This is a genomic window from Paenibacillus sp. ClWae2A, from assembly GCF_032452295.1.
Lineage (GTDB): Bacteria > Bacillota > Bacilli > Paenibacillales > Paenibacillaceae > Paenibacillus.
This window is the reverse complement of the sequence record NZ_JAULSQ010000007.1, coordinates 114629-321945: the sequence shown is the minus strand read 5'-3', so window position 1 is coordinate 321945 and position 207317 is coordinate 114629. Positions and strand designations below refer to the sequence as shown.

The 207317-nt window shown below is 46.2% G+C and carries 183 protein-coding genes, 5 tRNA genes and 1 other annotated feature (1 of these 189 cut by a window edge); of the genes, 139 read left to right on the top strand and 49 right to left on the bottom strand.

Annotated elements, in window-relative coordinates:
• The first annotated feature begins 593 nt into the window (after nt 1-593).
• The 3 genes from QVE09_RS21245 to QVE09_RS21235 all read left to right on the top strand — a co-directional run bounded on the left by QVE09_RS21245 (nt 594) and on the right by QVE09_RS21235 (nt 3160).
• Entirely contained in the window at nt 594-1574 is a 981-nt protein-coding gene (locus QVE09_RS21245) for a glycoside hydrolase family 43 protein (RefSeq protein WP_315938385.1), read from the top strand.
• A 193-nt stretch (nt 1575-1767) separates the two neighbouring features.
• The gene (locus QVE09_RS21240; protein WP_315938384.1) at nt 1768-2613 is read left to right on the top strand and encodes an EcsC family protein; all 846 of its coding nucleotides are present in this window, start codon (nt 1768-1770) and stop codon (nt 2611-2613) included.
• Nucleotides 2614-2671: 58 nt separating this feature from the next.
• Nucleotides 2672-3160 carry a prolyl-tRNA synthetase associated domain-containing protein gene (locus tag QVE09_RS21235; protein WP_315938383.1) on the top strand — a complete coding sequence of 163 codons (489 nt, stop codon included), beginning with the start codon at nt 2672-2674 and terminating at the stop codon, nt 3158-3160.
• A 421-nt stretch (nt 3161-3581) separates the two neighbouring features.
• On the opposite strand, the gene QVE09_RS21230 is transcribed toward QVE09_RS21235, so the two are convergent.
• Nucleotides 3582-4856, bottom strand: coding sequence for an MFS transporter (locus tag QVE09_RS21230; RefSeq protein WP_315938382.1), 1275 nt, complete (start codon nt 4854-4856; stop codon nt 3582-3584).
• A 253-nt stretch (nt 4857-5109) separates the two neighbouring features.
• Here QVE09_RS21230 and QVE09_RS21225 point away from each other — a divergent pair, with 253 nt between their 5' ends.
• Nucleotides 5110-5322: a hypothetical protein gene (locus tag QVE09_RS21225; protein WP_315938381.1), complete on the top strand. Its 213-nt coding sequence runs from the start codon at nt 5110-5112 to the stop codon at nt 5320-5322.
• Nucleotides 5323-5688: 366 nt separating this feature from the next.
• On the opposite strand, the gene queF is transcribed toward QVE09_RS21225, so the two are convergent.
• The 6 genes from queF to QVE09_RS21195 all read right to left on the bottom strand — a co-directional run bounded on the left by queF (nt 5689) and on the right by QVE09_RS21195 (nt 9815).
• Nucleotides 5689-6180: a preQ(1) synthase gene (gene queF / locus QVE09_RS21220; protein ID WP_315938380.1), complete on the bottom strand. Its 492-nt coding sequence runs from the start codon at nt 6178-6180 to the stop codon at nt 5689-5691.
• A 148-nt stretch (nt 6181-6328) separates the two neighbouring features.
• The gene (gene queE, locus QVE09_RS21215; protein ID WP_315938379.1) at nt 6329-7102 is read right to left on the bottom strand and encodes a 7-carboxy-7-deazaguanine synthase QueE; all 774 of its coding nucleotides are present in this window, start codon (nt 7100-7102) and stop codon (nt 6329-6331) included.
• Complete coding sequence (queD, locus tag QVE09_RS21210) at nt 7095-7586, bottom strand: 6-carboxytetrahydropterin synthase QueD (RefSeq protein WP_036611465.1); 492 nt, start codon at nt 7584-7586, stop codon at nt 7095-7097. The genes queE and queD overlap by 8 nt, the downstream gene beginning before the upstream one ends.
• Entirely contained in the window at nt 7583-8263 is a 681-nt protein-coding gene (gene queC / locus QVE09_RS21205) for a 7-cyano-7-deazaguanine synthase QueC (RefSeq protein ID WP_315938395.1), read from the bottom strand. Before queC ends, queD begins: the two co-directional genes overlap by 4 nt.
• 373 nt (nt 8264-8636) lie before the next feature.
• Complete coding sequence (locus QVE09_RS21200; RefSeq protein WP_036668803.1) at nt 8637-9341, bottom strand: AIM24 family protein; 705 nt, start codon at nt 9339-9341, stop codon at nt 8637-8639.
• Nucleotides 9342-9359: 18 nt separating this feature from the next.
• Complete coding sequence (locus QVE09_RS21195) at nt 9360-9815, bottom strand: hypothetical protein (protein WP_315938378.1); 456 nt, start codon at nt 9813-9815, stop codon at nt 9360-9362.
• A 331-nt stretch (nt 9816-10146) separates the two neighbouring features.
• On the opposite strand from QVE09_RS21195, the gene QVE09_RS21190 reads away from it, so the two are divergent.
• The 3 genes from QVE09_RS21190 to QVE09_RS21180 all read left to right on the top strand — a co-directional run bounded on the left by QVE09_RS21190 (nt 10147) and on the right by QVE09_RS21180 (nt 12356).
• The gene (locus tag QVE09_RS21190) at nt 10147-10314 is read left to right on the top strand and encodes a hypothetical protein (protein WP_315938377.1); all 168 of its coding nucleotides are present in this window, start codon (nt 10147-10149) and stop codon (nt 10312-10314) included.
• A gap of 207 nt (nt 10315-10521) precedes the next feature.
• Nucleotides 10522-11226, top strand: a complete 705-nt coding sequence (locus QVE09_RS21185) for a hypothetical protein (RefSeq protein ID WP_315938376.1) — start codon at nt 10522-10524, stop codon at nt 11224-11226.
• A 158-nt stretch (nt 11227-11384) separates the two neighbouring features.
• On the top strand, nt 11385-12356 hold the full coding sequence (locus QVE09_RS21180; RefSeq protein WP_315938375.1) for a helix-turn-helix transcriptional regulator: 972 nt from the start codon (nt 11385-11387) through the stop codon (nt 12354-12356).
• A gap of 57 nt (nt 12357-12413) precedes the next feature.
• Here the strand turns inward: QVE09_RS21180 and QVE09_RS21175 are convergent, their stop codons facing one another.
• Complete coding sequence (locus QVE09_RS21175) at nt 12414-13085, bottom strand: 3'-5' exonuclease (RefSeq protein ID WP_315938374.1); 672 nt, start codon at nt 13083-13085, stop codon at nt 12414-12416.
• Nucleotides 13086-13571: 486 nt separating this feature from the next.
• On the opposite strand from QVE09_RS21175, the gene QVE09_RS21170 reads away from it, so the two are divergent.
• The gene (locus QVE09_RS21170; RefSeq protein WP_315938373.1) at nt 13572-15356 is read left to right on the top strand and encodes a proline--tRNA ligase; all 1785 of its coding nucleotides are present in this window, start codon (nt 13572-13574) and stop codon (nt 15354-15356) included.
• A gap of 600 nt (nt 15357-15956) precedes the next feature.
• On the opposite strand, the gene QVE09_RS21165 is transcribed toward QVE09_RS21170, so the two are convergent.
• The 3 genes from QVE09_RS21165 to QVE09_RS21155 all read right to left on the bottom strand — a co-directional run bounded on the left by QVE09_RS21165 (nt 15957) and on the right by QVE09_RS21155 (nt 18831).
• Nucleotides 15957-17756, bottom strand: a complete 1800-nt coding sequence (locus QVE09_RS21165) for a 5'-nucleotidase C-terminal domain-containing protein (protein WP_315938372.1) — start codon at nt 17754-17756, stop codon at nt 15957-15959.
• 172 nt (nt 17757-17928) lie between these two features.
• Nucleotides 17929-18345: an ImmA/IrrE family metallo-endopeptidase gene (locus tag QVE09_RS21160; RefSeq protein ID WP_133386683.1), complete on the bottom strand. Its 417-nt coding sequence runs from the start codon at nt 18343-18345 to the stop codon at nt 17929-17931.
• Nucleotides 18346-18387: 42 nt separating this feature from the next.
• Complete coding sequence (locus QVE09_RS21155) at nt 18388-18831, bottom strand: helix-turn-helix domain-containing protein (protein WP_026081239.1); 444 nt, start codon at nt 18829-18831, stop codon at nt 18388-18390.
• A 701-nt stretch (nt 18832-19532) separates the two neighbouring features.
• Between QVE09_RS21155 and QVE09_RS21150 the strand changes: the two genes are divergently transcribed.
• The 7 genes from QVE09_RS21150 (at nt 19533) to QVE09_RS21120 (ending at nt 25557) form a co-directional block, all read left to right on the top strand.
• The gene (locus tag QVE09_RS21150; RefSeq protein WP_017690187.1) at nt 19533-20015 is read left to right on the top strand and encodes an ArpU family phage packaging/lysis transcriptional regulator; all 483 of its coding nucleotides are present in this window, start codon (nt 19533-19535) and stop codon (nt 20013-20015) included.
• A gap of 55 nt (nt 20016-20070) precedes the next feature.
• Complete coding sequence (locus QVE09_RS21145) at nt 20071-21783, top strand: GAF domain-containing sensor histidine kinase (protein ID WP_315938371.1); 1713 nt, start codon at nt 20071-20073, stop codon at nt 21781-21783.
• Nucleotides 21784-21801: 18 nt separating this feature from the next.
• Nucleotides 21802-22536 carry a response regulator gene (locus tag QVE09_RS21140; protein ID WP_315938370.1) on the top strand — a complete coding sequence of 245 codons (735 nt, stop codon included), beginning with the start codon at nt 21802-21804 and terminating at the stop codon, nt 22534-22536.
• A 189-nt stretch (nt 22537-22725) separates the two neighbouring features.
• Nucleotides 22726-23301 (top strand): NADPH-dependent FMN reductase, encoded by a 576-nt coding sequence (locus QVE09_RS21135; RefSeq protein ID WP_315938369.1) that lies wholly within the window; start codon nt 22726-22728, stop codon nt 23299-23301.
• Between the two features lie 46 nt (nt 23302-23347).
• Nucleotides 23348-23806 carry a VOC family protein gene (locus QVE09_RS21130; RefSeq protein WP_315938368.1) on the top strand — a complete coding sequence of 153 codons (459 nt, stop codon included), beginning with the start codon at nt 23348-23350 and terminating at the stop codon, nt 23804-23806.
• Nucleotides 23803-24438: a VOC family protein gene (locus QVE09_RS21125; protein WP_315938367.1), complete on the top strand. Its 636-nt coding sequence runs from the start codon at nt 23803-23805 to the stop codon at nt 24436-24438. The genes QVE09_RS21130 and QVE09_RS21125 overlap by 4 nt, the downstream gene beginning before the upstream one ends.
• 168 nt (nt 24439-24606) lie before the next feature.
• Entirely contained in the window at nt 24607-25557 is a 951-nt protein-coding gene (locus tag QVE09_RS21120; protein ID WP_315938366.1) for a hypothetical protein, read from the top strand.
• 95 nt (nt 25558-25652) lie between these two features.
• Here QVE09_RS21120 and QVE09_RS21115 read toward each other — a convergent pair whose 3' ends face one another.
• A complete protein-coding gene (locus tag QVE09_RS21115; RefSeq protein WP_315938365.1) occupies nt 25653-26135 on the bottom strand; it encodes a hypothetical protein in 483 nt (160 codons plus the stop codon).
• 576 nt (nt 26136-26711) lie between these two features.
• Between QVE09_RS21115 and QVE09_RS21110 the strand changes: the two genes are divergently transcribed.
• Nucleotides 26712-28562 carry a DUF4127 family protein gene (locus QVE09_RS21110; protein WP_315938364.1) on the top strand — a complete coding sequence of 617 codons (1851 nt, stop codon included), beginning with the start codon at nt 26712-26714 and terminating at the stop codon, nt 28560-28562.
• Nucleotides 28563-28566: 4 nt separating this feature from the next.
• Here the strand turns inward: QVE09_RS21110 and QVE09_RS21105 are convergent, their stop codons facing one another.
• Nucleotides 28567-28911 (bottom strand): YfjL-like protein, encoded by a 345-nt coding sequence (locus QVE09_RS21105; protein WP_315938363.1) that lies wholly within the window; start codon nt 28909-28911, stop codon nt 28567-28569.
• A 433-nt stretch (nt 28912-29344) separates the two neighbouring features.
• On the opposite strand from QVE09_RS21105, the gene QVE09_RS21100 reads away from it, so the two are divergent.
• The 39 genes from QVE09_RS21100 to QVE09_RS20910 all read left to right on the top strand — a co-directional run bounded on the left by QVE09_RS21100 (nt 29345) and on the right by QVE09_RS20910 (nt 71624).
• Complete coding sequence (locus tag QVE09_RS21100; RefSeq protein WP_315938362.1) at nt 29345-30268, top strand: hypothetical protein; 924 nt, start codon at nt 29345-29347, stop codon at nt 30266-30268.
• A 399-nt stretch (nt 30269-30667) separates the two neighbouring features.
• Entirely contained in the window at nt 30668-30868 is a 201-nt protein-coding gene (locus QVE09_RS21095; RefSeq protein ID WP_315938361.1) for a YqzN/YkzM domain-containing protein, read from the top strand.
• A complete protein-coding gene (locus tag QVE09_RS21090) occupies nt 30868-32331 on the top strand; it encodes a phage tail sheath subtilisin-like domain-containing protein (protein WP_315938360.1) in 1464 nt (487 codons plus the stop codon). Before QVE09_RS21095 ends, QVE09_RS21090 begins: the two co-directional genes overlap by 1 nt.
• 51 nt (nt 32332-32382) lie before the next feature.
• Nucleotides 32383-32790 (top strand): phage tail tube protein, encoded by a 408-nt coding sequence (locus QVE09_RS21085; protein ID WP_124117078.1) that lies wholly within the window; start codon nt 32383-32385, stop codon nt 32788-32790.
• Between the two features lie 294 nt (nt 32791-33084).
• Nucleotides 33085-33519 (top strand): phage tail assembly chaperone, encoded by a 435-nt coding sequence (locus tag QVE09_RS21080; RefSeq protein ID WP_315938359.1) that lies wholly within the window; start codon nt 33085-33087, stop codon nt 33517-33519.
• A 182-nt stretch (nt 33520-33701) separates the two neighbouring features.
• A complete protein-coding gene (locus QVE09_RS21075) occupies nt 33702-35372 on the top strand; it encodes a hypothetical protein (RefSeq protein ID WP_315938358.1) in 1671 nt (556 codons plus the stop codon).
• A gap of 56 nt (nt 35373-35428) precedes the next feature.
• Nucleotides 35429-36061, top strand: coding sequence for a LysM peptidoglycan-binding domain-containing protein (locus QVE09_RS21070; protein ID WP_315938394.1), 633 nt, complete (start codon nt 35429-35431; stop codon nt 36059-36061).
• The gene (locus tag QVE09_RS21065; RefSeq protein WP_315938357.1) at nt 36058-37047 is read left to right on the top strand and encodes an XkdQ/YqbQ family protein; all 990 of its coding nucleotides are present in this window, start codon (nt 36058-36060) and stop codon (nt 37045-37047) included. The genes QVE09_RS21070 and QVE09_RS21065 overlap by 4 nt, the downstream gene beginning before the upstream one ends.
• Complete coding sequence (locus QVE09_RS21060; protein WP_315938356.1) at nt 37040-37450, top strand: hypothetical protein; 411 nt, start codon at nt 37040-37042, stop codon at nt 37448-37450. Before QVE09_RS21065 ends, QVE09_RS21060 begins: the two co-directional genes overlap by 8 nt.
• Nucleotides 37443-37898 (top strand): DUF2634 domain-containing protein, encoded by a 456-nt coding sequence (locus tag QVE09_RS21055; RefSeq protein ID WP_315938355.1) that lies wholly within the window; start codon nt 37443-37445, stop codon nt 37896-37898. The genes QVE09_RS21060 and QVE09_RS21055 overlap by 8 nt, the downstream gene beginning before the upstream one ends.
• Before the next feature lie 4 nt (nt 37899-37902).
• Nucleotides 37903-39042, top strand: a complete 1140-nt coding sequence (locus tag QVE09_RS21050) for a baseplate J/gp47 family protein (RefSeq protein ID WP_315938354.1) — start codon at nt 37903-37905, stop codon at nt 39040-39042.
• 137 nt (nt 39043-39179) lie between these two features.
• Complete coding sequence (locus tag QVE09_RS21045; RefSeq protein ID WP_315938353.1) at nt 39180-39770, top strand: YmfQ family protein; 591 nt, start codon at nt 39180-39182, stop codon at nt 39768-39770.
• Complete coding sequence (locus QVE09_RS21040) at nt 39770-40744, top strand: hypothetical protein (RefSeq protein WP_315938352.1); 975 nt, start codon at nt 39770-39772, stop codon at nt 40742-40744. The genes QVE09_RS21045 and QVE09_RS21040 overlap by 1 nt, the downstream gene beginning before the upstream one ends.
• Nucleotides 40745-41377, top strand: coding sequence for a hypothetical protein (locus QVE09_RS21035; RefSeq protein WP_315938351.1), 633 nt, complete (start codon nt 40745-40747; stop codon nt 41375-41377).
• Nucleotides 41377-41754 carry a hypothetical protein gene (locus QVE09_RS21030; protein WP_315938350.1) on the top strand — a complete coding sequence of 126 codons (378 nt, stop codon included), beginning with the start codon at nt 41377-41379 and terminating at the stop codon, nt 41752-41754. Before QVE09_RS21035 ends, QVE09_RS21030 begins: the two co-directional genes overlap by 1 nt.
• A 413-nt stretch (nt 41755-42167) precedes the next feature.
• Nucleotides 42168-42305, top strand: coding sequence for a hypothetical protein (locus tag QVE09_RS21025; RefSeq protein ID WP_315938349.1), 138 nt, complete (start codon nt 42168-42170; stop codon nt 42303-42305).
• Nucleotides 42306-42546: 241 nt separating this feature from the next.
• Nucleotides 42547-42966, top strand: a complete 420-nt coding sequence (locus QVE09_RS21020; protein WP_315938348.1) for a phage tail terminator family protein — start codon at nt 42547-42549, stop codon at nt 42964-42966.
• A 123-nt stretch (nt 42967-43089) separates the two neighbouring features.
• Nucleotides 43090-43299 carry a YqzN/YkzM domain-containing protein gene (locus tag QVE09_RS21015; protein ID WP_315938347.1) on the top strand — a complete coding sequence of 70 codons (210 nt, stop codon included), beginning with the start codon at nt 43090-43092 and terminating at the stop codon, nt 43297-43299.
• A complete protein-coding gene (locus QVE09_RS21010) occupies nt 43299-44615 on the top strand; it encodes a phage tail sheath family protein (RefSeq protein WP_289391459.1) in 1317 nt (438 codons plus the stop codon). Before QVE09_RS21015 ends, QVE09_RS21010 begins: the two co-directional genes overlap by 1 nt.
• A 1-nt stretch (nt 44616) precedes the next feature.
• A complete protein-coding gene (locus tag QVE09_RS21005; RefSeq protein WP_289391460.1) occupies nt 44617-45075 on the top strand; it encodes a phage tail tube protein in 459 nt (152 codons plus the stop codon).
• Between the two features lie 170 nt (nt 45076-45245).
• Nucleotides 45246-45668: a phage tail assembly chaperone gene (locus QVE09_RS21000; protein ID WP_315938346.1), complete on the top strand. Its 423-nt coding sequence runs from the start codon at nt 45246-45248 to the stop codon at nt 45666-45668.
• A 201-nt stretch (nt 45669-45869) separates the two neighbouring features.
• On the top strand, nt 45870-47855 hold the full coding sequence (locus QVE09_RS20995; protein ID WP_315938345.1) for a phage tail family protein: 1986 nt from the start codon (nt 45870-45872) through the stop codon (nt 47853-47855).
• The gene (locus QVE09_RS20990; protein WP_315938344.1) at nt 47856-48551 is read left to right on the top strand and encodes a LysM peptidoglycan-binding domain-containing protein; all 696 of its coding nucleotides are present in this window, start codon (nt 47856-47858) and stop codon (nt 48549-48551) included.
• Nucleotides 48552-48564: 13 nt separating this feature from the next.
• Nucleotides 48565-49575, top strand: coding sequence for an XkdQ/YqbQ family protein (locus tag QVE09_RS20985; protein WP_264931746.1), 1011 nt, complete (start codon nt 48565-48567; stop codon nt 49573-49575).
• A 6-nt stretch (nt 49576-49581) separates the two neighbouring features.
• The gene (locus QVE09_RS20980; protein ID WP_051447218.1) at nt 49582-49839 is read left to right on the top strand and encodes a DUF2577 family protein; all 258 of its coding nucleotides are present in this window, start codon (nt 49582-49584) and stop codon (nt 49837-49839) included.
• Complete coding sequence (locus QVE09_RS20975) at nt 49836-50249, top strand: DUF2634 domain-containing protein (RefSeq protein WP_315938343.1); 414 nt, start codon at nt 49836-49838, stop codon at nt 50247-50249. The genes QVE09_RS20980 and QVE09_RS20975 overlap by 4 nt, the downstream gene beginning before the upstream one ends.
• A complete protein-coding gene (locus QVE09_RS20970) occupies nt 50242-51300 on the top strand; it encodes a baseplate J/gp47 family protein (protein WP_315938342.1) in 1059 nt (352 codons plus the stop codon). The genes QVE09_RS20975 and QVE09_RS20970 overlap by 8 nt, the downstream gene beginning before the upstream one ends.
• A complete protein-coding gene (locus tag QVE09_RS20965; RefSeq protein WP_315938341.1) occupies nt 51297-51842 on the top strand; it encodes a putative phage tail protein in 546 nt (181 codons plus the stop codon). The genes QVE09_RS20970 and QVE09_RS20965 overlap by 4 nt, the downstream gene beginning before the upstream one ends.
• Complete coding sequence (locus QVE09_RS20960) at nt 51843-55022, top strand: pyocin knob domain-containing protein (protein WP_315938340.1); 3180 nt, start codon at nt 51843-51845, stop codon at nt 55020-55022.
• Nucleotides 55023-55231: 209 nt separating this feature from the next.
• Nucleotides 55232-55732 (top strand): phage holin family protein, encoded by a 501-nt coding sequence (locus tag QVE09_RS20955; RefSeq protein ID WP_282319132.1) that lies wholly within the window; start codon nt 55232-55234, stop codon nt 55730-55732.
• Between the two features lie 516 nt (nt 55733-56248).
• On the top strand, nt 56249-57196 hold the full coding sequence (locus QVE09_RS20950) for a glycoside hydrolase family 25 protein (RefSeq protein WP_315938339.1): 948 nt from the start codon (nt 56249-56251) through the stop codon (nt 57194-57196).
• 912 nt (nt 57197-58108) lie between these two features.
• Nucleotides 58109-59761: an ABC transporter substrate-binding protein gene (locus QVE09_RS20945; protein ID WP_315938338.1), complete on the top strand. Its 1653-nt coding sequence runs from the start codon at nt 58109-58111 to the stop codon at nt 59759-59761.
• A gap of 207 nt (nt 59762-59968) precedes the next feature.
• A complete protein-coding gene (locus QVE09_RS20940) occupies nt 59969-60973 on the top strand; it encodes an ABC transporter permease (protein ID WP_315938337.1) in 1005 nt (334 codons plus the stop codon).
• A gap of 229 nt (nt 60974-61202) precedes the next feature.
• On the top strand, nt 61203-62102 hold the full coding sequence (gene nikC / locus QVE09_RS20935) for a nickel transporter permease (protein ID WP_315938336.1): 900 nt from the start codon (nt 61203-61205) through the stop codon (nt 62100-62102).
• Between the two features lie 1209 nt (nt 62103-63311).
• Nucleotides 63312-65192, top strand: coding sequence for a molecular chaperone HtpG (gene htpG / locus QVE09_RS20930; RefSeq protein WP_315938335.1), 1881 nt, complete (start codon nt 63312-63314; stop codon nt 65190-65192).
• Nucleotides 65193-65916: 724 nt separating this feature from the next.
• The gene (locus QVE09_RS20925; protein WP_315938334.1) at nt 65917-67332 is read left to right on the top strand and encodes a deoxyguanosinetriphosphate triphosphohydrolase family protein; all 1416 of its coding nucleotides are present in this window, start codon (nt 65917-65919) and stop codon (nt 67330-67332) included.
• A gap of 42 nt (nt 67333-67374) precedes the next feature.
• Entirely contained in the window at nt 67375-68379 is a 1005-nt protein-coding gene (locus QVE09_RS20920) for an MsnO8 family LLM class oxidoreductase (RefSeq protein ID WP_315938393.1), read from the top strand.
• Nucleotides 68380-68664: 285 nt separating this feature from the next.
• On the top strand, nt 68665-70377 hold the full coding sequence (locus QVE09_RS20915; RefSeq protein WP_315938333.1) for a methyl-accepting chemotaxis protein: 1713 nt from the start codon (nt 68665-68667) through the stop codon (nt 70375-70377).
• A gap of 269 nt (nt 70378-70646) precedes the next feature.
• The gene (locus tag QVE09_RS20910; protein WP_315938332.1) at nt 70647-71624 is read left to right on the top strand and encodes a TRM11 family SAM-dependent methyltransferase; all 978 of its coding nucleotides are present in this window, start codon (nt 70647-70649) and stop codon (nt 71622-71624) included.
• Between the two features lie 345 nt (nt 71625-71969).
• Here QVE09_RS20910 and QVE09_RS20905 read toward each other — a convergent pair whose 3' ends face one another.
• Nucleotides 71970-72926 carry a D-2-hydroxyacid dehydrogenase gene (locus tag QVE09_RS20905; protein ID WP_315938331.1) on the bottom strand — a complete coding sequence of 319 codons (957 nt, stop codon included), beginning with the start codon at nt 72924-72926 and terminating at the stop codon, nt 71970-71972.
• 205 nt (nt 72927-73131) lie between these two features.
• Here QVE09_RS20905 and thpR point away from each other — a divergent pair, with 205 nt between their 5' ends.
• On the top strand, nt 73132-73734 hold the full coding sequence (gene thpR / locus QVE09_RS20900) for an RNA 2',3'-cyclic phosphodiesterase (protein ID WP_315938330.1): 603 nt from the start codon (nt 73132-73134) through the stop codon (nt 73732-73734).
• A gap of 130 nt (nt 73735-73864) precedes the next feature.
• Nucleotides 73865-74722, top strand: coding sequence for a cell wall hydrolase (locus QVE09_RS20895; protein WP_315938329.1), 858 nt, complete (start codon nt 73865-73867; stop codon nt 74720-74722).
• 274 nt (nt 74723-74996) lie between these two features.
• Here QVE09_RS20895 and QVE09_RS20890 read toward each other — a convergent pair whose 3' ends face one another.
• The gene (locus QVE09_RS20890; RefSeq protein ID WP_315938328.1) at nt 74997-76211 is read right to left on the bottom strand and encodes an MGDG synthase family glycosyltransferase; all 1215 of its coding nucleotides are present in this window, start codon (nt 76209-76211) and stop codon (nt 74997-74999) included.
• A gap of 382 nt (nt 76212-76593) precedes the next feature.
• Between QVE09_RS20890 and QVE09_RS20885 the strand changes: the two genes are divergently transcribed.
• The 4 genes from QVE09_RS20885 (at nt 76594) to QVE09_RS20870 (ending at nt 85324) form a co-directional block, all read left to right on the top strand.
• A complete protein-coding gene (locus tag QVE09_RS20885) occupies nt 76594-77175 on the top strand; it encodes a TetR/AcrR family transcriptional regulator (RefSeq protein WP_315938327.1) in 582 nt (193 codons plus the stop codon).
• 206 nt (nt 77176-77381) lie between these two features.
• Nucleotides 77382-79664, top strand: a complete 2283-nt coding sequence (locus tag QVE09_RS20880; protein WP_315938326.1) for a YhgE/Pip domain-containing protein — start codon at nt 77382-77384, stop codon at nt 79662-79664.
• Between the two features lie 670 nt (nt 79665-80334).
• Nucleotides 80335-84933: a glutamate synthase large subunit gene (gene gltB / locus QVE09_RS20875; protein WP_315938325.1), complete on the top strand. Its 4599-nt coding sequence runs from the start codon at nt 80335-80337 to the stop codon at nt 84931-84933.
• 235 nt (nt 84934-85168) lie between these two features.
• Nucleotides 85169-85324, top strand: coding sequence for a hypothetical protein (locus tag QVE09_RS20870; protein ID WP_017690128.1), 156 nt, complete (start codon nt 85169-85171; stop codon nt 85322-85324).
• A gap of 98 nt (nt 85325-85422) precedes the next feature.
• Here the strand turns inward: QVE09_RS20870 and QVE09_RS20865 are convergent, their stop codons facing one another.
• Nucleotides 85423-85791 carry a helix-turn-helix domain-containing protein gene (locus tag QVE09_RS20865; RefSeq protein ID WP_047841965.1) on the bottom strand — a complete coding sequence of 123 codons (369 nt, stop codon included), beginning with the start codon at nt 85789-85791 and terminating at the stop codon, nt 85423-85425.
• 377 nt (nt 85792-86168) lie between these two features.
• Between QVE09_RS20865 and QVE09_RS20860 the strand changes: the two genes are divergently transcribed.
• From QVE09_RS20860 to QVE09_RS20730, 27 genes are all read left to right on the top strand, one after another.
• Nucleotides 86169-86573 (top strand): hypothetical protein, encoded by a 405-nt coding sequence (locus QVE09_RS20860; RefSeq protein ID WP_315938324.1) that lies wholly within the window; start codon nt 86169-86171, stop codon nt 86571-86573.
• A 155-nt stretch (nt 86574-86728) separates the two neighbouring features.
• Nucleotides 86729-87505: a tyrosine-protein phosphatase gene (locus QVE09_RS20855; RefSeq protein ID WP_315938323.1), complete on the top strand. Its 777-nt coding sequence runs from the start codon at nt 86729-86731 to the stop codon at nt 87503-87505.
• Nucleotides 87506-87553: 48 nt separating this feature from the next.
• Complete coding sequence (locus QVE09_RS20850) at nt 87554-88306, top strand: YveK family protein (RefSeq protein ID WP_315938322.1); 753 nt, start codon at nt 87554-87556, stop codon at nt 88304-88306.
• Nucleotides 88287-88970, top strand: coding sequence for a CpsD/CapB family tyrosine-protein kinase (locus QVE09_RS20845; protein WP_315938321.1), 684 nt, complete (start codon nt 88287-88289; stop codon nt 88968-88970). Before QVE09_RS20850 ends, QVE09_RS20845 begins: the two co-directional genes overlap by 20 nt.
• 263 nt (nt 88971-89233) lie before the next feature.
• On the top strand, nt 89234-90142 hold the full coding sequence (gene galU, locus QVE09_RS20840; protein ID WP_315938320.1) for a UTP--glucose-1-phosphate uridylyltransferase GalU: 909 nt from the start codon (nt 89234-89236) through the stop codon (nt 90140-90142).
• Nucleotides 90139-90807, top strand: a complete 669-nt coding sequence (locus QVE09_RS20835) for a sugar transferase (RefSeq protein ID WP_315938319.1) — start codon at nt 90139-90141, stop codon at nt 90805-90807. The genes galU and QVE09_RS20835 overlap by 4 nt, the downstream gene beginning before the upstream one ends.
• Before the next feature lie 33 nt (nt 90808-90840).
• On the top strand, nt 90841-91803 hold the full coding sequence (locus QVE09_RS20830; protein ID WP_397387072.1) for an NAD-dependent epimerase/dehydratase family protein: 963 nt from the start codon (nt 90841-90843) through the stop codon (nt 91801-91803).
• 24 nt (nt 91804-91827) lie between these two features.
• Entirely contained in the window at nt 91828-93021 is a 1194-nt protein-coding gene (locus QVE09_RS20825) for a glycosyltransferase family 4 protein (protein WP_315938317.1), read from the top strand.
• Between the two features lies 1 nt (nt 93022).
• Nucleotides 93023-94327 carry a hypothetical protein gene (locus tag QVE09_RS20820; protein WP_315938316.1) on the top strand — a complete coding sequence of 435 codons (1305 nt, stop codon included), beginning with the start codon at nt 93023-93025 and terminating at the stop codon, nt 94325-94327.
• 5 nt (nt 94328-94332) lie between these two features.
• A complete protein-coding gene (locus tag QVE09_RS20815; protein ID WP_315938315.1) occupies nt 94333-95487 on the top strand; it encodes a glycosyltransferase in 1155 nt (384 codons plus the stop codon).
• A complete protein-coding gene (locus QVE09_RS20810; protein WP_315938314.1) occupies nt 95480-96562 on the top strand; it encodes a glycosyltransferase family 4 protein in 1083 nt (360 codons plus the stop codon). The genes QVE09_RS20815 and QVE09_RS20810 overlap by 8 nt, the downstream gene beginning before the upstream one ends.
• Before the next feature lie 39 nt (nt 96563-96601).
• Complete coding sequence (locus QVE09_RS20805; protein ID WP_315938313.1) at nt 96602-97747, top strand: glycosyltransferase family 4 protein; 1146 nt, start codon at nt 96602-96604, stop codon at nt 97745-97747.
• A gap of 31 nt (nt 97748-97778) precedes the next feature.
• The gene (locus tag QVE09_RS20800; RefSeq protein ID WP_315938312.1) at nt 97779-98675 is read left to right on the top strand and encodes a glycosyltransferase; all 897 of its coding nucleotides are present in this window, start codon (nt 97779-97781) and stop codon (nt 98673-98675) included.
• On the top strand, nt 98675-100060 hold the full coding sequence (locus tag QVE09_RS20795; protein ID WP_315938311.1) for a lipopolysaccharide biosynthesis protein: 1386 nt from the start codon (nt 98675-98677) through the stop codon (nt 100058-100060). Before QVE09_RS20800 ends, QVE09_RS20795 begins: the two co-directional genes overlap by 1 nt.
• Entirely contained in the window at nt 100026-101024 is a 999-nt protein-coding gene (locus tag QVE09_RS20790) for a polysaccharide pyruvyl transferase family protein (RefSeq protein ID WP_315938310.1), read from the top strand. Before QVE09_RS20795 ends, QVE09_RS20790 begins: the two co-directional genes overlap by 35 nt.
• Before the next feature lie 47 nt (nt 101025-101071).
• On the top strand, nt 101072-102460 hold the full coding sequence (locus QVE09_RS20785; RefSeq protein WP_315938309.1) for a sugar phosphate nucleotidyltransferase: 1389 nt from the start codon (nt 101072-101074) through the stop codon (nt 102458-102460).
• Nucleotides 102457-103788: a UDP-glucose dehydrogenase family protein gene (locus tag QVE09_RS20780; protein WP_315938308.1), complete on the top strand. Its 1332-nt coding sequence runs from the start codon at nt 102457-102459 to the stop codon at nt 103786-103788. The genes QVE09_RS20785 and QVE09_RS20780 overlap by 4 nt, the downstream gene beginning before the upstream one ends.
• 39 nt (nt 103789-103827) lie before the next feature.
• A complete protein-coding gene (locus QVE09_RS20775) occupies nt 103828-104745 on the top strand; it encodes an LCP family glycopolymer transferase (protein ID WP_315938307.1) in 918 nt (305 codons plus the stop codon).
• 33 nt (nt 104746-104778) lie between these two features.
• Nucleotides 104779-105351 (top strand): VanZ family protein, encoded by a 573-nt coding sequence (locus tag QVE09_RS20770; protein WP_315938306.1) that lies wholly within the window; start codon nt 104779-104781, stop codon nt 105349-105351.
• 93 nt (nt 105352-105444) lie between these two features.
• Entirely contained in the window at nt 105445-105966 is a 522-nt protein-coding gene (locus QVE09_RS20765; protein ID WP_315938305.1) for a hypothetical protein, read from the top strand.
• A gap of 251 nt (nt 105967-106217) precedes the next feature.
• Complete coding sequence (locus tag QVE09_RS20760) at nt 106218-106469, top strand: hypothetical protein (RefSeq protein ID WP_143760279.1); 252 nt, start codon at nt 106218-106220, stop codon at nt 106467-106469.
• Nucleotides 106470-106501: 32 nt separating this feature from the next.
• Nucleotides 106502-107410 carry an ABC transporter ATP-binding protein gene (locus QVE09_RS20755; protein ID WP_315938304.1) on the top strand — a complete coding sequence of 303 codons (909 nt, stop codon included), beginning with the start codon at nt 106502-106504 and terminating at the stop codon, nt 107408-107410.
• Nucleotides 107403-108194 carry an ABC transporter permease gene (locus QVE09_RS20750; protein ID WP_315938303.1) on the top strand — a complete coding sequence of 264 codons (792 nt, stop codon included), beginning with the start codon at nt 107403-107405 and terminating at the stop codon, nt 108192-108194. Before QVE09_RS20755 ends, QVE09_RS20750 begins: the two co-directional genes overlap by 8 nt.
• A 174-nt stretch (nt 108195-108368) precedes the next feature.
• Complete coding sequence (locus tag QVE09_RS20745; RefSeq protein WP_315938302.1) at nt 108369-109442, top strand: AI-2E family transporter; 1074 nt, start codon at nt 108369-108371, stop codon at nt 109440-109442.
• Between the two features lie 215 nt (nt 109443-109657).
• Entirely contained in the window at nt 109658-110053 is a 396-nt protein-coding gene (locus tag QVE09_RS20740; protein WP_017690102.1) for a GntR family transcriptional regulator, read from the top strand.
• 23 nt (nt 110054-110076) lie between these two features.
• Nucleotides 110077-111177, top strand: a complete 1101-nt coding sequence (locus QVE09_RS20735; protein WP_315938301.1) for a DUF1648 domain-containing protein — start codon at nt 110077-110079, stop codon at nt 111175-111177.
• Nucleotides 111178-111231: 54 nt separating this feature from the next.
• Entirely contained in the window at nt 111232-112815 is a 1584-nt protein-coding gene (locus QVE09_RS20730) for an alpha/beta hydrolase family protein (RefSeq protein WP_315938300.1), read from the top strand.
• A gap of 94 nt (nt 112816-112909) precedes the next feature.
• On the opposite strand, the gene QVE09_RS20725 is transcribed toward QVE09_RS20730, so the two are convergent.
• The gene (locus QVE09_RS20725) at nt 112910-114268 is read right to left on the bottom strand and encodes a hemolysin family protein (RefSeq protein ID WP_315938299.1); all 1359 of its coding nucleotides are present in this window, start codon (nt 114266-114268) and stop codon (nt 112910-112912) included.
• A gap of 375 nt (nt 114269-114643) precedes the next feature.
• Here QVE09_RS20725 and cls point away from each other — a divergent pair, with 375 nt between their 5' ends.
• Nucleotides 114644-116083, top strand: coding sequence for a cardiolipin synthase (cls, locus tag QVE09_RS20720; RefSeq protein WP_315938298.1), 1440 nt, complete (start codon nt 114644-114646; stop codon nt 116081-116083).
• A gap of 347 nt (nt 116084-116430) precedes the next feature.
• Nucleotides 116431-117342: a YitT family protein gene (locus QVE09_RS20715; RefSeq protein ID WP_036668942.1), complete on the top strand. Its 912-nt coding sequence runs from the start codon at nt 116431-116433 to the stop codon at nt 117340-117342.
• Nucleotides 117343-117399: 57 nt separating this feature from the next.
• Here the strand turns inward: QVE09_RS20715 and ligD are convergent, their stop codons facing one another.
• The 5 genes from ligD to ku all read right to left on the bottom strand — a co-directional run bounded on the left by ligD (nt 117400) and on the right by ku (nt 122710).
• Nucleotides 117400-118290 carry a non-homologous end-joining DNA ligase gene (gene ligD / locus QVE09_RS20710; RefSeq protein WP_315938297.1) on the bottom strand — a complete coding sequence of 297 codons (891 nt, stop codon included), beginning with the start codon at nt 118288-118290 and terminating at the stop codon, nt 117400-117402.
• A gap of 39 nt (nt 118291-118329) precedes the next feature.
• Nucleotides 118330-119280: an ATP-dependent DNA ligase gene (locus QVE09_RS20705; RefSeq protein ID WP_315938296.1), complete on the bottom strand. Its 951-nt coding sequence runs from the start codon at nt 119278-119280 to the stop codon at nt 118330-118332.
• Nucleotides 119281-119333: 53 nt separating this feature from the next.
• The gene (locus tag QVE09_RS20700; RefSeq protein WP_315938295.1) at nt 119334-120431 is read right to left on the bottom strand and encodes a GerAB/ArcD/ProY family transporter; all 1098 of its coding nucleotides are present in this window, start codon (nt 120429-120431) and stop codon (nt 119334-119336) included.
• A gap of 177 nt (nt 120432-120608) precedes the next feature.
• A complete protein-coding gene (locus tag QVE09_RS20695; RefSeq protein WP_315938294.1) occupies nt 120609-121478 on the bottom strand; it encodes a VOC family protein in 870 nt (289 codons plus the stop codon).
• A 317-nt stretch (nt 121479-121795) separates the two neighbouring features.
• Complete coding sequence (gene ku / locus QVE09_RS20690) at nt 121796-122710, bottom strand: non-homologous end joining protein Ku (protein ID WP_017690092.1); 915 nt, start codon at nt 122708-122710, stop codon at nt 121796-121798.
• A 369-nt stretch (nt 122711-123079) separates the two neighbouring features.
• On the opposite strand from ku, the gene QVE09_RS20685 reads away from it, so the two are divergent.
• The 8 genes from QVE09_RS20685 (at nt 123080) to QVE09_RS20655 (ending at nt 129958) form a co-directional block, all read left to right on the top strand.
• Nucleotides 123080-123376, top strand: a complete 297-nt coding sequence (locus QVE09_RS20685) for a hypothetical protein (protein ID WP_315938293.1) — start codon at nt 123080-123082, stop codon at nt 123374-123376.
• A gap of 4 nt (nt 123377-123380) precedes the next feature.
• Nucleotides 123381-123557, top strand: a complete 177-nt coding sequence (locus tag QVE09_RS20680; protein ID WP_026081228.1) for an H-type small acid-soluble spore protein — start codon at nt 123381-123383, stop codon at nt 123555-123557.
• Nucleotides 123558-123825: 268 nt separating this feature from the next.
• A complete protein-coding gene (tsaE, locus tag QVE09_RS20675; protein WP_017690089.1) occupies nt 123826-124308 on the top strand; it encodes a tRNA (adenosine(37)-N6)-threonylcarbamoyltransferase complex ATPase subunit type 1 TsaE in 483 nt (160 codons plus the stop codon).
• Nucleotides 124309-124310: 2 nt separating this feature from the next.
• The gene (tsaB, locus tag QVE09_RS20670) at nt 124311-125159 is read left to right on the top strand and encodes a tRNA (adenosine(37)-N6)-threonylcarbamoyltransferase complex dimerization subunit type 1 TsaB (RefSeq protein ID WP_047844159.1); all 849 of its coding nucleotides are present in this window, start codon (nt 124311-124313) and stop codon (nt 125157-125159) included.
• Nucleotides 125160-125399: 240 nt separating this feature from the next.
• Complete coding sequence (rimI, locus tag QVE09_RS20665) at nt 125400-125921, top strand: ribosomal protein S18-alanine N-acetyltransferase (RefSeq protein WP_315938292.1); 522 nt, start codon at nt 125400-125402, stop codon at nt 125919-125921.
• Nucleotides 125918-126973, top strand: coding sequence for a tRNA (adenosine(37)-N6)-threonylcarbamoyltransferase complex transferase subunit TsaD (gene tsaD, locus QVE09_RS20660; protein WP_036611272.1), 1056 nt, complete (start codon nt 125918-125920; stop codon nt 126971-126973). The genes rimI and tsaD overlap by 4 nt, the downstream gene beginning before the upstream one ends.
• A 379-nt stretch (nt 126974-127352) precedes the next feature.
• Entirely contained in the window at nt 127353-127667 is a 315-nt protein-coding gene (locus tag QVE09_RS31635; protein ID WP_483874299.1) for a hypothetical protein, read from the top strand.
• A gap of 55 nt (nt 127668-127722) precedes the next feature.
• Nucleotides 127723-128061, top strand: a binding site (T-box leader).
• 337 nt (nt 128062-128398) lie between these two features.
• Nucleotides 128399-129958, top strand: coding sequence for a 2-isopropylmalate synthase (locus tag QVE09_RS20655; RefSeq protein ID WP_315938291.1), 1560 nt, complete (start codon nt 128399-128401; stop codon nt 129956-129958).
• Nucleotides 129959-130609: 651 nt separating this feature from the next.
• On the opposite strand, the gene QVE09_RS20650 is transcribed toward QVE09_RS20655, so the two are convergent.
• Entirely contained in the window at nt 130610-132568 is a 1959-nt protein-coding gene (locus QVE09_RS20650; RefSeq protein ID WP_315938290.1) for an ABC-F family ATP-binding cassette domain-containing protein, read from the bottom strand.
• A gap of 279 nt (nt 132569-132847) precedes the next feature.
• Here QVE09_RS20650 and QVE09_RS20645 point away from each other — a divergent pair, with 279 nt between their 5' ends.
• The 10 genes from QVE09_RS20645 to QVE09_RS20600 all read left to right on the top strand — a co-directional run bounded on the left by QVE09_RS20645 (nt 132848) and on the right by QVE09_RS20600 (nt 140527).
• Complete coding sequence (locus QVE09_RS20645) at nt 132848-133486, top strand: 5-formyltetrahydrofolate cyclo-ligase (RefSeq protein ID WP_315938289.1); 639 nt, start codon at nt 132848-132850, stop codon at nt 133484-133486.
• Nucleotides 133487-133501: 15 nt separating this feature from the next.
• Complete coding sequence (gene moaC, locus QVE09_RS20640; RefSeq protein WP_315938288.1) at nt 133502-134005, top strand: cyclic pyranopterin monophosphate synthase MoaC; 504 nt, start codon at nt 133502-133504, stop codon at nt 134003-134005.
• A 37-nt stretch (nt 134006-134042) separates the two neighbouring features.
• Nucleotides 134043-134528: a MogA/MoaB family molybdenum cofactor biosynthesis protein gene (locus QVE09_RS20635; protein ID WP_017690080.1), complete on the top strand. Its 486-nt coding sequence runs from the start codon at nt 134043-134045 to the stop codon at nt 134526-134528.
• A gap of 207 nt (nt 134529-134735) precedes the next feature.
• Nucleotides 134736-134984 carry a twin-arginine translocase TatA/TatE family subunit gene (gene tatA / locus QVE09_RS20630; protein ID WP_315938287.1) on the top strand — a complete coding sequence of 83 codons (249 nt, stop codon included), beginning with the start codon at nt 134736-134738 and terminating at the stop codon, nt 134982-134984.
• Nucleotides 134985-135062: 78 nt separating this feature from the next.
• Nucleotides 135063-135845: a twin-arginine translocase subunit TatC gene (gene tatC / locus QVE09_RS20625; RefSeq protein ID WP_047841988.1), complete on the top strand. Its 783-nt coding sequence runs from the start codon at nt 135063-135065 to the stop codon at nt 135843-135845.
• A gap of 400 nt (nt 135846-136245) precedes the next feature.
• The gene (groES, locus tag QVE09_RS20620; protein WP_017690077.1) at nt 136246-136527 is read left to right on the top strand and encodes a co-chaperone GroES; all 282 of its coding nucleotides are present in this window, start codon (nt 136246-136248) and stop codon (nt 136525-136527) included.
• A 73-nt stretch (nt 136528-136600) separates the two neighbouring features.
• Nucleotides 136601-138235: a chaperonin GroEL gene (groL, locus tag QVE09_RS20615; RefSeq protein ID WP_036611259.1), complete on the top strand. Its 1635-nt coding sequence runs from the start codon at nt 136601-136603 to the stop codon at nt 138233-138235.
• A 226-nt stretch (nt 138236-138461) separates the two neighbouring features.
• The gene (locus tag QVE09_RS20610) at nt 138462-138878 is read left to right on the top strand and encodes a hypothetical protein (protein WP_315938286.1); all 417 of its coding nucleotides are present in this window, start codon (nt 138462-138464) and stop codon (nt 138876-138878) included.
• Between the two features lie 124 nt (nt 138879-139002).
• Nucleotides 139003-139239 (top strand): hypothetical protein, encoded by a 237-nt coding sequence (locus QVE09_RS20605; RefSeq protein ID WP_315938285.1) that lies wholly within the window; start codon nt 139003-139005, stop codon nt 139237-139239.
• 229 nt (nt 139240-139468) lie between these two features.
• A complete protein-coding gene (locus QVE09_RS20600) occupies nt 139469-140527 on the top strand; it encodes a flavin-containing monooxygenase (protein WP_315938284.1) in 1059 nt (352 codons plus the stop codon).
• A 608-nt stretch (nt 140528-141135) separates the two neighbouring features.
• Here the strand turns inward: QVE09_RS20600 and QVE09_RS20595 are convergent.
• Both QVE09_RS20595 and lacZ read right to left on the bottom strand, forming a co-directional pair.
• A complete protein-coding gene (locus QVE09_RS20595) occupies nt 141136-141822 on the bottom strand; it encodes a hypothetical protein (protein ID WP_315938283.1) in 687 nt (228 codons plus the stop codon).
• Between the two features lie 152 nt (nt 141823-141974).
• Entirely contained in the window at nt 141975-145094 is a 3120-nt protein-coding gene (gene lacZ, locus QVE09_RS20590; RefSeq protein WP_315938282.1) for a beta-galactosidase, LacZ type, read from the bottom strand.
• 126 nt (nt 145095-145220) lie between these two features.
• On the opposite strand from lacZ, the gene QVE09_RS20585 reads away from it, so the two are divergent.
• From QVE09_RS20585 to QVE09_RS20565, 5 genes are all read left to right on the top strand, one after another.
• Nucleotides 145221-146054 (top strand): helix-turn-helix transcriptional regulator, encoded by an 834-nt coding sequence (locus QVE09_RS20585; protein ID WP_315938281.1) that lies wholly within the window; start codon nt 145221-145223, stop codon nt 146052-146054.
• A 240-nt stretch (nt 146055-146294) separates the two neighbouring features.
• The gene (locus tag QVE09_RS20580) at nt 146295-147230 is read left to right on the top strand and encodes a helix-turn-helix domain-containing protein (RefSeq protein ID WP_315938280.1); all 936 of its coding nucleotides are present in this window, start codon (nt 146295-146297) and stop codon (nt 147228-147230) included.
• A gap of 27 nt (nt 147231-147257) precedes the next feature.
• Nucleotides 147258-147746: a DinB family protein gene (locus QVE09_RS20575; RefSeq protein WP_315938279.1), complete on the top strand. Its 489-nt coding sequence runs from the start codon at nt 147258-147260 to the stop codon at nt 147744-147746.
• A 182-nt stretch (nt 147747-147928) separates the two neighbouring features.
• A complete protein-coding gene (locus tag QVE09_RS20570) occupies nt 147929-148198 on the top strand; it encodes a hypothetical protein (protein WP_211084351.1) in 270 nt (89 codons plus the stop codon).
• Between the two features lie 200 nt (nt 148199-148398).
• Complete coding sequence (locus QVE09_RS20565) at nt 148399-148920, top strand: GNAT family N-acetyltransferase (RefSeq protein ID WP_315938278.1); 522 nt, start codon at nt 148399-148401, stop codon at nt 148918-148920.
• A gap of 35 nt (nt 148921-148955) precedes the next feature.
• Here QVE09_RS20565 and QVE09_RS20560 read toward each other — a convergent pair whose 3' ends face one another.
• The gene (locus tag QVE09_RS20560) at nt 148956-150200 is read right to left on the bottom strand and encodes a hypothetical protein (protein WP_315938277.1); all 1245 of its coding nucleotides are present in this window, start codon (nt 150198-150200) and stop codon (nt 148956-148958) included.
• 15 nt (nt 150201-150215) lie between these two features.
• Nucleotides 150216-150566 (bottom strand): hypothetical protein, encoded by a 351-nt coding sequence (locus QVE09_RS20555; protein ID WP_315938276.1) that lies wholly within the window; start codon nt 150564-150566, stop codon nt 150216-150218.
• A 437-nt stretch (nt 150567-151003) separates the two neighbouring features.
• Here QVE09_RS20555 and rhaD point away from each other — a divergent pair, with 437 nt between their 5' ends.
• The 6 genes from rhaD to QVE09_RS20525 all read left to right on the top strand — a co-directional run bounded on the left by rhaD (nt 151004) and on the right by QVE09_RS20525 (nt 162303).
• Entirely contained in the window at nt 151004-151855 is an 852-nt protein-coding gene (gene rhaD, locus QVE09_RS20550; RefSeq protein WP_315938275.1) for a rhamnulose-1-phosphate aldolase, read from the top strand.
• A 327-nt stretch (nt 151856-152182) separates the two neighbouring features.
• A complete protein-coding gene (locus tag QVE09_RS20545; RefSeq protein ID WP_315938274.1) occupies nt 152183-154000 on the top strand; it encodes an APC family permease in 1818 nt (605 codons plus the stop codon).
• A gap of 344 nt (nt 154001-154344) precedes the next feature.
• Nucleotides 154345-155307 carry a carbohydrate ABC transporter permease gene (locus tag QVE09_RS20540; RefSeq protein WP_315938273.1) on the top strand — a complete coding sequence of 321 codons (963 nt, stop codon included), beginning with the start codon at nt 154345-154347 and terminating at the stop codon, nt 155305-155307.
• Nucleotides 155304-156125, top strand: coding sequence for a carbohydrate ABC transporter permease (locus QVE09_RS20535; protein WP_315938272.1), 822 nt, complete (start codon nt 155304-155306; stop codon nt 156123-156125). Before QVE09_RS20540 ends, QVE09_RS20535 begins: the two co-directional genes overlap by 4 nt.
• Nucleotides 156126-156506: 381 nt before the next feature.
• Nucleotides 156507-157865, top strand: a complete 1359-nt coding sequence (locus QVE09_RS20530) for an ABC transporter substrate-binding protein (RefSeq protein WP_133386752.1) — start codon at nt 156507-156509, stop codon at nt 157863-157865.
• Between the two features lie 436 nt (nt 157866-158301).
• Nucleotides 158302-162303 carry an S-layer homology domain-containing protein gene (locus QVE09_RS20525; protein WP_315938271.1) on the top strand — a complete coding sequence of 1334 codons (4002 nt, stop codon included), beginning with the start codon at nt 158302-158304 and terminating at the stop codon, nt 162301-162303.
• A 212-nt stretch (nt 162304-162515) separates the two neighbouring features.
• Here the strand turns inward: QVE09_RS20525 and QVE09_RS20520 are convergent, their stop codons facing one another.
• Both QVE09_RS20520 and QVE09_RS20515 read right to left on the bottom strand, forming a co-directional pair.
• The gene (locus QVE09_RS20520) at nt 162516-165104 is read right to left on the bottom strand and encodes a glycine betaine ABC transporter substrate-binding protein (RefSeq protein WP_315938270.1); all 2589 of its coding nucleotides are present in this window, start codon (nt 165102-165104) and stop codon (nt 162516-162518) included.
• Entirely contained in the window at nt 165070-166299 is a 1230-nt protein-coding gene (locus QVE09_RS20515) for a quaternary amine ABC transporter ATP-binding protein (protein ID WP_307414572.1), read from the bottom strand. The genes QVE09_RS20520 and QVE09_RS20515 overlap by 35 nt, the downstream gene beginning before the upstream one ends.
• A gap of 501 nt (nt 166300-166800) precedes the next feature.
• Here QVE09_RS20515 and QVE09_RS20510 point away from each other — a divergent pair.
• Complete coding sequence (locus QVE09_RS20510) at nt 166801-167376, top strand: GbsR/MarR family transcriptional regulator (RefSeq protein ID WP_315938269.1); 576 nt, start codon at nt 166801-166803, stop codon at nt 167374-167376.
• A gap of 128 nt (nt 167377-167504) precedes the next feature.
• Here the strand turns inward: QVE09_RS20510 and QVE09_RS20505 are convergent, their stop codons facing one another.
• Both QVE09_RS20505 and QVE09_RS20500 read right to left on the bottom strand, forming a co-directional pair.
• Nucleotides 167505-169136: a helix-turn-helix domain-containing protein gene (locus QVE09_RS20505; protein WP_315938268.1), complete on the bottom strand. Its 1632-nt coding sequence runs from the start codon at nt 169134-169136 to the stop codon at nt 167505-167507.
• A gap of 186 nt (nt 169137-169322) precedes the next feature.
• A complete protein-coding gene (locus QVE09_RS20500) occupies nt 169323-170609 on the bottom strand; it encodes a DUF5050 domain-containing protein (RefSeq protein WP_315938267.1) in 1287 nt (428 codons plus the stop codon).
• A gap of 275 nt (nt 170610-170884) precedes the next feature.
• Between QVE09_RS20500 and QVE09_RS20495 the strand changes: the two genes are divergently transcribed.
• On the top strand, nt 170885-171871 hold the full coding sequence (locus QVE09_RS20495) for a Gfo/Idh/MocA family protein (RefSeq protein ID WP_315938392.1): 987 nt from the start codon (nt 170885-170887) through the stop codon (nt 171869-171871).
• A 3-nt stretch (nt 171872-171874) separates the two neighbouring features.
• Here QVE09_RS20495 and QVE09_RS20490 read toward each other — a convergent pair whose 3' ends face one another.
• The 3 genes from QVE09_RS20490 to QVE09_RS20480 all read right to left on the bottom strand — a co-directional run bounded on the left by QVE09_RS20490 (nt 171875) and on the right by QVE09_RS20480 (nt 174537).
• Complete coding sequence (locus tag QVE09_RS20490) at nt 171875-172669, bottom strand: MurR/RpiR family transcriptional regulator (RefSeq protein WP_315938266.1); 795 nt, start codon at nt 172667-172669, stop codon at nt 171875-171877.
• Nucleotides 172670-172805: 136 nt separating this feature from the next.
• Entirely contained in the window at nt 172806-173639 is an 834-nt protein-coding gene (locus QVE09_RS20485) for an ABC transporter permease subunit (RefSeq protein ID WP_315938265.1), read from the bottom strand.
• On the bottom strand, nt 173632-174537 hold the full coding sequence (locus QVE09_RS20480; RefSeq protein WP_315938264.1) for an ABC transporter ATP-binding protein: 906 nt from the start codon (nt 174535-174537) through the stop codon (nt 173632-173634). The genes QVE09_RS20485 and QVE09_RS20480 overlap by 8 nt, the downstream gene beginning before the upstream one ends.
• Before the next feature lie 444 nt (nt 174538-174981).
• Here QVE09_RS20480 and QVE09_RS20475 point away from each other — a divergent pair, with 444 nt between their 5' ends.
• Both QVE09_RS20475 and QVE09_RS20470 read left to right on the top strand, forming a co-directional pair.
• Nucleotides 174982-176817, top strand: a complete 1836-nt coding sequence (locus tag QVE09_RS20475; RefSeq protein ID WP_315938263.1) for an HSP90 family protein — start codon at nt 174982-174984, stop codon at nt 176815-176817.
• On the top strand, nt 176817-177866 hold the full coding sequence (locus QVE09_RS20470; RefSeq protein ID WP_315938262.1) for a hypothetical protein: 1050 nt from the start codon (nt 176817-176819) through the stop codon (nt 177864-177866). The genes QVE09_RS20475 and QVE09_RS20470 overlap by 1 nt, the downstream gene beginning before the upstream one ends.
• A 152-nt stretch (nt 177867-178018) precedes the next feature.
• Here the strand turns inward: QVE09_RS20470 and QVE09_RS20465 are convergent, their stop codons facing one another.
• From QVE09_RS20465 to QVE09_RS20450, 4 genes are all read right to left on the bottom strand, one after another.
• Nucleotides 178019-180232: a serine hydrolase domain-containing protein gene (locus QVE09_RS20465; RefSeq protein WP_315938261.1), complete on the bottom strand. Its 2214-nt coding sequence runs from the start codon at nt 180230-180232 to the stop codon at nt 178019-178021.
• Nucleotides 180233-180282: 50 nt separating this feature from the next.
• Nucleotides 180283-181053 (bottom strand): DUF3169 family protein, encoded by a 771-nt coding sequence (locus QVE09_RS20460; protein WP_315938260.1) that lies wholly within the window; start codon nt 181051-181053, stop codon nt 180283-180285.
• 1 nt (nt 181054) lies between these two features.
• Nucleotides 181055-181264 carry a helix-turn-helix transcriptional regulator gene (locus QVE09_RS20455; RefSeq protein WP_017690042.1) on the bottom strand — a complete coding sequence of 70 codons (210 nt, stop codon included), beginning with the start codon at nt 181262-181264 and terminating at the stop codon, nt 181055-181057.
• Between the two features lie 162 nt (nt 181265-181426).
• A complete protein-coding gene (locus QVE09_RS20450; RefSeq protein ID WP_315938259.1) occupies nt 181427-182722 on the bottom strand; it encodes an MFS transporter in 1296 nt (431 codons plus the stop codon).
• A gap of 165 nt (nt 182723-182887) precedes the next feature.
• Here QVE09_RS20450 and QVE09_RS20445 point away from each other — a divergent pair, with 165 nt between their 5' ends.
• Complete coding sequence (locus tag QVE09_RS20445; RefSeq protein WP_315938258.1) at nt 182888-184774, top strand: ABC transporter substrate-binding protein; 1887 nt, start codon at nt 182888-182890, stop codon at nt 184772-184774.
• A 284-nt stretch (nt 184775-185058) separates the two neighbouring features.
• Here the strand turns inward: QVE09_RS20445 and QVE09_RS20440 are convergent, their stop codons facing one another.
• Nucleotides 185059-186549 carry a serine hydrolase gene (locus QVE09_RS20440; protein WP_315938257.1) on the bottom strand — a complete coding sequence of 497 codons (1491 nt, stop codon included), beginning with the start codon at nt 186547-186549 and terminating at the stop codon, nt 185059-185061.
• 248 nt (nt 186550-186797) lie between these two features.
• Between QVE09_RS20440 and QVE09_RS20435 the strand changes: the two genes are divergently transcribed.
• The 6 genes from QVE09_RS20435 (at nt 186798) to QVE09_RS20410 (ending at nt 195656) form a co-directional block, all read left to right on the top strand.
• Complete coding sequence (locus QVE09_RS20435; protein WP_315938256.1) at nt 186798-187994, top strand: outer membrane lipoprotein-sorting protein; 1197 nt, start codon at nt 186798-186800, stop codon at nt 187992-187994.
• 393 nt (nt 187995-188387) lie between these two features.
• Nucleotides 188388-189575: an alanine racemase gene (alr, locus tag QVE09_RS20430; RefSeq protein ID WP_315938255.1), complete on the top strand. Its 1188-nt coding sequence runs from the start codon at nt 188388-188390 to the stop codon at nt 189573-189575.
• A gap of 260 nt (nt 189576-189835) precedes the next feature.
• Nucleotides 189836-190117: a CopG family ribbon-helix-helix protein gene (locus QVE09_RS20425; RefSeq protein WP_017690037.1), complete on the top strand. Its 282-nt coding sequence runs from the start codon at nt 189836-189838 to the stop codon at nt 190115-190117.
• Nucleotides 190118-190120: 3 nt separating this feature from the next.
• Nucleotides 190121-190471, top strand: coding sequence for a type II toxin-antitoxin system PemK/MazF family toxin (locus QVE09_RS20420; protein ID WP_024630714.1), 351 nt, complete (start codon nt 190121-190123; stop codon nt 190469-190471).
• 234 nt (nt 190472-190705) lie between these two features.
• Nucleotides 190706-192895 (top strand): alpha-galactosidase, encoded by a 2190-nt coding sequence (locus QVE09_RS20415; protein WP_315938254.1) that lies wholly within the window; start codon nt 190706-190708, stop codon nt 192893-192895.
• 538 nt (nt 192896-193433) lie between these two features.
• Nucleotides 193434-195656 (top strand): Tex family protein, encoded by a 2223-nt coding sequence (locus QVE09_RS20410; RefSeq protein WP_315938253.1) that lies wholly within the window; start codon nt 193434-193436, stop codon nt 195654-195656.
• Between the two features lie 182 nt (nt 195657-195838).
• On the opposite strand, the gene cmpA is transcribed toward QVE09_RS20410, so the two are convergent.
• Together cmpA and QVE09_RS20400 are read right to left on the bottom strand one after the other, a co-directional pair.
• The gene (cmpA, locus tag QVE09_RS20405; RefSeq protein WP_017690033.1) at nt 195839-195982 is read right to left on the bottom strand and encodes a cortex morphogenetic protein CmpA; all 144 of its coding nucleotides are present in this window, start codon (nt 195980-195982) and stop codon (nt 195839-195841) included.
• 181 nt (nt 195983-196163) lie between these two features.
• A complete protein-coding gene (locus QVE09_RS20400; RefSeq protein WP_017690032.1) occupies nt 196164-196520 on the bottom strand; it encodes a hypothetical protein in 357 nt (118 codons plus the stop codon).
• A gap of 119 nt (nt 196521-196639) precedes the next feature.
• On the opposite strand from QVE09_RS20400, the gene QVE09_RS20395 reads away from it, so the two are divergent.
• The 3 genes from QVE09_RS20395 (at nt 196640) to QVE09_RS20385 (ending at nt 197365) form a co-directional block, all read left to right on the top strand.
• Nucleotides 196640-197101 carry a SprT family protein gene (locus QVE09_RS20395; RefSeq protein ID WP_215078287.1) on the top strand — a complete coding sequence of 154 codons (462 nt, stop codon included), beginning with the start codon at nt 196640-196642 and terminating at the stop codon, nt 197099-197101.
• Between the two features lie 93 nt (nt 197102-197194).
• Nucleotides 197195-197270 (top strand) — tRNA-Asn (locus QVE09_RS20390).
• A gap of 6 nt (nt 197271-197276) precedes the next feature.
• Nucleotides 197277-197365: transfer RNA gene (locus tag QVE09_RS20385), tRNA-Ser, on the top strand.
• A gap of 220 nt (nt 197366-197585) precedes the next feature.
• Here QVE09_RS20385 and QVE09_RS20380 read toward each other — a convergent pair.
• Nucleotides 197586-198284 (bottom strand): ArsR/SmtB family transcription factor, encoded by a 699-nt coding sequence (locus QVE09_RS20380; RefSeq protein ID WP_315938252.1) that lies wholly within the window; start codon nt 198282-198284, stop codon nt 197586-197588.
• Between the two features lie 106 nt (nt 198285-198390).
• Between QVE09_RS20380 and QVE09_RS20375 the strand changes: the two genes are divergently transcribed.
• Nucleotides 198391-199050, top strand: a complete 660-nt coding sequence (locus tag QVE09_RS20375; protein WP_315938251.1) for a flavin reductase family protein — start codon at nt 198391-198393, stop codon at nt 199048-199050.
• Nucleotides 199051-199146: 96 nt separating this feature from the next.
• Nucleotides 199147-199818 carry an MgtC/SapB family protein gene (locus QVE09_RS20370; RefSeq protein WP_017690026.1) on the top strand — a complete coding sequence of 224 codons (672 nt, stop codon included), beginning with the start codon at nt 199147-199149 and terminating at the stop codon, nt 199816-199818.
• Nucleotides 199819-199882: 64 nt separating this feature from the next.
• Here the strand turns inward: QVE09_RS20370 and QVE09_RS20365 are convergent, their stop codons facing one another.
• Together QVE09_RS20365 and QVE09_RS20360 are read right to left on the bottom strand one after the other, a co-directional pair.
• Entirely contained in the window at nt 199883-200779 is an 897-nt protein-coding gene (locus QVE09_RS20365; RefSeq protein WP_036610865.1) for a Cof-type HAD-IIB family hydrolase, read from the bottom strand.
• 4 nt (nt 200780-200783) lie between these two features.
• On the bottom strand, nt 200784-201560 hold the full coding sequence (locus tag QVE09_RS20360; RefSeq protein ID WP_047842021.1) for a DeoR/GlpR family DNA-binding transcription regulator: 777 nt from the start codon (nt 201558-201560) through the stop codon (nt 200784-200786).
• 307 nt (nt 201561-201867) lie between these two features.
• Between QVE09_RS20360 and QVE09_RS20355 the strand changes: the two genes are divergently transcribed.
• From QVE09_RS20355 to QVE09_RS20340, 4 genes are all read left to right on the top strand, one after another.
• Nucleotides 201868-201939, top strand: a tRNA-Glu gene (locus QVE09_RS20355).
• 106 nt (nt 201940-202045) lie between these two features.
• Nucleotides 202046-202121, top strand: a tRNA-Lys gene (locus tag QVE09_RS20350).
• An 18-nt stretch (nt 202122-202139) separates the two neighbouring features.
• Nucleotides 202140-202222 (top strand) — tRNA-Leu (locus QVE09_RS20345).
• Between the two features lie 169 nt (nt 202223-202391).
• Complete coding sequence (locus QVE09_RS20340; protein WP_036610863.1) at nt 202392-202817, top strand: helix-turn-helix domain-containing protein; 426 nt, start codon at nt 202392-202394, stop codon at nt 202815-202817.
• Between the two features lie 108 nt (nt 202818-202925).
• Here the strand turns inward: QVE09_RS20340 and QVE09_RS20335 are convergent, their stop codons facing one another.
• The 5 genes in view from QVE09_RS20335 to QVE09_RS20315 are tightly spaced (at most 33 nt apart) and all read right to left on the bottom strand, a layout consistent with a single transcriptional unit that may run on beyond the window.
• Nucleotides 202926-203897 (bottom strand): urease accessory protein UreD, encoded by a 972-nt coding sequence (locus QVE09_RS20335; RefSeq protein ID WP_315938250.1) that lies wholly within the window; start codon nt 203895-203897, stop codon nt 202926-202928.
• Nucleotides 203803-204522, bottom strand: a complete 720-nt coding sequence (gene ureG / locus QVE09_RS20330) for an urease accessory protein UreG (RefSeq protein ID WP_017690021.1) — start codon at nt 204520-204522, stop codon at nt 203803-203805. The genes QVE09_RS20335 and ureG overlap by 95 nt, the downstream gene beginning before the upstream one ends.
• A 33-nt stretch (nt 204523-204555) precedes the next feature.
• Nucleotides 204556-205251, bottom strand: a complete 696-nt coding sequence (locus QVE09_RS20325) for an urease accessory protein UreF (protein ID WP_315938249.1) — start codon at nt 205249-205251, stop codon at nt 204556-204558.
• Between the two features lie 33 nt (nt 205252-205284).
• Nucleotides 205285-207003 (bottom strand): urease subunit alpha, encoded by a 1719-nt coding sequence (gene ureC / locus QVE09_RS20320; protein ID WP_315938248.1) that lies wholly within the window; start codon nt 207001-207003, stop codon nt 205285-205287.
• A protein-coding gene (locus QVE09_RS20315; RefSeq protein ID WP_315938247.1) for an urease subunit beta crosses the window boundary here: on the bottom strand, nt 207000-207317 show its 3' portion. Its footprint extends 72 nt past the window's final position; only the last 318 of its 390 coding nucleotides appear in the window; its start codon lies off the right edge, out of view; it ends in the stop codon at nt 207000-207002. The genes ureC and QVE09_RS20315 overlap by 4 nt, the downstream gene beginning before the upstream one ends.

Sequence of the window (207317 nt, the reverse complement as noted above, 5' to 3'; positions counted from 1 at the left end):
GGTAAGAGCGAGCTGCTGCGCCAAGGTGCACAAGCAGTGAGGGGGAGGAAGGAGCCGCAGGAGCGAGTTTGGCATCCGATTTCAACCGCCAGAAGCGGTGAGAAAAAGAAATCGGAGGACAAGAGAGCACCAAGGCCCTGCCACTCCCGAACGTCCGCTGTGAATGCAAGCTGTGCTATTAAGGTGCGCTAACTCAGATAGACACTCAAGATTCATCTGTGCTTGGCCTATGTCTGAGGCTAATCATGCTCTAAATACGGGGAGAGTTGACCCTACGAAGCGGTCAACGCCATAAGACTGAGCCACACAATGGCTCGAAGTGAGGTTGTAACCCAGCGAGCGCGGTGAGAGCGAGTTACCGCTCCGAGGGTGCACAAGCAGTGAGGGGGAGGAAGGAGCCGCAGGAGCGAATTTGTCCTCCGATTTCAACCGCCAAGAGCGGTGGGAAGAGAAATCGGAGGACAAGAGAGCACCAAGGCCCTATCACTCCCGAACGTCCGCTGTGCACCACCCAATAAGGTTTTCGTTTTTTTCGCAATTGGGTTACATCCCCAAACTTCGAGCCAAACAACATTTGAAAGGGGAGCATTCCCATGACCGATTCTATTACATTTACTAATCCCATCCTGGAGCAGCGCGCTGATCCGTGGGTGTACCGTCATACAGACGGTTACTATTATTTCTCCGCTTCCGTACCAGCCTTTGACCGGATTGAGATCCGCCGAGCAGAGACTTTGGAAGAGTTAAGAGATGCTGAGCCGGTAACGGCTTGGACCAAGCGTGACACGGGGCCGATGAGTGCTAACATCTGGGCACCGGAGATTCATTTTATCGATGGAAAATGGTACATACATTACGCTGCGGCTCACACCAGTGAGACCAACGAAGGCCTGTTCGATCACCGGATGTATGTTCTGGAGAACGATTCCGCGAATCCACTCGAAGGAGAGTGGGTAGAAAAGGGACAGATTTACACACGCTGGGAATCATTCGCGCTGGATGCGACGACGTTTGAACATAAGGGAATCCGCTATCTGGTCTGGGCACAAAAAGATCCCGATATTGTGGGCAACTCGAACCTGTACATTGCCGAAATGGAAAATCCGTGGACGCTACGCGGCGAACAGGTCATGATCTCTACGCCTGAGTACGATTGGGAAATCATCGGCTTTAAGGTGAATGAAGGCCCAGCAGTATTGCAACGCAATGGACGGTTCTTCATCAGTTACTCGGCAAGTGCCACCGACTACAATTATTGTCTTGGTTTGCTCACTGCGGATGAAGATGCAGATTTGCTTGATCCAGCGAGCTGGGTGAAGTCGTCCAAGCCGGTGTTCCAGACTTGTGAAGTGAACGGCCAATACGGTCCGGGTCATAACAGCTTTACCGTGTCGCCGGATGGCAAGACCGATATTCTGATCTACCATGCACGTAATTACAAAGACATCGAGGGTGATCCCTTGTATGATCCGAACCGTCACGCCCGTGCTCAAGTGATTCATTGGCGTGAAGATGGCACACCTGATTTCGGTGTTCCGGCACCGGATGGCAGCGCAGCAGCGGAAGCAAAATAAGAGGTCGTGAAACCTTTCATACGAGAGCCCTTAGTTAGCGAGTAATGCTGATTGAGGGCTCTTCCGTATGTAAACGATAAGATAGAGTAGTCTGCGTATCGATGTCTTGGATATAAACAAAGCAACCACAACGAGGATCTCTGCGTATGAAAAAGATATAGATTACGAAGCACAACCTATTAGGAGGACACTTATGGATTCACGCGAGACATTGGACCTGGAGCTTGAACAGATTTTGAAATGGGAAAAACAACAGAAGGACTTGTTTATATGGGATAAAATCGGGCGTTTGCCCTTTGCGATGTTGGATAAAGTGATGCCTAAAGCACTGAAACAGAAGATCGGAGATTCCCTGAACGACGTGGGTCAGTATGTGCAGCATGGGGGCAAGTTCCTCGTACAGAAGAAAAAAGTAGCCAAGCTGCTGCAAGAGGAAGCCGAGAGGTCCGGTTATTCCATGTTGGATACGACCGATCGTCTGGAGCAGAATGCTGAAGCTGAAGGGACAGCGAAGATTCATAGTGTGGAGAATCTGCCACTTAAGGTGCTGGACCAGGTGGCCGATAACATTACTGACAGTCGAACGAAGTTTGCAGCGGCTCAGGGAGCAGCTACAGGTTTTGGTGGCATTGTAACCATTGCAGCAGATATTCCGATGGTGATGGGGCTCTCTCTGAAGGTTCTGCAGGAGATGGCACTATGTTACGGGTATGATCCAGATGAACCGTTGGAGCGTATCTTTATCGTAAAATGTCTGCAATTCTCTTCCGCCGATATTGTAGGCAAGAAAGCGATCATCGAAGAACTGGCCGCGTACGACGATCCGGACAAGCCCATTGAAGTGGTATCGCAGATGCAGGGATGGCGGGAAGTGTTTAACTCCTACAGTGAATCCTTTGGTTGGAAAAAGCTGTTCCAACTCGTGCCGATTGCCGGCATGGTGTTTGGTTCGGTGAGCAACAAAAATACAATTCGAGATGTAGCCGAAGCAGGCAAAATGTTGTATAAAAAACGGCTGATCCTTCAGCGTTTGAAGTAATATTACAGAAGAAGTAATAATAGAGAAGAATATTTATGTTGAAAGAGATGAATTTGTTATGTTAAACAAACAGGGTTTTTATGATCTCTTAGATCGCAATAATATCGTTTACGAAAGTATTGAACATCCCGCAGTATATACGATGGAGGAAATATTCTCTTATCAGATTCCACATACAGAACGTATCGTTAAAAATCTGTTTCTGCGTGATGACAAGAAGCGCAACTATTATCTGGTGACGATTGCTGGAACGAAGTCAGTTGATTTGAGAAGTTTAAGCGAAAAGATACCTAGCCGCAAACTAAGTTTTGCCAGTGAAAAGGATTTGTTGGAATTCCTCGGATTGGAAAAGGGCCATGTCAATCCTATGGGGGTTTTCAATAATATACAGAAAAACGTGACCGTAGTTTTTGACAAGGATTTAATCGGTCAGAAAATCGGAATTCATCCCATGGAAAATACGGCGACGGTATTCCTTGGATTTGAAGATGTGAAGGAACTAATTACAACTCAAGGTAGCAACGTTGTCATGTGTGAAGTTGAATAATACGTTTGAAGCTAAATACGAGAAAAACAATTATAAAAAAGGGTTCCTGCCGGTCTGTGCATACAGAGTCGGCGGGAACCCTTTTTGTTATGGCTAGACTTTTTATTCAGGAGGCAAATGTAGGTGACGAAGTGGAATCTAACGAACTCAGCAGACGCTATTCGGTGATATTTCACTAATCCCAATTTCTAAAGAATCTCAGACACGTTATTGCTACATTTCACACGCACATTCCAAGATTTTAGGCCTTTTTCTCGGGAATAGCGCTGCTGAGATTCTTTAGATTGGGAAACCAGCAGTATTCGTTCAAATATGAGCTGTCAGGTTCATTAGCGCAAGATAATGTCTTATAAGGGCGATGCTGCCACGTAAGAATTGCATCTAATATAGAATAAAAAGTGGACACCTGTTGATATATTTCTTATTCTTCACTACCGTTTTCTTTGGCCCAGATATTCAGTAATTTATCGGATGGAAGCAGGAACGTGAAGATTCCGAGCAGGGGCAGGAAGCTGCACATCTGCATTACCGGTGATACACCGAAGATATCAATCCAATTGCCCAGCACGAGTGCGCCCAGACCTCCCATACCAAATGCCAGACCTGTGATCAGACCGGAAACCGTTCCGATTTTGCCCGGAATCAGCATTTGTGCATATACCACCGTAACCGAGAAGCTGGATAACATGATAAAACCAATAATTGTTAACAGTACGCCTGTCCAGAACAGATTCGCATAGGGCAACAACAGAGCCAGAGGAGCAGCTCCGGCCATGGACAGGAAGATCAGGTTACGTTTGCCGAATCGATCCGCCAAGGGGCCTCCGAAGAACGTACCCAGTGCTCCGGCAGCCAGGAACAAGAAGATATAGATCTGCGCGTCCTCTGTGGACAATCCAAAAGTATCTTTCAGATTAAACGCATAGAAGCTACCGATGGAAGCGATATACCAGGAACGAACAAAGACGAGTAAGATCAACAGCGTAATGGCGGCAGTAATCTTTTTGCGCAAAGCAGGATTGGGTGCACGACGGGCAGCAGCCTGTCTACGCAGATATCCTCCCGATTGCAGCATGCGTCCATACCAACGGGCTATGTAGATCTGAACTGCAATTCCCATGGCAGCAATGCCTGTAAATCCAATGGCACCGAAAAGTCCAAACGGGATAAAGATCCAGCGTGTAAGCAATGGGGCAAGGGACTGCCCGGCGTTACCACCAACTTGGAAGATGGACTGTGCCAGTCCACGGCGTTGACCAGCAGCCATATGGGATACCCGTGAACCTTCCGGATGGAAAGCGGCGGAACCTAGACCGACAAAGATAACGGAAATCAGGACAGCCATATAACTGTCGGCGAAAGCCAACAGCAACATGCCGGTAAATGTAAAACCCATCCCAATGGGCAGGATAGATGGTGTCGGTTTTTTATCAGCAAACCAGCCTACGACAGGCTGCATAATGGAAGCGGTAAAGTTGATAGCAAATGAGATCCATCCGATCTGAGTATACGTGAGATGCATAGAGTCTTTCAGAATCGGAAAAATGGCGGGAATGACCGACTGGATCGAATCATTGAAGAGATGAACCAGACTTATTGCGATGAGTATCCGGTAAACGGTGCTTTGGGCATCCAATCCGGGTGGGGTTTTCGAACGCGCTGTGGCGTCCTTGGTTAATGAGGTTTGTGTAGACATGTACAATTCTCCTTTGGTCGCGGTCACGAGGGATCAGCGCCTGATGTTGTATTCTATGCGTGTAAGCATATTGTTACATAATAGGATAGATTGATTGGACCGACAAGGGGAACAAGGGAAAACGTTGATGAATTCAACTCTATTTCTGAGGTGTTTATTTCTAGCATTACATTTACAAAAGAAATGTATTACTTTAGCATCTACTGTAATAAGACCCATATTTAAGTGTAAGTAGGATAGAGGAGGGATGGATATGAAATCCTTATCACCTTATGAATCTGCCAAACGTGAGTTGGTGATGACTATTTTGTATATGGCAGTAATAACGTTTCAGGTTGTTTATGTAGCACCGAAATCTCTATCTGCTGCTATCGCTATATTTATCATTTTTCAGTCAATTGGTGTGCTTATGTTGAGACATTACATTAAAAAAGTCAAAGAACTAAAGGAAGATCAGTCTACTTGAACGCATTGCGATCCCATTGTATTGAGAGACTGAGTTTCTAAAGGTTTATACTAAAAAGCCGAACTCTGCTATATAAGTTGAACTAAAGATTATTTACACTGGCACTAGGATGACAGAACAACCTTCCAATCGCTGTTATCCCCAGATTTTTTCCATTCCCTTTCCTAAAGGGGAAAATCCGGGGATGGCGTATGCTTCCGATGCAGCTTTCTTTCAGAAAGCTTTTAGGCGAACGCTTCGCTTTTTCAGGTTTTTTCTGTCCTCTCCGTTATCGTGTAAATGATTAATTCAGCTTATATAACTTAAGAAGTTCGGCTTTTGGCATTCTATGATTCTATTTTATACAGAATGGATGAACCCGCCAGTTTAACGATTATCAATCGTCTCCGGGTACATATCATGATTCATCAGGCGGTGGTCAGCCATCTGCTCGTACTTCGTTCCCGGCTTACCGTAGTTCGTATACGGGTCAATGGAAATACCGCCGCGCGGAGTGAATTTGCCCCATACTTCGATGTAACGCGGGTCCATCAGCTTGATTAAGTCGTTCATGATGATATTCACACAGTCCTCGTGGAAATCACCATGGTTGCGGAAGCTGAACAGGTACAGCTTGAGTGATTTGCTTTCGACCATTTTGATATCAGGAATGTAGCTGATATAGATCGTTGCAAAGTCTGGCTGACCCGTAATCGGGCACAGGCTGGTGAACTCCGGGCAGTTGAATTTTACAAAATAATCGCGGTACGGATGTTTGTTATCAAAGCTCTCCAGAATGCCCGGATCATATTCAAATGTATATTTTACGTTCTGGTTGCCCAGCAACGTCACATCTTGCATCTCATCAGGTTGTCTCATCAGTTATTAAACGCTCCTTGTTTCCGCAAAAGCCCGAAGCCTCGCTGTATATATGAATAGGCGAATTTGCCTGTTTAATTCTCTTCATTGTATGAGGACATTTCGTTCTCAGCTTACATCATGCCGCCCATTCCCCCCATACTGCCCATTAAACACCGCGTTTGTTACCCCATACCAGCGTATGAAGCTGTGGAAGCACACGAACATCATTCAGTTCATCGGAGGCACTGACTTGGTCGATCAGCCACTCATAACGAGCAAGCAGTGAGGACGCCAGATCTGGCGTATCAGCGGAAGTCACATCCGGGTTCCCCGTTTGTAAAAATAAATCCGTGCCCGGATACCGTGCATGCACACGGTGGGCATAGTCCAGGTCTGTCTCATCAAAGATCACGATCTTCAGACTATGACTTCGTTCTACTGGGCCAGCGACCAACCGTCCGATCAGATCATCCAGCACGGTCCAGTCGGTGTCCATGCCGGAGCTGGGTGGCTTGGGCGAGATGGTGACTTCGTCAATGTCCGCCAGCCAAGGCTGCCAGCGGGAGCCCTGCGTCTCCACCGCAGTGCGGATGCCGTTCTCCCGCAGCAGGGCAACCAATCCGCCCAGCGAAGCGAGCAGGGCGGGATTACCGCCGGAGATGGTCACATGGGAGAAACGGGTGCCGCCAACGCGGCGCAATTCTTCCCATACATCCTCTGGCGTAATCATCCGAATCTGGTCCTTGCCACTGCCGTCCCAGGTAAAGGCGGAGTCGCACCAGGAGCAGCGATAATCGCAGCCCGCGGTGCGAACAAACATCGTTTTTTGTCCGATGACCATGCCTTCGCCTTGAACCGTCGGACCAAAAATCTCCATCACGGGAATACGAGCCTCTTTGCGAGATCCCGTCTCATTCACCTGTTGTGTCACACTACTCATCGATCATCCACTCCCGTCTCGCTTCCGCGTAACTGGTGGGTGTCTCGAAGAGTCGGACAAACTCCGTCCGCCCACCATCGGTCAGCCCGGCATAGGGCTCCGTCTGGAGCGCATGTTCCATCTGTTCGAACAGCCAAACGACCATATTTTCAGCTGTTGTATTCATTAAAGGAAGTGTCTCGTTGAGGTACTGATGATCCAGATAGCCCTCAATCTGAGTTTTCCATATATCTTTGATATGTCCAAAATCAACTGTCAGCCCGGTTTCACCCGGATAACCGCTGATCCCAAAAATCACTTTATACGTATGACCGTGCAGGTTTTTGCACTTGCCTTCATAACAATGCAGATGATGTGCCGCGTCAAAGGTGAATTCTTTGCTTACAAGCACACGTTTGCGGTGGTAGCGCAGCTGGGTGGGGAGAATATCTTCTCCGATGCGTTGCAGATGCTCTACAATACGGAATGTTCCAGGCTCTCTCATCGTATATCCACTCCCGCCGATTCAGCAGCAGTACGTTGCTGTACATAACGATCCAGTCCGGCTTTGCGCAGTTTGCAAGCGGGGCATTCTCCGCATCCATCGCCGATCACGCCGTTATAACAGGTCAAGGTACGCTCGCGTACATAATCAAAGGCACCGAGATCATCGGCCATCTTCCACGTTTGGGCTTTGTCCAGCCACATGAGCGGGGTATGAATGACAAATGGAAAGTCCATCGACAGATTAAGCGTTACATTCATCGATTTTACAAATGAATCCCGGCAATCCGGGTATCCGCTGAAATCCGTCTCGCATACACCTGTAACCAGGTGACGAGCTCCTTTTTGCTTTGCCATAATGGCCGCAAAACTGAGGAACAGCAGATTTCGTCCATCTACAAATGTACTTGGCAGTTCGCCTTCTTCATGTGTAATCTCCACATCCGTGCGAGTGAGCGCATTGGGTGCAAGCTGATTTAACAGGCTCATATCGAGTACCGTTTGCTGTACACCCAGATCACGAGCGATCTCGGCTGCACATTCAATCTCCAGCTTATGGCGTTGACCGTAATCAAACGTAACAACCTCGACTTCGGCAAACTGTTGTTTGGCCCAGAACAGACACGTGGTGCTATCCTGACCGCCGCTGAATACAACGACTGCTTTTTCTTCGTTCAACATAAAAAAACCTCTCTATCTTCTTGAGATCAAACCATGCACATAGGCATAGCGTGTCGGAAGAACAGAGAAGTTCATGAACTGGCATCCATCAAAAAACACACCTTCTCGATAACCGCTTCAAAAAAGCAGGTAAGAGTAAGTGTCCTTAGTTTTTTACGTACATGATTGCATGGTGACCGCAACGTGTACGCAAGACTTATACTGACCATCACATGGTCAAGTCTTATAGAGGGAGTTCGCGAACCTCTCCCATGCCACAGGCATGGACTTTCTTCTTCAATTGTCTGAACCATTATAACATGAAACGGTGTGGTGACCACCCCACTGGAGCATAGTGGCAGCTGATTGGTCGGCTTCATCCACTAACAGCTTATTTGATTAGTACATTGCCAAAGGGGATAACTTCTTTCAGAATTCGTTTGAACAGTCCCTCATCGTTGAGATCCTGTTCCAAGCGGTGATTCTCACGTCCAGCCTGAAAGAGTACAGATCCATGTCCTGTCATCTTCCAATGATAATTCATATGCTGACTGGCAAGGTTGTTACCATATACGGTGAGTTCCAGATGTGCATTTTCGGGATAGGCAATGATGCTACCGGCATCCACATAGAGTGGCGCTGTTGGGTGAAGTTCCTGCTGGCAGACCTGTCCTTGAGTGAGCAATCCGATTTTGCCTTTGCCGGAAAATTTCATTTTCACTGCATCACGGGTGATCAGCATGTTTTTAATTTTCTGAATTTTGGTATGCATGGTTACACCATCAGAGTAGAAGAATAGGTGGCGGAAGTCATAGAGCAGATCACTGTCCTCCGTGAGCTCCACTTCCTTCATCGTGAATCCGGGAGGCAGGGCAGCCACAAATTGGCATGGTCCGGTAATTTCGGATTTTATCAGCTTTTTTTTGCGATATATGCCCGTGATATTCATGAATTTATCATTGCGACTCCCACTTGGACCGCGGAAGGCCACAATTTGCTGCGGATGCAAAATATGAAGGCGATCATCTTTAATCAGTGAAAATGTGACGACTTGTCCAGCTCCGCCTGCTTCAGCATTGTTCAAGTGTATGTTCATGCAGTTGCTCCTGTCCTTTTATACTCGGCCCGAACGGCGACGCATTCCCCAGCGCATCACACGAATCAGAACAAAGTAACCCAATATGAGAGAAACGACAGTGATGATCATCGTCTGAATTCGTTTGGTAGCAGCTGCTTTGGCATTCTGGTCGTCCTGTAATTTACTTACCATTTCAGTGAGTTTCTGGTTCTGAGCCAGCAGTTGTTCGTTCTGGGTCTTAAATGCTTCGACATTGGCCTGGGCTTGTCCCAACTGAGCGGACGTTTGATTTAATTGCTCCATCGTTTGCTTATAACTTTCCTGCAGGGCGTTCACTTCTCCGGGCAGTTCGGAGACTCGCTCCCATCCGCTGTATATATCCGTAAAAATATTTGCACTGGCTGCACTTACTGTCGAAGCGATCGAAATGGTAAATAGAATGCATGTGGTAAATAACACCCGAATGAAATATCCCTGAACGGATTTTGGCATCGTTAACACCTCTTTCTTCGGTTAGATAGATCGATCGCCGAATTCGTCGTCTATTGTTGAAATACGGCTCTTACATTATACGTCAAAACCGGGACGATGGGTTCAAGATGATATCGTTTTATTACCCGAAATATTTAAAATGATTTAGGAACAGGGCTGTTTAGCTTAGAAATCTGTGGGGTAATAGAACGATAGGCAAGCACACCGGACCGTTTTAACAGATCTTTTACTTCAGTTCCGGGTGCATGCTATTCACAAATACGCAATTTAATGAACGATACCAATATATCCGATTGAATATAAGATCGTGAACATGAAGGAGTAGAAACATATGTACACAACAGATCAGAACACATCAACCAAAACAATCATGATCACTGTTAACGGAGAGCCAGTAGGACGTAAGCTGGTCATTGACAGTGTCACCTATGCTCCGGTAACCGAAGCAGATGGCACACAATATTTACACAAAATGGGAAACGATCATCCTGCTGTTTAATTTGGGACTTGTCATAGATAAGTGATTGAAAAGCTTGGCATAGCGCCAGGCTTTTTCGTCGTTTATTGTCGTATTGAGACGGATTAAGGGATATAAAACTAATATATTGGAAAAATTTAATGGGAACATGTGTTCCGTGACAATATAGTGTCCATTCACCCTGATAACTTAGAAGATAATACACATAAATCGGGGGAGAGACTACCAGTGAACTCAGTCTTTGAAGTATCTTATTCGTGGAATAAAGAGGCCATACCGACAGGGGGAGCCGACCCCGTATATATGATGGTAGAGTGGCGTAACGGTGCCCCTGCCAAAAGACTTAGGAAAATAGCACCCAAAATTGTATCAAGAGATTTGGAACTTTTGCTCAAACCGGAATATGGAGTACAGCTAAAAGGCATCTATGGATGTCGTTCCAAAGAAACGGATATTGGCTGGTTATTGAGGCTAGGGGATATGTACAAGGGAGAGAGCAAACAAATTTTGCTTGAATTCGTTATGGGACCCCGTGCATCCGGAAAAGCTGCCGTATGTTCAGCCTACTGGAGCACAAGGAAGTTGAAGCAAAGTCAACGCGTATTGTTACGAAGAGAGCAGTTGTACATTCAGTACACCAGTCATCTGGGCATGTTGCGACAGCCGGAAGATCCCAAGGTGGAGAAGACCATTAAGTTAAGTGAAACCGTACCGCTGATCAAGCAAGCCTTACGTGCTTATGAAAGAGGCCGGGTTCAAGAGGGAAGTAATATGTTGCGTCGTCATGCAGATGCGCTGTTAATTGAAGCGGCACGGAAGCAGGATCTGGATTATTACGCAGAAGCCGAGATCGTTGAAAAGCTGCGTTATCACTATGGGATCACGTTTACAACCGGATATCATGACCGTGAAAAAAAGATATTAGGCGAATAGGGTTGATTTCAGATGGTAACGGTATAGAGAGAACGAGTCTACATATGTTTTGAAGGTGAAGCTTAGGAGAAGGTCGAATGTATGTATCAATATCATATTAAACTATGGATGGAGTTGTATCAAATTTATTGAAACAACATCGTGGAGGGTCCGGCAAAATGACAGACCGACTAATCCGATTAATGCGCATTATCACGCTGGTGCAAGCCAAGCCGGGCATTCTGGCGCGTGAGCTTGCCCAGCGATGCGAGACGACGGAAAGGACGATATACCGCGACATGGAGGCCCTCAGTGCAATGCATATCCCGATCGCCAATATGGGACACGGACAAGGGTACATGTTTATCAGCCATTTTGCCATGTATCCGCTAAATTGGTCTGATGAAGAAGCCCAAGCTTTCATGCATCTTGCTGAAGTTATGGAGAATATTCGTCCTTTGTTGAAACCTGCTTTTGAGAGCGCTTATGAGAAAGTGGTTGCTTCGAGTCAGAAAAACAAAACAGAACGAGTGGAATGGTCGGAGCAAATTAGTGGATTATTCAAAGTGGGATTGCCCGTATGGCAAAATGAAAACAGCGATTCACAGAATCAATCCCTGATTGCCCTGCTTCAGGCTGGCATTTCACAGAACACCATTGAAGGGGAGTATCTGTCTCAAGGTAAAAAAGGGATCGTACGCATAGATCCTTACTGTCTTATCCCTCGTGAATACAGATTTGAGCTGTTAGGGTATTGTCACCTGTCGGAGAAACTTCGAGTATTTCAGGTGAGCCGGCTGCAAAGGATACGGATATTGCCACGCACGTTTCGCAAAGAGGATTATCTGATACAATCACACTTCCGCATTCCTTGGGCATACGAGGGAAGTACGGAGTGGACTGCGTTCAAAATTCGATTTGCACCCCATGCTGTAGAGCGTGTGATGCAGGAGCAATTCTATATACACCCCATCTTAACCATAGAACCGGAAGGTAGCCTGTTATTTGAAGCCATATTAAGTGATGTTGAGGAATTTCTCATATGGATATCTAAATATGGACCTGATGCGGAAATCCTCGAACCTGAGATCTGCCGCATCAAGATGAAAGAACGCCTGAATGATTGGCAACAAATGTACAATAAAAGTTGAGATTAGAATGTCATCTATCCTAAGGTAAAACACGGTTAATTACCGTGCTGTGGACGGTTACTCTTTTGTTTTGAAAAGGCTTGCCAGATTGCCAAAAGGGGATTCTTTCTCTTCATCTTCTGTGGAGCTGGAATAGACGACCTTGGATGTAATGCCCTCATCATCGGCTGCACAGTTGTTTTCCAGAGTGAATCGGTCAAATTGATGCATAAACACCTTGGCTGTATTGATGGCATCATCCAAGGCACGGTGCTGGGTACCATCGAATTCGATTCCGCAGATTTCAAGAGCCTGAGCGAGACCGAGTTGACGGAACTTGCCTTCTTTGCGAACGGTGCGGGACCATTGTTGCTGAAGATCGTTATGATTGGTGATCCAGGCCACATCAAGTTGATGGGTGCGACAATGAGAGATCAGTTTGCTGCGGTCATCGGGTCCCCAGGAACACATGTAATAGGGGTCACTTCCCATCCAGGCAATGAATTGGTTCAATGCTTCCGGAAAAAGTGGGGCTGCATCAATATCTTTCTGCGTGATGCCTGTAAACTGAATCGTGTCAGTGGACAGAACGGACTTGTTGGAAGGACGAACATACGTATGGAACGTATCCGTTACGGCCAACCCATCCGCACTTTCCGTAACTTTGACGGCACCGATATCAATTATTTCAGAAGAATAGCGAGTATTGCGGCTTACCGTGAATTCAAGATCATATATGATATATGGCATAGGACAAGCTCCTTTATCGATTAATACCTGTGGTAGATTTCTATTTCTCTATATTACAGGGAACGTGGGGCCATGTCAGCCATCGCTAGAGAATTCATTGTACTTTATGTTAACACGGTATGTTGACAATTACTTGTAAATGAACTAATGTGGTCAAAAATGATAACAGCGTTATAACGAGGACATGATTGTGCAAGCCAGCTTCAACAGAGAGGGGACAGTGTGGTGCAAGGTTCCTGTAGCTGCTTCATAAATTCCTACCTCGCGAGCTGCGGAAGAGAATGCCCATCCAGGGTTGCAACCTCCGCCGGCCAGGGCCCGTTATGCCCCGTAGGACTGCATGCTACAGATCGCATAGGTTCCGAACGGATTAATTTGCAGTTAAATAAGGGTGGTACCACGACACATTCGTCCCTTGACGGATGTGTCTTTTTGCTGTTTATGCGCCGTATTTTGATAAAAAAGGAAGATAGGGAGTGTGTCCACATGCGTCAAAGTGAAATGCTTGTTCCAACCTTACGTGAAGCGCCAGCGGAGGCAGATGCAGCGGGACATCGCTGGTTACTGCGTTCCGGTATGATTCGCCAACTGGCAGCAGGGATCTACAGTTACCTGCCTCTTGGACGCCGTATATTGTTGAACGTTGAACGGATCGTTCGAGAAGAGATGGATCGTGCCGGGTGTCAGGAAGTATTGCTGCCAATTATGCAGCCAGCCGAACTGTGGGAAGAGTCCGGAAGGTACACACAGTATGGTCCCGAATTGATGCGTCTGAAGGATCGTCATACACGGGAATTTGCTCTTGGACCAACACATGAGGAAGTCGTAACCGCGTTAGCGCGGGACGAGGTGAGTTCGTATCGCAAGCTGCCATTCACCCTGTACCAGATCGGAACCAAGTTCCGGGATGAACGCCGTCCTCGATTTGGATTGCTGCGTGGACGTGAGTTCATCATGAAGGATGCGTACTCTTTTGCTTCGGACTGGGAAGAGCTTGATCGGACTTATCAGGCTATGAACACGGCGTACAGTCGCATTCTGGAGCGTTGTGGTCTGGACTATATCCGTGTTGAGGCGGACGCGGGTACGATTGGCGGTCAAGGGGAAACACATGAGTTCATGGCTCTTGCTGATGTGGGTGAGGACACAATTGTAACCTGCAAACATTGTGGATATGCTGCAAATCTGGAGAAAGCTGATTATCAGACTTATGGAGATATTGAGAAAAAAGAAGGAAGCTTGGAAGTTCCAGCTGATTCTGCGAGTGCAGACTCCGCGCTTCAAACGGATGAACATTCAGGAGCGGAGAACTTAGTACGCATCTCCACACCTGACGTTCGTACGATCGCAGAGTTAACCACTTTTGTGGGCAAAGGTGCTGAACATATGATCAAAACGTTGCTTTATGTGGCGGATGGTCAGCTCGTCGCTGCGCTTGTACGTGGAGATCATGAATTGAATGACATCGCATTAAAGCAGGTGTTGGGTGCAGAGGAACTGATCCTTGCAGACGATGCAGCCATTGCGGCACATCCAAATCTGAAGGTAGGGTTCCTAGGTCCGATTGGACTAAATCTGCCGATGGTGGTGGACGCTGACGTGGCAGTAATGAAGAGTGCAATTACAGGAGCCAATGAGGTGGATGTGCATGTTTCCGGTGTACGCCCAGGGATTGATTTTGCATTGGAGCGAGTAGAACGAATCCGCTTCGCGGCGGAAGGTGATGCTTGTCCAACATGTGGATCACCACTTGTGTTTACCAAAGGTATTGAGGTTGGACACATTTTCAAATTGGGAACGAAATATAGTGATGCCATGGGCGCTTCATTCCTGGATCGTAATGGTCGCCAGTGTGCGCCAGTCATGGGGTGTTACGGCATTGGCGTATCCCGCCTGATGGCTGCTATAGCTGAACAGTATGCAGGAGATGAAGGCATAAGATGGCCTGCCGCTGTTGCGCCTTATGATGTGCACCTGATTACAGTAAGTTGGAAGGATGAGCAGCAGCGTCAACTCACCCTGGAACTCGAACAACAATTAATCGATGGCGGTTTCACCGTATTGGTTGATGATCGGGATGAACGCCCTGGTGTGAAATTCAAGGATGCGGAGCTGATCGGATTGCCTGTGCATATCGTTGTTGGCCGAGGAGCTGCAGAAGGGCAGGTCGAACTGGGATCACACGCACTTGCAGCATCAGGTGAATCGAAACGAATCGCTTTGACGGCACAGGAGGCTGTACGTTATGTGAAGGAACAGTTCACTTCCTAAATTCAGGGGATTCGCTGATTATATGAGTTTATATAATAGTACCGAATATAATGCGGTAGATGATTTTGATTGCTGGAATTCCAATGAGAGCATGGAAAAGAGGGCTAAAGGCATGCAATTTGGTAGGATTTTATGAGTGATATCATACGAAATAACTAAATTTGGATATATGTATTCAGTATACAGATGATTTTATGATTAAGGATTTGAAGATGATTATACACAGGCGGATTTATGTGCAAGTATGCAATTTTGAAAAGACAGAATGTCGAAATTAAATGTACAATAAGCGCATAAACACGGTAATTTCCTAGAGTTTTTATATAGTTCGGTGTCGAAGGCACATGATAAAGTTGGTCCGTATTGGGCAGGCTGGGATTTATTTTTGCCTCAGAAGATTGTCAGGATCAGCAGGATATGTCCGCAGGAAATGTTCAAGTATCTGATGTGGATTGATGTATAAGAACTGAGATACAAAAGGGTGTCCCTTTAACCAGTAATCTGGCTTGGAGGACACCCTTTTGGTTATGACAAGATAGATTCGTTATGTTGTTGCACCTTATAAGCGATCATGCCTGTATGCACTTTGCTTTGCTGAGCTTAAGAAGCTGCAGGCAATTTCAATTGTTGACCTGGATAAATCCAGTGTGGATTTTTGATATTGTTCAGCTTTTGCAATGCCTGCCAAGTTGTGCCGTATTGTTTGGAGATAGAGTACAGGGAATCTCCAGATTTCACAACATGCAGTTTGGCTGGAGCTGGTTTACTTGGCGTTGGTTTAGACGGTTTTTCCGGTTTTGGTGTTTCTGGTTTTGGCTTGGTTGGAGCCGGTGTTTCTGTTGCTGGAGTTTCCGGCTCTACTGCAGGTTTTACCGCTTCACTGATCCGACCATCTGTTTTGATGTCTACAGCGCCAAGCTTCTGCATGTAGTTGATCAATGCTTCATCCAGCGCGCCATACATACCCGTAGTTGGATATTTGGCAAACATGGTGTATTCGTCACCACCAACAGCTGTGAAATCATTGGTTGCCAGTGTATACGTTGCTTCCGGATCAAGGGCTTTATCGCCCACGGTTACGGAATGTACACGGCTACCTTCTGCAGCGGAAGTGTCAATTTTGAACTTGATTCCAGATACTTGCGGGAATCCACCGCTTGGTTCCGGGTAGGAACCTACACCGACTTCAAGGGCTGCCAGAATATCGGACCCTTTCACTTCAAGAGTTACTACTTGATTACCAAAAGGAAGCACTGTGATGATATCACCTTTGGTTACGATCCCTTTTTCAATGGAAGCACGGATACCACCACCGTTAGTCAATGCGATATCGGCTTTGCTGACATCACGAATGGCATCTGCGAGCAGGTCACCCAGGTTGGTTTCACCTGTACGTACCTGTTCACGTTTACCATCCAGCAGAATAGCTGTATTGGCTACTTCTTCTTTCAAAATCGGTTCTTGTTCTTTTTGAATGGAGTTCACGAGAGTGGCAACCTTCTCATTCGGTTTGATGTCTTTTGCTTCTGTTTCATCAATTAATGTTGCTTGTTTCTTCGTTACTTTACCACCGTCTACCCACAGATCGATGACACCTACGTAGTTAGTGTATTCTCCTGCGCTTGCAATCAATGTTCCGTTATCGGATACAAGGCCATCTTGCAGTACAGTGTGGCTGTGACCATCGATGAATACATCGATGCCAGGAACTTCTTTAACAACTTTAAAGCTAGTATCCGTGCTGGACGCATCTTGACCAAGGTGTCCCAATACAACAACAACATCTACTTTGCTGCGGATTTCGTTTACCAGAACTTTAGCTTCCGCAGATGGATCTGTAATATCAAGACCTTCTACGTTTTTTGGATTCGTTTTGTACAACGTTTCTGGTGTAGTCAAAGCGATGATACCAATCTTCACGCCATCCACCTCTTTAATGAGGTAAGGATCGAAGAGACGTGTTCCGTCTTTTTTCTTCACGTTGGCACTCAGCATGGGGAAGTTCATCATGTCCGCCAGTTCGATCAGGCGATCTGAACCATAGTTGAATTCGTGGTTACCCGGTACGATGGCCTGGTATCCCATTTCATTCATGACTTTCACGATGCTCTCACCATTCACGAGAGTGGCAAAAGTTGTACCATGTACAGCATCTCCAGCATCAAGCAGGAGTGTGTTCGGGTTTTCGCTACGATATTTGTCAGCGATTCCAGCTACTTTGGCAAAACCCATAGCAGGTGAAGATTCAACTGCACGGGCATGCGTATCATTCGTATGTAGAATGGTAATGTGTTTTCCTGTGCCCGGAGTAGTGTCCGTTGCAGCCGCGGCAATACCTACACTGCCAAACAGCAAACAGACCGTTAGCAGAAGTGAAACGTAATTCTTCCAGATTTTCATATGAATAAGAAACCTCCCCAAATAATAATCTACTTGAGCGTTTACACAGCTCACGTAGTATTTTATCAGACTATTATTAGGAAATCTCGCGAATTACGTAAAAATAAGTAACCTGAAAGTGACATGTAAATCTTCTGTTGGAAAATATAATCTTCCGAAAGAACATATGTTCTTAAAGTGTGTAAAAAAAATGCTGCGCTTCACGCGGCAGTCCGGTACGTAAACAAAATTTCTCCAAAGATTCTTCGGGTTCAGGCATCACTCCGGAGGTTAGCAATTGAATGGCAAAACGATTGGCCTGTCTTTCCAGCTTACCTGGAGCAAAATAGGAATGTTCCTCCAGAAAGAATCGATTAATCCCTTTATGAAGCCGGTCATGACCAAGCTCATGGGCGCACACGAACCGTTGCCATTCCGGCGGCAAATCATTGTGTATGACGATAAACCTGCGCCGGAGCTTGCGAAAGTACAGTCCCTTGGTGGACTTTCCCAAATTGGTGAAACGAATCTGTATTCCAACCGCGCGGGCAATGCTGAAAGGGCAGTTGGTCCGGTGTTTTCGAATCAGCTTTGTTACGATGTCATCCATATGATCTCACCTGCTGCTTCATTAAATTCAGTTCGTCATGCCTCATGGGCGATTGTCCGATTCGTCTGTCTTTTTGCGTTTGTTCATCTGTTTGGCCTCCCAGAACAGACCTGTCAGTACATCCTTGATTCGTTTCTTGTCCTCTTCATCGAGTGGAATGCCGTCAAACATCAGATCATCATCGTCCTCCAGCATCTTTTTGAAATCACGACGGTCTTTGTATGTAGCCCATTCCGGTACATCCTGAAGTTCAGTGGCACTTCCTGGTTCAATATAACCGGCCTGCTTCATCATCTCTGTATAGGGCACCGAGAGTGCATCTGAAATCTTGCGGATGGTCGCTGGTTTCGGCACACCCCGGACCCCATTTTCAATACGTGAAATCTGTGAGTTGCTTATTCCGGCTGCCTCAGCGAGCTGATTGATGCTGTATCCCTGTTGCTCGCGCAGTTGTTTCATATAAGGACCAAAAGCGTGCTCCACAATTATGCCAACTCCTTCGATTCGTACAAGTGCTTGAATTATAAATTAAGAGAGCTCGTGCTGCACAGATCACTCCGATGACAGAACAACCTTCCGATCGCTGTTATCCCCGAATTTCCTGAATGTATATCTTCATAGGTGGAATTTCGGTGATAAAGGCGAACGCTTCGCTTCTTCAGGTTCTTTCTGTCCTCTCCGTTAACGTGCATATCTAATCTACATCTTAACTTATAAAAATCAAATGACTTGTACGGAAGTTCATTAATTAAACAGTACTATAACGTATATATACCATTAGGTAAAGAGATATGAAACAATTATGCCAAAAGGCATAGGAAATGAGAGCGAAGGTTTTATTTTATCGTCAAAACGAACCAAAATGAAGGTTTACTCCGATCTCCAGAAAGTGGTATCCTCAAATAGAAATACGAACAATATGCGAACAAAATGTAACAATGACACAGGTTGGATTTTAGAAATGACTCTTTGAAGAAGGTAATTCCCCGGATTTTACCGATTTGGAGTGATTCCAAAAGGCAACACCGGGAAATTGAAGACATGTCGTTATTTATTTAGGAAACTGGACAACTCTATGAATAAGAGCGTTTTTCCATCGTGCAAAGAATGATGGAAAAACAAAATGACGTGAACGATAGAGTGAGAGATATGAATGGAGTAAAAAATATTAGAGGAGGAAGATAAATATGGAATTGATGCTGCCCGAATTGGACCGACGCAAAACGCAAACGGCTGTGGAAGCTGCGCTGGAGAAATACCGAATCTATAAAACCATTGCATTTGAAGAACGAGAGGTTATGGTGACGGCAAGTTATGCCGAGCGTTTCCACGGTGCAACCAATGTGACGGGGGATTCCACGGCGAGAACGGCGATCTACAATGTGGACGTGCAGCGCGCGCGTCAGGCATATTGCGATACGATTGATTTTGTTGTGTCCCGGTTGAGTGAAAAGGAACGTGTACTCGTCTGTGAAAGATATCTGAAAGACGATGATGTATTTGACTATAAAGTGTATAACCATGTGTTTGATCCGCCTGTCAGTAAGGATACGTATACGAAGATTCGTACACGTGCTTTCTATAAAATGGCGCTGGCTCTGTCAGATCGAGGTCTGATTAATATGGAGCCTTTGTCTGTGTCCCGCAAAGAGCGACAGAAGCTGGGCTGAGTGAGCGATTGGAGAAGTTGATCCTTTAATATCCAGGGTGGATTGGTTACAATAGTTGAACAAACCACAGTTGGCATTAGCCAAAGGAGAGAAGTCTGCCATGTCGGAAGAAGTCGGAATGCAGGAAATGGTCACGTTGAAGACAATCGCGGAAACGCTCAATACGTCCAATGATCTGAACTTAATGCTGGATACCGTGGTCGGCAAATTACTGGAGTTGACGGGATTAACGGCAGGCTGGATGTTTCTGATTAATGAACGTGGAGACTATACCTGTGTTTCGGATTACAATCTGCCCCCGGCATTAATTCGTAAAGATAAGGAGCCCATGCGAACGGGTACCTGCTGGTGTGTGAACCGCTTCAAGGATGGTCAACTCAATCATGCGGTCAACATCATTAACTGTAAACGGCTGGAGAATGCCGTTGAATTCCAATGGGGAGATACCCATGATATTATCCACCATGCGACCGTTCCGTTAAGGTCAGGTGAGAAGATGCTCGGCCTGCTCAACGTGGCTGCGCCAGCCAAGGAACATTTCAGCGACAGTGAACTGGCGCTGTTACAGGGCGTGGCGTACCAGATTGGTAGTGCGATAGAGCGGATGAGATTGTATCGCGCAGAGCAGCGACGAGCTGATCTGTATGCCAAGCTGGGGGAGTTCAGCACGGCCTTGGGTCTTGCGGTGAACGAATGCAGCAATTCTGATGCTTTTTGTTTAAAAGTTGTACAGCTGCTTGGGCAGCATTATGATTGGCCTTTTGCTACAATCATTCAGCAAAAAAGCGGAATGTTCGTTTTGCAGGCAGCCTATGCAGATGATAAGGTTCAAACGTTATCAAGTACTCCGTTATCTTCAGAAGTGACGAGCCACATGAACCATGTAATCAATAGTCATCGTGCTACATCTCTTTCTGCAATAGAGATCGCTGAGATATTCACCCTGTGCAAGCCTGACCAGACTATGAATTCCATTGCCCCGGGAATTGCTGCTCCCCTTCCGTATCATACGCCAGGGGAAACGGGAATTCTGGTGATCGGAATAGTAACAGCAGATCCTGCGCAGGCAGACCGTGAAGTGCTGGAGGCATTGGCCGAACATATTGCTGCCTCATGGGAGAGTCTGAAGCTGGCGGAGAATCGCCGCGAACTTGCACGACTCGAAGAGAGAAACCGGTTGGCTCGCGATCTGCATGATTCGGTTAATCAGATTTTATTTTCACTATCGTTAACTGCTAAAGGTGCGGAAAGTATGTTATCCGGCTCCGAACAGTTGCACCCGGCAGCGGAAGCGATGAAGGATATTCGGGCTTTGTCTCAGGAAGCTCTCAAGGAAATGCGCGCATTGATTATGCAGCTCCGTCCCGCGGGACTGGAAGCTGGGCTGCTCCATGCGCTACAGGAATACGGCACCAGTCAGGGCCTTCAAGTGGTGATGAATCGGACGGGAATGCGGTCTCTACCGCGTAGTATAGAAGAAGCATTGTGGCGAATCGGGCAGGAAGCGCTGAATAATATACGGAAACATGCTGATGTTACTTCTGCTGAGGTCACCCTCAAGTTAAGTGATCATGAAGTGGTGTTCACCGTCACAGATCAGGGAAAAGGTGGTGCGAAAAGCCCAAAAGCCTCGTCTGGAAGCTCCCTTGGTCTGTCCATTATGAAGGAACGGGCTCAATCGCTCGGGGGCAGCTTAGAAATAGTGAGTTCTTCCCGCAAGGGAACAACAGTAACGGCAGTCATTCCACTTCCGTTCGAATCTGTATAAAGTCAGGGGGAAGAAGAGATGCCGATTACGATTTTGCTCGCAGATGATCATGCGATGGTGAGACGAGGGTTGCACGTTTTTTTGACCACACAGCAAGACATGGAGGTTGTTGGTGAAGCAGCGAACGGGCAGGAAGCACTGGCGCAGGCGGAAGCGTTAAAACCTGACGTGGTATTAATGGATCTGCATATGCCGGTCATGGACGGAATCGAAACAGCCAGACGGCTGCGCACGTTATTGCCAGCAACGCGAATCATTGTTCTCACATCGTTTTCCGATCAGGATCATGTCGTTCCTGCTGTGCGTGCAGGGGTGAAGGGGTATCTACTCAAGGATATTGAACCGGAGGATCTGGCTGTGGCCATTCGCAATGTGCATGCAGGTCAGGTAGAATTGCATCCCGCAGCAGCAGGTCAATTGATGCATGTGATGGCTTCATCCAATTGGTCTATAAATGAACAGCAACCACAGCATATAACGGCAGATCAGTCAGCAGACAGTCAACTTCAAGAGCTGAAGCAGACGAAGAAATCCACTGAAGCGTCCCTAGGCGGTCTGGATATGCTCACTCGCCGTGAACAAGAGGTTTTGGGGCTGATTGCTCAAGGACTGAGCAACAAGGAAATTGCGGTTCAATTGGTCATCACCGAAAAAACGGTCAAAACCCATGTCAGTCATCTGCTGGATAAACTCGGGCTGGCGGATCGGACGCAAGCGGCTCTTCATGCCGTAAGAAACGGCTGGGTCATCTGACCAATTCCGACATATGTTCATACTTAAGTCGTATAAACTCAACCTAAAGGTTGAGTTTTTTGGCATTTCAAGTTAAGTCTATCTGCTGACGATTTGGATGTGGAACAAAGGTAAGATAAGAGTAGAAATAACAGATCGGTTGAAACATGAGAGTTTGGAATATTAAAAAACCAAGGAGAGTGACATGGAATGAATATTGCTATTTTGGCAGGCAGCAATCGGAACAATGCAACCAGTACACGTCTGGGAGAGTATGCTGTGGAGATTATTCGAGGTCAGGGACATCAGGCCAGCCTATTTGATCTGTATCAGACACCACTTCCATTCTACGCGCCAGATGAAAAACAAGCGGATCATGAACATTTGGCAGACCTGCATACACGTATGCTCGCGGCTGATGCCATCATCTTGTCTACACCAGAGTATCACGGCAGTATTAGCGGTGTGCTAAAAAATGCACTGGATCACCTGAGTCAGGTTCATTTCAGCGGCAAGCCCGTCCTGTCCATCAGCTCCTCTGGTGGAGCGGTGGGGGTAAGTTCGCTTTTACAACTGCAAGCGATTGTTCGCAATCTGCATGGCATTAATGCCCAGGAGTGGATTTCCATTGGTGGTGCGCAGCGCAGACGATTCGAAGCAACTTTTGACGGATATGAAGAGTACGAAGGTAGTCAGGATATAGAGGAACGGGTGCAGCGGGTTATTGGATCGTTTTTAAATCTGGCCCAGACGTTAACGAATGCGCGGAATTCAACCATGAGTTGAGAACAAACGAAGATGAAAATCGGAAAAGGAAAAGAGGTTGAGCATTATGATTACAGGCATATTTGAAACACATCTAAACGTGACGGATCTGGAGAGATCCCATCATTTCTATGAAACGGTCCTGGGTTTACCTCATGCCTACGGGCAGAAAGAACGTGGGAACTCCTTCTACTGGATTGGTGGAAAAGGCAATGCCATGCTGGGATTGTGGCAAAAGGAACCTTCCGAGGTGAAGCGTCAGCACTTTGCTTTTCATGTATCTCTCGAGGATATGAAACATGCCGTGGCTCACTTGGAGAACAAAGGGATCAAGACACAGAACTTCCTGAATGATGATATCGGTGAACTGTACGTCTTCGGCTGGATGCCTGCGGTATCTGTATATTTTAACGATCCGGATGGTCATTTGCTTGAATTCATCGCCATGCTCCCGGATGAAGCGAAGCCTGAACTTGGCATGGTGCCATGGGGTCAGTGGGAGGAGATGCAGGAGAAGACCGTATGATGATTGAAGAATTACAGTTATATACAACACGGCTGGAGGACCTCAAGCATTTTTATCGTGATACGTTGGGAATGGAGGTGTCCAATGTGACGGATCAGGCCTTCAACCTGCAGGTTGGAGGGACAAAGATGATTTTCAAACCGTGTGAAACAGATCGTGAGCCCTTTTATCATGTGGCCTGGTCGATTCCGACGAATCGGTTCAAGGAAGCGAAGCAGTGGGCTGCATCACGTGTTGTTTTAAGCAGAGAAGGAGATCGGGATGAGACGTACTCTGCTAACTGGAACTCTCATTCTCTCTATTTCGAAGATCCAGCAGGCAATATTATCGAGCTGATTGCTCATCATCGTATTCAGAATGAGAGTGACCATAACTTCTCTGCTAACGACATAATACAGGTGTGTGAGATTGGACTGGTGACGGAGGATGTTCTGTCTACGGTGAATGAGCTTCAGCGGATTGGACTCACGCGCTGGGGTGAGGTTAGTGATACCTTTGCTCCTGTAGGAGATGTACATGGTTTATTTATTGTGGTGAAGAAGGATCGGACATGGTTTTTCTCCAAGCAAAAAGCAGAGATCTATCCCCTGGAAGTGTCCATTCGTGACGTGGGCAGGCTTCGAATCGGCTAAACTTTGTATTCCGGGGCAAAACGGGCATATGTGGAGCATTTCCATCATGTTATAGAAGTAAACGCTTTATTTATTAATTAGGATATATAAGTTGAACTAAATTTACACTATAACGGAAATTGGAAGGTTGTTCTGTCAGGCTTACACATGATGAAGGGTGGTGGCAACTTGGATCGACGTTTGTTGGAAGATGGACTATCGATAATCGTTTCCAGTAGGGAACGTACAGGAGATCTATGGCACGCCCATTATGGAGCAGGTGCGATTGCGGCATATTTTTGGGTACGGGAAAATCGTCTCACTGCCCTTGCCGCCGGCAGTGTTACCGCCGAAGCAAAAGCCATGCTTCGCCAGCATGGAATCAGCCCTGGTCAGACCTCTCCGATTGGTGAAATGATGCCCAGGGAAGATGCCGAAGCGCGTATTACGGACGCATTGGATCGAACGATTGGAGAGCTGCACTGGGTTGGACACCAGGCCATCTACGGGGCAATCAGTCTGAAAGCCATTCGTGAACTGGATGGATGGGGCACTGCGGAGGATATTGGTCGGCTGGTTGAACTGATCGATTCATTCGATCGAACCATCCCGGGAAGATCCTGGATGAATACAACGATGAAAGAAATTCGCAGTCTGAAGCCGGAAAAGAGAGATGGTTTCCCCGAGATCAAAGATCCAACGCAGTTGTCACGCTTGATTCTGGATGAGCTTGGTGCTTTCCAGACCATATATCACGCGGAAGCGCATCATGATCTGATCGGTCATATGCTGACCTATGGACATGCGCTTAACATATTATATGAATTGGGTTATCCGGCATTATTCCACAAAGGCATCCCACCTTTCCTTACCATGGTGAAGGCACTACGCTTAAGCCGAGATGTGGATATTGAACAGGAGATGCCGACATTGCAATCACCCGTAGACCTGCTGCCACTGGAACGGGCGGAACGATCAGTGGCGCTCCCTCATGAACTGGAATACTGGCTCACCGATAGACGCTCTCGTGACTGGTACGGAGGCCATGTATTCAAATTTCCGTTCAGTTTCTATCATCATGCCAAGAACGGGGAGCCCGTACCGGAAACGTGGGAGAACTTTCGTTATATCATCGCGTGAGATAAAACATACATTTCAGAAGGGGTGTCCGTCATGACGGACACCCCTTCTAGGCATTATTCTGGTCTACCGAATTGTGGTCATCCTGCACCTTTTTAACGGGGCCAAATTTCAAGGATAAAAAGGATCAGCATGACTCTGGACACCAGCATGTATGGTGATTTTGGTACGGGCTGACGAGCTGCCCATATTCCCCAGGAACTCATAAGTGCAATACTCCCCCAGAACATCCATAAGGAGATGCCTTCGGGCGTAAATAGAAAGGACAACTTGGGCAGTCCTCTGTTGCCAGCCCCAAGAAGAACAGTGGTCATATAGACGAGGGCAAGGAAAAACAACTCGAAGAGCAGGGTTTGCAGCCAGAAATAATAGATGTTGAACACTCGTAGCATGATGACTGTGATCAGGATAAACAGGATACCAACGGATAAGAATGTTGCCGCGGTCCATCCAATGAGAGATGTTGTTACAACATCTGTTTCCTGATATAAGATGTACATCGCCAACGCATACATAGCGGGGCCCGCCATATAACTGGTGACAGCAATCCAAAGATAGAAGAAGTACCTTTTTTTCATGGTTATATCCATCCTTTATTGTTCATAGGATTTGAAAGCTACTTATGTCATATAAACATCATCAGGATGGGTTTGGTTGGATTATCGATAGGAGTTTCTCTCGAGAAATCGGCATTTAACCGCCATAGAGACGACCACATTCAGGCGTAATTCATCCCGATTACCATCAGCGCGAGTGATCAAAAGCGGTAAGATGGTATTATCGGATCAGCAGCAAGGAAGACACACCGACAGCTCATACGCTAACGTACAGACCGGCCATGGGGCCGGTTTTTTAATTCGGTGATTGCATCCTTGCCCTGATCGGGTATTAAAGACTAGATATATAAGTTGGACTAACGATTTACACGAGAACGAAGAGGACAGAAATAACCTGAAGAAGCGGAGCTAAAAGCTTTCTGCAAGAAAGCTACTTCGGAAGCATACACTGCGCCTTTATCCACGGATTTCTACCTTTATATAGGTGGATCAAGAAAATCCGGGGATAACAGCGATCGGAAGGTTGTTCTGTCATCGAAGTGGCAAGTGTAAATATTCTGTAGTTCAACTTATATAGATAACAGGAGGCTACGTGATATGAAAACAGTATTGTATGTTCCACTGGATGATCGTCCAGCGAATCTGGATGATGTGATTGTGCAAGGGAAAGCAGCCGGTATCCATATCGTTACACCAAACCTGAGTGATATTAAGAATCGTCTGGACTCGGAGAAAACCGTAGATGGCACAACGCTGCTCGGCACCTCCACGCCGGTTTATGGCAAACCGTCCAAGATTCACAGCTTTATTCTGAAACATGCTGCCAAGGTCGACGGATTCATTATCTCATCCGATATGCTCGCCTATGGCGGTCTGATTGGCAGTCGTCAGCTCCGCGAAGATGGAGGAGGCGCCTATCCTGAGTACGATGAGGAAACCACTCGTTTGCTGGATGTGATTCGCGTGATCAAGCAGAAATACCCACGCAAACCCGTATTTGTAATGGATACCATCATGCGTTTGGCTACAACCTCGTTTGCAGATGGTTTGGCGCTTGATGCATATAATGAGTCCCGTGCGTTGATGCAGCAACCACGTCAGACATACACCGAGTTTGAGGATATTATCGAAGGTTATAACCTGTCCCCGGATGGAGTGGAATATGGGACAACGACCTATTTTGATAAAGAACAGTATTACAATACAAGACAGCATAAATTCAAAACAAATCTGTACATTCTGGATCAGCTGGCTCGCACAGGTTATATCGATTTCCTCGCGGTTGGAGTCGACGATGCCAACACGCAGGGTGTTCAGATCAATGAAATCAAATATGTAGAAGCGCGGATCAATGAATGGCTGGGTGGAACCAATGGGCAAAATCCGGATCGTGCTATCATCTTGCCGGATGCAGATGGTTTGGGGCACGCTTTGGTCGCTCGCATGGCTAACCAGTTGTTCCGAGGCGGCGCGAGGACACGTTACGCATTGAAATATTTTGGTCCTCACGGCAATACCATCATTAACACGTATGAATACATGGATGTACACGAGAATGTGGTTCGTCATGTGGATATTGTAGGGGGTGTGCTTGTAGCAGATTCGGCATATCCTGAACCGGAGGTGGTGACGGATGCGGGTGCTGGCTTGGAAAATGAACAGCTAGTGGCTGTAGCAGCCGATCAAGTTGTCCCGTTTGACATGACCTCCGAACTGGATCGTATGACCAAGGGTCTTCCGGGAAATTCCGGAGAGAACACAGGCATCGACATTGAGATTATTGCCATTACGGCTCTGGATCAGGTGCAGGCTGCGTTGGAGCAATTGACGCTGAATAGTGAGCAAGGTCTGCCTTCGGTGTTGATTGATTTTGTGGGTAAAGGACCAGCGAATGTCGATGTTGCTGAAGCGTTGCTAAACAGTCCATATACCGGACGGGTTCTGGGATACAGTGCCTGGAATACACCGGGCAACAAGATCGGTATTGCCGTAGGAATGGGACAGTCGAGGTACGCGTTGATTACAACAGAGAAGCATGAGCATAAGTTGCGAGATGCTATGAATGCGCATGACTCGTTGTTGTTTAAGCGTTTCTTGAAGGATTATTACTACAAAGCGGTAGCGATTGCGGACATCCGCACGTATTCCCGAGCCCATGCGTTGTATACCAACGTGGCTACACTTTCGGATCAAAATATGTTGCTGTTCAACTCAGAGGAAGACTATGCCCATTTGCAAACATTGCTCCGTGATTTGATGCAGACTTATACCACAGCACTTGCGAATAAGACAGCTTTCCAGACAGGCAATGTGGCGATTAAACAGATCTGTAATGACGAATTGTCTTATGCGACGTATGGCAGTGCGCTGCTGGAATATGAAAATCCCGATTTCATCTGGGGCCGTGCATTTGAGATCACATTGAACCCGCAAGTTACGCTGAACTAAACTGTTATCTCACCATGGGCTCCTCATGTTTGGGATCATCACTGGTATGACTGTACTGCTTAATCTCTCCGTTGTTAAAAATGATATATTGATACTTCGCTTCGAGTTCATCCGCGAATGTTACGGAGGCACCGTAAGGTGCTTCAGAGCTATTTGAAGAGTAGATACCTTGTACGTCGATAAGCTGTGCGGGTGAATAACCTTTCTGCTCAATCAGGTAAGTGGTTACCTGTTGTTCAGCATCATTTTTCTTGAGCGGATTACCAAACAGTCCGAAGTAAGCCCAGCAGGATATCCCGAGTATAAATGCTAAGATGACAAGTGAAGTGATCTTGAATGTTTTACTCATAGGTATTTCTCCTTCTTTTACGTAAGCGACAATGAATTTAATAATGAAATTTTAATATATTTGGATAAATTTATCAATTTACTAATCTTAATGCTTAATTAGTTATTCGTTAAAATGATGATTCCAGAATCGTCTTTTTTCCACCCGAACGACTCCCTTAATCGCACCGAAGTCGTACGGAACACCATCCGCGCTAGGGATGAAAGGGTGTAAGATTGTATTATCGGATCAATAACAAGGGACGCACCGAAAGCACATACGCTAATGTACAGACCGGCCAGGTGGCCGGTCTTTTTGATGCGGTGAATGTAGTCCTGGTACTGGTTCGATAGCAATACAGACTCTGAGTTAAAAGGGGGAGTCTACTGCTGCTGCATTGTCGCTGCACGGTGTGGGCAGATCCAAACTTGCAGCCAAAGGGGGCGAAATGAATGTGTCTATGAGAAATGAAATTAGCACTGCCATGAGCACCAGTAAAATGAGTACGCTCATTAAAAAAACGCTGAAACACAAGCTCGCGGTACTTGTTCCAGATTGGGACGGCCGTGTGCTGGATGTACCCGCGTCAGGAGAAGTGTTGGCTGGGCCTTGTGCCGTGGTTGCGTTTGCCGAAGAGGTGCCTAAGTCTGCTTGGGCGGGATATCGAAGGATTATTAAAATCTCACCATACGCTCGTCCGGAAGATGGTGGTGCTGAACAAGTGGAAGCTTGGTCAACTGATCTAATCAAAGGGTTGCACCAGGTAAGGCTGGTGGATCAAGCAGGTGGGGCATTCACTTGTATCTATCTGGGTTCTTCAGATAGTGATCGGGTGGATGCAGGGTCTGGCGTGGTTACACGCAGTCTGCGGTTCGGAGTGTATGTTCCCGAAGACTGGGGAACTGCTCACGCTGAAACGGGAGATGGATGGCTAGCTGCGCTTCAAGACTGGACACAGTCGGAACTTGGTTCGGGCTGGTCGGTATATGGGGATGTCTGGCCCGGTGGATACGATATGCCGTCTGTGTTATGGCGATTGGCCGGATGCAGCACGTCTGTCGCGGGCACTTCGGCATTGGAAGTTCGACAACAGTGGATTGGGCATGTGCTCACCGATCATCCAGTACTAACACGCCATACCGTTACTCGGTTGGCCCGGCAACTTGCGGTACAATCTCGTCTTGCCGTCAGTGAAACGGGTAGCGAAGAGCACGAAGGTAATATGCGATATATCACAGTGGATGAAGTCACGGCAGATTTACAGGCAGATGCCTATCTGAACGGCCAGATTCGCCTGACGTTGCAACAGCGGATTCGTCGTCCGGGTACGAATGTACCTTTCATCCGTGAGATTCACCATAGCAAAGGTATGGAGTAAACGTTAGTCGAGAGGAACCTTCTATTAGAGGTTGTTCAAAAAGCCCGCTTTTGATTACAAAGGATGCCTAACGGCATCATCAGCATCGAATATGGAATTCAGCCGAAAAAGCATATGCTTACGATGATTGTTTCCTTCGGAAACATGTAGTTGCTCACGTAGTTTTCCCTACGCTCTGCTACTCCATTTCTAACTTCATCCCACCTTCTCGGTACTGAAAACCGATCTTTTTGAACATGCACTTTTAAGAGTGGTTCCAGATTATAGCTTTGAGATGATGGATATAGCTTCAACATTGTAGCTTCAAATTCATAGGTTCATAGGATCGAAAATTCATAGGTCAAGTTTAAAGATCAATGTTCACAAATTTAGTAGTACATCAAATGAGGTGAGATGGCAATGGCAAGCTCAGTGAAAAAAAGCAAACAGACAGCCCCGCGGTATACAAGGGCAGAACTGATGAATCATGCAGAAGCCCTCTTTGCCGTTAAGGCAGAGGTGCTGTACGGTGCGCTGTACGAAGCGGCGCAAGAGACGTTTTCCATAGAAGAAACGCAAGAACGAATTAACCAATTTATGAAAGCGAAGGTGAATGGATAATGGCAGGTGGAACTTGGGAGCAAACGAATCGTCCGGTCCTTCCGGGCTTATATATGAATTTTCAGGCGGCAGCATCTTCGGCCATTCAAGCGGGTACACGGGGAACAGTTGTTGTACCGATTAAGGCCAACTGGGGTCCTGTGGGGACTTTTGTTGAAGTAGGAAGCGAAGCGGCAATTGAACGTATCTATGCGGCGAATGTGCTGGATAACGGTACAGCTTATACATCCTTGAAGCTCGCCCTGTTGGGTGGACCGAAGAAGTTGCTCGCTTATCGGGTAGCAAGTGCTGCGGCCAAAGCAGCTACGCTTACTTTGAAGGACAGCAGTGATGCCAATGTGCTGCAACTGGATGCGAAGTATCCGGGGGATCGTGCGAACGGGTTCTACGTCACCATCCAACCGGGTGTGATTGATAATACGAAGCATGAAGTGCGCCTCTTTGAAGGTAATCGTATGTTGTATGCGCTCCTGACAGCGGATATTACGGCAGCTTCTCTAGCAAAAGAGATTAACGCAGATGAACAAAATGTCTGGGTGACGGCGCAGGCGATTGGCGATGGTGCAGGTGTAGTTGCAACAATTGCGGGTGCGGCATTCAAAGGCGGCGTAAGTGGCAACGATGACCTGACCAATGCAGAATACATTGCTGTACAGGGTGCGCTGGAAGGGGAGCAATTCGACGTCTTGGCTTTGGATCAGGCGGCAGATGCACCTCTGCTTGCGAGTTTTGCGGCATGGGTGAAACGTGTGCGCAGTGAAGGTAAACCGGTGGTGGCTGTATTTGGCGGTTCCGCAGCGGATGACACTTCTGCTACAGCAGCACAAAAAGCGGCAGCACGTTCGCTTACGCTCAACCATGAAGGTGTGATTAATGTCGGTACAGGCGTGCGCCTTGGAGATGCATTCTACAGCTCGGCGGAAACGTCCGCCTATGTTGCGGGACTGATTGCCGGACAACGTCTGAGCCAATCCACAACCTATGCGGCTACTCCGTTCGATGATGTGACACGTCGCTGGACGCGTGCAGAACAGGAGCAGGCAGTACAGAATGGCGTATTTATTTTCTTCCATGATGGACGTCAGGTGAAAGCACTTCGCGGTGTAAACACACTGGTAACGCCAGCCGCTGGACAGAATAATGCGTGGAAAAAAATCCGTTCCATTCGTGTGTTGGATGCGATCAACACGGATTTGCAGCGCTCCGCGGAAGATACGTATATCGGTAAAGTGAACAATACTGAAGAGGGTCGTCAGGCACTGATTAGTGCCATGAAGGCCTATTTGGCGTTGCTCGCACAGAGCAATGTGATTGAAGCTGACGGTTATGATGTCATTCTTGACCCGGCGTACTACGGTGCGGCACCAGTTCTCAAACCGGAAGCAGATCAGGTATTCCTGCAATGGAATGTGAAGCTGACGGATGTGATGGAGCAGTTGTTTGGTACATTTTACGTGCAATAAGGTTGTGTGGAAGGAAAGAACGATATTTTATAATTTCAAGGAGGAAAATATATGTTGGATGCATCAAGAGTAATTCTCGGTACCCATGGTCAGTTGCACATCGATGGTGTGTGGCAGACAAACATTAACAAGTTGGAAGCGAGTGTAGAGATTGAAAAGCGTGAGTTGAATCTGGTCGGTAACGACTGGAAAGTGCACAAAAATGGCGCAAAAAAAGGAACAGGCACAATGACGGGTTACAAAGTCACTTCGGATATGATCCAGCGCGGATTTACCAAATTCGAGATTATTTCGAAGCTGAACGACCCTGAATCGTATGGACACGAGAGTGTTTTGTTGAAAGGTTGCATGGTGGACAAAATCCAGCTTGCCAACTGGACCGCGGGTGAGGAAGTACCGGAAGAAACGGGCTTTACGTTTGAAGGATTTGAGTTGCTGAATCCGATTGTGGCGAACTAAAAAGGACTTTAATGGAGGCCGAGATGATCTCGGTCTCTTTGTTGTCTACTTAAAGCAAATTTAGTATCTACACGATAACGGAGAGGACAGAAATAACGTGAAGAAGCGGAGCGTTCGCCTAAAAGCTTTCTGAAAGAAAGCTGCATCGGAAGCATAGGCTATCCCCGAATTTTCCCTTGAAGAGGGGAATCAAAAAAATCTGGGGATAACAGCGATCGGAAGGTTATTCTGTCATCGGAGTGGCTAGTGTACCATTATGATTGCCAAATGTGAGCAAGAAGGAGATAACGCCCAATGAGTATGAATGAAAATATGTCCGAAGAACAGATTTTGGATCAGTTGTTTGAAGCAGCAGAACGTTTGCCAGAGGAGAATGTGCGCATTCAGCGTCTGGATCTGTTGTTGACCTTGCGTGGACTGACGTCCTCCAAAGTGGATCACATTCGCGAACGCTGTACGATTCGAAAAACGACCAAAGGCCGCACCGAGGAAAAGGTGGATACCGAAACGTTTAACGCACTGCTCATTTCTGAAGCGACGGTGAAATTAAAAGTCCGCAGCCTGGAATTGTCCGGCTGGGGGGATACCCGTATTACTGGCCGTATGAACCTATCTGGTGGAGAACAGGCGGTTCGCCGCATGTTGCTGGCTGGTGAATTGGATGCCGTAGGTGATAAAGTGCTGGAGCTGTCCGGCTTCGGTGTGGAGATTGAAGACCTAAAAAACTGATTCACTCCGGCGGGATGACCACGTTCCTGTATCACATGTGGGTACGTCATCATCTCCGGCCCGGAGAGTTCTGGTCTTTGCCACGCGGGGAGCGCTCGCTGTTAATTGCGTTCTCGGAAGAAGAGATGGCAGCGATAACCTCGCAAATGAATCGATAACAATATAGGGCAGGAGGTGAAAAAATGGCAGAAATGATTGTAGGTTTATCCAAATCCAATGCGGAAATGCGGACAACCCTTCGATACCTGGATCAGATCCAACGCTCAACCGAACGTCTGGGCAGAGTTCGTTATCAGAGTCTGATCAAGGTGAACAATGAGCTGAGAACGACTGGGCGCAGGTTGGAAAGTATATATAGTATGGCTGTTCGAATCAGCAGGCTGCGGATTACACCGACGGTTGATCTGGTTGACCGTGCTACTCCGGCATTAAATGGTTTGTTGAGAAAAATGAAGCAAATCCGATCTAAGATGTTGAATGCTACAGCTAGTGTGCAACTCAAAGTCAGCCACCAGATTTCAGGTGTATCCGTTAATGTGAATTCGCAGCCATTGATCGATGCTTTGAATACAAATACCCAATCTATTAATATGCTGAGTACCAAGCTAGACTCTATCAATATTGGAGCGGCACCAGCGGCCGAAGCGAAACCTAAAACCTTTATGCAAAAGATGAAAGGCATGTTTGATCGTGGGAAATCAATCTCATCTGGTGTGGGGAAAGTCTTTGATGCAAGAAATAGTGGGAAGAAGCTATGGAAAGAAATCACAACACCTGCCACACCAGGGAATAAATTGAAAAAGGCGTTCAAGGTTACAAAACGTGGGGCAAAGTTTGTGAATGATTTCTCGTCCGCAGGGTCCGATTTGATCGGTGGATTCGATGGATTGTGGGGCGATGTAAAAGGTCTCTTTGGTGGAGGTGGAAGCGGGGCAGGAGGGAGTGGTGGGTCTGGCATCATAAGCAAGCTTGGTGGCAACCTCGTTAAAGGAGCGGGAAAATTGTTCGCACCACTCCGTATGTATAACAATATTAAAGAACTTGCAAGCGCCCCACCTGAGGATCGTGCTCGTGCGGTGGGTTCGGTTGCTGGTAATGCAGTAGGAACAGCTATTGGTACCGTACTTGGCAGTGTAATTCCAATTCCGGTGGTTGGGAACATGCTGGGCGGTTCGATAGGCGGTTGGCTGGGTGAAAAGGCAGGCGGTTGGCTGGGTGACAAGGTAGGTGGATTCCTAAAAAACAACGCGGAAGACATCTCAAAAGTAGCAAAATTTGCTTCTGAGGGAGCGAGTTTCGTGGCGGAGAAAACGACGAATTTGTTCAATGGGGTTGCAGGTTTTTTTGGTTTCGGTTCTAAAAAGGAAGAGCAGACTGCCCCAGCCGCAGCGGTCATAACGTCACCCTCAACACCTGTAGCAACGCAGACGCCACCCCCTCCACCGATAGCACCTCAGATGCCGCCTCCATACAGGCCGGCAGTTCTATCGATCACCGGTCCAGAAGCCTACATGAACAATCGATTTGGTTCACCGACGGCTGCGGGTCTTATGGGAACAAGTGTGATGCAATCCCAAGCGGTAGCAATGAATAACGCGGGTCAACCCAATGAGAAAGCTTCGCCGCTCACAGTGCGTATTTCCGAAGAACAGATGAGCAGTCTGGCAGGTTACCTTAAGGATTTCAAAACGGAAACGACGAACCAGATTGCTGTGAATATTGCACCGGGTACGGTACAAGTGACCGTTCGGGAGAACGCTATTGATTATGACGCAGTTTCTCACCAGGTGGGGCAACGGATCTCTAACGAGTTCCGCCGTGCGATGCAAAATCGCAAAACAATTATGGCCTAAGCAGAAAGGAGGCCGCAGATATGTCAGTACTTGAAGATAAAGTAGGTCCTAACAAAATGTCATTTACGTTGAAGGACGGCAACACTCCATTTCAATTCCCAGTGAACCCTGAAGAAGTTAATATTTCCAGGTCTAAGGGATATGAAACGGTCAATATGTTGGAGCATGGCGAGTTTGATTTTGCACAAGGGGAGAAGGTGAAGGAGATCACCTTCTCTTCTTTTTTTCCCCAAAGATTTGATCCGTCCTATTGCATGGATGAAAAATCTTTTCTAGATCCACGTGTGGCGATGAATGTGCTGAACACCTTTCTGATCTCCAAAAAGCCGCTGCGTTTCATCATTTCAGAGACGGGCGTGAACGTGCCTGTTTTTATTGTTTCGCTTAATTCGAGCTTTCGTGGGGGGGAGACAGGGGATATTTATTTCGACCTGACCCTACGCACATGGCGGGATTCCAAGGTGGAAAAGGTGGGCTCTGCGGCATCCGGGAGCAAGTCCGGTTCACGTACCGATCTGAAAAAAAGTAGCAAGACGTACACCGTCAAAGCCGGGGATTCTTTGTCCAAAATAGCTAAGCTTGAACTCGGAAATAGTTCCAAATGGAACGAGATTTACAAGCTCAATACGAAAATCATCGGCAGTGATCCGAACCGGATCAAGCCCGGGCAAAAGCTGGTGATGCCATGACCTACAAGGTCATTGTCGACGACAAATATGACATCACCAAGCTGGTGGAGACCATTACGCTGAAGGACTCGCTCGACCAGATTGCGTATCAGGCCAACATCCGGCTGGCAGTGTCTGCATCTTCCGGTCTGCCTTCGATCTCACCGGGTATGGCGGTGCGGATTAGCGGGGTTCCTTTTGGCGAAAAATCCATGGTTCACTTGCTGCATCCTGCGGTCATCTGGGAGGTGGAAAGCTCGAACAGCGGCACCAAGCGGCTGTCTCTCACGGTATACGACCGGATGATCTATCTGGAAAAATCGGAGGACGAGTTCCTATTGCCGAAGGACCAGACGGCTACGCAGCGACTTAAAACCTACGCGAAAGAGTGGAAGATTCCATACGCTACACTGCCGGATACCAAGACAAAGCTGGGAAAAGCCGTGTATCGGTCACAGACGATCTTCTCGATGATGTTTGCCGATCTGAAAGAAACGGCGAAGTCCGGCGGGGACATGTACCATCCACGGATGACACCTGGTGGGCTGCAGCTATTCAAGGTCGGAAGTAATGCAAAGGTGTATGAACTTGATCGACTAATTGATCTGACCCAGATGCGTACGCTCGAAGGGGCGGTTACCAAAGTTAAAGTGATGGCAGCGTCGGAGTCCGGTGGTAGTGGCAAAGAGGTACCTTCGAAAGTGCTGGCGATTGAGCAGAGTGATACGGAGCAGCTAGGTACGTTGCAAAAACTGATCGAGGATGATCAGGTGAAAACAGCCGCCGCCGCGAAGAAGCTGGCAAAAAGCAAGCTGACAGGTATTCAGGAGACGTTTACAATCTCCGCTCCGGATATCAATACGATTCGCGCCGGAGATGCGGTCACGCTGAAAGGTCTGAAGCTGATCGTGATGTCGGTCAGCCGTGATCTGTCAGCCGGGCCTGGTACGATGACGTTGGAACTGGGGACGGCTGAGCTGATGAAAAGGAGGTATTACCTTGAATAAAGATGATCCGTATGGGCATTTTGCCGACGTCATGCGGGGCGCGATGAGCACACATTCCCGTCAGGCCGTGAGCGGTCTGGGAGCAGTACTGGGTACGATGACTTCATCCGGTGTGAAACTGGATGATTTCAAGCACGAAGTACAGGATTACCTCGTGGCCGAGTTGCCGGGCACGCTTGGACTGCCGGAGCGCGAGGCTGCTGGCGCGATTTCCGGTATATCTGACGTGGCAAACGGCGGAACGACGGGCACGGGACGGTTTCTTTTGCAAAAAGAGGAAGTGGAAGAAGCGGTGTGGTCTCTTGGTAAGGGATTAAAAGCGGGAGACCGCGTACTGGCGATGCGGGTGAATGGCGGTAACGACATTGTGGTGCTGTGTAAGGTGGTGAGTGCGCATGCCTAGTTTGTTCCCGGAAACGGGTGTGGTCTGGGGAGATGAGGAGGATCTGTCGGGGGCGGATTCGGAAGAGGTACGCTTTGGACGAAGCTGGCGATTTGATTACGAAGCAGGGGATTTTGTGCTGACCCCAAGTGGCAAAGTTGCTGGGGCTGGTGGACATGAAGCTTGGGTGCAGTGGTGCATTAAGGCCGTGAAAACGCCAAGGTACAGACATGTGATTTACTCCCGGAACTATGGTTCGGAGCTGGAGGATCTGGTGGGGCAGGGTGACAGTCGGGGCGTGATGGAAAGTGAGATTACCCGGATGGTGACGGAGACGTTGCTGGCTGATCCACGCACGGATTCGGTAGACCAGTTTACATTCGATTGGAATCGGGAGCAGTGCATGTTCTCTTGCCGGGTGGCGAGTGTGCAGGAAGAGATGTTTATTCTGGAAAGTGAGGTGATCTGACGGGATGGCTGAGATTCCGCGTTATTTGGAGGACCAGACGGAGGAACAGATTATGCAGCGTATGCTGGATCGTCTGCCCGCGGATCTGGATAAGTCGGAGGGTTCGTTTCTGTGGGATGCGGAGGCTCCGGTTGCATTTATGCTGTCTGAGGCGGCGTTGTGGGCGCAGGAATTACTGCGGCGCGGGTTTGCAAGTACGGCTGCGAGCAGTGATCCGAATTTTCGTTCGGAAGAGCTGGATCTGCGGGCGGGAGAGCACGGCATTACTCGGCGGGCCGCGGTGGCGGCGCAGGGTACGGTGAGGTTCATGGGTACGCCGGGGAAAGTGGTGCCTGCGGGAACGGTCGTGGCTACGCTCGCGGATGAAGTATCTGCTGAAGCTTCGCTCGAATATGAGACAGTGGGACGTTTGGAACTGGATGCTGAGGGCTCCGGGGTGGTAGGTGTGCGAGCGCTAGTTGCCGGAAAAGAGAGCAATGTGCCTGCGGGCACGGTAACGGTGCTGTCTACACCTGTAGGTGGCGTGACCTCTGTCACGAACGTTGAGGTGATCAAAGGCGGTGCAGATATTGAGGCCGATACAGCGTTGCTGGAACGTTTTTATGCCAAAGTCCGCAACCAAGGAACCAGCGGCAACAAATCGCAATATGTGCAATGGGCCAGTGAAGTGCCAGGTGTTGGTGCAACGCGTGTTATTCCGTTATGGCAGGGGCCGGGCACGGTGGGATTGTATCTGCTGGATACGGACAAACGTGCTGCGGGTACCGATCTGGTGGCGGCCGTACAGAAGTACGTCGATCCAACTCAGGATGGACAAGGTGAAGGTGTTGCGCCGGCTGGGCCAGTGGTATCCGTGATGCCAGCTGAGGAAGTGCCGATGAACATTCAGGTAAAGCTGACGCTGGCAAGTGATGCAACGTTGGCTGATGTGCGGGCACTGATCGAACGCGGGGTGATCGCGTATTTGAAACAGTTGGCTTTTGCCGATCCGCTCGTTCGTTACACCCGTATTGCAGCAATCTTGCTGGATATTCCTCCGATTATCGACTATTCGGAGCTGACCGTGAACGGTGTGAGCGACCAGAATATTGAGATGACCGCGAGTCAGGTGGCCGTGCTGGGGACGGTGGATGTGCATGAGTAGTGTTGGACAGATGGTGGATGAGGAAGTTATTAGCGAGTGCGGAGACCTAGGAAGATTGGGAGAAATACCTGGTTCCGGGTTGGAGCTTGTGAACGAGACGCTCCATGTTGATGTGAAAGGAAGGGAGGGGACAGAGCATGAGTGCTCCTTCTATTGTAGATGCTGGACTGACGAGTGAGAAAGGGCGGGAGCTATTCTCTTATTTGCCAAGGTATTACGAGACTTCGCGTGTCATGCAGGCGGATATGCAGGCCAAAGGCACCGAGATGGATCTGCTGTACCAGGCGTTGGATGAGACGTTGGAGCAGTTTTTTGTCCGTACAGCGACGTGGGGGCTGGACTTCTGGGAAGAAGAGCTTGGCATTGAGACGGATCGTCTAAAACCTGTGGAACAGAGGCGTGCCGTAGTGGAGTCGAAGCTGCGTGGTGCCGGAAAGTTTTCGGGGAGACAAGTTGTGAATGTGGCTGAGGCATATGCCGGGGGAAAAGTGGATGTAACATTTCAGCCGGAAGCGTGGAGTTTTACGGTGAGCTTTGTGGATACGATGGGCACACCGCCCAATATCGATGATTTGAAACGGGCCATTGAAGAACTGAAACCGGCCCATATGGCCGTGGAGTATAAATATCGTTATCTGGTCTGGGACGATCTGGACGACAAACAGATGACATGGGACGAACTCGATGCCGCGTTCTTGACGTGGAATGAACTGGAGGTGTGGGCGTAATGCCAAAAGAAACAGATCGACTGAAATTGCCTCTTCCCTTGGGGAACGAGAATGTGACCCGGGAGAGTATTAACAGGATTTTTGAAATGATTGACGCAGGCGTTGCAACACGTGAATCCATACTTATACCTGCGGAATCTGATCTTAATAGCTATATTACAGAAGGGGAATATTATTGTCCTGCTAATGCTACTGTAGAAACCTTGCTTAATTCCCCAACAGGAGAGGCATTTCACTTGACAGTCAAGCCGCATGCGGGAGTGTTGCAAACCCTGACCACCTTCCAGCCTGGCAACTTAGAGGTGTTCCAAAGAAACTACTATTTCGGATGGGGGCCGTGGAAGAAAGTACCTACAAGAGACGAACTTGAAGAAATGCTGCCCGAAGCAGATGAAAACGCTCTGGAAATTGTAAATACAGCAGTGTCACCTATCATTAAAACTTCTTCCGCCAACCTCGTTAAAAATTCAGCCGCAAATTTAGGGTTGAGTTTGTGGGCGAATGTCGGTTCTTACTTGCCTTGGGACTACCTGGTCGGGAGCAAGGTTTTGAATTACTTTAGGGCAAGTACAGCTGTAGCAAGTGGTCAATCTGCAATTTTGGAATCTCAAAACATCGTGGTTAGTCCTGGTACGTATAGGTTGCAAGCTGCTTACTATTCTCAAAGCATGACAACCGGGAATATGAGATTAGACGTTCTTAATGCATCAACGGACGGTTTGATATTCTCACTCCCGGCAAACCTCAACTCAGCATGGCATCGAAAGTCTGAAATATTAACAGTCCCAGCAGGGGTATTCACCGTCAAGTTACGTTTAGTTGTTGATGGACCTGTAACAAACACAACTAAAGCAATAAGCAGAATCAAACTTTCAGAAGGTTCAGCCGATGTTCCTTACAGCGCTGAAGCTGATGATCTGGCACTGTATGAGATTGCATCAAAACCGAAGCCGAAAACATGGGGGGCGTTGTAAATGCCTGATGTAATTAAATTACTGGCAAGTGATGTCGTGCCTAGTTCTAGTTTTACAAACATATACACCGTTCCGACATCTACAAGTACAATCCTTAAATCATTTATTCTGTGCAACGTATCAACGGCAGAAATTAGTGTGTTTGTACGGTTGAATGGTACAAGTATACTGAACGGTTTTAAAATCAAAGCTGGTGATACAATAGTCGTTCCAGTAGTTGACCAAGTGATGTCAGCAGGAGAGAGCATTTCTATCGCCGCAACTATAGCGCTGGTTAACTTCTACATTTGTGGGGTTGAGTACACAACAAACGACCAAAACAGTGATTATTATTATTCGAAAATGTTGGGTCGCGGTAGTATACCTTCAGGGTCAACCGTTTCCACTATTGTCAATGCTGTATCCAACAGTAAAAGGTTGCTTAAAGGGTTGATCGTCTGCAATGGGAACGCATCGGCTAACAAATTAGACTTGTGGATAGCTGGACGGTCTTTGATTTCGCAATACCCAATAAAACCAGGCGACACAATCCTTATACCAACTATGGATGCAATTTTAGAACCTAATGCCAAAGTGGAGGCCGCTTCATCCCTGGGCCTATCGTTTTATCTTTCGGGAAAAGAGGTGACCTGATGCCGACACTTGATAATTACTCATTAGGCAATTACGGGTTGGGTGGTCCAGGCTGGATGAAATATGCAACAGGGAATATAAATGGTGCTAATCTAATTTCATTGACAGTGACAGGCTTGAATTTCAAACCCCGAATTATTGTTATAGACGTCCGAGGTATAGGGTTAAGTGGTAACAATTTAGACATCCTCCGTAAATGTTATGTAGCTGACACAGGTTACCCGGATTTAAACTCAGGCACAATGATTTCTACAATAGGCGGAAATGGTTCAGGAAGCAGTAGAAGTACTGGGGGGTGGGCGATAGATAATGGGAGCTTTAGCACAAGAATATACGATGGTGGGACAGGAAACTTAACTTGGTGGGCATTCGAATAACGCATAACTTTAAACTAAAATTAGAGAGATAGCAGGGGGAAAGGGTGTGACGTTGTGAGCCGGGAAAGCTTATACTGTTGTCTGTTAAAACCCGAATAAAGATATTCAGGAAAGGAAGTGAAAATACAATGCAAACAGGAATGAGAATTATATATATGATCAATACGGTGAAATTGTAGCTTCAATTTGGCAAGGTGACGGCTCGACACGAAACGAGATTACGAAATTGGAACACATTGATCTGGAATATGGATGAGACGCCTTAACATTTATAGAATTGTGAAAATTGATCCTTAAACAAAACTGCCAGTGCAGGAAAGGATTCATACCGAACTGACAGTGGAAGAGAACATAAAAGAATTGGAAGACCAAATTTTGCTCATGGCTAATGAAAATACAGGAGCGATTTTGTAATGGTTAACCAAGTGGTTGTAAGAAAAGCAACGGAAAAAATCTTGGACAAAGGACTTTATCCAAAAACGGGTCAGGTGTACTTGCTGGATGACATTACCAATGCTGATATTGGCAAGCAGTCGAGGATTACATTTTAGAACAAACTGATGGGGTTTAATGAGCGTACCTAAGTGGTGCGCTATTTTTATGCTATAGAGGCGTCAGGGGCTTTCATATTGAATTCAGGGGGAGTTGATTTGGAGACAAGTAGGTAAATGTATTTTGGCAGCAGGTAGCTTAGCGGCTTCATATATAGGACACGAAAAATCGGATGCCAGTCCAGTGTCATATAGAAACGATACCTTTTGTACAAATATTCAACCCCAAAGGAGGTGAACCATGAGCATAAACCACTTAACCGACTCTATCTCTACAACACTAACTCAGCACTTCCCGAACATCCCGATCCTCCCCCAAACGGGCATTGGTTCCACCCCGGGCATATCCTACCGTCTGCAGTCCGCTCAACTAATTAGGGAACGAAGCGATCGCTTCGTGCAATCTTATGCCTTTGAAATCCGCTGGCTTGACGCAGACTATATCCCGGCAACACTGCCGGATGAGCTCTTCGAAGCGTTGGAAACCATCGATGTGGAAGGCACCCCCTATCGCGCAACGGAGATGCGTTGGGAGACGGAGAACGATACTCCGCGAATGCTGGTGTACTACACCATGCGAACCACCAAAGTGTCGGAATCTGCCACTACCATGCAACAACTGGAACAGCGACCTACCGCACTTAAAGCTACAAGAGAATGAATATATTAGTTAAACATAACGATGGTTATCCTGTCCTTGAAGTGGTCAGTATAGCTATTTTTTATAGAACTTAACTAACCGAATGAGGGGATCTAAATGAAAGGAATAGGAGGCGCATTGGCAATGTTTACGAAAAAAGAACCGGACCCTAAAAAACCGGAAACTCAACAGAAAAACTACCAGAAATACAGCAAAGCACAGTTCGCCGAATCCCGGCAACTCAGCCGGATGGAGAAAGACATTTTGGCAGCAGTTCTGCTGGAACAAGAAGCATACACCATGGAAGAAGCGCAGCAACACATCCAACAATTTATGAATGGGGAGGCACAATAATGGCTGGAGGAACATGGACGACACAAAACAAGGTACGCCCCGGCGTATATATGAATTTTGCATCAGAGGGCTCATTGCCGGGTACGGTAGGGGAGCGGGGAACGGTGGCATTGGCACTTCCATTGTCATGGGGGCAAGTGAGTACAATCCTGACCGTACAAGTAGGTGAAGATGTACAAGCCAAATTGGGCTATGACTGGACAGCACCGCAATTACTACTGATCCGCGAGGCATTGAAACGGGCGCAGACCTTGCTTCTTTATCGACTCAATGCAGGTACCAAAGCCAAGGCAACCTTGGATAAACTGACAGTCACAGCCCAACACGGCGGTGTGCGTGGTAATGATCTGGCTGTTGTAATCTCAGCCAATATCAATGATCCGGAACAACTGGACGTTTCCACGTTGCTTGCGGGTAAAGAAGTGGACAAACAAACTTCGTCCACCATCGAAGCTCTGGAATCCAACGCATACGTCACATTTACGGGTGAAGGTGCACTCACAGCTACAGCGTCACTTCCACTAACAGGTGGATTGGATGGTACAGCAACGAACCAAGAGCACGCTGATTTCCTGACCAAACTGGAAGTATTGGACTTTAACACGGTTGGTCTGATCTCAGACGATGCCACACTCAAGTCAGTCTACACAGCCTACATCAAGCGCTTGCGTGATACCGAGGGCAAGAAGGTGCAACTCGTTCTGTCCGATTATCCGGCTGCAGACCATGAAGGCATTATCAGTGTCAAAAATGGTGTTGTTCTCGCAGACGGTACCGTTCTTACGCCAAAACAAACCGTAGCATGGACTGCCGGTGCAACCGCAGGAGCTAACCTGAATGAATCGCTGACGTTCCGTGCGTATGACGACGCCGTGGATGTGAACGGACGACTGACACATACCGAGACAGAGGCAGCATTGCGTAATGGCGAGTTTGTGTTTACGGCGAGCAGCAACCGCGCAGTGGTAGAGCAGGATGTGAATACATTCCGTTCCATTACACCGGATAAGGCACGTCATTTTGCCAAAAACCGTGTAATCCGTGTACTTGATGGTATCGCTAACGATATGAAACGAATTTTCGAGTCCTATTACATCGGCAAAGTGAACAACAACGAGGATGGGCGCAGCCTGTTCCGTTCCCAATGTGTTACCTACCTTAAGCAGCTTCAGGATATTGGGGCGATTCAAAATTTTGATTCCAAAACAGATATCACTGTTGCTCCGGGCAATGAAACCGATAGTATTCTGATCGAGATTCAGGTCCAACCTGTGGATTCCGTTGAAAAAGTATATATGAAAGTGAAGGTGGTTTAAGATGGCATTTTTGAAAGCAAGCGACACGATTTCCGGCCAGGAAGGCCGCGCATATGCAACGATTAAGGGACAGACGGAAGAAATGTTCTATGTGAAGACGCTGGAAGCAACAGTGGAGAAACAAAAAGCAGAGGTCAAAACCTTGGGCCGCCGCGGCGTACAGCACAAAGCAACCGGTTGGTCCGGTTCAGGTTCCATGACAATTTTCTACACCACTTCCCGTTTCCGCGAGCTGATGCTCCAGTACATGCAGAATGGTGTGGACACGTACTTCGACATTGAAGTGACCAACGAAGATCCTTCCTCTACGATAGGCAAACAGACCGTGACCCTCAAAGGCGTCAACCTCGACAGTGTGATCATGGCATCCCTGGATACCGAGGCCGAGGCGTTGGAGGAAGAAGTGAGCTTTACCTTTGAAGATGTCGATATGCCTGTATCGTTCAATTTACCGAAGTAATTTATCAAGAAATCCTAATACCTTAAGATTCATAAAGAGTATAACTTAGCAGCGGGTTTGTAAAAGAAACCTGTTCAACTTGCCTGTGTTACGGGCTATTTGGCGTGTCAAAATACTGTTCTTCGCCGCTTCGTGCGGCGGGGGACCTAACTTTAGAGGAGGAACAATACATGAGTGGATTGAGTATGTTTTTTGCCCAAAATGCAGCAACCGATACAACGGAGGAGTTTATCGTATCCCCCCGATTTAAAAATGAGAAAGGCGAGCCGGTTGCTTGGAAACTGCGCAGCATGACCGAGGACGAAAACCAGGAATGCCGCAAGGCAGCTACTCGCAAAATTAAAGGTAAGAACGGTGTCTACACACCCGACATCGATGCGAATGATTACATGGCTCGCCTGATGAGCGCAAGTGTAGTTTATCCCGATTTGAAAAACGCAGAACTCCAGCGTTCATATGGCGTAATGGGGGCGGAATCGCTTTTGCGGAAAATGCTATTGCCTGGGGAATTTGCTTCGCTGGGCGAACAGGTCCAGAAGCTAAACGGTTTCAATCAGGACATGAACGAACTGGTGGATGACGTAAAAAACTAATTAAAGAGGGCGATTCCGAAGCCAATCTGGCTTATTACGCTCTCCATGAACTTAACATTTTGCCGCATGAGCTAATGGCCTTCTCCATGCGAGAACGAGCGGCCATCTATGCGATGATCTCCATCCGGGTGGAAGAAGAGAAGAAAGAACGGTCCAAGAATCGTGCCCGGAAGAAATAAAAAGGAAAGGAGGGAGAAATGAATGTATGCCATGTTTGCAAGACTGTATATCATGTCAAATAATATGGTTCAGCAATTTCAAAACCTGCCTACCGTAATTAATTCGGTATTCAACCCTGGAAATCTGAGCCGAATTCAGCTGGCAGGCAACTTACTTCAAGGTGTATCAGAAGAACAGGCTAAGGTAAATGCTGCCTTTACAGAAGGTGCCCAGCGAGTGCGAGCCTGGATCAGCGTGATCAAGTCAGCAGGACAAGCTGTACTCGTACCAGCTGCGCAGGAAGAGGACTTGAAGCATAGATATATGGCGGTTACTGGTGATGATGCTCAGGGGGAGACGATTTTTAATCGCTACCGCGCGGAAGCTTTCAAGAGCGGACAGAATGTTACGGATGCTTTGAAAGGTACACTATCTCTCATTCCGTATGCACAGAATACGGACCAAGTTGATCAACTAAGGGATATGGCTAAGCGGTTGAGCATGCTAAATCCAGACGGGAAAAGTATCTCGGATGCATCAGGTGCTTTGGTGGCCGCAATGAATGGTGATAACGGTGAACTGGCAAGCTCTTTTAATATTCCAGAAGAGATTTTGAATGGAGCAGGTCTGCAGCAAACCATCGATTCATCCAATCTGGATGGGTTTATCACAAAGCTTGATGTCATTTTGCAAAAACAAGGTTATACCCAACAGGCTTTTGACACCATGTTAGATTCACCGTTGCAGAAGTGGAATGCACTAGTTAATCAGTTTAATGGAGTTCTCGGTCAGATTGGACAGGCAGCCCTCGTTGCCTTAACACCTTTACTGGATGGATTAAATGAAGCCTTTGCAAATGGGGATTTTACGGTCATTATTGAGTGGATTAGCAATGCATTTACGGTTGCGGCAAACGCGTTGACGATGCTGGTAGACGGCATTTTATACCTTGCAGCCGTGATTCAGCAGAACTGGGATATCATTCAGCCTATCCTGATGGCATTGGCAATTGTTGTACTGGCATTGGTCATCGCACAAGTCTATAGTCTTGTTGCTGCGTGGTTATTGTTGAATTGGCCGATTCTTTTGGCAATTGCTGCGATTGCGGCAGTTATTGGAATTTTGAACATGATGGGGATGTCTGGTACAGAGATTTTGGGAGTGATTATAGGTTCATTTATGATGCTTGGAGAAATCGTACGCGTAGTAGTGGCCACAGTGTGGAACCTGTTTGCTTCGCTGGGGGAGGCTATTGTTAACTTTTTCATAGACCCAGTATATGCCATACAGAAGTTATTTAAAGACATGGGTATTTTCATTCTTGATATATTCTATAACGTCGTAACTGTTATTGAAGATGCCATGGAACGAATTAATGGCGGACTTAACAGTCTGATCAAAATTGTTAACAAAACCTTTGGTTTCAATATTGGTTTGTTTCAAGAGTCAGATATTAATTTAGGTGGCAAGCAAATAAAGGAGTGGAAGAAAGGCCTGGAATCCTGGGAGCCTACGAGTGACAAAGATGTGAAGACATTTTTCAAAATGGACGGAGAATACAATCCTAAAGCTTTTGAAGATGGTCAGATAAAGGCTGAGGAGTGGGTTTCTAAGTTCTCTTCCAACCCGAAGGATGACTCCAAGGATAAAGGTCTACCAGGTAACTTTGGCAAAGACTTCACACCCGAAATACCCAAAACCCCTTCCATGCCTTCGATGCCAACTGCACCTGCTCCCACCGTTGTTCCCAACAACAATATGAGTAACATCAACAAAATCAACAATATCGGACAGGTGGACAAGATCGGTGACGTGGACGGCACAGTGGATGTAACGAGCGAGGATCTGAAACTGATGCGTGAGCTTGCCGAGATGCAGGCGATTCAGCGATTTGTCAGTCTGACGCCAACCGTTCAGGTCACCACAGGGGATATCAACAGCGGACATGACGTGGATAGCATCATCAGCAAAATCACCGATGGACTGAACAGTCAGATCGTCTCCAGTGCCCAGGGGGTGTATGGATAAGTGGAATATTATATTCAATTAAGCTTCAATAATCGCTCCGAATACATGTTTTTCCCGGTGACACCAGAGAGCATTGAGTTTTCGGATTCGGGAGATGGCAGTACGTTTAACGTTAGCGCTTTGGGTGAAATTAACGTGATCAAGTCGCCGAAGCTGCGTGAAGTCAGTTTCAGCGGGATTTTTCCGGCAGACTACAGCCCGTATCATCTGAACTACGATGCAAGACATCCGGTAATTCAGAAGCAGTTTTACCGTGATCCCTATGAATATGTGAAAAAGATCATCCGTTGGATGCAGACGGGCAGACCCGTCAGACTGTTCTTTTCCAGTGCAAGGTACACCATTAATATGGCGGTTTCCATTGAGAGCTTTGACTGGAGGGAGACAGCGGGTACGGTGGGGGATATCCAGTATGATATCAAGCTGAAGCAGTTCATTTTCTATGCTGCCAAAAAAGTAGTTCCACTCAAGGACAGCAAGGATACGGTTGCTTCGAAAACAAAAACCAAAGCCTCCCGGCCCAATGAAAAAATCCAGCCCAAGACCGTCACACTTAAAGCAGGGGACTCCTTGTGGTCTGTAGCTAAAGCCCATCTGGGAGATGGATCTCGCTGGAAAGAGTTGCAGAAGCTGAATGGCATCAAAGATGCACAACTGAAGAAGCTGCCGATTGGACTTGTGATCAAGCTTCCGTGAAAGGAGAGGGAATATGCAAGAGCAGATCAGGCTGGATGATAAGCTGGCCAACATGAAGGAACGGTTATTACTGGATGACAAGCAGGGCAACATCTGGGACATTAGCGAAATTGCCGGTGACATTACGTACAAAACCTCCCGCATCGGCAAACCTTCCTCTCTGGAATTCACGTTGATCAAGGGCAGTCTGTACCAGAATAAGAAATTCACATATGAGAATGGATATGTCGTGAAATATATCAGCAACGAGGTAGGCATATTTTACGGATATATCTTCTCGGTGGATAGTGGTAAGGACGAAAGTGTCAAAATCAAAGCCTACGACCAGACTCGCTATCTAACCGCGAATCAGACGTACAAGTTCGTTAACGCAACCGCTACGGATGTGATCAAACGAATTGCTACCGACTTTCAGTTGAAGGTGGGCGAGCTGATCCAGCCGAAATATGTTATCCCACGCATGTTATTTGATAACAAAAAGCTGATTGACATGATCTGTGAGGCGCTCGACCGAACGCTCATCTATGGTGGTAAAAACTACATCTTCTACGATGATTTCGGCAAACTTGTGCTTCGAGATGTGGAAGAGATGCCTTACGGATTTGTCATCGGGGATAACAGTCTGCTCACGGATTACAGTTATACGCGGTCAATTGACGACCAGACGTATAACAAGATCAAGCTGTACCGGGATAACAAGGATACGGGCAAAAGAGAAACGTTTGTTCATCAGGATTCAGGCAGCATCCGTCAATGGGGGCTTCTTTTTTTGTACCAAAAAGCGGATGACGGCCTGAATGAAGGGCAGATTGATGCCATGCTCAAGACCCTGATGACCCTCCGTAACCGTGAGACGCAGACGTTGAAAGTGGATGCGCTTGGTGATTTCAAGGTGAGGGCAGGCAGTTTTGTCAACATCCAGATCGATGAACTGAAGATCAATCAATATTTTCTGGTAGACGAATGTACGCATAAGGTACAGGGGGGCGTGCATACGATGTCGCTGGATTTGAAGGTGGTGTAACGATAAATGATGCTGGACGTGATTAAAAAGGCGGCGGTGGCTGCCGTAGATGCCAAGTCTCCCGTTCAGATAATGTACGGAAGCGTGACAAACACGCAGCCTCTGGAGATTACCGTTGAACAACGGCTGGCATTGGCTGAGCCTTTTCTGGTACTGCCAGAGTCCGTAGTGAACAAAGCTTGGACCGTGGGTGACCATGTCTTGTTATTACGTGTTCAAGGCGGAGACAGCTTTGTCGTGCTGGATCGGCTGGTGAATCCATGATTCCACAGGGTGCGCAGATTAGCGCAGAAGATCAGGAAGAGGCTGCTGTACTTCCAAGTTTGACGTATGTGTTTCAAGCTTCAGGACAGCGAATTGGAAGACTGCAACTGGATGGAAAAGATGCGGTAAAACAGGCGGTGTATAAAGCGTTGTCCACACGCCGCTACGAGTATCTAATCTATTCTTCGGATTACGGCATGGAATGGTCCTGGGAAGGAATGGCCGGGAGATCCATGGTTGAATCGGAACTGGAACGCTGGATTCGCGAAGCATTGCTTCCGGATGATCGTATATCGGATGTAACGGAGTTCGATTTTGTCCACGAGGCTGACGGGGTACGGGTTTCTTTTACCGTGGAAACGGATTTTGGCAGCTTTAGGGAAGAGACGGAGGTGAACATGGATGTATGAAGAGCAGACGTTTGAAGTTATTTTAAACCGAATGCTGGACAGGGTACCGGATGGTGTGGATAAACGTGAAGGCAGCATTATCTATGATGCGCTTGCGCCAGCGGCAGTGGAAATGGCTCAGATGTATATAGAGCTGGATGTGAACTCCGATCTGAAGTTTGCAGATACAGCTTCCGGAGAGTATCTGGATCGCGCGGTGGCTTGGTCTGGCATTAGCCGAAAGGCGGCCACGAAGGCACGTTGGGTTGGGAGTTTTCTGGATAACGAAGGTAAGCCTGTTGAGGTTCCTTTGGATAGTCGTTTTTCCACGGGGGATCGGGTGTATGTTGTTGTGGAACGCATCGCGGCAGGGCGATATGTGTTGGAATGTGAAGTCGCGGGAGCGGAAGGTAATGAATATACGGGGGCCCTGCTGCCCATCGATTATATTGCTGGCCTGACGACAGCTGAATTGACACAGTTGCTGGTTCCTGGCGAAGACGAAGAAACGGACCAAGCCTTATATGACCGATATCAGGACAAAGTTTCCCGTCCGGTCACGAGTGCCAACAAATATCAGTATGAGCTATGGGCACGGGAAAACTCCGGGGTTGGCAAAGCGAAGGCTTTTCCACTGTGGGACGGGCCAGGTACAGTCAAAGTGGCATTGCTGAATAATGAAATGCAAACACCTGCTGAGGCGGTTATCGAGGCGGTGCAGGAATATATCGATCCAACCCAGGATGGAATGGGCGAAGGTGCTGCTCCAATCGGACCTGTGGTTACGGTGGTGGGGGCGGAAGAAGTACCCATTGATGTGGAGGTGCAGGTCACGCTTGCTTCTGGTTCAACTTACGAGGGCGTGAAGACGCTTATTGAAACGGGAGTTACAGCGTATCTGAAAGAACTAGCTTTTGCCGATCCGTTAGTTCGTTGGACACGTATTGCCAATGTCATTCTGGATATTCCGCCCGTGATCGACTATAGCGATCTGCTGGTGAATGGTGGTATGTCCAATCTGGAGATCGCCCCCGGCGCAGTAGCCGTTCTTGGGACGGTGAAGGTGACATGAGTAAAGCAGAGATGTTAATGACTCTTTTGCCCCCGTTGTATGAAAATGTGCTGGAGATGCAACTTCTTACAGAGACCGAAGGTGTTGAGCTGGACAAGATTACGGTGGGTTTGGAAAGTGTGCTGGATCAATTCTACCCGGAGTCTGCGACCTGGGCATTGGAACGGTATGAGCGGGATTTGCAGATTCCGACGAACCAAGCCAAGCCAGACGACCAGCGGAGATCCGTGATCATTTCCAAAATGCGAGGTAGCGGCAAAGTCTCTGGCTCGATGCTCAAGAACGTGGCGCAGGCCTACGAAAGTGGCGGGATTGATGTATCCGTGTCGCCTGAGGAATACTTGATCCGAATCCGCTTCATCGACACATGGGGATTACCGCCCAATCTGGATGACCTGAAGGCAGCGATTGAGGATATTAAACCAGCACACATGACCGTGGATTACCGTCTGCGGTATTTGACGATTGCGGAAGTTGAAAGCATGACGCTGGATGAGATTGAACAGACCCGGCAGGATAAATTTGCAGGAGGTGGAGCATAGATGAATGAACCAAAAACACCAAATTTGGGATTGAATAAGATTGACCGATCCTCGCCATCGACGACCTATTTTGATCTGGACAAGTATTTGGATCAGAACTGGGAGAAGGTTGATGAGGGTGTAGGCCAAGTGGAAGAGAAGGCTGAGGAAACCGCGACACAGGTGAGTAATATTCAGGAGCGGTTGGATACGGAGAAGCGTAGATCTGTGACGTTGGAGCCAGGATTGCAAGTTGTTCATGCTGAACGCGTCTCGGCGTTTAAGTTGGAAGGTTTGAAGGGCCGAACGTTGGTGAATTTGTTAGGGAGTGCAGGAGGTATGGAGAGTTTAACTGGCTTGAATGCCATTCGATCTAATCTTTCGTTGGATATGATGAATAAACTAGACGGGAGCAGTGGACTAAAGGTTACGATTAACTCCGCTGCTTCTCCTAGTGCGGCGGGTGTTGCTACAGTGTCTCTTCCTAATTTTAAAGCGAATAGCTTTTACGTATTAGTTGCAAATGTAAAAAACGGAAATTCGATAGAAGGGGCAACTATTGGATTCGGTGGAGACTTTGGCGGACCATATTCAACATTCGTTCAGACAACTGATAAATTTGTTACGGTATGGGCAAAGAAGAAAGTTTCTACGCAGGGGAGTGGAATTATTGATTTCGCAGTTTTTGGAAACCCGAATCAGTATGGTTACTTTGACTCTGGTCGCCTTTATGAAATCAGCGAATCCGAGTACAATGCGCTTGACAGCATGAATCCGGAACAGATAGCTATTAAGTATCCTTATGTTAATAGTATTCAGCCTGTTCGAAATCCTTATGTAATTCGCTATGGAGAGAATTTATTGCCGCCATTCTACGAATGGGAGCACACAGGACACACTTTTCTAGAAACGTCTCCACATACGGCTACTGGTGAGTTAGTATCTGGTTCTATGGGAACTGATGCATATGCCGTGACTTACTTAAGTGTATTAGCAAATCAAGATTACACGATTAGTAACCCGGCAGCAAGTACGGGCAAAATTCGAGTGAGTGTATATGATTCATATACAAGATTACAAGGTATGTTCATTAATCCGGGTGAGACTAAAACCATTAAAACTGTCTCAAGGGCCATAAAAATGGGTGTAAATCTTAGTGGTGTTACGCAGTATACAGAAGAGTTTGATGTGAATAAATGGACATGGACTACCGGGAATAAAGCGAGTTTTGCATATCCAACCATGACTCTTGGTAAGGTAGTAAAACCGTTGAAAACACGTGAAGATTGTATGCTCGCACTTCAAACGGATTTATACTCAGACCCGGTGACAGGTTTGAATGCTGACGAAGTGTTTGAAAAGAATGGCCAATATTACAAGATGACCAAGTGGCGCAAGATAATTTTGGATGAAAGTCTTCGTTACCGATCAATAGCATCATCGTCTGGTTACAAGATAGTTGGTTGTACTCTATCCGAACCAGTAGCAGCTTTTAACAGCTTGGTTGTTACGAAGTACAATGGTAATGTGCTTACTAAAAACGGAAATATGTCTGAATCTGATAACGCCTACTTCAGAATTGCAGATTTATCAGACTTCAATGTATCTATTGCTAATGCAGATAGTGGATGGGGAGATTCATATACGCCGACAGCAGATGAGATCAAGGCTTATTTTATGGGATGGAAGATGTATCTTGGTAATCAAGGCGATGTAAGTAAGCCATACAATGGTGAAACAGTTGGCAAAGCTTGGTGTCCATTAGACTCGATATATATGTCAGGAAGTTCTGCGACTCACTTTACGACCACATTGCCGGTTTCTCCTACAATACGGTCAGCATATACAAGATATTCTGAATGGAAGCCATATCAACTGATATACCAACTGGGGACCCCAACTATCGAGCCGATCACGTCAGAGGGTCAATTGACTTTCAATGAGGGAGATAATCAGGTTGAAGTAGGTACAGGAATGATAATTAGAGAGAGTGCTAATCCAGTATATACTTCAGATGTGCATAAATCATATAACATTAATAACTATAATTTGTCAGCTAAATTAAATAGTAAGGTTAAAAAAATACTGTCCGTTTATAAAAATGATGTCAGAGATTACTGGGAGATCCTACGATTTAATCCGGAGTCAGAAGTTTATGGGTTAGAGTTAGCTTCCATGCCAGCCTCTCAATATGATCCATCGGCTTATTATACTGTAACATATCAGGTTCAGGATCAATTTTCACCAATATCGATTAACGGAACGATAGGAGTAAGTGAGAAATCTATTATAGAACAATTTATAAACGATTCTTCCAATATTTCAAGGCAGCTATCCGTAGTGGAAAGTAAAAATAACGAAATGGAATTACAGAAATATGCTGATAAAAACTATCTCAGAAAATCATCAGGTATCAGTGAAAATCAAGACTTAAATGGCTTTGTAGCTGAAGGAGAATATTATTGCCAATTTAATACGACAGCGGAAACTCTAAAAAATTGTCCTGTTGGAGTAGCTTTCAGTCTTAAGGTGAGTAAAAATGGAACGCAAAATAAAGAGTCCATCCCAGGAGTAACACAAACTTTAATAACATTTCTTCCAGTAGGATTTACGACATGGCAGCGAAATCTTTATGACATATGGGGCGCATGGGTACAAGTTCCATCTAGAGAAGAGTTTGAAAGTTTAAAGTCCTCTGTCAGTGATGGGAAATCGGCTGTCGCTGCCGCCATTACTGGCAAGGGGGTAGTAGCATCAGGCAGCGATACATTCCCACAACTGGCGACAAAGATCAATCAGATTAATGTAGGTCCGAAATATGCAACCGGAACGATTCAATCAGCGGCTACTTCAATGTATTTTATGACATATAACGGCAGCTACGCATTTAACCATTTATCAGTATCTAATCTTGATTTCAGGCCAAACAAAATTATTATCCGCCGAACTGTACAAGCAAGTGGTGAAGATCTGAATGTTTACGATTATTACACTCGTGCTGCAGCAGAGAATTCGACAGGTTCAAACTACAACTACTATACATTTTCGAATGGTCAGGGAAGATCAGCGTACATTGTGAATGTCTATGAATATTCAGGGCTTGGAATTCCATCTTCAAATGCTTTCGTAAACAGTAGTGGCTTTCGTGTTCCTGTTCTAAATTCAAATACGTCTTACACATGGGAAGCATTCAGGATTTAGAAGTCGAAGTAATGGACATTAGAATAAAAACTTACTAATAAAGTAAAAGATGAATTAATTGTTTATTAAGTTGCCTGATAACAGATGAATTTACTTAGTTTATCTTTTTACATGGGGAAGTGAAGAGTTGGCGAACAAATAGTTTAGGTAATTCTTCTCCTTACCATACTAAAACAAGTTAACACTTTTTAGACCAAGGAGGTGAAACCATGGAACGATGGGACACCCTATGGAAATGGGGAATTGCACTCATGAGCAGTTCAGTAACCTACTTCTTCGGAGGTTGGTCAGGCGTACTCGGTGTACTGCTCGTATTCGTCATCCTCGACTACCTAACTGGGATCGCGGCGGCGGGTATGAGTGGCAAGCTTGAAAGTAACGTCGGCATGTTCGGCATCGCACGAAAGGTATTTATATTTGCTATGGTATCGGTGGCTCATCTGGTGGACGGTGTTCTGGGAGACGGACATTTGTTCAGGGATGCGGTCGCCTTTTTTTATATCGCAAATGAGTTATTGTCCATTATCGAAAACGGGGGCAAGTTGGGCGCTCCGATTCCGCCTGTGATTAGACAGGCAATTGAAGTGCTCAAGGGCAAAGGGGGAACCGGGGAACTTCCCGGTAACTTCTCCCCGAAGGGCAAAGATTCTTTTTCCAATCTAGAAACAGAGGATGTTGAACCTTCTGAAACTCAAGATAACGTTAAATAGTTTGAAATATTTTTAGTGTCTTCTTTACTATACCTTTGCTGAACATCGCAAGTGTAGTTTTTTTGAACTATATACATCTATACAGATTGAACTTAACATTTTCACACAATAAGGGAGAGGACAGAAAAAACCTGAAAAAGCGAAGCTAAAAGCTTTCTGAAAGAAAGCTACTTCGTAAGCATAATCTCGCCTTTATCCCCCGGATTTTCCCCTTTATAAAGAGAATCAAAAAAATCCGGGGATAACAGCGATTGGAAGGTTATTCTGTCATCGGAGTGTCCGTGTGAACAAGGCTCAGTTCATTTCCAACACATCAGGGACACGCACACAAGCAACCCCTGATTCAACCGCATTAACTATAGGAGCATTTTGCATCAATCCAGAGAGTGACATCCAATCAGCAATGTATAGATCAGAATGCTCTGATCTGTCTATACTTGTACCCGTGAACGCTTGAATCGAATGATGTAAAATGCTGAACAAACGGCAATTTGCCGCATAAAGGGTGTGAGAAACATGCAAACGAGAAGTTCGGGCAACACACAGGGCATTGACGTCTCCCGATACCAGGGCAATATTGACTGGGCGAAGGTGAAGGCAAGTGGCATGACATTTGTATTCATCAAGGCAACCGAGGGACAGACATATACCGATCCCAATTATCAGAAAAATGTAACAGGCGCACTGGCGGCGGGCATGCTGGTTGGAACGTACCATTTCTTCCGCGCGACCTCTACCGATGGTGCCAAGGCAGAAGCGGCGCATTATGCCAACACACTTAACAAAGTTGGAGGCGCCAAGGTACTACAGCTGCCACCTGTTATGGACTACGAGAACAACCCCGGCAACCTGAGCAAAACGCAGATAAATACAGTTGCCAAAGCCTTTTTAAACGAATTACAACGTCTGACAGGTGTAAAACCGATCATATACACGGGCAATTCATTTGCCAGGAATTTTGACACATCACTCAGCTCATACGATCTGTGGATCGCGCGTTACAGCAACACCCGTGTACCGGAAGACCAGCCGGCATGGAAGCGTTGGACGTTCTGGCAGTATACGGATTCGGGCAAGGTGAATGGAATTAGTGGCAACGTGGATATGAATGAATTCGAGGGAACAGCGGCACAGCTCAGAGCAAGATACGCAGCAGCCACTCCGAAACCACCGGAACCATCCAATCCAACGAATCCAAGTCATCCGAATCCACCAACCGAACCACCGAAAGGGGGCGAACCGATGACAGCCGAAGAGAAAGCAGCGTTTGATGCGCTCAAATCCCAGGTCGACAAACTGCAGGCACGTCAGCAAATGGAAGTTCCAGTATGGGCAAAAGCAGCTGTGGATGCAGCTCTGGCATATGACACCAAAAATCCATTGTTCAGCATTGATAATGGGGCGAGTTATGATTTTTACCGTTTTATTACCGTGATGCATCGCAGAGGTTTATTTAAAAAGTGAGCTGATTCTTAGCAAATTAAAATGTTGATCTTATCTGAAAGTGGATTGAGTGGAGAAGGGACACGGGACGCTTTTTGTCGAACTGTGTTCCTTTTTTGTGTTTTGTGTAAGTAATATTAACGCATATAATAAAGTTGAAGACTTATGTCTGTAAATCTCTTGTCTAATTGATTAATGTGATGTAAAGTAAGTTACACAAAATTGTTTTTCACCACAGTTTATTTACACAATCCTCCTCATCATGACAAAACCATAACATATGAAGTTATTGTAATGTCTCCCTGTTGTACAATCCAACATCTCAAGATGACTCGTTCATACGTTTTACACATCCAATCTGCAAGAGAAAACCACCGTCATAAACAACTTACACATCTAAACAACCTAGCCTATGTTGAGTTTCTTTCATCCGTATTGCTGACGAACGATAACGATATCTAATCCGGTCTCCACACTCCATGCTCAAGACGTCACGCTCAAGGAACAGACTTTATTGCGTAGTATCCATATGCCCATCTGTATTTTTAATCTACTGACTTGAACTTGCCTTACCGGTCCGTAACCATTTACTGTTACTTATTGACCTAAGTTCAAATAAAACGCAACAAGCTCATTCAATTTCATAGATTCATCTCACAAGATACGTTGTAGAATCTTTTTCTTTTTCTATAAAAGTAATCAAACGACGTCCTCAATCCATGTGCACGATCTGATATTTACCTGTATTCCATACGTATCCCATGCTGTTTTTACAGTTCATATACATGCCGTACTTTTCCCAGAACTTTAATTCAGGTATCGAAGGCATCTAAAGCCTTTTATATGATACATAGCACCAAACCGATTGCCAACATTGGAGATCTTTCATGCCAGCATCACACACATTATGAGACAGGGAAGGGTGTTGTACGTATGCGATTGAGAAAAAAATGGATGTCCGGTGTTCTAACGATGGCCTTAAGCACCGTATTGGTGTTGTCCGGTTGCTCCAGTAACGAGAGTGGAGAGAATACGCCTGCTCCGGCAGAAGGAAGCGACCCTCCAACCGAAACGGTAGCGCAGGATACGATGATTATGGGGCGTGGCGGGGATTCCGTTGCACTCGACCCGGCAATTGTGACCGATGGGGAGTCGCTGAAGATTGGACATCAGGTGTTTGATTCATTGCTGGACTACAAGGAAGGCGGAACAGAGGTCATTCCTGGGCTGGCGGAGAGCTGGGAGATTTCGGCGGATGGACTGAAGTATGTGTTTAAGCTGAAGTCCGGTGTGAAATTCCATGATGGAACGGACCTCAACGCAGAGGCTGTTGTGTTCAACTTCAACCGCTGGGGTGATCCGGCGAGTGAATATAAATTCGAGGGAGATTCCTTCGATTATTACGATTCCATGTTTGGTCCAGAGGACGGACGTGTGATCAAGGAAGTGAAGGCGACGGACGAGACTACGGTGGAGTTCACATTGAACCAACCACAAGCGCCTTTCCTGCAAAATATTGCGATGACGCCATTTGGCATTGCCAGTCCAACCGCGGTTCAGGAGAAAAAAGAAAACTTCAAGAGCGAGCCTGTGGGCACCGGTCCATTTGTATTCAAAGAGTGGAAGCGTAACGACTCCATCACCCTGGAGAAAAACGCGGATTATTGGAAAGAAGGGCTACCGAAGCTGAACAAAGTGATCGTACGTTCGATTCCGGATAACACCGCTCGCTTCAATGCCCTGCAAAACGGTGAGATTGATGTCATGGAAGACCTGAACCCGGACGATCTGTCCATCCTTGAAGGCAACAGCGAGTTGCAGAAGATCGAGCGTCCACCGTTCAACGTGGCGTATATCGGCTTTAACTTCAAGAAGAAACCATTTGATAATGTCAAAGTCAGACAAGCCCTCAATCATGCAGTGAACAAGCAGGCCCTTATTGATGCTTTTTTTGCTGGACAAGCTGAGCCTGCCGTGAACCCGATGCCGCCAACGCTGTGGGGGTACAACGATACCATTGAGGATTATCCATATGATCTGGAAAAAGCAAAAGCTCTACTCGCCGAAGCTGGCTTCCCTGACGGGTTGCCTGATCCGATAACCTTCTATGCGATGCCGGTATCCCGTCCGTATATGCCAGATGGCAAGAAGGTTGCGGAAGCGATCCAGGCCGATTTTGAGAAAATCGGAGTGACCGTCACCATCGAATCACCGGAGTGGGCAACGTATCTCGAAGATACAAAGGCCGGGGAGAAGGACGACATTTACATGCTTGGCTGGACAGGTGACAATGGTGACCCAGATAACTTCCTGTATACACTGCTGGATAAAGATGCCATTCCAAGCAACAACCGCAGTTATTATGTAAACGAAGAATTACACACATTGCTGACGGGTGCACAGAAAGAAACCGATCAGGACAAGCGTGCTGAACTGTACAAACAAGCGCAGGCGATGATCAAGGAAGACGCACCGTGGATTCCTCTGGTACACACGACGCCAATTCTGGCGGGTAAAGCCAACCTGAAAGATTTCGTCCCTTCTCCACTGGGCACCGAATCCTATGCCGGTGCTTATTTCGAGTAAGCTGTAAGCTGAACTTATCCATTTCAGGATAACTGCGATCTGAAGATGGCACTACAGTTCGGAGTGATTACGTTTTAATTCTTACTTTCAAAGCGCTGGTGAGACGCAATGCTTGGCAGAACCCACATCCGGACGTAACTATCCAAAGCATGCGTTTCTGCCGGCGCTTTTTATTTTGCACGATATGTCAAAGGCAGGTGAACAGGATTGAACAGCTATATTGTCAAACGTGTGCTTGTGTTGCTGCCCGTACTGCTGGGCATGACCCTGATTGTCTTTTCCATCATCCACGCGATTCCGGGTGACCCGGCTGAGACCATACTTGGGCAAAAGGCAACCGAACAATCCAAGCAGGCCCTTCGTGACCAGCTCGGACTGGATAAACCTTGGTTCCAGCAATATTTCGCCTACTTGGGCGATTTGCTCAAAGGCGACCTGGGAACATCCATCCGCACCAAGGTGCCTATTGCCCAGGAAATTGTGCCCTATCTGACAGCAACCCTTGAATTAACGATGGCAAGTATGTTGTTTGCTGTCATTATTGGGGTGAATGCCGGGATTGTCAGTGCATGGAAGCACAACTCCTGGTTTGATTATTGCTGCATGGTCATTGCTTTGGTGGGGGTATCTATGCCAATCTTTTGGCTCGGTCTGATGGAACAATGGTTGTTCGCGAACAAGTTGCAGTGGCTGCCATCCATTGGACGCATGAATGCGCGTGATCCGGTGGATGCCATTACGGGTTTGTATGTGCTGGATACGATGATTGCTGGACAATGGAATCAGTTGTGGACTGTAACGAAACATTTGATTCTGCCAAGTGTTGCACTGGGAACGATTCCGATGGCTGTTATTGCCCGGATGACTCGTTCCAGCATGCTGGAAGTGATGAGTTCTGATTACATTCGTACTGCAAAGGCGAAGGGACTGGGGCCGTTTTTTGTTGTATATGGACATGCACTCAAAAATGCCTTTATTCCCGTGCTCACGGTTATCGGCATCCAGACAGGGTCATTGCTCGGGGGAGCGGTGTTGACCGAAACGATCTTTGCCTGGCCGGGCGTGGGACGTTATATATATGAAGCGATTAGTTCGCGGGACTATCCGGTGATCCAGAGTGGCATTCTGATCGTGGCGTTCTTTTTCGTGGTAATCAATCTGATTGTGGACTTGCTTTACGCTGTGTTTGATCCACGGATTAGTTATAAATAGGGAATTCATCAAGAACCAATCTGCAGAATCGAAGCAAAAAGCTTTCTGAAAGAAAGCTACATCGGAAGCATAGGCTGCGCATTTATCACCATTTTTTCACCTTTGAAAAGGTGATCAGTAAAATCTGGGGATAACAGAGATCGGAAGATGGTACTGCAATCGTAGTGCTTGAGTGTAATAGAACGCGTTGATCTTTTGTTATATTCATATTCAAGAAGGGAGACGCCGCATGGCCAAATTATCGACCAATACCGGACCATCCATTGATGCTGCAACAGCGAGTACATCCGGTCCATGGCGGGAAGCATGGGGAACATTCCGGAAAAATCGGCTTGCGCTTGCGGGCTTGATTATTATCGTATTTTTTATCCTGTTGGCCTTCCTCGCGCCATACATCGCACCTTACGATTACAAGGAACAGGTGCTGGTGGATCGGCTTCAGGCCCCTTCGGCAGAGCATTGGTTTGGTACGGATGATCTGGGGCGTGACGTGTTTTCCAGAGTGCTGCATGGAGCGCGTATCTCATTATGGGTGGGTTTCTTCTCCGTCATTGGTTCCATTATTGCGGGCACGCTGCTGGGTCTGATTGCCGGGTTTTATGGAAAATGGGCGGACATGCTCATCTCGCGTCTATTTGATATTTTGCTCGCCTTTCCGGGGATTTTGCTAGCCATCGCCATTGTGGCGATATTGGGCCCGTCGTTGCAAAATGCACTGCTCGCCATCGCCATCGTGAACATCCCGACCTACGGAAGATTGGTGCGTTCACGGGTACTCAGCTTGAGACAGGAGGAATTCATTACGTCGGCACGGACACTTGGAGCGGGCAACGGGCGAATCTTGTTTCGTCACATCTTGCCCAATAGTCTTACTCCGCTGATCGTGCAAGGTACACTTGGAATTGGGACGGCGATCATCGAGGCCGCTGCACTCGGATTTCTAGGCATGGGTGCGCAACCACCCGATCCGGAATGGGGTAAAATGCTGTCGGACTCCCGTCAGTTTATACAAAAAGCACCGTGGACACTGATCTTCCCCGGCGTTTCCATCATGTTGACCGTTCTCGGTTTCAACCTCATGGGCGACGGCCTGCGCGATACCCTTGATCCGAAAATGGCCAAAAAGTAGAATTTTCAAACTCAAACTCAAACTCAAACTCAAACTCAAACTCAAACTCAAACTCAAACTCAAACTCAAACTCAAACTCAAACTCAAACCGTAACCGCTAATTCTTATCGCGATCCTATTTGGAGCTGAAACGCTAACCTCTGCTTCAACTCCAACGAACTTCACACACGCTATTATGCGAAAAACCTGCGGAGAGGCTCGTATAGTTGGCTAAAGTCGAGAAATAGCGTGATTAGGATTCGTTAGCTAATGAAAACCTCCCAAAAAGGCCAATTAACGCCTCTGAGATTCGTTAGCGCGTGACTGACTACCTTGCGGCTCAAGACATTCAAGCAACCACAATACCAAGATACCAACATACCAAAGTTCCCATACAACATACATCAGTCTCAACACAGAAGGCCGAGGATACTCCAAGGTACATTAGACGGGGATGTTTTGATAATAGGCGCTACAGCAACAGACACAATAAAATCTTTCCTATGCCGGTTCGAACTTTGGTTCGAGGCGGCTTTTGTTTTACCCGCGGGATTACGTTAAAATGATTGGTGATGTGCAAAAGTTGAAGGGTTATTCGATCTTTTTGTTAAAATAACCGCCTACGTATTGACACCCAATTTTCCCATATGTTATATAAAAGGAAGGGTTTAGCACTCCGATCATTAGAGTGCTAACAAATGATGTTTTTACTATACGCCTACATATGGAATGATTCTGTTTTTGAAAATAGATATTGAACTTGAGTAGGACATGCGAAGCCAAGGTCAACAGACTGGAAGCAGGATTCCACGTTTAAGAGATATCACTTCATTGATGTTCTCTATCCTAAAAGAATCAGTCGCTGATAAATGCAAAAGTAGTGCAGGGGACGAAATCGATTTGGAGGAAGCAGAGCGTTCGCCTAAAAGCTTTCTGAAAGAAAGCTGCTACGGAAGCATACGCTATCACCGGATTTCTCCCTTTTAAAAAAGGGAATCAAAGAAATACGGGGATAACAGCGATCCGAAAAACGATTCGTAACCGGAACGGCTACATTGCAGGACGTCATACATTTTGAAGATTAGCCAATCTAGTGAATCTGATGATCAAGCGTTTAAGCTTCGAATGATTTTCTGGCACCCGTATGTTTTGCATGGAAAACTCAAGGATTTACTTTCTATTTTCAATCAAATCATTCGATATCCAAATTTGAAAGGAGTCCAACCACTCATGGCTAAAAAAGAATTCCAGGCAGAATCCAAGCGTTTGCTGGATATGATGATCAACTCCATTTACACCCAAAGAGAAATCTTTTTGAGAGAATTGATCTCCAACTCCAGTGACGCCATTGATAAAATTTATTACAGAGCACTGACGGACGATTCACTCGTTTTCAACAAAGAGAACTACTTCATCAAGCTCACGATTGACAAAGAAAACCGCACGCTCACACTGACGGATACCGGGATCGGGATGACGCAGGAAGAGCTGGAGAACAATCTGGGGGTTATCGCGAAGAGTGGTTCCCTGGCGTTCAAGAAAGAAAATGAAGCTAAAGATGGCCACAACATCATCGGACAATTCGGGGTTGGTTTCTACTCGGCATTTATGGTGGCGGACAAGCTGACCGTAACAAGTAAAACGCTGGGCAGCGACGAGGCTTGGAAATGGGAGTCCGAAGGCGCAGATGGTTACACAATCACTCCAGCTGAGAAAGATTCCGTAGGTACAGAGATCGTCCTGACGATCAAAGAGAATACTGAAGAAGATTCGTATGATGAATTTTTGGAAGAGTACCGCCTGAGATCCATCATCAAGAAATACTCCGACTTCATTCGCTACCCGATCAAGATGGATGTAACGGGTCAACGTCCGAAAGAGGGCACGGAGAACGAGTTCGAGGAATATCAAGAAGAACAAACCGTGAACAGCATGGTGCCGATCTGGCGTAAAAATAAAAGCGAATTGACCGAAGAAGACTACAATAACTTCTATATGGAAAAACGCTACGGTTTTGACAAACCGCTCAAACACCTGCATATCAGCGCAGATGGCGCTGTGGTGTACAATGCAATTCTGTTTATCCCGGAGAACACGCCGTTTGACTACTATACGAAAGAGTATGAAAAAGGCCTCGAGCTTTACTCCAACGGTGTATTGATCATGGATAAATGCGGCGATCTGTTGCCAGATTACTTTGGATTTGTCAAAGGTATGGTGGATTCGGAAGACCTGTCCCTGAACATTTCCCGTGAGATGTTACAACATGACCGTCAGCTTAGCCTGATCGCGAAGAACATTAAGAACAAAATCAAGAGCCAACTGCAAAGCCTGTTGAAGGACGAGCGTGAGAACTACGAGAAGTTCTACCAAGCGTTTGGCCGTCAATTGAAATATGGTGTATACAGCGACTATGGTGTGAACAAGGATACATTGCAGGATCTGCTGTTGTTCACGTCTTCCAAAGAGAGCAAACTCGTGAGCCTGGACGAATACGTCTCCAGAATGCCGGAAGATCAGAAGTACATCTACTATGCATCCGGTGAATCGATTAGCCGTATTGAGAAGCTGCCACAGATCGAGGGTGTCCTAGAGAAAGGGTACGAAGTATTGTACTTTACCGATGACATTGATGAATTCGCAATCAAAATGATCACGAACTACAAGGAGAAAGAATTCAAATCCATCTCCAGTGGTGACCTGGGTATCGAAGATAGCGCGGACAAAGAAGAAACGGACGCTCAGGACAACGACAACAAAGAGCTGTTTGAAGCGATGCAAGCTCAATTGGCTGGTAAAGTCAAAGCCGTTAAAGCTTCCAAACGTCTCAGAAGCCACCCGGTATGTTTGTCCACCGAAGGTGAATTGACGATTGAAATGGAAAAAATCCTGAAAGCTATGCCGAACAGCGAAAACGTACAAGCCGACAAAGTGCTGGAAATCAACGTGAACCACGATGTCTTCAAATCGTTGAAAGACGCTTTCGCGCAGGATCAGGAAAAACTGAACCTCTACACCAGCCTGTTGTACCATCAGGCATTGCTAATTGAGGGATTGCCAATTCAAGATCCAGTAGAGTTCACTAACGATATCTGTAAGGTTATGGTTTAAAAATCCTTCGTACAAGGGTGCGGTAATATCCTTGATGCAAAAATTCACGCAGCTTCAAGAGTCAAATTACGTGAGCATTAAGGCTAGAAGTTAAATCACTTCGCTGCATCCACCATATTCATCCGACAGGGCATTTCCGTCCTGTCGGTTTTTGTTTTTTTACCCACAACGGGGAGGGAGCGGGGGAGCAGACTATCATTGTAGTGATGGATGAACATTTTAATGGGATTTTTTAGCCTTTCAAAGTTTTGAAGAATTCCCCCTTTATAGGGAATGTAATGTCATTTAAATTGGGAGTGAATCAAACACCAAAAGTAGTGAAGGGGACGGAATCGATTCTGAAGAAGCGAAGCGTTCGCCTGAAAGCTTTCTGCAAGAAAGCTACATCGGAAGCATACGCTTCAACGGGTTTTTCCCTTAGTAAAGGGAATTCAGAAAACCTGGAGACAACAGCGATCCTAAGAACGATCCGTAACCGGAACGGCCACGCAAACTGTATAAGGCACTTTTTTTCACCATTAGTCATGTTAGTGTGAGTTCAATATGAATCATTATCATTTAGATGCACGGATGATAGTCTGGCAGGGTATAATAAGAGAAGATGACTGTTCATTACAAGTTGATGTAAGAAGAGATGACAATCGCAGACAGGTTTTACTTTTCGAAACCACAGATGTTGTGTATAATCACTCAAAATAGAGACAGTCGGCTAGGAGTGATCCCCATGCAATGGAACGATCTGAGAGAACATAGACAATATCCTGAATTAACCAAATTGGATGGATCTCGTGCAGCGTATGAACGGGACTATTCGAGACTCATTCATTCACCGACCTTCCGCCGGTTACAGGGCAAATCGCAGGTGTTTGGCGCAGGGACGGGCGATTATTATCGTACTCGCTTGACCCATTCCCTGGAGGTGGCACAGATTGCACGAGAGGCTGCCCGAAGCCTGATTCGCCGTTTTCCTGAGGTGGAGTGGGACCGTGCGGACAACCCCGGCCTTATTATTGATTCAGAAGTGGTGGAGTGCGCTGCAATCGCACATGACTTCGGTCACCCGCCGTTTGGACATAAAGGTGAAGAAGTATTGGATGGCATTCTGGATGACCTCATCAACACTGAGGCTAAGAAAATCATGAAGAAAAGCCGTAGCGCCAAAGTTCCCAAGGTGGAGTCTGAAGTCCGTGCTGAGCTAAAACGGAAATACGAGCATTTTGAAGGCAATGCACACAATTTCCGTCTCATTATGCACTTGGAGAAGCGTGAAGATATCGACGGACTGAACCTGTCTGATGCGGTATTACTAGGAATCAACAAGTATCCGTACCCTGGGACAGAGAGCAAAAAAGGCATGTATCATCATGAGTGGCAATATATTCGGGAGATCCGTGATCGCTGGAACGTGCCTGCAGGCAAGAAGACGCTGGAAGCACAGCTGATGGACCTCTGCGACGATATTGCGTACTCCTCACATGACCTGGAGGATGGCATCAAAGCAGGCAAAATTGAAGTACATGAGCATTTCCTGCAAGATCCGCATGTGAATCGACTGATTGTGGATAAGATTACAACGCTGGAGGATCTGTTCTGGAACGGATGGACCCGAGAAGCAATTGGGCAAAAGGTAGAAGAGGTCCTCGCTTCGTTCCTGCGCATCTGGAATGAGAAGATGCCGTTCTGCGAGCATGATTACTCGCGTACCCGCCGTGAGGTGAAAGCCTACTGGGTGAGCTTTTTTGTAGGCAGCCTGGGTGTTATTGACGACGGCGACTGGAAGAAGGTAACTTTTGTCCGTGAAGGGGCTGAAGACCTTGATATGCTGCGTACGGTGAGTGTGCTCAAGAGTTTTGCCTGGGTGACCATGATTCGTGACCTGCGTGTGCAGCGGCTACAGAAGCGAAGTGAGTGGATGATTAAACGATTATGGGATGCATTCCTCGATCCGGAAACGTCTCAATCCATTATTCCATCCGACTGGCTGCAACGGTATGAGAAGGATCAGGCCAAGGCCAAACCAATCTGGACCTGGGAGCATATGGTGATTGATTATATTGCAGGAATGACGGATGCATTTGCCGAGAAAATATATAATGAACTATACGGTCTGAAGGTGGGTTCCATCTACGATCTGGATTAAAATTAACCGATATAAAGGGAGATGAGACGCGTGGCTAAGCGAATGAGTGAGACGTTCAGTCTGGGCGTACTTGACCTTGTTCCAAGGTTAAACGATGCCACAGCGGAACAGGCACTTCAACAATCGGTGACACTTGCGCAACATGCCGAGGCTTGGGGATACGCCAGATACTGGACATCAGAGCATCACGATATGGCTGAACTGGCATCGGCCTCTCCCGAAGTACTGTTATCCCACATCGGAGCAAGGACAACAACGATCCAACTTGGCTCCGGTGCGGTCCTGTTGCCGCATTATAGCCCGCTCAAGGTTGCGGAGTCGTTCCGTCTGCTGGCTGCGCTCTATCCGGGGCGCATTGAGTTGGGGCTCGGACGTGCTCCTGGCGGTGGACCTCATGCCACGATGGCACTCAGTGGCAATTACTTGCAACATGTGTCCAAGCTGCCTGAATCGCTCGCAGCACTGACGGAACTGCTTGAAGACCGGTATACCTACGAGGATCATCCCGTGACGGCTCGTCCGATTCCCAAGCTTCCGTTATCGCTCTGGATGCTGGGTACAAACGTGAAGAGCGCAGAATTTGCGGCACGGTTTGGCATGGGATATGTCTTTGGTCAATTCATGAGTGATGCCGATGGCACAGAGGCTGTAAGGCGTTACCGAGAAGGATTTATTCCCAGTGCAACTATGAAGGAGCCTGAGGTTATGGTGGCAGTCAGCGTATTGTGTGCCGAGTCAGAGACGGATGCTTTGGCCTGGAGTCGTGACATGGCGGAGAAACGCAAGCTGGATGGGAAAGAACGTTCAACCGAGCAAGATACAAGTAGTAGCACGGTCTCTAACACGAATGATTCAACCAGTGCTGATCATAATGAATCGGTGCGGCACTATGCAGGTACACCTGAGCAGGTATGGGATCGATTGCAACAGGTGAGTCGCAGGCTGGATACGGAGAGGTTGCTTCTGGTTACGGCAGGACCAGATTATGAGCGCAGGCTGGATTCTTATCGATTGCTGGCTGAGCATAAGACAGCAATACTGAAGTAGACCGAGCACTCTTTATGATGAAAGCCGTTGAAATCTGAACAAACCGAAGAGCTGCAGATCGGGACTTTACCGTATGCTGCAGCTCTTCGATTTGGTTTTGTTAAGATTCAACAATCTTTTACAAAATCAAGCATCTTAATAATAAAATAATGTTATAATACTTTACGTCTATTTTCCTATCGATATAATATAGATAAGTTCTCTTGACAAGAGGTCAAAAGAAGGGGAAAACAATGACAAAGCACCTGAATTCGGGATGACCGAAGGGGTCAAGGGGGAAATCATATGTTCAGCAGATTTAAGATCAGGAGTATCGGTCTGCGTATCAGTATCGCGTTCTACTTGTTAATCCTCTGTTTAATTGTTTTGAGTGTCACGATTGTCACCCGGATGAATTCAATTGAATCTAACACTAACGAAATTACGAACAATTGGATGCCATCAATCCAGCAAATTAACCGGTTAAATTATACCACAGAGCATGTCCTGTCACTAAGTTATCGTCACTTTGACGCGGATGAAACAGACAAGGCATTCTTGTCAGAAGAGCGTACCAAGTATATTCGTGAAACGACGCAGGCGATTAAAATCTATGATCAGCAGGAGAAGTCTGCGGAAGAGCTCGAACACTGGAATGCGTTCAAGAACAAATGGGAAGCGTATCTCAAGATTAATACGCAATCGATCAAGCTAAGTGATGAGGGTCAGACACAGCTGGCGAAGGAAGTAGCTGATAAAGGTGCTGATTCCTTTGACACCATGCAAGTCGATCTGGATTATCTCGTGGAATACAATCAGGAACAGTCCAATCTGGCGGCGGCCCAAACGATCAGATCGGTGCAGGACGGTAGATTAATCATCATTATCGGTGTTCTTGTCATGATTGTCATTACAGCAATCAGCATTCCGATTATTCGTTCACAGGTCGTGAAACCACTGCTACGTGTCATTAGTGCGGTGAAACTGATTGCAGAAGGCCAATTGAATGTTCAGGACATACATACCAAACATGAGGATGAAGTTGGTGTTCTGGCCAAAGCGGTGAATGACATGAAAGGTAACCTGACTTCCATGGTTCTGAGCGTCAGACGAATTGCGGAAGCTGTTAATCTGCAAAGTGGGGAACTGGCAATATCCTCAGAAGAGGTTAAGATTGGTAGTCGCCAGATTGCTGTGACAATGGAAGAGTCAGCCAAGGCCGCAGAGAGCCAGGCAGAGACAGCCGTGGAATCAGCCCGTACGGTTGAAGCTTTGAATGATCACATTCAAAATCATACGGAACAAGGCAGCCGGCTGCGCGTCATGTCGGATCTTGTACTGGAGCAAGGGTTGAATGGTCGCAAGGTGATGGAACAATCCGTGCAGCAGATGCAACAGATTTCCGGTTCGGTCTCGGCTTCCATGAACAAGATGGAACGATTGAATCGTAAAAATGAAGATATTTCCAAGCTGGTTCAGGTCATTCATGACATTGCACGCCAAACCAATCTGCTGGCATTAAATGCCTCCATTGAGGCAGCGCGTGCGGGAGAGAGTGGACGCGGATTCGCCGTAGTGGCATCAGAAGTGAGGAAGTTATCTGAAGCTGTGCAGACTTCGGTTGAAGAGATCACGGCGATTACCGAGGATATTCAGCAGGAGTCACAAGGGGTGGTTGCGGAATTACGTACGAACGTTCAGGAGACCGAACTGGGTCAGGAACATGTGCTTACTTCAGGTCAACTCTTCCGTACAATTAATGAATCGGTGGAAAGCATGGTTGGTGTCATCGGCACTATGACAGATGGTCTCGCAGGCATGCAGGAAGCAAGCGGACGAATGAATGATTTCAGTCAGCAGATTTCCGCTGTTTCGGAGCAATCGGCAGCGAGTGTGGAAGAAGTTTCTGCATCGGCGGAAGAGCAGGTAAGTTCCATGGAGACGATTAGCGGCAACATTCAAAGCCTGAAAGAATTATCGGAAGATTTGCTTACATCCATTGAAAAATTAAAAATATAACCTTCTTCTTATAATAGAAGAAGCTGGAATCCCGCAGACGGCGATTGGTGAGAGTCTCAAAATAAAGTAAGGCGTTCCTCAATAATGGGAATGCCTTATTTTTTTTCTTTCCAAATAGATACGTGCAAATAAATGGATAGTTGTCTAGCAGTCTAACATTGTATACAATGACTACCTGAAGCAAACGTATGACTCGTATTCGATATTTCTTCAATGAGCTACTGTTTATATAGAAGAAACATGATTAATGAAGGAAGGAGAGGGGAATTTTGCCTGATGAAACACTTGGTATTAACGCTACTTCTGGGAAACACCTCTACACCTTTGCTTGCCACGAGAACGAGCGTGAATTATGCACGCTGGAGCTAAATACGCTACTTGAACCGAGTTCAGAGATCCGTATGGATATAGGAGCGTATGTGTGGTCCGAACGATGTATTCCACCTGGACGTAGCCCTTTTATCCATGGCAGACTGGACGTGATCGGTGAAGGGGACACGGTGACTGATTTTCTTCCTCTGGCCAAAGAGATCCAGCTGTTGCCAGAAGAGACATTTAAGGTGATTTGTCTGAAAGAAGGGGATCATGCCCCGGATTATGTACAGTCTCGTCAACTGGAAAAAGAAGTTGGCATGTGCATTAAAGGCAAGGCACAGATGAAGCAACCTAAGGTGACTTTCGGCCTAATTCAAACAGGGGAAAAATGGATCTTGGGCCAGTGGACAGAAGCAGATCGATCATGGCAGATTCACCGGCAGAAACCGCAAAATTACTCAACTGGATTTGGCATCACGCTCGCGAGAGCGCTGGTTAATATTGCCGTTCCGAACGTGGAAAAGCATCGTTTGCTTGATCCTTGCTGTGGTATGGGAACGGTTGTGATTGAAGCTTTATCCATGGGAATTGATGCAAAAGGTAACGATCTCAATCCTCTGGCTGTCCGAGGTGCACGTATCAATCTGCCGCATTATGGATATGATTCGAATCTAATCACACTAGGGGACATGAATGAACTGAAAGATTTGTATGATGCAGCAATTCTGGACATGCCCTACAATCTCTGCTCTGTACTTCCGGATGCTGAGCAACGAGCCATGCTGGAGAGTTTGCGCAGATTGGCAAAACGGGCAGTGATTGTTTCCACAGAGTGGGTAGAAGAGCACTTGTTGGAAGCGGGGTGGACTGTAAAAGAGTACCGAACAGTAAACAAAGGCACGTTTATACGTCATATTTGGCTGTGTATGTAAGCGCAAAAAAACAAAAACGCTACCTCTAAGGGAATTTAGATTTCCCAGAGGTAGCGTTTTTTATTGCGTACATATCCATTGAACTAACTGTTTAGACGAGAACGTAGAGGACAGAAAAAAACTGAAGAAGCGGAGCTAAAAGCTTTCTGCAAGAAAGCTGCATCGGAAGCATACTCTTCGCCTTTATTCACAGATTTTCATTTTTATAAAAGTGAATCAAAAAATCTGGGAATAACAGTGATCGGAAGGTTGTTCTGTCATCGGAGTTACAAGTCTAAATCTTTTTAGTTCAGTGTATATCGTTGATCTGATTTGCACAATATTGCATGGGAACGGGTGTTTGTGTTAATATTTATGACTATAATCCACAAGGTTCACCGGCAGGGTATCGCCAGCAACGTAAGCTTCCAGATTTTTAACGAAAATATCGATTGCTCGATCCGCGTATTGCTCTGTACTTCCTGCGATATGTGGCGTAATTAACACGTTATCCATGCCCCATAGCGGGTGGTCTGCCGGAAGGGGTTCTTCTTCAAAAACATCCAGTGCGGCGAAGGCAACATGGCCGTTTTGGAGTGCATTCAGCAACGCTTCCGTTTTCACACTGGGGCCACGTCCCACATTGACGAAGCAGGCGCCGGATCGGAACTGCTCAAATGCAGTTTGATCATATATATGTTTGGTTTCATCGGTCAACGGTAAAATGTTAATCACATAATCACCCTGGCTCAAGGCTTCATGTAAACCGGTCATATCATACATTTGATCCACGTTGGGGACATCTTTACCTGAGCGACGAATTCCGATCGTGCGCATGCCAAGTGCTTTGAGAATGCGAGCTGTTTCGGTTCCGATCTCACCAACACCAACGATGACCGCTGTTTTGCCGTGCAGTTCCGGCAGTGGTTTGGCAGGAGCTTTCCATTCGGCCTGCTGTTGATGCAGCATAGCTTGTCTCAGCCAGCGACTGTGGGACAACATCATGCCCAGAATAATTTCGGTGATTGGAATCGCGTGAACTCCATTTGCACTGGTGACCTGAATGTTCTTTTGTTGCAAATCTGCGAAGGGGAGATTGTCTACACCAGCAGACCAGACCTGAACCCACTTCAACAGGCTGTCCTGTTTCAATGCATGTTCTGTGACGAGTGGGGACCAGCCGAGAATAATCTCAGCTTCTTTCAACTCAGCGGGGTCCAATTCCTTGGCTTTTCCGAATGTCAGGGTGTACTTCGGTGCAGCATTCTGAATGCGTTGTTGCTGTTCTTCGGATAGAGATGGAAAACATACAATTTTGCCCATAATGTGTGGTCCTCCTGAGATAAATAGTTTGATGAGTTTGATAATTAAGTGTATCAGATTTGATGTTGGATGTGCATAAGGTGGGAAATGCAGGAATCTAGCCTTATTTGCAAATGGTTATCTTTGTGTCACTCTATACTTACCCAACTTGAAACGATATGTATAGTTATGAAATAATAGAGCGAACTTTAGAGAGGTGTATGCAATGAATAACCAATTACATCAGGATCATTCATCCCGACGGGAAAGATTGTTTGTAGCAATTCGTCTTCCTGTTGCTGTTCAGCAGTCTCTTCAGATGGATGCAAGGCTTGTACAGAACAAGCTAGATTTTCGTAAATGGACTGATCATCGGGATTATCATATAACCTTGCAATTTCTGGGGGATACATTAGTTAGTGACATCGGACATCTACGAAAAGCATTGCGCTCAGCAGCAAGCGGGTTTCAGCCGTTTGAACTTCAGTTTTCCTACTGGGGCACATTTGGACTTGAAGAAGCACCTAAGGTGCTTTGGAAAGGTGTTAGCGGAGAGATAGAGCACTTGTTTTCATTGCAAAAACAAATCGTGCAGGCGACTTCGCCCCTTGGATTTGAAGCTGAATTAAGACCTTATGCTCCCCACATTACCATTGCCAGAAAATATCTGGGACAGCTTCCAGGTAATGAGAATAAAGGGGTATCTGGAGTGCTTCCGGAACATTCCACAGGTGTTAATTCATGGATGGTGGAGGACATTGTACTTTATATGACAAGGCTGGGGCAATCGCCAATGTATGAGGTCATGGATACGTTCACTTTTTCCTGATAATCATTTTTATGCCATAAAATCACATTGACATAACGTTTATCCCTATGTAATATTAGCCATCGTTATTCAAATTCTTTTTTTTGGGTTACTTAGTTAAGGGAATTGTTTCGACAGGAGGAATCTTCGAATGAACATTATAAGCAAAAATCGTTGGGTAGCACCGATGTTATCAGTGCTGCTTGTATGTATAGTGGGGGTAAATGTCGTTCAGGCGACGGGGAAGTGGAATGAAGCTAGTGATAGTAAACAGATGACCGAACTTGCGGCTTCTGTGCAAAATAACCAAACATCTACGCAAGAAGAGAGGCGTATGATGGAAGATGGGACAAGTCTGTCTTCTAGTCTGTCTGCCCAAACCGGAGCGTGGACTGAATCTCTGCCAGCCAAGAACTGGCTTACGACTGCTCAAGAAGAGCAGGAACTGCAAGAAGCCAAGGCCAAGAACAAAGCTAGAGCGGTAGCTGCGGCCAAAGCCAAAAAAGAAGCTGCACTGAAATTGGCCAAAGTGAAACGTGCCAAAGAAGTCGCTGCTGTAACAACTCCCCCCCAAAAACTATACTTTACGCGGACCAAACTTCTGAACCAGGAAGACTCGAAACTTGCAACCTGGTCATACAGTGTGTCCGATAAAGAACTGCATCTGCTGCAAAAAATCGTCATGGCAGAGGCAGAAGGTGAACCGTACGAAGGCAAAGTGGCAGTTGCCAATGTTGTCTTAAACCGGCTGCGGTCAGCCAATTTTCCCGATACCATTTACAAGGTCATCTATCAGAAATCCCAGTTTAGTCCTGTAGCGAACGGACGTTTGAAACGTGTGGTTCCCAACGAGGACAGTATCAAAGCAGTGAATGCTGCGTTGAACGGGAAGAAGGAAGTTGCCGATGATACGTATTATTTCTTATCATTGACGCTTGCCGACGATCTGACAGTTGCCCGCTCGCAGAAAAAAGTTAAAACGATCGGTCATCATACTTTTTACAAGTAATCGACCCGTAAATTCTGCAAACAGGCAGGGTAGTTAACTGTGTGTGCATCACACGGCCCTTAAATAAGCCTGAATCGTAGTTTTATTTCGTTATTTAAAATATCGTTATACTCTAAATTACCCTTTTTTCTGCCAAATCATACGGTGGAATCAATGAAAATAAAAGAAGGTTCCCTTCCAAAAATTCGGAAGGGAACCTTCTTTGTATATCGTGGGCAATTGTCTTGTCCCCTATAACACCTCGTGAGAGCTGTTCTATAGGTCCATAGAGACGTCAGAATGGTATTCTGGTACCTGACAAGGACGTGGCAGCAATTCCGGCTGTGAAGCGCTCCACGGAGGTTTTTGTGACTTCGGGTGTAGTCGGGAACAATAAGTCATGAACAGCTTGAGCACAGCACTTCGGATCATAGACTGAATGGTTACCTGAATTATGCGCTACGTTCAGCGGGCTTTCAGCTTGAGAGGATGCCTGCTCACATAATTGTCTGAAACGATTGGTAATCACATCGGCAGAGTGAATGACCTGGCCGTATCCGGCTTGTACAAAGTATTCACAGTTCTCTTCCTCTTGACCTGCAAGCGGAGGAATGAACAACATCGGTAGACCCTTGGCCAGCGCTTCAGTGCATGTCATACCACCTGGCTTCGTGATCAGCACATCGGATACATCCATCAGTTTGCTTACTTCCCGTGTATATCCCAGAATACGAATATTCGGGTGCTGGAAGCAAGGCATTTCCTTCATCTTCGCGATCATTTTTTCATTGCTTCCTAGACAAAAGACCAATTGAACACGATCTGCCCAAGACGTGAGTGCTTTCATATGATCCTCATCAAAAGAAAGTCCCCATCCACCACCCATAAGTAACGCGGTAGGCATGTTCTGAAGCCCCATCTCTTCCCGTAGCTTCACCTTATCTCCTGCTTCCCAGAAGTCTGGATGCACAGGGATTCCCGTGATCTGAATGTGGGAGGAATCGACACCCCGGATCTCAAGCAATGCTTTGACCTGAGGGGTAGAGACCAGATATTTGTTCACTTCCGGATTAATCCATGTTCCGTGCACGTCATAATCCGTCACGACCGTATAGAGCGGGATATTCAGACCCTGTCGTTTAAGCCGGGAGATGACAGCATTTGGAAAAGGATGGGTACAGATCACTGCATCCGGTTTCAGTTGGGATACGACCTGTGCTGTCTGTGTATAGAAAATTCGGTGCAACGCCAGCTTGGTAAAACCATTTAATGATTTGTTGTACTGTGTGCGGTACAACAGGCTGACCAGTTTGGGTTGAACCGACAGTGTCTTTCGATATGCAGAGAAAATTAGTGGAGCTACCGTTGGGTTCAAAAATTTGCCTAGTTCAATGACACGACTGTGAACATGTGGACTGACTTTTTTGATGCCATGTGCCAGCGCATGAGCGGCCTGAGTGTGACCGGTACCGAAACCTTCCGATAATAAGAGCACTCTTGGTTTTCGCATGAGTTCACCTTTATTCATAAGTTTTAATTCAAAATGAAGATATTCATTGTTTATTCTAGCTATGGAATGCGTTATTACATGAATATACATTGAAGCGCAAAATCATGTTTCTTCTATGAATATTTACACCATATATCTTACAATGAGACAACCTAAACTTCATTATATATACGTATTATCTGAGTCATCTTACACTATAGACGACGACAGAAGGAGTTTCCACTGCATTTAGGTTAAAAAATATTAACACAATTTTTAAAATGTTAGGGTTGCAATCTGTTTTCGAAGGTGGTATTGTAGAATTTGACCGAATGACTGAATTGTATTTTTGGTCATTTATGTAGAGCGATTGAACAATGAATGAGATTAAAGGAGGGATATGATGGCTCCGATTGACAGGAGACAGCAGGTTATTCATGCAGCAGCCCAGTCGTTTGCCATGTTTGGATACAAAGCAACGACGATGGATCAGGTTGCCAAGATTGCGAATGTTGGCAAAGGAACGATCTATACGTTTTTCACCAATAAGGAACAATTGTTTGATCAGATTTTGGTAGAAGTGATCCAGGAAATGAAGAACATCGCGCATCGTGAAGTGCATCAGGAAAGTGCTTTTTTCGATAATCTGTTTCGAGTACTGGATGCATTGCTGGAGTTCCGCCGTGATCACGATCTGCTCGTTAAGTTATCACAGGAACTGAAGGACTTTGGAACACTGCAGGCCAAGGAAGGTTTGGACAAAGTGGAGAAGGTCATTTCCGACTTCCTGGCTCGGGAACTTGAGAAAGCAAAGGACAATGGAGAGATTCGGGATTGTGATCCACAAGTTGTCGCTTTTATGATGATTCGTCTGTATATTGCACTCACCTCAGACTGGAGTAAACAACATCAACCGCTGAGCAAAGAGGAAATCAAGACTTACTTTCGCCTTTTCTTAATGGAAGGAATTGCTGTTGTAACGTAATCCGAATTTAATCTACTATAATATAAGGATTTTTATGCGTATCAAGCAGTGAGGCTTGTCGGAAGACAGGTTGTTTTTTTGTCCTAAAGTGACTGTTTGAGTAAAGTGGTCAGTTCGTGTTTCAGGATGTTTTCTGGAATGCGACATTGTATTTCATTATAGTTATTCCTGCTTATGGAGCAGAGAGATTAAGGGGAGAAAATGACATGAAATCTTTATCCGTGTTTTTCAAGGATGTGGGATCGGCCGTGAGAAACCCGAAGGTGTTGATCCCTGTTATTGCAATTATGTTTATACCGATCCTGTATAGTGGCATCTATCTGGCAGCCTATTGGGACCCGTATGGTCATGTGGATGAGATGCCGGTTGCCGTTGTCAATCTGGATAAAGGCGCTGAGCTGGAAGGCAAATCACTTCATGTAGGTAGTGATCTGGTGGATGAGCTGAAGAAAAATGCCGATTTCAAATGGGATTTTGTCAGTGCGAGTCAAGCCAAAGAAGGCATGAGTAATGACAAATATTATATGCAAATTACGATTCCGGAGAACTTCTCATCCCAAGCAACAACATTGCTCGATGACAAGCCGGAGCCGGCTGATCTGATCTATGAACCGAATGGTAATTACAGTTTTGTCGGTGCACAGATCGGTAAGACCGCTATTAAGGACCTGAAAGCAAAAGTCTCAGCCAAAGTAACGGAATCCTATGCAGAGACATTACTCGACAAGTTCTCCGAAGTATCGGATGGCTTGGCTGAGGCAGGCGATGGGGCAGGTGAACTGAATACCGGCGCAGGCAAACTGGATGATGGTGCGGTTAAGCTCAAGGATAACCTGGAGAAGCTCGCATCCGGAACGCTTGAACTTCAGGAAGGACTTTCTCCATTAAGTGATGGTGTCAACGCGCTGCACACAGGGGCGACCAAGCTTGAAAGTGGAACATCGAATCTTGTATCCGGTCTGCAACAGCTTCAGACAGCTGCTTCTAGCCAGCTTCAGAGCGGAGCAGATCAGTTGAAGGATGGCAGCGCCAAGTTGGAAACCGGACTCCAGTCTTCACTGGATGGCACAAGTAAGTTGCAGGCTGGCCTAAAATCGTCAGAACAGGGCAGTGCGAAGCTGTCGGATGGTCTGCAAAGTGCTGTTCAGGGCAGCGGTACACTGGCAACAGGCCTGCAATCGGCTGTAGATGGCAGCGGCAAGGTTGCTGATGGAGCACAGAGTGTAGCCGCCGGATTGAAGCAGCTGGCTGCATCAAACCCCGAACTGGCTGAAAATGCGGATGTACAGAAACTGCTTGCGGCTAGTGAAGCGGTTGCGGATGGCAGTGCGCAATTACATGAAAGCGAGCAGAAACTTGCGCAGGGTGCAGATCAACTGCATCAGGGTAACCAGCAACTGGCTGCGGGTGCATCCGAGCTTCATGGTGGCCAGGAGCAACTCCTTGCTGGTGCAAACCAGCTGGTAGATGGACAAAAGCAATTGCTGGCAGGAGCCGGACAGCTCAGTCAAGGGGGAGCGAAGCTCTCCGATGGTCTGAAGCAGTTCAGCGGCAAACTGGGTGATGCTGCAAGTGGTGGTACTTTGCTCGCAAATGGTGCCAAGCAGCTGGGCTCAGGGACAACAGCTTTGCAAACGGGTGTAGGTAAACTCAGTGGTGGCGTTAATTCACTAACTGATGGTTCCAAGCAACTGGGTGATGGCGCAGGCAAACTGGCTGACGGTCTTACCGAGCTAAAAGATGGCTCAGGTGAGCTCGCAACCAAGTTGAATGATGCCGCGCAGAAAACATCCGAAGTTAAGAAAACGGATGATGTGGTGAACATGTTCGCTGAACCGGTAAACACCTCGGAGAACACAGCAGAGAACGTGAGCAATTATGGTACAGGATTAACCCCGTTCTTCCTGTCAATCGGTCTGTTTGTGGGATCGTTGATTTCTACGATTGTATTGAAAATGCGGGAAACGTCCGTACCTGGTGCAACAGGCTGGAATCGTTTTGTCAGCCGGACACTGGTATTTGGGTCCGTAAGTATTTTCCAATCAGTTATCGTGGCAAGTTTCATGTTATATGGTCTTGGACTGGAGACGCACAGCGTAGGGCTGTTCTATCTGTTTACCATTATTACGGGGCTGACCTTCATGTTGATCGTTCAGGCACTTGTAACCTGGCTGGATCTGCCTGGACGTTATGTTGTCATTCTGCTTCTGGTCTTCCAGCTTGCGGCTAGTGCAGGGACCTTCCCGGTAGAGCTGATTCCATCATGGCTTCAGGCATTTAGCCCTTGGTTGCCAATGACACACAGCATTATGGGCTTCAAAGCCGTTGTATCGAGTGGTAATCTGGATGTGATGTGGCATCAGGCAGGTATTCTTAGCATCTATGCAGGTGTATCCATTCTGCTGACGCTTGCTTACTTCCTCTGGAATGGCAGACGTCCGAAAAAAGAAGTCGAACAGGCTGATTCTGGTCAAGTTGTGACGGCATAAGTCGAACCTGATCTTCAGCAGGGTCATATTTTTGAAAAAAACTTTATTTTCTGTAGTGAAATTATGCAATATAGTAGTCAAATAGTGCAAATAGCCTGTGACCCCAAAAAGGGGTTGCAGGCTATTTTGTATACAAATGCATAGAGAATTAAAGTTTCGCTGGCTTAAGCAGTGAAAATTTGGTGGAATTATGGATAAACGTAGGCTGCACATGGAACGATTTTCTTCTGTCAGCAATTTAATTCAGTTGTACTCTGGCATAAAAAGTGTATAATTATTCGAAAAAGAGATGAATTTAAACGTCATCACTGTAAAGCTGTGCTGCAAAACATTTCTTATCAGAGGTATTAAAAAGTTTAAATTGCGCTGATGTTAGGTCGGTGTTAAAATAATAGAACTATATCAAAAAAACGTCGCTCCATTTCAGTAGCCGTGCCAGCGGCTGCGTGTTGATTTATACATGCTGTTTGCCGGATCGTCCGGATCAGCTCATCTCATTTAATGGTTTCTGCCCAATAGCAGGCATTATTTTTGGCAGTCTCATGCTGTCACCTCTTCTATCTAGCAGGCTCTATCGCAAGCGAAAGGCCAGCTCCTCCCGTTTCATTGTTGCCTGTTGCCTATGTTCTTGATCTTTCCGAAATACTTCATTATAGAAAGGTTGCGTTCCATGAGACACATCGGATTACCTCCAAAACAGGGTCTGTATGACCCGCAGTTCGAAAAAGACGCATGCGGAATGGGTTTTGTTGCCAACATCAAAGGAGTACCTTCACACGATATCGTTAGTCAGGCACTGACCATGCTCAGTAACATGGAGCACCGTGGAGGACAGGGAAGTGAACCGAATTCCGGTGACGGAGCAGGTATCCTGATTCAGATTCCACATCGCTATTTTGCACAGGAAGCGGAACGTCTTGGTTTTGCATTGCCTGAACAGGGCTTCTATGGCGTAGGGATGTTGTTCCTTTCCCAAGACCCTGCCATTCGTAGTGCGCACGAAGAGAGCCTTAAGAAGATTATTGAAGAAGAAGGGCAGACGTTCCTGGGTTTCCGGGATGTTCCTACTTTTGATGAAATGCTTGGCCGTTCTGCACTTGCAGCGAAACCTTATGTACGTCAGGTGTTCATTGGAAGATCCGAAGATGTGAAGGATGAGCTTGGATTCGAGCGTAAGCTGTATGTTATTCGCAGACGCGCTGAGCTGGCTATTCGTTATTCGGCAGATGAAGCAGAAGGCGGTTCATTCTACCTTCCAAGCTTGTCTTGTCGCAAAATTGTATATAAAGGCATGCTGACAACGGAACAGGTAGGAGAGTTCTATCTGGATCTGCAGCAAGACCTTGTTGAATCGGCTATTGCACTCGTGCATTCCCGTTTCAGTACGAACACCTTCCCAAGCTGGGAACGTGCCCACCCGTATCGCTTCATGATCCACAACGGTGAGATCAACACGATGCGTGGTAACGTGAACTGGATGCATGCTAGACAGTCCTTGTTCGAGAGCGAGTTGTTTGGTAACGACATCGCGAAAGTAAAACCGGTTATCAATCCGGACGGATCGGATACAGCCATGTTTGATAACACGCTGGAGTTCCTGTATCTGAGCGGCCGTTCTCTGCCACACGTGGCCATGATGATGGTTCCTGAACCTTGGAGCACAGATGAGGGCATGGACCCTGCCAAGAAAGCATTTTATGAATATCACAGCACAATGATGGAGCCTTGGGATGGACCAGCAGCAATGGCCTTTACAGATGGTTTGCAAATTGGTGCAACACTTGACCGTAACGGTTTGCGTCCAGCTCGTTATTATGTAACCAAGGACGACCGTATTATCCTGTCCTCAGAAGTTGGGGTACTTGATATCGCGCCGGAAGAGATCCTGTACAAAGATCGTCTGCGTCCAGGTCGGATGTTGCTTGTGGATACACAAGAAGGCCGCATCATCGCGGATGAGGAAGTAAAAGCAATCATTGCAGCCGAGAATCCGTATCAGGATTGGCTTGATGAGCATTTGATGGATCTGAGCGAGTTGCCGGAAGCACCGGAACTTCCTGATCCAAAACATGATAACGTGACCCAGCTTCAGCTGGCATATGGTTATACATTTGAAGAACTGCGTAAAATCCTGGAGCCCATGGCAACAACAGGTATGGAGGCTACAGGTTCGATGGGTTATGATGCACCGCTGGCTGTCCTGTCGGATCGTCCACAGCGTCTGTACAACTACTTTAAACAGATGTTCGCCCAGGTAACCAACCCGCCAATCGATGCAATCCGTGAAGAGATTGTAACGTCTACGGCAACGACCATTGGTCCTGAGCGCAACTTGCTGAACCCTGAACCGGAGAGTTGTCGCCAGATCCGTCTGGATACACCGGTATTGTCTAATGAAGACTTTGCGAAGATTCGCCATGTGCGTCGCCCAGGCTTCCGCTCCATGACGATTCCAATCTTCTTCACTGCTGCGGAAGGAGCAGAAGGACTTCGCAAAGCGATGGATTTGCTCTTCGAAGCTGCGGATCGTGTCATCGACAAAGGTCATAACATTCTGATCCTGTCTGACCGCGGTGTGGACGCCGAGAATGCTGCCATTCCTGCATTGCTTGCTGTAGCAGGTCTGCATCACCATCTGATTCGCCAGGGAACCAGAACAAAAGTCAGCATTATGCTTGAATCGGCAGAGCCGCGTGATATTCACCACTACGCGTTGCTGCTGGGTTACGGTGTAAGTGCCGTGAACCCTTATCTGGCCTTTGAAACGCTGGATGACATGATTCAACAAGGGTTGCTGCGTGGCATCTCGCATGAGAAAGCAGTGAAAAACTACATTAAAGCAGCTACCAAAGGCGTTACTAAAGTGTTGTCCAAAATGGGGATTTCTACGATTCAATCGTATCGTGGAGCTCAAATCTTCGAAGCGGTGGGTCTGAAATCAGACTTCGTTGACCGTTACTTTACCTGGACACCTTCCCGTATCGGCGGAATTGGGCTGGAAGAAGTGGCAGCCGAAGCGCTGACACATCATAACCGTGCCTTTACGGAAAAAGACGGTAACGATAAAGTATTGGATTCCGGTGGGGATTATCAATGGCGTAACGACGGAGAAGAGCATCTGTTCAATCCGCAAACCATTCATACCCTGCAACATGCAGTACGCACTGGGGATTACAAGCTGTATAAAAAATATTCCAAACTTGTGCAAGGTGAGAATGATCAATTGCTGACCATTCGCTCCATGCTGAAGCTGAAACCGGTGGGAGCTTCCATTCCACTCGAAGAAGTTGAATCCGTAGAAGATATCATGCGTCGTTTCAAAACAGGTGCAATGTCCTTCGGTTCGATTAGTAAAGAGGCGCATGAAGATCTTGCCATCGCTATGAACCGTGTTGGAGGTAAATCCAATACCGGTGAAGGTGGAGAAGACCCGGCTCGCTTCATTAAAGATAGCAACGGGGATTCCCGTCGCAGTGCGATTAAACAGGTCGCATCCGGACGTTTTGGTGTTACATCCAACTACTTGGTTAATGCCGACGAGATTCAGATCAAAATGGCTCAGGGAGCTAAACCGGGTGAAGGCGGACAGCTGCCAGGACGCAAAGTGTATCCTTGGGTTGCTGAAGTTCGTGGATCTACACCGGGTGTAGGTCTGATCTCGCCACCACCGCATCACGATATCTACTCGATCGAGGATCTGGCGGAGTTGATCTATGACTTGAAAAATGCCAATCCGCGTGCTGAGATTAACGTGAAGCTTGTATCGGAAGTGGGCGTGGGTACCATCGCAGCTGGTGTAGCCAAAGGCCGTGCCGACATTATCCTCGTCAGCGGTTATGACGGTGGTACAGGTGCATCACCGCAAGGTTCGATTCGTCATGCAGGTATGCCTTGGGAACTAGGTCTTGCAGAGACACATCAAACGTTGATGCTGAACAATCTGCGTGACCGTGTTGTCCTCGAAACAGACGGCAAAATGCTTAACGGCCGTGACTTGGCGATTGCAGCCTTGCTTGGAGCAGAAGAGTATGGTTTCTCTACAGCACCACTCGTTGCACTTGGCTGTATCATGATGCGTGTATGTCAAATGGATACCTGTCCGGTTGGGGTAGCGACACAGAATCCGGAATTGCGTAAAAATTATATGGGTGATCCAGCTCATGTGGTTAACTTCATGCGATTTGTCGCTGAAGATGTGCGTGAGATCATGGCTGATCTTGGTTTCCGTACTATTCAGGAGATGGTCGGACGTACAGATTGCCTCGAAACGGTAGAAGCCGTAGATCACTGGAAGAAAAAAGGTGTGGATCTGTCTGTATTGCTGCACGTGCCTGAAATGCCGGAAGGTTCTGCACGTTACCGCACACAACATCAGAACCACCAATTGGAAGAAACGCTGGATATGCAGCAATTGTTGCCACGGGCACAATCTGCTATTGAATCCGGTCAACCGGTTGAAGCGGTGCTTCCAATTACAAACGTTAACCGTGCAGTAGGTACCATTTTGGGTAGTGAGATCACACGCAAATATGGACTCGCAGGATTGCCTGAAGATACGGTTAAATTCAAATTTGTCGGCTCTGCCGGACAAAGCTTTGGGGCCTTTGTACCTAAAGGTATGACCTTGACCGTTGAAGGGGATTCCAATGACTACGTAGGTAAAGGACTGTCCGGAGGTAAACTGATCGTGATGCCTTCTCCGAAAGCAACGTTTGAGGCGGAAGATAACATCATTATCGGTAACACGGCTCTCTACGGAGCAACAAGCGGTGAAGCGTATATCCGTGGTATTGCGGGTGAGCGATTTGCTGTACGTAACTCGGGCGCCAAAGTCGTCGTTGAAGGAGTAGGCGACCATGGTTGTGAGTATATGACAGGTGGACGTGTCGTTGTACTTGGCGATACAGGTCGTAACTTTGCAGCAGGGATGTCCGGAGGTATTGCCTATGTGTATGATCCGGAAGGCACATTCCTGAAACGTTGTAATCTGGAAATGGTTCTTTTGGAGCGTATCGAAGATGTGGCCGAAAGTGCAGATCTGCGTGGCATGATTCAACGTCATGTTGCCAATACCGGAAGTGCTGTCGGTCAGCGCGTTCTGGATAACTGGCAAGATGCGCTGAATCAGTTCGTTCGGGTTATTCCGAAGGACTTCAAGCGTATGACAGAACAGATCGAACGGATTCAGGCAACAGGCTTGACTGGAGAAGCAGCGCTGCTTGCAGCGTTTGAAGCGAATATGCGTGAACTTGCACGTGCTGGAGGCTAATAACTTCCTTCTTCAAAAGGTGTGTGTAATTGCATGAACAGGTTGTATTAAGAATAATAGGAGCTATAGGGTTGCCATTCTGGCACCATATAGCTCCTATTTGGCTTTCGACAAAATTAGAACCCCATCAAAAAACGTTATCGCCATGAGACGACAACATCGAGGAACGTTCTCAAGTATAATAAGGCTAGTTTTGGAGGGCAGGGAAAGTATAAAGATAAGAGAGGTTAGCGGAATGAATATGAAGCATCCAAACAGGGACGATCGTAGGCCGACAGGGAAACAAGTCGAAGCAACCCAGATGGACATCATGAAAGTTTTACTGCAATGCGGAATCGACCCGGAGCGTTGGAACCATTTCGTATCTTCCGTCAACAACAAGCGTCCTTGACACAATAGACAACCATGGGATGGAAGGGAATTAGGACACAAAAAAAAGCCCAGAAGCCAGAGATGCCATCTCTCGGGAACTGGGTCCTCTTTTCGGGTTTAGTCCATGCTGCGTTCCATTCGGACAAACGCAATAAAACGACGGGCCTCTTCTTCCGTTAAGGACTTCCCATCAATCATCAGATCGAAGCGTTCTAACACTTCTTTGTCCGATAACTCCAAGGTATCCACGAATTCACGTACGTCTTCATCCATCACGACATCACTTTGCTTCGTACGTCCTATAAGATAATCAATAGACACATCAAAGATGTCAGCAAGTCTCGTTAACACTTCGAAATCCGGTTTACGTCGGTTCTTCTCGTAGTGGGAGAGGGCTGCTCTTGTAATATGAATGGAGCTCGCAAGTTCTTCTTGAGTAAGTCCCCGCTGTTCCCGTAATTCCGCAATGCGATTTCCGTAGCTCATAAGCTATTTCCCCCTGAACGACATCAAATATATATTGAAACAATCCTGAGCCAAGTGTTTGATCAGGGCAGCTTTCCTGCAAAAGAGTGAATCCTCATGTGTTTCCTTTAACCCATTTTCATTTGTAAATAGGTCTGTCTAAGGACATCTCAAATTGTCGTAAATCAAAAGAACCATGTCCAAATACCGCTTGACATGATACGTATTGTATCGTAAATTGGACGTATGGAGTTACAAAGTGTATCATTTGGGATATTTTAAGTATCTCCTGGTTGCCTGGACCATATACCTGTGAGAAGGAAGAGAGGCAGTCCATGTAGGCTAATCCATTCTAAAGGAATGAAACCATGTATTCAATAATTCAGGAATGGGCTGATATGAAATTAAATGTCCATATGTACATTCAGGAGTTTCATGGGAAAATGGTAGACCGCAAAAGACGCCCTGTTCTGTTACTTGGAATGGACACTCAAGCAATCACCTTCCTGAGCGACCTGAACTTGCCAGTATCATCAGAAATGCTCATTGGTTTGGATGTTGAAGATCATCATGTATGTGTAAGACTTCACGCAAGGTTGCAATGGAAACAGCCCTTCGGAGAGCTCACAATGTATCATTCAAACTTGCATATTCAGCACGAACAGAAACTATATATAACTGGACAGTTAAACACAATGCTTACTGAAGTTAAGTTTCCCACGGTTTCCCGTTTTCAGTATGAAAAGGCAACAGAACAAAAGGCTCTGCAAGAACCCTATCATTACATTGATTTCACCATATAATCCCAAGTCAATTCTTAACATTTTCTGAACAAAACATGTACTTAACGCCATTTTACTATATTTCATAGCGTTATGCATTAGTTCTTTAACACCAAAAGCATTTGCGCAATGAATAAAGGGGCGAGGGGGCTCATACTATTTCAGGAAGTTTGGATATGGTTGAAATGCACTGCCACATATTATCCGGTCTGGATGATGGTCCTGTTCGAATGGAGCAGTCCGTTGCGATGGCTGAGAAGGCGGCAGCCTCAGGAATTACCTCCATTATTGCTACTCCGCATCACCTGAACGGGCAATACAACAATGAACCGATGGTGGTCAATCAGGCCGTGAACCTGCTTCATGCAGAACTTCGCAAACGTAACATTCGCCTGGAGATCCGTCCCGGACAGGAGATCAGGGTGCATGACAACCTGATTGGAGATTTATATGCAGGAAAGTGCTGCACACTCGCCGGAAGTCGTTACATGTTGCTGGAACTGCCCTTTGGTCATATTCCCTCACAGTTCCCCAGGATACTGCATGAATTACGAATAGCGGGAATTACCCCTATTATTGCTCATCCGGAACGCAATCGTGTCATTTTGAAGAAGCCGAGGTTGTTGGCTGATTACTTGAGTCAAGGCGGACTATGTCAGCTCACAGCTCAATCTTTCACTGGGCTTTTCGGACGGAAAGTTCGGCAGTGGTGTTTTCATTTTTGTAAAGAAAACGGGTTTCATTTCATTTCATCAGATGCACATGATACAAAAGATCGGACATTTACATTGACTGCCGCATATCACATGCTGGAACATCGATTTGGAAGAAATCTGGTTCATAACTTGCAAAATAATGCGTGGTCGGTATGGAACAACCAAATCATAAAACTTGAAGTGCCCCCGATTAAGAAACGCAGCGTGTTGTTCTGGAAACCAGTCAAGCATGTATAGGAGACAATTCTTCATTATAACTGTTGATTTGAATGGGAGGAATAGAATATGGAGCTAAAAGGGTATATGCAGATTTTAAGAAAACGAATTTGGATTATCATTGCCTTTGTTGCCGTTGCTTGTATCGGTGCAGGTGTTAAAAATTTTTTTTTGACTGTGCCGATTTACGAAGCGAACGCCAAATTAATTGTTAACCAGACATACAATGCTCAAGGGGTTCCAAGTCTTGATATTAGCTCAATTCAGACCAATATTAAAGTGATCAATTCATATATGGAAATCATTAAATCTTCAGCAATCCTCGATAAAGTTGCAGCTACATACCCCGACCTTGGCTTGAACGGCAATCAACTGGGACAGAGTCTTCGGGTATCCACCGCGAATGAATCCCAGGTTATGAGTTTGACTGTCACCGGTTTATCTTCCGAAAAAGCGGCAAAAACCGTAAATGCAGTTGCCAAAGTGTTCAAATCCCAAATCCCCGTAATTATGAAAGTGGACAACGTAACGATTTTGAGTGAAGCCAAACCTACGGATTCTTCCAAGCCCATTAATGTAAATCCCGTTATCAACATTCTGATCAGTTTTATTGTTGGACTTCTATTGGCGGTAGGGTTTGTATTCCTTCTGGAATACCTGGACGATACTTTGAAAACGGAAGATGAATTGGAAAAGGAACTAGGCATACCTACACTTGCTGTCATTTCCAAGATTAGAAAAGACGAAGGTCGTTTTTCCAAACAATCAACAACATCTCAAAAACAGGTAGGTGATGGTCAGTATGCCACGGCTAACCAATGAAAAAGGGAGTCTTGTAACGATGGCTAACCCTAAATCTGTGTCATCGGAGGCTTATCGAAAGTTAAGAACGAATATTCAATTCTCATCCATTGACAGTCAGATCCAAACCATCATGATTGCTTCAGCATCGTCCGGTGAAGGGAAAACAACAACGATTGGTAATCTGGCTGTTACCTATGCACAGGAAGGGAAAAAGGTTCTGCTTATGGATACAGATCTACGCAAACCTTCGGTTCATCGTATGTTTAATGTCCCCAATCACGTGGGACTGACTAGTGTATTGTCCAGCCAATATAAGGTAACGGAAGTACTTCGGGAGACTGGAGTGGAAGGGCTGCATGTCCTGTCTTCTGGTCCTATCCCTCCTAATCCCTCAGAGATGATTGGTTCTCGTAAAATGACGGCACTACTTGAGGGTCTGAAAGAAGAATATGATGTTATTTTATTTGATACCCCACCGGTTCTGACCGTTACGGATGCATTAATTATTAGTTCATTATGCGATGGTGTCATTCTTGTAGTCAGTGCAGGCAAGGTGAAGAAGGATCTGGTCAAAAAGGCGAAAGCTCATCTTGAACATGTGAATGCACGGATCCTTGGAGCCGTGTTAAATAACGTACAGTTGCCGAAGAGCCGCAGTGCTTACTATGGGGAACAAGTATAACGAAAGAGCAAAACGATTTTTGCAAATCAAATCATATGTTAAGGTCATGTCTACTATACCTTTATCAAGGTAGGCACTCGGTCACACTGTGGGTAGTGTACCTTAGACGTATATCGTCAAGGGTGTGATGTGAGGGTGGGTTTAATGCCCTTTTATGAAATTAAAAGTAAGAATGACATCAATTTATTTCATGGTTTCATGGATTTAAATGATCCAACTCATGCTTTTAAAAATAAAAAATAATAATGGATAGGGTGGTATTTATGACTAAAGTGAGGAAAGCAATCATTCCCGCAGCTGGATTGGGAACTCGATTTTTACCCGCTACAAAAGCAATGCCTAAAGAAATGCTCCCTATTGTGGATAAACCAACCATTCAATACATCGTTGAAGAAGCTGTAGCTTCCGGGATTGAGGACATTATTATTGTAACGGGCAAGGGAAAACGTGCGATTGAAGATCATTTTGATAGCGCGTTTGAACTGGAGCAAAATCTGCTCGAAAAAGGAAAGCTCAGCTTACTGGAAGAAGTCCGAAAGTCCTCCAACGTTGATATTCATTACATAAGGCAGAAGGAAGCACTGGGACTTGGGCATGCAGTATGGTGTGCTCGAAACTTTATTGGCAATGAACCGTTTGCTGTATTGCTTGGCGATGATATTGTGGTATCGGATGTACCGTGCACGAAGCAGTTAATTCAGCAATATGAGAAGGTCAAACAATCTGTACTCGGTGTGAAAACGGTAAGTCCAAGTGAAACCTACCGCTACGGAATTATTGATCCATTGCACACAGAGGGGCGTTTGTCTTCTGTAAACAGCATGGTTGAGAAACCACCATTGGGTACAGCGCCTTCCAACTTGGCTATTATGGGCCGTTACATTTTGACACCTAAAGTATTTGAGTATCTGGAAGAACAAAATGTGGGTACAGGTGGTGAGATCCAACTCACGGATGCGCTGCAAATGTTGAATCGGGATGAAGGAATTAGTGCTTATGATTTTGAAGGGTCTCGGTTTGACGTCGGTGAGAAACTGGGTTATATCCTGACCACACTTGATTTTGCTCTCAAAAATAAAGAATTGCGTGCGCCGGTCCTAATGGCGATAGAAGAGATTCTAATGAAGGAACAATTGAACCAAATGCTTGTAGCAGGAGGGGATAGTCTGTGAAACTTTCAAGACCGGAATACTTTGGGAGTGGAGAAGCTCTGGCCAAGGATGGCACTTCGGCAGTATTTGAACAGCCTTACTCCCAGCGTGTTGGCGGATATGCTGACATAATAAAACCGTTTATCGATTTTATTATTGCGGCTGTGCTGTTGCTGATTACATCACCGGTCATGCTTGTTGCAGCAATTATGATTAAGCTTGATTCCAAAGGGCCTGTAATATTCAGACAAGAACGTTACGGGAAAAACGGAGTTAAATTTAGTATTTATAAATTCAGAACAATGCGTACGGATGCGCCGAAATATGGTGTATCTCCAACGACAAGCAATGATCCGAGAATTACACGGCTGGGTAGATTACTGCGTAAAACGAGCCTGGATGAGCTGCCACAATTGCTTAATATTATTAAGGGTGAGATGAGCTTCATAGGTCCCAGACCTGAAATGAAGCGAATCGTAGAAGAGAGCTACACGGATCTGGAGCGCAGACGTTTTCTGGTGAAACCAGGGATTACTGGATTATGGCAAGTTAGTGATGTTCGTAAGGAACCGATTCACGACAATCTGCAATATGATTTTCACTACATCTCTAACGTCTCTTTGAAGATGGACATCATTATCATTTTTAAAACCATTGGCGTTATGATCAAAAGTAATACATTTTAACCTACTCATTAGATAATATGGAGTGTGATCGCATTGAAACATGTTGTAGTGACGGGAGCGGCCGGTTTCCTAGGCTCACATCTAGTCAAATCATTAATTGATCAGGGACATCGGGTTACCGGAATAGATAACCTTTCTACAGGCGTTTCTAAAAATCTGCTAGGGGTGGCTAACAGCCCCCTCTTTTTTTTCGTTGAAGCTGATGTTACTTTACCCGAATCCCTGGATTTTCTGGTTGATCAGCCTGTGGATGAAGTCTATCATCTGGCTTCACCCGCTTCACCCAAATTCTATCAGGCGGATTCGATCGGGACGATTTGGGTGAACACTCGAGGAACCTATCATTTGCTGGAGCTCGCCCGTACCAAAGGAGCCAAGTTCCTGTATTCGAGTACGAGTGAAGCTTATGGAGATCCCGAAGTTCATCCACAGCCTGAGAGTTATCGAGGTAACGTGAACACTTGGGGACCAAGAGCCTGTTATGATGAGGCCAAGCGTTTGGGCGAAGTTTTTTGTTATGAATACTACACGAAACACAGTGTTCCCGTGAAAGTAGCGCGTATTTTCAATACGTATTCCTCAGGACTCCGGAACGATGACGGTCGTGTCATTTCCAACTTTGTAACACAGGCACTGACAGGACAGGATATTACGGTGTACGGGGACGGATCACAGACACGCTCATTCTGTTATGTGGATGATAATATTCGAGGACTACAGCAACTGATGGCTGTAGATGGAGCGAATGGGGAAATCATTAACATTGGTAATCCCACGGAATATAGCGTACTTGAAGTTGCTCGTTTGGTTAAAGAGCTTACGCAATCAGACAGCAATCTCGTTTTTTTACCTTTGCCAGAAGATGATCCTAAGGTTAGACGTCCGGTTATTGATAAGGCGCGAGAAATTTTAAATTGGGAACCGGAGATTGGCTTGGAAGAAGGATTAAAACTTACGATCGATCATTACCGGGCGATGCTACAGGAAACCTCATGAAGCTGATAAAGTGAGTTGAGAAGAATGGAAAAAGTATTAATTGCTCACAGCTTGTATCCACCCCATATCATTGGAGGCGCAGAGATATCAACACAAATTTTGGCGCAGACGATGAATCGTCATTATGAGGTCAAAGTCATTACTGTAGGTGGGCACGAGAAAAGGGAAATACGTACAGAGATGATTAACGGGATTGAAATCTCGCGGCTGCCCTATAACAATCGGTACTGGATCGGAGACTCCGTACAAGAAACGTCCGCAGCCAATAAGATGATGTGGAGAGTCCAGGATATCTTTAATATTAGGCAATATCGATACATCAAGGCGTATCTAACCAGATTACAACCTGCTATTATTCATACACAGAATATCCCTGGTCTGAGCCTGGCGATCTGGAAGGCTGCACATGAGTTAAATATTCCGGTTGTGCATACACTACGTGACTTTTCATTAATTGACCCGATCAAAATTTCAGCCTACTCCAGGTTATATAGACAAATATCAAGAAGATGCAGCCGAATGATATCTTCGGTAATTGGTATATCCAATCATATCCTTGGGAGCCATACAACGCTTGGTTTCTTCGAACGATCCTCCAAACATGTCGTTCATAACATTGTAGAGGAGAACAACAATGTTCAGCAGTTGTATGCACAGAAAGAGATTCACCATCATCAGCCATTGAATATCGGTTATTTTGGGCAATTAACGGAAGTAAAGGGTGTTCAATATCTAATTGAGGCGGTAAAAAGTCTTGGACAGGATATTGTGGGCAACCTGCACATTTTTGGGGATGGTCCACTGCTACACCATTTGAAACAGTTAGCAGGGTCAGAATCACGCATTATTTTTAGAGGGAAACTGGATAAATCTCAGATTGCCCCACAGATGAAAGAGATGGATATTATCGTTGTTCCCTCCACTTGGGCTGAGCCTTTTGGAAGAGTAGTGATCGAATCCTATCAAGTAGGCACGCCTGTATATGCATCACGTGTGGGGGGCATGCCAGAGATTCTGGTTGAATCGGGGAAATTTTCATTTCCTGCCTATAATTCAGAGGCTATTGCTCAAGGAATTCTTCAATATTATCATTTACCCGAACAGGATAAGGTTCAATTGAAACAACAATGTTATACGCATAGCCAGACTTTTAATGAAGCCTATCTTCTTAAAGAACATATCAATATATACGATAAGTTAATCAGGCGTGGAGGGTAAAATGCAAATTACTTCCTTGAATGCCAGACCCCATTCGTATGTTTATGTGAAACCAGAATCACAGTATTCACTATTCAATACAACCGTCCATATATTGCTGATCTATTTATCCATCTATGGTTTGGTCTCTATTTATGTCGATAACATCATCATTCGTTCACTAAAGGACGTAGGCATGGTGTTGGTCGCGATCTTTGCTTTAAGGAAAGTATACCGAAGCCAGACTTCATTCATTAGGCCTTTTCTATTCATATTGGGGTCAGTTATTGCACTAGGTGCGTTAAATCTGTTGCTGGGTGCAAGTGTTGTAACACTTATATATGGGCTTAAAATCACATTTTTACCGTTAATTATGATGTTTACCGGGATGCTCATCTCACAATGTCATGGCATTTATGCGTTTGCCAGAACAAACCTGATTATATTTATTTTATTAATCGTTGGTTGGCTGGTTCAGTACTCACTTGGGATTGAAAAGTTGATCTCGCTTGGTTTTATCTATGGAGTGAACATTAAAAACTATTTAGAAGGTGTACCCCGCCTGTCATCTATAACCTATTCACCTGACGGTTATGCGTATGCTTTGCTTATAACAGGCTTGATTGCAGAACGAACTAAAATGGCATTGAAGCATCGTTTTTTTCGATTAATCATTCAATTGCTGACAATCAGCTTCTTGCTATTGTCGACCATTCGATCAGCACTGTTACTGTGGCTTGTATATCAAATCATTATGTTTTTTCTCCAGATTCGAAAATATAGCAAAAAAAACACACTGCTACTTGCCGTTACTTTCATGTTGCTCCCAGCAGCTGTGTTCTTCGGGAGCAGAATGCTGGAATCTAAAAATTTGCTTTCCAGTTCTTCCTTATTGGATCGATTACAGACATGGGGGAACAGTCTTACTTCTCCGTTTACGATGAATGGAGCGATCGGCAATGGGATTGGTTCGGTAGGGGCTGCAAGTCGGAGAACGTATATGATCGGTGTGAACTCTAGTAATTTTGCGGTAGACAATCAGTATTTTTCCTTATACGAACAGACAGGTTGGATCGGCATCATTTATTTTATCGTTTTATTTATGTGGATTGTTGTCTCGCTTGTAAAGAAAATGAATGTATTAACTGACTCGAGCCCTTTGCGATTGCCTCAGATGGCACTTGCACTTGGCGCGGGAGTGGCAGCTGCAAGTCTTACAACGAATGTACTTGAGTTGTTTCCTGCCAACGTTTTCTTCTGGATGCTCATTGGCATGGCTATTGTTCAGTCTCATAATTCAGGGGAAATACCACAGAAAGCGGGGTGAGAAGATTGAGGATTTTACACATCGGCGAATACGTCGTTGGTGGAATGGCGACCTATCTTAATGAAGTTGTTGGATACCAACGTGAATTTTTCGATGTTTATCTACTGATGAGTGACTATAATTCGGCTTCTGATTTTGATTTGGAGCCGGATCACATTCTGCGTTATGAGTACACACGTCACCCCAAATACTTTTTAGCGGCCATGAGACAAATTCACCAAGCCATTAAGTCTATTCAACCAGATATTATTCATATTCATAGCTCATTTGCGGGTATGCTCGCAAGGGGCTTATTTTTTATTTTCCCACAAAAATCTATCGTTTTCTATTGCTCCCATGGTTGGGCTTTTTTGATGGACACTAAACCGTTGTATAGAAAAGGTTATTTCTTAATAGAAAAGCTTATGGAATATAAAACGGATGTGATTGTTAATATTTCCAAGTATGAACTGGAACAATCTTTACGTATGGGTTTATCCGCTTCTAAGTCCAAACTTGTCTATAACGGTATACGTGAATGCAAAGCTAGTAAATTTATTCCCGTAAGCAAATCTTCAGAGGAGTCAGATATCATTCAGTTGTTATTTGTGGGTAGGTATGACCGACAAAAAGGGCTTGATATTGTACTGAATATGTTTAAAGAATATCCGGAATTGCAGCAACACATTCGCTTGTATGTTATCGGAGACACCGTACTTGAAGACAAGGTATGGGAATTTCCCGAAAACATTATTCGTCTTGGCTGGGTGAACAATGCGGAAATTGATCGATATTATCAGCAATGTGATGCGGTCATCATGCCATCCAGATGGGAAGGTTTCGGACTTGTTGCTATTGAGGCTATGAAGAACCGGAAACCCGTTATCGGAAGTAGTCGCGGAGCTTTACCAGAACTCATTCAGCATGGGGAAAGTGGATATATTTTTGATATTGAACACTCTCATGAACTGTTGAACATCCTGAAGAACCTAGACAAGGCTGAATTGGTAAAAATGGGTGAGGCAGGTTATGCCATCTATAAGGATAAATTTAATGCTTCTCGGATGAACGAAGAGATTGTGGGGCTCTATTATGAGGCATTTACAGGAGCTTCTGTTCAGGAAATACCCGTGACGAGTCGCTTAGAATTTTCGAAGAGAGCTGGAGATGCACATGATTAAAATATATATTAATGCTCGTTTTTTGACTCAGACCATAACCGGAGTTCAGCGATATGCACTTGAGCTTGTGAGTGAAATTGATCAATTGATTGATCGGGGTGAAATTGACGGGAAACGTTATGAATTTTGCTTATTATCTCCCTCCAATATAATTAACAAACCAGAATTCAAGCATATACGCCACAAAGCAGTTGGTAAGTTGAAAGGACATCTATGGGAACAACTTGAACTCCCCTTTCATGCGAAAAATGGGCTGTTAATCAATCTATGTAACACAGGGCCAGCTTTTAACAAAAATCAGATTGTAACCATCCATGATGCCGCTGTGTTCAACTACCCAAAGGCTTTTTCTTTTGCTTTCCGTGCTTGGTACAAATTTTTGATGGTTCGACTGGGGAAAACGTCCAAGAAGATTATTACTGTGTCTCACTTCTCCAAAGGAGAACTGATGCAACACTGTAAAATAGCGGAGCACAAGCTCGTGGTCACTCATCTGGGTATTGATCACATTCATCGAGAAAAGGCGGCTGCAGGAACGATCGAAAAATATGGTGTTCAATCACCTTATGTCTTGGCCGTTAGTACGATGAATCCCTATAAAAACTTCAACTTAATTTTTAAAGTTTTACCTGAGATTGAAGCTCACAATTTGAATGTTGTTATTGTTGGGTCTAAAAACAGTAAAGTTTTTGGTGAACAGACATGGGCCAAATCCGATACTGTTAATTGGGTGGGCTATGTTACAGATGAGGAATTAAAGGCGCTTTACGAGGGTGCTGCTGGGTTTATATTCCCTTCCTTGTATGAAGGTTTTGGCTTGCCACCTTTGGAAGCAATGGCGTCAGGTTGCCCGGTTATTGTATCTTCTCGTGCATCCATTCCAGAAGTATGTGGGGATGCTGTTTTGTATTTTAATCCGGATAATCCGAAAGAAGCAGCTTCACAATTGATTGAAATTACATCAAATCCGGAATTGAGCAAGCAAATGTCTTATAAAGGAAAAGATCACTCGGGTCTGTTTTCCTGGAACAAATGTGCTAAAGACACGGTGAACATCATTATGAACACGATGTAGATACTCTTTCCATAAGACCTCTCAAGGGAGATAAAATGTATGAATAAGGTATTTGTTGCTATTGATTTCCCGCCCGAAAAAGGAGGGATTCATGATTACGCTTATGGACTTATATCACAGATTCCGGCAGATGAGACGACGGTTCTAACGAATAAAATAAAGGATGTTGCAGCGTCAGAACAATTTGACCAGAAGACCGATTTCGAGATTATCAGGAAGCGAATCTTTTGGAATTCCAATAAGCTTCTGCTCATACTATCCCAGATTGTCCTAGTCTTCCAACTTATTACTTTGAAATGGCGCAAAAAGACGGACGAAATACACTTTGTCAACATATTTCCAGTAGGCATCACAGGCCCGTTTATGAAATTTTTTTTCGGGGTTAAATATTTCCCTTATGTTCATGGCCTGGATGTAATGGGGATGGTGAATAGCAAGTTGTTTTCACTGCTATTGTTCATTTTGAAGCGGTCTGACAAGGTGATTGCCAATAGTAAGTATACCAAGTCAAAGTTGGTGGAGCTGGGCATTCCGGAGATGCAGATTGTCATTATTCCACCGGGATTAAACGTAAGCAAACTAATTGGTGGTTCTGATTTCAATGAAAATATCCATGATAAATATGATCTACATGGCAAAAAAATAATGATAACCGTCTCTCGTTTGGTTGAGCGCAAGGGACATGATGTCGCTCTTAAAGCTATTAGTCTTGTGATTGAGCGGATTCCTAATCTGAAATATCTAATATGTGGAGATGGTCCACACAGAGGGGAATTGGAACGTCTGGTGAGCCAGTACGGGTTAGATTCTGTAGTTGTTTTCACAGGCGGCATCACTGACCAAGAGCTGCATCAGTTATATGAATGTTCTGATTTATTCATCATGCCCAGCCGCGATATTAAGGAAAAAGGTGATGTTGAAGGTTTCGGAATTGTATTCCTTGAAGCCAACTACTACAGATTACCCGTGATTGCGGGCAATAGTGGTGGAATTCCTGACGCAGTAAAGGACAAGATAACCGGTTATCTTGTAAATCCTCTGGATGAAAAGGAAATCGCCAATCGTATCGAAGAATTGATTACAGATGAAGGACTGGCCAGAACGATGGGAAATAACGGTTATGACTGGGTCATTAATCATTGCTTATGGTCGCATCGCGGACAGCTGTTGAAGCAATTAGCCTGAACAAATAAAACTTTATATTTGAGGTGAGATAATGAGGGCTTCAGTATCCATTTGTACACACAACAGAGCAATAGACACGATGCAGGCTGTTGAAAGTGTTTTGAATGGGGACACGGGTAGTGCTGATTACGAGATACTGGTTATTGATAATAATTCAACTGATAATACAAAAGAATTATTCGACTCTCTTAACATGCCAGCGCATGTTCGCTATATTTTCGAGCCTCAATTAGGATTATCCTATGCAAGAAATAGAGCGATACAGGAAGCAAAGGGGGAGTTTATCTTATTCCTGGATGATGACGCACTAGCATGTTCTACCTGGATTAAAGAAGTCGTTAGAATTTTTGATATGGATTCCCAAATTGGTTGTGTTGGCGGGAAAATAGTACCTATCTGGGAGGGTGGGAAGCCTGATTGGATACCACATGATATCATTAGTCTGTACACGCTGATGGATTTTTCGAGCGATATTGTGGAAATGCAGGCACCCTCTATTCCTTTTGGAGCTAATGTAGCTTTCAGAAAAAGTATTTTTCAGAAGATTAAACCATTTAGAGAAGATTTGGGACGTGTGGGTAGCAATTTAATGTCAAGTGAAGAAAGCGAGCTAATTGGCAGAGTTCGTCTAGAGTATAAAGTTTTTTACAGTCCATACGCTATTGTAGAGCACAAAATAGCAAGAAGTAGGTTAACTAAACGTTGGTTACTGCGAAGAGTTTATTGGCAAGGCATTAGTGATGCAACACGTTATAAGAAGAGTGGATGGGGAATATTCAAGCATACTGTAAGGATTATTCAGGCGGCATTATTAATATTAATCTCATTTAATAATGTCCAAAAGGTAATGAGTGAAATGGCAAAGATATCTTATCGTAACGGAACGATCGTAGGGTCTTTCCGGAACAGCAGAGGACTGAACACCTGATGAATATGGCAATTTCCAAAAAGCCAAGACAGCTTAGCATGGTGCAGACCATTTTTATGACCAGTGTTGCCAATATTCTTATTATGGCTGTGACAACTCTCACTTCTATTATTACAGCCCGAATGTTTGGGGCAACCGGTAAAGGTGAACTTGCTGCTGTACTGTTCTGGCCCGCCTTTATATCTGGTCTAGCTGCATTTGGTCTACCAACCTCGTTAATCTACAATGTGAAAAAGAACATAAATCAATTGCCAACATATATCAGCATGAGTTTTGCAGTTCAAATTCCTATCAGCTTGATAGCTGGAATTGTAAGTTGGTTTGGCATCTCTTTCTGGCTCTCCGGATATTCGGAATCGGTCGTTTCTATTGCGCGCTGGTATACTGTATCCATGGTTCCTGTAATGTTGTTTATGGGAGTGCTTGCAGCCGCCGCCCAAGGGACGGATAAATTCCATATTTATAATCTATCGAGGCTGTTTGCCCCCTTATTTAATCTTGTTGGTCTGGTGTTGCTGTGGATAACAGGCATATTGACGGTGGAAAGAGCAATTATTGTTAGTTTTGCAGCTAATATACTTGTATTAATCTGTTACATGTATGCCATGAGGCAGCAAATATTCAGTTCAGTAAGCAAGCTGGCGGGTCAATTTAGAACCTGTATTCACCTATTCAGTTATGGTATTCGAGTATACGGTGTGGAGCTGCTTGGTACTTTGTATAACCAGTTTGATAAAATAATTATTTTGGCTTTACTTACACCCAAAGATTTTGGGTTATATTCGGTTGTTTTTGCCCTCTCCCGAATGTTTAACGTAGTTCAGACTGCGATAACGAATGTGATCTTTCCGAAGGTCGCAGGTATGGAGCAGCAGAAGGTACTGACTCTTGTAGGCAGAGCCTTCCGTATTAGTATGGTTCTTATGACGATCATCATCATACCTAGTATGCTGATTGGTCGTTTTTTTATTGGAATACTATTCGGACCAGAATTTCTTGAAGCTAGCGGTGTGTTTTATTTATTATCTGTGGAATGCATTGTTGGCGGAGGATCCTGGATTCTGGCTTCGGCATTCAATGCGTTGGGAAGACCTGGTGTAATCGTACTCCGGCAGATTGTAGCATTGGTAGTGACCATTACTTTATTCTTTGTGCTCACTCCACTACTGGGCTTATACGGAATAGGGTTAGCACTATTGCTCGGTTCCTTTGTTCGCATATTGATGTCATTGGCATCTGTATCCATTATTTTTAAAATGCCTATTCATAAGATGCTGTACAACAAGGAAGATATTACTTTTCTAAAGGAAAGATTGAGAGAGAAAAATATACTCAAAGGAGCCGGAAAAGATGTCAAACGTGCAAAGGACTCATCCCATGGATGAGTTGAAAAAGCAGCTTGAATCCATACTGGAGGTCATACCTTCTAATTCCAAAATTTATTATATTGATTACCCTGTCCATAGCAATTGTGGTGATCTTCTTATTATGAAAGGAACAGAGACTTTTTTTAAAGACCACCGTATTCACGTCACCCATAGATATAGTGTTTATGATTTTGATTATCAGGTTGAAATACCACGAGATCAAATCATTGTACTTCATGGTGGCGGGAATTTTGGCGATTTATACGAAGCACATCAAAAATTGAGAGAAAATATTGTTCAGCAATATCCGAATCATAAGATTGTGATTCTTCCTCAGACGATATTTTATAAGGATCAGTCTGCTCTTCATAGAACCGCTGCTATTTTTAATCAACATCCAGATCTCCATATATATGTTAGAGATGAAATATCGTTTCAAATTGCATCCGAGAATTTCCCCAACTGTGAGGTGGCTTTAATTCCTGATATGGCACATCAATTATGGCCAATTGAATTGAAACGTTCCCCGCGTAAAGAAAAGTTGAATTTCTTTAGAACAGATATTGAACAAATCTCTCAACAATCTTCAATTTCAACAGAGCAGCAAGGTGACTACTTAGATTGGCCAACATTATATAACAGATATGAAAAGAAACTTATTTATTACATCAGTAAAGGACTGAAAAAACCTGCATCAAGAGCCATTTCGCAATTTTTATGGATGAAATATAGTGATTATCTGGTGAACAAAGCTATTCGTTGTTTCGCGGACTATCGCATGATTCATTCTTCCAGATTACACGGACACATCTTATCCTGCCTTATGGCAAAACCAAATGTGCTAATTGATAACTCCTACGGGAAAAACTCTGGATATTATCGGATATGGACTCATGAAGTTAACACGGCAAACATGGATACCTCCTCAAAAACGACCTCTCCACCTACACCTAAGTATATGGAAACAACCGCAACAGTATAAAAAAACGGGCTCAATGTGTGTAAAATATAGAGAGTGGAGTGATAACCATGAGAATCGTACTTCTCTCCGGTGGATCAGGCAAGAGATTATGGCCCTTATCCAACGATACGAGATCGAAGCAGTTCCTGAAAGTACTGGAGGGCCCTGAAGGGCAAACGGAATCCATGGTTCAACGGGTGTGGAGGCAACTGCAGCACACGGGGTTAAGCGAACAGGCCACGATCGCAACGAGTAAGCCACAGGTGGAGATTTTACGGAGTCAACTGGGCGATGAGGTTGATCTTGTCGTAGAGCCGGAACGCAGAGATACCTTTCCCGCAATTGCCTTGGCAGCTGTATATCTGTATTCGGTACAGGGTGTCAGTCTGAACGAAACGGTTGCTGTACTTCCCGTTGATCCCTATGTGGAGGAATCCTTTTTCTATAAAGTTACGGAGCTTGAAGGAGTGTTAGATGAGTCTGGCGCGGAGCTCGCATTAATTGGGGTAAAACCGACGTATCCTTCAGAGAAATACGGTTATATTATTCCTGATCCTCATGAAACCGAAAAACATAACCATTACGCCAAAGTATCGCGTTTTCAAGAAAAACCCTGTGAGACTGAAGCGGCAGAGATGATAGAACAATCTGCCCTTTGGAATTGCGGGGTTTTTGCATTCAAGCTGAACTATCTGATTAATCTGCTGATCTCCCTTGAACTGCCAATTCAGTATGAAGAGATGCTGAAACAATACGGAAGATTACAGAAAATTAGCTTCGATTATCAGGTAGTCGAAAAAGCCAGTCACATCGTGGTCACACCTTATGAGGGATATTGGAAAGATCTCGGCACATGGAATACGCTGACGGACGAGATGAGTACCCATATTGTGGGCAAAGGTGTAATGACGAACAGCTCGGTAAACACACATCTGATCAATGAGTTGAATATTCCGGTGTGTGTTCTGGGAGTATCCAATCTTATCGTTGCGATCAGTCCAGATGGAATTCTGGTTAGTGAGAAAGAAGCAAGTCCACAGATTAAAGAGATTCTTAAGGATGATACCCAACGCCCTATGTATGAGGAACGCCGCTGGGGTTGTTACAAAGTGCTTGATTACACGCGGAATGCCAGAGGAGAAGAGGTATTAACTAAACGTATTATCGTTGGGGCGGATAAGAATTTTTCTTATCAATACCATCTCAAACGAAATGAAGTATGGACAGTTGTTTCGGGTCAAGGCGAACTGATTCTGGATGGTGAACTGAGACTGCTTAATCAAGGGGATGTCATTTCGATTCTGGCAGGTAGTAAACACAGTGTGAAAGCCGTAACCGAACTTGAAATTATAGAAGTTCAGATGGGCAGTGAGCTGGTGGAAGAGGATATCGTACGAATCGAGATGGATTGGTCTGATATTATCCAAAATTGTGTAAATTGGGGGAAAACAAGATGAATATTGCGGTGATTGGAACAGGGTACGTAGGTCTTGTATCGGGAGTATGCTTTTCGGAAATCGGCAATCAGGTCATCTGTGTGGACAACAACCAGGCCAAAGTAGAAATGCTCAATGAGGGTAACGTTCCCATCTACGAGCCTGGACTCAAAGAGCTGATGTCCTCCAATATGCAAGCGGGTAAACTGTCATTTACTTCGAATATCGGTGAGGCGATTAACCAGTCGGATATTATCTTTATTGCTGTGGGTACCCCTTCACTTCCAAGCGGCGAAGCCAATCTGAGCTATGTAGAGCAAGTGGCTGTTGAGATTGGAAGCCACATGGATAGCTATAAAATTATCGTAACAAAAAGTACAGTACCTGTAGGGACCAATGATCGTGTGTGTGAGCTGATCCGCAGCATTTCTTCCAAACCTTTTGATGTGGCTTCTGTTCCCGAGTTTCTGCGGGAAGGATCAGCAGTTAAAGATACGTTAAACCCGGACCGTATTGTCATCGGGACAAACAGTGATCGGGCCATTCAAACGTTAAAAAAGCTTCATCGTCCTTTAACGGAAAACCTGATCATTACAGATATTCGATCAGCTGAAATGATCAAATATGCCTCCAATGCTTTTTTGGCAACCAAAATATCATTTATTAATGAAATTTCGAATATATGTGAGAAAGTAGGAGCCGATGTTACACGAGTAGCAGAAGGGATGGGCTACGATAAACGTATTGGATCTTCCTTTTTGAAAGCAGGTATTGGATATGGGGGATCTTGCTTTCCCAAAGACACACAGGCATTAATTCAAATCGCGGGTATGGTGGATTATGACTTCAGATTGTTAAAATCCGTTGTCCAGGTAAATCAGGATCAACGCTTCCATGTCATTCACAAACTGGAAGAGGCCCTCGGATCTTTGACAGGGAAAACCATTGCAGTCTGGGGGCTGGCGTTTAAACCGGATACGGATGATGTCCGCGATGCGCCAGCGATTGATATCATTCAACATTTAAGCGATGCCGGAGCTGTAATTAAAGCCTACGATCCTATTGCAACAGCCAATTTCCGTAAAGAGGTAGATGTGGCTTCCATCTCGTGGGAAGAGAGTCCCCTCCATGCTGCTGAAGGAGCAGATGCCCTATGCGTATTGACCGAATGGAAGGAATTCGGCCAAATCAATTTGGATGCGTTGGTCGAAGTTATGAAGGACCCTATTATGATTGATGGTCGTAATTTGTACAGTGCCGAACAGATCCAAGCGTCTAATCTTCAATATTATTCTGTTGGTCGTCCAGGGCTGAAAAAGCTTGAGGGGAAAGCGACTGCAATTATATAATGACCGATTATCAACTTGAATGTGAGTGAGGAAGATCCCATGAAAAAGTGGATTAAAATTACAATATGGATGGTTTCCCTTTTAGTAATTGTGGTATTTGGTTGCGCCATATATTTGTACCAATCCGTTAAATCAACGGCTAATCAAATCTATGAGCCCCGAGATCCTGTGAAGCCTGTCTCTGTTACAGATCGCAGAGGCGGGCTTCAGGTGGATATTAACAGCAAGGAGCCTTTTAATGCACTTGTGCTGGGCGTGGATGAACGTGCAAATGATCGAGGTCGTTCGGATACAATGATTGTTTTAAGTGTGAATCCAGCGAAGAAACAAGTACTTATGTTTAATATTCCAAGGGATACGCGGACAGAAATCGTTGGATACGATACCGAAGATAAGATTAATCACGCTTATGCATTCGGAGGCGTTGATATGTCGGTGAGGACAGTCGAACAATTTCTGGGGGTTCCCATTCATTATTATATGAAAGTGGATATGGAGGGTTTTTCCAAAATCATTGATCTGGTTGGAGGCGTGAATGTAAATAACCCATTTGCCTTTGATTATGAGGGCCAGCGTTATGAGCAAGGCAATATTCATCTGGATGGTGTCGCAGCGCTTGGTTTTTCAAGGATGCGCTATGATGACCCTAAAGGGGATTTGGGGCGTAATGATCGACAGCGTGAAGTTCTGAAGCAGATGCTTAAGAATACGATGCAATTCTCCAGTGTAATTCATATCCAAAATATGCTGGATGAACTAGGCACACATGTCAGAACAGACCTTACTTTTGATGAAATGAAGGAACTCCTCCTCGATTATCGTAATGATCTGGAGAATGTAGATACGGTGGAGATTAAGGGTAAAGGCGAAAAAATCAATGGGATTTATTATTATATTGTGGATCAACAGGAAAGGGATCGCATTCACGGCATACTGGAAGATCATTTAGAGAAATAAAGCGTCAGTATGAAAGGCTATGGCAGGAAAGTGGTGAGGACATTGCCTGCGGAGGGGGATTACAGAAAAAGAAGACATAAGCACAGACGCCGACAACGGCCGTATATTTATATTCTGTCATTGCTGCTGATTACGATCTGGGTTGTGGTGATTTGGTCCATGTCCGCTCAATCCTATCAACAACAAACGATTCAGCCTTGGCTTCATCAATGGTCTGAGCAGATCCAATGGGTATTAAGCTTGCCTGATATCCAGTTCACTTATGGTGAGCATCATTATTCACTGAACGCACGACCCTATGACTTTGCCGAGTTCATATTTCGTAAAACTGCGCATATATTTGTTTATGCTGTGCTAGCTGTACTTGTCTATTGTGGCATGCGTTATCGAAGAAGCGGTATGAAAACCTGTATACGAATTGCGCTGGCTACTGTGATTGTGATCGCATCAATTGATGAATATATCCAGCAATTCAGCCCCAATCGGACAGCTTCCATTCGAGATGTGGGAGTTGATCTGATTGGTGGTCTCTGTGGTGTTATGTTGTGGATAGCGGGCGTAGCGATCTATCGGAAATTAAGATCATTTAGACGCTCTCATCGCTAAAGAACGTGATTTCCCAGGAAATTAGATGTATCGTTCAACTTCTACTTGTCTACCATCCATCATAAGTATGGAGTAGGACAAGGAGGACTGGACATGCTGCGAAGAAGGAACCGGAATGCTTTGCTCAAGAAGATCGGGTTCATCGCGATCATTGTAATTTTGCTGTGGTTGATTGCCAGAACCATTCCGTATTTGTTTCACGCAGATACATCGGATGAAGCTGCTGCTGTTGCCGAAGAGTTTTACAAATATGAGCAGACGGGTGACTTCGGCAGTTCGTGGGAACTCTTTCATCCCCTGATGAAAGAGCGGTTTCCCAAGAGTGCTTACGTACAGAACAGAGCACATATATTTATGCAGCACTTTGGCGTGGAAACTTTTGAACTGGAGATGGAAAAGCCGGAGCGCGAGTTCGATGTAACCGTGATCGATGGCGTTAAGCCATTTTCTGAAGCCTACAGAATCCGGGTCACCCAGAAGTACTCAGGTACCTTTGGACAATTTGATATTGTACAGACCTGTTATTTGGTAGAGGATGGCGATGGGTGGACCTTACTCTGGTATTATCCAAATCAGAAGAATGCGCATACCTCGGATGCCGACCACAGTAACTGATCAGAAAATAATATTAACCCATACATTGAACCGAATTGTATCATTTACCTAACATGAAGCTCTGTAAATGCGAGACTTTTGTCGCATTTATGGAGCTTTTTTTGTGTTTTGTTTGTTTTTATTGCTGTAAAGCCTTGACATTAGTCCCGGTGTCAAGTAAATTACGAGATAGATACAAAATGTATCAATTTTCAGCGTCTAACGACAAATAACAAGGACTTCTAAGCTCCTTGTGAGGGGAAGGAATATCATTGATCGAAACGGGCCGCTTTTACTGTGTCAGTTGTGGGATGATTGTGTCGGTCACTAGAAGCTCTGTTGAAATGAAGGAAGAGGGCAATGGAGGCAATCACGTATTTCGCACCGGATTCTACCGGAGTGAAATGCCGCTTGGATGCTGTGAAGCGTGTGTAGTTGAAGCGAAACGTCAGGGGAAATCCCAGTTTGCGGGACAATATACTAAAGATTATGATACACTATGTTCATATGAGAAACGGGCATGAGTTATGTGCTCGTCCATGAAGGAGGGGATTGAATGCAGCAGGAGCCGGTCGTCCGGATTCAGGGCGTCAGCAAAATCATATCCTCCCGATCATTGGTCAGCGACCTGACTCTGGATATTTCTCCGGGGCAGGTTTTTGGTTTTTTAGGACCTAATGGCGCGGGGAAAACAACAACGATTCGGATGATGGTTGGACTGATGTCCATCAGTAAAGGTGACATTTTCATCTCGGGACACAGTGTGAAAAATGAATTTGAACAGGCGGTAGCACAGGTAGGAGCTATTGTGGAAAATCCGGAAATGTACAAGTTTCTGACCGGGTACCAAAATCTCGTTCACTTTGCCCGCATGTCGCCGGGAGTTACGAAAGAACGTATTGCGGAAACGATTGAGCGTGTGGGGCTTACGGCCCGTATTCACGATAAGGTCAAAACCTATTCACTGGGCATGCGCCAGCGTCTGGGTGTCGCGCAAGCGATATTACATAAACCGAAGCTGCTTGTACTGGATGAGCCGACCAATGGTCTGGACCCACAGGGTATACGGGAACTGAGAGACTATTTGCGTCAGCTCACCCAAGAGGAAGGCATCACGGTCTTCGTATCCAGTCATTTATTGTCGGAGATGGAGCTGATGTGTGATACGGTGGCCATCATCCAGAATGGCAAGTTGATCGATGTAAGAAACCTTCGGACTGAAGCTGGTTCGGATGCACTAATCGAAGTTGCTTTTGAGCTGAATGATGCTGAACAAGCTGCGGATCTGATTCAGGGTGCTGTCGTAAAGGGCAATGTCCTGGTGATGCGGGTGTCTCGTGAGCAGATTCCGGATATCAATGCCAAGCTGGTTAGCGAAGGGTTTCAGGTATATGGTATTCGTAACGTGACTCACACCCTGGAAGAACAATTCTTGCAAGTAACTGGGGGTGGAGGCATTGGGTAGTTTCGGTAATCTGATATTGAATGAGAATATGAAAATTTTCCGTCGTCCCCGTACCTGGATCATGTTATCGATTCTGGCGCTGATCTCGCTATTAATGCCAGTGTTACTTCGAGAAGGAATGGGGTCCAATGAAGTTTTGTACTGGGAAGCGGCTGTAACGACCATCCAGATTACGTTTTTCCTAAACACGATCTTCTGTGTCGTGATTGCAGCGGAATCGGTCGCGGGCGAATTTACCTGGGGAACCATTAAGCTATTGCTGATCCGTCCATGGTCACGAAGCAAAGTTCTCGCTTCCAAATACCTGACCGTAATTGGTTTCAGTATTGTCAGTACATTGCTGGTCATCGCGATGGCCATGCTAACGTCTTATATTCTTTTCTCGCATGATGCTCCGGGAGGAAGCAGCAGTCCGGCTACCAATGCTCTGACGTTATGGGGATATTTGTACGTTGATCTGTTCATTACACTTGCGATTGCCTTTATGGTGTCCTCCGTATTTCGTTCAGGCGCACTTGCGATTGGATTATCCCTGTTCATTATGTTCTCACAAAGTATCTTCTCACTCATATTTAATCCGGTCCGTTATGAATGGGCTAAGTATGTTCTGTTCAACAACATGGATCTTAGCAAATACATGACCTCCGGGGCGGATTTTGCGCTAATGGGTGGTCCGAGTGCAGGAATGACACTGGGTTTCTCCATTGCAGTCCTGGCGGTGTATTACGTTATTTTCATGGTGATTTCCTGGGTTGTATTCAGCAAAAGAGATGTGGCAGGCTAACGCCTGCTTCTTTTTTTTGCTCCAATGCTGTTTTGGAAAGAAAAAAGGGTATATTCAGCATCGGCTGTGGCATGACTGTCATTTAAGGGTAATTAGTAGCATTAGTAATGACTAGATATACATATGAACGCCGCAGTCACTTTGGCAACGCAGCGCATGGAGGGATCACGTTTCTTGATAAATAACAAGTTCTACCGCATATGCACAGCAATTATTTTGTTGCTGCTCATTGTGTATCTGGGGGATAAAGTGAACTTTATTTTCAGTCCCCTGACCTCACTGATTCACATCATCATCATTCCACTGCTGATTGCTGGTTTCTTCTATTATCTGCTGCGTCCGCTCGTCGATTATATGGAAAGGCATAAGATCAAGCGTGCATTATCAGTTCTGATTATTTATGTCGTAATTGCATTAGTACTTGCAGGTTTTAGTGTGCTTGTATGGCCTTCCCTGCGTGAACAATTGATGAATTTCGTGGAGAACGCTCCAGCATTGGTTACTTCACTCAGTGATCAGTTGAATGCACTTGAAAAGAGCAATTTTGTTTCCAGATACCTGCCCGATGATTCCAATCTATTCTCACGATTATCCGATGTTCTGAGCCAAGGGATCACTCAGGTAACCAATTATGTCTCCGGGTTATTCTCCGTTGTATCCAATCTGGTTATTATTCTGGCAACGTTCCCGATTATGTTGTATTACATGCTCAAGGAAGGCAGCAAGTTTGGAACGAATCTGACCTTATTGTTGCCAAGACATTATCGGAAGGATGGGGAAGAAACCGTCCATGAGATCGATGAAGCACTAAGCAACTATATTGTTGGCCGGGTTATTGTTAATGTAGCTCTGGGGATTCTGATGTACATCGGTTTTCTCATTTTAGGTTTGCCTTACGCATTGCTGCTGACCGTTGTATCCATTATTCTGAACTTCATCCCTTATGTGGGTGCTTTGCTGGCAGCTATTCCGGTTGTCATTGTCGCGTTTATTGAATCACCTTCGATGGCGATCTGGTCACTGGTCATCATTGTGATCGCACAGCAAATCCAGGATAACCTGATCTCACCTTACGTCTATGGCAAGCAGCTCGATATTCATCCGCTGACAACCGTTATCCTTTTGCTCGTGGGTGCTGATCTGGGAAATATCTTGGGTATGATCATCGTTATTCCCCTGTATATGATTATAAAAATTATAGTTCGCAAGATCCATTATCGGATTGTTGAGGATAAGACTGAACTCTGAATGGAGTTAGAAATACATCTCTGTCATATGCTCGACTAATGTTTGTTCTTGAATCACATAGATAAGCTCATCAGGGATAAGTCGCATATCAATGCTTAAGGGTCAGGTAAGTTGCCCTCGCCATTGATATACGGCTTTTTTTTCATTCATATTGCTTACTACTGTTATACCTGTTATACTTGATATATAACAGATAACAAAAAGAAGGTGAACTCTTGATTATTCAACTGGATATGCAATCCGAACTTCCCATCTATTCACAACTGGTTTATCAAATTATTGAAGGCATTGCTAGTGGTGAGTTACAGCTAGGGGAGGCGTTACCTTCGGTTCGGAATTTGGCCGCAGATATCGGTGTTAACCTTCACACCGTCAACAAGGCTTATACACTACTCAAGCAAGATGGATACATTCTGGTTCATAGACAAAAGGGAGTCGTAGTGAACCCTGATGGAATGCCTGGTTTAACGGATGATTTTTTGAAAAAGCAGCAAAGAGAATTTAGACCGATTATTGCCGAAGCGATCTGTCGCGGAATGACCAAAGAGGAACTATCTGCGGTGTTAGACCAAATGTATGATGATGTGAAGATGGGTCACAACAAAGAATAAAGAATCAAGGGAGTGTGTTATGTATGCAACTATTTAGTATATTACCTATTATTTTAATCTTTGCTCCATTAGCCATACTTCTATCCTTTGCACCATATGTGACAAGGGAAACCATCAGCTTTGGGGTTACGGTAAGTGAGTATAATTACTACACACCCATCTTGCGTAAGCTGCGGAGTACGTTTGCTACCGTAAGTCTGATCGGAAACGGGATGATTATACTTGTCTGTCTGTATTTACTCCCATCTGCTAATGAAAAGTCTACGGCAATGATCACCGGTGTTTGCACAGTGCTGTTCATTGTATACTGGGCAGCACTACACATCTTATTTCATTTCAAGATGAAAAAGATAAAAGGAACACTTACAACTGTAGAAGCACCTCAACGGGTTAAAATCGATACCACCTTCCGTCAAAATAAACTCACCTATTCCAACTATTGGTTTCTCATTCACATTGCTATTATCGTAGCCATTGCGATCATTTCAATCCTGAATTATAAGGCACTCCCTAACGTCATTCCAATGAAATATGATCTTCAGGGCAATGTCATTTCCAGTGCGCCTAAAACCTACCTCTCGGTACTGGCTATTAATCTTGTACAGCTAGGCATCATTGCACTTATGATGTTGGTGAACTGGAGTATTAAAACAAGCAAACAACAGCTTACTCCATCTAATCCTGCTCAATTTGCGGCTGATCATATCCGATTTCGCCGTAAGTGGTCCCTATTTACGATCATAACGGGGTTGCTTCTTACTATTTTATTTGCCTTCATTCAGATGAATATGTTCGTCCCGAATCTCGTCTTGTTAAAAGGTATTATCTTCATTACCCCTGTGCTGATCTTGTTAGGCGCGGTAGGGCTATCTCTCACAGGCAGACAAGGCGGTGGGAAAATTCGGAATCATCAAGAGGATCGTGAACGATCCAAGAAGCAGCCTGTGAATGACGATGAACATTGGAAGCTTGGTTTTATTTACTTCAATGCCAATGACCCTTCTTTTACCGTAGAAAAACGGTATGGAATAGGCTGGACAATTAACTTCGCTCGTCCACTATCTTGGGTCCTGTTGTTATTCATCATTGCTATTGTTGTTATAAGCAGAGTTCTGAGCCAATAAATGCTCATATATCTATGCATATAATAGATGAAATTATTAGGAGGAGTTATTACAATGAACAATTGGAAAAAGCTATTACTTTCTCTTACTTTCGTAGGTCTCATCCTTCCGGTAACATCCATCTCAGAAGCTGCTGAAAAATCCGCTGGTATTGAAAATCTTGTTCCTATTCGTGAGATTGCAGAAAAAAATGGGGCAGAGGTATCTTGGCAACAAAAGACAGGAGAAATCACAATACGAAAAAGTGAGCTTACGATTGTAGTTAAGGTAGGAGAGAAACAGGCGATGGTGAATGGGCAAGCCATATCCTTAGACAATCCTGTTCAGTTCACGAAAGGAACTACCTATATGGATGGGGCATTTCTTTCCGAGACGCTGAAGGCAGCACCTGAGGATATATTCATTTCCCTTATTAGTGAGGGCGATGGCAAGGAGGCTGCCAAGTATGTTCATACCTCTGTGAGTGGAGTGTTGTCACCCACGTTGTTGAGTCAGCTATGGGGAGCTTTAGAAGGACAAAATGGCAAAATTACAAGTGAAGCCATAGCTAAGCATGTAGAAAATAATACCGTGCATCGCAATGTTACCTATACGTTCAAAACAGAGCTAACTCGTTTAAATATGACGGTCAGAATGAATCATAACGGACTTGTGGATGATTTGCATATTGCCGCCGCTACGCCAGATGTGTATCAAAAACCAAGCTACGACGACCCATCTGCCTATACAGAACAAGACATTACGGTTGGTCAGGGTGATTTAGCTTTGCCAGGGACATTAACTTTGCCCAAGGGAGAGGGACCTTTCCCGGTTGTCATTCTGGTACACGGATCTGGGCCTAGCAATCAAGATGCTGCCATTGGTGGTGCAAAGCCGTTTCGCGATCTTGCGGTAGGTCTAGCTTCACAAGGAGTTGCCGTATTAAGATACGATAAGGTTACGTATGAGCACACCTATAAGGTGGCTTCACAGCCTAAATTCACATTAAAACAAGAGAGCGTAGATCAGGTAAACGATGCAGTGGAATTGCTTAAAAAGAATGCAAATATTGATTCTACAGCGATTTTTGTAGCTGGACATAGTCAAGGCGGGTTTGCAATGCCGTTAATCATTGCTGAGGATAAACAACATGATATTGCAGGAAGTATTCTACTTGCTGCACCAAGTAGTAGCTTTGTGGATGTGCTTACCGAGCAGCAGGACGAATTGGTGGATCGGATGAAGCAGCTAGGTTTAGACACGGAGATCATTCAAGGACAGGCTGATTTTTATAAAAATGTTGCTGCTATGGTTAAAGATCCAAAATATTCTGTAGATCATCTTCCCGAGGCGTTCCCACTTCAACCTGCTTATTGGTGGTTTGAGCAGAGAGATTATGTGCCTGCGGAACTGGCTAAAACACAAAATACCCCTATGCTTGTTATACAAGGCGAAAACGATGTGCAAGTGTCTATGAATCAATTTCAAGCCTGGAAATCGTCTCTTCAAGGTCATTCCAATGTAACGTACAATAGCTATCCAAAGGTAAATCATCTTTTATCCAGCTATGATGGACTTTCGATCGGTCAAGAGTACGCTGAGCCATCTAATGTCTCCAAAGCCATTATCGATGATATTGCGAAGTGGGTATTAAAATAACATGGAGAAGAGTAACACATTGAGCCAGAAATAATAAGAAGAGGAGCACTTACCAAAATAGGCAAGTGCTCCTCTTCTTATTTATAAATTGGCTTTATTTAGACCAATTGGACTCTTTCTCGTCTTCATCGGTATAATCGGACATGGTCAGTGGTTCCTTGGGAACAACAGCGACTTTGTAGAACCGATTCTTGTCTTTTTCCAGCAAAACAAAGATTAGATTCTCGAACTCATATTCTTCCTGTTCGTTCATCTCGGGACGATGGCTGTAGAGCCATCCACCAATGGTGTCCCACTCATCTGCATCCAGGCTGGACATAAACATGTCGTTCACCTTCGATAAGGAAACCTTGCCATCCATAATGACATAGTTCTCATTGATGACTTGAATATCTTCCACTTCGTCTGCGTCGAACTCGTCGCGAATCTCACCAACAATCTGCTCAAGCACATCCTCGATGGTTACAATTCCGGAAGTTCCTCCATATTCGTCGACAAGTACGGCGATATGTACGCCATCCTTCTGCATTTTCTTGAGCAAGTCCTTCACAGGAGTTGTTTCGTGAACAGCCGATACAGGCTGAATCAGGGAGGATAGATCAACAGGTTCATCGTTTCCGTAAAGTTCCAGGAAGAATTGTTTCGTATTAATGATACCGATGATATCGTCTTTACTCTCATTCACTACTGGAAAACGTGTATATTGTTCTTCACGAATGATCTCCAGGTTTTCCTCGTTTGTTCTATTCACATAAAGGCAGACCATATCGGTCCGGGGTACCATGATTTCTTTGGCTAACATCTCATCAAAAGCAAAGATCCGGCTTACATAACCAAACTCGGCTTGGTTGATTTTACCACTTTCAAAGCTTTCATTAATAATGATCTGCAACTCTTCTTCGGAGTGTGCATCTTCATGTTCAGAAGCAGGTTTGATTCCGAACAGTTTCACCAGTTGGTTCGCTGAGCCGTTTAATAGCCAGATAAAAGGATACATAATTCGGTTAAACCAGATGATAGGTGTAGACGTCAGCAGTGCAACAGTCTCGGCTTTCCGGATTGCAATCGTTTTTGGAGCGAGTTCACCAACCACAACATGCAGATACGTGATGGAAGCAAACGCGATAACAAATGATAAGAATGAAGAAACCGCCTCAGGAATTTGCAAGCTTTCAAACACAGGGTGGAGAATCTTCTCTACCGTAGGTTCACCCAGCCAACCCAAGCCCAGAGAGGTAATCGTGATTCCAAGCTGGCAGGCGGACAAATAGCCATCCAGATTTGCAACGGCTTGTTTCACAGCCACTGCACGCTTGTTTCCTTCTGCAATCATTTGGTCGATCCGGCTCGGACGAACCCTTACCAGAGCGAACTCCACTGCAACAAAAAACGCCGAAAGTCCTATCAAAAAAGCAACCAATACTAAATTTAACGCATACCTCTCACTTTCCATTCACTGCTCTTCTCCTTTAGGTAATAAGTTTTTAACGAGTATTATATCTAATTTTACGTAAGAAGACCACCTTCTCATGAAGAAAAGAGGAAGAGTCTGGAAGGGGGGATGAGCAGATTGGCGTCACAATGCGGATCTGCTCCATGATAAATCTGATATGTAGAAGGTAACACAGTCATAATATACAACCTATGAGCAGAAAATCGGATTACCAGAATCAAGTATTCCACGTGCTTATGTAAAGTTTTATCTAAGCAAACGTTACGAATAGGGGGTACATTGGGTATCTATGATTAGCTGTATACATAATCGTCAAAGCTGTGTAGGTGAGAGAAAGGCAAGGTCATGAAGCTTGCCACCTGAGGAGGAAGCCGAATGTTCTGGCTGGTCATTATATTACTCGTATTTATTTTCCAGGCAGCCACAATTCTTTTGCTGGAATTTCGTAATCCGGCTAAAGCTGTGGCTTGGCTGTTTATTCTGTTCTGTGTGCCTTTGATCGGTTTTGTAGTGTATTATTTTGTGGCGCAGGATTATAACAAACGAAAAAAACTTCGCAAGGGTGGATCGCGCATCTTCCGTGAAATGAAGGAAACGATCTGGGAACAAGCCCACATCATTGGAGATGTGAAACATATGCCTGGCGATCGTTTCAGTCACCAGCATCGATTGTTTAACCTGTTATCCCATCTGTCGGAGAGCCCGATTACGGGTTGTAACCACAGTAGGGTACTCACAAATGGTGAAGAGGCATTTGCAGCAATGCTGAGGGAAATGGAAAAAGCCAAGCACCATCTGCATGTGGAATTTTACATTTTCCGTGATGATGTCATTAGCACCAAGTTTCAGGATGTCATGATTCGTAAGGCGCAAGAGGGTGTGAAGGTTCGGTTTATCTGCGACGGTCTCGGCAGCCACAAGATGAAAGGGAGCTTTATCCGTAAACTTCAGGATGCAGGTGTGGAATTCCATTATTTTCTCCCACCGCTGATCGCTACGATTGACCGCAGAGTAAACTACCGGAATCACCGCAAAATTGTTGTTGTGGATGGACAGGTTGGTTTTGTGGGCGGCATTAACGTAGGTGATGATTATCTTGGACAATATCCAGAGGTGGGTTTCTGGCGGGACACACATGTGCAGATTGAGGGAGACGCCGTATACTTTCTACAAAGTACGTTTCTTAACGACTGGAAATTGGCAGCCGGTGAGCGAATCACAGAACCCCAGCTTTCAGGATTATTTCCTCCCCATATCTGTAGCGGGGAAGAGCGAATTCAGATACTGGCTAGTGGACCGGATCAGGACTGGGATGCCATTCAGGAAATGTGTTTTGGGGCCATTTCTGTAGCCTGTGACCGGATATACATTACCACACCTTATTTTATTCCTGATCCTGCCCTGTATGAGGCACTCAAAACAGCTGCTGTCAGTGGCGTTGATGTAAGAATTATCATTCCGTATCAATCCGATTCAAGGCTCGTGCATCTGGCGTCACTTTCATATGTGGAGGAACTGTTGCGAGCAGGTGTGCAGTTCTTCCAATATCGCAAAGGTTTTGTACATGCCAAAGTGATGATTGTTGATGGGTTGCTCGCTACAGTCGGAACAGCCAACATGGATATGCGCAGTTTTTTCTGCAATTTCGAGTTGACGGCTGTCCTGTTCGAGTCCTCTGCGATTCATCGTTTGATCACTGACTTTGAACGTGATCTCGGGGAATGCAGTCAGATCGATGGGAAGGTATTTCAGAAGCGTTCACGATGGCAAAAAGGCGCAGAAATGCTTTCTCGGATGCTTTCTCCGCTTCTTTAGCCGATTTAGGGCAGATTTCTGAAGATAAGTTCACTTTTTGTGAATTTATCTTCTTTTTGCTAAGTATTTTGCGCAAATTTGATCTTTTATGATATAATAGATATATAAATCATGTCTTGGCGAAGGAGGGGAGTCTGCGGGAAACAGGCTCCCTTTTGCTCTCTTTTGAAAGTGCAAACCGGGATGAATAACATTTTGAATCCATTTTATATCGCCTTTAGATGCTTGCGCTGTATAGCCAGGGTACATATAGAACGCAGTTTGCTGTTTTCCATATGTAGATTCACCCTGAGTATTTAAATGATTTATAAAATGGATTCACACACTGATTTAACGGGGGGGATACCATGTCCAATGTAACGGTGAAAGAACTAACAGCCAAGCAAGCTGACCGCGGGGTCAAAAGCTCGGTGTTTACATTAAAACTGCTGCAGCGAATTGTGATGATTCTGATCGGTGCTGCACTAATGGCTGTATCGCTTGAAGTGTTTCTCGTACCGAATGGTGTTATTGATGGTGGGATTACGGGGATTTCAATTATGGTGTCAGAACTTACACATCTGCCACTCGGAGTATTCCTGACCTTGCTCAACTTGCCTTTCCTGATTCTGGGTTACAAGCAGATTGGTAAAACATTTGCGTTATCCACGCTGCTGGGGATCGTGGTTATGTCCATTGGGACTTCATTATTGCACCATGTTCCTGCATTAACACCAGGGGAGCCTTTGCTCGGAGCTGTATTTGGCGGATTGATCCTGGGTGTGGGTGTTGGACTTGTCATTCGGTCTGGCGGTTCACTGGATGGTACGGAGATTGTGGCCATCTTGCTTAGTGAGAAGTCACCTTTGTCTGTAGGACAGATCGTATTGTTCATTAACGTGTTTATTTTCGCAGGTGCAGGATTTGTATTCGGCTGGCCGAATGCCCTGTATTCCATGATTGCATATTATATTGCGATGAAGATGATTGATATTGTGAATGAAGGACTTGACCAGTCCAAATCGGTATGGATCATTAGTGAGAAATATCGTGATATCGGTTCAGCCCTGACAGACCGTCTTGGTCGTGGTGTAACTTTCCTGGATGGAGAGGGCGGATTCAGCGGGGACGAGAAAAAGATCATTTTTGTCGTGATCACCCGTTTGGAAGAAGCGAAGCTAAAGACCATCGTTGAAGATTGGGACCCGCAAGCCTTTGTGGCGATCGGTAACATTCATGACGTGAAGGGCGGACGTTTCAAGAAAAAAGGTATCCATTAGCGATTTATACAGACGCATGAATGATAATAGCCGACACCCTTGTGATAAGGGTGTCGGCTATTTTTTCTTCAAATGTTTGAGAATGAGCTCCACAGGTTGGGGTTCAACAGCTGCGATTAAATCACCGGTTTGGTTCAAGCGTTCAATGATGTTCATCAGATGGTAATCCTGGATGGAGACGTTGTTTCGAACCTCATCCCAGGTAAGGGGTGTAGAGACAGTGGCGCCGGATTTGGCACGTGGTGTATAAGGAGCTGCAAGCGTTTTGCCACCGTAATGCTGGAGATAGTCAAAATAAATGCGATCTCCACGGTCCTTTTTAAGTCGTTCCAGTGTGAACAGATCCGGGTGCTTCTGAGTGACATATTTGCCCACAAAATAGCCGATATCCCGTAATTCATCAAAGGTAATGCCTTGCATAATCGGAACAATAATCTGAACTCCTGTGGCCCCTGAAGTTTTGGGAATGGACCTCAGACCAAGGGAAGTCAGGGTTTCGCCAACGATGAGTGCAGCTTGCATGATCCGGGGCTCATGTTCCTGAGAGGGGTCCAGATCAATCATCCATTCACAGGGCAGATGGCTTCCCACAGCATGCAGAGAAGGATGAAATTCAAGTGCGGCCAGATTACCAAGCCATAACAATTCGGGAAGTCCATTCATGACCACATAACGGATGCCATCATGTAGTTCAGTCCGAACATAGTCCGGGACAGGCTCAGGGGCATTCTTTTGATAGAAAAATGTTCCTCCAGCGCCGTGGGGATACCTTATGGTGGTGAGCAGTCGATTGCTCGTATACGTGATCAAATAGGGAGCCAGAGCAGCCAGCTTTTGCAGATAGATGGCTTTGGTGACACCCGCATCCGGCCACAACAGCTTGTCCGGGTTCGTGACCGTCAGCTCTGTGCCTTCTATTATGATGGTTCCCTGGATCTTGGGGGCCATACGGAACACCTCCTCTTATGTAATCAATTGTGGGCCTACTCATTGCAGAAGCTGGTTTGCCAGGCAATCCTCACGGGTTACATCCGCGAAGGTCTGAATACTGGGATGGCGTAGTGTGCGATGATGCGTCAGTTCCATATATTGCACTTTGACACCTATTCGTGGTTCGACCCAGGTGGTCTCCGCACTACGCTCGGGTACATTATGGAACGGTCTGTCCTGTCTAATCAGAGGCTCGATTTGATGTGTGAGTTCCCGCCACGTATTGGAGTTCAGCTTGCCAGTCCCGACATGACCAATATAGACAAAGTTAGGCCCATCATATACACCAACCGCGACGGCATTCACAATACCGCTCCGGTACGTGACTCCCCCGATCATGGCATATACATCATGCATGATTTTAACCTTCTGCCAGCGCTGGTCCTTGCCCTGTATGCCATAACTGCTGGTGAGATCCTTGCAGACGATGCCTTCCATCTGATGTTGTCTCATGACCGTAAGCAGGGAAGTGGCATCAAGTGTATTGGTGACCTCCTGAACATGGGGAGCGGTGTTAAGGATCTCGTGCAACAGGCGCTGTCGATCTGCCAAAGGCTGATCCGTCACCCATTCCCCCTCATAGAACAGGATATCAAATACCATATATGTGACCGGAATCTGATGTATGGCTTGGACGATACCTTCAGGTCTGCTCATCCGATCCCGCCGCAGAACGTGATAAAACGAAGGTTTTCCGGTGTCCGGGTCCAGCGCAATAACTTCTCCATCCAAAATATAGGAGGAGCCTGAACATAAATTGCGTGGTGTTACCAGCTCGGGATACTGTGCGGTTCGATCATGCAATCTGCGATTCACCAGGCGCAGCTCATGCCCGTCCTCATAGGCAAGCATGCGGACTCCATCCCACTTGACCTGAGCAATCCATTGCGGTCCTGTGGGCAAAGTATCTCTGGAGATAGGTTCGAACGGAATCAACGGTTTGAACATGGGGAACTCCTTCCTCGATCTAACCAATTAGCGCAGGTTAATTCGGAATTTAGTTATATTTTTTGAAAGCGGGACTTCATATGATGCACCAGAATGAGCAGTAACGGAAGTGCTATGCCACAGGTCAGATCCCAATCAATCCAATAGGGAATAACGACCTTGAGATAAAAGTTCTCGTTCGGAGAGATTAGAATAGACATGGCGAGAATAAGCATGGCACCCGGCAGGATCAGAGAACGGTGACTGGACAAGCGAAACAGGTGAGCGACGCCCAGGACAAAACCGTAGAAAAAGAGAGCGGCTTTGAAGAAAACAGCGATAATCCAGACCGATGTCATGAAGGCTTCGATGCGTTGCAAAAAGTTTCCGATATTGATCTTCTGTGAAAGGTTAAACGAGGCGAACCAGTGATGCTGGGTCATCCATGGTCCCATGACGAGCAGACACATACTCAACGTTAGTGTGAGCAACAATCCGCCAATCATCCCTGCTAACAGAATGTCCTTCTCCAGATGGGGTTCATTTTTCGTGTAGGGAAAGAGCATCATGAAGATGCACAACTCGCAGTAGGGATATGTGAGTACAGCAACAAAACCTTTGAGTGGATCAAGAAATCCTTGTGCAAGCACAGGTTGGATGTTGGCTAAATGTATATGGGGGATTAGACATACCGTCAGAATAAGCAGAAACAACACGATCAGAGGAAGAAAGACCTCAGCAGTCTTACCAATGCTCTCCAGACCCGACAGTAGCCCCCAGACAAGCGAACACATAAAAACCAAATGCAGAATCAGTAATGGAGATTCCGGCAAGATCTGGGTAGACATAAAATCGCCAATCTCCCTAATGAACGTTGAGGTGCTGATCAGGAAATAAAAAATATAAAAAGAGCCAAACAAAGTTCCGATCCAGGGTCCCAGTGTTTGAAGGGCATTTTGAATTAGATTCAACCGGGGATGCAGTTTATAGGCAACAAGCATAATGATGAGTATGCCAAGGCCCCCTGCGACTCCCAACAATGCTGATAACCAGGCATCCTGATGAGCGTAGGATGTGATCATGGAAGGGAAGACCAGAATTTGCTCCCCAATTGTGCACAGGAACAGGAGTGAAGCGAGCTGTCTAACAGTCAAACGTCCCTTTTCGATCATGAGGTATCTCCTTAACATATCTTGTCTATGTATTGGTTAGAATGCACCAATTGTGCCATTTTTATAAAAGCCAACTCAAAAAGCCCGTGCAGCTAACCTCTCTGTGATGTAGAGAAATCAGTTACCCGGGCTTAATAAAATGTGGTTAAGCAAACATATTGTAACGCCTAAACAAAATCAGTTCGCAGTTGTCAGACGTATACGAATATTTTGTGGATCTACCGTAAACCAGGTACCCTCCACTTGTGTAACGACTACGCCGGATTGACGCAATTGTTCAAGTGCCTGATCCAATTGTTCCTTTGTGGCGTACACAATGGTGAAGTAGTCAATTCCTGTAGCGTTATCTGGATTGACAGGTGCATTCACTCCTGCCCAGATATTGAGTCCCAGATGATGATGGTATCCGCCTGCGGATACAAATAGTGCTGACATGTTCGCAAAGTTACCCACGGTATCAAAACCGAGTATGCCGGTGTAGAAGTTGCGGGCTTCTTCCAGGCTGCGGACATGGAAATGTACGTGACCAATAACGGTGCCAGCAGGCAGACCCTGCCAAGATTCATTCTCCGAAATGGCAAACAGGCTTTCCACATCAACAGGATCACTTGCCATCACGTAGTTATTGTCGCTATCCCGTTTCCAGGTATCACGTGCACGGTCCGCATAGATCTCAATCCCGTTCTGATCGGGATCGGAGATATAGAAAGCTTCGCTGACCAAGTGATCGCCTTGGCCGATATCGATGCCGGATGCAGCCAGATTACGAAGAGCAAGACCCAGGGACTTGCGGTCAGGCAGCAGGATGGCGAAATGATACAAGCCAGCGTGTGAACGTTCCGGCAGGGTAATTCCATCCGTGAGCTCTTCCAATCGCAGCAGGGACTGTTTTCCGTCGGCTGTCAACGTAGCCACTTTGCCACTCCGCTCCAGTAATTTCAATCCAACCACTTCGGTATAGAACTTAATTGAACGATCTAGGTTCATAATTCGCAGACTCACTTCACCCAGATGGGTTGTGGCAGGGATTTGATATGTTGTATTCATGATTGTTTCCTCCTGATAATAGATAATATGGATTCTCGTTTGAGTGTGTATATGCGTTGAAAACGGATTATTTAATTGCATACTGTAGAAGCAGAATTACAGCATGGCTGTATATTCATAAATAAGTTACTTTTCATAAGTTAATATAAAATATAAATCAGCTTTCGTCAATCGTATTTTGCAATTATAACTGGAGTTTTATTGACTAGAACTGCTTCAATAGTTCTGTAAAACAAAAAAATCCGACTGTGAAGCCGGATCGGAGTAAACATCATTACAGGGGTTATAAAACGGAATCGGTCTTGCCTGGGCGATATTCAAACTTTTGGTTTGGGTGTTGCCTTTTTTCTTTTGGCTGGTGCAGCAGGTGTATCGGATTCTCCTCCGGCAACCGCTTGAGCAGGCGTTTTTCGCGGTGCACGTTTCTTAGGCTTGGCCGTTGTTGTCCCAGGGTCAGCCGGAATAGGCTTCACGGCCTCGATACTTGCCTGCAAGGCAGCCATCAAATCCATCACATTCGCTTCAGGTTTGGCTGGAGCAATCTTGATTTCTTCGCCTGCCACTTTGTGCTGGATAAGATCCAGCAGTTTGCTGCGATAGTCATCGGTGTATTTACCAGGTTCAAAAGGCGTGGACAATTGATCAATCAGCAACTTTGCCATCGTGAGTTCCTTTTCATTCACGTTCTGCACTTCCGGCAAGTTGGGCACCTGGGAGACAGGACGAATCTCGTCTGGATAGAAAATCGTCTCCATGGAGAGGCAATCTTCCAGTACACGTATGGCAGCCAGACTGCTTTTGGAGCGGATGGAAATTTTGGCGATGCCAATTTTGCCAGTATCCCGCATTGCGTTCATCAACAGTTGGTAGGCATTTCCCCCAGCCTGATCGGGCGAAAGGTAATATGTTTTCTGAAAATATATTGGGTCAATCTCGGTCAAGTCGACAAAATCCAGTATGGTAATGGTTTTGCTGGTGGAATCATTTAACGCTTCCAATTCATCTTTCTCGAAGAGAACAAACTTTCCCTTTTCATATTCATAGCCTTTGGTAATCTCTTCCCACTTCACATCCACTTCACAGGAGGGACATTGACGGACATAAGCGAGCGGGCTGCCGCAGACTTTATGGATATAGCGCATGGAGATGTCTTTGTCTTCGGTAGCCGAGAACATTTTGACAGGCACATGCACAAGGCCAAAACTGATTGCACCTTTCCAGACGGTATGCATAGGTCGGCTCCTTTCAAAAGGTTGTTCAAAAATTCCGTTTTTGATTACGAATCATGCCTAGCGGCATAATCAGCATCGAAGTTGAAATTCAGCCGAAATGTCCGTTGCTCACGTAGTTTGCCTACGCTCCGCTACTCCATTTCTAGCTTTATTCCATCTTCTCGGTACTGAAAACCGGATTTTTTGAACACGGATTTATATTCAATAGTATGGGCATCTGGTGCAAGGGATAATCGTCTTAAAGACGAATGAATTCGTATGGTTCGGCGAGAGTCGGGGATGATAACAGAAACATGCTTGAATTCTGACAGGAAGATGAGCATGGGATAGGTAGTTATTCTCGCAGCACATATGCCGGGAGGTGCAGTATTGAAGAACAGACGTGATGAAGAGGAAGCACACAAGCATACATTTTCTCCGTATCCTCTTGCCAAAGCCGAAAGTGCTGAACAATTTTATACACCCGCTACAGCCGTAAACTGGGAAGCGGTCACTTCTGAGGAATTGCCCCTTGATCGGGAGTCGTTCATGCTCGACATTGACCGGATGGTGAATGAAGGGTTAGGCGGGGGACAGGTTACGGAAGATAACGGGTATATTGGTGAAAGTACAACAGATAGCATGGTTCGAGAATCACATGATGATCCGGAAGGGGAGTATGAATAAGATGATGGATGCGAAGCGCGCCAAAGCGATCTATGATTCGAAGGATACCATTGCCGTTACATTGGAGGGAGATCCAGTCTGGATCGAGAACGTGGATGAAGCCAATGGCATGGCTACCGTTCAGGTTGGCAGCAGGCCGGGAAATACCCAGACGGTTCGTGTGGATCGCTTGGAGGAGTAGATATAAGTAGCATGTAGTTATTGAAGAATTCGAGAATGAATAAAAGCTGAAATATATGCATAACATGGCCGGTACCGAGTGGTGCCGGTTTTTGGTTTTTCCTAGTGGGTGTCTGAAAATTCGAAGGAAGCGAATTTTGAGACGCGTCTAACTAATGCACGTTTATACTTCCGCTTGCCTCCTTGGATGTTGCGGGGGAAGAAAGGGACCGATATAATAAGGTTCAAAGTGAACTCAGGCGGCTGGACCGCCAAAGGTGGGGCGAATATTGAATCAGACGCACGAGCAGTGGGTGTATCAATCCCATGGCATTGCAGATACAGAAGCACTCGCTTCCGCACTCGCCAGACAGGCAAACGCCGGCATGGTGATTGCTTTGGATGGTGATCTGGGCGCGGGAAAAACGGCATTTTCACAGAAATTTGCCTGGCATTTGGGTGTACGTGATGTGGTAAGCAGTCCCACATTCACGTTAATCAAGGAGTACGAAGGGCGTCTGCCTTTATATCACATGGATGTATATCGCATATCGCTGGAAGAAGCGGATGAGCTTGGACTTGATGAATATTTCTATGGAGCCGGAGTCAGTCTGGTGGAGTGGTCGAGTATCATTCCCGAATTGCTGCCGCAAGAGCACTTGCATGTGCAGATTGAAACAACGGGCCTAGAGGATCGAACGATTACACTGGATGGGTACGGCGAGACTTATGCAGCCATGTGCCGACAGTTCAGACAGAATGGGGTCAAATGATGATGGAAGATTTACAAAAAGAGCCGCGTCAGCGGTTTTTGGCGTTGGATACATCCACCGCAGTGATGGCAGCTGCGATGATGGAAGATCATGCGCTTCTGGAAGAACGCAATGAACGGGCTGAGCGCAACCATTCGGTACACGTTGTACCGGTGATGGAGCAGCTGCTGGCCGCCAGCAACACACAGCCTGGCCAACTGGACGGCATTGCCGTTGGCGTTGGCCCAGGCTCGTACACGGGCATCCGCATTGCGGTGACCGCGGCGAAGACACTGGCCTGGGCGTGGGACATCCCCGTAGCCGGGGTGTCCAGCCTTCAGGCCATCGCCTGGGGCGGCTGGCACAGCGGCCTTGCCGCCAAGGCAGAAGCTGCGGCAGAGGATGCCGCAGCAGGGGCTGGCGGAACGCCATCCGCGGACCAGGGCAGCACAGGTGCTGCCCCTGTCCACTGGATCGTTCCGCTTGTGGATGCACGGCGCGGTCAAGCGTGCACCGCGCTATTTGCCTCCGCCGGGAGCGATGCGCCCCGGCGTCTGGCGCCTGATGCCATCCGCAAGATGGACGGATGGCTGGAAGCCCTCGCCGCCCGCATGGCGGAGGCGGCGCCGGAAGAGCGGCCCGCAGCCGTCTGGATCGTCGGCGAGACGGGCCCGCATGCTGCGGCAGCGGCGGAGCTTCGCTGCCCCGCAGGAACGGCGCTCCAGCTCGTACCTTATGAGCTGGAAGGCCGCTGGGTTGGGCGCCTTGGCGCCGCGGCGCTGCTTGCAGGTCAGCGTGATGACGTGCATGCGCTGGTGCCAAACTACACCCAGCTGTCTGAAGCGGAAGCCAATCTGCTGCGCAAAGGCTAAAAGAGGTTGTTCAAAAAGTCCGCTTTTGATTACGAAGGATACCTGGTGGCATCATCAGCATCGAATATGGAATTCAGCCGAAATAAGCGGGAGGCTTACGAAGAATGTTTCCTTAGGAAACATTGTGGTTGCTCACGTAGTTTTCCCTACGCTCCGCTACTCCATTTATAGCTGCATCTCATCTTCTCGGTACTGAAAACCGGTCTTATTGAACACGCACTAAAGGGGGAGGGGAAGCAGATGGACAACGTGGCGAATAATAAGCAGGAAACAGCGCTTCAGTTCAGGTTCATGACACTCGCGGATATTCCCGATGTGATGGAGATTGAACATGAGGCCTTTACCCTGCCCTGGACGGAAGAAGCATTTCAAAATGAATTGACACACAATCAGTTTGCTAAATATATGGTGATGGAATTGGAAGGCAAGGCCATTGGCTATGCAGGTATGTGGACGATCATGGATGAAGCCCATATTACCAATATTGCAGTCAGAGGCGCGTATCGTGGACGCAAGCTTGGTGAAAAGTTACTGGATGAATTAATGAGTACAGCGGCATATCTCGGGATGGAACGAATGACGCTGGAGGTCAGAGTTTCGAACAGCATTGCTCAGCGTTTATATCAGAAAAAAGGGTTTGAATCGGCGGGTCTTCGTAAAGGGTATTACTCCGATAATGGGGAAGATGCGATGATTATGTGGGCGAACTTGCCGTCTGCGGGCCGGAGCGGCGAAGAGGAAGGAAGCGTACTGGATTCATGAACGAACTCAATGAAAAAATAAATTCTGCACCATCCTACATTTTGGCGGTGGAAACAAGCTGTGATGAAACATCGGTAGCTGTAGTCAAAGATGGACGGGAAGTGCTGTCCAATCTGATCTCAAGTCAGATCGAGACCCATAAGGCATTTGGTGGCGTTGTACCTGAAGTGGCTTCACGGAAACATGTTGAAGTCATTACGTTGATGCTGGAACAAGCGATCGAACAGTCCGGCATTCGTCCACGTGATCTAAGTGCTATTGCCGTGACGCAAGGTCCGGGGCTGGTCGGAGCACTGCTGGTGGGTATCGTTGCGGCCAAAACGATGGCGATGGCACTGGGCAAACCGCTCATTGGTACACATCATATTGCCGGGCATATCTATGCCAACCGACTTACTCATGAACTGCAATATCCAGCGATGGCACTGGTCGTATCTGGTGGACATACAGAACTTGTGCATATGGAATCCGAGGGTAAGTTCAAACTGATTGGTCGTACACGTGATGATGCCGTAGGCGAAGCGTATGACAAAGTAGCACGTGCACTGGGTTGTCCTTATCCGGGAGGCCCGCATGTGGACCGGATGGCGTCTGAAGCGGAGGATGTAGTGCCATTACCACGGGTATGGCTGGAAGCAGGTTCGTACGATTTCAGTCTCAGTGGTCTGAAGTCTGCTGTACTGAATGTGCTCAACCAGGCCAAAATGCGCGGAGAAACCTTGGAGCCGTCTGCGGTTGCACGTGGTTTCCAGGAAGCTGTTGTTGAAGTGTTGGTTGAGAAAGCCGTTAGAGCAGTTCGTGAGTATGGTTCACGTCAACTGTTATTATGCGGTGGTGTTGCAGCTAACCGGGGGTTACGCTCGGCATTACAGGAGCGATGTACGAAGGAAGGGCTTGAACTGTTAATCCCGCCAATGGAATATTGTACGGATAACGCGGCCATGATTGGAGCAGCTGCGTATCTGAAATGGCAGCGGGGAGAAATTGCTGAATTTGATGCGAAGGCAGATCCGGGACTTTCCCTGGAGGAATGGTCCGTTCAGTCCTTATAGAGGTTGTTCAAAAAGCCCGCTTTTGATTACGAATGATGCCTAGCGGCATCATCAGCATCGAAGATGGGATTCAGCCGAAATAAGCGGGAGGCTTACGAAGTATGTTTCCGAAGGAAACATTGTGGTTGCTCACGTAGTTTTTCCTACGCTCCGCTACTCCATTTCTAGCTTCATCCCATCTTCTCGGTACTGAAAACCTATCTTTTTGAACACGCACTTATAGTTTATATAGGCAAGCAGTTTGAGATTAAGAGTTGACAGCAGGGATGTAAAGAATGTATATTTAGTTACAAATTTAAACAGGAATTCAGATTCCTGAACTGTTAAACGCGATGAACAGGAACAGTAAGGTCATTCCCGGTCTTTAGAGAGCTGCGGTATGGTGCAACGCAGTCGAAGGAAACCTGAAACTCACCTGGAAGCGGAACGATGGAACACGGTGACTCCCCGGGAGAATCCGAAGGCCGATTATGGCCCAAAGTACATGGTTACGGGTTGCCTCCGTGAATGGGCCGTTGTCGGTAGCCGTTATTACAAGGATCAACTGACGATAACTGAGGGGGGCTTTCAGGCTGCTTCAAGTGATCCGGATATGCGAAAGCATTCAGGGGTTGTCTTGAATGAACAGGAAGGAAGTCAACAAGAGTGGTACCGCGAAGGTGAACAGCCTGTCGTCTCTTGCATTATTGCATGAGGTGGCAGGCTTTTTTTGATTTTCAAAATAAGGATGAATGAAGTTAGGTCATATTATAAATGTGATGAACGGGAGCAGTAGAACGATAAAGCGCTCAGAGAGCTGCGGGGTGGTGCGACGCAGTGGCTGGAATCCTTCGAATCTCGCCCGGGAACGGAGCTGTGGAAGCGTGGGGACGATATCAATCGCCCAGTTGTCCTGATGGACAACGACATGTGTTACACAGCAACGGTTAACCCCCGTTATAGGGTGTTTCTCCGAATTCCAGTGGTGTCGTGTGTGCACGCACATCCAGCGGATCTCGGAGACAACGAGGTGGATGGAGTCTGGCGCAAGCCTGGCCCATCAAGCAAGAGTGGTACCGCGGAGGGGATAATAACCCGCCGTCTCTTATATGAGATGGCGGGTTATTTGTGTTTGCTGCCGGCAGCAGGGTGGGCATGGGAATGAACCATATGGAGATTGAAAAGTGAGAAGGACAGGATGTAAGTCGACGTACACTCTGTCATGAGGGTAAGCAGGATTATGCAACGAACGAGCAATGAACATGGAACATCAAGTATAGGCACTAAACATTCAACAGGCATTAGTGATCACCAACGACTAAGCTACAAACGACATACGCGTTTACAAACAAAATATATAACTACAGTGACGGCGATCAGCGGGTGTTCTGTGGCCCGTGGATCGTAACGAAAATGTTTATAAAAATTTGATGGAGGTTGATGGATATGACAACGACTAATAACAAACGCATGATTGAGATTTTTGATACAACGCTGCGTGATGGAGAACAGGCACCAGGAGCAAGTCTGCAACCCGAGCAAAAGATTGAACTGGCACACCAACTGGCTTCTCTGGGTATCGACGTCATTGAGCCTGGGTTCCCGATCTCCAGTCCAGGTGAGTTCGCGGCGGTTCAGGCGATTTCGAGACAGTTGCAGAACGTGGAGATCTGTGGGTTCGCGCGTGCGGTCAAAGGTGATATCGATGCAGCTGTTCAAGCAACAGCGGATGCAGCACGGCGCCGAATTCACTTGTTTATCTCTTCTTCGGATATTCATATTGAGCATCAGCTGCGCCGTCCGCGCAGTGAAGTGGTGGCTACCGCTCGTGAGATGGTATCTTATGCACGCCAGTTCACGGACATCGTAGAATTCACAGCTATGGACGCGGCTCGTACCAAGATGGATGATTTGATTGAAATGGTTGAAGTCGCCATTGAAGCAGGGGCCAGCATTATCAATCTGCCGGATACGGTCGGTTATGCCCTGCCACATGAGTATGGCGAGATGTTCCGCCGGGTGCGTGAGGGTGCAAGAGGTGGCGATCAGGTTCGCTATAGTGCCCACTGTCACAATGATCTGGGCCTGGCCGTAGCCAATAGCTTGGCTGCGATTGCCAATGGGGCTTCCCAGATTGAAGTGACAATAAATGGTATCGGAGAACGGACGGGGAACTGTGCACTGGAAGAGTTGATTATGGCGTTGGAGACTCGGGGAGACGCAATTGGGGCAACGACGAACATTAAACTGAACCAGCTGTATGAGACTTCACGTCAGATTAGCCGGGCGATGCATTTTCCGATTGCGTACAACAAACCGGTGGTGGGACGTAATGCATTCCAGCATGAATCCGGCATCCATCAGGATGGTCTGTTGAAGAATCGGAACACTTATGAGATTATGGACCCAGAAGCGTTGGGTATCCCGCGTAGCATGATTATTCTGGGCAAACATTCTGGACGTCACGCTCTGAAGGATCGGGTTCGCAAATATGGTTTTGAGCCGGATGAGCAACAGATGGAGCAATTGTATGAGGTGTTCAAAGAAACCGCAGACCAGCAAAAAGTGGTCAGTGACGACCAGTTATTACAGATGGTTAGCCAGACCATGAATATTCCTGCACAGGACTATGAACTGGTTGAATTGCAGGTGACGGCGGGCAGCATGACGGATCGAATGGCCGCCGTACGTATTCGCACAAGCGCTGGAGAACAATCATACTCCGCTGTTGGCGGTGGACCCGTGGATGCGACCATTCGTGCGATTGGTCAGAGCATTTCCGATGATATTGCATTTGTTGATATGGAGATGCATGCCTTGAGTGGGGGGGAAGGTGCAAGTGCAGAAGCTGTAGTTACCGTGGAGCGTGCAGGGCGTGAGTTTCGGGGAACGGCAACACATAATGATATCGTCATGGCTGCCGGTCTTGCTTATGTAGCGGCTTGTAATGCTGCTGGGCTGAAGGCGGAATCTTCCGAACATCATGAACAAGAAGCACATGCGTAAAACATCTTTGCCAGATCGTCTCTACAGCGGCAATAGTAGCAATTGCAATTCGATGTAAATATGCATGGCATATAGTAAATAAATGACGGGCAGGCCTTGAACAACAAAGGTCTGCTTTTGTCTTATTATGGAGGTGCATTGAGGAGCAGGAGAATGCATTTGTCAAGGTGTGACTATAGTTATCCACATATCCAGTGTAATTTGTGGGTAACTACCACAAAGCCAAACCAGTATAGTTTTCGAAACGAAAATGGTTTAGGGGATAGAATGACTCCTTACTATCCACAAAGTTGTGGATAAAGTGGATAACTTGGTGGATAAATATGGTTTTTGTGTGTAAAAGGCTATTCTACCGCTGTATAATTAAGCTAATTAATGTGCTTGCTATCTTGCTTTATTGTGGATAAATGTGAGGGACAGGGGGATAAAAATATTTCTCTTCATTCGAGTGAATTTGACAAAAGTCAAAACAGCTCCCCTAACCTCCGTATGTTAGAGTTCAATCTCAAGGAACATACAGAACATAAGTTGAATACCTTCAATACTCATCCGTAACAAACAAAAAGCTGATCCCAATAAGGAATCAGCTGGTGGTACAACTATACCTGTATGGACGCGATTAAGCCATGGTCTGAGTCTGTACTATTCGTACTATTCCATAGCTAGTTCTTCCCAGTCCTCGTATGCCTTGGTGAGTTCTGCTTTGTGTTCCTCCGATTGTTGCTGGAGTTCTTGCAGCTTCATATAATCCTGATAGATTTCAGGCAGAGCCATCTGTGCCTCAAGCTCTGTAATCTTCGTTTCCAGCTCTGCAATCTGTTGTTCCAAAGCTTCCTGCTTGCGTTGCCGGTTACGCTCTTCACGCTTCGCCTGTTTTTCCGCTTCGAATGACGCCGCTCCGGATTTTTCGGTTGTGGCTGTGTTCATGTCGGATTTGGACGAGTTCTTGGCTGAAGCCTGACGTGCCTCAGCAGCTTCACGTGCGATGTCCTCAAGCTCCTGTTTCTTCTCCACATAATCATCATAATTCCCAAGATAGTGTTCTGTTCCGCCTGGATGAAGCTCAACAATCCGTTCCGCCATTTTGTTGAGGAAGTACCGGTCATGGGAGATGAAGAGCAGGGTGCCTTCATAATCCATTAATGCCGCTTCCAGCACTTCTTTGGCAAACAGGTCGAGATGGTTCGTAGGCTCATCCAGAATGAGCATGTTGGCTTCCTTCAGCATCAGCTTGGAGAGAGACACACGTGCTTTCTCACCGCCGCTGAGGGAGGAGATTTTCTTGAGCACATCGTCACCGCTGAACAAAAAGTTCCCCAGTACAGTCCGAATGCGTGCTTCTTCCATCCCGGGATAGGCACTCCACAATTCTTCCAGAACCGTGTTGGACGGATTGAGCCCAGTCTGTTCCTGATCATAATAGCCAATCTGTACTTTCGTTCCCCATTGGATATCCCCATGTACCGGACGTAAACTTCCGGTGAGGCACTTCAGCAGGGTGGATTTACCAATACCGTTTGGTCCAATCAGAGCAACCGTTTCCCCACGCCGCAGATCGAAGGATACGTTGCGGAACAATGGAGAGGCCTCGTCATAAGCGACGGACAGCTGATCCACACGAAGCACTTCCTTGCCTGACATAACGGCGGTTTCGAAGGAAAAATGAGCTTTTTTCAAATCTCCCATCGGTTTATCGAGGCGCTCCATTTTGTCGAGGGCTTTGCGGCGGCTTTGCGCCCGTTTGGTTGTCGAAGCACGTACGATGTTTTTCTGTACAAAATCTTCCATCTTGGAGATTTCGCCCTGTTGTTTCTCATATTGCTTCATCTGAGTCTCATATTCGGCAGCTTTGAGTTCCATATAACGGCTGTAATTACCCGTATATTTTTTGGAGCGGTGCCGTTCGATCTCAACGATGGTGGTTACGAGTCGATCAAGGAAGTACCGGTCATGGGATACCACGAGCAGTGCGCCTGAATAACCTCTCAGATAATCTTCCAACCAAGTAAGGGTGGCGATATCGAGATAGTTGGTAGGCTCGTCCAGCATGAGCAGATCGGGTGCCTGAAGCAAAATACGAGCAAGCGCAAGGCGTGTCTTCTGCCCGCCGCTCAGAGTAGCAATGGGAGTGTCTGGCGAAAATTCGCCGAATCCCATCCCGTGCAGTACGCTGCGAATGCGGGTTTCCATCTCGTAACCGCCATGGTCCTTGAACCAATCGGAGCGTTTCGCATAACGTTCCAGCAAATCCGCGTACTTTTTCTCGTCTTCCATCTGGGCAGGGTCGGCAATATCACGTTCCATCTGACGCAAATCAGCTTCAGCCTGTGTCAGGTGAGCGAAGACGTTCATCATTTCTTCCCAGATGGTGCGATCGGATTGCAGCCCGCTGTTCTGAGCCAAGTAACCGAGCGTGGTTTCTTTGGATTTGAAAATCTGTCCTCCGTCATAGGACATTTCACCCGCCACAATTTTGAGCAAAGTGGATTTTCCTGCACCGTTTACACCAACGAGGCCGATGCGCTCGCGTTCTAATATTTGTAAGTTCACGCCGTCCAGGATTGGATCGACACCAAAACGTTTGATAATTCCGGATACTTGCAGCAGCATAAAATTAAGTTCCTCCATAGGTCCAGTTCTTGATATGACAACTATATCCCAGTTTACATGAAATACAGAGCAATTGCACCGATTGGGAACGCATGGGGCATGTAGTCTTTTTGATCAATCAATGATAAACTGAAAGAAGGCATGTTATTACATGAGGATTTTGCAGAAAATGAATCATTTTAATCATTTCAACAAGATGACAACTAGTCATAACATATAAATTGTTTTTTAATGAGAGCTTTTTTTACCTTCCCTATCAACAGGAGGTTATTCAAGGATATGCAGGATCATGCGGAACTGAAAAGTCAGCTTCGGTCCAGACTAAGACAGAGCCGTGATCTGATGGATGCAAGCATGCGTCAGCAGGCAATGACTAAGATTAACGCTGGAGTGAAGCGGGAGCTGGAGCGCCTTAGACAGGCCAAGAGCAAGGTCGTGAACAGACCACTCGTTATATTCAGTTATTTATCCTATGGAAGCGAAGCATCCACAGATTTTCTGTTTCAAGAGGGCTGGAATCATGGAGATGTGATGTTTGCACCAAAAGTGTTGGCGAATCCACCTCGAATGGAGCTACGGCGAGTGACCGGAGAACAGGATCTGGAGCCAGGCATATGGGGGATACCGGAACCCAAGGATTCCTGTGAAGTCCTGACGCCGGATGATTGGCCGGATATCGATCTCGTATTGGTACCGGGGCTTGGTTATGATCTCCATGGAGGGCGTATTGGTTATGGTGGCGGTTATTATGATCGTTTTGCCGAGACGCTTGCAGCAACATGTGTGATGACGGGCAAGAAACCATTGATGGCTGCGATGGTATTGCCGGGTCAGCTACAAGAGGAGATCCCGATGGACCTGCTCGATCTGCGGATTGATCTGTTGATAACAACCGAAGGTATACTACATATCGAATAAAGGGTTGTGATGTGATTGAGTTCAGAGGTGAACAACGGCCAGGCTTTCGGTGGTAAACTGACCCATTTTAATGAACAGGGGCGGGCCCGGATGGTTGATATTTCGGGTAAGGAAATTACCGTACGTACGGCTGTGGCCGTAACCAAGGTGACGATGAATTCAGATACACTGGAAGCGATTCGGGAGGGCCGAATCGGCAAAGGTGATGTTCTGGCTGTGGCTCAGATTGCCGGGATTCAAGGTGCGAAGAAAACGTCGGACTGGATTCCGATGTGCCATCCGCTGGCACTGACGGGTGTGGATATTCGTTTTCATGATAACGGAGTGGATGAATTACACATTGAAGTTACTGTCAAAACCGAAGGTAAAACGGGTGTTGAGATGGAGGCACTCACGGCTGCCTCAGCTGCAGCACTGACGGTTTATGACATGTGCAAGGCCATGCAAAAAGATATGATTATCGGTCCAACCATGTTGAATTCCAAGAGTGGTGGCAAAAACGGTGATTACAGCCGATAGGCAATATTTATTTTCATAGAGGAGAAGGGTGATCTTTATGGTGTGGAGAACAGCAATCCTGACAGCCAGTGACAAAGGAGCCCGCGGGGAACGTGAGGATACGAGTGCACAAGTCATTCGGGAGCTGGTGGAAGAAGAGCTGGGTGGTCAAATCGTGGAGTACCGTATCGTTCCGGATGAACCCGATGAGATTATTGCGGCTTTGATTGAGATGACGGATTATTTTCACGCCGATCTGGTGCTGACTACCGGTGGCACGGAACTGGCCATTCGTGATATTACCCCGGAAGCGACCCGGCGCGTGATTGAGCGGGAAGTTCCCGGGATGGCAGAGGCCATGCGGTACAGTGTAATGAGCAAAAACCGTTCTGCAATGCTGTTCCGTGGGGTATGTGGTATTCGTGGACGCACGCTGATTGTTAATCTGCCAGGTACACCAAAGGGTGTGCACGAACATCTGGCTGCCATTATGGATCAGCTTCCAGAAGCGCTGCTGATGGTTACGGGTCAATTCAAGCAATAATCGATTGCTGACTGTGGGCAAAATATCCGACTAGCCCTGACTGTTGTTTGATTGTTCTAGTGACATCTCTTATTTGTGAATTTTGCGGGTTATGTAAGTGGTTACATCTATGGTATGATGGGCTTAAATTAAGAACGCAGCAGAGACATCTATGAACATCTGGCGGAGTATAAGCATCTTCGAAGCTTGAGACGAGGAGGAATATCAATGTTAGGTTCCATTGGACCAACGGGTTTTATTTTGCTGGCCGTGATTGCATTGTTGTTGTTTGGACCCAACAAACTTCCGGAACTGGGACGTGCAGTTGGGCGTACCTTCCGTGAATTCAAAGAGGGCGCTCGCGAGATTATCTCTGAGGATGACTCGTCCAATCGCAAAGAGCAGGAGAAGGCGAAACCGCTGGCGGCTGAGAGCACACCTGCAGACAAGCCTGCTGATAAACGCCTGCCGGAATAATCTTGACGGCAATGAAAGAGAAATCCCTTCCTGCCGGAAGGGTTTTGTATTTTAAGCTGGCAATAATGGGGGGCAGGCATGACGCAGCAAATGGAAGAAATGTCGATTACGGAACATCTGAGTGAGCTGCGGAAGCGGCTGATCTACGTATTAAGTATTTTTGTGCTGGGACTGATTGCAGGATTTTTTGTGGCGGACCCGGTATACCAATATCTGACCAAGTCAGAGTCGGCAAAAGGTTTTGTATTACATGCCTTCTCGTTCTGGGACGGGATTGGCATCTACATGAAGATTGCAGGGTTGTTCTCACTTATTATTACACTGCCGTTTACGGTGTATCAGATCTGGAAGTTTGTTAGTCCAGGGCTAAAGCCGCGTGAGCGTAAAGCAACGCTGAAGTATGTGCCCTATGTGTTTCTTTTATTTCTGACAGGTATGGCTTTCTCGTATTATGTTATTTTTCCGATGGCACTCGCCTTCACAACAGCGATTACGGAGAAGATGGGACTTGTGGAGACCTACGGGATGAAACAGTATTTCAGCTTTCTGTTTGGCATTGTGCTGCCTGTGTCCCTGTTATTTGAACTTCCTTTACTTATTATGTTTCTGACAGGACTGCGAATTCTGAATCCAATTCGTCTTCGCAAAATGCGCAGAGTGTCTTATTTTGTTCTGATCTTCATTGCAGTGGTTATTACACCTCCAGACTTTATATCTGATCTTCTGGTGATGATTCCCTTGCTCTTGTTATATGAGATCAGTGTGTTATTATCCGCAATTGTATACCGCAAGCAGCTTGCAGCCGATGAAGAGATCGAATCCCGTTACGTTCGTGCCGAGGATAAGAAACATGCGGGCTGAATGTGGATAAGCTGTAATGTGCCCGGAAAAGACGGTATGTTCTTATCTGGGCTATTTCTGTAGACTGCCGACGACCACGACAGGACAAGCAGGCATATTATGTTCAACAATGGATACAATGGGAAAGGGACTGTCTGCTAACGTTGCAGAAGGGCTAAACAATTTCGTAGAATAAGATTAGTGAATTGCAACATATAACCAGGCACAGCGGGTGTAATTTGGTTATGTTCGTGTAAATTCAACGTAAATTCTCGCAGGAATTCGTCAAAAGGACTTGAAATCATGCTTCAAGTTGAGTATCATAAAGTTGGTTGTTAGCACTGAACACTGTCGAGTGCTAATACATATAGCTACAACCTACAATGTAACGTTATATAATTTCAAAAGGAGGCTATTTTTCATGATCAGACCTTTAGGTGAACGCGTATTGGTAGAACCACTGGAGCAAGAGCAAACAACTTCTTTCGGGATCGTACTCCCGGACTCCGCCAAAGAAAAACCGCAAGAGGGTAGAATCATTGCAGTTGGTGCTGGAGTATTGAAAGACGGCGTACGTGTAGCTCTGGAAGTGAAAGAAGGAGATCGCGTTATTTTCTCCAAATATGCCGGTACAGAAATTAAATTCGAAGGTAAAGAATATTTGATTATGAAAGAGAGCGATATTCACGCGATTCTCGACTAATTCAAATTTAATCGGATAACCGAACCATATAGCACGACCATTTTCCAACAAAAACTAGGGAGGTTTTCTTAAGATGGCTAAAGACATTAAATTCAGTGAAGACGCTCGTCGCTCCATGCTTCGTGGTGTGGATGCATTGGCTAATGCAGTAAAAGTAACACTCGGTCCTAAAGGCCGTAACGTGGTTCTGGAGAAAAAATTCGGAAGCCCACTCATCACTAACGATGGTGTAACCATTGCTAAAGAAATCGAACTGGAAGATGCATTCGAGAACATGGGTGCACAACTGGTTAAAGAAGTAGCAACGAAAACCAACGATGTTGCCGGTGACGGTACTACAACAGCAACTGTATTGGCGCAAGCGCTGATCACAGAAGGTCTGAAAAACGTAACTGCAGGCGCTAGCCCAATCGGTATCCGTAAAGGGATCGACAAAGCGGTTAAAGCTGCGGTTGCTGAATTGCAATCCATCTCCAAACCAATTGATTCCAAACAATCCATCGCACAAGTTGCAGCAATCTCTGCAGCTGACGAAGAAGTAGGCGAACTGATCGCTGAAGCTATGGAAAAAGTAGGTAAAGATGGCGTAATCACAGTAGAAGAATCCAAAGGATTCGCTACAGAGCTTGAAGTGGTTGAAGGTATGCAATTCGACCGTGGATACATCTCTCCTTACATGATCACTGATACGGACAAAATGGAAGCTGTTTTGGACAATCCGTACATCTTGATCACAGACAAAAAAATCTCCAGCACGCAAGATATCTTGCCATTGCTTGAGAAAATCGTTCAACAAGGCAAACCGCTGGTATTGATCGCTGAAGATATCGAAGGCGAAGCACTGGCTATGCTTGTTGTGAACAAATTGCGTGGTACATTCAATGCTGTAGCTGTTAAAGCTCCAGGATTCGGTGACCGTCGTAAAGCAATGCTGCAAGACATCGCTGCCCTCACTGGTGGTCAATTGATCACGGAAGAACTGGGTCTGGACCTGAAATCCGCTGTTGTGGAACAACTGGGTACAGCTCGCCAAATCCGTGTAACAAAAGAAAACACAATCATCGTTGACGGTGCTGGTAACAAATCCGATATCGATGCACGTGTTAGCCAAATCCGTACACAATTGGAAGAAACAACTTCCGAGTTCGACAAAGAGAAACTGCAAGAGCGTCTGGCTAAATTGTCCGGCGGTGTAGCAGTAATCAAAGTTGGTGCGGCTACTGAAACAGAATTGAAAGAACGCAAACTTCGCATCGAAGATGCCCTGAACGCAACTCGCGCAGCGGTTGAAGAAGGTATCGTATCCGGTGGTGGTACAGCGCTCATGAACGTATATAGCGCGGTTGCGGCTGTAGCTCTGTCCGGTGACGAGCAAACAGGCGTAAACATCGTCCTGCGTGCTCTGGAAGCACCAATCCGCACAATCGCAGCTAACGCTGGCGAAGAAGGTTCCGTAATCGTGGAACGTCTGAAAAAAGAACAAACAGGCATCGGCTTCAACGCTGCAACTGGCGAGTGGGTTAACATGATCGAAGCTGGTATCGTTGACCCTGCGAAAGTAACTCGTTATGCATTGCAAAACGCTGCTTCCGTAGCAGCAATGTTCTTGACTACTGAAGCGGTTATCGCTGACAAACCAGAACCAGCAGGTGCTGGTGGCGGAATGCCTGACATGGGCGGTATGGGTGGAATGGGCGGCATGATGTAATAAAGGTGTAAAAACCTTTAAAGCATCATGTGCCTGGCAGAGCAAAATCTCGTTACGATGTGACGAGATTTTGTGAAGCAGCCACTGTTACAAATGATAAAGAAAATAAGGACCACTTCTTAATATTTATTAAGGAGTGGTTTTTGTGTTATTGAGTATTTTATAATCAAAGTAGTATCAAGAGATATGGAGGTCATATATCATTAAACATATTAGAAAAATGATAGTGGCAGGTTTACTGTCTACTGCTGTTATCATCTTAATTTATAATTTCACTTCCAATTCTGAAGAAAGATTCGTAAAAGCAAATGAACCTATAAGTACTCCATCAACTCCATTAACAGTAATTAATAATGAAGATATCGCGGGTACTACAAATACGCATCGGTTTGATATTCCGGCAGGATTTAGTTATGTGAAAGTGAGTTTTAAAAACACGGGTTCGAAACACTTCACATTTACGATCAATAAAGGATCTACTAGTGGAACCGAGATAACGTTTGGTAGTGTCCCAGCAGATGGAAAAGAGCATACATATTATAGTGACAAAGCTTTGTCGACGGGTTGGTATTATGTGAGCACCTCTTCTGCGCAAGGGATGTCTGGCACATTAGATGTTTCTCTGGGAACTGATGCTTTTTAAATGATTTGGGATTTCGCTCTAAATGCTAATTTGAAGCCCGGAGACTGAAACCTTGTTTCTATGATTTCGTATGTACAGGGATACATAGAAGATTTATTAGGAACTATTTGAGGAGGAAATGATTTTGAAAAAAGGTACGAAGTGGGTATTATGGATTCTGGGCTTGATGCTCGCTGCAATTTTTATCAACTTCTTTATGAATCTATATAGCTTTGCTTATGCACTGATTACCGTGCTTTTACTTGCCTTTATGGGATGGGGATTCTTAGCAAAGTTAAAGAACGACGTCCGTCAGCATGAAGATCATCATAGAAGAGAGCACCAATCTGCGATCGACGATATTGATCGATACACCAGATAATAACTAACTAACGAACAAAAGAACATATCATACTTAGGATCAAAGTTAAGTTACATGCATCCTACCCTGTAATGAGTAAAGGCTCCCGTGAGGGAGTCTTTTTAATGTTAATTTTTTAAAAAAAGTAGGGATGTTTTCATCTATTGCTAAACAGACAGTTGTTAAGTAAAATAAACATATGAATAAGTACTCATATATTAATATATAAACCGTATTGGAGATGATACATATGTACGATGTATTGGTTATCGGAGTTGGGCAAGCAGGCTTGGCAGCAGGTTACTATCTTCAACAGTCGGGGTTAACCTTTTTAATCGTTGACGCTGCCTCATCTGTTGGGGAATCTTGGCGTAAACGGTACGATTCCTTGCATCTTTTTACTCCACGAATGTATGATGGGTTACCGGGAATGCCGCTTAGTGGAAATGAAAATAGCCTGCCAAGCAAAGATGAAATTGCAGATTATTTTGAAAGTTACGCCACACAAATGCATCTTCCTATAAAGTTAAACTGTGAAATCTCCCGTCTCACGAAGCAAGATGAGGTGTACTATGCCGAAACCAATGATAGAATGATTGAAGCGCGCAATATTATCGTTGCGACGGGACCTTTCCAGACCAAAAATGTTCCTCATTTTGCGAAAGCATTATCCGAGCATGTGATTCAGCTTCACTCATCAGAATATAAAAATATCTCTCAATTGCTTCCTGGAACAACAGTAGTTGTAGGCGGAGGGAATTCAGGTGCCCAAATCGCCGTAGAGTTGACATCAGATGAACAACAAACCGTATACATATCCATAGCCCGAAATATTACCTTTAGGCCTTTGCATATTATGAAACGAAGTATATTCTGGTATTTTGAAAAGCTCGGAATATTACGTGCAAGTGCAGATCGTATGGTTGGAAAATGGTTGAGAAATCAGCCTGAGTACGTCTATGGCTACGAGTTAAAAGAATTGATGACCCAGGGAAAAGTTAACATGCGCTCACGTGCCATTAATGCAATAGATGACCGCATCCTATATGAGGATGGTAGTGAGACACGCATAGACAATATTATCTGGGCGACTGGGTTTAAGCGAAATGATAGTTGGATCGATATCAATACTGCTTTTGATGCCCAAGGTGTAATTATACACGAGAGAGGCGTATCACCGGTTGCTGGACTGTACTTTGTAGGGCTACCTTGGCAAACATCTCGGGGTTCAGCACTGCTGGGATGGGTTAAATACGATGCTCAGAAGATCGTTAGTCATGTGATTCAAAGGCAAGACACATTGTACTAGTAGATGCTAGGGATGATTAGCGAATATCATAACTCACATTTTTGGGTATATTCCTAAAAGGAGGGATTTTATGAAATTATTTAAACTGCCATTGATTCTTTGTGTTATAGTACTTTTATCTATTGTCTCAGCTTGTGGTGCCGATGATAGGCTACACGGAAAGAGCGATAACTGGGATGTGTCTCTTCAGAGGTCAACAGGGGAAGGCGCTTGAGGAACAAGGGGTACCGTTCAGTATGTCGGGAACGGTTACTGAGGCGGAGAAAACGAAAGATCCAATTACCTTTAAAATGAGCTGGAACAATCAAAGCGAGATTGTAACTTTTGAGTAACTCTCGCATTGGGAGGTGTTTCATTGGTTTGGTGGCAACTATTAATTGCGTGGATATGCATTATTTGTTTGATGATCACGTTCAAAGACAGGATCAGTAAATGGATACTCTATCCTGTATCGCTTTTTTGTATCGTGATTACTTTAATATTAGGACTCTTTAATCCCTAAATAGAAGAGATCACAAGTGAAATTACTGAATCATTCTATAGTACATACCATACGTTAGGCCGTTCCTTCATGGAGCGGCCTTTTTCCCTTTTTACACAATGGGGTCTCATTTCGCAACAATTATTTCAAAAGTCGAGTGATCATGATCTTGAATGCTGAAGCGATATTCCAATCCATTTCGAACTGTCGCCCCATCGAAATCAGACTGATTCACATCACGATCCAATAAACCGATATCCTGAATGACATCTTGTGCATCGTTATACGTGTACTCACTATTGGTTGTGAGAATGAGTGTGGCGATAGCGGTCAAAAAAATTCCACCCGTTGGTTCGCTCGTATCACCAGTTCCATATAACCTGATTTCCTGTACGCTCTCATCCGCATTCACTACACCAACCAAACGCAATTCATCATTGAATACATACTCGAAAGTACCAGTACCCTGCTCGGAAGAGTCTTTCACATTCAAGCGGGTAATACTCAACCCATTCAGTCGGTATTTGCCCACGGCGCCATTAAACTTGTTTTTTAATTCATTGGTAGTCATATGGAGGCCCGAGATTTCGATTTGGGATGAAGGGGTCTGATCTATTTCAGACTGAGTAGAGTTCGAAGATAAATTCAGCATCCCATACAAACCTATTGAAGCAATCGCAAAACAGGCCATCGTTAGAAAAATATATCTGATCGTCAACCTATTACCTTTGCGAATAGATAAGATCATCCCAACAACAAATCCCAAGAAAGCAATAAAGCCAAGAATGAAGAGAACGGTAAACAGATATTGCAAAGTCTCACCTCGTAATAGAGTAATAACTGGTAAAGATCTTTCTTGCACCTCATTCATTATAATGTTCCCATGGAAAACTTCAAACTCCCACTATTCACTGCCCCAACAAAAAAAAGCACTGCCGGCATGCTGCCAGCAGTGCTTGATTGGTGTTATACAGGTCTTACTGTAAAGGTGAAGTGATACGCGCGGTTGGCTGGCAAAGTGTATTCAGCATGGGTACGTGCGCCCCAGCTGTCATCTCCACCAACACCCATTTGTTTGTAATTGATGCGGGCGACAGTCTGCGTGCTCTGAGGCAATTTGTACACATGGTCATGTGCTTCGAGTTCCTCAGGTGTCCAAGGCAACGCATTGATTTCAAATGGTATGGTGGCTTCAACATGAAGGCCAAGTTGACCATCCGCTGACGTTATTTCAGCGAAGCGTACATCCGTTTTGTTACCACACTCTTGTGGTTTCAGATATGGAACGAATTGATCTCGAACTGCACCTGTGTAATAGCCGAGACGTGCGCTGGTTAGACGGTCTGCGTAGTTGTCGTGTGGCCCTCTGCCGTACCAAGAGATTGTATCCAGGCTGTTATTCAGTTGCAGCAGCATACCGAATTCCGGTAGATCGGGTAGGCCCACACCTGGAATAAGGGTTTGACTGATTTCCAATACACCATCCGCATCAATTCGATATGTGATGGACAGCGTACATCCCGGATGTGAATCCCACGTATAATCACTCGTTACGAGAATGCCTTGCTTGTCTGCATGGTGCTCGAAGCGAATTAATCTGCTGGTAGCGTGAGCATCTCTCCAGAAGGCAGAACGCTCATTCAGACGGTTCCCCATATCATTGTCTGTCATGGCTCTCCAGAAATTCGGCCGGACAGGTGCGAGCAATTGCTCCTGATTGTTGATCTGATAGGATGTTAACGCGCCAGTGGCTGGATTGAAACTCAACGTGACTTGGCCTGTAGTCACTTTCAATTCATCTTGCAGATCCTGTACCTGCGGCGCATTGTCTTGTCCTTGACGTATCGGTTGGATTGGACGCAATCTCGGAGATACCACGAACTGATCCCAGGCAATCTCATGACCTACTCCTGCCCATTTGGTTGCCACTTTGGTGACCAGAGATACAGTCAGCACCGCTTCCTTGAACAAATCGGATGATGGCGTGTACGGGATACGGACTTCAACCGATTCGCCAGGAGGTACTGCGATATCCAACGTGCCGTTCTCTACGGATACACCATCGTGTGTTACTGTCCATACGAGCGAATATTCGATCAGATCCGTGAACAGGAACTGGTTTTTGATACGAAGCAGGCCGTCTTTGATATCAATAGCCTCCATACGAACGTTCTGATAACATTTCTTCACTTCTTCCAGCTTCGGTGTAACTGTCTTATCCGCCAGAATCAGTCCGTTCCCGCAGAAATTGCCATCATGAGGAGATTCACCAAAATCGCCGCCATAAGCAAAATATTCTACACCGTCTGCCGTAGTGGTACGAATGGACTGATCGACCCAGTCCCAGATGAATGCACCCTGCAACACATCATATTTATCGAACAAATCCCAATACAGATGCAAACCTCCACAGGAGTTACCCATGGCATGGCTGTATTCGCAGATAATATAAGGTTTCTTCGGACCCTTCATGCGCGCGTATTGCTCGACATCTTGTGGGCTGATATACATTGTCGATTCAATATCACTTGCCGAATCAGAAGGGCGATAATGGAAGGTGCCTTCATAATGAACGAGACGGGTTGGATCTACTTGTTTCAGATAATCGTACATGGCGATGAAATTATCGCCGCCGAAGGACTCGTTACCCAGAGACCAGATAATAACGGACGGATGGTTTTTGTCCCGCTGGAACATCGAGTTACAGCGATCTATTACGTTATTACGCCATTCCGGCTTGCTCGCGGGAATATTGTTTTCATTCATTTCCTTTTGCCCATATTCCCAGGTACCGTGAGTTTCCAGATTCGTTTCGTCAATGACATAAAGGCCATATTCATCACACAGTTCGTACCAGAGTGACTGATTCGGATAATGGGATGTGCGCACGGCGTTAACGTTATAGGACTTCATCAACTCGATGTCACGGATCATGTCTTCCCGCCCAATGGCTCGACCCTTATCCGGGGAAAATTCATGACGATTCACGCCTTTAAACACAATGCGTTTGCCATTGATTTGCATCAGGCCGTCCTTCAGTTCAAACTTGCGGAATCCGATCCGGCTGCGAACAGCCTCAAGAGTTTCGCCTGATTCGTCCTGAATGGACAGCACAAGTGTATACAGATGAGGGGACTCAGCGCTCCATAGAAGCGGCTTCATAACCTCTGCTGACAACTGGAATGAAAGTTCATCCTCACCCAGGAAAGTAACGGCCGCAGTAAGTGGTTGCTTCAGTACAGTCTGCTGTTGTGCATCATAGAGCTGCGCCTGAACGGACAATCCGGTAGGGGTCTGCGCGGCATTATGATTAAATAACTTCAGGTCCAGCAGTAGCTCCGCATCCTGATACGCGTCATCCAGTTCAGTACGAACAAAGAAATCGGCGATCTGAACTGGTGAAGGTGAATGCAGGTATACACCACGGAAGATGCCGCTTAACCGCCAGAAATCCTGATTCTCCAGCCAGCTCGCATCACACCAGCGATATACCTCCACAGCGAGCTTGTTCTCACCTTCCGTTAGATACGAAGTGATATCGAATTCTGCGGGCGTGAACGTGTCTTCACTATAACCGACGAGTTCCCCGTTGAGCCATACATAAAAGGCAGATTCAACGCCCTCAAAATGAAGCAGGACAGGACGGTCTTTCCAGTCAGCAGGAACAGTAAACGTGCGGATGTACGAACCCACCGGATTATAAGTTGTTGGTGCAAATGGTGGCTTTAATTCAGGCTCACGCTCGACCCACGGATACGTCATATTCGTATATTGGGGATAATCGTAACCTTGTAGCTGCCAGTTGGAAGGAACGGCGATCTCGTCCCAGTCACTGGCATCATAGTTGTTCTCATAAAAGGATGAAATCCGTTGCTCCGGCGTCTCTGCAAAGGCAAACTTCCACTGACCATTCAGTGATTCGTACCATGGCGATGCGCTGGATTCATTGGATAACGCTTCTGCTACAGATGGAAACGCTACCATAGACGCATGTGCGGGTAGACGACCTATTTGAAAAGTCTCGGGATTGTTGTTCCATTCCGGGTATCCATTTACCGGAGGGGTGTATACCAGTTTCTTTCGCATAACAGCAACTCCTTCTGAAATGTTATAATATTGTCATTATAGAATTGAATGATGACTTAGAGAATAAAGAATATTGCCCATATATATCACAATATGAAACTAACGATGAAGAAAGTGGTGTACTGGATGGATACTCGGATTTTTTTTGGTAAAACAGAAGAAGCTGCTCGCCTGCCGATCTATATGACGACGGTTGGTTACTGGGAACACCAATATGAAACCGAGCGTCCAGAGGGATTCCCGGATTATCAGATCCACCAGATTATTCATGGTCAGGGGAGACTGATTATACAAGAAGACGAGTATATCGTCGGGCCGGGTGACGTTTTCTTTCTGTATCCCGATGTTCCGCATCGATATATGCCCATCAGTGACCGCTGGGAGCTGGCGTGGGTCTCGTTTCAGGGGAGAGAGGCCAGCCAGTTATTATCTTATGCGGGGATAACCGGTTCACGCGTATGCAGACTCAGGACAGCCACGCTGCTGCGTGGCCTGGAGCAACTTCTGGTTAGAGGAGAGAATGGCGGTGATACGGATTACGCAGATTACGATGTTGAATGCTCCAAACAATTATATGCCCTGCTGCTGGATCTGAAGCCACTGCTCATTGCATCCTTCAATTATAATGATGAACTAGAACGTTTGAAGCCTGTGCTGCGTTATATCGCAGAGCATCTGGATCGTTCGCTTTCGCTGAAGGAACTGGCCGATGTGGCTGTGGTATCTCCCCAATATTTGTGCAGGCTGTTTCAGAGGGCGCTCCATACCAGACCTGTATTTTACGTGAACCAGGAACGGATCAATCGAAGCAAACAACTTATGTTCAGTGAGAGAGAGCTTCGAATATATGAAGTGGCTGATCGGGTGGGTTACGAGAATGCCAGTTATTTCTGTGCGATGTTCAAAAGGCATACAGGCATGAGTCCAGAGCGTTTTCGCAAACTTCACGGACTGAATTGAAATTCTGAATGCTGCTTTTCATATTGATTTTTGATCTGTTATTCATCCCAATTTCAGTTTTTATTAAGGTTGGGAAGGTAAGATAAGTCTTGTAAACCCCTTCTCGTGTTAAATAGATGTGTGACTGGCCCTATCGGATTGTCCTCCGGTAGGGCACTTTTTTTCTTCATTTGTTGGGTTGGTGGTATGATAGATGAATACATAATGTGTAACCAACTCTATTGACCGGAGGATGGAATTGTGGATCACAGCTTGCACCCGTTGTTTAAGCCTATTCAGATGAATGGAACGTATCTTAACAGTTATTATGTTGAGAAAATACCTGCTGCCGGCCTGATGGCTTATGTGGCCTGTTATTGGGAATCGGGATCTCTTCCGAACACACATGCGGATGTTGCTTCGGGAGAAGGTCGAGAGCGATCGATGACGACGGTGCCTGCCCGGGTATTGCCGGATGGTTGCACGGACATGCTGATTACATACGACCCAGTCTGTTCAGAGCACTCCTATGCTTACTGTGGCAATTATACACAGCCGTTCGCTGTACCTGAGCCATCCGATGATGGTCCTCCTGCTGGAGACTACACCTTTGGTGTCCGGTTCTTCCCGGGTGGAGCACATGTTTTCCATGGCATGCCTCTGGAGTGGTTTACGGATAAGCGGATTGCGCTTCAGGAATGCTGGCCGGAGAAGCTGAACGAGCTTCAGGAACGGATGGTCGAAACGAATAATTTTGCAGAGCGGGTAGAGGTTATGAATGCGTACTTGAGTCCGTTGCCCGTGCAGACAAGCACATCTGAGAACGACCTGATGAAAAACGTGCTGCACCGCATCTTTATAGATGGGGGACGTATGACTGTCCAGGAGTTGGCGATGCGTGAAGTGATCAGCGAGCGGCAGATGCATCGCAAGTTCTCGGAATGGGTTGGAATCAGCCCCAAGCGATTCAGTGAGGTGGTTCGTTTTCATCGTGTGTTGAGTGATATTCATCAGGGGAACACGACAGATTGGGCAATGCTTGCCCAGAATCATGGATTTTTTGACCAAGCCCATCTAATTCGGCAGTTTCGCAAGTTTTATGGAGAGACTCCGTTGACGGCAGCCAAGGAGCATGGCAGAATGTTGTCCGATTTGTACAATAGATCTGTAGCCCCTTCGGTTATACTGAAGTCGTGAGAATAAAAGATAAGGGAGACATCATATATGAATGGAACATTGCAGATTCGGGATCACTTGTTAAATGAATTGGAAACAGGCGTACGGACGGGAGCTTCGTTAATTCGCTTGATCCGTTCGGAGGATTGGTCTTATCGTCCACAGGAGAATATGCGTTCATTGGTGGAGCTTGTGCATCACTTTATCCAGATTACGGCATCGGATCTTGTCATTATGCAGGAGAAAGGTGAAGCAGAGGTTGGTCTGGTGGAGAACAGTCTGTCCGGAATCGAGGATATTGAGAAGCTTGAAGCAACGTTATGGAGCAATTTCGAATCCTACAAAGCGTATATCACGGCATTGAGCGAAGATGACTTTTTGAATCGTTCAACGAAAGCTTTTTATATGGAACATGGTCACTTGCAGGTTCAATGGCAGATTGAAACGGTAACGCATGTATTCCATCACCGTTCGCAGCTGTATAACTACCTCAAGCAGCAAGGTCATGAATTAAATTTCTTCATGCTGTATGCGTAATTAAACTAGAATAAGTTTAGTTGGCTCCACCGGATGGTCCGGTGGGGCTTTTTTTTGCGTACAGTTGTCTATCAATCTATGAAGTCTATCAAAATTGGACATTATGACACTGGTAATTCACCGTTGCTTTACTAGATTTCAAGCATAGAATACCGTATCAAAGCAAAAGGAGGTGATTTGAAATGGCCATCATTTCTCACAACCTTCCAGCTGGAGTGGGCAAGTCCTTCTATGAAAATCTGTCTGGAGGCGCCAATGCGACCGTTGCGGTAAACAATTTCGGACCCGCTGCGGTATCGCTCGTTATCACTCGAGTCGACGCACCAGTCGTAACGTATGTCATTCCAGTGAACAGCGGCCTTATCATCACAGCAAGCGGCGTTCTGGTTTTCGCTTTGCTCGCGAACCAGGGCGGAGATGCCGTAGGAACGATTGAAGTTATTTTGTCTTAATCCTGATCGTTGTAGCTTGTACAGACCTCTGTCCGACATTGTCGGCGGGGTCTCTTTGATAGAAGTGTAATATGTAGAGCAGGCTTTTGTACTATAGTATTTATACATATTGTTTACTGGAAACCTCATGCGATTAATCTATAGTATAGACAGGTATAGGCAGCACACTGAGATGTGCTGGAAAAACGGGAGGTTAGTGGATGATGAACAGAACAATCTTATTTGAAACCGAACGGTTGGAATGTGCGACATGGAACGAAGGGGATCGTGCGCTGGCGTTTGCATTGTGGGGCGATCATGAGGTTGCCAAATGGATTAGCAGCAAGGGATTTCTGAGCGAGGATGAAGTAGAAGCGCGATTGACACAGGAGATTCAAAGGCAGAAGGAAGCGGGTGTGCAATATTGGCCCCTTTTTGAGAAAGAGTCGGAGGTGTTTGTCGGTTGCTGTGGACTGCGTCCGTATTCTACAGAAGAGGATATCTATGAATTGGGATTCCATCTAACCCGGGATCACTGGGGGAAAGGGTATGCACAGGAAGCCGCGCGGGCGGTGATTAGTTATGCCTTTGACAAAATGAATGTGAAGGCACTGTTTGCCGGGCATCATCCGGATAATGAAGTGTCACGTCACATCTTGATCAAGCTGGGATTTGAGTATACAGGTGATGAACGCTATGAACCAACAGGAAAGATGCATCCATCCTATGTGCTGCGAAAATAAGAAACCCCCGACCAATGAAGGACAGGGATTGCGTGTTAGGCGATGCTGAATAATACGGTTTTGGTCCCGACAAGTGTAGATCCGCTGTTAACAAAATAATAGTTGGAGGCGGTATCCAGCGTTAAAGGTCCTGTCCAGGTGATCGTAGCGAACTGACTACTGAATATGCCTGTTGGAGGGACGTCACTTAAGGCGAGTGTAACGGTCACATTGCCATTAATCGTGGAATTGGTAATGTGGGAGTATCCTCTTACATTAATGGTGCTGTCTGAAGTACTATCTACCATCCGTTGAATATTCAAACCGGTATGAACCATTGTGTTGATGCGACTGTGATACAGGTACGTATTCAGATTCCCCATATGACCGGATTGTACGATATTACCCACGACTCTGGCATTGAGCAGTTGGAATTCGATGGTCGTGAACGGGTCACCCACAGCCACGTTCTGAAAAGTGACGTCACCACTTATAATGGCACCGTCCGTGTAGTTGGTATGCGTGCTGACGGACGTGCCGTCATCAAATGTTCCTATAACCGTAACAGGACGAGCATCAAATGCGGGTCCTTGAACCAGATAGACATCTTCTGCAGCCTGACTTGTCTGGATCGTGACATTGCGGGGAATGGAAGAAGCGAAGTTGGCCAGATCCGAATTTCCGAGTTGCCATGGGCCAAGTCCCAAAATTTGCACATGTCTTGCGGGAGGAATAACAATGTCTTCATTGAAGGATGAATTGCCGGCAATCAGAATAATCAAACGGGCTCTCATACCAAAGGTAACCGCAAGAGGACTATTCGTGGCTGCGTCAATAGCAGCCTGTAGGGAGTTGAATGGATCAAAGGGTGAACCGGTACCTGGTCCTGGAGCGCTGGAATCCGCCCAGTAGATCGTCTGTCCCCACTCGAAGTTGGGAGTGCCACCTTCAGCACCCAGCAATTCAGAAGTTACCAGTCGATGGGCAGCGACCAATTGTCCTGTCGCATTTTTGCCCCACATGGAAACGTCGGTTAAGCTCTCCGCCAAGCCACTGGTAGTGAAAATAAATTCGAAGCCATCCAAGTTTGCAAAATAACTCTTGGTGAAGACTTCATTGGGCGCAAGCGAGATAGATTCCAGTACATACAAGGTCCGCGTTCCGTTTAGCACATATCCTTCGATAAGAACAGTTGAGGCGTTGACTGGATCTTCGTTATCCATTTTGACAGTAACCGATTGGGTGAGTCTTGATCCGGATACCATGTTGTTCTCAATGGGCCCGGATGAGATTGTGGCCATCTTTTTCCCCCCTTTTTATAGAGCTAGTTCATTCGAAACAATGCGATGTGCGGTGACGATTTGCCCGGTGCTGTCTTTTCCCCACACTGAAATTTCAGTTAATGCAGCTGCGCCTCCACTCGTTGTGAATACATATTCGTATCCATCCAGGTTGGCAAAGTAGGTTTGAGAGAAGACTTGCCCGGGGGTCAGATTAACGGATTGCAGCACATATAAGGTCCGCGTTCCATTTAGGAAATAACCTTCAATGAGTACATTGGACGTATTGATGGAATCGGTGTTGACCATTTTGATGGTGACCTGTTGTGTAGGTCTGCTGCCACCGGAGAGGTTGTTCTCGATCGGGCCTGTAGAAAGGACTGCCATAGGTCCATCTCCTTTTTTATGAATGTCTTTTCCTGAGAAAAGCTAGAATAGCATATGTTAGAATTGACGAAAGCGTTTGGACAGAGAGATAGATGTACTGAATGAAAAGGAGGGACTGAATCTTCTGTCCAAAAGGGATATATGTTTTCATGCTTTTTTTATTTCGCTTTCAGCTTCTATTAAGGTAGCGGAGGTATGATAACTCTTGTAAACCCCTTCTCGTGTTAAATAGATGTGTGACTGACCCCGCCGGGCGCCGGTGGGGTATTTTTTTATTTGATTTTCAAATAAACAAAACTAAACAAAAATAAATAAAAGTATATTTCTGTGTTTGTTATTGACTATCGAAGATAAACAAAGGTATAATGAATGTGAAATAAGGAACTTACTATGTGCGTGGCAAGCCATTTGATTTTCAATATAAGGAGAGATTGATCATGAACGTGACCCTTACGAATGATACAACGCAGGCTGCAGGTTTCCATATCCCATTTGTCCGTGAGATGGCTGAGATTACACAACATATGTGGAAAAATGGCTGGGATGAGCGTAATGGCGGTAATGTCAGCTATCTGCTGGAGGAAGAGGAAGTAGCTCAATATATCGATATCCATCATGTGATTCGCAGGATCATACCTGCATTTTCAGTGCAAGAGCTGGCAGGCAAGTATTTTATCGTGACCGCATCGGGGAAATATTTCAAAAATGTACTCGCTGATCCTGAGAGTAATCTGGGGTTGCTGCGTGTATCACAAGATGGTCAGGAGCTAGAAGTGCTCTGGGGATTGAAGTCAGGGGCGAATCCAACGAGTGAGTTGCCTACGCATTTCATGAGCCATATCGAACGTTTGAAGTTGGACCCGAACCACCGGGTTGTCATGCACAACCATGCCACTCATGTATTGGCTATGACGTTTATCCACGAATTGGATGAAGCAAAATTCACCAAGACGCTGTGGCAAATGTGCACGGAGTGTGTGGTTGTATTTCCGGATGGAATTGGCATTATTCCATGGATGATTCCTGGATCGAATGAGATTGGCCGCGAAACGGCTGAGAAAATGAAAGAATACCACGCGGTCATCTGGCCGCAACATGGCATCTTTGGAACAGGTACAACGATTGACGAGGCTTTTGGTCTGATTGAGACTATTGAGAAGGCAGCCCAAGTGTATATGCTGGTTGCTGGTCACGAGATCCGGCAGAGAATTACGGATGAGCAGCTGACCACACTGGCGCAAGCGTTTGGTGTTACCCCTCGTCCCAGTATTTTGGGCATGAATTTGTAACAAATTCATCCAGGGAGAATACCAAGGTAAGGGTTGTTCTAATTGCGCAGTTGTCTAAGTAGGAAATCAATCATTTGAGAGAAAACAGGAAATGGTCTTCGGTTCAATGAACCGAAGGCCATTTCCTGTTTTTTGACTAATAAACGTCGTTTTGGTTCAAAATAGTTCAAATTGCTGAACAAGAATGGCTTTGTTATCGATTATTGAATCGTAGAATGCATTATCACGCGCTGGCGAATTTCGGGTGAAATGACGTATTGTCAATGGCTCTGCGATTTTGCATAATAACAATGCTTCACAGATGTTAGACGGAAGGAAGTTATGATCATGCTTGGCAAAATGAAGAGAATCTTAATAGGCAAGCCAATGAAATCGGCTGAACTGGATGGAGAAAAATTGGGGAAATGGAAGGCGCTCGCCATCCTGTCCTCGGATGCCCTATCGTCCGTTGCCTACGGTACGGAACAGATTTTGCTGGTGCTCGTTGCGGCCGGATTCGCCGCCCTGTGGTACTCTGTTCCGATTTCGATCGCCGTGCTGGGATTACTCGTCATTTTAATTTTTTCCTATCGCCAGACGATATTTGCTTATCCAACAGGGGGCGGCGCTTATATCGTAGCCAAGGATAACCTGGGTACAACATCCAGTCTGATTGCCGGAGGATCTCTGCTGGTCGATTATATATTGACCGTTGCGGTAAGTTCGTCCGCAGGGACGGATGCGATTACGTCAGCTTTTCCGATGCTGCATGACTACAGTGTTGTGATTGCACTCATTATGATTGTTTTTCTAACCATTATGAATTTGCGGGGAGTGACGGAGTCAGCGTCTGTGCTGGCGATCCCCATCTATCTGTTTATCTTTTCAATTGCGATTCTGATTATCTCGGGCGGAATCAAATTTCTTGCCGGGGGGATGGAAGCAGCTGCACCTGAATTCGGAACAAGTCTATCCCATGTGAGTATGTTTCTGTTATTAAAAGCATTCAGCTCCGGTTGTTCGGCCTTGACTGGCGTGGAAGCGGTAAGTAACGCAATCCCGAACTTCAAGCAGCCTGCCGAGAAAAATGCCGCGGGTACATTACTGCTTATGGGTTGTATATTGGGAGCCATGTTCATCGGCATCACCTTACTGGCTTATGGGTACGGAGTGAAGCCTGATCCCAAAGCAACGGTCATTTCCCAGATTGCTGAAGCGACGTTTGGCAGGGGCACGATGTATTTTATCATCCAGGGTGTAACGGCACTGATCCTGTTCCTGGCAGCCAACACAGCATATTCGGCTTTTCCGCTACTTTCCTTCATGATGGCGAAGGATAAATACATGCCGCATGCATTTATGGTCAGAGGAGATCGCCTTGGTTTCTCAAACGGGATCATTTTTCTCAGTGTGATGTCTGCGCTGCTGGTGGTCGGGTTCAAAGGAAATACGGAAAGCCTGATTCCGCTCTACGCGGTAGGGGTATTCATTCCATTTACTCTGTCACAGCTCGGTATGATGATTCGCTGGATCAAAGTGAAGCCGTCTGGCTGGCAGATGAAGTTGCTGGTCAATACCGTCGGGATGCTGACTACACTATCGATTACCCTGATCTTTATTTTCACCAAGTTCACGCAGACATGGGTCATCTTTATCTTTTTGCCGTTCGTTGTGTATGTGTTCATGCGTATTCACCGTCACTATTGCAACATTGCTGATGAACTGCGGATTGATATTCAGGTTGATAAGCCAGCCCAAAAAGGCAATACGATAGTCATTCCTGTTGCGGGTATTACCCGGGTCGTCATGAATACGATCAGTTACGCCCAGACGATGTCGGATCACGTGGTCGCGCTGTACATTGGCTTCGATGATGAGGCCATACGCAAGATGGAGCAGAAGTGGGAAGAGTGGAATCCAGGCGTTCGTCTGGTCGTAATCAAATCGAGATACCGCAGCATTATGGGGCCGCTGAAGAAATTCATTGATACAGTAGAGTGGAAAACGGCCGAGACTGATCACATCACCATATTGATTCCGCAGTTCATCACCAAGCACTGGTGGCAAAATGTACTGCACAACCAGACCAGCTTCATGATTCGAGCCTATCTGATCAATTACAAAGATGTGATTGTCACCACGGTGCCATATCATCTTAATCGTTAACTCGAACGGTTAATCGCTTCACCTCGTTTGGAAGATTTACAGATTATTGTAAAATGAGTCATGTTTATTAATAGGCAAACGTTCATATTCCATTTACACATCAAACCGCAGGGATATCTCCAAACAGGGGAGTTCTTGCGGTTTTTTTGTCTTGAAATCCGTTGTGGATATCGCTTTCGAATGGATACACATTTCCGTAAAGTCCCTTGTCCATGATTAACGTTACGTTGATTCAGAATGAATTTTGCTGTGACATTCGACTCGTACACTAGATAACGTGGTGCTGAAGTTGATGTAACATTTCACACACACTGAATGCGTGAAACAAGGGGGAAGAAAATCCGATGAGTGAGCTTGATAACCGGATCAGCTTGCCCGCCGCCAAACGGCGTGTATCCGGTACGAGTGAGCGCCGGACAGCCTCGCTGCGTGTGCAGCGAATACGGGAGAATATGCTGGCCTATGGTTTCCTGGCACCATCGCTGCTTTTGTTTGCAGTGTTTCTGTTTTACCCGATGTTTAAGTCTGTGTACCTCAGTCTGCATTCCACAGATCCAACGGGGCAGATTGCGGCTTACGTAGGATTGGATAATTTCAAGGCCGTGTTCCAATCAGGACTGTTTATGCAAGGGATGAAAGTGACGTTACTATTTGTCCTGTTTACAGTACCCACAGGTATGCTGGCTGCTCTGATTCTGGCTGCACTGACTCACAACCGATTTAAGGGAATGCGTGTGTTCCAATTTGTTTTCTCTCTGCCGGTGGTGTTATCCGTCGGTTCCTCAGCGGTCATCTGGAAGTTTCTATTCCATCCGACCCTGGGCATGCTGAATTATCTGCTTGGCAAAGTAGGCATCGACCCAATTCCCTGGCTTACCAGCCCGGATTGGGCATTGATCTCGATCTCCATCATGACAATCTGGATGAATCTTGGATTCAACTACATTATTCTATCCAGTGGTTTGGCAGGCATCCCGGATGAGATCTACGAGAGTGCCAAGATTGACGGCGCAGGACCAGTACTTACTTTTCGCAAAATTTCGATGCCGCTACTGTCACCAACGTTATTTTTTGTTACGGTCGTATCGATCATTGGCGCTTTTCAATCGTTTGGTCAGATCAACATTCTAACCCGGGGTGGCCCGATGGACAGCACGAATGTTTTTGTCTATTCCATCTATCAGGAAGCCTTCGTTAATTTCCGCTTTGGTACAGGTAGTGCGCAGGCACTGATCCTGTTCGTGGTGATTATGCTGCTGACCCTGATCCAGTTCAAATGGGTAGAAAGGAAAGTGCATTACCAATGAGTGCCACATGGACCAAAACGCTGTTGTATGTATTACTGACGATCTGTGCAGCACTTGTGCTGTATCCGGTGATGTACACCTTTTTCATGGCGGTCATGACGCCAGAAGATGCGAGTGCTTATCCGCCACATATCATTCCGAATTCCATCGATCTGTCCAACTTTAGCGAAGTATTTGATATCGTTCCGATTGGCCGATTTATCGGCAATACCTTCCTTGTTGCAGGACTGACAACGCTTGGTCAATTGATTACAGCGAGTATGGCAGCCTATGCTTTTGCGAAAATGCAGTTTAAAGGCAAAAACGTCATCTTCAGCATGTTTGTGGCAACGATGATGATTCCATGGGAAGTGACGATGATCCCCAACTACCTGACGGTTCGCAGCTGGGGCTGGCTGGATAGTTACCAAGGGCTTACGATGCCATTTCTGGCAACGGCGTTTGGCACATTCCTGCTAAGACAGTTCTTCATGCAACTACCCAAGGAACTGTTCGAGGCAGCGAGGATCGACGGTTGTGGTCATATTCGCTATTTCATATCGCATGTCTTGCCATTGTCCCGTCCGGCACTTGGAACACTGGCAATCTATTCATTCTTAAGCATGTACAATTCGTATCTCTGGCCGCTACTGGTGACAAACACACCGGAAATGAGAACCGCACAAATCGGCATCTCAATGCTGGAGTTCCAGGAATCCACCGCGTGGAATCTGGTATTTGCCGGCACAGCCATGGTCATTCTACCATCCTTACTGTTATTGATTTTCGGGTTGAAACAGCTTGTCCGCGGAATGGCCGCAGGCGCGCTGAAGGGGTAGGCAATGAAAGTTTTACAACTATTTAATTGAATTGAAGTGGAAGTTTAAAAGGTTTTGATCTAAAGATTTTGATTTTGAGGTTTTGAATTAAACCTTGTATCTTCGTACAAGGTCCAAGGTTTGGATACCAGGAGCGAATAAAATGAGGCTCGTGCTTCAAATAAAATGTTGAAATGAACGACGGTAGTAGTGGAGGGGACGAAATCGATTCTGAAGAAGCAAAGCGTTCGCCTTTATCCCCGGATTTCCCCCTTTGAAAGGGAATGAAAGAAATCCGGGGATAACAGCGATCAAAAGAACGATTCGTAACCGTAACGGCCACAACGCGTTATCCTCAAGATTTTATTGTACGCGAGTCATATAAAAGGAGAGCGATTTCGTTTGAAAAAAAGAGGAACATTTGCATTAATGCTGGCTGCACTCATGTTGGTCATTTCCGCTTGCGGAACAAAAGCTGAAACAAGCAGCCCGGCAAGTGGAGCACAAGCAGAAGCAGCCGCAGCTGAAACAACACAATTGACGTGGTGGCATTCCATGTCTGGCGCAGGAGAGAAAGCCATTAACCAACTTGCTTCCGACTTTAACGCAAGCCATCCCGACATTCAGGTAAAGCCCATCTATCAAGGGAAGTACGATGAGAGCTTGAACAAACTCAAAGCATCCATGGGCTCAGACAGCGGTCCAGACATTATCCAGGTCTACGAGATCGGCAGCAAGTTCATGATTGATTCGGGCATGATTACACCAGTACAACAGTTCATCGACAAGGATCAGTTCGACCTGTCCCAACTGGAGCCAAACATTATCCGATACTACACCATCGATGGCAAATTGAACGCCATGCCGTTTAACACATCGAACCCGATTCTGTATTACAACAAGGATATGTTCAAAGCAGCAGGTCTGGACCCGGAGAACCCGCCGAAGACGTATGAAGAGTTTGAGCAAGCGGCAAAAGCACTGGCAAAAGACGGTAAGCCAGGTGCATCCATGGCGATCTACGGCTGGTTTATGGAACAGTTTTTTGCAAACCAGAATGCAGATTATGTAAACAATGGAAACGGAAGAACCGAAGCAGCTACAGAGTCTCTGCTGAACTCCGAAGCTGGAGTGAAGACATTAACGTGGTGGAAAAAGATGATTGACGAGAAAACCCTCTCCAATCTGGGACGTAGCACAGACGATACGACAGCAGCATTTACAGCTCAGCAAATCGGTATGACCCTGGATTCCACGGCTGGCCTGCGTAAAATCGTAGAAGGTTCAGGTGGCAAGTTTGAACTGGGAACAGGCTTCCTGCCTCGTCCAGCGGATGCCAAAGAAGGCGGCGTTGTGGTGGGTGGAGCAAGCTTGTACATCATGAACAACAAATCGGAAGCTCAACAGCAAGCAGCATGGGAATTCATCAAGTATTTGGCTACACCAGAGGTGCAAGCGAACTGGAGTGTTGCGACAGGATACTTCCCTATTACGACAGCAGCCTACAATGAGCAAGTATTAAAGGATAATATGGCGAAGTACCCGCAATTCCAGACAGCAGTCGATCAATTGCACGCTTCCGCGGATTCGACAGCAACATCCGGGGCATTAATGGGTGTATTCCCGGAAGCCAGACAACTTGTCGAAGGAGCGATTGAAACGGTTCTGAATGGACAAGGTACACCACAGGAAGCATTGGATGCAGCAGCTAAACAAATTACAGACAAGATTGCGCAATATAACAGTACGGTGAAGAAATAACTGTAGGCTAATCTCAAAATAATGATGCGGCGATCAATCTTGATCGTCGTATTGTTATGCCTGTGTTTTGAGATTCTATAAGACTTAAGTCTGATTTTTCTTGAGAAGGGATAGAAAGATGCTGTACATAAATGTCGAAATACGAAACGATTTATATCTTTTGTGTTAGTTTATATGACGTAAATGGTTTAAGGTGCACATGAATATGACTCAAAAAGATCAAAAAGACATAATTTTGATCTGGAATTAGTCCTAATTAGCTTTAAATAATATAAAATGGTTTCTTTCTGTAATGTATATGTTCTATTTTATTTCAAATCGAAGAAATATTGTTTACACCACTCTGTTATTCAGTTATCTTATATTTGAACTAATGTACAAGCTGTCTGAACAAATGATTATGATTATAATTTAAAAACATGGAGGTAAGTAAAAAATGCATGTTCTGCAAATGAAGAGGTTGCTCAGGTTATTCCTGGCCATGGCCCTGCTCATCACGGGTGCCATTCCATCTGGATTGTTCATCAACAAAGCAGTAGCAGCGGATGAGCCTTTAACTGTTGCTCAAGCGATCGCTCGCAACAATGATGGATTACCGGGGACGGTAGAAGGATATGTTATTGGGTATTTTGATGGTTCAAAAAATAAACTGCAAACTATAGCTCCGTTCAGTGGAGGCAGTAATTTTGGACTTGCGGACAATCCAGGTGAAACAGATTTAAATAAGATCTTTTCTGTTCAAATCCCTAATATTACTTCAGTACGAAATACGTTTGGATTGAATAGCAACCCTGAACTTCTTGGAAAGAAAGTTAGAGTAACCAATGGGACGCTAACTTCTTATCTCTCACTACCTGGCATCAAATACATTGACTCCTCTTCAACAACCTTCCAACTAATCGATGAGACACCTGAAACTAAAGTGGCAAGCGTCAGAGCTAATCCATCTTCTGGTGCTGTTCCAGTAGGAACGCAGGTTACATTGGAAACACCCACAGTCGGTGCAACCGTTTACTATAAGCAAAATACGGACGCTGATTATCTTCCTTATACCGTGCCCATTACAATAAATGATGCGATTCACATTGAAACCTACGCAGTCAAAGAAGGAATAGACACTAGCAATGTGACGAGTTTCGATTACACCCTCGTCGACACAACCCCTATTCCGATCTCCGAGACAAGAAAAGCAACTGAAAACAGTACCGTTACCGTTCAAGGCATTGTAACCTACAGTGAATTATCTGGTGTATTCAATCTGTATATTCAGGATAACGATGCCGGGATCGTTGTGCGCGGCAATGCTTCTGGTGTGGAGATTGGAGACCGGATTGAAGCCTACGGCCCAATTACGATCTACAACGGCCTAGTCCAAGTGGAAGCAAGTAAATCCGGATTTCAGGGTGGCTATATTCGGACTGTCGAAAAGTCACAGGATCTACCTTCACCTGTATCGCTAAACTCATCCCATTTTGCTCCAGGTGTGGGGGGGAGTAAGGGTTCTGGAGGGCAGTATGAAGGGATGCTTGTCGAAGTAAACAATATTCAAGTGACAAAAAGCAACACGCCCACTTACACGGCGACAGATGAACATGGCGGGGAAATGCTGATTTATGCCAAAAACAGCCCGTCAGCTATCTCCGTTGGCAAATCATATCATAAAGTGACAGGAGTCTTGACTTACCATTCCACTTACGGTCTGGAACTGATTCCTCGAACGGCGTCGGATATTCTGCAGGATGTGCTCTCCGTAACAGCGAGCACACCTTCCGGTGGTATTGTAAAAGGAACGGAAGTTACGTTGTCTTCCCCTTATGTAGGTGCCCAAATTTTCTATACACTGGACGGTTCTGAACCAACTGTGAATTCCATGAAATACACACAGCCTATTACGATTACTCAAAATCAAATCATTAAAGCTGTTGCCACTGTTGATAGCAGAGTAAGCACCATTTTTTCTTTTGAGTATGCTGCGGTGGATCGGGTGGATGGTGTACGTATTCACGAAATTCAGGGGGCAGGCCATTATTCCATCTATGATGGATTGAATGTACAGAATGTAGATGGGATTGTTACATCTCTAGTTAACGCAGATTCATTCTATATGCAATCCATTCCTGGTCAGGAAGATGGAGATCCGGCAACTTCTGAGGGGATTTTAATCTATAAGAAAGATCATGGGATGAAAGTCAAGGACCAGGTAAAGGTTGCCGGCAAGGTGAAAGAGTATGCTGCAAGTGCAACAGACCTGCCAACCACTGAAATTGTAGCTTCTGAGATTACGTTGGAACAACCCAATGTTGAATTTCCACAATCCGTAATCATTGGAAAAGGTGGCCGCGTAATACCGAAAGTCATTGATTCGGATGGATTGGGCCAGTTTAACCCTGACGTGGATGCCATAGACTTTTATGAAAGTTTGGAAGGCATGCGTATTCAATTAGATGATGCTACTATTCTCGGACCTTATTCTTACAACCCTGGATTAGCAGTAACGGTAGACAACGAACCAAATAATTCATTGCAGACTCCGGCAGGAGGATTAATCTTACGTGGAGACGGAGCAGGAAAGTTTGAGAGTTCTCTAAATCCTCAACGTTTGTTCATTAATAAAAAACCTCCTCAAGCTGTGACAACGGGTGATAAATTTGGAGGATCCATTAAAGGTGTGCTTTCTTATTCGGGTGGTAATTATAAGGTTAACCTGGAAAGCGATTTTCCTCCGATTACGTCCAATGGTTTAAAACAAGCAACAACATCAATTGAGCCACAACAAGAAAAGCTGACTGTTGCCACGTTTAATGTAGAGAACTTCAGCAAAAAAGATGCAACACGAGCCAATAAAATCGGTAAAATTATCGTGGATAATCTGAAAACGCCAGACATATTAGGAATAATGGAAGTTCAGGATAACGATGGGGATGCTGACATGGGTACAACAGCGGCCGATGAGAGTTTTCAGACTCTAATTGATGCAATCAAAGCGAATAAAGGACCCACATATCAATACAGTGAGATTGCTCCGGAAAATAATAAGGATGGCGGGGCACCAGGTGCGAACATTCGTGTAGGATTCCTGTATCAGCCGGACCGTGTATCGTTAGCTACTAGTGTTAGCAAAGGTAATGCCACGACAGCAATCGCAGTCAAAGCAGACGGTAGTCTCTCGGTTAATCCGGGGCGTATTGCACCAGGTGACGACGCATTTGCCAGTTCCCGCAAACCGCTCGCGGTAGAGTTTGAATTTAATGGTGAACGTATGGTTGTTATCGCTAACCATTTCAATTCTAAGGGTGGGGATTTAGCCCCATTTGGAAATATTCAGCCTGTAACTCGCATTAGTGAAGTACAACGTGCGCAGCAAGCAACGGTTGTCAATACATTTGTCAATGAATTAATCAATAAGGACCCAGATGTAAATGTTGCTGTCCTCGGGGACTTTAATGACTTCCAGTTCTCGAAAACATTGAGCATTGTCGAAGGTAATGAACTGGACAATCTGGTAAATAAACTGCCTGAGAACAAGCGTTATTCCTATATTTATGACGGAAACTCTCAGACATTGGATCACATTTTGGTGAGTAAAAATCTGACGGATAACGCAGCCATAGAAGTGGTGCATGTGAATGCTGACTTTGAAACAGCAGATGGCCGAGTGAGTGATCATGATCCATTGCTTGCACAATTAACATTTATAGATAACGGAAATGGAAGCAATCCTGGTAATGGTGGCGGGAATAATGGAAGTAATCCGGGTAGTGGTAACAGCGGTGGAGGGTCTACAACACCTACCCCGCCCGTAATTCCAACTACACCGACTACACCAACCAATCCTACGAACCCAACTCCACCAACCGTTCCGGGCAATGGAGGAGGTACTAATCCAACCACACCAGTTGTAGACCTGAAGGACATCGGAAATCACTGGGCAGCAACTGCTATTGAACAGGCCATTTCCCGGGGAATTGTGAACGGGTATCAGGATGGTAATTTCCGTCCGAATGCACCAGCCACACGCGCCGAATTCATTGTTATGTTGAGCAGAGCATTTGAACTTCCAGCCAGCAACAAGGCATTGACGTTTAAGGATGCTGCCGGGATACCTGCCTGGGCACAATCCTTTATTGCTCAGGCAGTGGATCAAGGCATCATTAGTGGGTATACGGATGATACGTTCCGTTCATCGGGCAAAGTATCGCGGGTAGAGATGACAGTTATGCTCGTCAGAGCACTCGGCCTCCCGGTACAGTCCAATCCGTCACTGAGTTTTGCGGATGCAGATAAAGTACCTGCCTGGGCGATTCCATATATCGCGACTGCATATGATGCAGGGCTGGTAAAGGGAACAGGTAAAAATATGTTTAACCCACTCGCCGAAGCAACACGTGCTGAAGTGGTGACCTTGTTATTGGCGGCAAGCGAATTTCAGGCGAAGTAATAAAGACTAGTCAATCTTCCTATGAAAAGGAAGCCCAAGCCTTTATACCCTGGGGAAGGGAGAAAATCCACTTTAACGGCACTTCAGGTACATTCAGGCTTTCATTAGATTTGAAGACATTCCCATTCCCAAGTAACAGTTACACTCAAAAAACCACCGAAAATTTCCGGTGGTTTTTTTACCAAATTCAGGTTTAATCATCTCAATCTGGTTTAATTATCTTTTAAATCTTCAATAGAGTTGATGTCCATATAGGCTGGTACAACCAGGCCCGTTTTGGCACCGTCCATATTCGGACCCAGATCATCGATCTGATCCTTGTACTTGTTGTAATAATCTGCTGAAGTAAGTGGTAACCATGCGGCTGGTGTAGCATCTACATCACCGTTGGCGATGCCGGTCCACATTGGACCGATTTCAACTTGAAGGGAAGTCACATTGTAACCGAGTTTTTCCTTCAGAACATACTCCAGCAAGTTGGTACTTGCAATTTCGGAGTCCCACGCCACATAACTTAGTTTGATGGGTTCACCATTCACCGGGGTCAGACCTTTAGTCCACTCAGATACTTGGTCACTATGCTTCTCTGCATAAGCTGCAGCAGCTTGTTGAGCATCTTCTCCATTTTGAATAGCTACCATAATTTCACCCATATCTTCAGCTGTCCACGAGAAGCGATCCAGAAATTCATAAGCGACAGGTTTGTCTTCCTTTAACCCTTTACGGGCAATCGTATGAATCTGTTCGGCTTCACCGTAGACACCTTCCGGGTCCTCCAGGTATTTCAGGTCGTATGCGTTGAACATCCAATGAGGTGTCCAGCCAGTAACGATAACCGGTTCCTTATTCTTAACAGCTTTATCCAGCGTAGCTGTCATTGCGGCTCCTGAACCTTCAACCAGTTTCCAGTCAGACAAACCGTATTTTTCGATGGCACTTGCTGTGGATTTCATAATTCCGGCACCTGGGTCGATACCGATAATTTGGTGATTCACTTCATTTCCTACATTGGCACTTGCCGATGGAGTGGAGGAAGCGGCACCTGTCTCCAGATCTGCAATCGAGTTTACTTCAGTCATGTACTTAGGAACCACGAGGCCTGTACGTACACCCGTCATATTGGCACCCAGATCGTCCACCTGGTCTTTGTAACGTTCCCAGTAGTCTGCGTGTGTCAATGGCAGCCAAGCTGCTGGAGAGGCATCTACGTCGCCTGAGGCAACCCCCGTCCACATCGGTCCGGCTTCGACTTGCAGAGCGTTAACTTTATAACCCAATTCGTTTTCCATCACATATTTCAGCAAGTTCGTACTTGCGATTTCGGAATCCCAAGCCACATAGCTCAGTTTGAATGCATCACCGTTCACTGGAGTCAGACCTTTGGTCCACTCAGCAATCTGATCGGCATGTTTCTCGGCATAAGCTTTCGCTGCTTCTTCCGGTGATGTGCCATCCTGAATGGCAGTCATCATTTCACCCATTTCATCCGATGTCCATTGGAAACGGGACAGGAATTCAAACGCAACAGGGTGATCTTCTTTCAGACCTTTACGGGCAATGGTATGAATTTCTTCAGCATCACCAAAAGATTTCTCAGGGTCTTCCAGATATTTTAGATCATATTTGTTGAACATCCAGTGCGGAGTCCAACCTGTAATAATGATTGGATCTTCATTTTTGATGGCTTTGTCCAATGTAGCAGTCATGGCTGCACCAGAGCCTTCAATCAGAGTCCAGTCAGTCAATTTATAGTCTTCGATCGCTTTTGCAGCGGACTTCATGATACCAGCCCCTGGATCGATACCAATAATCTGATAGTTCACTTCTTGACCTACAGCATTGGCTGCTGAATTGTTGCCACCAGCCGAAGTTGTGCCACCAACGAAGTATTGTGAGAAACCAGCTACAAGCACAAGGAATGTTGCCGCAGCAGTGATCCATGCTTTTTGCTTGGCTGTAATGCGTGAGGTCTTTTTGCGACCTGGCATAAATACATTTTGTGTAAAACGGTCCAGTACAATCGCGAGTACAACAACGGCCAGACCGGCTTCGAAACCTTTACCGATTTGTAGCTGTGTTACAGCACGATAAACTTCCGCACCAATACCTTGTGCACCGATCATGGATGCAATAACAACCATGGACAGTGACAGCATGATGGTCTGGTTAATACCGGACATCACGGTAGGCAAAGCGAGTGGAAGCTGTACTTTGAACAACTTTTGCATGGAAGTTGAACCGAATGCATCAGCTGCTTCAACCAACTCGCCAGATACCTGTCTGATACCCAGGTGAGTCAGACGAATCGTTGGCGGAATCGCAAATATAACGGACGCGATAACACCTGGAACGACACCTAGACTAAAGAATGTAACCGCAGGCAGCAAGTAGACAAATGCAGGCATCGTCTGCATGAAGTCAAGCAGCGGTGTAATGATACGCGCCGCAGTTTTACTGTATGCGAGCCAGATTCCAACAGGCACACCAAGCAGGATCGAAACCAATCCTGAAGTGATAACCAGACCGAGTGTATCCATCGATTGGGACCAGTATCCCAAGTTATCTACGAGCAAGAACCCGATAACCGTAAATAGTGTCAGTGGGAGTCGACCTACGAGGAACGCAAGAACACCCAATATGGCAATGAACAGGAGTGGATGGGGCAGCATGAACAGCCCGGAGAAGAATCCGACTACTGCCTGAATAACAACAGAGATTACATTAAACAATCCGGAGAGCGAGGAGCTCATCCAGTCAACGATGGATTCAATCCACGATGCTAGTGGTATTTTGGGAATCATTCACAAGTTCCTCCTTTACTGCAACTTCACCGCTAAGCGCACCCAGCAGGGCACCGCGGACGATAACACCTTGCAGACGGCCATTCTCACCAACAACAGCGAGCGGCACATGGGCAGAACTTACAATCTCGAATAATTCATGAATCAGGGTCTCAGGCGACACCGTCGGCCCGTCCGTGATCAGAATGTCGTTCAACAATTTGTTTTCGCGCATGGCACGGGTTGCATCTTCAGCTGTAATAACACCAAGTAGTTTGATCGAACGGTCAATGACAAACAGGTTGGAAATACCACGTTCGCGCATTAATTCGAGGGCAACACGAGGACCACGATCAAGCGTAATTGTTTCAGGGCGGCGCATTACGTGAGATGCTGTAAGGACCTTGGACAGATCCACGTCTTCGACGAAGCGGGCCACATATGAGTTGGCCGGTTGAATCATGATTTCTTCCGGTGTACCGATCTGCACAACTGCGCCGTCTTTCATAAGGGCAATACGATCGCCGATGCGCAGCGCTTCGTCCAAGTCATGGGTAATGAAAATAATCGTCTTTTTCATTTTATCCTGAAGCTCGATCAACTCATCTTGCATATCACGACGAATCAATGGATCAAGTGCACTGAAGGCTTCATCCATTAGCAGTACTTCCGGGTCATTGGCAAGTGCACGCGCCAAGCCGACACGTTGCTGCATCCCGCCACTGAGTTCATCCGGCATTTTGTCTTCCCAGCCCTTCAGGCCAACCAGCTCAAGTGAGGTTTTTGCTTTCTCCCGGCGTACTTCCTTATCTACTTTTTGTATTTCCAATCCATACTCCACATTATCAAGAACGGTACGGTGCGGGAACAACGCAAACTTCTGGAAGACCATGCTGATCGTTTTCCGGCGCACTTCGCGCAATTGTTCTTTGTTCATCTTGCGTAGATCCTTACCATGGACCAGAATTTCTCCGGATGTTGGTTCAATCAGACGATTGAACATCCGAACCAGTGTGGATTTACCACTCCCGGACAGTCCCATAATAACGAAAATCTCGCCTTCCTTAATGTCCATGTTGACCCGGTTGACACCAACCGTTATCTGTTTTTCTTTGGCCAACTTTTCTTTACCCCAACCTTGCTCCAGTAATTGCAGACCTTGCTCGGTTTGGGGGCCAAACAATTTACTTACGTTTTTCACTTCAAGTATGGTCATGTTTTCACCCCTTCTGATGTGTTGTGCACTTCGAACGGCTTTCAGCATCCATAAGCCCATACACTTATGCGCCCAGCCACGAAATCCGGTAGTTGTTGCTTCGCTTCCCGTCTTTCTGGGTAACGTTTTTAATACTAACAATACTTAACCAGTATATCAACCGAATAAACAGTACATAATGTTTGTACAGTAAAAACTGTACAAAGTTTTCCTCGCATATGCTCCATCATTCTCCTTATTCTGCCTAATAAGGTTCCTTTACATTTGATATCGCTTTTCCTACAATAGAAAATGAGCTGAATTGAAGCTGAATTATTTGGTTAAAAGATAGTCATAGGCAATTGTAGCCTGGTAAAGTTCCCATTTTCATACATTGGGTGAATGAAAGCCCTCTGGCATATATGATGTCCGGCCGAGTGCTTTCCCATGTAAGCAGGACTTTTAAAGTGTTGCAATGATTTCGCCAAAGACTGTGGAATGTTCAGAATGGAGGTTGCAAGCATGGGCTTGGACCATTTACAAGAGGAACAGCAGGCAACCGTGCTGAAGATTCGTAAGCGCGTCATTGAAGCCATTGGACGTAATATGGATCTTTACGGCGTTACGCTATCGACGGGACACTTATATGGATTGCTATTTTTTGCAGACAAACCAATGACCCTTGACGATATGGGACGGGAAATGGAAATGAGCAAAACGAGTATGAGTACAGGTGTACGAACACTGCTGGATTTGAAAATGGTAAATAAAGTGTGGAGCAAGGGCTCCAGAAAAGACCTATATGAAGTGGAATATGACTGGCATCAGACGTTTACGGATTATTTTGCCATTAAGTGGAGAAAAGCCGTGGAGAGTAACCTTCAGGTTCTACGCAAATCGATCGAAGAACTGAATCGATTAGTCGAAGATTTGGATGAAGAGGCGGATGCTGAACTTATCCACATCCTGATGGAAGACAAACACAAAGTTTTGCAAGCGGAAGCATATTACAAATGGTTGGATCGGTTGATTGATACCATGGAAAATGAAGAGATATACAAGCTTGTTCCGAAGGAAGAGATTAAGGAACATTCATAATTACATGCAAAGGGCCCTTTCCGGTATAGGAGAGGGCCCTTTGGCCTGTGCAATAACTTACTGAATTATTAATGAAGGAACACGATGTAAAAGATAATCTTGCCCATCGTATCGACCTATGTTCACATCTAATGTCCGATCAGACCTGCCTGAGGAAAGACTACAGACTGCTGAGCAATCTGTTCCAGTTCGTTCAGAATCTGCAACCGGCCAGCAGGGGTCCAGCATAACCGTTGCCAGTTCGAAATATCGTGAACGTTACCATACAATACAGCAGGGGATCGATTCCATGATGCCGTTTGTTTCATGCGTCGGAACACCTTTTCACTGGCAGGCTGAAGCGAAGCACGATGAATTAACAGGTAATCCGTGTCCAGTACGGGAATACTATCCGCTACATACTCATTTCTGGAACTTTCGGGAGATACAAGCTGAGCAGGTTGGAGTCCCAATTCAGCATACAACAAGTGATTTAATGGATGCTCGCCAGTCCCCTGTAAGCGAATGAACTGATTCGTAACCTCCATCAGAGCCAACCGTTTTTGTCCGAAATAGGGTTGCAGGTTCAGGCTTGCTTCAAGCTTGCGAAACTCAAGTTCTTTGAAATTCAGCAACGCCTGCTGCTCACGTCCAACCAGTTCGGCTATGCGAATATGGTTCTCTTTCCAGTCATCAGTGGACTCCAAGATGATGGTGGGTGCAATACTTTTCAGGCGATCATAGTAGGGCTTGTGGTAAAAGTCGCCGATGATCAAGTCTGGCTTCGCCTGCCGAAGTTGATCGAATTGTCTGGTTAATCGGCGTTCTTGTTCATATTCATCCGATTCTCGGTCAAACACACCTTCACCTTCCAGCACAGCTACCGGGCGCAGTCCAAGCGAGGCCAAGTTCTCATGGAATCCCATAATGGATGCTGTAGCTACGCGAAGTTGATCTCTTTTCATATATACGCTGGGGGCAATCCCCAAGGTTTGTTTGAATTTGCGGCTAAAATAATACTCATTGCCATACCCGACAGATACCGCGACGTCTTTGAGGACACAGGATTCCTCTGCCAGCTGTTTTTTGGCTTCTTCTATACGTAAACGATTCAGGTAATCGGTCGGTGACATGCCTTTGGCCTTCTTGAAACTGCGTGAATAGGAGCTGGGTGTGAGTCCAGCAATCTTGGCAAGCTGATCCATGCTGATTCCTTCACTCATGTAACGTCGCATATACATAATACTGCGTTCCAAGGCAGGGTCCACTTTCTCATGATTGGCTTCCAGCCTGTTCTCTGAGAGAAACTGCAGCAGATCATGCAGCTGGCTATGTATGCTGATAAAGTGATCCGGTTGAAGACCGCGATAGGTTTCATACAGTTGTTCCAGACGTAATACAGCCTGCTGCTCATGACGAACCAGCAACCTGCCTGTCTGCCAATCCAGCGGGAAGGCAGGTGAAGAGGTCATTTTCCATTCACCGCGCACTTGCTGCAAACGAACCGTATCCATGCTTAGCAATATACATTCGGTCACATTCGAGCGTGCAGCGGCCTCAATGGTTGTACCTGGCTTCAGTACAAACAAGTTGCCCGCTTGCGCCGTATAGACTGTATCATTCAGGACCAGAACACCCTCTCCTTGCAAAATAAGACAGAGCATGGGCCGTGACACCGTCTTGCCTTGCACACGGAAATTCTCCCCACGACGCACACGGCACATGGAGGAGAGGAGCGGTAGAGATGAGGTTTCAGCAATGAAGGGAAACTGTTCAGTCATACGGACCATCCTTTTGTCTTATTTTCTTAATGATAACAATTATCATTCTCATATGGAAGGTGTTTTTGAAAAATAGTTTTCGACAACCAAAAAAGGACTACCAAGAGCCGTTATGGCTACCAGGTAATCCTTTTTATTATGGACAAGTCCATTGAATGGGCTACACGCCTGAATTGACAGGATATGTTAGTACGGTGTCACCAATAGAATATTGTCGAGGAAAACGTCACTCATTACTTTTTTCCCTGTTCCACCCGTTTGCACGTGATACAAGCGATATTGGTCTTTGGCATTGATGTAGAACAGGCCAGCAACATCATCTCTGATATGGAATGCATCCCATTCATCCCCGGTAAGTTTGGTTACCTTGAGAGCAGTATTGACCGAATAGAGACCGTTGTTGCCCGAGATATAAGCAGCAGTAGGTGTGCCGTTGGTCAATTGATTCGCAACATACGTCACATTGGTCAGGTTCAGGTTGGCGGACTTGGTTACTTTGTTGCCGGAGACCGTTTTGGCATATGCCTTTTTGTCTGCATCAATAAGAACAACCTTGTCTGTACCTAAGGCGCTTACTTCCCGAACGCTCTTGTTATGAAGCTGAAGCGTTTTGGCTGAAGTTGTTAAAGCAAACGCTTTGCCTTTGGCATAATTGTAATCCTTATTGCTGTCGAGATCGATTCCCTTGTTATACACGTAAAGATTGTTTCCCCAACCACCGGAATATACAGCATTCACGTCCAGTTTAGCCTTTGGATTAACCGCAGTTGCCTTACCAGTGCTGTAATTCACTTTATACATGACAACAGCATTGGTGGAATAGAAATCCTCGTATGGGTCTGTATTGACCATCAGTTGCAGTTCGTTTTTGGCTTGGTTCGTAAAATAACGACCTTCCACTGCGCCTGCGGCAATCCGCTGCACAGCTCCAGAACCGTTGGACGTTTTGGACACGATCCACGTGTTTCCATTAACCAACGCATTATAGTAAGCACGGCCTTTGGCTACGACGAGAAACGGAAAGTCGGTATCGGCCTTGTCAGCAATCTTGGTGACAGCTGAAGCGTCACTATTGCCATTCGCGCGATAAATGGTACCTGTAGCATCCAGATAATAAATGAATCCGTTATCCGTATAATAGCTGAGTACATCTGTAGCAAATGTCTCTGCCGCATCGCTGGACCCGTCATTCGGAACCCGAAGCAAGGTTGTGGAAGAAGCGGTCTGAGTGTAGTAGAGATAAGAGCCTGCCGCAAGCAAGTCCACACCTTGGAAATCAATCAATACTTCTGTTGTATTGCTGCCATCCGCGGATACTTTGTACAAAACTCCGTCGGACTCATAATACACAGTGGATTGGCTAAGTGAAGCTGCCTGGGCTGCGCCCCCACCTCCCAATGTCACTGCTGCAATGAGTGTAAATAACAGCAATGTACAGATGGTGCGTTGTACGTATGTATACCCTGTTTTCATTCTTTCATCGTCCCTTTCGTTCTATATGTATGTCGTTATTTCCTTATGTTATATCGGTAAACTATGGAAGATATGTTAGATCTCCAATATGAAAAAAAGAAGAGAATGAAATTGAATTTCATACATATTCAAACCTGACATCCAATTGCGCATGATGCTGCCAATCCGGCTCCAAATCATTCTCCGCCTGACTTGATCGTGATAACATAACATTCAACCAGAGCAGCGAAGAGAGCCAACTGACAAACAACCAATGATAGGAGCGAAACGATATGATGAATATAGCAACGATTGGTACAGGGTCCATTTTGGATGCCATTTTATCCGCGATAGATGAACTGGAAGATGTCACTTGTACAGCGATGTATTCCCGGAAGAGAGAGACAGCACAGGAACTTGCGAGTAAATATGGGGTAAGTACCATCTATACGGACCTGGAGTCCCTATTTTCAGATGCAAATGTAGATCTCATATATATTGCTTCACCAAACAGCATGCACTATGACCAGGCCTATCAGGCACTTCAACATGGCAAACATGTCGTCTGCGAAAAACCGTTCACGTCCACGCTTCAGGAAGCAGAAACGCTGATTGCCCTTGCAAAAGAAAAGAATCTGTTGCTGTTTGAAGCCATCTCCAACATTCATTTGCCCAATATTAAAGTCATACAGGAGCAACTACCAAAGCTTGGTCCGATCAAACTCATCCAGTGTAACTACAGTCAATACTCGCGCAGATACAATGATCTGCTTGCAGGGCAAACACCTAACGTATTCAATCCACAATTCTCTGGTGGAGCGCTGATGGATATCAATATTTATAATCTTCATCTGGTCATGAATCTGTTTGGCATTCCGAATGCCGTATCGTATACCGCGAACCAGCATACAAACGGAATTGATACGTCAGGAGTTGTGGTTCTCAAGTATCCGGAGTTTATCGCGGAATGTGTAGGTGCCAAAGATACAAACAGCATGAACTTTGTGCTCATTCAGGGCGAGAAAGGTTATCTTCAGGTTGTGGGAGGAGCAAACGGTTGCCGGGAAATCAAGCTTCAGATCGGGAATGAGCCTGCTGAAGAGTACAACGAGCAGAGCCAATCCAATTGGCTGTACTATGAGTGGGAAGCGTTCAGGGACATCCATGCAAGTGGTGACCACAAACGGTGTTACGAACTGCTCGAACACAGCCAGTCTGTGATGAGTGTACTCATGAGTGCGCGCGAGGATGCCGGAATTGTATTTGCAGCGGACCAGCGTTAATCCTTAATACGTATCGTTAATGCTCCCCATGTATAACATGTCGAAAATGTAGAGTACCGAGACCATCGAAGACATTTTGGACAACCTTAATTGTTCATTGTATCCGTAAGCCAGTAACGTTTCATCACAATGCTTGGATAGGGTTGAATGGTTGTTGCCTGTGACTGCGATGACTTTCATCTGTTTGTTGCTCAGCACTTTGGCGGCTTCAATCATGGATTGGTTCTCACCTGTGTGTGATATAACAAAAGAGAGCGTCAGGCTATAGGGATTCATCGTGTTCAAATAATGCATGTTCGGACTATTGTGAGCAATCGCAGATATGCCGAGTTCATTCCACTTGGCACAAGCCTGTTGAGCCAGATAATAATTCATATCACTGCCATAGATATCGATGCGTACGGATTTTTTGACCCAGCTAGCGATTCGTAGCAAAACAGGAGCGTTTAACATCCGGCGGGTGTCGTCCAGCGCTTGCTGGTACAGGTAAGGAACCGAGTCGATGGCAGCCAGCACATTGCCTTGTTCTGCGAATGCATGATCCTGCGTCTGCAACGTGGAAGGCATCTGTTGATATTCAAGAGCAAGCTTTAACTGAAAGTCTGGGTACCCCTTGGTACCCAGCTTTTTGCATAGACGAACAATGGTGGATGAGCTTGTATAGGTCTGCTGAGCCAGTTCATGGGCTGTAGAATCAAATACAACTTCGGGATTGTTCAGGATATAGTCCACAATATGTTTCTCCTGTGCCGTTAATGGTGAAGCATATTTTAATTTTTGAAGTAGTTTGGATTCCATGCGGTTGTTCCATTCCTCTCTAAAATCATCCCATAGCATATATCTCCACATCATAACCCGCGTATATTTATTTCTCAATCTGTGTAGCGGAGCGACAGTGTAATCTGTTGAATTTCGTCGCTACACTCCACATCATTCAGATCTGACTTTCCGCCAGTTGCTGACGACTATTCCATAGGGTGACGAAACGAAGAAGAACAACACTAATGAGCATGAGCACAGCTCCAATCATGAGTAACATCCAAGGACCAATCAGCAGCATGCCACTGGCTTGACCAGCGACTAAGGCGATGAGGGGAAGGACAATTAATCCGCCGAGCTGATAAGCTTCCTGGAACCCACGGACTTTTGCCGAGATCAGCACGTTTAATAAAATCACCATAAGACTGCAGGCGGGAACAACCCACACGACAAGTATGATCCAGTTCAGATTGGGAAACATCAACGTTCCAAACATGGGGTACATCAGAATATTGGCAATGATTCCATAGATCAGGAAAGTAACCCAGGATAATAGAATGGAGGGGATCAGGGCAGCCAGTACTTTGCCTTTAAAAAGAGTGTGCATACTGATCGGTGCAAATAACAATCCTTCCAGCGTCTTGCGTTCCTTCTCACCAGCGAAACTATTGGCCGTCAGAATACTGGAGGCCATCACCGGAATGATGAGAAACAAGGGAGCAAACATATACATGGCCAAGTAATAGACAATACGATGATTATCTGTAGGCATGGAAGCAAGCTGAGGAATCTGTCCGCCATGGGTTAACGCATCCAATGATTCGAGCAGAAAGCTGATGTTGCCCAGAGAACGAAGTTCCATTCTGGAGGCCGCCCACAGCAGGGCAGAGGGCATAATAATTCCAATAATCAGTGGAACGATCAACATGGGTAACCAGAGCTGAATGCTGGCTGTGACGGACCGAATATCTTTGCGCACCAGTGCACGTATGGCTTGGCGGTTATTCATGGTGTTGTACCTCCCTTATGGCAAAATAAATGCTTTCCAGATCACTGCCCGTGATGCGGGCCTGATAGACTTGACCATGCTCCGTTAATTGCCTAAGCAGTAAAGGAATATCGTCACGCGATGTAAGCTGAAATGTTGCTTGATGTGCGGAGATTATTTCAGGCGTAAAGTTGGTTGCCGTGTGCCATCCATTGGGCATGTCGGCTTCTACTTCGAGCTTCGGAGTCGACAGGTACCGGCTAACAATCTCCTGTTCCGTGCCTTCCTCCACGATGCGCCCCTTTTCCATGAAAATATAATGATCACAGACGGCTGACAGCTGGGACAGCACATGGGATGAGACCAGAATCGTCATCTTTTCTTCCTTATTTAACTGAAGGATAATACGCAGTACCATCTGAATTCCATCCGGATCAAGGCCATTGGTAGGCTCATCCAGAAACAGGATGGAAGGACGGTGCAGGAGTACTCGTGCAAGGCCCAAGCGTTTCTTCATGCCTGTGCTATAGGTGCCGACTTTTCGATGCTGATAATCCTGTAATTCAAAGAGGTTTACAAGCTCGTCGATGCGTTCCTTGGCTTGATGAAGACCAAATGCATCTGCGAAAAAAATGAGATTATCTCGTCCACTCATATTTTCATATAACCCACTTTGTTCGGTAAGGGTGCCACACATGGCCAGTACTTTCTCCGCCTCACGAGCGGCGTCCAATCCGTTAATGGTCACCTGTCCACCGGAAGCGCCCAAGACCCCATTCATGATACGGATCAGTGTGGTTTTGCCCGAACCGTTGGGTCCAATCAACCCGGTGACACTGCCTTGTTTAACTGTGAAACTGACATCATGCAGTGCTTGATGCACCTTGAATTGCTTGGATATGTTGCGTACTTCGATCATGTATATTCACCGTCCGATCTGAGTTTGGAGATTATACGTGCGGTAGGCTGATATCGTTCAAATGGACGACAAAAAAGATATTTCCCTCCTTCAATAGTCCCGAATGTAGGATGCACATTTACCCTGAAGTCTGTCTGAAATCGGGTCTCAGGTTTGTTTTTTCTCTGCCGTGTAACATGTATCCTTATTTTAGGGTAGAACATCCGTTTCATTGCTATTCGTAATGTGGTAATGAAAGTTAAGGCCTTACGTCTCATGAATGCCTGAAATATTCATCTAACGCCGGTCTTGGTTATCCAGGGTCGGCTTGAAGTGATGTTCAGGCTTGCCTTTCACGGGAACGTCTGTTTTTAACGATTACATAATGAATTCGTCTAACACATCCATATGGATACATCGTATGGGTACATATTGTGTTTGGGCGTAGAGGAAGGTGAGTGAGTCATGACAGCATCCAATGAATATCGTTTTCAAGTGAACCTGAGCGGGATGATCCAGATTTTATCCAATCATCTATATAGCAGTCCGAAAGTGTTCTTGCGAGAACTGATGCAGAATGCGACCGATGCGATTACCGCACGAACGGAGGCGGAGCCAGGGTATCAGGGTGAAGTGCGTGTTGAACTGACGGGAACAGGTGAGCAATTGACCATGATGGTGGAGGACAACGGCATCGGCTTGACTGAAGCTGACATCCATGAATTCCTGGCGATGATTGGACAATCCTCGAAGAGGGGGCAGCAAGCGCTGCTGGATGGAGAGACTTCGTTTATCGGGCGTTTCGGGATTGGGTTGTTATCCTGTTTCATGGTGAGTCACGAAATTGTCATGCTGACGCAATCCGCGAAGGGCGGCCCTTCGATGGAGTGGCGGGGCAAGCCGGATGGCACCTATACGATTCGACAGTTGGATACACAGCTGTCCCCGGGGACCAAAGTATATCTGCGTTGTACACCGGACGCAGCGCACTACTTTGAATCAGATTATGTGAAAGAAGCTCTGTTCTATTATGGAGCGTTATTGCCGTATCCGGTCACGTTGTATCATGACGGCGCCCAACATGTGGTGAATAGCGAGACACCGATCTGGCTGATGGACCCTGCACTCGCACGTTCACGCAGATCAGAGGTATTGGCATTTGGTGAACGTCTGCTTGGCGAGCAGTTCCAGGACTTCATTCCGTTGACGACAGCTTCAGGCCGTACCGGGGGTATTGCTTTTGTACTGCCGCACGCGGTTAATCTGAACGCCAAGCGTTCTCACCGGGTTTACCTGAAGCGAATGTTGATTTCGGAGAAGGCTGAGAACATTTTGCCAGAGTGGGCGTTCTTCGTGAAATGTCTGATCTGGACAGATGAGCTTCAACCGACGGCATCACGGGAACATTTTTATGAAAATGAAAAGCTGGAGGAAGTTCGCTCCGAACTCGGAGACGCACTTCGCAAGGGACTGGCCGACATGGCTGAGAGCCAGACGGAACGGCTTCAGAAGCTGATTCGCCTGCATGCTCTGTCCATGAAGGCACTGGCTGTGCAGGATCAAGCATTCTACGCGATGATTCACCGCTGGTTGCCATTTGAGAGTACGAGGGGGCACCGTGAACTGGGTGAGCTAATCGATGCAGGAGAGACATTGTATTTCACGTCCTCTGTTGATGAGTACCGTCAGATTCATCATGTGGCTTCCGCACAATCGATGCTGGTGATTAACGGTGGTTACATCTATGACAGCGAGTTGATGGCGACACTGCCGATGACTGTGCACAATGTACACACGGAGCGGCTACAGCCGGATCAGGTCTCGATGAGCTTCACCGATGTGCCACCCGCTGAACGCAATCAATATTATGATGCATTGCGACTCGCCGATTCTGCTCTGCAGCGCTTCCGTTGTCGGGCTGAGGTAAAAGGTTTTAAGCCATCGGATCTGCCGGTGTTGTTCACGCTGTCTCAGGAATCCTCAACCCTGCGTGCGCTGGAAAAGGCAAGCGAGGAGAGCACGGAATTGTTCTCGTCTGTTCTGGGTTCATTGTCTTCTGGCATGAGTTCAGCAGGGTACTCAACCTTGTATTTGAACGTGAGTAATCCGATCATTCAGCGGGTACTGACATCACCGGATGATCAGATGACGCCGATTGCCATTGAAATGTTATACGTCAATGCACTGATGATGGGGCATTATGCCATGAGCAAACAGGAGCTTGAAGTGTTAAATCAGGGCATTGTTCGTTTTATTGATTGGGGTTTGCGTGCAAATACAGATCGTAAGGGGGATGCCTGATGAAGAAAGAGATGGATTTTGAAGAACTGATGGATGAAGCCTATGGCTTGCCCAATGGTCCGGCGAAGCTTGGTATGCTGGAGGAAGCGGCAAGAGTTGCCGATGTGAACGGCATGGAGGAAGAGGCATATGAAGCAAGATCGGAGATTGTGGAGACAGCAACATTCTGCGGTTATCCGATGAAAGCACTGATTGCTTTTTCCTGGCAGCTGGGCAAGTTCGACCAACAGCCCGAAGAATATGATGAAGAAACGTTAATGTGGTCGTACAAATGGATATTGGGCAAGATGCCCGACTTCCCGGAAATATCACGCGAGAAGATCCTGGAGCTGTTGGAGGATTTCGGACGGCGTTTCAAGTCCTACGGTTACAGCGAACGCTCCTACTGGTATTATCGGTTCCGGATCTTTATGGATTTTGGGGAGCTGGAGGAAGCGGGACGCAGTTATGATCGATTCAGAACGATGGATCGTGACTTTATGAGTGACTGCGAAGCCTGTGAGCAGGATGAGATTATGCGATATTTCTTGTTAAAAGGAGACGATGAGAAGGTGTTGGAGGCGGCACAGCCTATCCTGAAAGGGCGTATGAGCTGTGCGGAGATTCCGCATCTGACTTTGTCTGAAATTTTGATGCCGCTATATCGGTTGGGACGGACTGCGGAAGCAGATAAACATCAGACCAAGGGATATCGCCTGATTAAAGGCCAGAACGATTTTGTGCAGAGTTTTGCGGAGCAGATGGATTATCTTACACGTACGAATCCGGCGAAAGGCATTGATGTGCTGGAGGAAACACTGGTGTTCGCTGCCGACCATGAGGATCCTTACGCCAAAATGTTGTTCTACGCCAGAGCAGCAACGTTGCTTCGCCGCTGGGCGGAAGAATCTCCAGAATACCGATTGCGTCTGCCAGCGTCCTTCCCTTATGAAGGTGATCCAGGCGACCTGCTCAAGCTGGCCGATTACTTTGCGGAGCATGCGCAGACCGCTGCAACCAAGTTTGATCAGCGCAACGGGAACCGCCATGTATCTTCGTTGATCGGATAGAGACGGATATCACTCAGTAACAGATCGCTATAATAAGTTATGAAAAGTAACGAAACAGGCTTGTTCGAGAAGGATCTTACCCTTCTGAACAAACCTGTTTTTTCTTGCATCATAAGCATGATATGTCTAATCGGTATGAAGATGTTTTATTTTTACTGTGCTGAAGTCGCAGAAGGGACCGGCGCTGGTACTGGAACCGGAACTGGTGCAGTTTCAGAAGTCTCCTCTGCAGGCTCGGCTCCTTCAGCAGGTTCGGCTTGCGGCTGCTGAGCAGCCATCAGTTCAGCGACAATTTGATCTGTTGGTTGTGTAAGCAGCGCGTACATGATCGCAGCCTCTTCCTGACGAATCAGAGGTTTGCGGGAAAGGAAATCAACAGAACCATCCTCCAATACCTTCACCTCAGGTCCATGGATACCAAGCTTCGCCATCATCTGAACGGCTGGTACAGCCCATGGGTCCGTGTGACCCGCAAGTTTGACATCCGTGAACAGTTCACTAGGATATTGCTGTTGCAGAATTCTCCACATCATGACCATGGCTTCCTGTCGGATAATTACTTGATCCGGTTTAAACTGCGTTTCATCTGCGCCCGTAATCATACCCAATTCATATCCAAGTTGAATATAACCGGCTGCCGCATGGTCTGCCCAGTCGGTGCCTGCAGGAGGCGTTGTTTTGCTGGGCTTCAATCCACTCAGTTTAAGCGTGTTCTCAATAAATTCAGCTCGTGTCACACCTGTTTTTGGTTGGAAAGACTTGTTAGCATCATTCTCATAATATCCAAGAGATTGTATGGCATAGATGGCTTCAGCATAAGGACTGTTCTCACGAACATCCCGGAAGCCCATAGGCTTTTGACCTTTTTTCTCATAGCCCATAGGGTTGAGGTAAGGTTCCTTCATGTATGTGGTGCCATCTGCATTTTCTTTGAAGGCTGTGAATTGACCAGTCAATTCATCTTTGAAGAGATTATCCTCCACTTGAATCAGGTTGCGTTGACCCAGGAATACATCGTTAATACTCAGTTGTCCTGGCTTATCGCCGCCACCTTTCAGGGAACTTACAATCGTGCTAAGTCGAAGATCCGCGTACAATCCGGTGAAGCGTTGCAGCTCAGCTGCGGATTGCGGCGTGTATTTCTTGAACTGTACAGGCTCTGCATATTCCGGGAAGAAGCTCTGAATGAATGCAGGGTAGAACAGATTACGAAGTGCTCCATTTTGATTATACGTCAGGAAAACACCTGTATTTTGCTCAGGAATAAGAAAGAGATAAGAGCTGAATCCGGTCAGGTCGCCTGCTTTCGTAATAACTTTTGGACTACTTCCTGCACCGGGAATCTGAAATGCTGCTTCGAATCCATAGGTGGTGTCCGGCAACAATGGGTGAATGGAAGAACGGTATTGTTCCATGCTTTTCACCGTGGATTCCTTGAGAATTCGCTCGTTGTCCTTCACGCCATCATTCAGGAAAGCAATCATGAACTTCCCAATGTCTTCTGCGGTAGACAACATGCCACCTTGGGGCATTGGTGTTGGAGAGATGGTGTACAGATCAAGCGGGTTATGTGCCGCATCATAACCTATAGCAAGCTGCTTTTGGAACTTTTTGTCCAGCATAAAGCTACTGTTATCCATTCCTAGCGGTTTGAAGATATGTTGCTGCATGTAGGATTCAAAGGGCTCGCCGCTTACATTCTCAACAATCATGCCAAGCAGCAAAAACGAGAAATTATCGTACATGTAGGCGCTACCAGGCTCTCGAACGACAGGAGGCATGTGTTGCCGTGCGTAATCCTCCATCGCTATGTACTTGTCGAAATCAGTATGGATGTCTTCCTGCTGTGGATCACGAATCTCGAATCCGGTCGTGTGTGTGAGCAGGTTCTCCACAGTTACAGGTTTGTCAAAAGGATTATCAAATTCGAGCCCTTTCACATAGGTCTGAAAATCAGCTTGCAGATCAACCTTGCCTTGCTCCACCAGTTGCATTACAGCAGTTGACGTGAACGTTTTGGAGACAGAGGCTACACGGAAGGCAGTCTTTTTGGGATCGATCGCTGTTTTACTCTCCACATCGGAGAAGCCATATCCTTTTTCCGCCAGAACTTTGCCATCCTTCACAACAACAACGGAGGCTCCCACATAATGAGCTTTTGCCTCAGCGGAATCGAAGAATGAATCGAGAAATGCTGTAGCTGATTCGGTTGTCAGCGCTTTCGTCTTTCCCTGTTCGGCAGCTACCGGAGTCGCGGTCTCCGCCTGAACCGCGGGTACCCACAGACTGAGAGACAGAACCACAGCCATAAAAGCTCCTGTTAGGGAGGTGAACCTGAAACGGGTCTTTCGTTTGGATAAATGCATGCAAACACTCCTTTATGAAAATATTTACAAAATAGTTACCTACCCATGTATTACTGATTACTCGCACGATAGGTTTCACGATAATAGATTCCAATGTTGGCAATCCAGATCACAGAGAGCATTACAATCGGGAATGGAGCAAAGGTAAAGAGCATCGAATATAGAACCATAGACACCATTCCAACACCAAGAAGTACATTCATCATCTGAAAAGAACGATAGGCTGCGCGATAGACAAGCCATTTCTCGCCTTCATCCAACTTCTCAAAATGATCCTTTTTCATATTGCGCGAGTTCAGATCCAGAGTGCGTTCAGGATAATAACGGTTGTATCGCTTCACAGTCAGAGTTTGCACGACCACAACGATGATAATAGAGATACACGAAGCAACAAAATTCAAGAGGTTGAACAGTTCTGGAGAATTCGGCATGGTTCGGTTGGATGCATACAAGGACAAGGCAAGTGCTGCCCAGGTAAACGTAAGAATAACGCTGAATCCGCTGAGGATCATCGCTTTTCCGAGGGAGCGCTCTGCGGGAGAGATGAGTGAATCGGAATCTCCATAAGCATCATCTTCCATGGGAGGGACAGATGGCGTGCGGGAGAGACTGAAGATGTTCCACACCGTCATAACTACCACAAGAGCCGCCAGGATTGCGAATAAAAGATCATAGTCATAGTACACGGACAGCGTCCAGTTCAAGTCAGAAGGGAGTTTACTGACTCCGCTAGCTCCGAGAAAGCCGACTACAGCGCCACCTGCTGCATACAGAGGAAGACGCAATCGCTTCTTAATGGATGAGGACGATGAATTTTTCAATCTAATCTCCACCTTTCAATTCAAAGATTTTTTCGACGGGTTCACGAAAGACGTGGGCTATTTTTAATGCCAGGACGACCGATGGGGAGTAATCTCCACGTTCAATCAGGGCAATGGTTTGACGGGATGCGCCGATGAGTTTGGCTAGTTCCGCTTGGGACAGTCGGTCTCTGGCTCGTAACTCCCGAACGTGATTGTGTAATTCTTCCACTTGCTCACCTCCATGAGCCTAATGTACATGATAATTGACTAAATGTAAACTATAATATACAAAATGTTAATGATAATTTACTTATAAACGTTGATAATAGACATGGGAAAAAGAGCCTGCTTGGCTCTCTTGGAAGATTATTTTGTTGTCCGAAAAGTGAAATCAAGATGCATCTGCACACGGCAGATGTTGATTCTGTTCCTCTGCCTTCCGAAGTAACATTCTGAAAAAGATGAGCGCTCCAAGCCCCATCAGGATATACAGACCAGCCATCGCATAGGAGGGCAGAAAGGCTCCGATGGTTAACCCGAGACTGCCGAGGAGGGCAGCAGCGTTGTAACTCAACCCGTCAGCAGCCATATAGGCAGCACGGTCCGAATCTGGAATCATACCCGCGAGCATGACCAGACGAACAGGGGCGTACATCAATTCCCCAATGGTCAGCAGTATAGCGGAGAAGATAAGTAACCAGGCCCAGTTGCTGAAAGCAAGTACAGTGAAACCTGCGGTATAGAGGAGCATACCGACAGTCATGATAGATCGGGACTGGAAGCGTCCGATCCATCTGGAGAATGGAATGGCAACCAAGGCGACCAGTACGGTGTTGATGACCATGATCAGGCTGAACATATGCAGACCTGAGATATCTGAGCCGAACAGTTGGGCGGTGAATTCATTTTTTAGACGAACAGCGATGTATTTATCCAACTGAAATTCCAGGGAGACTGCAAGTACAGTAGCCGTGAAAAATATCATGAAACGTTTGTCCTGAAAGACCGTCCAGTACGTTTTCAGTATGTTCCTCTGGATGGGAGCATCGGCCTCCTTTAGTCTGGTGGATGGACCGGAATTATTGGATTGATCGCCACAATCAAATGCACGTTTATCCATTGTTTCACGAATCATAAAGATCAAAATAAACAGGGTAGCTATACTTTCTAGGCACACCAGACTGAACAATAAGAAACGAAATGATTCGAAAAATAGCCCGCCCATCAGTGCGCCAAAGGTTACAGCAACGTTTGTTGTCCAATATTGCAATCCATATACATAATGACGTTCATGTTCACTGCTTACATCGACAATCATGGCATTAGCAATCGGCACGGTGATCCCTGAACTGAGACTGCTGAGCAGGAACATGAGACAAGTGACAATGATCGAATCCATCCACGGCGAATTGGCGATGGCCAAGCAAAGTAGAGCCACGACCTGCAGAGTTTGTGCAATCACCATTAACTTCTTCCGTCCAATTCGATCAGACCAATACCCTGCCCACAATCCCACAATCATGGAAGCCACAATATTGACCGTCAGCAATAATCCCGCCACACCTGCGCCAATCTGAATACTCAGATAGATCGCCATGAATGGAATGATGGACTTCTGGGTCAGGTCGGTGAAAAAATCAGTAATGATTCGTATCCTGATGTTTGGGTGCAAATCGGCGTATTTCATAAGTCGTTATTCTTCCTTCCCACTGTTCATGTTGATGTTACTGAGTATAATGGAGGAAAACCTGAAGAAAAACTGTAGAAGCAACCGAATGGATTTCGTATTTTAGTAGATGGAGCTAAGTAGTTGAAAGATAGAATTTAGAACATAGAAGAAGTGAGGGCATAAATGGACGTATCAGAACATTACATTCAATTGCGATTGAACTTTCCACATGTGCATGATGAACAAGAAGTACATACAACGACAGGTGAACTCGCCGATCTTTTATGTTGTACCATGCGCAACATGAACCTCATTATGAACAAATTCAAGGAGAACGGATGGGTCAGGTGGAACCCGCAGCGCGGCAGAGGCAAAAAATCGATGCTGGTATTTTGCATCCCGTTGCTTGAGGTAGCTCGAGAACGGTTTGAACACCTCCTGAATGGGAACAGGATGGAGGACGCCTATGAACTGGCCGCCACCTTGCCAATTACGATGAGAGAACATCTGGTGCAGCAAATGCAGCATCAATTTGGTCTGCGTTCGAATGAAGGGGACAGAGGAAGAGTGGATACATTGCGGATTCCGCAGAATACACCTTTTAAGACTCTAGACCCAACGCAGACGGGGATGTGGGGAGAAGTTTTCATCATTGCAGAGGTCTACGATCGTTTGGTTCGTTATAATGCTGAACGCCAAGTCTGCGAGCCGAGTCTGGCTATGGCATGGGAGAGTCATGCGGATGGAAGGGAGTGGAGCTTCTATCTGCACAAAGGCATACCTTTTCATCATGGAAGGATACTGGATGCAGAGGATGTCAAGTTTACCTTTGATCGTATTATCTTTGACAAGAGTAACCCGTGCAGGCCGCTGTTTGGTTCCATTGAGAGCATAGAGGCGTATGACCAGTTGACTGTACGTTTTGTGTTGAACAAGCCCAACTTCATGTTCCCGGATCTAATGAGCAGTATGTGTGCATCTATCCTGCCTAGAGATGTGGAGATGGACCCGCTTCATCCAATTGGAACAGGACCTTATCGATTGACTCGTCATGATTCAAAGCTGCTCGTGCTTGAGGTTTTTCTTGCCTATTTCAGAGGGCGGGCTTATGTGGATCGCGTTGAAGTGTGGCAGCTCCCCCACTCGGCAAAGGCGGAGTCCATCATCAAGCATGATTTATTTCCGGATGCACAACCTCGTGCTGTACAGCATGAGATGCAGGGCGGAGTGTATATGACGTTTAATATGCAAAAGGAAGGGCCACAGCATGATGTGAATTTTCGCCGGGCTGTTCAACAGCTATTGAATGCGCATGAGTTGTCGGAAGCGCTCGGAAGCACGAACACAAAGGCTGCCTATAGTCTGATTCGAGGGCGAGTACAGAAGCAGCATCTAACGGAGGGTACGGATCAAGGGGAGCTACGGAAACAACATCCGGAACAACCGGATGGTTCTTTCATATCTGTACCAGTCCTTTCCGTGGAGACCTCACTGGCGCGGGCCTCAGCATTATTGCGTCGTAGCTCTTACCAAGGGCAGAGTTTAAGCCTGTGGGTGGAAGAAGGCGAGAAGATGGAGGCGGATATGACCTGGTTTGCAGAGAGATGTAAACAGATTGGCCTTCATATCAACATTATGCCGGGAGACCCGGTCCATGCAGTCTATCAAGATGGGTTCGGGGATTGTGATCTGATCTATACAGGAGAAGTGTTCGATGATCATGTCGTGCTGAGTCTCGTGACGATGTACACCTTCCAGAATACGTTATTCCTGATTGCGATGAATGATTACTGGAGACATGAACTGGAACAGGAATGTGGACGAGTTGTCATGATCCAGGAACCTGCAGAGCGGTTGAGTAGATTGATTCGGCTAGAAGATCGACTGATTCAGGAGGCGGTGCTTCTGCCCACGTACAGCTTCAGGGAAGAACACGCCCATCATGATTCGTTGCGAGATTATCGTCTTGCGGGGTATGGTCTGCCTGATCTGCGCAGATTGTGGGTGAAGAGAAGCCCTGGTGCCGAGGAAGAGAATACGAGTTTCCCAGTGTATATTCCGTTGTGGTAGGTAGGTTTGGCTACCACAACGGAAATGAAGCAAGTGTTCTCTATATAAATTGAATTAAACATTTATACAAAACGGAGAGGACAGAAATAACCTGAAGAAGCAGAGCGTTCGCCTGAAAGCTTTCTAAGAGAAAGCTACATCGGAAGCATACGCTTATCCCCGGATTTTCCCTTTATGAAAAGAAATCAAAGAAATCTGGGGATAACAGCGATCAGAAGGTTGTTCTGTCATCGGAGTGACCAGTGTAAACATTCATTAGTTTAATTTATATAGGTTCTGATCATTTACGAAACCCTAATGAATTCAATAGGTTTTGTACCCGGTTCAAGCAACAAAGGAATGGAGACGGATTGAGCGACTTCTGATTCATCCAGGGTGAACGTATACGTGATCTTCAGACCGAATAACACAAATTCGACGGAGAACGTATCTTTTCCGGTGTATTCCATGGGCATTTCGATGGCGTTAAAGGTTGCCTGCAACCCGTCCGTTGTTTCCTGAATAGACATCTCGCCATAACCAGGATGCGTGTAAATACCTGCATAAGCGGTGTAAGGACGATCACAAGGTGTAATATGAGTTTCTTCAATTTTTTCCTCAACGGCAGTGTCTGGCTGAATAGGTACTTCCAAAGAATTCTCCGGATTAGCCTCCGTGTCTGCTGATTCTTTCCCCATTAATTTTCTCAATTTGGAACTCCAATTAACGGGCTCCAATCCAAGCAGTCGGTCCATGATATGAAAAGCAACCGTATACGGAATTATACTTCCGTTGGTATTGCTCAGAACCACGATTCCAATCTGCTCCTCTGGCAAAAAGGCAACTTGTGATGCAAAACCATCAATAGCCCCACCATGATGAATCATGGCATGACCACGATAAGGCTCAATCATCCAACCCAGACCATATGTACTCACAGGCAGTTCTTGGCTTATGAATGGCGAATCACTAGGCATCTGAGGACTATGCATCATCTTCATCTGTTCCTTAGATATCAGTGACGATCCTTCCCATTGACCTTGATGCAACTGGAACTGAAGCCATGCAATCATATCGACTAGATTACTGTTAATGGAACCAGCAGGTCCTACGGCATCAATGGCTCGAAAAGGTATTCTAGTATTCTGACCATCCTTCTCCACATAAGGGTAAGCATAGTCAGACTGAAGTTGCATTTCTTCAACAGAGAACAGACTTGAGTTCATACCCAGCGGAGTAAACAGGGACTTCTGAACCATCTGCTCCCACGACGTTTCATTGAGCTGTCCAACCAGATAACCTGCCGTCATGTACATCAGGTTCTGATACTGCCATTTGTTACGGAAATCCTGATTCGGCTCCAGATACTGTAATGTACGAACAAGTTCTTCTCTTGTACGTGGGGAGTTGTACCATACCAACTCATGCCTTGGAAGACCGGAACGATGACACAGCATGTCGCGAATAGTGATACGTTCTGTTGCGATCGGATCAAACATCTTGAAGTCCTTCATATACGACTTCACAGGGGTATCCCAGTCGAGTATCCCCTGATCCACAAGCAGAGCAGCGGTTGCTGCGGTAAAGGCTTTGGTACTTGAACCGATGGCAAACAATGTACTAGGGGTAACTTCAAGTTTGGACTCCAGGTCACGATAACCGTAGCCCTTTTTCCAGATGACTTTATCCTTATGGATCACAGCCACCGCTGTGCCGACACCATTCCATAATTGAAGCTGCTCGTCGATGAATTCATCCAGTCCTTCCAGTGATGCGCGAAGCTTTGTTTTCGTCATGCTATTCCCTCCCAATATTCAATAAAACGAATAATCTCCTACAATTCACTATGCCTTTTCTGGATAAAGTTAACATCCTCCCCGAGACTGATTTTGCGTAGCAATACCGTATTAACGGACTTCACCGATTGCTTGTCAAACTAGTCCGCATATATCGAACAAGTCCCTCATAACATGTACTAATCAAGTAGGGGTTCTGCTGCAAGCACAATCCTGAAGTGAAAACATGTGCTAAAGGGGATGATGTCATGCGCCGAATATCATGGATGCTTGCCATGGTATTGGTCTTATCGGTCTTGCTTGCCGCCTGCGGGAAGAAGGATGCGGCAGCTGTGGTCAAAGATCTGAACGAAGTCGTAGGAGAGATGGAAAGTTACCAGGGGGCAGGCGTGATGACGCTGCATACCGGAGATGCGCCGCAGCAGTACAAGGTCGAGGTATGGCATCAGAAGCCTTCCTATTATCGTATTGCGTTAACGAATGCCAAAAAGGATGTAACACAGATTGTACTGCGTAACGATGAAGGCGTATTTGTTTTGACGCCGAGCCAGAACAAAAGCTTCCGTTTTCAGAGCAATTGGCCAGATAATCAAGGGCAGGTATATCTCTATGAAACATTGATTCGGAGCATTACGGGGGATACAACCCGTCAGTTTGCGGATGAGAAGGAGAGCTATGTATTTGATGTAGCTGCCAATTATAATACACACGCACTTGTCAGACAGAAAATCTGGCTGAACAAAAGCGATTATGCACCTAAACAGGTGGAGGTATCCGACTCCAATGCCAATGTTGTGGTCGACGTGAAATTTGACTCCTTCAAATTCGGGACTGAATTTGAGAAAGATGCCTTTGATATGCAACGTAACATGACAGCCAATACAGAAGAAGGCGGCAAAACAGGAACGGATTCTGGTGTAACTCCTGCGGAGCAAACAGGTGAGGGCGGTAAAGAACCTGCCAATCCTCAGACTGCGCCTGAACCTGACGGAGCTGTCACTGATGGACAGACAGGTGTAGGTGGGGACACAGAGCAGCAAGGTACAGAAGGTGCTGCAACAGGTCAGGAAGGCGAAGAGCCAACACTCGCAGAACCGGAAGGTGCAGACAGCTTCGGCGTAATTCAGCCGACCTATGCGCCAGAAGGTGTGCAGCTCAAGGATGATCAGATTCTGGAAGAGGCGGGAGACTATTCGGTTATGCTTCGTTATGAAGGAACATATAATTACACGATATTCGAAGCCAGACCGCAGGATCGTGCTGTGTCGCTTGCCCCATCTCGTGTACTGGACCTGGGATTCACATTAGGGATGGTCAGCGGAGATGCACTGCAGACACTGACATGGACGACAGATGGCATAGAATATCGGATCACCAGTGCCGACCTGCCTGATAACGAAATGGTACGTATTGCAACATCCATGCAGGAAGAGTCAGGCAAATGATTTTGAACAAATGAACGAATAGTAGCATAAACATAAGGAATGCTAAGAAGCATCGGAGACCCGTTCTCCGGTGCTTTGCTTTGATGTAAGACAGGTATTCATCTGGCGCCGTTTTTCTTACTCGATACACCCAATAATGCAAAATGCGCTTCTACGCAGAGGGAACCGGGTAAATAATCGATATAAGCAGATTTTGATGGGGTGGAAAGTGGAATTTAGCCCTGCCGATCTCGCTTATTGGTCTTCTTCTGTGTTCGCATTTGTTCCTCAAACGGCGCACCTTACATCTGTTTTTGAATGCGAAACTTCGGTTCATTTGACAGTCACATGCTGGAGCATTACGATGGAGTCTGACGTGAGCCGGATTAAGATGATTAGAGAAGGTGACTTAACGTGCAAGGACAATATCGGCCGACCCAAGCGGAGATCAATTTGGATCATTTGTGTACTAACGTAGAAGCTTTCCGCGAGGCATTGCCTCAGGGCATGAAATTCCTCGCCTGTGTGAAGGCCAATGCCTATGGACACGGAGCGGTGGAGACGGCCAGAGAACTGGAACGAGTGGGTGTGGATTACTTAAGTGTGGCTTTTCTTGACGAAGCTCTGGAACTGCGACAACATGGGATTACGATTCCAATTCTGGTATTGGGTTATACGCCGCCTGAAGGGATCGCTGTTGCATGGCAACATGATGTGACCGTCACACTGTTCAGCAGGGAAGTGCTTGACGCCATTCGACATCTGGATGCGAGCACATTCGCTAACAAACTGAAGGTTCATATCAAAATCGACAGCGGCATGGGCCGATTAGGCCTGTTGCCTGGCGATGAGGCATTGGCTTTCATTCAGGAAGTAGCTTCGCTCAATCAGGTGATGCTGGAAGGCATGTTTACCCATTTTGCCAGAGCAGATGAAGAAGACAAAACCTATACACTGGAGCAGTATAGACGGTTCCAAGGCGTGGTTCATGCGCTCAGGGATCAGGGATGTTCCATCCCGATTATACATACGGCGAACAGCGCCGCTGCCATTGATACACCGGAATTGTCCTATGACATGGTACGTGTGGGAATAAGCCTGTACGGACTGTATCCTTCGGCTGAGGTGAATCATCAGGTGGTGAAGCTGTCCCCGGTATTGACGCTGAAGACAAAAGCGGTTCTGGTCAAAACACTGCCACCCCATTGGGGGATCAGTTACGGAACCCGTTATTTTACGCAAGGTTACGAACGAATAGCGACCCTGCCGATCGGATATGCAGACGGTTTCTCCAGAATGCTGACAGGTAAAGCACAAGTGCTTGTACGCGGCCGCCGCGTCCCTGTCGTCGGTACGATCTGCATGGATCAGTGTATGGTGTCGTTACAATCTTTCGCGGAAGAGGCGGAAGAAATTCAAGTCGGCGAAGAGGTTGTCCTCATCGGTCATCAGTCTGGTGGCGTTATAACCGCAGACGAGGTGGCATCCCAGCTCGGTACGATTGCTTATGAAGTGATCTGCATGATGGCGCACCGCATTCCGCGGGTATATACCCGCGGGGAAGCAGTAGTCGCCAAAATTAATCCACTTTTGACATCCTGACAGGTAAACTGGACGTCATTACCAATAAACTTTTTTTCAGAACAGAAGGAAAACTGTCGGAGCATCTCGAATTATGTACGGCAGTAAGGATTTAATTCCTGAATTGAGATGTTTGGTCTGTACGAATATTGTTCCCCGTGTTTATAATGGAGTACAGCATACTTGATATACTCGGGGCATATATATTCCTTTGTATAAAAGTTCTGGAAAAACGTAATACTGGTTCACAATGGCGAAAGGTTTGTGGGGGTGGAAGAAAGGTGGCCAACTTGCAGAACACCAAGCGGATCATGATCAGTTTACCTGATTATCTTTTGCAGGAAGTGGATGGCATCGTAGCGCTGGAGAATTCCAACCGCAGCGAATTGATTAGGCAGGCTATGAAGCTGTATTTAACGGAGCGTAAGAAACGTTACATCCGTGAAACGATGCAGCGAGGGTACATGGAGATGGCAAAAATTAATCTGACCATGGCATCCGAAGCCTTTCATGCGGAGGAAGATGCGGACAGCACTCTGGACCGCTTAGTTAGCGGGGTGTAGACATTGATCGTAAAACGTGGTGACGTTTTTTTTGCGGATCTTTCTCCCGTTGTCGGTTCCGAGCAAGGTGGAGTCAGGCCGGTTCTGGTGATCCAGAATGATATCGGCAACCGGTTTAGTCCAACTTGTATTGTGGCGGCTATCACCGCCCAAATCCAGAAGGCAAAGCTGCCAACGCATGTTGAAATTGATGCGGCGGCACACGGCTTTGACCGGGACTCGGTTATTTTGCTCGAACAAATACGGACGATTGATAAACAGAGGCTGACTGACAAGATTACCCATCTGGACGAGGAGACCATGAAATTGGTCAACGAAGCCTTACAGATCAGCCTTGGTTTAATCGATTTTTAAGGCAGCAACCAGCGTCTTGTACGCTGCCCTGCCGTCCGTTGGCAATGGATGTTCCTGTAAGGGAACACACTGAATTCAGACTGTAACCAAAAGAGCGTATGACATCCTTCGGGCTGTTATGCGCTCTTTTGATTAAAGCTTGATGAAAGCGTAGAACATTGGCGATCTTTTCGCTATAATGAAACCTGAGAAACCGTTTACCGAAAGACCTATATATAGAGGTGGAGGAGACATATGAGCATTTACATCAATCAGGAGAAACTTCAATTTCATTTACAGACCCGCGAGGCCAGTTACGTATTTCAGGTACTGCCTTCAGGATATTTGGTGCATTTGTATTATGGTAAAAAATTACGCGACACCGATCTGAGCTGGTTGCATGTAAGGACAGAACGAGCATCTTTCAGCCCGAACCCGGTACCAGAGGACCGTACGATTTCATTTGATACATTGGCAGTGGAACTACCCGTGTATGGCACGAGTGATTTCCGTAATCCGGCAATCCAATTGGAACTTGAGAATGGCTCAACGGTTTCGGAGTTTACGTATACAGGCCATCGATTGGTCAAGGGAAAGGCAGCGCTTACCGGACTGCCAGCAACGTATGTTGAATCCGATGAAGAAGCAGAGACACTGGTTATTGAGTTGGAAGACCGCGTTGCTGGCATCAAGATCGAGCTTTCCTATACAGCCTTTACGGCATTTAATGCGATTACACGCTCCATGCGTATCGTTAATGAGAGCGCTACCTCAGTGAATGTGGCGCGCGCGCTCAGTTCATCGGTCGATTTCCCGCATGCTGATTATGAATTGTTGCAATTATCAGGGGCTTGGACACGGGAACGTGATATCGTTCGCAGACCGCTTGCGTCAGGCCTGCAAGGGATTGAGAGTCGTCGCGGTTCAAGCAGTCACCAGCAGAATCCATTTATTGCGCTGATGACACCAGGCACGGATGAAGACCAAGGTGAAGTTTACGGATTCAGTCTCGTCTATAGTGGCAGCTTCACCGCACAGGCTGAAGTGGATCAGTTCCACACCACACGTGTATCGCTCGGGATCAACCCGTTTGAGTTCAGCTGGAAGTTGGAGCCACAGGAAGCGTTCCAGACACCTGAGACAGTTATGGTGTACTCGGCTGCAGGTTTGGACGGCATGTCACAGTCCTACCACGAATTGTATCGGGAGCGTCTGGCACGCGGCAAATTCCGTAATGCAGAGCGTCCGGTGTTGGTTAATAACTGGGAAGCGACTTACTTTGGTTTTGATGCAGACAAGATTGAACAGATCGCTCGTGCTGGACAGAAGCTGGGTATTGAGCTGTTTGTCTTGGATGATGGCTGGTTTGGACACCGGGACAGTGACAACTCCTCGCTGGGTGACTGGATTGTAGATAAAAACAAATTGCCTCAGGGCCTGGATGATCTGGCTAACCGCGTAACAGGTCTGGATATGCAGTTCGGATTGTGGTTCGAGCCTGAGATGATCTCACCAGACAGTGAGCTGTACCGTGCGCATCCAGACTGGTGTCTGCATGTGCCAGATCGTCGCCGGACAGAAGGACGTCAGCAACTGGTCCTCGACTTCTCTCGTCAGGATGTACGTGATGAGATTGTACGCATGTTAACAGACGTACTTGGTTCTGCACCAATCACTTATGTGAAATGGGACATGAACCGGAATATGACGGAAGTGGGTTCTGCGTTGCTTCCGGCAGACAGACAGCGTGAGACCGCGCATCGTTACATGCTGGGGTTGTATGACGTGATGGAACGAATCACTTCGGCGTTCCCGAACATTCTGTTCGAGAGTTGTTCAGGTGGTGGTGGCCGCTTCGATCCAGGTATGTTGTATTACATGCCACAGACGTGGACAAGTGATAACACGGATGCTATCTCCCGTTTGCGGATTCAATACGGTACCAGTCTTGTGTATCCGGTGAGTTCAATGGGTTCGCATATCTCAGCGGTACCGAATCATCAGGTTAACCGGATCACTTCTCTTGAAATTCGGGGACATGTTGCGATGTCGGGCAACTTCGGGTACGAGCTGGACCTGACGAAATTCACGGAGGAAGAGAACAACATCGTGAAAGCCCAGGTTGAGCTGTACAAAGAGATTCGTGGAACGGTTCAATATGGAACATTCCGTCGCTTGCTCAGTCCGTTTGAAGGCAATGAGACAGCGTGGATGTTTATTGCACCGGACGGAAGCGAAGCCGTTGTATTCTACTTCCGCGTGCTCTCTGAGCCCAATGCGCCACTTCAGCGGCTGAAGTTGAAAGGATTGGACCCTAATGCGGATTACCGTCTGAAAGGCCGATCAGAGACCTTTACCGGCGATGCACTCATGTATGGCGGTATTTCGGTAGGCAGCACATCAGGAGACTATCTGAGCGAGATGTTCCGGTTCGAGCGCGTCTAGAATAAGTGAACTACATTTTATTTACACGGATACTACGATGACAGAACAACCTTGCAATCGCTGTTATCCCCAGATTTTTTGATTCCCTTTCTCAAAGGGAAAATCCGGAGATAGTGTATGCTTCCGATGTAGCTTTCTTTCGGAAAGCTTTTAGGCGAGTGTATGCTTTCGAAGTAGCTTTCTGCAGAAAGCTTGTAGCTTCGCTTTTTCAGGTTTTTTCTGTCCTCTCCGTTGTCGTGTAAATGAGCAGTTTCACTTATTAGATTGCTATTGTATTTAAAGTTTTAAAAAAAGGAGGACCGGGGAGCGTTGTGATGACGTTTTTCGGTCTTTTTTTGACGTAATGGGGAAGGCTGGAGGATGACATCATTCTGTCAGAACTTGTATGCTTGTGGATTGATGGAAATCTGGACGTGATTCTGTGATAATATAGGGTAGAGTGGAAGCAACAAATGGTTCAACTATACTGTAATTACAGCAGCAAAGCTGCCCTGAAATGATTATAACGAACGATTCAGGAAGGAAAGAGGGATTTATTTTGTCTGAACAGGAAACGGTTCTGGAACCCAATGAAGAAACAATAAAGGCAGAACGCCATGAACGAATCATCAAACAGGTAGCCAAGGAACTGTCACTGTCCTTGAAGCAGGTCCGCACAACGTCGGAGCTTCTGGACGAAGGCAATACGATTCCATTTATCGCCCGCTACCGTAAAGAAATGACTGGAGAGCTGGATGAGAACCAGCTGCGATCGATTGAAGAACGCATTGTTTATCTGCGCAATCTTGAGGATCGCAAATTGGAAGTCATCCGTATTATAGAGGAACAGGGCAAACTGACCGGAGAACTGAAGCAATCCATTACGCAGGCTGTGAAGCTGCAGGAAGTGGAAGACTTGTATCGACCTTACCGTCAGAAGCGGAAAACGCGTGCCAGTGTGGCCAAGGAAAAAGGTCTTGAACCCCTTGCTGTATGGATCTGGGGTCAACCGAAACAAGGCGATGCACTCCAGGAAGCTGCGAAATATATCAATGCTGAACTGGGCGTAGAAGATGCGGAGTCGGCACTTCAGGGAGCCAAAGACATTCTCGCTGAGAACATCGCAGATGATGCTGCCATTCGTGCCTGGATTCGTCGGTACACCTTGGATCACGGCATGCTGACTTCGGAAGCGAAGGATGCTCAAGAGGAGTCCGTGTACGAGAATTATTATGATTACCGCGAATTAGCCAAAAAGATGCCTCCACACCGTATTCTCGCGATTAATCGCGGTGAACGTGAGAGTATTCTGAAAGTCGGCCTGGACGTACAGGCAGAACCGGCCCATCGCCATATGGAAGGACAGATCATTCGCGGTGCTTCTGCCGTGCAGGATATCCTGCGTGATGTGATTGAAGATGCATACAAGCGGCTGATTGCGCCTTCCATCGAGCGCGAAGTTCGTGGAGAACTCACGGAAAAAGGTGAGAATCAGGCCATATCGGTATTCTCGGCCAATCTGCGTAACCTGTTGCTTCAACCGCCGATTCATGGCAAACGTGTGCTGGGTGTCGATCCGGCCTATCGTACCGGTTGTAAACTGGCTGTAGTTGATGATACGGGCAAGCTGCTGGAAGTGGCTGTGACCTACCCAACGCCACCACACAACAAGAAACGTGAAGCAGCGGAAGTATTCCATCGCATGATCAAGCAATATGATATCGGACTGATCGTCATTGGTAATGGTACCGGATCACGTGAGACGGAGCAGTTTGTGGCCGAGATCATTCAGGAGAACGGTGATGAAAGTCTTGTGTATCTGATTGTTAACGAAGCTGGTGCAAGTGTGTATTCTGCATCCAAGCTGGCCCAGGACGAATTCCCTGATCTGGATGTTGCGGAGCGCAGTGCAGCTTCCATTGCTCGCCGAGTGCAAGACCCGCTGGCTGAGTTGGTTAAGATTGATCCCAAAGCCATTGGCGTGGGTCAATATCAGCATGACGTATCTCAGAAGATCCTGGAAGAAAGCCTAAAGGCTGTCGTGGAATCCGCAGTTAACCATGTGGGTGTGGATGTGAATACGGCATCACCTTCGTTGCTGTCATATGTTGCCGGAGTTAACGCTACGATTGCCAAAAACATCGTGAAGTACCGCGAAGAAAATGGCCGGTTTACGAACCGTCGTCAGCTTCAGAAGGTGCCACGTCTGGGTGCCAAAACCTATGAGCAGTGCGTAGGCTTCATGCGTATTGGCGAGGGCGAGAATCCATTGGATCGTACACCGATTCACCCTGAGTCTTACAAGGTAGTGGATCAGCTGTTCAAGGAGCTTCAGGTTGCACTGAACAAGCTAGGCAGCAAGGAACTGTCGGTATTACTGTCAGAGCAACAGCCAGAGCAATTGGCTGTGAAACTGGACGTAGGTGTGCCTACATTGCGTGACATTTTGGACAGCTTGCAGCGTCCGGGTCGTGACCCGCGTGAAGAAATGCCGTTGCCAATCTTCCGTACAGATGTATTGAAAATTGAGGATCTGGTAGAAGGCATGGAGTTGCAAGGTACGGTTCGGAACGTAATTGATTTTGGTGCCTTTGTTGATATTGGAATTAAGAGTGATGGGCTTGTCCATATCTCACAGCTCAGCAACGGATATGTTAAACATCCGATGGATGTTGTATCTGTCGGGGATAATGTAACGGTCTGGGTTATGAATGTGGATACCAAAAAAGGCCGTGTCGGCCTTACGATGAAGAAGCCTGCTTCTGCGCAACAGTCTTCTTAAGTAATAGGATTGGAGAACAGCCTTCCCTGACCAGGAAGGCTGTTTGTTGTTGACAGTAATAGTCCCGTTGTCCGTTCTAATTCCTTTAGTAAGTACGGTGGGAATAATGATGGCTTTTTCTTAAAGTGTGTGTTCAAAAGGCCATCCTTAGTAATCCAAAGCAGACTTGTATGAACAACCTCTTAAAGTTCGTTCTCCGCGCTGCGTGGTGTGCCATTTGCTGGTTTGTTGCGATAAAAGAACCAGCATTCGTTCAGCAATTTGATTTGACGGCTATCCTTTTTGTGAAATGCACGCATCAGTTGATTGCAAAGCCATTGAGGCAAGGGTATCTCCTCCTCTTGCATAATTCATCTGTACGTTAGCATATGTGGCAATAGCCTGGACTGTGCGGGATAAGTGGAGGCCTCCGGCAAATCAATCTTGTTCACTTAAAAAAAAGCACAAATCCCAATTCAGGGAGATGTGCTTTTGTTCTTATCATTATAAAATGATAACTGCGGTGAATTAGAGAGCTTCCATCTCTTCTTCATACCATTGTTCCAATTGGGCCTGAAGAGCCCGGATTTCGGTAAGCAGAGAAATCAAAGGATAATGGCTTTCACGTAGTGCTGCAAAAGATTCTTCAAGCGCATTGATATAATCAAGGCCGCCGATGATAGTAAGATTTTCGTTCAGGAGATCGAGGCTGTCACATTCGGCGATCGCCCAAGGCAGGACAGGGACATCTGCTGCAGTGAGTTTATCAATTTCCTTGTGCAGGCGCAGGTTGAGCGCACTGAGTTGATAGGCGTAATCTGCCGGCATTTCCACGAACTGCAATTGTTGTTCCTGCTGCAGGATGACATAGCGCATTGTAGGCATAACGAGTAATAATCTCCCCTCATACATTCTACTTGACAGTGTAGCCTACGAAACGGTTAAAATTCAAGTATTATGCCGGAAAAACAAATGCTCCGAGGGGGTGCAAGGAGAGGATACCGATGGAAAATGAGGAATTGCAACAATGGATTGAACAGGTATCACTGGATCATTTCGGAGTGCCGTTCACCCATGAAGCGTTGTTTAACAGTCGCCTGACCACGACGGGTGGGCGTTATATGCTCAAAAGTCACCGGATTGAGATCAATCCGCATCAACTCGAAGCCTACGGGCGGGATGAGGTTGAAAAAATTATCAAGCATGAGCTGTGTCACTATCATCTGCATATTCGTGGGCGCGGCTATCAGCATCGTGACCCGGAATTCAAGGCTTTATTGCAGAAGGTGGGCGGCTCGCGTTACTGCCAATCGCTTCCTGACGGCAAAGGCAGAAAGCCGCTTCCATATCGTTATAAGCTGGTGTGCAAGAGCTGTGGTACGGAATATTTGCGCAAGCGGAAAATAGATCCGAAGCGTTATCGCTGTGGTCGTTGCGCGGGAAAGCTGAGCCTTCAGAATATCTGATGTGTGTATCATTCAATATATTAAAGAAAGTGATGGAAGGCATGTTGACTTGGATTATTAATCATGATAAATTATTCTTATTCAAGTTAATTTTCCCTGATAGCTCAGTTGGTAGAGCACTCGACTGTTAATCGAGTTGTCACAGGTTCGAGCCCTGTTCGGGGAGCCATTTCTTGGAGAGATACCCAAGTGGCTATAAGGGGACCCTCTGCTAAGGGGTTAGACTGCGTAAGCGGTGCGAGGGTTCGAATCCCTCTCTCTCCGTTCTGAATTAAACTTCTCTGCAAAGGGATGAGAACCCTAAAGGTTCGTCGGAGCATAAGCTTCGTTAGCAATACTTCGCAGTCTCGAACGAAGAGAGAGTACCGCGCTCTCTCCGTTCTGATTGCACAAAAAATCCTCTTCACATTAGACCGATTAACGGTCAATGTGAAGGGGATTTTTTGCGTTCTCATCTTTGATTATCCCTGGTATAGGCTTCTGCTTAAAGTGAAATGCTCAACACCTCGTATAACCCTTTCTTGCCTGCTTCCGTTACTTCGACAGAACGACTTCCTGTTTTTTGACGAATCCAGTCCAGTTCCGATAACCGATGTCTGAGTTGTTCCCCAAGCATACCTGAGAGATGGTGACGGCGTTCGCTCCAATCCAGACATTTACGAGCGATGGCCCGGCGTGACCCCGGTTTCACTTGAAGTTCAATGCCGAACGTGTTGAACCACTGCCTTCCTTCCTCTGTAACTTGATAATCCTTGCTGTGTGCCTCTTCGGGCTCTGCAAGATAACCCTTCTGTACTAAGGCTTCAGAGAGTGAGATTCCCAATTTCCCGGCCAGATGACCATAACAGGTCCGTGCATAACTCAGCTGTTGAAGCTGATTGGATTGTTTGAGAGAGCGGATCTGCACAGGCGGGGCAATACTGGCCATGGTTTCAATCAGATTAGCAATTTCTTTGCTTGCAAGACGGTAGTATCGGTGGCGTCCTTGTTGTTCAACTTCGAGTAATCCTCCCTCTACGAGTTTAGCTAGATGGCTGCTTGCCGTCTGGGGCGTGACGCCTGCCATATGAGCAAGCTCTCCTGCGGGCAACGCACGGCCATCCAGTAAGGATGACAGAAAAATAGCGCGGCTTGGATCGGCGATTAACGACGCAATAACAGTAATATTTGGATATACATTCATACTTCGATCATATCTGAACTATTACTGTATTACAATTCTTTTGTATCGTCCCATACGGGTCAGATTGAGCTTATAAACGAATGGATTGGAACAGGAGAGGTACAGGATGAAAAAGATAACGAAACAGGACTTTGCTGCAGAGCAGTTGCCCGAGAGTCCAGAAGTGATTCAACATGAAACGATTAATCCCAGTATTTTATATTATGGTACGCCCGTATTGCTGCTAAGTACATTAAATGAGGATGGGTCAACCAACTTGTCTCCACTGTCCTCATCTTGGGCACTGGCGGACTGTCTGGTGCTGGGTCTAGGTACACAGGGCAAAGCCTATGAAAATCTGAGTCGACACCCGGAGTGTGTAATTAATTTGCCGGATGCGACTATGTGGAAACAGGTTGAGGCATTGGGTCGTTTTACGGGAGTTAGCCCGGTTCCTGAGGAGAAAAGGCAGATGGGCTATGAATATTGTCATGATAAATTCACCTTAGCTGGACTGACATCTGAATCATCAGTTCAGGTGGCTCCAGATAAAATAGCTGAATGTCCGCTCCAGATTGAAGCGGCTGTACAACACATACGTATTCCTGAACACACACCGTTCATGGCGATTGTGGAAGTGAAAGCGATGAAGGTGCACGCGCACACAAGGCTAATATCTGGACCGAACAAGATTAATCCAGAGGAATGGCATCCGCTGATATATAATTTCAGATATTATTACGGATTGGGAGAGAGACAAGGGGGCAATTTTCGGGCAGAGAATTGACCTGAGTGGAAGTTCAACTTATGTAGTCAGGGAAAGATTGGGTAATAGTAAAGATAGACTCATGTAAGCATATACATAATGAAAGAGGTGATGTGCATGGAAGTGGAATATTTGATGCGTGTACTCATAGCTGGAATATGTGGTGTGCTAATCGGATATGAGCGCAAGAATCGAATGAAAGAAGCGGGAATCCGTACTCATTTTGTGGTCGCAGTCGGTGCTGCCCTGATGATGATTGTGTCCAAATACGGATTCCAGGATCAGGCTGGCTGGGACAATCTGTCCCTTGACCCTTCAAGGATCGCTGCACAAGTCGTTAGTGGTGTGGGGTTCATTGGCGCTGGCATGATCTTCACACAGCGTCACACGGTCAGGGGATTGACCACAGCGGCTGGCATATGGGCTACGGCGGGCATGGGACTTGCCGTGGGTTCAGGTCTGTATTGGACGGGTGCAGGCGTGACACTGCTTATTGTAGTGGCACAGATGCTGCTGCATAGACCCACACGCTGGCTGGTATCCGCCCGAACAGAGACGTTAACCATCCATCTGCAAAATGAGGGAGAGGCCCTGAAGACTGTTTTGGCACTGCTGGGACAGGAGAAAATCTCAGTCATCGGATTTAAGACTGAACAGCAAACAAGCACAGACTCCGTGGAAGAGACCGTGCTTGAATTCACGTTGCAACTGCCCGGTTCATACCGGGGAGAGCAACTAATTATTTTATTACAGGATGTGCCTCACGTTCGATCTGCGGAGTTGAAATGAAGAGAGCCTGCATGGATCAACAGGTGATCATGCAGGTTCAGTACTTAATTCAGTATGGGTTCAATTACTGACCCTCTCCGACAATCGTTTCCGGACGGGACACCGGTTTACCTTCAAGCAGGCACTCGATGGCATGGGCAACACCGTGCTCCACATTGGTCAGCGTTATGGCTTTGGCTAATGCCTGGATTTCGGGTTCGCCATTACCCATGGCGATGCCGAGTCCTGCCATTTTTAACATGGAGACATCGTTGAAGTTATCGCCGATCGCTACTGTATCCTCCATGGAGATGTTCAGGTGAGCAGCCAGTTTGGTGAGGGCATTACCTTTGGATACGTCTGGGTGCTGCATTTCGAAGTTATGCTCAAAGGATACAACCATTGCGACATCGGATCGGGATGCGAAGTATTCTCGTCCTGTCTTTACTTTGTCCGGATTCATGGAGAAGGCCATAATATTATAGATGTAGGCTTCTGCCGGAATTTCGAGATGGCTGTTTACGCGGTGGTAGTCTTTTTTGTCATAGTGTTTCTTGATGGAGCGAATCATGCGTGCAATGTCCTCACCAGGGTTTGAACCAAGAACACGTTCCATCTCGGCGAGCAAGGTCTCATGACTGCTACGCGGGGCATAGATGCCTTGTTGCGTTGAAGCCTCATAATAGACATCGTGATCTTCCAGCCACTGCATGACGGAAGCTGCTGTGTCACGCTCGAGCGGAAGATGGAATAAACGTTCACCGTCTGCGTCATGAATTGTCGCTCCGTTGGAGCCGATAATTGGGGTTTTGATTCCGCCTTCGCGGCTGATGGTCACAACATCGGAATAAACACGTCCTGTTGCAATGGTAACTTTCATACCGGATTGCTGGGCCTTTTGGATAGCTGCGGCATTCTCCGGGCTAATCTGGCTATCTATGTTCAACAAAGTTCCATCTAAATCTGTGGCAAATAATTTCATATATTTACAACTCCTTATCATCTGTTGGTTCAGGAATGAGAATCTCAACCTGTTGTTCGGCTAGAAAAACAAGCCATTCTTTGGTTGGCCATTGATCCGTAATCAATACATCCACCAATGACCAGTCGGCAAAACGATAACCATAACGTCTATCAAACTTGGATTGATCTGCAAGAACAACAACTTTCTTGGCAGCTTTCATCATTTGGTGTTTAATTTTCCCTTCCTCTTCGGAAGCACTGAAGCCATCCATGGTGATACCGCCAATTCCGATAAAGGCTTTATCTACATAATAGTGGGAGAGGGTCTCGATAACAGAGGTACCGTAGACATAACGTTGTTCCTTATCTACTTTGCCTCCGAGCAAACGAATCTGGACAGCAGTGTGATTGGAGAGAAGATCAGCGGAATGAATCGAATTAGTAATGACGGTACAGGATTTGCCGTTTAAGTTCTCGGCACAGGCCTGCACAGTCGTGGAAGAGTCCAGAATAATGATCTCGCCTTCCCTTACAATGGCCGCAGCGAGTTTGCCGATAGCCCTCTTTTCCTCAGATACATCGAGTAAACGGTCTTTGTAGGATCTGAATTCTTGCGGAGGAGGGGGGAGAATCGCGCCGCCACGGGTTCGGATAATGGCATCCTGTTCCTCAAGCTTAATCAGATCCCTGCGTGCAGTATCCCGTGATACATCAAACAAGGCGACAATATCATCGGCTGAGATGCGATTGTGTTTGCGTAGATGTTCAACAATGAGCTGCATTCGTTCTTCTTGAAACAAACATGTCACCTCCGAGTGTATGGATGACCGTACTTATACTGATACTTTAATTATAAGTATTCTTAATGTGATTTGCAATATTGTAAGCGAACGTAAGTTTTTATAAGTGTTTTGATGGATGATTTACATTGTTCCTGCACGGGGATGACATTGGCATGAATGGGGAGGTGGCTAATAAAGCGGCTTTAAAGAGCAGTATGCAATGGACAAAAAGGCTTGAAAAATAAATTTTAAAAAAAGTATTGCAAGTTTAAATTGTCCTGTGGTATACTCATTCTTGTCGCCAAGAAAGACAACTTGTTATTAAGGCCCGTTGGTCAAGGGGTTAAGACACCTCCCTTTCACGGAGGTAACAGGGGTTCGAATCCCCTACGGGTCATATCTTCACCACCTCATGAGATCTATATTTTCGATGAGTAATCCTCAAAGTCATTGCTCTTATAGACAAGAATGAAGCATGGCACATCCGGTGAAGTTTACAGCAAGAGCCATTAGCTCAGTTGGTAGAGCACCTGACTTTTAATCAGGGTGTCGAAGGTTCGAGCCCTTCATGGCTCACCATTTTTTACAATTGAATATGCGGTCGTGGTGGAATGGCAGACACGCTATCTTGAGGGGGTAGTGGGTGTATACCCGTGGAGGTTCGAGTCCTCTCGACCGCATCACAGCAACAACATAAGATAGACTTCTATGATCATTCATGGGAGTCTATCTTTGTGTTATACAATATACCTCATCCTGTTCCAAGCATATAAAGGCTGAGCATTCAGGAATAATGTGGTATAATTCAAGCAGATGAGTTGATTATTACGGTTGGAAGGCGGTTCTTGTATGCAGTCGATCTATGAGCGAATTGAACACCTGATTGCCGAACGAGGAATGACCAAGAAGGCTTTCTGCCAACAGCTGAAGATTAGCACAGGCAATCTGGGTGATTGGAAACGTGGCAAGTCTATTCCGAGTACGAATAAATTAATTGAGATTGCTTCGTTTTTTGATGTGAGCCTCGACTGGCTCATGATTGGACGTCCATCGAAGGAAGCGATGGTTCGGGAAAAACGGGAGGATTATTTTTTTGACGTTTTGCGGCAATTGAATTGCCAAGAAAGTGAATTATCGACTGTGGAACAGTCTTTTATCAGCGAATATATTGAGTTCACCCGTTACCGCAAATCGAAAGAAAGTAAGGATGCAGGCGACTATCGCTATAAACCTGAGAACAAATCAGAGAACGATTCTGAGGAAAACGAAGCGTAAGTGATATGAGCAGCATCCATAGACTGAATGTACAAAAACCTCTGGACTAATCCGAACACACTCGGAGAAAGTTCAGAGGTTTTTTGGTGTTAATTAGGCTTCATGTCCTTATTTACGAAAGACAAGAGTTTCTTTGCCCAGCAGCTGGGGACGAAGTGTGTTCCAGATCAGAAGGCACTGTTCCTGAAGCTCCCAAGCGGCCATGCCAAGGAGTCGAACGCCGATGCCTCCGGTTGCCAGCAAACTTGCACCTGCGAGCATCCGTCCATCTGGTGGCAGAGTGGATCTGACTTGTTCCAACTCCGCAGTACCAAGCCCCGGTGCGATCATCCACAACGCAGCGGTATGGGTATAGTGAAGGAGAGACGCGGAGTGTTTGGGATCATCGGTATCCGGTTCGAGTCCGAATCGATCCCAGACAGCCAGTTGTTCACCTTGCCATATCTCCGTCAAGCTACGGTAACGCTCAAATTGGAACGCTTCTCCCCGATGAATCCGTCCGGCAGACCAGATATCTGCATAGGCCAGGATTGCCTGTTCTTCCAGCTCAAAGGTTACAGTGAGCGAAGAAGAACTTCCCTTGAAGGGAATGACACATTCAGGGAAGTATTCCAGCGTGGCCCCTTTTCCCAACCGAAAGTGATGATTAACGGATGAGGGAATGGAAGGTGTAGGATGAAGCCTGGTAGCGGATGTGCTGCTTAGCATGACATGGGTGCATTCACCTAATTCCCACTCGGAATGATAATGATCCCCGTTAAGGACTCCGGGAGAGACGTCTGACGTGTACACACATAATTCGGTTCCACCTCCGGGAGGTCGAAAGGATCGGCTAAACCGGAGTGGTGCGCTGTAATAACGATCGGTCATGACAGTCCGCTCGCCTTGAAAGGCAAAGGTGGCCCGAAGCTCGCTGCGGCGTGTGACGGGCGCACCTGCACTTTCATCTCCATTTATCTCTGTTCCCGTGGGGACAGAAGATAAATTAATGCGAGTGAGTGCCATGTTCATGGCTGTGTGAATGCAGATGTGCAGCGGAAGCATCGTCATCCATATATTGATGTTCAAGCCAGTGGACAATCTCGGATACACCTTCACCGCTCATTAGATTAGACATGACATAAGGGCGGCCTTCGCGTACCCGCTCGGTATCATTTTTCATCACTTCCAGGCTTGCACCAACGTAAGGGGCGAGGTCAGTTTTGTTGATTAACAGCAGATCTGAACGTGTGATGCCGGGACCGCCTTTGCGAGGAAGTTTTTCTCCTTGAGCAACGTCGATAATGTAGATGAACACATCGGCCAGTTCCGGACTGAATGCAGCAGAGAGATTGTCGCCGCCGCTCTCGATGAAGATTAGTTGCAGATCCGGGAAACGTTCAATCAACTCGTCAACTGCTTCGAAATTCATGGAGGCATCCTCACGAATAGCGGTGTGCGGGCATCCGCCTGTCTCTACGCCGATAATACGCTCTGGTGCCAGTGCGTTCTGACGCAGCAAAATCTCGGCATCTTCCTTGGTATAAATGTCATTGGTGATGACAGCAAGGCTGTAACGTGTACGCAGTGCCTTGGACAGCTTCTCCACAAGGGCTGTTTTACCTGAACCTACCGGTCCACCAATTCCAATTCGCATCGGACGACTCCGATCAAATGCCTTACGTTCCCACTCCGGATGATGCGTATGATTAGCTCCTCCACACATAACAATTCCTCCTTGGTTAGATAAAAGTTGTAGTTAAGACATAAACAGCCGCGCGGGTAAGGTCTCGTGCCGCATGGCGTAGATTTCCTGGGCGATTCCGAAGCTGTGCATATCTTCGGGGTCATTGTCCCGTATGAGAGCCCATTCCGCTTCGATATCATCAAGCAGTTTCTGAATCAACATCTGCGCTTCGGTTTGTCCGATGGGCAGCAGGCGAAGTGCGCTGTTCACATAAGCGTTCACTGAGGTATACAGATGCCCGGTAACGGCTTCATCCAATTCAATCTCCAATTGATAGTTGATATAACCGTGAATGGTCGTGATGCCGCAATACGCGCCATGTTCCCGGATGGCCTTATCAATCAGGGAAAAGTCCATCCATGGATAGAGTGAACGGGCCAGCTTGAGCAGTCGCTTTCCCATTTTATGGCCGCTTTCCCTGAGTTCCCGAGGGGAGCGCTGGGCGTGGACACGTTTGTCATACAGAGCAAGTAGAGCGGCATCTTGCTGTTTTATCGCCTGATAGACGCCTTTGATGGCAAGACCATCTAGTCGTACAAGACTGGAGTGAAGCTGGTTGCGAATAAACTGTTCAAGCTGCGCGGTATTTTGCACGGTGCCATCATACGTGTAAGCTTCCAGGCCGAAGGAATGGGAGAAACCACCAATGGGCAGGGCTGAATCCAGCAGCTGAACGTAACGAAGTAGCTTCGTGCCACTGTTCATCATGAGTGCCCCCTTATCAGCTAATCCGTGTTCCTATCAAAACATAAAGTACCGCTGTGCCATAGGTAACTCGTCTGCGGGTTCACAGGTGAGCAGCTCGCCGTCGGCGCGTACCTCATAGGTTTCGGGATCGACTTCAATAACGGGGGTGACATCGTTATGAATCATGTCTTTTTTGCTGACCGAGCGGCAGCCTTTGACGGGTTCGACACGTTTTTTCAGGCCCAATGACTCTTTGATCCCCGCATCTGCTGCGGCTTGGGAGACAAAGGTGATCGATCCGCTGGCAATGGCGCTACCATAAGCTCCGAACATGGGTCTGCCAAATACGGGCTGAGGTGTCGGGATGGACGCATTGGGATCACCCATCTGGGCGAATGTAATCATGCCACCCTTGATGACAATCTCGGGTTTAACACCGAAGTAAGCTGGTTTCCATATGATTAGATCTGCCAGCTTTCCAACTTCCACGGAACCGACGAGATGACCGATTCCGTGTGCGATAGCTGGATTGATGGTGTACTTGGCGACATATCGCTTGATCCGATCGTTATCGGAGGGAGAATTCGGGTTGAGCTCAAGTTTGCCGCGCTGTTTTTTCATTTTGTCGGCTGTCTGCCAGGTGCGGATAATGACTTCGCCGACTCGGCCCATGGCTTGAGAATCGGAACTGATGATGCTGAACACGCCAAGATCATGCAGAATGTCTTCGGCTGCGATTGTCTCTGGACGAATCCGTGAATCGGCAAAAGCTACATCTTCCGGGATGGAAGGGTCCAGATGGTGACACACCATCAACATATCAAGGTGCTCTTCTACGGTGTTGCGTGTGTACGGTCGTGTTGGGTTGGTTGATGAGGGGATAACGTAGGACTCCCCAGCGGCCCGGATGATATCCGGTGCGTGTCCGCCACCAGCGCCTTCCGTATGGTACGTGTGGATCGTCCGGCCGTTGATCGCAGCCAGGGTGTTTTCGAGAAATCCGGTTTCGTTCAATGTATCGGTATGGATAGCCACTTGAACATCATGTTCTCCGGCGGCAGTCAGACAGGCATCGATAGCACTCGGGGTAGTACCCCAATCCTCATGCAGCTTCAGGCCGATTACACCCGCTTCAATCTGTTCGATTAAAGGTGCGGTGCTGGAACTGTTGCCTTTGCCGAGGTAACCGATGTTCATGGGAAAAGCTTCTGCCGATTCTAACATCCGGTGGATGTGCCAGGCTCCTGGTGTGCAGGTGGTGGCTTTGGTTCCTGTTGCTGGTCCTGTTCCGCCGCCAATCATGGTCGTGACCCCGGAGGATAACGCAGTTTGAATCTGCTGTGGACAGATGAAATGAATATGGGTATCAATGCCGCCAGCAGTTACTATAATGCCTTCAGCAGCAATGATTTCGGTGGAAGCACCGATAACCAGTGCGGGGTGAACACCATCCATTGTATCCGGGTTTCCGGATTTGCCAATGGCGCAGATGTGACCGTCCCGAATGCCGATATCCGCTTTTACAATACCCCAATGATCGATAATGATGGCGTTGGTGATAACAGTATCGGGAGTGCCGTCACTGCGAAGTGCAGAGGTGGACTGGCCCATCCCGTCGCGGATGACCTTACCGCCCCCGAACTTGCTCTCATCACCGTAGACGGCATAATCATGTTCAATCTCTGCCCATAACTCGGTATCCGCAAGTCTTACGGCATCACCGGTTGTGGGTCCAAACATCGACACGTATTGTTCGCGGCTCATTCGTTTCATGAAGGCTCACCCCCATCCTGTATGGGAGGGGAGAATGTCTTCAGGAATGCCTCCAGTTTCTGTGGATCAGGGGCCTGATCTGCAGAGCCTTCCGTTAATCCATTGAATCCGTAAATCTGGCGTTTGCCGCCAAAGGTCGTGAGTTCAACCGGTTTCTCTTCACCGGGTTCGAAGCGGACTGCGGTGCCTGCCGGAATATGCAGACGATGTCCAAAAGCCGAAGTGCGATCAAAGTCCAGTGCTGCATTAACTTCATAGAAGTGAACGTGAGAGCCGACCTGGACGGGGCGGTCACCGCGGTTAAGGACAACGAG

Bases quoted from the DNA above. Each gene is read 5' to 3' on its own strand.
- QVE09_RS21245 (WP_315938385.1), top strand. From the start codon at position 594: ATGACCGATTCTATTACATTTACTAATCCCATCCTGGAGCAGCGCGCT.
- QVE09_RS21240 (WP_315938384.1), top strand. From the start codon at position 1,768: ATGGATTCACGCGAGACATTGGACCTGGAGCTTGAACAGATTTTGAAA.
- QVE09_RS21235 (WP_315938383.1), top strand. From the start codon at position 2,672: ATGTTAAACAAACAGGGTTTTTATGATCTCTTAGATCGCAATAATATC.
- QVE09_RS21230 (WP_315938382.1), bottom strand. From the start codon at position 4,856: ATGTCTACACAAACCTCATTAACCAAGGACGCCACAGCGCGTTCGAAA.
- QVE09_RS21225 (WP_315938381.1), top strand. From the start codon at position 5,110: ATGAAATCCTTATCACCTTATGAATCTGCCAAACGTGAGTTGGTGATG.
- queF (WP_315938380.1), bottom strand. From the start codon at position 6,180: ATGAGACAACCTGATGAGATGCAAGATGTGACGTTGCTGGGCAACCAG.
- queE (WP_315938379.1), bottom strand. From the start codon at position 7,102: ATGAGTAGTGTGACACAACAGGTGAATGAGACGGGATCTCGCAAAGAG.
- queD (WP_036611465.1), bottom strand. From the start codon at position 7,586: ATGAGAGAGCCTGGAACATTCCGTATTGTAGAGCATCTGCAACGCATC.
- QVE09_RS21200 (WP_036668803.1), bottom strand. From the start codon at position 9,341: ATGAACATACACTTGAACAATGCTGAAGCAGGCGGAGCTGGACAAGTC.
- QVE09_RS21195 (WP_315938378.1), bottom strand. From the start codon at position 9,815: ATGCCAAAATCCGTTCAGGGATATTTCATTCGGGTGTTATTTACCACA.
- QVE09_RS21190 (WP_315938377.1), top strand. From the start codon at position 10,147: ATGTACACAACAGATCAGAACACATCAACCAAAACAATCATGATCACT.
- QVE09_RS21180 (WP_315938375.1), top strand. From the start codon at position 11,385: ATGACAGACCGACTAATCCGATTAATGCGCATTATCACGCTGGTGCAA.
- QVE09_RS21175 (WP_315938374.1), bottom strand. From the start codon at position 13,085: ATGCCATATATCATATATGATCTTGAATTCACGGTAAGCCGCAATACT.
- QVE09_RS21170 (WP_315938373.1), top strand. From the start codon at position 13,572: ATGCGTCAAAGTGAAATGCTTGTTCCAACCTTACGTGAAGCGCCAGCG.
- QVE09_RS21165 (WP_315938372.1), bottom strand. From the start codon at position 17,756: ATGAAAATCTGGAAGAATTACGTTTCACTTCTGCTAACGGTCTGTTTG.
- QVE09_RS21160 (WP_133386683.1), bottom strand. From the start codon at position 18,345: ATGGATGACATCGTAACAAAGCTGATTCGAAAACACCGGACCAACTGC.
- QVE09_RS21150 (WP_017690187.1), top strand. From the start codon at position 19,533: ATGGAATTGATGCTGCCCGAATTGGACCGACGCAAAACGCAAACGGCT.
- QVE09_RS21140 (WP_315938370.1), top strand. From the start codon at position 21,802: ATGCCGATTACGATTTTGCTCGCAGATGATCATGCGATGGTGAGACGA.
- QVE09_RS21135 (WP_315938369.1), top strand. From the start codon at position 22,726: ATGAATATTGCTATTTTGGCAGGCAGCAATCGGAACAATGCAACCAGT.
- QVE09_RS21130 (WP_315938368.1), top strand. From the start codon at position 23,348: ATGATTACAGGCATATTTGAAACACATCTAAACGTGACGGATCTGGAG.
- QVE09_RS21125 (WP_315938367.1), top strand. From the start codon at position 23,803: ATGATGATTGAAGAATTACAGTTATATACAACACGGCTGGAGGACCTC.
- QVE09_RS21115 (WP_315938365.1), bottom strand. From the start codon at position 26,135: ATGAAAAAAAGGTACTTCTTCTATCTTTGGATTGCTGTCACCAGTTAT.
- QVE09_RS21110 (WP_315938364.1), top strand. From the start codon at position 26,712: ATGAAAACAGTATTGTATGTTCCACTGGATGATCGTCCAGCGAATCTG.
- QVE09_RS21105 (WP_315938363.1), bottom strand. From the start codon at position 28,911: ATGAGTAAAACATTCAAGATCACTTCACTTGTCATCTTAGCATTTATA.
- QVE09_RS21095 (WP_315938361.1), top strand. From the start codon at position 30,668: ATGGCAAGCTCAGTGAAAAAAAGCAAACAGACAGCCCCGCGGTATACA.
- QVE09_RS21090 (WP_315938360.1), top strand. From the start codon at position 30,868: ATGGCAGGTGGAACTTGGGAGCAAACGAATCGTCCGGTCCTTCCGGGC.
- QVE09_RS21085 (WP_124117078.1), top strand. From the start codon at position 32,383: ATGTTGGATGCATCAAGAGTAATTCTCGGTACCCATGGTCAGTTGCAC.
- QVE09_RS21080 (WP_315938359.1), top strand. From the start codon at position 33,085: ATGAGTATGAATGAAAATATGTCCGAAGAACAGATTTTGGATCAGTTG.
- QVE09_RS21075 (WP_315938358.1), top strand. From the start codon at position 33,702: ATGGCAGAAATGATTGTAGGTTTATCCAAATCCAATGCGGAAATGCGG.
- QVE09_RS21070 (WP_315938394.1), top strand. From the start codon at position 35,429: ATGTCATTTACGTTGAAGGACGGCAACACTCCATTTCAATTCCCAGTG.
- QVE09_RS21065 (WP_315938357.1), top strand. From the start codon at position 36,058: ATGACCTACAAGGTCATTGTCGACGACAAATATGACATCACCAAGCTG.
- QVE09_RS21055 (WP_315938355.1), top strand. From the start codon at position 37,443: ATGCCTAGTTTGTTCCCGGAAACGGGTGTGGTCTGGGGAGATGAGGAG.
- QVE09_RS21050 (WP_315938354.1), top strand. From the start codon at position 37,903: ATGGCTGAGATTCCGCGTTATTTGGAGGACCAGACGGAGGAACAGATT.
- QVE09_RS21045 (WP_315938353.1), top strand. From the start codon at position 39,180: ATGAGTGCTCCTTCTATTGTAGATGCTGGACTGACGAGTGAGAAAGGG.
- QVE09_RS21040 (WP_315938352.1), top strand. From the start codon at position 39,770: ATGCCAAAAGAAACAGATCGACTGAAATTGCCTCTTCCCTTGGGGAAC.
- QVE09_RS21035 (WP_315938351.1), top strand. From the start codon at position 40,745: ATGCCTGATGTAATTAAATTACTGGCAAGTGATGTCGTGCCTAGTTCT.
- QVE09_RS21030 (WP_315938350.1), top strand. From the start codon at position 41,377: ATGCCGACACTTGATAATTACTCATTAGGCAATTACGGGTTGGGTGGT.
- QVE09_RS21025 (WP_315938349.1), top strand. From the start codon at position 42,168: ATGGTTAACCAAGTGGTTGTAAGAAAAGCAACGGAAAAAATCTTGGAC.
- QVE09_RS21020 (WP_315938348.1), top strand. From the start codon at position 42,547: ATGAGCATAAACCACTTAACCGACTCTATCTCTACAACACTAACTCAG.
- QVE09_RS21015 (WP_315938347.1), top strand. From the start codon at position 43,090: ATGTTTACGAAAAAAGAACCGGACCCTAAAAAACCGGAAACTCAACAG.
- QVE09_RS21010 (WP_289391459.1), top strand. From the start codon at position 43,299: ATGGCTGGAGGAACATGGACGACACAAAACAAGGTACGCCCCGGCGTA.
- QVE09_RS21005 (WP_289391460.1), top strand. From the start codon at position 44,617: ATGGCATTTTTGAAAGCAAGCGACACGATTTCCGGCCAGGAAGGCCGC.
- QVE09_RS21000 (WP_315938346.1), top strand. From the start codon at position 45,246: ATGAGTGGATTGAGTATGTTTTTTGCCCAAAATGCAGCAACCGATACA.
- QVE09_RS20995 (WP_315938345.1), top strand. From the start codon at position 45,870: ATGTATGCCATGTTTGCAAGACTGTATATCATGTCAAATAATATGGTT.
- QVE09_RS20985 (WP_264931746.1), top strand. From the start codon at position 48,565: ATGCAAGAGCAGATCAGGCTGGATGATAAGCTGGCCAACATGAAGGAA.
- QVE09_RS20980 (WP_051447218.1), top strand. From the start codon at position 49,582: ATGATGCTGGACGTGATTAAAAAGGCGGCGGTGGCTGCCGTAGATGCC.
- QVE09_RS20975 (WP_315938343.1), top strand. From the start codon at position 49,836: ATGATTCCACAGGGTGCGCAGATTAGCGCAGAAGATCAGGAAGAGGCT.
- QVE09_RS20970 (WP_315938342.1), top strand. From the start codon at position 50,242: ATGTATGAAGAGCAGACGTTTGAAGTTATTTTAAACCGAATGCTGGAC.
- QVE09_RS20965 (WP_315938341.1), top strand. From the start codon at position 51,297: ATGAGTAAAGCAGAGATGTTAATGACTCTTTTGCCCCCGTTGTATGAA.
- QVE09_RS20960 (WP_315938340.1), top strand. From the start codon at position 51,843: ATGAATGAACCAAAAACACCAAATTTGGGATTGAATAAGATTGACCGA.
- QVE09_RS20955 (WP_282319132.1), top strand. From the start codon at position 55,232: ATGGAACGATGGGACACCCTATGGAAATGGGGAATTGCACTCATGAGC.
- QVE09_RS20950 (WP_315938339.1), top strand. From the start codon at position 56,249: ATGCAAACGAGAAGTTCGGGCAACACACAGGGCATTGACGTCTCCCGA.
- QVE09_RS20945 (WP_315938338.1), top strand. From the start codon at position 58,109: ATGCGATTGAGAAAAAAATGGATGTCCGGTGTTCTAACGATGGCCTTA.
- nikC (WP_315938336.1), top strand. From the start codon at position 61,203: ATGGCCAAATTATCGACCAATACCGGACCATCCATTGATGCTGCAACA.
- htpG (WP_315938335.1), top strand. From the start codon at position 63,312: ATGGCTAAAAAAGAATTCCAGGCAGAATCCAAGCGTTTGCTGGATATG.
- QVE09_RS20925 (WP_315938334.1), top strand. From the start codon at position 65,917: ATGCAATGGAACGATCTGAGAGAACATAGACAATATCCTGAATTAACC.
- QVE09_RS20920 (WP_315938393.1), top strand. From the start codon at position 67,375: ATGAGTGAGACGTTCAGTCTGGGCGTACTTGACCTTGTTCCAAGGTTA.
- QVE09_RS20915 (WP_315938333.1), top strand. From the start codon at position 68,665: ATGTTCAGCAGATTTAAGATCAGGAGTATCGGTCTGCGTATCAGTATC.
- QVE09_RS20905 (WP_315938331.1), bottom strand. From the start codon at position 72,926: ATGGGCAAAATTGTATGTTTTCCATCTCTATCCGAAGAACAGCAACAA.
- thpR (WP_315938330.1), top strand. From the start codon at position 73,132: ATGAATAACCAATTACATCAGGATCATTCATCCCGACGGGAAAGATTG.
- QVE09_RS20895 (WP_315938329.1), top strand. From the start codon at position 73,865: ATGAACATTATAAGCAAAAATCGTTGGGTAGCACCGATGTTATCAGTG.
- QVE09_RS20890 (WP_315938328.1), bottom strand. From the start codon at position 76,211: ATGCGAAAACCAAGAGTGCTCTTATTATCGGAAGGTTTCGGTACCGGT.
- QVE09_RS20885 (WP_315938327.1), top strand. From the start codon at position 76,594: ATGGCTCCGATTGACAGGAGACAGCAGGTTATTCATGCAGCAGCCCAG.
- QVE09_RS20880 (WP_315938326.1), top strand. From the start codon at position 77,382: ATGAAATCTTTATCCGTGTTTTTCAAGGATGTGGGATCGGCCGTGAGA.
- gltB (WP_315938325.1), top strand. From the start codon at position 80,335: ATGAGACACATCGGATTACCTCCAAAACAGGGTCTGTATGACCCGCAG.
- QVE09_RS20870 (WP_017690128.1), top strand. From the start codon at position 85,169: ATGAATATGAAGCATCCAAACAGGGACGATCGTAGGCCGACAGGGAAA.
- QVE09_RS20865 (WP_047841965.1), bottom strand. From the start codon at position 85,791: ATGAGCTACGGAAATCGCATTGCGGAATTACGGGAACAGCGGGGACTT.
- QVE09_RS20860 (WP_315938324.1), top strand. From the start codon at position 86,169: ATGAAATTAAATGTCCATATGTACATTCAGGAGTTTCATGGGAAAATG.
- QVE09_RS20855 (WP_315938323.1), top strand. From the start codon at position 86,729: ATGGTTGAAATGCACTGCCACATATTATCCGGTCTGGATGATGGTCCT.
- QVE09_RS20850 (WP_315938322.1), top strand. From the start codon at position 87,554: ATGGAGCTAAAAGGGTATATGCAGATTTTAAGAAAACGAATTTGGATT.
- QVE09_RS20845 (WP_315938321.1), top strand. From the start codon at position 88,287: ATGCCACGGCTAACCAATGAAAAAGGGAGTCTTGTAACGATGGCTAAC.
- galU (WP_315938320.1), top strand. From the start codon at position 89,234: ATGACTAAAGTGAGGAAAGCAATCATTCCCGCAGCTGGATTGGGAACT.
- QVE09_RS20825 (WP_315938317.1), top strand. From the start codon at position 91,828: ATGGAAAAAGTATTAATTGCTCACAGCTTGTATCCACCCCATATCATT.
- QVE09_RS20820 (WP_315938316.1), top strand. From the start codon at position 93,023: ATGCAAATTACTTCCTTGAATGCCAGACCCCATTCGTATGTTTATGTG.
- QVE09_RS20810 (WP_315938314.1), top strand. From the start codon at position 95,480: ATGATTAAAATATATATTAATGCTCGTTTTTTGACTCAGACCATAACC.
- QVE09_RS20805 (WP_315938313.1), top strand. From the start codon at position 96,602: ATGAATAAGGTATTTGTTGCTATTGATTTCCCGCCCGAAAAAGGAGGG.
- QVE09_RS20800 (WP_315938312.1), top strand. From the start codon at position 97,779: ATGAGGGCTTCAGTATCCATTTGTACACACAACAGAGCAATAGACACG.
- QVE09_RS20795 (WP_315938311.1), top strand. From the start codon at position 98,675: ATGAATATGGCAATTTCCAAAAAGCCAAGACAGCTTAGCATGGTGCAG.
- QVE09_RS20790 (WP_315938310.1), top strand. From the start codon at position 100,026: ATGTCAAACGTGCAAAGGACTCATCCCATGGATGAGTTGAAAAAGCAG.
- QVE09_RS20785 (WP_315938309.1), top strand. From the start codon at position 101,072: ATGAGAATCGTACTTCTCTCCGGTGGATCAGGCAAGAGATTATGGCCC.
- QVE09_RS20780 (WP_315938308.1), top strand. From the start codon at position 102,457: ATGAATATTGCGGTGATTGGAACAGGGTACGTAGGTCTTGTATCGGGA.
- QVE09_RS20775 (WP_315938307.1), top strand. From the start codon at position 103,828: ATGAAAAAGTGGATTAAAATTACAATATGGATGGTTTCCCTTTTAGTA.
- QVE09_RS20765 (WP_315938305.1), top strand. From the start codon at position 105,445: ATGCTGCGAAGAAGGAACCGGAATGCTTTGCTCAAGAAGATCGGGTTC.
- QVE09_RS20755 (WP_315938304.1), top strand. From the start codon at position 106,502: ATGCAGCAGGAGCCGGTCGTCCGGATTCAGGGCGTCAGCAAAATCATA.
- QVE09_RS20735 (WP_315938301.1), top strand. From the start codon at position 110,077: ATGCAACTATTTAGTATATTACCTATTATTTTAATCTTTGCTCCATTA.
- QVE09_RS20730 (WP_315938300.1), top strand. From the start codon at position 111,232: ATGAACAATTGGAAAAAGCTATTACTTTCTCTTACTTTCGTAGGTCTC.
- QVE09_RS20725 (WP_315938299.1), bottom strand. From the start codon at position 114,268: ATGGAAAGTGAGAGGTATGCGTTAAATTTAGTATTGGTTGCTTTTTTG.
- cls (WP_315938298.1), top strand. From the start codon at position 114,644: ATGTTCTGGCTGGTCATTATATTACTCGTATTTATTTTCCAGGCAGCC.
- QVE09_RS20715 (WP_036668942.1), top strand. From the start codon at position 116,431: ATGTCCAATGTAACGGTGAAAGAACTAACAGCCAAGCAAGCTGACCGC.
- ligD (WP_315938297.1), bottom strand. From the start codon at position 118,290: ATGGCCCCCAAGATCCAGGGAACCATCATAATAGAAGGCACAGAGCTG.
- QVE09_RS20705 (WP_315938296.1), bottom strand. From the start codon at position 119,280: ATGTTCAAACCGTTGATTCCGTTCGAACCTATCTCCAGAGATACTTTG.
- QVE09_RS20700 (WP_315938295.1), bottom strand. From the start codon at position 120,431: ATGATCGAAAAGGGACGTTTGACTGTTAGACAGCTCGCTTCACTCCTG.
- QVE09_RS20695 (WP_315938294.1), bottom strand. From the start codon at position 121,478: ATGAATACAACATATCAAATCCCTGCCACAACCCATCTGGGTGAAGTG.
- ku (WP_017690092.1), bottom strand. From the start codon at position 122,710: ATGCATACCGTCTGGAAAGGTGCAATCAGTTTTGGCCTTGTGCATGTG.
- QVE09_RS20680 (WP_026081228.1), top strand. From the start codon at position 123,381: ATGGATGCGAAGCGCGCCAAAGCGATCTATGATTCGAAGGATACCATT.
- tsaB (WP_047844159.1), top strand. From the start codon at position 124,311: ATGGAAGATTTACAAAAAGAGCCGCGTCAGCGGTTTTTGGCGTTGGAT.
- rimI (WP_315938292.1), top strand. From the start codon at position 125,400: ATGGACAACGTGGCGAATAATAAGCAGGAAACAGCGCTTCAGTTCAGG.
- tsaD (WP_036611272.1), top strand. From the start codon at position 125,918: ATGAACGAACTCAATGAAAAAATAAATTCTGCACCATCCTACATTTTG.
- QVE09_RS31635 (WP_483874299.1), top strand. From the start codon at position 127,353: ATGGTGCAACGCAGTCGAAGGAAACCTGAAACTCACCTGGAAGCGGAA.
- QVE09_RS20655 (WP_315938291.1), top strand. From the start codon at position 128,399: ATGACAACGACTAATAACAAACGCATGATTGAGATTTTTGATACAACG.
- QVE09_RS20650 (WP_315938290.1), bottom strand. From the start codon at position 132,568: ATGCTGCTGCAAGTATCCGGAATTATCAAACGTTTTGGTGTCGATCCA.
- QVE09_RS20645 (WP_315938289.1), top strand. From the start codon at position 132,848: ATGCAGGATCATGCGGAACTGAAAAGTCAGCTTCGGTCCAGACTAAGA.
- QVE09_RS20635 (WP_017690080.1), top strand. From the start codon at position 134,043: ATGGTGTGGAGAACAGCAATCCTGACAGCCAGTGACAAAGGAGCCCGC.
- tatA (WP_315938287.1), top strand. From the start codon at position 134,736: ATGTTAGGTTCCATTGGACCAACGGGTTTTATTTTGCTGGCCGTGATT.
- tatC (WP_047841988.1), top strand. From the start codon at position 135,063: ATGACGCAGCAAATGGAAGAAATGTCGATTACGGAACATCTGAGTGAG.
- groES (WP_017690077.1), top strand. From the start codon at position 136,246: ATGATCAGACCTTTAGGTGAACGCGTATTGGTAGAACCACTGGAGCAA.
- groL (WP_036611259.1), top strand. From the start codon at position 136,601: ATGGCTAAAGACATTAAATTCAGTGAAGACGCTCGTCGCTCCATGCTT.
- QVE09_RS20600 (WP_315938284.1), top strand. From the start codon at position 139,469: ATGTACGATGTATTGGTTATCGGAGTTGGGCAAGCAGGCTTGGCAGCA.
- lacZ (WP_315938282.1), bottom strand. From the start codon at position 145,094: ATGCGAAAGAAACTGGTATACACCCCTCCGGTAAATGGATACCCGGAA.
- QVE09_RS20585 (WP_315938281.1), top strand. From the start codon at position 145,221: ATGGATACTCGGATTTTTTTTGGTAAAACAGAAGAAGCTGCTCGCCTG.
- QVE09_RS20575 (WP_315938279.1), top strand. From the start codon at position 147,258: ATGAATGGAACATTGCAGATTCGGGATCACTTGTTAAATGAATTGGAA.
- QVE09_RS20570 (WP_211084351.1), top strand. From the start codon at position 147,929: ATGGCCATCATTTCTCACAACCTTCCAGCTGGAGTGGGCAAGTCCTTC.
- QVE09_RS20565 (WP_315938278.1), top strand. From the start codon at position 148,399: ATGATGAACAGAACAATCTTATTTGAAACCGAACGGTTGGAATGTGCG.
- QVE09_RS20560 (WP_315938277.1), bottom strand. From the start codon at position 150,200: ATGGCCACAATCTCATCCGGGCCCATTGAGAACAACATGGTATCCGGA.
- QVE09_RS20555 (WP_315938276.1), bottom strand. From the start codon at position 150,566: ATGGCAGTCCTTTCTACAGGCCCGATCGAGAACAACCTCTCCGGTGGC.
- rhaD (WP_315938275.1), top strand. From the start codon at position 151,004: ATGAACGTGACCCTTACGAATGATACAACGCAGGCTGCAGGTTTCCAT.
- QVE09_RS20545 (WP_315938274.1), top strand. From the start codon at position 152,183: ATGCTTGGCAAAATGAAGAGAATCTTAATAGGCAAGCCAATGAAATCG.
- QVE09_RS20540 (WP_315938273.1), top strand. From the start codon at position 154,345: ATGAGTGAGCTTGATAACCGGATCAGCTTGCCCGCCGCCAAACGGCGT.
- QVE09_RS20535 (WP_315938272.1), top strand. From the start codon at position 155,304: ATGAGTGCCACATGGACCAAAACGCTGTTGTATGTATTACTGACGATC.
- QVE09_RS20525 (WP_315938271.1), top strand. From the start codon at position 158,302: ATGCATGTTCTGCAAATGAAGAGGTTGCTCAGGTTATTCCTGGCCATG.
- QVE09_RS20520 (WP_315938270.1), bottom strand. From the start codon at position 165,104: ATGATTCCCAAAATACCACTAGCATCGTGGATTGAATCCATCGTTGAC.
- QVE09_RS20515 (WP_307414572.1), bottom strand. From the start codon at position 166,299: ATGACCATACTTGAAGTGAAAAACGTAAGTAAATTGTTTGGCCCCCAA.
- QVE09_RS20510 (WP_315938269.1), top strand. From the start codon at position 166,801: ATGGGCTTGGACCATTTACAAGAGGAACAGCAGGCAACCGTGCTGAAG.
- QVE09_RS20505 (WP_315938268.1), bottom strand. From the start codon at position 169,136: ATGACTGAACAGTTTCCCTTCATTGCTGAAACCTCATCTCTACCGCTC.
- QVE09_RS20500 (WP_315938267.1), bottom strand. From the start codon at position 170,609: ATGAAAACAGGGTATACATACGTACAACGCACCATCTGTACATTGCTG.
- QVE09_RS20495 (WP_315938392.1), top strand. From the start codon at position 170,885: ATGAATATAGCAACGATTGGTACAGGGTCCATTTTGGATGCCATTTTA.
- QVE09_RS20490 (WP_315938266.1), bottom strand. From the start codon at position 172,669: ATGGAATCCAAACTACTTCAAAAATTAAAATATGCTTCACCATTAACG.
- QVE09_RS20485 (WP_315938265.1), bottom strand. From the start codon at position 173,639: ATGAATAACCGCCAAGCCATACGTGCACTGGTGCGCAAAGATATTCGG.
- QVE09_RS20480 (WP_315938264.1), bottom strand. From the start codon at position 174,537: ATGATCGAAGTACGCAACATATCCAAGCAATTCAAGGTGCATCAAGCA.
- QVE09_RS20475 (WP_315938263.1), top strand. From the start codon at position 174,982: ATGACAGCATCCAATGAATATCGTTTTCAAGTGAACCTGAGCGGGATG.
- QVE09_RS20470 (WP_315938262.1), top strand. From the start codon at position 176,817: ATGAAGAAAGAGATGGATTTTGAAGAACTGATGGATGAAGCCTATGGC.
- QVE09_RS20465 (WP_315938261.1), bottom strand. From the start codon at position 180,232: ATGCATTTATCCAAACGAAAGACCCGTTTCAGGTTCACCTCCCTAACA.
- QVE09_RS20450 (WP_315938259.1), bottom strand. From the start codon at position 182,722: ATGAAATACGCCGATTTGCACCCAAACATCAGGATACGAATCATTACT.
- QVE09_RS20445 (WP_315938258.1), top strand. From the start codon at position 182,888: ATGGACGTATCAGAACATTACATTCAATTGCGATTGAACTTTCCACAT.
- QVE09_RS20440 (WP_315938257.1), bottom strand. From the start codon at position 186,549: ATGACGAAAACAAAGCTTCGCGCATCACTGGAAGGACTGGATGAATTC.
- QVE09_RS20435 (WP_315938256.1), top strand. From the start codon at position 186,798: ATGCGCCGAATATCATGGATGCTTGCCATGGTATTGGTCTTATCGGTC.
- QVE09_RS20415 (WP_315938254.1), top strand. From the start codon at position 190,706: ATGAGCATTTACATCAATCAGGAGAAACTTCAATTTCATTTACAGACC.
- QVE09_RS20400 (WP_017690032.1), bottom strand. From the start codon at position 196,520: ATGCCTACAATGCGCTATGTCATCCTGCAGCAGGAACAACAATTGCAG.
- QVE09_RS20395 (WP_215078287.1), top strand. From the start codon at position 196,640: ATGGAAAATGAGGAATTGCAACAATGGATTGAACAGGTATCACTGGAT.
- QVE09_RS20380 (WP_315938252.1), bottom strand. From the start codon at position 198,284: ATGAATGTATATCCAAATATTACTGTTATTGCGTCGTTAATCGCCGAT.
- QVE09_RS20375 (WP_315938251.1), top strand. From the start codon at position 198,391: ATGAAAAAGATAACGAAACAGGACTTTGCTGCAGAGCAGTTGCCCGAG.
- QVE09_RS20370 (WP_017690026.1), top strand. From the start codon at position 199,147: ATGGAAGTGGAATATTTGATGCGTGTACTCATAGCTGGAATATGTGGT.
- QVE09_RS20365 (WP_036610865.1), bottom strand. From the start codon at position 200,779: ATGAAATTATTTGCCACAGATTTAGATGGAACTTTGTTGAACATAGAT.
- QVE09_RS20340 (WP_036610863.1), top strand. From the start codon at position 202,392: ATGCAGTCGATCTATGAGCGAATTGAACACCTGATTGCCGAACGAGGA.
- ureG (WP_017690021.1), bottom strand. From the start codon at position 204,522: ATGTGTGGAGGAGCTAATCATACGCATCATCCGGAGTGGGAACGTAAG.
- QVE09_RS20325 (WP_315938249.1), bottom strand. From the start codon at position 205,251: ATGATGAACAGTGGCACGAAGCTACTTCGTTACGTTCAGCTGCTGGAT.
- ureC (WP_315938248.1), bottom strand. From the start codon at position 207,003: ATGAAACGAATGAGCCGCGAACAATACGTGTCGATGTTTGGACCCACA.